We start from the raw sequence: 194,007 nt of genomic DNA, 5'->3' as shown, positions 1-194,007 counted from the left end.
GGCTCAGCGCGGCTGCGGCGGAAAAGAGTGACCCTGGCGGGTCGGGCAGGTCCGGGAGGCTGCGAGCGGTTCGGCACCGCCGGGCAGCACCGACCGGGCTCAGCATCACTGCGGCGAAAAGAGTGACCCTGGCGGGTCGAAGCCAAGCAAAAACGACCCTGCCGGGTCAGGGGGGGTGCGAGCGGTTCGGCACCGCCGGACCGCGCCCTCGGGGCTCAGCGCGGCTGCGGCGGAAAAGAGTGACCCTGGCGGGTCGGGCAGGTCCGGGAGGCTGCGAGCGGTTCGGCACCGCCGGGCAGCACCGACCCGGCTCAGCATCACTGCGGCGGAAAGAGTGACCCTGGCGGGTCGAAGCCAAGCAAAAACGACCCTGCCGGGTCGGGGGGTGCGAGCGGTTCGGCACCGCCGGACTGCGCCACCGGGGCTGAGCACCGCTGCGGCGGAAAGGAATGACCGGCGGGACGAAGTCGAGCAGAAACGACCCCGCCCGGTCGGGGGGTACGAGAGATTCGGCACCGCCGGCCGCGCCGCCGGGGCGCAGCACCGCTGCGGCGGAAAGGAATGACCCCGGCGAAGCCAAGCAGGAGCGAGCCGGGCGGGCGGGTCCTGGAGGGGGCCGCCATCCACCCGCGCGCCCCTCCCCCCCCCTCCCCCCCTAAACCCCCGGAGCGACCTGGTGGCCCGTGTCGTTCCAGGTTTCTATTGCTGGGGCGCCGTATGCCCAGCCCAGTATCGACAGGGACGTCGGGTTGAGGCGGATTCTGGCTGCGAAGGTCAGGGGCAGGTCTAGCCAGCGGGCGCCTATCGAGCGGAGCATGTGGCCGTGGGCGAAGATCAGGACGTCTCGGTCGGCCGAGCGTGCCCAGGCGACGACCTCGTCCGCGCGCGTGGTCATCTGTTCCAGGGTCTCGCCGTCGGGCACCCCGTCCCGCCAGATCAGCCAGCCGGGGCGGACGGCCTGGATCTCGTCGGGTGTCATGCCCTCGTACGCGCCGTAGTCCCACTCCATGAGCGTGTCCCAGGGGGTGGCGCGGTCGCCGAAGCCGGCCAGTTCGCAGGTCTCCCGCGCGCGGGAGAGCGGGCTGGTGCGGACCTCGACGCCGGGCAGGCCGTCGTAGGGCGGCCGGTGCAGGCGTTCGCCGAGGAGCTTGGCGCCCTGCCTGCCCTCCTCCAGGAGCGGCACATCGGTCCTGCCCGTGTGCTTGCCGGACAGCGACCACTGCGTCTGTCCGTGCCGGGCCAACAGGATGCGCGGTGCCATGGAGCGCCTTTCCGGGGAGGGGGTGCGAGCCGTCTGTTCCGGAATGAAACCGCCCGCTTCCTCCATCATCGCGCACCCCTCGCACACGCAACCCACCGGGCGATCTCTGCGTCTTCGAACACCGGGGGCGCCCCCTTACGGCGTTCACATACGCCGTAAAGTGGGCGATCGGCCTTGGGCCGACGTGCGGGGGAAGGAGATCATCGGATGCCGCAGAACGACGCGCCGGACACCGGCGCGGCGCGGAGGCACCGGCTCCGCTGGTGGACCGAGCTGCCTCTGATCCTGCTGGTGTACGGGGCCTACTCGGCGGGCCGTCTCCTCGCGCGCGGGGACGTGTCCACGGCCGTCGACCACGGTCTGGCGATCCTGCGCGTGGAGAAGTGGCTGTACCTCAACGCGGAACACCCGCTGAACCGTCTCTTCACGGCCCACGCCTGGCTCGGCGTCCCCGCCGACTTCTGGTACGCCTCACTGCACTACCTCGTCACCCCCGCCCTCCTGATCTGGCTGTTCCGCTCCCGCGCCGTGCACTACCGGGCGGCCAGGACCTGGCTCCTGGTGTCGACGTTCATCGGTCTGATCGGCTTCACGCTGCTTCCGACCTGCCCGCCTCGGCTGCTCGAACCCGGGCACGGTTTCGTCGACACGATGGCCCAGTACAGCGCGTACGGCTGGTGGGGCGGCGACGCGAGCGCGCCGCGGGGGCTGGGCGGCATGACCAACCAGTACGCGGCGATGCCGAGCCTGCACGTCGGGTGGGCGCTGTGGTGCGGGGTGATGCTGTGGCGGCACGGCCGCACCCGTACCGCGAAGGCCGCCGCCGTCGCGTACCCGCTGCTCACCACGGTCGTCGTGATGGGTACCGCGAACCACTACTTCCTCGACGCGGTCGCCGGGGCGGTCGTCATGGGCGCCGGTTTCCTGCTGGTCCGTCCGGTGCTGCGGGTCGCGGACGCGGTCGGCGCGTGGGTGCGGGAGCGGGCGTTCGGGCGTGACCGGTTCGCGCCGGTGGCGGGGCGGGCGGAAGAGGCTCCGGTGGCCGGGGCGGGCAGGAGTTCCCCGATTGTCGGTGCCGGGTGCCAGACTTCGACGGGTGAGCGAATCCCCCGACAGCGCAAGCAGCATGACGAGCCGAGTACCACCCCGGCCGACGCCGACGACGGCGCTCCGGCACCGGCTCGCTGAGCTGCGCGGACCCTCCGTACCGCCGCAGGCTCTCGACGCCCGGTCGCTGGCCGCGCTGGCCGCGAACCCGGGGTGCAGCCGGCGCGCGCTCCTCGACGGCGCGGGCGTGAACAAGGCGGTGCTCGCGGACGCGCTCGGTGTGCCGTCCGGTTTCGGTCAGTCGCAGTTCGCGTTCGTGCGGGGCAACGCGTTCGAGGCGCGGGTCAAGAGCGACGGCGGCGCGGAGCTGCTGCGCCTCGCGCACGAGCGGCTCGACCGGGGCGCGTCGGCGCCCGTGGCGGGTGAGGCCCGCGTTCCGGATCTCACCGCCGCCGGTCCCGAGGGCCGCGCGGCGCGTACGGCGCTGGCGCTGCGGGAGGCGTCGGAAGCGGCGGGCGACGGGGTGTGGACGCTGCTCGACCATCCGATGCTGGCGCTGGACGTGGCGGGCACGCCCGCGTTCCTGGAGCCGGACGCGGTGATCGTGCACCCCGACGGGCGGTGGACGGTCGTGGAGATCAAGTCGTTCCCGATGATCGACGGCTCCGCCGAGCCCGCGAAGGTGGGCGCGGCGGCCCGGCAGGCGGCGGTGTACGTGCTGGCGCTGGAGGAGGTCGCCGCGCGGATGGAACCCTCGGCCGGGGTCGGGCAGGCCCGGGTCGGCCACACCAGGGTCGGGCACCGGGCGCTGCTGGTCTGCCCGAAGGACTTCTCGAACCTGCCGACGGGCGCCGCCGTGGACATCCGCAAGCAACTGTCCGTGACCCGCCGCCAGTTGACCCGGCTGACCCGGATCGAGGACATCGCGGACGCGCTGCCGGAAGGGACGACGTTCGCCGTCGAGCAGCCTCGGGACGAGCTGCGCACGGCGGTCGAGTCGGTCCCGGCGACGTATGCCCCGGAGTGTCTGTCCGCCTGTGAGCTGGCCTTCCACTGCCGCTCCCGCGCGCGTGACGCCGGTGCGGTGACCGCGCTGGGCCGTGCGGTCCGGGGCGAGCTGGGCGGTCTCACCACGGTCGACGCGGTCCTGTCGGCGGCCCACGGCGAGACGGGCGACCCCGACGACCCGACGGTGGTGGCGCTGCGGCGGGCCGCGAGCCTGCGCGCCGAGGCCCTCGGATCAGTGGGGACGGCTGCCCTGTGTCACTGATCCAGCATCTCGCGCGCCTGGAGGCCGTGCAGTCGGGGCGGGCGCAGCGGACGGCCACCGTCCGCCACCGGCACCTCTCCGAGCGCCCGCTCGTCCTGGTACCGCTCACCACCGCGGGCGAGGCGGGCGCCCCGCTCGGCGCCCTGGTCGGGACGGAGCGGACCGCGCCGCGCGTCCTGTTCGTCCCCCAGCCCCGCGACCGCGACCTACGCTTCGCGTTCCTCGCGGACCTCGCGGGCTCGGTCCTCCCGTACATCGAGGCGTACGCCGACTCCGTGGAGGCCGCCGAGCGGACCGAGGCCGACCCGGAGACCGGCAAGCGCGTCAAGGTCGAGGTCGAACTGTGCGCGGACGCGCCCCAGTTGATCGTGCCGAGCCGTGCGGGCGTCGACTTCGTCCGGCTCCTGGGCCGCTCGATGCGTTTCCGCCGCACCGCCGAGCAGGACCCGGAGACGCCGTATCCCGCGCCCCCGCGCGTGCCGCTGCTCGGCCGCTGGCTGACGCACTTCGGGGAGCGCTCCCGGGTGCCGGGCTCCTCGCTGCTGCTCGCGATGACCGAGCTGCTGTCCCGGCACTGGGCGACCGGCCAGTCCGGTCTGGAGGACCAGCATCTGGGCGCGCTGCTCGCCTGGCTGGAGGCGCCCGAGGGCACTTCGGGCGCGGAGGCGGCGCTGCGGGCGGAGCTGGCGCGGGACAAGGACGGGCAGTTGCTCTGTCCGCCGGCCGGACCGGCGACGGACCCGGCGTTCGACAACCGGCTGCTCGCCCCGGCCATCGAGCGGTACGACCGGGCGCGGATCGCGTTCGCGGCGGCCGAGGACGGCATCGAGGCGGACGACAGGATCGGCGAGGTCACCGAGGCCGAGCACGCGATCCGCGCGCTGATCGAGAGCCGCACCCGGCCCACCTGGGACGCGGTGTGGCGCGGCCTCGACCTGCTGTTCACGCTGCCGGAGGGCGCGCACGTGGCGGACCGGTGGACGCGGGACCGCTGGTCCTTCACGGGTCACCGCGACCGGGTCCTCGCGGGTGAGCCGCCGCAGCCGCGCCGCGACGACGCGGTGACCGCGGCGAACAAACTGTCCGCGCGCGAGCGGGAACAGGCCCGTCTCGACGCCCAGGAGTCCCTGGACGACCCGCTGGTGATGGCGGGACGGCGGCTGGCCGGGGAGGCGTTCGCGGGCGAGGTCGTCGAGTCGGTGATGGCGTACAGCGAGGGCAAACGGCCGAGCCCGCGCCCCCTGGTCACGGTCCGCACGGACGACCGGCCGCACCTCGGCGCCCGCACGAAGGTGTACCGCACGCTGGGCGGGAAGCCGCAGGCGGCGGAGTTCGTGGCGTACGGCGAATCGTCCGGCGAGGGCGGCGGCGGCGGTGGCGGTGGCGAGGTCGTCCTGCGGATTCTGGACAAGATGGGCCGGGGCAAGGAGCCCGAGGCGGGTTCCGTGCCGGAGAAGGGCGACCGGGTGTGCTGGACGCTGTTCGAGCACGACCAGCGCGGGGGCCCCAAGCTGCCGGAGCCCGAGGAGACACCGTGGACCCATGGGGGTCCCCCGGGTGAGCGGGCCGAGGCGCCCGACCCGGTGACCGGAGAGGACGTCCTGTGACACCGACGGACGTGTCGCCCGAGCCGGGCGGGTCCCACCCGGACCACGACCCGGGCACGGCCGCGACCCGCGCCACCGACGCGATCCTGCACGACACGCTGCACGGCGGGGCCCGGGGCGTCGTGGTGGACTCGCCGCCCGGCGCCGGGAAGTCGACCCTGGTGGTGCGGGCCGCGCTCGAACTGGCGGCGGCGGGACGCCCGTTGATGGTGGTCGCGCAGACCAACGCGCAGGTGGACGACCTGGTCCTGCGGCTCGCCGAGAAGGCGCCCGACCTGCCGGTGGGCCGGCTGCACAGCAGCGACCCGGACGCGTACGACAAGGCGCTCGACGGACTTCCGCAGGTACGGAAATCCACGAAGGCCGGGGATCTGGCGGGCCTGGACGTCGTCATCTCCACGTCCGCGAAGTGGGCGCATGTGAAGGACGTCGAGCCGTGGCTCCACGCGATCGTGGACGAGGCGTACCAGATGCGCTCGGACGGGCTCCTCGCCGTGGCGGGGCTGTTCGAGCGGGCGCTGTTCGTGGGCGACCCGGGGCAGTTGGACCCGTTCGCGATCGTCGGTGCGGACCAGTGGGCGGGGCTGTCGTACGACCCGTCGGCGAGCGCCGTGTCCACGCTGCTCGCGCACAACCCCGAACTGCCGCAGCACCGGCTGCCGGTGTCCTGGCGGCTGCCCGCGTCGGCCGCGCCCCTCGTCTCGGACGCCTTCTACCCGTACACGCCGTTCCGCAGCGGTACGGGGCACGGGGACCGGACGCTGACCTTCGGGGTCGCGTCGGACGGTTCGGGGCCCGACCGGGTCATCGACGAGGCGGCGGCTTCGGGCTGGGGCCTGCTCGAACTGCCCGCCCGGCACACTCCGCGCACGGACCCCGAGGCGGTACGGGCGGTGGCCCGGGTGGTCCGCAGACTGCTCGACCGGGGCGGGGTCACCGTCTCGGAGCGCGGCCCCGATCCGGCGCCGCTCACGGCGGACCGGATCGCGGTCGGCACGGCCCACCGCGACCAAGCGGCTGCGGTACGGGCCGCGCTCGCCGAGCTGGGCGTCACGGATGTCACGGTCGACACGGCGAACCGGCTCCAGGGCAGGGAGTACGACGTGACGGTGGTCCTGCACCCCCTGTCCGGCCGCCCGGACGCCACGGCCTTCCATCTGGAGACCGGCCGCCTCTGCGTCCTGGCCTCGCGCCACCGGCACGCCTGCGTGGTGGTGAGCCGCGCCGGCATCCCGGACCTCCTGGACGACCACCCGTCCACGGACCCGGTCCAACTCGGTGTCACCCTGAAATTCCCGGACGGCTGGGAGGCGAATCACGCGGTGCTGTCGCATCTGTCGGAACACCGGGTGGGGTGGAGGCCGTGACGTGGGGGGCGGTGGGCGGCGCGATGCCGGGATTCCGGTCCGCCGGGGAATAAAACGGAGCCCACCTCCTGTTACGTAGGGCTGGAGTACCGTACCCCCGATCAGGAGGCCCCCGTGGCGACGAACCCCCCGCCGGAAGACGACATCCGAGGCACCCCGAAGGGCACCGCCCCGGTCCCCCTCTCGGTCCTGGACCTCGCGACGGTGGGCGCCGGGACGACCGCCACGGAAGCCCTCCGCACCAGCGTCAGGATCGCCACCGACGCCGAGAAGCGTGGCTACCACCGCTACTGGGTGGCGGAGCACCACTCCATGCCGGGCGTCGCCTCGACCTCACCGGCGGTCATCCTCGCCCGTCTGACGGCCCACACGACCACCATCCGGCTGGGCTCGGGCGGAGTCATGCTCCCCAACCACGCCCCGCTGGTGATCGCGGAGCAGTTCGGCACGCTGGAGGCGCTGGCCCCGGGCCGTATCGACCTCGGCCTGGGCCGCGCCCCCGGCACCGACGGGGCGACCGCGGCGGCCCTGCGCCGCACCGAACGCCTGAACGAGGGCGCGGACGATTTCCCCCAGCAGTTGGCCGAGCTGACCCGTTTCCTGGACGACGACTTCCCGGACGGCCACCCGTACGCCCGTATCCACGCCGTCCCCGGCCCGGTCCAGGCCACGTCACCCGGCGGGACGCAGTCGCCGCACCGGCCGCCGATCTGGCTGCTCGGCTCGTCCGGCTTCAGCGCCCGGCTCGCCGGCATGCTCGGTCTGCCGTTCGCCTTCGCGCACCACTTCTCGGCGCAGAACACGATCCCGGCGCTCGACCTGTACCGCGAGACGTTCCGCCCGTCCGCGGTCCTGGACGCCCCGTACGCCCTGATCGGCGTCTCGGCCCTGGCGACCGACGACGAGCGCGAGGCCCGGCGCCAGGTGCTGGCAGCGGCCCTGAACATGGTCCGCCTGCGGACCGGCCGCCCCGGCCTGGTGCCGACCCCGGAGGAGGCGGAGGCGTACGAGTTCAGCCCGATGGAGCGGGACTTCATCGACTCCTGGAACGCAAACGTCATCCACGGCACCCCCGACCAGGTCCGCGCCGGCCTGGACGACCTCCAGAAGCGCACGGGCGCCGACGAACTGATGCTCACGGCCAACGCCCACACGGGCGAGATCCGCCACCGCTCGTACGAACTCATCGCGGACGCTTACGATTTGCCGCGCCTCTGAGGGGGGCGAGGGAGCACCGGACCGGAATCAGGGACGCACGCCCTCCGGGCGGCATCCAGGTGGGAACCCCTGACCGTGCACGCGTACGCCTCTACGGACTGGCCGTTGCGTGCCGCCCTTGGCCTCACACCTGCGGGCACACCCGTGACGTCAGCAGGGACGTGATGCGTTCCGGAGGGACGGGGCGGGAGTAGAGCCAGCCCTGGCCCGTGTCGCAGCCGATGCGGCGGAGGCGGGACGCCTGGCCGGCCGTTTCCACGCATTCGGCGGTGACCGTGAGGCCCAGGCGGTGGGCGAGCTGGACCAAGGCCTCGACGATGACCTCGTCGGCGGGGTTGGGGTGCGCGCCGTCGTCGTAGCGGAACCCCCGGACGAAGGAGCCGTCCAGCTTCAGGACGGAGACCGGGAGGCGGCTGAGGTAGGCGAGGTTGGAGTAGCCGGTGCCGAAGTCGTCGATGGCGATCCGGACGCCCATGTCGCTGAGCGCCTGGAGGGCCTGGAGGGGGCGGCCCGCCGAGCCCATCACCGCCGACTCGGTCAGCTCCAGTTGCAGCAGCCGTGGCGGAAGCCCGGTCTCCGCCAGGATCGCCGCGACATCCGCGACCAGATCCGAGTCCCACACCTGACGCACCGCCACATTGACGCTCACGTACACCGGTTCGGCGTCCGGGTGGTCGAGCTGCCACCGCCGGGCCTGGCGGCACGCGGTCCGCAGCACCCACCGGCCCAGCTGCACGATCGATCCGTCCTCCTCGGCGAGTCCGATGAACCGATTCGGCGTCAGCGTGCCGAACTGCGGATGCCGCCACCGCACCAGCGCCTCGACCCCGTGCACACCGCCGTCGTCCAGGCCCACGAGCGGCTGGTATTCGAGGACGAACTCGCCGCGCTCCACGGCGGGGCGCAGGGACGAGGAGAGCGCCTGGCGGGTCATCCGGTGGGCGTTGCGCTCGGGGTCGAACAGCGTCCAGCGCGCCTTGCCGTCGGCCTTCGCCCAGTACAGCGTCGTGTCGGCGGCCTGCATCAGCCCGGTCGCCGTGGTGCCGGCCGCGCGCCGCTCGACGACCCCGATCGACGCGGACAGCGAGAGCCGCTGCCCGGACAGGTCGAACGGCTCCTGAAGGGTCCGCAGCACCGTTTCCGCGAGGTCCGCCAGTTGCTCCGTACCCGTCGAGTCCTCGACCAGGAGTGCGAACTCGTCGCCGCCGAGCCGCGCCACCAGCGGGCTCGAAGCCCGCGCGAAACCGGCCTCCTCCGCGCAGTGCGTCAGCCGGTCCGCGACCGCCGCGAGCAGCCGGTCGCCGACGCGGTGCCCGAGCGTGTCGTTGACCGCCTTGAACCCGTCCAGGTCCAGATAGCACAGGCCGATCCGCCCGGTCCCGGCGTCCTCGTACGAACTTGCCTCCAGCGCGGCCGTCAGCCGTTCGAAGAACAGGGTCCGGTTCGGCAGCCGGGTCACCGGGTCGTGCATCTGGAGATGCCGCAGCCGCGCCTGGAGTTCACGGCGGGCGCTGATGTCGGACACCGAGAGCAGCGCCGCGCCCCGCCCGTCGCCGGCGTGCAGCGGCGACACGGTGATCTGCGCCCACATCGAGTGCCCCTGGGGGTGCTTGAGCCGCCGGGTGCAGCGCAGCCGCGCCTGGCGCCCGCGCAGCACTTCCCGGTACGCGTGCCAGGTGCGGCCGTCGGACGCCAGGTCCACGAGGTCGGCGGCGACCCGGCCCACCGGAGCGGCGCCGTCGCCCTCGTGCGGGGCCGCCCCGCCGAACAGCGTCACGAACGCGTCGTTCGCCGCGAGGACCGTGCCGTCGTGGCCGACGGCGGCGAGCGCGAGGGGCGCGGCGGCGAACGCGGCGCGGTAGAGGGGGGATCCGGCGTCCGGGCCCGCGTGGCGGGGGCGGGCACGGGCGTCGAGGTCGTGCAGATGCGGTTCCGCGCCGAGGTCGTGGGCGCGGGCCTCCCCGCCGGTCTTCCGTGGACGACTCTCCGTGACGGGTAGGTGGACGAGGTGTGCCGCGGGGGCCGGTCCTTCGGACGTTCCGCTCACCGCTCGCTCCCGCAGTGCAGTCGTGCTCGTAAAGGTCTCGGTCGGGTGGCGGGCCGGGCGGTAGAACGAGCCGCTCCGGCCGGATTCGCGCAGGAAAGTCTGCCGATCATAGAGGCAGCGCTCCCGGGCTATCCAGCCACATTCCGGTGATACCCCGTTGCGGGCGACTTTGACAGATCGTTTCTGCTCGGGTCTGGACGGGATTCCTCCGCCGACGACCGTTGGTGACGGTCCGTGAGCACCCGGAGTGTCGAACCCTCACCCGGGCGGGTCAGTCAAACAGGGCGAAGTGGGACAAGTAAGAACAGTCTGGGTGCGGTGTCCCGTCATCCGCACCCGGAGGTCGCCGTGCCGCGTCAGCATTCACCCACGGCGGCAACTCTTGGAGGTCCCGAAAGACCCGAAGGCCCCGGCGGTTCCGGCGGCCGGGTACGCGACCGGTCCCGGCTGCGCAGCACGGCAGCGGCCTTCACCTCGCTGACCGCGCTCGCCGCGACCTCTCTGGTCGCGGGCCCGGCGGTCGCCCAGCCCTTCGCGGGGCCCTGCGCGCTGGAACGTTCCGCCGCCCATCACTCGGAGGGCCTCGACACCTGGAACGCCGCCTATCCGCGCCCGGCCCGCACCCTGAACGCGGTGATGGTCTTCCTGTCCTTCCCGGACGCCCGCCCGCTGACCACGCCCGCCGAGCTGACGGCCGACTACTTCCCGGCGACCAGCCGCTTCTACGAACAGGCGTCCTACGGCAAGTTCACGCTCCAGCCGCATCCGCAGCGGGAGTGGATCCGGATGCCGAAACCTTCCACCGCCTACGCCATACGGCGCGACTGGGACCCCGCGCACCGCTCCGCGTATCTGCGGGACGCGGTCGCGGCGGCCGATCCTGAGGTGGACTTCCGCAAGTTCGACGTCGTGTACTTCGTCGCCGACCCGGACGCGCCGGGCGTCGACTCGGACGCCACGAAGGTCGTCAACTTCGACCGGCCGATGGAGGCGGACGGCACGAGCATCCGCCGTATCGTCACGGTCTTCGAGCGGCACCCACCGGACCGCAACGTCCTCGCGCACGAGACAGGGCACGTCTTCGACCTGCCGGACCTCTACCACCGGCCCACCGACGGCAAGGGCGACTGGGACACGTACGTCGGCGACTGGGACGTCATGGGCAGCCAGTTCGGCCTGGCGCCCGACTTCTTCGCCTGGCACAAGTGGAAGCTGGGCTGGCTGGAGCCGCGCCAGGTGGTGTGCGTCCAGGGCCGTGGCAGTACGCGGCTGACGATGGAGCCGCTGTCGGCGGGGCCGGGTGGTACGGCGACGGGGGTGGCGCCGGGTCCGGGCGGGACGGGTGCGGAGCAGAGGGGGCCGGAGGGCCGGGCCGCCGTGGACGGCAAGGCCGCCGACCCGGTGGTCGGCGGGGCGGCCGGCGGGGTCGGCGCGACGGGACGGTTCGGTGCGGGGAGCGGCACCAAGCTAGCCGTGGTCCGCACGGGCCGCACCAGCGCCATCGCCATCGAGGCCCGCGGCGCGGTCGGCAACGACGCGGCGACCTGCACGGAGGGGCTGCTGATCTACCGGGTGCGCAGCGAGACCGCGTCGGGCGCGGGCCCGGTGGAGGTGATCGACGCGCATCCGGGCTCCGAGGCGTGCTGGGGCCAGTCGGTCTACCCGGCGCTCGCGGACGCCCCGGTGCGCGCGGGCGAGAGCTTCACGGTGCCGGACGAGAAGGTACGGATCGTGGTCGACGCGCAGGACCGGACGGAGAACGGGGACTGGTCGGTGAAGATCACGACGGGCTGAGGAGAGCGGGACGGGCCGCACCGTTCACTCCCGCCGACTCCCGCCGGCCACCGTCGCCCCGGACATGCGAGAAGCCCCTCGCTCTCGCGAAGGGCTTCTCGTTTGTCTGTGCGCCGCCAGGGACTCGAACCCCGGACCCGCTGATTAAGAGTCAGCTGCTCTAACCAACTGAGCTAGCGGCGCCTGCTGACGTCGTAGACCTTAGCATCCTGATCCGGGCCAGGAAAAATCGATATACGGACCGCCGATCCGGCCGCCGCGCGGGCCGTCCGGACGCAGGCCCAGAGCAGGATCTCGGGCCCCGGGAGCCAGGGTCTGCGGGTGTCGGGGGCGACCAGCCAGCGGGAGTCCGGGCGCCCTCGGGTGCCGTCCTGCGCGGTGGTGTCGGGGTGCGTCGACGGGGTCAGCGGCGGCACGGTGACGGCGTCGCCGGTGCCGTGGCAGAGGAGTGGCGGGATGGTGGTCCGGCGCCCGGACTCCGGCGTTCCGGTGCCCCACTCCTCCCAGCTCAGGAGCGACGGGAGCCGCTGGGCGGTGCCGGGGGCGCAGAACAGCAGCATGCGGCCCCGGTGCGCCGCGACGGGCCCGGAGCCGGGCCCCTCGTTCCACAGCCGGTCGATCATGCGGCGCCCGAAGACCGCCGGGGCGCTCACCACGTCGAAGGTGGTGCCGCAGGGCAGCACGACGGGGGCGGCCGGGCGGTCGTTCCAGAGAGCGAGCGTGCTGCGCGGATACGTTCCTGCGGAGGCGAGCCAGGCGGCACCCTCGCGGGTGACACCGGCGACGTCGTGGCGGTCGCCCAGGTCGAGACGTACGGAGTCGCTGCTCATGGCAACCAGATCTACCGGGAGTAGGCGATTCGTTTCTGTTAGTTGACAGAAATCGGGACAGGAGGGGGTGGGAGGGAGTATCTTGCCCGCCTGGCATATGCCAAGAGATCTTTTTGTGGGCGTGTGGGCCGACGAGGGTCGCGGGCCGGTGGAGGGGCGCGGGCCGCGCGGCTCAGGGCCCCGCGTCCGGCGTACGGGTCGCGGCGCTTCCCTTCGGGCACACCTTCACGGCCGCCTCGTGGATGACCCGCGCACCCGCCCGGTCCTCCTCGTCGCCCGTCGTCCAGGTGATCCGGTCGGCGCACGACAGCAGCCCGGTGCCGGTGCCCTCCCAGGTCACGACGCGGCCCTTGCCGCTCGCGCAGGGGTGGGTGAAGTCCGCGGACACCAGGGAGACGGAGGACCAGGAGTAGTAGGCCCCGCGCGGGTGTCCGCCCGAGGAGTGGAACTCGGTCATGGTGTCCGGGTTCGCCACGTCACCGGGCGCGGCGAGCGGTTCGTCGGTCTTGAGGTGGGCACCGAGCGCCTTGATCACCTGGGCGGCGCTCAGCCGGGCGGACGTACCGCTGACGTTGGGGGTGTAATGCCTCTCCCCGCCCCGGACGTCGGCGGTCATCTCGCCCTTGCCGGAGTACTGGATCAGGTCGCTGACGCCGGTCAGCTCGACCTCGCGCTTCGGCTCCCCCCAGGTGAACCCGGAGGCGTCGCACCGGATGGCCTCGCGGGACGGGTCCCCGCTCCCCGCCACGGCGTCCTCGCCGCCGATGGTGCACCCCGTGGCCCCTGCCCAGACGGCGACGGCCCCCATGGCCAGGCCGATGCGATACGCGTTCACTGCGTCCCCCGTTTGGTCATGCGCACCTCACTGGAGAGGCGCCACCGGAGGAGACGACGGACAGGGACGGCGGGTTCCGCCTTGATCGCGGTCCGATCAGGCGTCCTCCCCGGTCCCCCGGATCAGATCCCGGCCGAACTCGACCATCTTCTTCGCGTAGTCCTCCGTCCAGTCCGCCTGTTCCGCGATGGCGGCGGGCGTCAGGCGGTCGAAGCGGCGGGGGTCGGCGAGTTGGGCGGCGGCGATGGCCTGGAACTCCATCGAGCGGTCCGTCGCCGCGCGGAACGCGTGCGTCAGCTCCGTCGCCCGCGCCAGCAACCGGCGCGGGTCCTCGATCGACTCCAGGTCGAAGAAGTGCTCCGGGTCCGCGGCGGCCTCGGCCGGCTCGAAGAGCAGCGGCGCGGGACGCGGTCGCCGCTCGGTACGGGGCCGCTCGGGCTCCGTCATGGTGAGTCCTCCTCGTACGCCTGCCGGTGGGCCGTCTCCCATTGTCCCTCGCCCCGCAAGACCGACCACGGGACGGCGGCCACCGGGTGGTCCACGGCGGAGAAGGGCACGTCCCGTCCGGCGTCCCGTCCGGCGTCCCGTTCAGCACCGTGGCGCCCCGCCCACCGGGGGAAACTACCCCCGTGCGACCTGGATCACCGGTTCCTTGGTGAACAGGGTGCCCAGGGCAGGGGCGTTCACCCTGCGGGCCGTCAGGCGCAGGGCCTCCCAGACCGTCACCTGGTTGGCCGTGAGGACCGGTTTGCCGACGGTGGATTCCAGGTCGCGGAGGTGGGCCGCCGTGTGCAGGGCCGTGTCGGGGAGGAGGACCGCCTCCGCGTCGGGGTGGTCCGCCGCCTCCGCGAGGGCCACCACCTCGGCCCGGCCCCACGTACCGACCTCCGCCGCCGTGATGATCCCGCTCCCCCGCACCCCGACGACCTCCGCGCCCGCCGCCTTCAGGAAGGATGCGAAGAGGGCCGCCACGTCGTCGGGGTAGGTCGCCCCGATCGCGACCCTGCGCACCCCCAGCTCCCGGATCGCGTGCGCGAAGGCGAAGGACGTACTGGACGCCGGAAGCCCCGCCGTACGGGCGAGGGTGCGGACCTGTTCGTGCGCGCCCTCCCAGCCGTAGACGAAACTCCCGCTGGTGCACGCCCACACCAGGGCCTCGGCGCCGGAGCGCCGGATCTCCTCGACCCCGGCGGCGAGCCGGTCCGGCGAGCCCATCTCCAGGAGCGCGTCGACCCGGTGCGCGTCCTCGCCGATGTCCGTGTGGACCACGGCCAGCCGGATGTCGCTGCCCAGCAGTTGCTCGATCCTCGGATAGTCGTCCTCCGCCGAGTGCCCCGGGTACAGGAATCCCAGTGCGGTCACGTCCAGCCTCCTTCGCGTGGGTGCCCCGGCCGCACCCTTCTCAGGGCAGCGGCGGAGGACCGTCGGGCAGGGTCGGCGTCCCCCCGCCCGGTGCGGGAGGCGTGTCGAGCTGCACCGCGCCCGGACGCGCGCCGGGATCGAGCAGCGCCTGATACGGCCCCACCGCACGCGTACCCAGTCGGCGCAGGGCTGCCCACATCGTCACCTGGTTCGCCGAGAGCACCGGCATCCGCAGCTCGGCCTCCAACTGGGGGATCACGTCGTACGTCGGCAGGTTCGTACAACTGATGAACAGCGCGTCCGCGGGCGCGCCCCGGGCCTCACCTACAGCATGCCTCGCCATGGTCACGACGTCTCGGTAGGGCACCTTCCAGATGTGCCGGGTGAGACCGAGGCTCGCGCGGCCCGTGACGGTGACGCCCGCTTCGGCGAGGTAGTCCTCCAGGACCCGGGTCACGGACGTCGTGTACGGGGTGACCAGGGCGATCCGGTGGGCCGACAGTTCGGCGAGCGCGGCCAGGAGGGCGCCGGACGTGGTGAGCGAGGGCAGGGCGCCCGCGCGGGTCATGGCCTCACACATGGCGCGCTCACCGGCGATACCGCCGACGAAGCTGCCGGAGGTGCAGGCGTAGGCGATGACCTCGGGTTCGGCGGCGCCCAGCGCGCGGACCGCCTCGCCGAGGGTCTCGTGCTCGCTGACCAGCCGCGCGAGATGGAGGCTGACCTCGACGGGCACGTACGGCGTGCGGGTGAGGAACAGCGAGATGTCGTCGGGCACCCAGCGCCACAGTTCGCGGTCGAGGGCGAAGTCGAAGGGGGCGACCACACCGATACCGCGTTGCGGGTGAGGTCCACCTCCACCGAGGTAGGAGACGTCCATAGCAGGCCCCAGGGTGGGTAAGAGCGTGCGTGCGTGGCCAGGGCGGTGCCGGAGGGTACGGGCGCCGGTGGCCGGGGACAGAGAGCCGGCACAGGCCGGGACGTCGGGACGGGGCGGTGCGGGTCGGGAGAGAGGCCCGTGTTGACGACGGTAGGTTCGGGTGCCAGCGTGGTCAATCCGCGCTCTCGGCCAACCAGGACGGCACCGCTCGTACGGCTGATCGGACGGCTGATCGGACGACTACCAGAGAAGCGGATCCGCATTGCGAAACGGTTTCCCGACCATGTCCGAACCGGCTCCCCGGCCCCCGGACCGCCCGCTCCCGACCCTCCTCGTCCTCGACGCGGACCCGGCCGATCCGCCGCCCCGGCTCGGGCGGCTGACCGGGCGGGCCCGGATCGTGCACACCGGCGAGGCGGGCCTCGCGGACCGACTCCCGCAGGCCGATGCGCTGTTGGTGTGGGACTTCCGTTCGGAGGCGGTACGGCTGGCCTGGCCGGGTGACGGGCCGCGCCCCGGCTGGGTGCACACGGCGAGCGCGGGCGTCGACCATCTGCTCGGCCCGGAACTGGCCGCGTCGGACACGGTCGTCACCAATGCGCGCGGCATCTTCGACCGGCCCATCGCCGAGTACGTCGGCGGGCTCGTCCTCGCCATGGCCAAGGATCTGCCGCGCACCCTCGCCCTCCAGGAGCGGCGCGAATGGCGGCACCGCGAGACGCAGAAGGTGTCCGGCAGCCGGGCCTGCGTGGTCGGCTCGGGCCCGATCGGGCAGGCGATCGCCGGGACGCTGAAGGCGCTCGGGGTGCTGACGGCCGTCGTGGGCCGCGCCGCGCGCCCCGGTGTGCACGGGCCCGCCGAGCTGGACCGGCTGACGGCCCGCGCGGACTGGGTGGTGTGCGCGGCGCCGCTGACCGACGACACCCGGGGCATGTTCGACGCGCGGCGCTTCGGGATGATGCAGCCGTCGGCGCGGTTCATCAACGTGGGGCGCGGCCCGCTCGTCGTCGAACCCGACCTGGTGGCCGCGCTGGAGCGCCGGTGGATCGCGGGCGCCGCCCTGGACGTCTTCACACACGAGCCGCTGCCGCAGGGCAGCCCGCTGTGGAGCACCCCGGGCCTGATCGTCTCGCCGCACATGAGCGGCGACACGGTCGGCTGGCGGGACGAGCTGGGCGCCCAGTTCGTGGAGCAGTACGAGCGGTGGGTGGCCGGAAAACCGCTGTTGAACGTGGTCGACAAGAAACGTGGGTATGTCCCCGGTCAGTGAACCGGTCGCGATATCCGGTCCCGGAACCCGGTCACGGAACGGCAAGCTCTGGAGGGTGCATGACGCGGCTCACGGATCTGACGGCGACCCAGCTCGTGGAGGGCTACCGCAAGGGCGAGTTCAGCCCGGTCGACGCGGTCGATGCGGTGCTCCGCCGGATCGAGGAGACGCAGCCCGCCGTCAACGCGTTCGTGCGCGTGGACGGCGAGGAAGCTCTGGCGGCGGCGGGCGCCTCCGCCGACCGGTGGCGGCGCGGTGAGCCGCAGGGGCTGCTCGACGGCGTCCCGGTCACCGTCAAGGACCTGCTCCTGACCCGGGGTCACCCGACGCTGCGCGGCTCCCTGACGGTCGACGCGGCCGGGCCGTGGGACGAGGACGCGCCGTCGGTGGCGCGGCTGCGGGAGCACGGCGCGGTGTTCGTGGCGAAGACGACGACGCCCGAGTTCGGCTGGAAGGGCGTCACGGACTCTCGGCGCCATGGCGTGACCCGCAACCCGTACGACACCGCGCGGACCTCGGGCGGCTCCAGCGGCGGCAGCGCGGTCGCGGTGGCGGTGGGCGCGGGGCCGCTGTCGCTGGGGACGGACGGCGGCGGCAGTGTCCGTATCCCCGCGTCGTTCTGCGGGATCTTCGGGCTGAAGCCGACGTACGGGCGGGTGCCGCTCTACCCGGCGACCCCCTTCGGGTCGCTCTCGCACGTCGGGCCGATGGCGCGGGACGCGGCGGACGCGGCGCTGATGATGGACGTGATCAGCGCGCCCGACGCCCGGGACTGGTCGCAGCTCGGCCCGGTCCCCGGGAGCTTCCTCGACGGCATCGACGCGGGCGTGCGCGGCCTGCGGGTCGCGTTCTCGCCGACGCTCGGCGGGCAGGTCGCGGTGCGCCCCGGGGTCGCGGCGGCCGTACGGCGGGCGGTGGAGGGGCTTGCCGGGCTCGGCGCGTACGTCGAGGAGACCGACCCCGATCTGACGGATCCCGTGGACGCCTTCCACACCCTGTGGTTCAGCGGCGCGGCCGGAGTGGCACGGTCGCTCGGCCCCGACCGGCGCGAGCTGCTCGACCCGGGGCTGCGCGAGATCGTCGCGGCCGGCGCCCGCTTCAGCGCCCTGGACACCATCGGCGCCACGGACACCCGCGCGGAGCTGGGGCGGCGGATGGGCCGGTTCCATGAGACGTACGACGTGCTGGTCACGCCGACGATGCCGCTGACCGCGTTCGAGGCGGGGGCCGAGGTGCCCGCGCGGAGCGGGGCGCGCCGGTGGACCGGGTGGACGCCGTTCACGTATCCGTTCAACATGACGCAGCAGCCCGCCGCGACCGTGCCCTGCGGTCTCGACGCGGACGGGCTGCCGGTCGGACTCCAGATCGTGGCGGCCCGGCACGCGGACGCGACGGTGCTGCGCACGGCCCACGCGCTGTACGAGGCCGGGATCGCGGGGATTCCGGCGCCGTCGCTGCCGTAGAAGCGGGGGTCAGGCCCGCCGGAAGGTGAGCGTCTCGCCCAGGGCGCCCGCCCGCCACAGGTCGTTCGCGGCATCGGCCATCGCGTCGAGCCCGTCGACCACCTGGCCCCAGACGATCCCCGGGACCCAGCCCACGTCACCGTTGAGCAGCAGGTTGTTGCGCTCGTAGAACAGGGCCAGGTCGACCGTGGTGGCGCCGGCCGCGACCCCGGCGCCCGAGCCGTAGCCGTACGCCTGGCTGCCCAGTTGGGTGCCGTTGAACGTGAAGTAGCAGAGGTCCCCGGGGATCGGGGTCACCGTCGGGTTCTCCAGCGGGGGTTCCTCGGCGGCGAACGGCGGGAACAGGGCGTAGATCTCGTTCCGGGCGTATTTGGCGTGATACACGTCACCGCCCAGCGGCAGCGCGTCCCAGACGGCGGCGCAGGTCAGCGGGGCCCGGTCGGTGAGGAGTTTCGCGGTGCAGTGGACGCCGCGCCGGGTCAGGGCGATGTCGAGATAGCGATCGGTCATGCACCAAGGGTTCCCGGGGGTCACCGGCGCATACCGGGGTCACAGAAGCATCAGGGGCTCGAAATGATCCGCATACCTCGCGTGAGCCCGGGTAGCCGCGCGGCCATGGCTCCACCTTTCGGAAACGACACAGAGACCATGGGCCCGCGCGCGTCCGGGCCGCCCCGAATCGGCAGACGCGCGGTGCTCGCGGGCGCGGCGGCGGCCGGTGCCGTGGGCGCGCTCGGCGCGGCGGGATGCAGCCGGGTGCCGAGCGGCGACACCCTCGCCCGGCTGAAGTCCCAGGGCACCGTCCGCCTCGGCATCGCCGGTGAGGTGCCGTACGGCTACATCGACGACGACGGCGAGTTCACCGGCGAGGCCGTCGAGCTGGCGAAGGTGATCTTCAAGCGGCTGGGTGTGGACCGGGTGCAGCCCGTGGCGACGGACTTCAGCTCCCTCATCCCCGGGCTCAAGACCCAGCAGTTCGATGTCGTCTCCGCCGGCATGTACATCAACAAGGAACGCTGCCAGCAGGTCATCTTCTCCGACCCCGAGTACCAGATGCTCGACTCGTTCATCGTCCGCAAGGGCAACCCGAAGAACCTGCGCTCGTACGAGGACGTCGTACGGACGAAGGCGAAGTTCGGTACGGGGACGGGGTACGCGGAGATCCAGTACGCCGTCGACTCGGGCTACCCCGAGAAGGACATCGTCATCCTCCAGGACCAGGTCGCCGGGCTGAACGCGGTGGAGGCCGGGCGGATCGACGTCTTCGCCGGGACCGCGCTCACCACGCGTGAGGTGACGAGGAAGAGCGCGAAGGCGGAGGCGACCGAGCCGTTCGCGCCGGTCATCAAAGGCGAGAAGCGGATCGACGGCGGCGGGTTCACGTTCCGCCCGAACGACACCAAGCTGCGGGACGCCTTCAATGTGGAGATCCACAAGATGAAGGACAGCGGCGAACTCTTCCGCATCCTGCGTCCGTTCGGCTTCACCGAGGCCGAGATGACGACGCTGACGGCAGAGGAGCTGTGCCAATGACCGTGGGACTCTGGCAGAACTGGGTGCTCCCCGGGATCTGGGTCACCCTCCAACTCACCGTCTACAGCGCCGCCCTCGCCACGGCCGTCGCCTTCGGCGTCGGCATCCTCCGCACCCACCGGCTGCGTTTCCTACGCTTCCTCGCCGGGCTCTACACCGAGATATTCCGCGGTACCTCGGCGCTGGTCCTGATGTTCTGGATCTTCTTCGTGCTGCCGCAGCTCGCGGGCTGGTCGCTGGTCCCGATGTGGGCCGCCGTCCTCGCGCTCGGCCTGTCCTACGGGGCGTACGGCGCCGAGGTGGTGCGGGGCGCGCTGAACGCGGTGGCGCCCGCGCAGCGTGAAGCGGGCGTGGCGCTCAGCTTCACGCCCTGGCAGCGGGTCCGGCTGATCCTGCTGCCGCAGGCGGTGCCGGAGATGATCCCGCCGTTCTCCAATCTGCTGATCGAACTGCTCAAGGGGACCGCCCTGGTCTCGCTGCTCGGCATCGGCGACGTGTCCTTCGCCGCCTACCTGGTGCGGCTCGCCACCCAGGAGAGCGCGCAGATCTACGGGATCACGCTGGTCGTCTACTTCGTGATCGCGTTCGTCCTGACGCGCGGGATGCGCGCCCTGGAACGGAAGACCAAGGCCGGGATCGGCCGGCGCCCGCAGCCCGCCGGCACGGGAGGGGGCGTCGCGTGAACACCACGTACACCGTGAGCAGCACGTACATATCAGGCACCGGGACGGACGGCGGGACCACGACCCTGGCGGCCGACGCCTGGGACTGGTCCGCCGTCGGGGACTTCATGCCGCACTTCTGGGACGGGGTCGTCACCACCCTCCAGATCCTGGCGCTCGGTTCGCTGATCTCCTTCTCGGTCGGCCTGGTGTGGGCGCTCGCGCTGCGCGCCCCGAGCCGTTTCGTGCGGTGGCCGGTCGGTGTCCTCACCGAGTTCGTCCGCAACACCCCGCTGCTGGTGCAGCTGTTCTTCCTGTACTTCGTGCTGCCGGAGTGGGGCATCCAGTTCTCCGCGCTGACCACCGGCATCGTGGCGATCGGGCTGCACTACTCGACGTACACGGCGCAGGTCTACCGCGCGGGCATCGACGCCGTACCGGCCGGGCAGTGGGAGGCGGCCAAGGCGCTGAGCCTGCCCTACGGCCGCACCTGGACGGCGGTGATCCTGCCGCAGGCCGTCCGCCGGGTGGTCCCGGCGCTCGGCAACTACGCCATCGCGATGCTCAAGGACACCCCGCTGCTCGCCGGGATCGGCGTGCTCGAACTGTTGCAGCGCTCGCGTCTGGAGGCCGCGCAGACCTTCCAGTACACCGAGGCGCTGACCGTCGTCGGGGTCGCCTTCATCCTCATCGCCTATCCGTCCTCCCTGCTCATCCGAACCCTGGAGCGCCGCCTTGTCCGCTGACACCCACCGCCCCAATCCGACGGTCGACGGCAGTGAGCTGATCCGCTTCGACCACGTCACCAAGCGGTTCGGCGACACCACCGTCCTCGACCAACTGGACTTCTCGGTCGCCTCCGGCAAGCACGTCACGCTGATCGGTCCTTCCGGCTCCGGCAAGACGACGATCCTGCGGCTGCTGATGACGCTGCTGCGGCCCTGCGAGGGCACGATCAGGGTCGGCGGCGAATGCCTCACGCATGAGCGGAAGAACGGCAAGCTGGTGCCGGCCGGCGAGAAGCACGTCCGGGAGGTGCGCAAGAACATCGGGATGGTGTTCCAGCAGTTCAACCTCTTCCCGAACATGAAGGTGCTGCGGAACATCACCGAGGCGCCCGTGACCGTGCTCGGCCTGTCCAGGGACGAGGCGGAGGAGCGGGCGAAGGAACTCCTCGACATGGTCGGGCTCGGTGACCGCTGCGACGCCTATCCGTCGCAACTGTCCGGCGGGCAGCAGCAGCGGGTCGCCATCGCGCGGGCGCTCGCGATGCGCCCGCAGGTGCTGCTTCTGGACGAGGTGACGTCCGCGCTCGACCCGGAACTCGTCGCGGGCGTCCTGGACGTCCTGAGGGACATCGCCCGCACCACGGACATCACGATGCTCTGCGTGACCCACGAGATGAACTTCGCCCGGGACATCTCCGACCAGGTGCTGATGTTCGACGCGGGCCGGGTCATCGAGTCCGGTCCGCCGGAGAAGATGTTCAGCGACCCGGAGCAGGAGCGGACCCGTGAGTTTCTGAGCGCGGTGCTGTGAGCACGGACGGTAACCAAGCTGGTCCGGGCCCTGTGGTGTGACTGTGGCATATGACAGAGGTGTCGCGCCGCTGATGAAAGGGGTCGGCGGGGGCGGACAATCTTCGTCAACAGGCACGCCCCGGGGCCCGGTTGACGGCTATCGTGGACACAGCCCAGCTGTCCGGAAGAGGCCCATCCAGGGAGATGCCGTGGCGCTGAAGCACGAGTCGACCGCGCCGTACCAGTCGGTGCAGCACGCTCTGCGGGTGCTCGACCTCGTCTCCCGGCGCGGTACCGGGGTGACGGAGGCGGAGCTGTCCCGCGAGACCGGGCTGCCCGGCGCCCGGCTGGCACCCCTGCTGCGGATGCTGCGCCGCGAGGGGTACGTGGCCCAGCTCACCGACGCCGCCTATGTCACCGGCGACTCACTGAACCGGCTCGCCGCCGCGCACGGCCGCGACCAGGCCCTGCGCGACACCCTCCAGCAGACCCTGGACCGGCTGCGCGACCAGCTCGGCGCCGCGATCTACGTCAGCCGGTACATCGACGGCGAGGTCCGGGTCACCCAGTGCGCCGACGGGCCGCTGACGCCCGCCGTGCACGAGTGGGTGGACTTCCGGAAGTCGGCGCACGCCAGCGCCATCGGCAAGAGCCTCCTCGGCCAGCTCGACCTCAACGGCCGCCGCGACCACCTCGACCGGCACCCGGCCGCCCGGCTCACCTCGCGGACCATCACCAACGAACTGGTCCTGCTGAACCGGCTCGACGCCCAGCCCGCGACCGTACCGGTGCTCGACCTCCAGGAGTACGCGGTGGGGACGGTCTGCGCGGCCGTCCCGCTCACCGCGGGCTCCTCGGCCGGCGCGCTCGGCCTGTCCCTCCCGGTCGAGCACGCACACCGGTTACGGGAGGCGGCGGAGACCCTGAACCGCGAGGCGGCACCGGTGCTGCTGTCCCTGACGCTCTAGGGACGCCGGTGCTCCAGCGGTGATCCAGTGGGCCGGAGCACCCTTCGGGACCAGGTACTATTTTCTGCGTCAGCGGGCGCCGCTAGCTCAGTTGGTTAGAGCAGCTGACTCTTAATCAGCGGGTCCGGGGTTCGAGTCCCTGGCGGCGCACAGACGTGGTACGGCATGGGGCTCCTCGGTTTCCGAGGGGCCCCGGTCGCGTTCCGGTAAGGAAGTCCCGAGGAATCCGCAGAAGGGCACGGACATGACCGGCACAGGCACAGGTTCCGGGACCTCTCCCCTGTTCCCGGCCTCCGTGATCCATGTCGAGATGTTCCACGATCCGCCGGACGCGGTGCTGTTCCCCGAGGAGGAGGCGCTGATCGCGCGGGCCGTGCCGAAGCGGCGGTACGAGTTCACCACCGCCCGCCTCTGCGCCCGCGAGGCGCTGGCCCGGCTCGGCCACCCGGCGGCGCCGATCCTGCGCGACCCGCGAGGCGCGCCCCTCTGGCCCGAGGGGGTCGTGGGCAGCCTCACGCACTGTGCCGGGTACCGGGCCGCGGCCGTGGCGCACCGCGACGATCTCGCCGCGCTCGGCCTGGACGCCGAGCCGAACGCGCCGCTTCCCGACCCCGACACGCTCGCCCTCGTCTCCCTCGCCGGGGAGCGCGAGCGCCTCGCCGGACTCGCGGCGGCCCACGCCGGTCTCGGGGTCCACTGGGACCGGCTCCTCTTCAGCGCCAAGGAGAGCGTCTACAAGTCGTGGTATCCGCTGACGGGCCGCTGGCTGGGCTTCGAGGAGGCCGACATCACCATCTCGGCGCGGGACCACACGTTCCGGGCGGAACTCCTGGTCCCGGGCCCCACGGTGAACGGAACCACCCTCACCCACCTCAACGGCCACTGGCAGCTCAGGGGCAACCTGATCCTGACCTCGACCGACGTACCGGCCTGAGTGCCGGCTTGCGTACCGGTTTGAGGACCGGCGCCGGACGGTGACGGCGGTCAGGGGGTGAGCAGGTCATCCCGGCCCTGCCGTGCGAACTCCGCGCGCAGGGCGGTCAGATCGGCCGCCGTCAGCGGGCGGTAGCCCGCGTCTCCCGGCGGGCGCCACCACACAGGACCCTCGCAGCCGAACCCCTCCCGCCGCAGCCCCACCCGGTGCACCTTGTTCGTCGCCGTCACGGGCATCCGCTCGACCACCCGGACGAAACGCGGCGCCATCTTCGTACCCAGATCGGGCTGGGCGAGCAGGAATGCGGCGAAGGCGAGCGGGTCGAAGGGGGCGCCTTCGCGCAGGGCGAGGGCCGCCATGACCTGGTCGCCGGCCACGGGGTCCGGTACCGCGTACACGGCGACGGCGGCGGCGTCCCCGTAGCGCGCGAGGATGTTCTCGATCATCGCGGCGGCCAGGTTCTCGCTGTCGACGCGGAGCCGGTCGTCGGTGCGGCCCGCGAAGTAGAGGAAGCCGTCGGTGTCGCGGTAGAAGAGGTCGCCCGTCCAGTACCAGCCGCCGCGACGGCGGGCGGCGTCGGCCTCCGGGTTGCGCCAGTAGCCCTCGAAGGGGTTGGGGCCGCGGTTGACCAACTCCCCTATGGACGCCTCGCCGTTGAGCAGCCGTCCCGCCGCGTCGAAGAGTGCCGGAGGGCACTCGGTACGGGTCCCGGGGTCGACCACCGCGAGGTCGTCGCCCGGCGCGGCGCGGCCCACGGCGCCCACCGGTGTGCCGGGGGTGCGCTGGATGGCGGCGCCGCCCTCGGACGACCCGTACCCCTCGACAAGCCGTACCCCGAACCGCTCCTCGAAGCGGGCCGCGTCCACCGCGCCCGCCTCGGTGCCGAAGCCGACGCGCAGCGCGTGGTCGCGGTCGTCGGGGCGCGGCGGGGTCGCGAGGAGGTACTGCACGGCCCGGCCTACGTAGGTGAAGTACGTGGCCCGGTACGCGCGTACGTCGTCCAGGAAGCGGGACGCTGAGAAGCGGCGCCGCAATGCGATGCCCGCTCCGGCGGCGAGGGCGGGTGCCCAGTCGGCGATGACGGCGTTGCCGTGGAAGAGGGGCATGCAGATGTAGTGCACGTCGTCGGGGCCGACGTCGAAGTGCCCGGCGAGGGAGCGCCCGGCGGCGGCGAGGCGGCCCTGGGTGCAGATCGCGGCCTTGGGCGCGCCGGTGGAGCCGGAGGTGAAGTAGAGGAGAAGCCGGTCCCCGGGGGCGGCCCGCGTGGCGTCGGGTTCGGCTCCGGCGTAGGGCGCGAGCAGGTCGGCGTAGGCGTCCGTGTCGGTCACCAGGACGCGGACGCCCGGGAGTTCGAGGCCGTCCAGGAGCGGTAGCCTGCTCCGCTCGGTGATCAGGACGCGGCACTCGGTGTGCCGGATGTCGCGGGCGAGTTCGGGGCCGCGCCGGGTCGGGTTGACGCCCGCGACGGCGGCCCCGGCGAGCGCGGCGGCGCTCAGCCACAGCGGGTACTCGGGGGTGTTGTCGAGCAGGACGCCGAGGTGCGGCGGGGCGCCGGGCGGCAGCAGGTCGGCGAGGAGCGCGGCGCGGGCCGCCGCGCCCGCGGCGACCTCGTGATGGCTCAGCGTCCGGTCCTCGCACCACAGCCCGGGGCGGTGGTCGCCCCACCGCTCCCGTACCAGCTCCGCGACGGTCATCGCCTGGGATCCCATGACCGCGCACCATAATTGACGGAGCGTCAGAAGAACATGTGCACGGTCACCATGAACACGGCACAGAAGGCGATGAAGAAGCCGAGGAAGAGCAGTATGGCGACCAGGGTGCAGCCCGCCTTGACGGGGGCGGCCGGGCGGGCGGTGGCCTTCTCGGGCCGGTCGGCGGCGTAGTGCACGACGACGACGTCCCCTTCGATGACCGTGCCGGGCCCGTCGGCCTCCTCGAACCGGACGGACCGGCCGTCGCGGGCCGTGAACTCGTAGACGTGGTGCAGAGTCGTGGACGTGTGTCCCGAGTCGCTGTCGCGGTCGGTCGTCGTGTACGTGCGCAGACAGCGCGCCTCCGCCGTCAGGCCGCTGTTCCAGGCGCGGCGCAGGTCAAGCCAGCGCTGGACCACCTTCACGGCCATGAACAGCGCCAGCGCCGCGATGAGCGACGGCGCCAGGTAGAACAGGAACTCCATGACATACCCCCCGTACCGGCCGGTTCTCGGCCCTGCGCACGCCACGCGTGGAGTGGCGTGCGCAGAACCTACCTGTGGGGGGTTCGGTGGAGCCTCAGGGGATGCTCAGAGTTCGCCCGGTCAGAACGTGACGTCCGAGCAGGCGTAGAACGCGTTCCCGGTGTCGGCGATCGTCCACACCGCGAGGATCACGTGGTGCCCGCTCTTGCCGGACGGGACGGTGCCCGAGTGCGAGAGCGTGGCCGGGGGCTGGCCGCTGTACGGCACCGTCAGGAACGGGGTCGTGTCGAGCGAGGCGCGGGTCAGCGGAGCGTTCTCGTTCCAGCCGTTCTTGGTGATGTAGTACCGGAAGTCGGTCGTGGAGTGCCTTGCCGTGAACTGCCAGCGGAAGGTGTAGCTCTGTCCGCCGTTCAGCTTCGTGGTGGGCCAGGCGCCCCCGCCCGGCGTCTTCGGCGCGTCGAGCTGGCCGAACTGGGTGAGGCCCGCGGAGCAGATCCTGCCGTCGGCAGGCCCGCCGCCCGGGAAGCCCTTCGGGCCCTCGACACTCTGCGGCTCCCACTGGATGGAGCCGCAGTTCGCGACGGATCCACCGGTGGCACAGAGCTTCTGACGACTGACGGGGAGATCGGTGTAGCCGTGGCTGCTCGCGCCACCGGCCGACAGCGCGAACGCGCCGACGGTGGTGAGGCCGAGCATGGCCGCGTAGATCTTTTTTCGCATGCTGCCGCTCCTGGGGAAACGTGGGGGTCTTCCGTGAGGCGTACGCAGAGCTGCGGTCTAGACCAAGTCTCAGATTATTGCCGTTAGTTGAACATGTCCATACCAATGATGAGCCGGTTCCGGTCAGAGCGGATCCGGTCGCAGGGCGGGACGGAACGGCGTGGTGACGGCGCGGGGCGGGGTGACGGCGGGTCAGGACGGCGGTTCCGCTCCCCGGCCCGTGCAGAACGCGACCGTCAGATCCTTCACCAGAGCCTTGCGCTCGTAGTCGTCCAGCTCGACCAGACCCCGCACGGTGAGCCGAGTGACCGTGTCCTCGACCGAGTCGACCACCGAGGTGAGCACGGTGTCGCGGTGCTGCGCGTCCAGGGCGGCGATCCGGCGCCGCTGCATCGCCGCCGCCACCTCGGGCGCGTACTCGATCCGGGTCGGCTGCGCCGAGAACACCTCCAGGCCGACCGGCGCGGTCTCCGCCGCGAGCAGCCGGGTCAGCGCGTCACCGACCGCCTCCGCGTCGCGCAGCGTCGGCGCGTCCGGCCGGAAGGCGTCGGCGGGCAACTGCGAGAGGACCCGCGCGAGCGCCGCCTCCACGCACTCCCGCAGATACTCCTGATGGTCCGCCACGGCAAGCGTCGCCCGCGCGGTGTCCCGGATCCGCCACACCACGAGGACCACGACGCGCAGCGCGACACCGTTGGCGTCGACCGCGGGCATCGGCTCACTGCGCCAGTGCCGCAGCCGTACGTCGGCTCCGCGCCGCAGCAGCAGCGGGTTGACCCACAGCAGACCGGTGCGCCGGACCGTGCCCCGGTACCGGCCGAAAAGCGTCAGCACCCAGGCCCGGCCGACCCGCCCCCGGGCCAGCCCGCCGAAGCCGAACAGGGCGACGGTGCCCGAGGCGGCGAGCGCGCCCCACTGCGCGGGGGTGATGTCGCCGCCGCCGAGCCCGGTACCCGTCAGCCGGGGCGCGCCGAACCCGGCGCCGCCGAGCCCCGCGTTCCCGAGCCCGACCCCCGCGTACCCGCCGCCCGCGTACGCCGGCAGACCGAGCAACTGGACGAGCAGCGGGGGCAGTACGCCCGCCCACCACAGCGTGATCAGACAGCCCGCGACCCCGGCGAGTCCGGCGAGGACGCCGACGGCGCCGGGCAGGGCGCGGCCGAGCCGTTCGGCCGGGGCGGCGGCGCCGACGTCCGGCGCGGACCGGCCGCCGGGCGCGCCGGGCGTGCGGGGCGCGGGGCGGCGCAGCGGGGGGCGCTGGGGCGGCCGGTCGTCGGTGCGCGGCTGTTCGCCGGTCCCGCGGCGGCGTCCCACCACCGCCGGGGACAGGTCGGCCGACGGCGCTTCGGGCTCGTCGCGGAAGAGGAGGTGGACCGGGATCTCGGTGGTGACCTCGTTGTGGATCAGCCGCGGCGGGCGAGCGCCGGGGTCGTCGGGCCGCGGGGACCGCGGGGTCGTCGTGCTCATCCGTGCCTCCGTCATGAGAAGAGCCGCCGCCAGGTCTCGGGGCCGGGGTAACCGTCGGCCGCGGCGCCGCGCCAGCCCTGCGCGCGCTGGAACGCCTCGACGGCGCGCCGGTCGCTCTCGCTCCAGCGCGGGCCGGGACCCTGCGTGTAGTGCCTGCCGAACCCCTTCTTCACGAGCTGCCTGCCGAGCCGCTCGACGTACGCGTTGGACTGTCCCGGGCGGAAGAACTCGATGCCTGGGTAGGCGGGGACACCGGCCGACGGCGCACCGCCGGGCTTCGCCCCACCGGACTCCCCCGTCCCCCCTGTGCCCCCGGTCCCCCCGCTCCCCGTGGCGGGCGCCGGGGCCTCGGCCGCCTTCGGGATGTCCCGCCCCTTCCCCTTCACCAGCAGATTCCAGGTGGCGGGACCCGGGATGCCGTCCGCGTCGGCGCCCTTCCACCCCTGGGCCTGCTGGAACGCCTGGGTCGCCCGCCGGTCCGCCTCGCCCCAGCGCGGCCCGGGGCCGGAGGCGTAGAAGCGCTTGGCGCCCCGGCCGACGAGCATCGTGCCGAGCTGCGTGACGTACTTGTTGTGCGCGCCGGGGCCGAAGGACGACTTGCCCGGGTACGGCGTCGCGGCGCTCGACGCCTGTGCGCCACCCGCCACCGTTCCGCCCTCCTTGACGCCCTTGTAGCGGTACGGGACGTAACGGTCGGCGTAGTTCCAGTACGCGTACGGCGTCGACTGCTTGCGGGCGGTCGGCGGGGTCTGCTCGTACGCGATGTAGTAGTTCCGCGTGTAGTCCGTCCAGCCGCCGAAGATCGTGACGTGCGAGCCCTTCTCCGGATTGGACGGATTGTGGAAGAGGAGCATGTCGCCGGGTTCCAGCTCGTCCTTGGTGATCCGCACCCCGTAGGCCCCGAGGCTCCCGGTCCACTCGTTCTGCGCGAGCCCCCAGGCCATCGACACGAACCCCGAGCAGTCCTGGCGGTACCCGTCCGTCCAGTACTTGGTCATGCTGTACGGCACCTTCGCCTCGATCCACCCCTTGGCCCGGTTGATGATCTCGGTCCGGGTGATCAAGGGCGTCCTGACCGGCGCCGACGACGCGCCCGGGGGTCCGCTCGCCCCGCCGTGCAGCGGTGCCTTGGTGCCCTGGGGGGTGTCCGGCTCGTCGGGGGCGGGGGCGCCGGGACGGCCGGGGGCGGACGGCGTGGCGGGACGAGCCGGGGCGGCCCGCGTGGCGGGACGACCTGAGGCGGTCTGCGTGGCCGGAGGACCCGGGGCGGCCTCCGTGGCCGGACGACCCGGGGCGGCCTCCGTGGCCGTGGCGCCCGGCGCCACCGGCTGTCCCGGTCCCGCCGGGCGGTGGTCCGCGGCGAAGGCCGGCACCCCCTGCGCACCGCCCAGGACGGTCCCCGCCGCCGCCGCGAGGACGAGCGCGCGGCGCGCGCCGTGCGCCGCCGGGCTGCCGCCGAGCCGGACCGGCAGGGCGTGCACCGGGACGCGCCGCCAGTGGACACAGCCGGCACAGTCACAGTCGCTCGCGGGGTCGATCTCCTCGAACACCGGAGCGTCCATGCGATTCCCCTCACACACCGGATTGACATCTCCGCGCATCTGCACGGTCGTCAGTTTCGCAACTGTCCGCACATACCGCATGTTGACGGTCCAAATGATTGACAGTCAGAACATATGCCACATTTCAGGCATGGGATGGTGTACGGGTGGTGCACGGGACGGTGGCCGAGCACCCTTTCCGGTCAGGTAGAGTTCTCCAGGTCAGCGCGCGCCGCTAGCTCAGTTGGTTAGAGCAGCTGACTCTTAATCAGCGGGTCCGGGGTTCGAGTCCCTGGCGGCGCACCGACCGGAAAGGCCCTCGCAGCAGCGAGGGCCTTTTCGCTGCCCCTGGACCCCCGCGGGCCGCGCATCGCGGCCGTTCCTGGACGCCCGCCACCTGGGGGGCGCCGTGCGGATACCGTGGGCGCCATGGCGCGCGACATACAGGAGCGGATCAAGAAGCTCATCATCGACCGGCGGCTGCCCTCCGGGGCGGTCCTGCCGACCGAGCCCGAACTGATGGAGCTGCTCGGCGTGAGCCGGAACTCCGTCCGCGAGGCGCTGAAGGCACTCCAGGCGATGGGCATCGTCGAGATCCGGCACGGCTTCGGCACGTATGTCGGGCCGATGTCGATGGCGCCCATGATCGAGGGCCTTACCTTCCGCACGGTCGCCGGGCACTACCGGGGCGAGGACAGCCTCCGTCAGCTTCTGGAGCTGCGGGCCGCCGTCGAGACCGGGCTGATCTCCCGGCTCGCGGGCCGGCTGCCCGCCGCCGACCTCGCCGAACTGGATGCCCTGGTGGACCGCATGGACACCGCTGCCGCCGCCGGCGACGGGTTGATAGAGAGCGACCGCGCCTTCCACGCCACGCTCTACCGGGGCCTCGGCAACCAACTGCTCAGCGAACTGCTCGAAGCGTTCTGGGACGCCTTCCACCGGGTGCGGACCGACCTCGTGGACCTCCCGCACGACCCCCAGGTCACCTGCCGCCAGCACCGCGAGATCCTGGACGCCGTCCGCTCGGGCGACGCGGTCCGGGCCGAGCGGGCCATACAGGAGCACTTCGGTGACATCCGTACCCGACTGAGCGCCCCCGCACCGGCCCCCGCATCACAGTCGTATACGTCCCCGCCGCCCGGGAGCCCCACGCCCTTGCGATCATGACGAGCGGCATAGAACGCTGGCCCGAGCCCTGGGATCCCATGTGGCGGCGGGGACGGACGAGTTGGTGATCCGGACCGGGCGCGGGGCGGGAGCGGGGGGCGGGGGCCCCGGTTCGTGAACGGATGCCGAGACGGGCATCATGCAACCGGAAGACCGTCGTTCATCATCTCACTGAACGGTGGCCAGCCACTGATGCGCCCGGCAGGATCAGGGGAATCCGTACCGGGCCCACGATCGACGAACACGCGGTCTCCCGCGTGTTGGGGGGTATGACTCATGACGTCGCCGCCTGACGGCGCCCGGCAGAACTTCGACCCGTCCGAGACCACGCAGCTGCGCGTGCCGTCTCACCGGACAGGGGGCTTCCGAAGAATCAAGAAGACGCTGCCGCGCTACGACTACGAGCACTACAGCCGGCTCGCCGGACCCCTCACCCAGCCCGCCCCGGGCAAGCCGTACAAGGTGCAGTACCGCTCGCTGCTCTCGCAGGAGCCGCACCGCGTCCGGGCCGCGCTCATGCTGGGCGCCGCGCCGCTGCTCTCCCTGGTGCTGCTCGCCTGGCTGCTCCAGCCGACGCACTGGACCGAGCGGGACTATCCGAAGTACGACTTCCTGCCCGTCCTCGACATGGTGATGCTCGTCTCCATCGGCCTCATCGAGTTCTTCCGGTGCATGAACGTGCTGTCGAACGCGCACGCCACGCTCGTCGCCCGTGACCCGATCCCGGTCGTCCCCGAGACCGGTACGCGGGTCGCGTTCCTCACCTCCTTCGTGCCCGGCAAGGAACCCCTCGCCATGGTCACGAAGACGCTGGAGGCCGCGGTCAAAATCCGCCACCGGGGGCTGTTGCACATCTGGCTGCTCGACGAGGGCGACGACCCGGAGGTGAAGGAGGTCTGCGCGCGGCTCGGCGTGCACCACTTCTCCCGCAAGGGGGTCCCCCAGTGGAACCAGGCCAAGGGTCCGCACCGGGCGAAGACGAAGCACGGCAACTACAACGCGTGGCTCGACGCGCACGGCGACAACTACGACTACTTCGCCTCCGTCGACACCGACCATGTCCCGCTGCCGAACTATCTGGAGCGGATGCTCGGCTTCTTCCGCGACCCGGACGTCGGTTTCGTCATCGGCCCGCAGGTGTACGGCAATTACGACACCTTCGTCACCAAGGCCGCGGAATCGCAGCAGTTCCTTTTCCACGCCCTGATCCAGCGCGCGGGCAACGCGTACGGGGCGCCGATGTTCGTCGGCACGTCCAACGCCGTACGGATCAGCGCGCTCAAGCAGATCGGCGGTCTGTACGACTCGATCACCGAGGACATGGCGACCGGGTTCGAGATCCACCGGGCGAAGAATCCGGTGACCGGTAAGAAATGGCGCTCGGTCTATACCCCGGACGTACTCGCGGTCGGTGAGGGTCCCAATGCCTGGACGGACTTCTTCACGCAGCAGTTGCGCTGGTCGCGCGGGACCTACGAGACGATCCTCAAGCAGTATTGGAAGGGCTTCTACTCGCTGCCGCCGAGCAAGCTCTTCAACTACACGATGATGATCATCTTCTATCCGATGTCGGCGCTCAACTGGATTCTGGCGGCGCTGAGTTGTGCGCTGTTCCTGGGCATGGGCGCCTCGGGTGTGAACATCGACCCGACGATCTGGCTGATGCTGTACGGCAATGCGTCCGCCCTCCAGATCGGGCTCTACATCTGGAACCGCCGCCACAATGTGTCCCCGCACGAGCCGGAGGGGTCCGGCGGGGTCGCCGGCATGGTGATGTCCGCGCTGTCCGCGCCGATCTACGCGCGGTCGCTGATGGATGCCGTGCTGCGCCGCAAGAGCAAGTTCGTGGTGACGCCGAAGGGGGATTCGGCGAGCCCGGACACGCTGTTCGGTACGTTCCGGATCCATCTCTTCTTCATCGCGGTCTTCGGCGCCTCGATGGGCGCCTCCTTCTACTTCGGGCACTCCCATCCCGCGATGCTGATCTGGGCGTCCTTCGCGCTGCTGATCACGGCCGCGCCGATCTTCGCGTGGCGGTGGACGCTGCGGCAGGCGAAGAAGAAGCCGCCCGTGGCACCGCCGTCCGATCCGTCGGTTCCCCCGCAGGGCGGCGGCTCCCGGGGGCGGCACGCGGCGCCGGGCCCGCACGCCCCCCAGCAGAGACCGGATTGGGCATCGACGCCGAACGACCAGACCGTACAGATCGCCCTTGGGGGACGTAAGAAATGAAAGACGGTTCCAGCCGCCGCCGCTTCCGTCGTATTGCGATAGGCGCGGCGGTAGTTGTTGCGCTGGCCGCGATGAACGGTCCCGCTCTCTACCGCTTCGGGTCCGAGCAATATCACGAGTACAAGATCAACAAGCCGGAGTACAAGGCCGCGAACGGCAAATGGGACATCATTGAATTCCCGGCGGAGTTCAAGCAGAACACGATTCACGCGGCGCTGCTCCACACCGGCAAGATTCTGCTGGTCGCGGGGTCGGGCAACGATCAGCAGAACTTCGACGACAAGAAGTTCGACACCCGGCTGTGGGACCCGGTCAAGAACACGATCAAGAAGATCCCCACGCCGAAGGATCTGTTCTGCACGGGTCACACACAGCTCTCCAACGGCAATCTGCTGATCGCCGGCGGCACCAAGCGGTACGAGAAGCTGAAGGGCGACGTCACCAAGGCCGGCGGTCTGATGGTCGTCCACAACGAGAACCCGGACAAGCCGATCACGCTCCCCGCGGGCACCAAGTTCACCGGGAAGACGAACGGGAACACCTTCACGTCGAAGGATCCCGTCGTGGTCGAGCGGGCGGAGAAGGTCTTCGACCCGGACACCGGTGAGTTCCTGCGCAACGACCCCGGGCTCGGCCGGATCTATGTCGAGGCGCAGAAGAGCGGCGCGCAGTACGAGACGGGCACCCAGGACAACTACCGGGTGCAGGGACTTTCCGGCGCGGACGCCCGTAACACCTACGGTATGGCGGAGAAACTCGCCCTGGACAAGAAGGACTTCCAGGGAATCCGGGACGCCTTCGAATTCGATCCGGTGGCCGAGAAGTACATCCAGGTCGACCCGATGAAGGAGGCCCGCTGGTATCCGACGCTGACGACGCTCAGCGACGGCAAGGTGCTCAGCCTTTCGGGCCTGGACGAGATCGGGCAGTTGGTGCCCGGCAAGAACGAGGTGTTCGACCCCGAGACGCGGACCTGGGAGTACACCGAGGGCATCCGGCAGTTCCCGACGTATCCGGCGATCTCGCTGATGCAGAACGGGAAGCTGTTCTACTCCGGTTCCAACGCCGGGTACGGCCCGGACGACGTGGGGCGCGACCCCGGAATCTGGGACCTGGAGACCAACAAGTTCCGCAAGCTGCCCGGGATGAGCGACCCGAAGCTCCTGGAGACGTCCGGGACCGTGCTGTTGCCGCCGGCGCAGGACGAGAAGTACATGGTGATCGGCGGCGGCGGGGTCGGCGAGTCGCAGGAGTCCAGCAAGAAGACCCGCATCGTGGACCTCCAGGCGGACGACCCGAAGTTCGTGGACGGTCCCGAGTTGGAGAAGGGGACCCGCTATCCGCAGTCCTCGATCCTGCCGGACGACACGGTGCTCGTGTCGGGCGGCTCGGAGGACTACCGGGGCCGCGGTGGTTCCAACATCCACCAGGCACGGCTCTACGACCCGAAGGCCAACTCCTTCCGGAAGGTGGCCGATCCGCTGGTCGGCCGGAACTACCACTCGGGTTCGCTGCTGCTGCCGGACGGGCGTGTGATGTTCTTCGGCTCGGACTCGCTCTACGCGGACAAGGCCAACACCAAGCCGGGCGTCTTCGAGCAGCGCATCGAGATGTACACACCGCCGTACCTCTACCGCGACTCGCGCCCTTCCCTCTCGGGCGGCCCGAAGACGGTCGAGCGCGGCGCCTCGGCGAAGTTCACCTCCCAGCAGGCGTCGACCCTCAAAACGGCCCGCCTGATCCGCCCGAGCGCGTCCACACACGTCACGGACGTCGACCAGCGCTCGATCGCCCTGGACATGAAGAAGTCGAAGGACAGCATCACTGTCACCGTCCCGGAAAGCCGGAACCTGGTGGAATCGGGCTGGTACATGCTCTTCGTCACAGACGCGGACGGAACTCCGTCGAAGGCGCAGTGGGTGAAGGTGCCGTAGACAAAGGTGCCGTAGACAAAGATCGCCGCCGGGTCCGATCCCGGCGGCGACCTGCTTCGGCGTGATGGATCGTCAGCCGACCCGACCGAGGTGGATGACCACGATTGTCACGGTGCCGTCCTCAATCTCGTACAACACCCGATAGCGGCCCACATGCATGCGGCGCAGGTCGGCGGAGCCGTACTCGGCGGTGCCCTCCGGGCGTGGCTGATCGGCAAGCAGGTCGACCGCGTCCATGACCTGGCGCAGTCCGTCGGGGTCGTCCTTGAGGAAGCGGGCCGCGGCGTCGATGGCTGCCTCGTCCCACGTGATCGCATACGTCAAGAAGCCTGCTCCAGCCCGAGTCGCGCCCGCACGTCCGCGTGCGGCACTGTCGCCACCTTGCCGGCCGCCTGTCGCTCCCGGTATTGAGCCAGCGCGAGCGCGTCCTCAAGGTCGGCCAGCTCTTGCGGGTTGATCAGCACCGCGGCGGGCTGCCCGTGGTCCGTGATCGTGATGCGCTCACGCGCGTGCGAAGCCCTGCGGACCAGGGACCCGAACCGGGCGCGCGCCTCAGTGATGGGGAGGATGTCACTCATGGACAGAACTGTACACTTTCCGCGCCTTCCTGGGTCACTTCGTCGCCCTCGCCAGTTCCAACGCGTACTCCGGCCACCACTCCCCCGCCTTTGGGCCGCCCTTGCAGGTGCCGTCTGATTCTCCGGGGCGTTTGATCCAGAGGAAGGCGTGGACCTTGGGGTCGCCGGTCTTTGTCGTGGGGGTTTCGCCCAGTGCTCGGCCCGGGGGGTTGCACCAGCGTTCGTTCGGGTCGCCGTCCGTGTAGGGGCCGTTGCCGTTGCGGCTGGTGTCGATCACGAACGGTTTGTTGCCGACCTTCGCCGACAGCTCCTTGCCGTACGCCGTGCTGTCCGCCGTCGTGTAGAAGTTGGACACGTTCACCGAGAAGCCGTCCGCCTGCGCGACGCCCGCCCAGGTCAGCGGTTCGAAGATCTGGTCGGGCTTGCCCCAGCCGGTGTTGCCCGCGTCGAGGTAGACCTTGGTGTTCTTCAGCGCCTTGAGGGTGCCGATGGCGCCCTTCAGGAGGTCGTACCGCTCCTCGTGGAACTCGTCGGGCGTGCAGCCGTCGACCAGGTGCAGGACCGCGTCGGGTTCCAGGACGACCGTCGCGGGGCGGTCGCCGATGCCCTTGGCGACCCCGTCGATCCAGGCGCGGTAGGCGTTGCCGTCGGCCGCGCCGCCCGCCGAGAAGTTGCCGCAGTCGCGGTGCGGGATGTTGTAGAGGACGAGGACCGCGTCCCGGTCCGCCTTCGCCGCGGCCTCCGTGAAGCCGCGCGCCTCCTGCTCCGGGTTCTCCGCGCCGATCCACTCCGCCGTCGGCTGCTCCGCGATCTTCCGGATCTGCCCGGCGTCGTCCTTCTTGCCGTCCTTCTCGTACGCCCGGACTTGGGCACCCGCGTTCCCGTCCGGATTGACCCAGTACGGGTCCGAACCCTTCGGCTGCTGCCGGATCGGCTCCGCCGTGTCCTTCGCGGAGTCGTCACCGGAGGAAGAACATCCCGTCAGCAGCAGCGCCGCCCCCGCCACGGCCGCCGACCATTTCACCCTGCCGTACATCCACTCCCCCTCGGGTGCGCCTTCCGAGGTCCAATCCTCACATAGGCGACCTCGCGGCAACGAGGTCCGCAGGGCTTCGTCGAACAGCTGTTACCGCGCCCCGACTTGGGTGGACGCGGTCCGGGCGGGCTGCTCTAGAGTGATGTCGGCCTTTGTACCTCCCGCTGACGCCGGGCCACTCCCGCGGTCCGCGCGCGCGGTCGAGGACCGGCCCGGTCGGCGGCTCCAGGGGGAGCAGGTCGCCGACCGGGCAAGGTCGTCGCACCACAGGGTCGTCGCACCACAGGGGAGTTCAGGACGCCGTCTCACTCGCCCCGGCCGTTGTGCGGGCGCCGTCTGCGGACGCCCCGGAAGACGACGGCGCACGCCGCCGCACCCGCGAGGACCAGACCGATCACGGCGTGCCGGGTGCCGGGGCCCTTGGCCTCCTCGGCGGCGGTCAGCCGCGAGGTGGAGCCGCCACCCGCTTGAACCCGGTGCCCGGCGCCGTGCGCGACGACGTGCACGGCGTCCTCGACCTTGGCCTCCCTGCCGTCGCAGGTGACCGTGACCGGGTAGTCGCGGGGCTCCGCCGACGGCTTGATCCGGGCCTGCGCGAACAGGGTCGGTCCGGTGGCGGACGGCGTGAGATCGGCGGGGGCGACGAACGCGTCCGACGCGGCGCTGCCCGATGTGCCCTCGCAGCCGGTGACCCGCAGCTCGACGTCGGAGCCCGGTGGCGCGTCGGACGGATTCACGACGACGGATCCCCCGGTGCCCGCGTGCGCGGTCGCCACGGGCGGGGCCGCCAGGACGGCGGCGACCCCCACGGCACGGAGAGCGATCAGTCCAGTACGCATCGTGAACCTCCTGGTACTCGCAGGTTCACGCGCCGACGCCCGTACCGCATCCCGGCGGGGGGTCGGCGCTGGTCCGTACGGGCGACGTCCCCAGGACAGACCAGCGCGACGGCCCCCGTCAGATCCTGTCGACCAGATCGGCGATCGAGTCGACCACCCTGGACGGCCGGAACGGGTACTTCTCGATGTCCTCAGGCGTCGTCACCCCGGTCAGCACGAGGTACGTCTCCATCCCCGCCTCCAGACCCGCGAGGACGTCCGTGTCCATCCGGTCACCGATCATCGCGCTGGTCTCGGAGTGCGCGCCGATCGCGTTCAGCCCGGTCCGCATCATCAGCGGATTGGGCTTGCCCGCGAAGTACGGCTCCTTGCCGGTCGCCTTGGTGATGAGCGCGGCGACCGAACCGGCGGCGGGCAGCGCGCCCTCGGTGGACGGCCCTGTCTCGTCCGGGTTGGTGCAGATGAAACGGGCGCCGTCGTTGATCAGCCGGACGGCCTTCGTCATCGCCTCGAACGAGTAGGTGCGGGTCTCGCCGAGCACCACGTAGTCCGGGTCGTGGTCGGTGAGGACGTACCCGATGTCGTGCAGCGCCGTCGTCAGCCCGGCCTCGCCGATGACGTACGCCGTGCCGCCGGGGCGCTGGTCCTCCAGGAAGCGGGCGGTGGCCAGGGCGGAGGTCCAGATGTTCGCGACGGGCACGTCCAGGCCCATGCGGGCGAGCCGGGCGTGCAGGTCGCGGGCGGTGTAGATGGAGTTGTTGGTCAGCACCAGGAAGGGGCGGCCGGAGTCCCGCAGCTTCTTGATGAACGCCTCGGCGCCGGGGATCGGTACGCCCTCGTGGATGAGCACACCGTCCATGTCGGTGAGCCAGGACTCGATGGGCTTGCGGTCTGCCATGGGCGCGATCTCCTGGCGTACGGGCGGTAAGGGACGGGACGGGATTGGGGGCGCCGGAACCACGGCGTGCCGACGCCCCCACCCTAAGCTCTCCCGTTCGAATCAGGACTGTACGAGCCGCACCCCGTCGATCACCCAGTACCAGTTGTTCCCGCCCGTGTAGCGGAAGCGGACCCTGGCGGTGGTCGCGCCCGCCGGGACCTGGAGGGTGAGCGTCTCGGTGCGGGACGGCACGTCGGCCGTGTACGTCTTCACGGAGACCGGGGCCGCGCCGTCGTAGGAGACCAGGACCTCGCCCTTCTGCGGGGCCTCCTGGCGGTAGTAGGTGGTGTAGGTGAGCGTGGCGGTCCGGCCGCCGGTGACCGCGTACGCCGGGGTGATCAGGGTGGAGTCGAAGGTGCCGGAGAACGTCTTGTCGCTCCACTCGTCGCCGTCGGCCACCGCGAAGACGTTCCGGGCGCGGACGTTCGACTCGCGCTGCTGGTCGCGCTGGGCGGCCGTCCAGAACTCGTCGGTCGTGAAGGACCAGCCGCGCCACTCGGTGACACCGCCGGTGCCCATCGCCGAGTTGTCGACCGACCAGCCGCTCGGCGGGGTGTGCGTGAAGCCGAGCACGGCCGCGCCGATACCGGTCTCGTCCACGCGGGTCCCCAGCTTGGTACGCAGCGTGTCGAAGTCGTCCGGTGCGGGCTGCTGGACGGGCCGGCCGTCGAGCCCCCAGGCCGGGTCGATCGCGATGCCCAGGTGGGCCAGGGCGGATGCGGCGACGTCGGGCATCTTGACGTCGTAGCGGGTCGAACCGGCCGCCAGGGTCGGGCCGGTGGCGATGAGGAAGGTCTGCCGCTCGGGCGCGCTGGACCCGCCGTGGCCCCCGGCGTCGGTGTGCCCGTGGTCGGCGGTGATCATGATCAGCCAGTCCTCGTCGCCGTAGGTGGCACGGGACTTGACGGCGGCGACCATCTGGCCGACCTGGGCGTCGGCGGTGTGGACGGCGTCCAGGTACTGCTGGGACGCGGCGCCGTAACTGTGGCCCGCGTGGTCGATGTTGTCGAGGTGGACGAAGACCGCGTCCGGGTTGCCGGTCCGCAGCGTGGCGACGGCGCGCGAGGTGGTGCCGGTGTCGTACTCGGCGCCCGGTGTGGAGATCCGGGTGTCGACCTTGGACGAGAGAATGGTGTCGGTGATCGGCGCCCAGGACGAGACGGCGTAGGTGCTGAGCGACGGCTTCGCGGTCTCGATCCGGGTGAGGAAGTCCGGGTACTGCGCGAACTTGTGGCCGCCGATGGTGTTGTCCTTGACGTTGTGCTTGTCGGGCCAGACACCGGTGATGATCGTCGACCAGCCGGGCCCGGAGAGGGTCGGCGCGAACGGGTTGGCGTAGATGCTGCTGGGCGCGGTGAGGCCGGCGGCCATCAGGGCGTCCAGATGGGGGGCTTCGGCGTCCTTGATGCGCTGGAGCAGGGCGCCGTCGAGCCCGATGACCAGGACCTTCGGGGTACGGGCCGCGGCCCGCGCGAGGGCGGTGAGCGGCCCCGCCGACACGGCTATGGCGACGGCGGAGCCGAGCAGGGTACGACGGGAGAGACGGGACGACACGGGAACCTCCGGATACGGATGGGCTGGGACGTGCCTTGAGACGTGCCTTGAGACGTGCCTTGCGTACGGAACCGGGGGCGGATCAGCTGCCGGTGGCGGACTTCCAGGCATCGACGTACGCGGTCAGGTTCTTGTCGATGTCCGCCCAGTCGGGCTGGAAGACCTCGACGCCCTCCATGAGCTTGGCCAGTTCGATGGCGTTCGCGTCGGTCGCCTTGACGTCGCCGCGGACGGTGAAGCCGCCGCCGACCTCGCTGACCTGCTGCTGCGCCTTCTGCCCGAGCATGTAGTCGAGCAGCTTCCTGCCGTTGTCGCTGTGCGGTGCCTTGGTGACGAGACCGGCCGCGTAGGGCAGCGCGAAGGTGGTGGCCTTGCCGCCCTCCTTCGCCGGGAACCAGATGCCGAGGTTCGGCATGGAGCGGGACTGGGCGTAGTTCATCTGCACATCGCCGTTGGCGACGAGGAGTTCACCCTTGTCGACCTTCGGGGCGAGCTTGCCGGTCGACGCGGACGGGCCGACGTTGTTGGACTGGAGCTTCTTCAGATACGCCATCGCCGGCTCCTGGCCGCCGAAGTCGTGCATCGCCTTGATGAGGACGGCGGTCCCGTCCCCGGCGACTCCGGGCGTGGAGTACTGGAGCTTGTTCTTGTACGCGCCGCCGGTCAGCTCCTCCCACGTGGTGGGCGCCTTCGGCAGCTCCTTCTTGTTGTAGATGAACCCGAAGTAGTTATTGACGACCGACGTCCAAGTGCCGTCGGCGCCCTTGTCGCCGCCGTCGACCTGGCCCGCGTCCTTCGGGCTGTACTTGTCGAGCAGACCCTTGCCGTCGGCCTGCTGGATGAACGGCGGCAGGGTGACCAGCACGTCGGCCTGCGGGTTGGACTTCTCGCGGACGGCGCGCTGCACCACCTCGCCGGAGCCCCCCTCGACGTACTTGACCTTGATACCGGTCTCCTTCTCGAAGTCCTTGAAGATCCGGTCGTACCAGCCGTCGCCGTTCTCGCCCTTCAGGCCGTCGGCGCTGTAGACGGTGACGACCTTCTCGTCGGACGCGGCGGAACCGCCTCCGCAGGCGGTGAGGGAGAGGGCGAGGGCGAGGCTGCCGGTGACGGCGGCGATCGGCTTGATCGAATTGCGCATGGCGAGACGAACTCCTGACGAGGTAAGGGGTAAGGGGTGGTTGAGACGGAACGGACACGCGCGAGGGGGGTGGCGGTCGGTCAGCGGTAGGAGGCGCGGGAGCGGATACGGGAGACCAGGAGCAGGACGAGCAGGGTCGTGCCCATCAGGACCACCGCGAGCGCGGAGCCGGTGAACAGCGAACCGCGGTCGGTGGCGGCGAAGATCCGTACGGGCAGGGGTGTCCAGTCCGGCGGGTAGAGCATCATCGTGGCGCTCAACTCCCCCATGGACAGGGCGAAGCAGAGCCCGGCGGCGGCGTTGAGGGAGGGCAGAAGGAGCGGCAGGCGGACCCGCCACAGGACGTAGGAGGGGCGGGCGCCGAGTGAGGCGGCGGCCTGTTCGTAGGCGGGGTCGAGCCGGACGACGGCGGCCGATACGGACTGGTACGCGAAGGCCGTGACGAGGACGGTGTGCGCGGCGATCACGATCCACCGGGTGCCGTTGAGCAGGACCGGCGGCTGCGAGTAGGCGACGAGGATCGCGAGCCCGACGACGACCGACGGCACGGCGACAGGCAGCACGAACAGGGCGTCCATGACCCGGCGTCCCCGCTTGCCGAGCGCGGCGGCGGAGAGCGCGGCCCAGGTGCCGACGGTCAGCGCGAGGACGCTCGCCGTGAGGGCCGTGACCAGGCTGGTGGTGAGGGCCTGCAACGACTCGCCGCGGGTCGCGGCGCCGTAGTGCTCCGTCGTGAACCCGGACGGCAGGACGCCCGACCAGTGGGTGGCGAAGGACGCGGCGACGATGACCAGGAGCGGCATCGCGAACAGCGGGACGAACAGCACGAGGAACACGGCCCAGGCGGCCCACTTCCCCTTCCGGCTATGCACCAGCACGGCGGCTCACCACCCGGTAGAGGCCGTAGAGGCCCACGGAGATCAGGACGTTGACGACGGCGACGACGCAGGCGCCCGCGTAGTCGGACTCCAGGATCGCCTTGCTGTACACGAGCATCGGCAGCGTCGTGACGCCCTTGGCTCCGGTGAACAGGACGATGCCGAACTCGTTGAGGCAGAGCACCAGGACGAGGCTGCCGCCGGCCGCGAGCGCGGGCAGCGCCTCGGGCAGGATCACCCGCCGCACGATCCGCGCGGGCCGCGCACCCAGCGAACTCGCCACCTCCAGTTGGGCGGTGTCGAGCTGCGAGAACGCGGCGAGCAGGGGCCGCATCACGAACGGCGTGAAGTACGTGATCTCGGCGAGCAGCACCCCCCACGGTGTGGTGAGGAACTGGAACGGCCCCTCGGCCGCGCCCGTGACCCCGGTCCACGCCCCGTTGGCCACGCCGACCGTCCCGTACAGGAAGAGCAGCGCGAGGGTGATGAGGAAGGACGGGAAGGACAGGAAGACGTCGATGAACTTGGCGACGCCCTTCGCCCCGGGGAACGGCACGAAGGCGATGACGAGGGCGAGCAGGAACCCGAGGACCAGACACCCGGCGGTCGCCCCGACCGCGAGCCACACGGTGGTCCACAGCGCGTCCCGGAAGACGCCGGAGGCGAAGACCTGGCCGAAGGCGTCGAACGAGGTCTGCCGGACGACGAGGTAGAGGGGGTAGAGGAACAGCGCGCCGAGGACGAGGACCGGCGGCAGCGTCCACACCACCCGCGCCCTACCCATGCCCCACCCCCTGCGGTATCAGCGAGGCGTCGGCGGGCAGGAAGTGCACGGTGACCCGGTCACCGAGTACGGGAGGCGACGGCAGCTCGGGTACGTCCGCGATGACCTGGTGCCCTTCGACAGCGAGGTGGACCCGGTGCGCGGCCCCCCGCCACTGCACCTCGGTCACCACCCCGGCCAGCGCGTTGACCCCGGCCCCGACATCGACCGCGCCCCCGCCTCCGTATCCGTCCCCGTCCTCGTCTCCCTCTCCGAGCCGCACAAGATGGGGCCGCACACAGAGCGTCGCACTCACCCCGGACGCCAAGTCCCTTGTATCCACGGCGAGTTCAATGGCATCCCCGAAAGACACGACCCCCTTCTTCGCCACGGTCACCGGCAGCAGATTGGCGTTGCCCACGAACGACGCCGTGAAGGCGGTACGCGGCGTCCGGTACAGCTCCTGCGGGGTCCCGCAGTCCTGGAGCCGGGCCCGGTCCATCACGGCGATCCGGTCGGCCAGGGTCAGCGCCTCGACCTGGTCATGGGTGACGTACAGCATCGACACCTCGGGCAACTCGCGGTGCAGCCGGGCGAGTTCGGCGAGCATGCCGGAGCGCAGGCGGGCGTCGAGCGCGGACAGCGGCTCGTCGAGGAGCAGCACCCCGGGGCGTACGGCGAGCGCCCGCGCGATGGCGACGCGCTGCTGCTGCCCGCCGGACAGCTCCCGGGGGTACCGGCGGGCGTAGGCCGTCATCCCGGTCATCTCCAGGGCCTCGCCGACCCGCCCGGGAATCTCGCCCTTGGGGACCTTGCGGGCCCGCATGCCGAAGGCGACGTTGTCGGCGACCCGCATGTGCGGGAAGAGCGCGTACTGCTGGACGACCATGCCGATGCCGCGCCGGTGGGGCGGCAGGTCCGTGATGTCACGGCCGCCGATGAACACCCGCCCGGAATCGGGCCGGACGAATCCGGCGACGGCCCGCAGCGCGGTGGTCTTCCCGGACCCGGACGGGCCGAGCAGCGCCACGACCTCGCCGGGCTCGACGGTCAGATCGAACCCGTCGAGGACGGTCGTGCCGTCGTACGCGACGGAGACCCGGTCGAAGCGGATACCGCTGCTCATCGCCGGTCCCCGGCGGCCAGAAGTGCGGGCAGCTCCACGACCGAGCCGAGCACATCGGTCGCCCCGGCCGCCCGCAGCTCCGCGTCCCCGTGCGCCCCGGTCAGCACCCCCGCCACGACCCCGGCCCCGGCCCGCACCCCGCTGAGCATGTCGTAGGAGGTGTCCCCCGCGACCGCGACCTGACGCAGCGCGTCGGCGGCGCCGGCCCGCAGGAACGCTTCGAGTACGAGGTCGGGGTACGGGCGGCCCCGGCCCCCGGCGTCCGCCGGGCACAGGGTGAGCAGCCCCAGGTCGCGCCAGCCGAGCGCGTCGAGCAGGGCGTCCTGCGTGGTGCGGGCGAATCCGGTGGTGAGGACGACCGTACGGCCGGATTCACGGAGGGCTTCGATGGTGGCGCGGGCGCCCGGAATCTCGGCGATGAGACCGCCGTCGACCAACTCCCCGTACGCCTCCTCGAAGGCGGTGTTGGCGCGCTGGGCAAGGTCCTCGTCGCCGAACAGGTGCCGGAAGACGGAGATCTTGGACTCGCCCATGGTGGCGCGTACGTAGGCGAGTTTGCGGGCGTGGTCGTCAGTGCCGGGCTCGACGCCGAGGCGTTCGGCGGCGGTGGAGAAGGCGCGTTCCACGAGGCCGCCGTCGGCGACGGTGGTGCCGGCCATGTCGAGGACGACGAGGCGGATGCCGTGGTCGTCGTGGGTGGCCATGGCGCTGCTGTCGTTCATGAAGGTGCTCATGGGGGTGTTCATGGGGGTGTTCATGGGGGTATTCACCAGCCCAACTCGTCGGCGGTCCGTTCGGCGATGGCGGGGGCGCAGGTCATGCCGCGCCCGCCGGGCCCGGTCACCAGCCACACGCCGTCGCGCACCCGCTGGCGGTGCACCACGCGGGAGGTGTCGGTGCACTGCGCGTACACCCCGGCCCAGCGGCGCCGGATCTTCGGCAGCGGCCGGCCGAGGAAGCTCTCGACGACGCCGGTCAGATGCTCGTAGGGGTCTTCGAGGGTGTCGAACGCGAAGGGGTGCTCGTACTCGTGGGTGTCGCCGATGGTCAGGCCGCCGTCGCGGCGCTGCACCATCAGCAGTTGCATCCGGTGCGCGGCGGCGGTCGGGTCCTGCGGCTGCTCGGCGTCGAGCAGATCGAGGGCCGCGCTGCGATACGCCGGGTAGTAGCGGAAGCTGTCGGCGTCGGCGATCGAGGTGGTGAGGGGTTCGCCGAGCGGGTCGGTCTGCATCATCTGGAGGCGTACGCGGCGTACGGGCAGGTCGGGTCCGGCGAGTTCGCGGACGAGTCCGCCGAGCCAGGCGCCGGTGCACAGGACGACGGCGTCGGACGCGTGGACGTCGCCGTGGTCGTCGCGGACGGCGTTCTCGCCGATCACCTCGCGGACCTCGCGGCCCGGCAGGAAGGTGTAGCGGGGCGACTTCAACAGCTCGGCGCGCAGGGCGAGTTGGGCGGTGCGGGGTTCGACGGCCGCGTCGCGTTCGCAGTACAGGGCGGCGTCGAAGGCGCCGCGCAGGGCCGGGTTGAGGGCGCGGGCCTCGTCGGCGGTGAGCAGCGCGTAACCGCGCGCCCCCGCGTCGACTCTGGCGAGGGCGGCCTCGGCGACCTTCCGCTCATGGGCTGTGCGCAGCGGGGTGAGCGAGCCGTTGGCCCGGAACCCGAGGTCCGGGACGCGGGCGCCGATGGCCTCCCACAACTCCCGGGCGCGCAGGGCGGTGTCGAGTTCCGCGCCGCCCGCGCGCCCGCTGACCCAGATCTGCCCGAAGTTGCGCAGGGACGCGCCGCGTGCCTCCGTTTCGCGCTCGATCTGGACGACCTCATGGCCGCGTTCCACCGCTTGCCAGGCGTGCATGGTGCCCACCACGCCGGCTCCTACGACTGTCACTCTCACGCCGACCAAGCTGATGGCGCCGGGTGACCCGGGGCGGTCGGAACGGGAACGGGATGGTGAACGGCCTCTCAAGTTTGGCCTAGACCCGTTATCTTCTCGTGACATCGGGAGCCTGGCGACGGGCCGATTCCGCACTCGCCAAAATGGGGCGAGTTACCTCATTGCTTCGGCTGGCGGGTGCCGTCGAGATGAGTGCTGAAGGAGAACCGGTCGCCCCGGTAGAGGCTGCGGACGCGTTCGAGTGGCTGCCCCTCGGTGTCCCGTGAGACTCGGTGGATGAGCAGCATCGGCAGGGCGGGCGGGGTGCCGATGAGCAGGGCCTCGCGCGGCGTGGCGAGGACGGTCTCGATGCGTTCGTCGGCGTCGCCGAAGCCGATGCCCATCCGGTCGCCGAGGTAGGCGTAGAAGGAGGAGTCGGGCTCGAAGTCGGTGTCCAGGTGGGGGACGCGGGACACGGCGACGTACGTGCTCTCCAGGCCGACGCGTTCGTCGTCGGCGAGCAGGACGCGCTCCAGGTGCCAGACGGGTTCGCCGCGCTCCAGGCCGGTCTCGGCGGCGAGCGTCTCCGGGCAGGGGAACCGGTCGAGCCCGATGAGATGACGCCCCGGGGTACGCCCCTGCCTGCGGACGCCCTCGGTGTAGCTGGCGAGGGAGAGGGGCTGTTCGAGCTTGGGCCCGGCGACGACGGTGCCGCGCCCCTGCCGCCGCAGCCTGCCCTCAAGGAGCAGCTCGCGCAGCGCCTGACGCACGGTCTCCCGCGAGACCTCGTACCGCAGCGCCAGATCCCGTTCCGTGGGCAGCGTGTCGCCCTCGGCCAACTCGCCGACCAGCACGGCGATACGGGCCTTCACGGCGTAGTACTTGGGGATACGGCCGTGCTCGGGGATACCGGAACGGATGGGTGCGCCAGGTGCCTGGTCGTTGGGGTAGTCCACGGAAGGGATGGTCGCAGAGGGACGCGCCGCAGGTGGGGCGGGGGGTCAGGCGGGGCGGGGGTCAGTGGCTGTGCGGGGGTCAGTGGCGGTGCGGGCCGGGGGTCCGGAAGCGGCGGGCGACCGTGAAGAGGGCGGTGCCGGTGAGGAACAGGGCGACGGCGGCTGCGGCGAGGCCCTTGCGGGACGGGGCGCCGGTGGTGGCGAGCTGGTAGGGCGCGGAGGGACGGGCGCCGGGCGAGGGCGCGGCGGGGACGGCCGGCCTCGCCCGGCCGTCGAGCACCGCCTTCGAGGCCGCGTCCACGCGGAACCGGTACGGCTCCGACTCCCCCACCCACGCACCGTCGTCGCTGCGGCGCTGGACGACGGCGGCCTGGGCGACGACCTCGTTCGGGGTGGCGTCGGCGGCGAAGGCGAGCCGGACGTCGACGTTCACGCTGCCGTGCGCGGGTACGGCGAATCCGGCGAACCCGTCGTCGAACACGGCGATCGTCTCGTCCCGGTCGGTCCGCTCGATCGCGGCGGGCCGCCACCGCGTACCGTCCCGGAACTCCATCCGCACCTGAGGCCCCCGCAGCGCCCGGGTGGTGTCCACCAACACGACGACGGGGTGCACGCCCGCGCACTCGGCCCCGGTCGCGTTGGCCAGCTCGATCCGCCAGCGGAGCGGCCCGTCACCGGCCCGGTACCGGTCGGGCCCGTCGTGGATCAGGGTGTCGAGGGGGAACGCGTCGTCGGGGGCGGCGGGGCAGGAAGGCGGCGGCAGGGCCAGGGCGCCGGCGCCGGGCGCCCGGGGGACGGCGGGCGGGGTCGCGGTCTCCGCCGGGGCGACGGTGACCGAGCTGAGGGCGGGGGCGCGGGTGAGGGTGCCGGGGGCGGGCGCGGGGGGCGAGGTGCTGGCAGGGGTGACCGTGAGGGCCGCTGCCGCCGGTGCCGTCGTGAGGGTCAGCGTGGCGGCCGTCAGGGCGGTGGCGGCGATGACATGGCGGGCGAGGGGGGTGCTCTGTCGCATGACGGGCCTTTGGTCGTGGGCTCGCGACCCTGCCAGCGGGGTGCGCGGGCGCCGGACCGCCACGCACGGCGTCCGCCCGATCGGCGGCCGAAATCCGTTCGAACAGCGGACCCGCGACAGGCGCACGCAGCGGACGGACCCGCGTCAGACCACGCGGGAGATCCCGGCGCCGCCCGCACGCTCCATCGGCTCCCGGCCGAACACCGGGGCCAGGACCAGTTGGGCCGCCCCCTCGGCGGTGGCGCGGGGCCCGCCCGGGGCGAGGTGGACCGGGATCGCGGGGGCGGGCAGGACCGAGGCGGGGGCGGGCAGGACCGAGGTGACGCCCCGTACGAAGATGTCCTCGTACGCCGTCACCGTCCGGCCGCCGAGCAGGACGAGGTCGATGTCGAGCAGCCCCACGAGGTTGGCGGCGGCCGTACCGAGGACCCGCGCCGCCTCCTCCGGGTCGCCCCGCCGCACCGCCGCGAGACACAGCGCCTCGACGCACCCGCGCCTGCCGCACCCGCACACCACCCCGTCCAGGTCGATCACCTGGTGCCCGAACTCCCCCGCCCCGGTCCGCGCCCCCCGGTACAGGGCCCCGCCCAGCACGAGCCCCGCGCCGAGTCCGGTACCGAGATGCAGATACGCGAACGACCCGTACGCAGGAACCGCCGGGACCGCCGTGCCGCCCAGGCCGAGGGCGAGTCCGAGTGCCGCCGCGTTGGTGTCCTTGTCGACGGCGACCGGCAGCCCGAGGCGCCGCTCCAGGACGTCCCGTAGCGCGAAACCCTCCCACTCGGGGAAGCCCGTGATCCGGCCGAGTACGCCCCGCCGGTGGTCGAGCGGGCCGGGCAGTGCGACGCCGACGCCGAGGGGTGCGGGGCCCGTGCCCTCCGCCGAGAGTTCCGCCACGGCACCGGCCACCGCGTCGATGACCGGCTCCGCGCCCGCGCCCAGGTCGAACGGTGCGTGCCGCTCCGCGACGACCGTGCCCCGCAGATCGACCAGGACGGCCGTGATCTCGTCGCGGTCCAGATGCACTCCGATGGCGTGCCCCGCCTCCGGTACGAGCCGCAGCAGGGTCGACGGCTTGCCGCCCGTCGACGCCCGGCGCCCCGCGTCCGCGAGCAGCCCCTCGCCGCGCAGCCGTGCGGTGATCTTGCTGACGGCCTGCGGGGTGAGTCCGGTGCGGGCGGCGAGTTCGAGCCGGCTGACGCCTGCGGTGCCGGATCGGCGCAGCAGGTCGAGGACGAGGGCGGTGTTGTGCCCGCGCAGCGCGGGGAGGTTGACGCCGTGGGGCCCGGGGTCGCGGGGGTCACCGGGGCCGCCGCTGTCGATCTCACTGCCGATGTCACTGCCGATGTCACTGCCGATGTCACTGCCGATGTCACTGCCGATGTCGCTGCCGATGTTGCTGTCCACACCCCCCATTGTCGGGCCCGCTTGCACTTTGGCAACAGCGTTGCTTAAGTGGGCGTATGACTGGATCGGTCTCACCCCTGCGCGTCGGCCTCGTCGGATACGGGCTGGCGGGCTCCGTGTTCCACGCCCCGCTGATCGCCGCCACCGAGGGTCTCGTCCTCGACACGATCGTCACTTCGTCGCCGGAGCGCCGGGAGCAGGCGCGGGCGGAGTTCCCGGACGTCCGCTTCGCGGACACGGCGGAAGACCTCTGGACGCGGTCCGCCTCATCCGCACTGGACCTGGTGGTCGTGGCGTCCCCGAACAAGACGCACGTACCGCTGGCCACGGCCGCGCTCAGGGCGGGTCTGCCGGTGGTCGTGGACAAGCCGATCGCGGGGACGGCGGCGGAGGCCCACGAGCTGGCCGACCTCGCCGACGAACGCGGCCTGCTCCTGTCGGTCTTCCAGAACCGCCGCTGGGACAACGACTTCCTGACCCTCCGCAAGCTGATCGACGACGGCGAGCTGGGCGACATCTGGCGCTTCGAATCCCGTTTCGAACGGTGGCGCCCCCAGCTCAAGGGCGGCTGGCGCGAGTCGGGCGACCCGAACGAGTTCGGCGGCCTGCTGTACGACCTGGGCAGCCATGTCGTGGACCAGGCGCTGTTCCTGTTCGGCCGGGTGGTGTCGGTGTACGCGGAGTCGGACGTACGGCGGCCTGGCGCGGCGACCGACGACGACACGTTCCTGGCGCTGACGCACGCGAACGGCGTCCGCTCCCACCTGTACGTCTCCGCGACGACGGCCCAACTGGGCCCGCGTTTCCGGGTGTTGGGCTCATCGGCGGGATACGTGAAGTACGGCCTGGACCCCCAGGAGGCCTCCCTCCGCGACGGCGAACGCCCGACTCCACTGGAGCCGTGGGGCATCGAGCCCGAACACCTCTGGGGCACGGTCGGCTCCGGCGAATCCCCTCTGACCGGCGGCGGACGCCCGGAGCCGACGCTTCCCGGCGCGTACCCGGCGTACTACGCGGCCATCGCCGCCGCCCTCCACGACGGCGCCCCGAACCCGGTGACGGCGCGGGAGGCCGCCGCGACCCTGGACGTCCTGGAAGCGGCCCGCCGCTCGGCCCAAGAAGGGGTGACGGTGACGCTGTGACGATCGAGGAGCTGACAGAGGAACTGGAGTCCCAGGAACGCCGTTTGGTGTGGGAGAGCTTCACGCACGAGGACGCGTGGACCCTGGGTTCCCTGCTGGTGACCATGTCTCGCGACCGGAACGCCCCGGTGGCGATCGACATCCACCGCACCGGCCAACAACTCTTCCACGCGGCACTCCCCGGCTCGACCTCGGACAACGACGCGTGGATCACCCGCAAACGCCGAGTGGTGGAGCGCTACGGCTCGTCGTCGTACCTGGTAGGAACGCGCTTCCGGGCCAAGGGCACAAGTTTCGAGGAGTCGTCCCGCCTGAACCCGGACGAGTACGCGGCGCACGGCGGCGCGTTTCCCCTCACGGTGAGGGGGGCGGGGGTGGTGGGCACGGTCACGGTGTCGGGCCTTCCGCAGGCGGAGGACCACGCGATGGTGGTGGAGGCGCTGGAACAGCTCGTGCGCTAGATACATACGTACGCGCCGGCAGATACATACGTACGAGCCAGCCCTGCAGCCGCTCTGACGGCGGGAATCCCTGATCACCGCCAGGCAGTGATCACGTCTTCCGGTCCCCAGTGCGCTGCCAGGCCGTCTGCCGCTTCGGCGGTCGGCGGCCGTCGGCTCACCGCGACCAGCGGCGCCTCCTCCGCACCGGGAACCAGCCGGGCCGAGGCTGCCAGTTCGGCCAGATCCCGGGCGCCGAACCGGGCCTCGTCCCGCCACTTCACCGAGCCGACGAAGAAGACCCGCCGGGCGATCGGCAGGTCGTCCGCGCCGACGAGGTCGACCTCGGGGTTGTTCTGCCGATTCCACCAGCCTCCGACCTCGGCCGCCTCGGGGAACGCGTCCATGGCCAGACGGCGTGCCAGCGCCTCACGGATGACCGGTTCCACGGCGCGTCCACGCCAGGACGGCCATGACCGCTGGATGCGCGCGACGGACACTTCCCCTCGGCCGCGCTCCGCCTGGGCCACGGCGTTCTCCAGGTGCGCCAGCCAGAACCGGAGGTAGGTGTCGGCGATCCGATAGCGCTTGAGTTTGGGGGCGGGCTGGACGGACAGCGGCAGATCCGCGGCCACGATCCGCTTCACCTCGGTGAGTTCGGTCAGGATCGGAGCGAGGGTGCCATGGGCCAGCGGGCGTCCGTCGGTGCCTCCCGTACTGGCCGCGATACCGGAGAAGGTGCGCTCCCCGGAACCGATCGCCCGCAGCACCCGCCCGGCCTGGAGCCTGGCGGGGAACTCCGCGGCCAGCGAGCGCTCACCCGTGGTCAGCAGAACGGACGAGGGATTCTCCACCTGGCGGGCCAGGTACGCGCTCACCGATTCGCCGGTCCGCCAGTCGGTGACCACCTCGGGGAACCCTCCGGTGACCAGGTAGGCGTCCAGCGCCTCCGCGGCGTCGAGGCCGGTGGATTCCTGCACGTCGGCCGGGTTGAGCGGTCCCACGGTGTACTCGCCGGCCCGCCCGTAGAAGGGGTGGTCGTACGACGTCAGCCGGTCCATCATCGACAGGTCCGAGCCCAGCAGCAGGAGCAGTACGGGCTTGGCCGACAGGTGCAGGTCCCAGGCCGTCTTCAGCGCGGCGTCGAATCCCGGGTCGGACTCGGCGAGCCACGGCACCTCGTCGAGGACGAGGATCACCGGCCGGTCGGCGGGCAGCGCGGCGGCCACGGCGGCCAGCGTCCGCACCCAGTCATCCGGCGGTGGTACGTGGGCCAGTGCGGCACCGTATTCCTTCATCCCCACCCCTCCCGAGACCGCGTCGAACAGCGCCCGCCGGGCGAGCGGTGCGGGCTGACTGCGGGTCGCCTGGAAGAAGGTGTACGGAAGCCTGGAGCGTCCACAGAACTCCTGCACCAGCCGGGTCTTCCCGATCCGGCGCCGCCCCTTCAACACCAGCGCCTGCCCCCTGCTGCCCCCCGACCCGGACGAGACCTTGTCCAGCCAGGACTCCAGGATCCGCAACTCACGCCCCCGCCCGGTGAACGCCAAGACAGCCTCCTGAAGTCGGATGCACACAAAGTATGAACGGATCCGACTTTACTCGCCCGAAAACACCCTGTCGCGCCTACTCCGGGGCAGAGGGCCGGGTGGAGCGGAGCATCGCCGCCAGTACCGGAGACTGCGGGGACGACTCGTAGAGGCACTGCACCTTCCCGTCGCCGCCGGCCGGGTTCACCATCAGCGACACGTAAGGCTGGTGCCCGTGCTCGGCGAGGAGCGCGTCGTGGATACGGAGGGGTGATGCGCCCCCACCAGCGGTCGCCGGAGTCGATGACATTGCTGTACGCGTAGCCAACCGCCTCGCCGTCCACCGTGTAGGCGAGCACGGCCGGGCTCACCGGCATGCCGTTCCAGGCGTTCCGTGAAGGTGGCGACGACGGCGATCAGATCGTCCCGGACGGGGGAAAGCCCGGTGACGTAACGCAGGTCGACAACTGTCCTCACGTGGCAGCCCTCCAGGTGATTCGGGCGTAGTCGGCGGAGGCGGTACCCGGGGCGATCTCGGTGAGCCGGGTGCCGAAGGGCGACGCGAGAGTGGTGGCGCTGGAACAGTTGGTGCCGTAGATCAGCGGGAAGAGCTACGTCTCGCTCGTCCGGATCAGCGCCCCGTGCTCGTTCCGCCCGTACGTACGGCGCCTGTTCTTCTCGATCTTGCGGGCGACTTCGGAGTCCAGGTCCACGCCGTTCATCTCCGCGAGGGCCGTCAGATAGAGGAAGACGTCGGCCAGTTCCTCGCCGAGGTCGGGCAGCCCCTTGCGCCAGGCGGTGAAGGCTTCGCCGACCTCGGCGGTGAGAAGGCCGAACTCCAGGGCAACGTCGCTGGTGTTGAACCCCTTGTGGGTCTTGTTCTCCCAGGCGAGCTTCTGGGCGTCCCCGATCTCCAAGACTCCTCCAGCGACGGTACGGCAGGTGACTTCGGAACGTAGCGGAAGCAGTGTGCACACCCTGCGTTCCGCTCAGCACCTCCACCCACCCCGAACCCGCTGTGGGCAGGCGTTCCGCACGGCGGAACGGGTGGGCACAGCCCCAGGCGCCCGGTGCCCCCGAATGCACCGCAGCAGAAATGCAACCCGTCCCCGCAACCCAGCGGAGCGCCTACGCCGCCTTCAGTTCCGCGATTTCCCTCGCCCGACTGGACAGTTCCCGTACCGGACGGGCGGTCGCGTGCCGTCGGAGTTCCCTGCGCATCGTCGTGAAGTGGTCGTCACCGCGTGCGGTGCTCACATGCGCGTACTCGTCGAGGAAGCGGCCCCAGCTCACGCAGGCCGCGTCGAGATGCCCGTACGCGAGTTGCCGTCCGGCCAGGACCGCGTACGCGTGGACCCTGCCCTGCCGTTCCTGCGCGGGCTGGACCTTGATCGACTGTTGCAGGGCCTTGATGCTGCCCGGCAGGTCACGCTCTTCGTTGAGCACGTGGGAGACATGGAAGAGCCAGGCCGTACGGTCGTAGCCGCCGATGGCGTCCCGTCGGCTGTCCGCCTTCGCCAAGGCGTCCTCGGCCTCCCTCAACCGGGCGTGTGCCAGGTGGCGGTCGCCCACCATGGCGGCGGCATGGGCCTGTTGGCCACGCAGGAACGCCCGCAGGCGCGGCCCGGCCGAGGGCGCCGCCTGCGCCGCCGAGTCGGCGAGTTCCAACGCCTTGCGTCCGTGACCGAGGTTCGACGCCTGGAGGGACATACCGCGCAGAGTGCGGCAGTACGTCAGAGGGTCGTCGGCGTCCCGGGCGAGGGCGAGCGCCTTGACGTAGTAGCTCTGCCCCAGGCCGTGGGCCTTCTCGTACATGGCCATCCACCCGGTCAGGTACGTCAGATCGGAGGCCGCCGCGAGCATGTCCTTGCGGACCCGCTCCGTCGACCGGGCCTTCAGCCAGGGGCCGACCGTGTTGACGAGGAAGGCCGAGGCCATGGGCATGGCATGGCCGGCGCCGAGTTCGTCCAGGATGTCCGCGATCCGGTCCGTCATGGTGCGGACCGACTCGACCTGGGAGGCCCCGACCCGGATCGTCCTCCTGGCGGGGGTCGCCCCGCCGGTGGCGGCGTGGGCCTGCGGCGCGAAGGCGGGGACGGCGAGAGCGGCGGAGAACACGGTCGCGGCGACAACGCCACGGCGGGACGGGTCCATGGTTGCCCTTCCTAGGTCCATCAACTCCTCGACAGTGTCGGCCCCTCCGGAGGCGATGACGGACGCGGCGGGCGTCAGACCCGCCTCTGCGTGCGTGACCGGACGCCCGAGCCGCGCCGACAACGCCTCCACGATCAGGGCTCTGACCTGAGGTTTCGGCTCCGTTCCCGCGATCCAGTGGGCGACGGCCGTGCGGTCATACGTCAGATCGAGTCCGGCCTGTGGACCGAGCCGGTTGACCTGCTGCGCCAACTGTGTCCGCGTCCATCCCGCCTGGTCCAGCAACCCGGCGAGGGCAGGGTTGGGTGTGCGCTTCTTCGTGGCCATGACCTCAACTCCCGACAAAGAGCAGGGCGTTCACGGTGTTCACGGTCCCACCTGTCTCCCACGGTACCCGCGGAGAGTGACCGAGCGGTTACCTCTTCCGTGGACAGCGAACGATCTCGGCCTCTGGGAGACGGAGTGACCAGCACCATGAGAGCGCGGCGCGACAACGACCGTTCGACGGGCGGCGATACGGCCGATCCCGGCTGCACGGTGAGCTTCCCCCGCGCGGGGTTGCCGGGGCAGGACAGGCTCCGGCCGGGCCAGGCTCGCCGCGTGGTACGTGCCCGGCTTCGCCACTGGGGACTCGACGGCCTGGTCGAGACGGCCCAGCTGGTCACGAGCGAGCTGGTCACCAACGCCGTCGAACACGGCCACGGGACCGTGACCCTGCGGATGCGGCACACCGGCGGCGAACTCCACATCGAGGTCACGGACGAGAATCCGGCGCCGGCCCAGCTTCAGCACGCCGACGACGGTGACCTGTGCGGCAGAGGGCTGTTCCTGGTCGCCGCACTGGCCGACGCGTGGGGCGTCAGTGACGACGGCCACACCACCTGGGCCGCCTTCACGTTGGCCGGTGGCGCGTGATGACCGCCGGAACACGGCTCCGTACGACTCCCGGCGCCGGGAGCGACCGCAGCCGCACACCGAACAATCGCACCAACCGAGAAAGCCGACTGACGATGTCTCACCTCTGGACCGCCCACCGCATCCGCACCACCCGCCACCCCCGCCGCAAGAACCACACCCCGCACACCCTCATCGACATCCTCCTGAACGGCGACCCACACCCCGACGACAGGACCGACCCCGCCCCGCCCACGACCACCCCGCGCCCGAATCACCCCGTACTCATCCACGTACTCGGCACCTGCCTCGCCACCACTTCCTAACTCGCCGCCGTCATCGCGGCCCACACCGCCCAGGGCCGGTGACGGAACGGATGGAGATCGATACGGACGTGATCCGCCGCGCGCTCAAGGACCCGGCCTACATGACGGCCCTGGCCACACGCCTGATCAAGACGGGGCAGATGGCCGCGCCCTGCGCGCGGGAGGACTACCACCTCACCGCCCCGCAGAGGACGGCAGTGCTCGCCATCGGCGGCGGACCGGGCGCGGATGACCACATCCTCCAGTGGTCCACGTGTCCGCTACCTCCGCGCCACTCCGGCCCCCACTACGCCATCCTCCGCTACCTCGGCGACGACAGAGCGGTGTGGATCAGGTGGCTCGGCCCGCTGAGCGAGCTGGTCACCCTCGCCGAGTGCAAGCTCTCCACGGCTGACGACCATGCCTGCCCGCTGTTCGCCGGACACGACGGAACCTGCCCAGCCCTATGAACCGGTTGACCGGCATTGTGCCGCGCCAATAAACCGGATCAGCATCCCGCCCGTCGGCGGTGAACGGCTTCCAACGGCTACTACGGCGCATCTATCTGCGCGGGACTCACCTCCGTACCCGAAGGGCGGGACGCATGACCGACGAACGCCCCATCACCTCCCAGGCGCGACGCCTGCGCCCGCTGCGCGAACGGTTCGGGACATCCACGAGCGACCTGACCCGCGTCGCGCTGCACTACTGTCTCCAGCACGCGGACAACGCCGCCGTCCTCGTCGGCTTCACCACCCCCGAGCAGGTCGCCCAGAACCTCAAGACCATCGGTGAACCCCTCAGCCCCGAGGACATCGACTTCGTCCGCGAGACCGCCGGACGTCTCCAACAGCAACTCGACGCCGCCGGAGAAGTATTCGTGGACGAGAAGGACGCACCCCCGTGACCGACGACGCCACCCAGCTCTCCCTTCTCACCCCGGCAGAGCCGGAGCACACCGCGTCGACCACGCACGCCCGAGTCCTCGTCTTCAACACCCAGCACGCCTCACCCGCACGCGCGTACCGACAGGTCGAGTGGATCAGTCGGCAGAAGACCGCGGACCTGGTCGTGCTCACCGAGGTCGGCGCAGGGCCCGGCGGCACGGCACTCGTCGAGGCACTGCATCACTTCGGCTACGCGCATGTCATCGCCCCGGACAGGCACCATGGCGACTTCGGCACCGTGCTGGCCTCCCGTACTGCTCAACTGGAGCCCGTCGAGGCCGGGATCAGCTTCCTGCCGCACCGCGCGCCGGCCGCCGTCGTCACGATCGGCGACCGCGAGTTGGGCGTCATGGGCCTGTACGTGCCCTCACGTGGACCGAAGGAGCGCCGGAACGAGGACAAGCGGGCCTTCCAGGATGCCGTCGCGACGGCACTGCCCGGCCTGAGCAAGGTCTTCCCGGACATGCCCGTCGTCGTAGCCGGGGACCTCAACGTCATCGAGCCCGGCCATCAGCCACCACACAAGGTCTTCGGACAGTGGGAGTACGCCTTCTACGACTCCTTCGCCAAGGCCGGATTCACCGACGCCTTCCGCCATCTCCACCCGACGGCCGCCGAGTACTCATGGTTCGGCCGAAGCGGGCAGGGCTTCCGCTTCGACCACGTCTTCACCACAACCACCCACACGAACCTGATCCAGACGTGCGCGTACGACCAGACCCCGAGGACCGCATCGCTGTCCGACCACGCAGCCGTGACACTCACGTCGTCCCTGAACGGGAAGGATGAGGTGCGGCGTGGGTGAGGCGTGCCGGGTGCCTCGGAGTCAACCCGAAAAATGCAACCCGGCACCGGTCAAGCCGCCCGCCAGGGCTACGCCGGCTTCAATTCCTGCCGCTGGCGCCCCAGCCCCTCGATCTCCAGCTCCACCACATCCCCCGCCCTCAGATACGGCTTCGGCTCCGGCTGGCCCAAGGCGACTCCCGCCGGTGTGCCCGTGTTGATGATGTCGCCGGGGTACAAGGTCATGAACTGGCTTACGTAGCGGACGACTTCGGCGACCGGGAAGATCTGGTCGGCCGTGCTGCCGTTCTGCTTCTGCTCGCCGTTGACCCAGAGCTTCAGGGAGAGCGCCTGTGGGTCGGGGACCTCGTCCGCCGTCACCAGCCACGGGCCCAGCGGGTTGAACGTCTCGCAGTTCTTGCCCTTGTCCCACGTGCCGCCGCGCTCGATCTGGAACTCCCGCTCCGACACGTCGTGCGCCACCGCGTACCCCGCGACATGCGCCAACGCCTCCTCGTGCGAGGCGAGGTAGCGGGCCGTCCGGCCGATCACGACCGCCAGTTCGACCTCCCAGTCCGTCTTCACCGAACCGCGCGGCACCAGCACCGTGTCGTGCGGACCGACCACCGTGTCCGCCGCCTTGAAGAAGATGACCGGCTCGGACGGCGGCTCGGCGCCCGTCTCGGACGCGTGGTCGTGGTAGTTCAGCCCGATGCACACGACCTTGCCGATCCGTGCCACCGGCGGCCCGACGCGCAGCCCGTCGGCGTCCAGGGCCGGCAGCTCACCGGCCGCCGCCGCGGCCCGGATCCGGCCGAGCGCGGCATCGTCCGCGAGCAGGTCGCCGTCGATGTCCGTGACGTGTCCGGACAGGTCCCGCAAGGTCCCGTCGGCGTCGAGGAGCGCCGGTCGCTCCGCCCCCGCCGTACCGACACGCAGCAGCTTCATGGTCAATCTCCCTGGATCCTAGGTCGCGCGGGCGCCGGGCCGATGCGTTGCGGACATCGGACGACTGGTCGATCCTCCGACGCCCTGATCCACTCCGCAAGACCCCGTTCACGGACTGGACCAGCCACCAACCACCAGTCAGCGGACAGCAGACGCCCGGCGCCCTACGACCCCGCCCACCCCTCCGAAACCGCCAACCGCTCCAACCTCCCCACATCCGCCAAAATATCCAGCTCCACGATCCGCCCGTCCACGACCGTGAAGCCCATGACCCCCGTGACCCGGCCCCCGGGCGCCGTCACCAACCCCAGCACCCCGTTCACCAGCGCCGGACGCGAGAACTCCGCGAGACTCCGGTACAGCAGCGCCCGCCCCGCCACGTCCCGGGCACCCCGTACCACGTGCCCCAAACCATCCGCCGCCCCCTGATCGGCGCGGAGCACCACGTCCGGGTCGAGGAGCGCCAGCAGCGCGTCGAAGTCACCGGCGCGCGAGGCCGCGAGGAACGCCTCCACGACCTCCCGCTGCCGCCCCGGATCGGTCTCGGGCTCCGGCGTACCGCTCCCGTCGCCCCGCAGCCGCCGCCGGGCCCGGCTCGCGAGCTGCCGGGTCGCGGCCGGCGAACGCCCCACGATCGACGCGATCTCGTCGAACGGCACCGCGAACATGTCGTGCAGCACGAACGCCAGCCGCTCCGCCGGATCCAGCGTCTCCAGGACGACGAGCAGCGCGAGCCCGACCGAGTCCGCGAGCAGCGCCTGCTGTTCGGGGTCGGCGGCCACACCGTCCCGGCCGACGACCGGGTCGGGTACGCGGACGTCGAGCGGGTCCTCACGGCGGGACGCACGGGAGCGCAGCATGTCGAGCGAGACCCGGCCGACGACCGTCGTCAGCCAGCCGCCGAGGTTGTCGATGGTGTCCGCGTCGGAACGGCTGAGCCTGAGCCAGGCCTCCTGAACCGCGTCGTCCGCCTCGCTCAGCGAGCCGAGCATCCGGTAGGCGACGGCCCTCAGCCGAGGCCGGTTCTCCTCGAACCGCCACGCCAGCGCGTCCCGCCGCTCGTCCAGCCCGTCCCGCTCGTCGGTCATTCCGTACGCCTCCTCGCCAGGCCCTTCACACCATTCCACCTGACTGACGTACGGGACGCCTGTGATGTGACCACGCCGCCGTCGGCGTCCCGGTACACGTCCCGGTACAGCGCGTACCGCTCCACCGCACTCCACGCCGTACTGGTCACCACGTACAGCGCGGCGGCGAGCGGCACCACGGCGACCGTGAACAGGGTCATGAACGACATCAGCGGCATGAAACGGGTCATCGCGGCCATGCCCGGCACCTGCTGCCCGTCCCCGGCGACCGCGACCGGCTGCGGCGCCGCCGCCATCTGCCGCTTGGTGAACCGGTAGCTGAAGGTGGCGACGGCCGTGACCAGCGCGAACAGCGCGAGGTAGACGAGGCCGGCCGGGCCGAAGATCCCGCCGTCGGACAGCGCGCCGCTCCAGCGGGCGCCGAGCGCGGCGGAGCCGAGCGTGTGCCCGAGGAGTTCATTGGGCTCGCCGTCGATCCGGGAGGTCGAGAACACGTGGTAGAGCAGGAAGAACGCGGGCAACTGGAACAGGCTCGGCAGACAGCCCGACAGCGGCGACACCTTCTCCTCGCGGTGCAGCTCCATCACCGCCTTCTGGAACTTCTCGGGGTTCTTGCCGTGCTTCTTGCGCAGCTCGGCGATCCGCGGCGCCAGCTTGGTCCGCGCCTTCTGCCCGCGCGCCGACGCCCGCGACAGGGGGTGCACGAGGAGGCGTACGAACGCGGTGAACAGGACGATCGCGGCTGCGGCGGCCGAGGCGTGGAATACGGGTTCCAGGAGGTCGGCCAGGTTGCCGACCAGGCTGGAAAAGGCAGCGAAAATGGGCGAAAGGGACATGGGTGAGGTGAGCCCTCCGGGGGTCTCGTCGTACCGGGTCCCGGGGTACCGGGAAGGGGATCGGTAGGACGAGCCGCGCGGGCGGCGGGAGTAATACCGGTCGAACCGGTCGAGCGCCTACGCGGCCGTCGCAAGGAGACGGCCGGGCGCCCGGGGCCTCGGGCGCCCCGAGGCGTCGGGATCGCGCTGCGGCAGGAAGGCGGTGCGGTGCTCGCGGTCGCGGATGGCCGTACGGACCCGGGTACGCGGCACGGCGGGCGCGCAGCGCGAGGTCAGCAGGGCGCAGACGGCGAGCGCGGAGCCCGCCGCCGCGGTGGCCGCGAACGCGACGACGGCGGAGAGGCTGCCGGTCTCCGCGAGGAGGACGTCGGCGAGGACGACCTCGGTGAGGAGGAAGAGCAGGAGGAGAGCGGGGCGGAGCGGGGACGAGGGCCGGGAGGTCGCCGTACGTCGCATGGTCGCCTTCCCCTCTCTCTCGTACGCCCGGTCCGAATCGGCGTGCGCCGACTCTCCCCCCGTTTATACAGGAGCCGCGCCCCGGGCAGGAGCCCCGTCCTGTTCGGCGGAGGCTCCCTCCCGCTGCCGGGGCAGCCCGCTGTCCGTGCGGGCCAGGACCTCGCCGTCCGGCCGCTCGTCCCGGTCGCCGGGCCCCGCGTACGCGACGGTGAGCGCGACCGCGAGATTGGCGACGAGGGCGACGAGGCCCGCGTTGATCCCGAACACCGGATCGTTGCCGGTGAAGACGAGGCAGCAGACGAGGACGGCTCCGACGGCGAGCCCGCTGACGGCGGCCACCCAGGTCAGCCGCCGCCACACCAGGCCGAGCAGCAGCATCGGGACGAGCTGCGCCAGACCCTCGTACGAGATGAGGGAGAGCCGTACGAGGGTGTTGGGCGCCCCGTACGTCAGGCCGAGGGCGATCAGGCCCGCGGCGACCACGACCGTCTGCGCGGCGGCCTTCTCGCGGCGCGGGGCCCGCAGCCGTGGCACGAGCGACAGCACGCTGCGCCCCCACATCGTGCCGATGACCAGCATGAACACGGCCATCGGCACGATCGAGGAGAGCGCCGCCGCGACCCCGATGACGCCCACGGCCCATGCGGGCAGCGAGTCGACCACCAGCCGGAACAGGGCGAGGTTCGAACCGGCGCCGGTCAGCCCCGGTACGACGAAGAGGGCGGCGAGGCCGAGGATCATCGGGACGAAGAGGAGGACGTTGTACGCGGGCAGCCAGACGGCGTTGCGGCGCAGGACGTCGGCGTCGCGGGCGCCGAGGTAGCCGGCGACGGTGGTCGGGAAGATGACGACGGTGAGGGCGTTGAGGAGAGACGTACTGAGATACCAGGTCTGCCCAAGCCCGCTGCCACCGCCACCGCCGCTCCCGCCATGTCCTGGCAGCGTCAGCCACTCCCCCTTCTCCGCGACGAGCCGGTCGAGGAAGGGGCCGTAGCCGCCGAAGTAGTGGAGCGGTACGTAGACGGCGAGGAAGACGAGCGTCCCGATCACGAGGACGTCCTTCAGGACCGACACCCACGCGCTGCCGCGCAACCCGCTGACCACGACGAACCCGGTCGTGACGGCGAAGGCGGCGAAGTACGCCCAGTCGAGGCTGATCGCGCCGTAGGAGATGGTGGTGACCACGACGCCCATGCCGGTGATCTGGAGCTGGATGTACGGCAGCAGGCAGGCCGTCACCAGCACGGCGACCACCGCGCCGAGCCAGGGGCTGCGGTAGCGGTGCGCGATCATGTCGCTGATCCCGACCAGGCCGTGCCGGCGCGCGTACGACCACAGCATCGGCCCGACCAGATACCCGACGGCGTAACCGCACGACATGTACGCGACGACGTACAGGACCGGGGCGCCGTAGTTGTAGCCCCAGCCCGCGGCGCCGAGATAGCTGAAACTCGTATAACTCTCGCCCGCCATCAGCACCCAGATGAACACGGCGCCGAGGCTGCGCCCGCCCACCGACCACTCGGCGAGCCCGCCCTGCCCGCCGCCGCGGCCCCGGACGGCGAGGAGGCCGAGGACGACGGTGAGGACCATGAAGGCGGCGAAGACGGAGGTGGCGACGGCGGCGTTCACGACTCGCCCCCATGATCGCCGCGCCAGGCCAGCCAGACGGCGAACGGCGTCACGACCGTGGCCAGAAGCAGCCAGAAGAAGAGGAACGGGAGCCCGAGGACGGTCGGCTCGACGCGGTTGACGAAGGGGAGGGCGACGAGGAAGAGGAGGAAGGGGACGAGGAGGTACAGAAGGTGGGGGCGTGTCACGGCAGGCGAGCCTATCGATCAACGGAGCTGAGCTTTCCCCAGACGATCAGCCGGTACCGCGATGTGTACTCGGGGGTGCAGGTGGTGAGCGTGAGGTAGTACCCGGGCTCGCTGTACCCGTATCCGGTACGGACCTGGCTGCGCGGCACCGGCCGGATGACGCCACCGTCCCCGGCGGAGGTCTCGGGCAGCGTCTTGTCGACGACGTAGGTGTACGTGGCGGTCTTCGTCCGTACGCCGATCTCGTCGCCCTTGCTGAGCCGGTCGATGTAACGGAACGGCTCCCCATGGGTGTTGCGGTGCCCGGCCAGCGCGAAGTTCCCGGCCTGGCCCGGCTGTGCGGTGCCCGGGTAGTGCCCGACGTACCCCTTGTTGAGCACACCGGCTTTGCCGACACCTTGGGCGACGGGGACGCGGAGGCCGAGGCGGGGGATGGTGAGGACGGCGTAGGCGTGGTCCCAGGTGGGTGGGGGTGTTGGGGTGCGGGAGTCGGGCGGGGGGTCGTCGGTACGGGTGTCGGGGGAGCCGGGGCTGACGGCGGGGGTGTCCGGCGGGTGGGGTGCAGCCGACCCGGCCGGCGCGTCGGGGTCACCCCACTCGCGCTCCAAGGCGCGGACGGTGCGCTGGGCGTCGGCGCGGGCCTGGCGGTTGGTCCACCAGAGCTGGTGGGCGACGAGGAGGAGCAGGACGACACCGAGCGTGACGGCGAGTTCGGCGCCGCTCCACAGGGCGCGACGGGCGACGGCACGGCGACGGCGTTGCCGGTGCCCGACGACGGAGGAACGCACGCGCCACACGGAGGGTTCCCTTCGCCGGGGATGTCCGGCGGAACGATAGAGGGTGGGCGCGCAACCCACCAGGCACGAGCCGGTACGGCCCCACCCCGCGCACACGTACGGCAGTACGGTGTCACCCATGCGCCGCGACACGCCTGCCGAGAACGCCGAGAACGCCGACCCCGTCGACCACATCGCCGAAGCCGAGCGCCTGGAGCGCACGGCCGGGCGGTACCCCGAAGACGCCGAACAACTGCTGGTGCAAGCCGCCGCACATCTCGAACTGGCAGGCGCCCGCACCCGCGCCACCGCCCTCTACGACCTCCTGCTCGCCCCGTCCCCGCCGGCCCCCCTGGAGAACCCGGCGCTGGTACGGGCGCTGAAGGCGGCGAACCTGTGGGAGTACGGGCACGAGGCCGAGGCCAGGGCGATCATCGACGGCGTGCGGGCTGCCGCGCCGAAGGATCCGGCGCCCTGGGTGATCGTGGCGGAGGCGCTGGAGGCGCACGACGAACTGGAGGCGGCGCACGAGACGTTCACGCGCGCCGCGACGCTGCTGCTGACGGCGGAGGAGGCCCCGCCGTACGCGACGCACCCGGTCCTCTTCGGCCGCCATCGCGTACGCCGCATGCTGGGCGAGGCCCACGACACATGGGACGCCCTGGCGGACGACCTCCACACCGGCCCGGTCCCCCTGGACGAACTGCACGACCCGAAACGGGTGTGGTCACTCGGCTCGGACAACCCGGCGGAACTCCAGGCGGAGATCTCGCGGCTGCGGGCGGAACTGGGCGCGTACCGGGAGGCGTTGTCGCGCCCGTACCCGGTGGCGGTCCTGCACTGGCCGGCCGCGGAACTGGCGGAGCTGGTGGACGCGTATCCGCCGCTGGCCCAGGAATACCCCTCCCACGAGGAGCACTTGGCGACGATAGAGGCGTCGCTGCGGGAGCTGGCGGCGTCGGGCACGGCGAATCTGGGCATCGTCACGGGCACGGTCCCGTCATACGAGGCCTTCGCGGCGTCGGAGTCGACGCCCCCTTCAGACCCGTCCCTCCTCCCCCAGTACGCCACCACCCTGGCAGCCCGGGGCCGAGCCGTCCCGTGGCCGCCGGGGCGGGGGGAGGTTTGCTGGTGCGGGTCTGGGCGGGGGTATGGGGGGTGTCACGGGGGTCCGCTCGGTCGGGAGTGATCCGCCCGCGTCAGTCCCGCGCGGCGCGCACGACCTCGGCGACCCGGGCGGCGACCGTCTCCGGAGTCTCGTGCTCCCAGAAGCGAAGGACCGTCCACCCCCGAGCTTCCAGATGGGCCGTCGTCTCGGCGTCCCTGGCGATGTTCTTGTCGAGTTTGGTCCGCCACCAGTCCGCGTTGGCCTTGGGGCTGGTGGCGTGGCGGGGACAGCCGTGCCAGAAGCAGCCGTCGATGAAGACGGCGACACGGGGGCCCGGGAACGCGATGTCGATGGTGCGCCGCGGCATGCCCACCACCTTGCGCTCCACCCGGTAGCGCAGGCCACCGGCGTACAGCAGCCGCCGTACGGCCAGCTCGGGCTTCGTGTCCCGCCGCACCTGGCGGCTCATGCGGCCGGAAACATCCGGAGACGACGGGACGACGGGCGGACGTGTCATGGACCAAGCATGGTCCACGACCGCTCAGGAGAAGAAACCGGGAGTCCTTCCGTCCGGTGTGCCGATCAGCATCGCCCGGTCCAGGAACGTGTTGTTCATCTCACAGCTGGTCTCCGGAAGCAGGACACAGGCGTGGCAGGCGGCCAGGTTGAGGCTGTTGACACCGCTGGCGTCGGCCTCCATGCACAGCGGGTCCGCGGAACACCACGAGACCCTTTTGAGCGCCGAACCCAGTGACGCGGCCAGGCGCTCGGGCTCACCCTGGGCGATGATGCCTCCCAGACTCCCGGCCGAGTCGCTGGTGGCCGTGTACAGCAGAACGCCCGCCATGTCGTCGTTCACGTAGAGGCGCTCGCGGATCGCCGAAGCCGGGTACCCGCAGTCCAGACTCCACTCGTTGATCAAGGCGTGGGCCAGCGTGTGCAGCAGGACGAAGCGAGTGGTGACCGGTGAGCGCACGTCTTCCCGTGGATCGCGCGTCCGGGTGCGCAGCTGACGCTCGTCGTTGCGTCTGATCCGCTCCGTACGCTCGGCCGGTGACCCGTGTCCCGCCGACGACTCCCAGTCGGCCAGCTTTTCGCGGTCCAGGGTGAGGAAGACGCCTTCTCCGATGACCTCGATCGCCGGCAGCCAGTCGATCTCGTCGCTCAGCGCGAGGCCGACCTCCCGGCCTCGGTCCGCCTCGGTCCGCATCAGCGGTTCGATACGGGTGAAGCTCCGGAGGGCCCGTACCTCACGCAGCCGTTTGACGAGCATCGTCCTGTCGATCCCCGGGACGACCACCTTCCCGCCGGTCCCGGCGGGGGGGACGCACACGAAGTGCCGGTTCTCGGGCAGTTCCTTCGTCTCGGCGCACAGTTGGTGGTACTCCTCCTGCCTGATCCTGTTGCCCGCCTCCAGCTCGGTGATCTCGTCGGTCTCCTCCCCCGCGGACTCCGTCGTCGCGTCCTCCAAGGTCCGGACGGCCTTGACCACGTCGTCGACGGTGTACCTGCCCGAGTCGAGCCAGCCCTGCTTGCCGGCGACCCAACCGATCAATGCCGGGTCCACCCCCAGCAGAAGCTTCCGATGTCCCATGACGAGCTGCATCAACTCGTCGTGCCACGGCGGAATGGACAGCGCGGACCGCACCTCGGGGAACCACGCGGCGGACGAACCACGCTGGAGGACGCGCAGCGGACTGTCGCAGTCGGCCTCGCGTGCGTCCGCGCCGTGCCAGGGACGCCCGCCTCGGCAACCGATGGCCAGCGCCGCCATGGCGTCCCGACCGAACGCGCCCTCCAGCGAGCCTTGTTCGCCGCAGTCGCACTTGATCACGATGCCCCGAAGCGTGGCGGTACGACCCTCGCTCTTGAGTTTCAGCTCGGCCTTCCTCGGGTCGCAGACCCGGTGCACCCGGCTCTCCCCACTCCGGCGCGCGTGCAACCAACGCCAGTAGGGGAATTCGTCGAGGTGTCCGTCGGCACACGCGACGACGAAACGGGACGGCGTCAGCGGGGCCCCGCATTCGCCGCAGACGTTCTCGTTCCGTCGCGTTCCGAAGTCCCTGAAGGGCCTCAGGTCCGTGCACCTGGGGCACGAGTACGTCTGAGGGAAGCGACGTACCTTGACGCCGTTCCCGGTGGGCGCCGGAGCGGCGGGCGGCAGCCGGAACCCGGCGACGCCCAGCCGCTGTTCGAGGCGGGGCTCCCGCAGATCGGGTTCTCCGTACACCCCCCAGGTGTCCAGGCCGCTGACGATGTACGACTGGTCGCCGATGGCGATCATGGACCCGACGCCGTACGTGGTGATCTGTTGGGCCCGGCGTACCGCGCCCAACGGCTTGCGTCTGGTCTCGCGCCCCGACACGTTGCCGTTGCTCTTCGCCGATGATCGACGCGCCATGTCAGTACTCCAGATACAGGTCGGACTCGACGTCGACGTCGCGGAGGCTCCACAGCGTGGCCTCGGCCTCTTCGAGGTCCTGGTCGGCGTGGGTGCGGAGCAGCGCCGTGTCGGCGTGCCGGTCGGGACTCGGGCTGAAGGAGAACTTCGCCTCGTACAGCAGCCGTTCGTTGCTCGCGGCGAGGTTCGACCACTTCCGTACGAATGCACGGAGTTGGGTGTCGGTGACCTGGGCCTCGTCAGGGGAGATCCTGCCGACCCTGGCGACCAGTTCGGCGCGGATTTCGTGCAGTTGCTCCTCGAAGGCGGCCACATGGGCCGCGGCTCCGTTGCTCCGCGCGACCGGCAGCGTCAACCGGGCGAGACCGACGAAGACGGCGTGCAGGGCCCGGTCCCGTGCACGGGCGGACCAAGGCGTCACGCTGGTGGACTCCACCTGCTTGTACAACGCCGAGTGGTACGCGACGAAGTCCTCGTAGTGCGAAAGGTCCCTGGACCTCGCGGCGTTGAAGAGCGTGACCACGAGACCTGGGTGCTGTCGACCGACACGGCTGGTGGCCTGGATGTACTCGGCCGTGGTCTGCGGCTGCCCCATGACGGCCATGAGCCCGAGCCGGTTCACGTCGACGCCGACGGAGATCATGTTGGTGGCGAGGACCACGTCCTGCGCGGTACCGGACCCGTAGGTTCTCGCGAGCGCGTCGAGGCGCGGTCGGATCTCGCTCGACGGGACACGGCTGGTGAGTTCTCCAGGGACCACCTGGCGTGCCTCGCACCCGTCCCGCTCGGCGTGCGTCCTGAGACGTTCGTTGACGTCGGCGTGCACCTGGAGTTCGGCAGCGGCGAGAAGCCGGAGGCTGTTGAAGTAGCCGATCAGCGTCCAATAGGCGTCCCGCGCGGAGTCGTCGTCGATCTGCCGGGCATGGTGCAGCAGCGAGGCGTAGGCCCGGATCAGCAGGGTGGCCTGCGAGATGCCCGGGGCGAGCAGACCGACGTACCGCCGTGACGCCTGCCGCTCGGCCGGGGCCTGGACGGCGAACCAGGAGTCACGGGCGTCCAGCCCCGCCGGTGGGAACTGGGCGACCTCGCGGTCGAAGAGCGCCTTCCCCTGTCGATGCGCCCTTCGGATCGTGGCGGTCGACGCGATGATCTTCGGCCGGTCGCAGGCCACGTCGACTGCCGCCTCGTACAACCCGGCGAGGGTTCCCAACGGGCCTGAGATGAGATGCAGTTCGTCCTGGACGATCAGCTCGGGCGGCGGCGTGCCGACGCTGCCGGTGTCCCTGTTGAACAGCGCCGCGACGTCCTCGCGCCAGGCGACGCGCGCGAACTTGTCGGCGGTGGCCACCACGAGGGTGGGGCGGACCCGGTACAGCTCGGAGTCCACGACGTGCACGGGGAGCCCGTGCCGATAGGCGCAGTCGTCGGTCGGGCAGGTGATCGTCATGACCCCTGCGTCAGGGTCGGCCCTGTAGTTGCCCACGCCCAGGGGCGCGCCGCACCAAGGGCAGGCGCTGAGTTGTACGGGGTTCTCCTCCTGAAGGGTCTCTCCGGCCGCCAGCCTGAGCAGCGCGGTCCGAGCCTGCTCCAGTGTGTTGGGCGTGGCCGCCTTGCCGACCCACATCCCGATGGAGACGGGTTCCGTGCCGAATCGTTCGGGTTCCAGGGCCCGGAGACGATCCATGGCACATATCAACAGGGCGGCCCGCTCGAACTGTTGCAGGGTGAGCAACCGGAGGGTGTACCGCATCAACACGGTGACCCCACCCCCCGCCGTACCGCTGCGGAGGCGTCGATGGAAGACGGTGAAGGCGATCAGTCCGAGGTACGCCTCGGTCTTGCCGCCACCCGTGGGAAACCAGAGCAGGTCGACGACGCCACGGTCCGCATGGTCAGGGTCCACCACGCCGTTCAGGCACAGCAGCAGGAAACCGATCTGGAAGGGTCGCCACGTGCCCTGGGGCTCCGGGGACGCCGCCGCTCCGCGGATCCAGAGCCCACGGCCGCGTTGCAGGGCCATCGCCTCGTTGGCCTTCCGGAAGGCATCCATGGCCCGCCGGTCGGTGCCCAGGAGCCGTACACCGGCCGCCATGCGACGCTGCGCCGTCCGGCACAGTTCCAGCTGTTCCACGGCGAGTCGAAGGTATTCCGTGTCACCGTACGGGCCGCCGCGCAGCGCCTCGGCGTCGACCTGTCGCGCGTCGATCCACCGGCCGTACGCCTCGACGAGGGCCCCGAGGGAAGCTGTCACCTCCTGCGGCGTCGCCGTGGCGAGTGTCTGCATCCCGAGGCGTTCGTCGTCGATGTCCGGGTTGGAGTCGGTGAGCAGGACCTCGTAGGTCGGCACGGACTCCGTCCACACGGAAGCCACGCCGGCCGGACGGTTGTCGAGATCCCGGACGCCCGGAGCGGGCGGCGTCCAGTCCCAGTCGGCCGCGCAGCCGTGGCCCGTGGCGAAGGCCGGGACGTGCCGATGCAGCAGGCGATTGAGCCGTGTCTCGTCGTCGATGCCACCTTCGGCGGGCCGCTCCACCAGGGCCGGCACGGCATCGGGTACGTCGATGCGCAGGGCGGTCTGGAAGAAGCAGTGGGTGTCCTTGATGTCGCTCTGCCCGACCACATGGGTGTTCACGAGGGTCGCGGTGACCGCGACGATCCCCCGCGGGCCGCTCGGCGGGCGTACCCGGAGGCGCAGTTCGAGCCCGGCCGCCAGCTTCACCGGTTCGTGGTCGAGCCGGGAGACGTCGACCGGGGTGACGGGCAGGTCGAGGGGGCGACGGCGCCACTCCAGGTCCTGACCGCCGGTGGCCCGCCGTTCCAGTCGCTTGGGCACCGTCGGCGCCCCCTGCCCGTCGACCGGGTCGTACACGGCGGCGGTCGCGGCTATCCGAACGGTGCCGCTCAGTGCCGGGTCGACGGCGAAGGTGATCCCCGTCGCCGACGGTTTCCGGACGTGGGCCAGGGTGACCCCGGTGTCAGGGACCTCGTCGACGCCGAACGTGGAGTCCGCGTCGTCGTGGTCCTTCTCCGCGGCTTCCTCACCGGCCAGGTCCTCGCCCTCGGAACGGGGGAAGAGCACCCCGGTGGCGTAGGTCGTGACGGGCCAGTCGTGGAGCGTCTCGACGGAGTCGGCGCGGGCACCGGTGGGGCCCAGCAGATCCGCCTTGAGGCGGTCCACCAGCTCGCCGCGGAAACGGTAGTGCTCCTTGTGGTCGGCCATCGTCATTCCTTGTCCGAGCTGTCGTAGTGGAACCGTCCGAGGCCGGTCGGCCGTGGCGCGAGCCAGACCCCCAGGTCGCCGAGACCGGCGCGGACACCGGCGGCGGGATCACCGGCGACGGTCTCGACCGTGTCGAGGCGCAGGCCGGTGATCCGGCGGGGCCAGTTCTCCGGCGTGTACCGCTGGGACTGCTGCATGTGGCGGTACAGGTCCCTGCGGAACGTGTCCGAGGCGACGCCGATCGTGCGGTCACCGTGGTCGAGTACGTAGCCGGGGCCGATCCGCTCCTCGTGCTGTTCACGGACGTCGTCGTTCCGCATGAATTCGAGTGCGGCGCCCGCCGGGATGCCGGTGCGGAGGTACGCCTGCGCCTTCACGGCGTCGCCCGTACGTTGGCAGGTGCCCGCGGGATGGTGCGGGTGGATGTCGCCGGCCGTGACCTCCAGCCCCTTGCGTTCCCAGTACTTGTAGCCGAAGCGTGCCCAGCGACCGGACCGCTTGTCCCTCCGGACCCACCGGAAGCCGTTGCGCGCCGTGGCGCGTGCCTCGTCGGGCAGGTCCAAGCGGTACAACTCGTCGCGAGGTCGGGTCATGGCGACGTACAGAGCGCGGGCCCGGTCCGCCGCGTCGGGGCCGAGCGAGCCCTCCTCGACCTCCAGGTGACCGGGGTCCACCACCAACAGGCGGTCGAACTCAAGGCCCTTGGCCCGGTGGAACGTGGAGACGACCAACGGGTGCGCGGGCTGTGCCGTCAGCGCGTCCGGCAGACGCCCCGCCGCGACCGCCCGCCGGAGCCGGGAGAGGTCGACGGACCGACCGCCACCGTCTCCGGCGCACAGGCGAAGCTGTCGCCACGTGCGCTCGCCGTCCTCGACGGCCAAGGACCCCAGGGGCAGCAGGCCGATGAACCGTTCCTCGGTGAGCGTCAGGGCTCCCTCGTCCCCGTTCATCAGGTCGACGAGCCAGGCGGGGGCGACCCGGTCCTGTGCCGCGCGGCGGACCTGGTGACCGATGGCGGTCCGGTGCAGCCACTCCGAGATGAGCAGTGCCTCGCCGTTCGTGCGGCACAGCACGGCCGTCGTGATGTCGGTGTCGCGCAGGGACTCCTGGATGTACTGGACGTCGAGATCGCCGAAGTCCATCAGCCCCGCGAGTTCGATCCGCAGTTCCTCATGGAGTCGTTCGGCCTCGGCCACCGTGGCGCACCGCCGAACCGCGTCCCCGAACCGCAACGCGGTGCGCGCCTCGTCGGAGCGGGCGCGGAAGTTGCGGGTGAGTGACAGCTCGGTCAGCTCGTCGCCGAAGTAGCCGCGCAGCCAGTCGAAGAACCTGTTCGTCTCGATGGCGCGCTGCTCGTCGTCCGTGACCTGGAAGCCGTAGATCGCCTGGGCCGGGTCACCGACGACGGTGAACCCGATGTCGTACGCCTCCAACAGGACCTCCAGCAGCTCCCGCCGGTCGCCCACGAGGTCCTGGACCTCGTCGATCACGAGATGCCTCAGCTCTTCGAGCCAACCCGGCGCGGTGGCCTCGTCCTCGACACACTTCGTGGCCTCCCTGATCCGCTCGTCGAAGGAACGCGACCGCCAGTCGACATCGGCCGCGACCTCGCTCAGGATCTCCAGGGCCCAGGAGTCGAAGGTCGTCACACGCACGTGTCGGGACCGCCCCTCGTACGTCGACAGGCGCTCCCGCAGTTCCCGTACCGCCGCGTTGGAGAAGGTGAGGACCAGGATGTCCCCGGCCGCCAGTCCCTCGTCGGTGATCAACGCCTCGACGCGACGCACGAGTGTGTGGGTCTTACCCGCACCCGCGCCGGCCGTGACCAGCAGTTTGGCGTCCTCGGGCAGGTCGACGACCGCCTGTTGCTCGGTGGTGAGCGACGGGCTGCCCTCGTACGGGCCGCGGCTCATGCGTTGCCCCCCTCCCAGAGGTACTCGAGTTCCGTGTAGGCGGGCTCACGGCCGAAGTGCTCGATGTTGTCGGCGACGTTGAGGATCAGACAGCTGTCCTTGCCGCCGTTGAGCGGCCCCCGCAGCCCGCGACCGATCATCTGGATGTACGTGTTCGGGCTGTAGGTCGGCCGGGCGACGACAACCGCGCGCACAGCGGGGGCGTCGAAACCTTGGGTGAGGACGTTGTAGTTGGTGAGGACCTGGGTCCTGCCCTTGCGGAAGGCTTCGATCCGTCGGTTGCGCACTCCGGTCGGCGTCGTGGCGTCCACCGATGCGGCGGCGATCCCGCTTTCGTTGAGCAACGCCGAGAGCACCTGCGCATGTTCGACCGAGGTGGCGAAGACCAGTACGGGCCAGGTCTGCGGAAGCCGCTCGATCTCCTCGATGATGCGCTTGGTCCGGTTCACGTCCCGTGCGAGCCGGGCGATCACGGCGGCGGGCAGGGTCATGCTGTTGCTGCTGGTGACCTGCTCGATCTGCTCGGGGGTGAGGGTGTACTTGCCGCCGGGCAGCTCACGGTGCTCGACCTTGGAGAGCACGCCGAGTTCCTGAAGATGCGCATAGGGGGTCTCGCCCTCGAACACACCGCGGTCCAGGCGCTTGTGCCCGAACCGGGATGCGAGTCGGCGGGTCTCCTCGGTGCTGCCGCCTCGGAAAGCGGTGGCGGTGAGACCCACCAGGTGACGTGCGGTCCGGTGCTGGTCGATGCCGAGGTGGTCGAGGATCCTGGTGTACGTCTTGGGGACCGCGAAGTGGGCCTCGTCGACGACGACCGCGTACGCCTCCCGCAGCCAGGCGTACTGATCCGTTCCGAGGTGGCGCGCCAGGGTGTCGTCGATCGCGACGACGACCTGTGGCCCGCCGGGACCCGGCTCGGCGGCCATGCCGGCCCACATACGGCTGATGCGCAGGCTCTTCTCCGGGCCCACTGTGGACCAGACGAACTTCCAGGTCTCGATGGCCTGTTCGCACAGTTCCGAACTCTGCGCCACCCACAGCACCGGGCCGGTGACAACACCGTCCGCGATGGCCTGCACCAGCGCCTCGACCGCGATTCGGGTCTTGCCCGCTCCCGTCGGGATCTGGAGCATCGCCCGCTTCTCCTCGCCCTGCACGAGGTGCTGGTACATGTTGGCGACCAGACGCATCTGGTAGGGGTGGAGAGGAAGTGGCTTCCGCGGACCGGACACGGTCTCGAAAGGAGGAGGCGCCTGCCCGGCCTCCTGGTCCCCCGCCCAGGCGACCGGGAATCCGTAGTTCTTCACGAAAGCACGCGCGGTGTGCGTGCCGTTCCACACCCTCGGGGCGTCGAACCCGGCCTTGACCAGCACGGGGGCAAGTTCCCTCAGCACCTCCTCGCCGTGGGTGGCGATGACGAGTTGCGCGATCCGCAGCTCACTCGCCGCCTCACCGTTCAACTCCTCGTCCGCCAGCAGAAGTCCGGGGGGCAACTCCTCCCGGAGCCGGTCCACGCCCAGCGCGAGAAGAAGCTTCCGCGCATGGTCGGGCTCCCTGCGCACCTTCAGGAAGCGCTCGTCCTCGCGATCCTTCTTCTGCTGTTCGAGCAGGTCACGGCAGCCCGTCCCGCCGAGCCGCAGCCCGAGGACACGGTCGATCGCGCACAGGACGTCCAGTTCGTCGTCCGGGCCGCACAGCAGCACCGTGTCGCCCTCCCGGGCCTCGACGAGGGGTTCCTCCCTCTTCCCCTCGGGGGTACGGATCACCGTGGCGAGGTGGGAACAGTGCGTCAGCTGCCAGTCCGTCCCCCTGGGCAGGACCAGCCGCAGCCGGGGGTAGACGTCCGTGAGGCGTACCGGGGTTCCGAGGGTGACGACCTCCAGCTCCTCCTGGAGAAGCTCCGAGGGGGCGCGCAGCTCACTCTCCTCGATCATCCGGGCCGCGTCCTCCGCGTCGAGGACCAGCAGCGCCGGTACGTTCTCACGCCGAAGGATGCGGTACTGCTCCCGGTCGGCCGTGACCGCGATCTCGTCGTCGGGGCGACAGGTCCACTCGTCTCCCACCTCGCAGCGGGTGAGCGGGTGGCGCCCCCAGAACTCCTCGTCGAGTGGGGCCCGCGTCAGCAGGGCATAGGCCCGGCCGACGAAGTCGGCGTCCTCGCTGTCGAGGGCACGGACGACGAGGCTCTCCCACAGTGCCTCCGGCACCGACTCGATGGCGTCACGGAGCCGCAGCAGGCGGGCGGTCTCCGTGCTCACCTCCGCCACGGGCAACAGGCTGCCGTCGACCTCCATGGTCGGGCTCACACAGTCGGCCGGCCTACGGACACCGAGTGACGTGGGCACGGCGCCGTCGCGCTGCAGCATCCACGCGATGGGCGAGCGGACCTGCTTCTCCGTGCCACGGCTCCCGCCGCCCTGCAGCGTCCAGTTCAGCACGAGGCTGTGACGGGGCAGATGGTGGACGAAGGCCGCGCGCCCCTCCTCGGACAGCCGGGGCAGCAGGTGCAGCGGCCCGGCCGGGTCCGCGCCGAGCCACCGTACGCTCTGGGCGGTGGGCGGCCGGCGCCCCTCCTTGACCAGCACCTGGGCGTACGCCTTGTAGCTCTGTTCGGCGTACGTGGTGAACCACGGATCGTTGCGCGGGTCCCAGTCGGGGGTCGGCCGGTCCACCGCTCCGAGATCCCGCAGCACCGCGACATCGGCGGCGTGGAACCGGGGATCGATCAGGACCTCGCGGTCACGTCGCCTGTCCGCCGGGGCCGCGGGCCCTGCGACGTCGGCGGGGACCACGGGTCCGGCGAGGAAGGCGTCCCGGAGCGGCCGGAACACGCCGTCCGCCGTCTTGATCTTGAGCGTGTGACGGGGGTCGTCGATCTTCGCACCGATGACGACCGCGGCCCGGCCCCCACCGGCCTGGCGCGTCAGCTCCCAGAAGTCCTCCCAGTCGGCGTTGCCGTAGCGCCCGAAGCCGACGTCGAGCACGGCCTTGAGGCGTCCCTCGGCATCCGCCTCGGGAACTCCGAGGACCTCAAGAGCCCGTCGGGCCTCGTGGTCGGCGGCGATGTCGGGGTGCACATAGGTCAGATCGTCCTGAAGTCCGTGCGCGGCGAGAGGGCTCCGCCGGTAGACCTTGCCGCGTACCGGTGGAACCAGGTCATCGCGTTCCGTGAGGAGGATGCGGGCCCTGGCCGCCTCGGCCGCCTGCCCGGTGGCACCGACCTCCTCCATGTCGGCGGCGATCCGCAGAGCCAGCGCGGACGCCTCGGCGGAGCGGTCGGCGACCAGCGCCTCCAGCCAGGCGGTGACGTCCGTGGTCGCATCCTCCGCGCCCGCGCGGAGCATGATGTCGCGGACCCGCGAGCGGCGCTCCCGTCCCTCCACGGAGTGGTGGCACCAGTCGACGGGCCGACCGGGGTGCGACGCCCACAGGTCCAGCCACTTCTCGCGGAGGTCCTCCGGGTGCAGACGGAGGTCCTTGGGCCTGCGCAACGCTCCGCGCTGATCGGGCAACGACGGCCGGCCGGCGGCGACTTCGAGCACCTCCCTGCTGAGCAGTTCGTCGCCCCACTGGGACGCTTCGCGGCCACGCGCGGTGAGCAGGTTGAGATACGAACCCGGGTCGTCGGCCTCGGCCAGCTGCGGCAGGGAGCCGACGATCAACTCCGCTGCGGCCCTGACGAGTTCCGCGTTGAAGTCACTCTTCGTGAGGTTCTGCCGGTCCTCGGGCGTTTTCCAGGGCGCGTTGAGGATGCCGGTCAGCGTGGTGTCGTAGTGGGTGGGGAAGTACGCCCAGAAATTGCCCCGCTTCTTGCGGGCCTCCACCTTCTTGCCGGGCACCGCCCAGGACAGCCTGATGAGGGGGCGCTCGTGCAGTTCGCCCGCCGTCTTCCGCGCCTCCACGGTGGGTTCGTGGTCGACGTGGAAGACGTCCCACCGTTCGTTGCGGACCTCCTTGCCGTTGTTCTCCTCCAGGACCCGGTGCTCGACGCCCCGCGTCACCTGTCGCAGTACGCGCCGGAGCCGGATTCCCTCCCGACGGTCCTCCAGGGCGACCATGGCGACGTGCGAGGAGAACAGCATGAAGTGTGCCGGGAAGTTACGCAGGTCCTGTCCGAGTCGGCGCCCGGCCCCGGGCTGGAGCGGCAGCACGACGGTCGTGCTCGCCCAGGACATCAACTCGTCCAGCACCGCGTCGTGCTGCCGGTCGACGGCCAGGTCGAGTGGTTGGGCCATGCGCAGCACGGGGGTCTCGTCCTGTGCGGTCAGATCGGGCAGCACCTCACGGATGCGCCCGGCGGACCACGCCTTGTCGAACCCGAAGCTGCCCGAAGTGCTGTAGAAGCGGGGCGTGTCCGAGACACTCAGCACCGATTTCACGCCGACGCCGAAACGGCCGATCTGGCCCCCGCGCTTCCGCGACACGGCCATTCTCAGGATGGTGTCGGCGCCGTCCGGCGTCACCGGATCCCCGGTGTTGGCGCAGTAGAGCCTCTTGTCCGTCAACAGGACGTGGATGCGCCCCCCACCGGGGTACTCCTGGTTCTCGTCGGCGCCGTTCTGCACCAACTCGTATATCTGCCGCTCCCCGTAGCCACCCTGGGTGATGCGGCGTTCGTTGTTCGCGTGTTCCTGCACGTGGCCCGGGTCGGCCCGATAGACCTCCAGGATGCGCCGGGACTGTGCGACCACTGTGCGGACGACGTCCGTGGCGTCGGGTAGGGCGCTGTTCATGAGGTGAGCGACTCCCAGGTCTCGGATGAACGCGGGGCGGAACGGACAGAGGTTGTCCGGGGGAAGGCAGGTTACGGGGCGGCACCGACAACCGGAGGCGAAACGCCCATCATCGACAGCCCGGCACAGAACACACTCACGGAACGGCTCCGGACTCGTCCGGCCGGGCTTCACCCGCGCGGAGCTCCCGCAACTCGAAGTGCGCCTCGCTCAGCGCCGCCTTCAACCTCGCGTTCTCGGCATGGGCGTTGAGGATGTCGCGCGCCAACTCGTCACGGAACTCGTCCGCCCATCGTCGGACCGAAGTATCCAGGATGTCCTGCCAGAACGCGGCGCCCTTGACCGACACACCGGCGTGCACGACAAGCGTGGCGGACAACTCCGCCGCTATCGGCGGGTGTTGCGGGGTTCGACCCATGAGCGGTCACCTTCACCGTGAGTAAGGAGGTACGGGCGTCATGCCGTCCGACGGACGGTCGACACGGGAAACGGCGGACGCGTCCGGATCGCGGTCGTCGGCGAAGCGAACTCGGATGTGGTTGCCCGCCGGGATGGTTGCGGACACACTTCACCCCTTTACCGACAGTCATCAGATACGAGCTGGCGGTCGTGGCCCCCGGACGCTAGCGGGCCGTCGCAGCTTCACGCAAGCCCGTTCACCGTCGTGGACACGCTCCCCATAGAAGCAACCCGAGGGCCGCATGTACAACGAAATTATCGCGATGGCGTCATGTCAAATCCACGGTACGATGGCGGGGTTCGCGAAGGGGGGTCGGATGGAGACCGACAACGAGCACGGTGAAGGCTTCGGCGTGTGGCTGGCGCGTCAACTGCGGCGACAGGGCATGACCCAGGCCGAACTCGCCGACGCCCTCAATATCACCAGGGCCGGGGTCTCCGCCTGGATCACCGGGCGGGCCGAACCACGCGAGGACAAGAAACGGGCGATCGCCGGGATCCTCGGCATCGATGAAGCAACAGTGCATCTGCGAACATCTGATGCCCCGGCCTCCCGTCCGGTGTCCTGGTACCACCGAAAGGCACACGTCGACGGTGGCCGTGAATTCGGCAATGCCGCAGCGTTCGCCTTCGACGCGGACCTGTCGGTACTGGCTCGTGAGGCCACTCAGAACAGCCTCGACGAGCGCCTCGACGAGAATCGCCCTGTTCGCGTTCGCTATGTGCTCCACGAGCTCAGCGGAGAGCACCTGCACGACTTCCTCCAGGCCCTGCGCTGGGACGAACTGCTTCCCCACTACGAGGTGGCCGCCGCCCAGCAGCAGAAGGTCGGCCGGGTCGTCGCCGAAGGTCTGCGCGACATGCGCGAGACCGACACCCTGCTCCTGCTCCGCGTCGACGACTACAACGCGTCCGGTCTCACGGGACCCGACTACGGTGACGGTCGGTTCGCCGCCGTGGTGCGTCGGCAGTTGGACAGCCACAAGGCGAGCGGCCATGCGGGTGGCTCGTACGGCCTGGGCAAGGCCACGCTCTGGGCCACGAGCAGGCTGGGCATCGTCCTCGTCAACAGCACCCTCTCGACACCGCACGAGGGGCGCACCGAACGACGGCTCGTCGGACGTCTCGACCTGCCATGGCGAGAGGTCGAGGGGCGTGCGTACGCGGGACCTGCCTGGCTGGGCGAGGAGGACACGGAACCCGAGTACAAGGGAGTCTCCCGCTCCTGGTGGGCGGACGAGAAGACGACGGACCGGCTCCATCTCGGCCGGGCCACCCCCGATCCCGGTACGTCGTTCCTGGTCGTGGGTGCCCACGACGCGGCGGGGGACGCCGAGACCGTGCAGGAGATGCACGAGAAGCTCGTCCGTTCGCTGGCGGAGAACTTCTGGGCCGCGATGACCCATGGGGCGGCCACGCCCCCGCTGATGGACGCCTCGGTCACGACGCTGCGCAACGGCCAGGTGGTGATCAAGGAGGAGCGCGTGGATCCCCATGTCCACGAGCCGGCCCGTTCCCGCGCCCTGAGGGCCTACCTGGACGGCACGACCGTCGAACGTCTGTCGGACGTCGACCAGGTAGCGCTGGCCCATGTGCCGCTCACCGTTCCACCGTTGCGGGGCGAGAAGGGGCAGGGCGTGGAGCACCGGGCCGTCCTGCTGGTGACGCCGGCGGACGAAACGGACAACCGACCGAACCAACTCGTGTGCATGCGAGGCAACCGCATGACCGTCAGTGTCCGTCGGGTACCGGACCTGCCGATGGGGACGAACCACTTCCAGGCCGTTCTCCTGGCGGGTCGGGCGACGGGCGTCACCACCGACGAAGGCGCCGACGCCGCCGAGGCGTTCCTCCGTGCGTCCGAACCACCGGAGCACGACGACTGGAATCGGACGGACGATCTGGCCGCCCGCTATGCGCGTGGCGCCCTCACACGCATCAGGGAGTTCCGGAGCGACATGAACGTCGTGGTCCGCCGACTCGTCGCCCGCCACGAGGAAAGGGCCCAGGGTGGTCCGACCGTCCTGCGTGAGCTTCTCCGCATCGACGGCGGTGGCGCCCCGACCGGTCGCCGGGTCGACGGCCACCCGACCGTGCGTCACGTCGACGGTGAACTCGATCCGTCGGGCGCCTGGCGGGTTCGCGTCGAGGTGAAGTTGCCGCCCCGTGAGGATCCGTGGTCGATGACGCCGGTGGCGAAGTTCGACGTCCGTTCCGGCGGTAGGCCGACGGTCCGCTGGGCGGAACTCCTGCCGGGCGACAACTGTCAGGTGGACAACGGCCGTCTCCGCTTCGCGCCCGGCGCGCGCAACGCGTCGTTCAGCGGCGTCACGGATGTCGCGAGCCACCCGGTGGCCGCCGCCATGGCCCGACTCGTCATCGATCTGCAGAAGCCGCGAGGCAGCACCGCATGAAGACCTTGATGCCGTACGCCACCCTGGCGGGCGAGGTGACCTTCAAGGTCACCTCTGCGAAGTTGGACGGTCGGGACCTGCCGTTGGCCATGATCTCCCAACAGGACCGCGTCGTCGCCGTGCACCAGGTGGAACGCCAGGAGTGGGCGGAGACCCGCCTGGAGGTCCGGGCGCGCATCCCGGAGGGCGAACTGTCCTCCGGGCACTGGGCCGAGGTGGTCTGTGTGGCCGTACTCGCCGACGGTGGCACCAACTTCCGCACCGTGACACGTCTTCTCGTGTCGCCCGACGGTTCCCGGACGGGCACACTCGTGCTGCCCCGCGGTGCCTGTCGTACCCGGGCCGAGCTGTCCGTGAGCGTCGTCGCGACGGTCGACGGCGTGGCCGGTCGCGTCATCGGCGCTTCCGAGGACGACTGGATCGTCGACCTGAAGGCCAAGGAGCCCGTGCGTCAACGGGAACTCCACATCGAGGAGGTCGACTTCCGTGAGGGCCCGCACGAGTGGCTGCGTCCGTTCAAGGACGCGCCTTGGTTGGTGGAGACCTCCGGCGACATGCCCACCGTCCATCTGAACACGGGATTCGAGGGGGTCACCGACCTCCTGGCCGCGGGCGGCAGCCCCCTGGAGAGAGCGGTACGCGGCATGCTCGCCGCACAGATCGCGAGTGACGCCTGGGTCGCGATGTTCCACTCGGCCGTGAGCGATGTCGAGATCGAGGAGAGCGGCACCCCGAGCTGGCCCAGTGGGTGGCGGGACTGGGTACTGCGCAGCATGCTTCCCGACATCCTTCCCGATCTCTCCCCCGCGGACGCGCTGGTGGAGATCCACTCCCGCCGAACGGAACGCTCCGGTTGGAACGAACTTCAACCGCGCATCCAGTACGCCGCTTCCCGTCGGGCCCGCGTTGCCAGGAACCTCGGAACCGCGATCCGCGTACTCGACCGCTCCGACGAAGGGGACCGATGATGGGCCGCGATGTCGACGACCTGCCTCCGCGTCTCGGTCTGTTGCGGGACGCCACGGCGGCGAAGAACCTCACACGCGGCGTCCTCACGGGACAGGAGGAACCGCCCCTGGTGTCCCTCGTCCGCGGGGCGGAGCCCGTGGACGCGGTCGGTTCCCGGTGGGACGTGCTGCCGCTGCGTGAGCTGATCGACGACTCCCGGCGTCTGCACGAGGAGACGGGTCGCACGGCCGCCGACGCGTGGCTGGCGCCCCGGCTGCACGCGACACTGCGGCTGACCCGGGCGGAGGCCGCTGACCCGGCCCTGTGGAACTTCATCGCCCTCGTCGTGGCTCCCGACTACGTGATCTGGCGGCACCTGCCGCGGAAGGGCGTTTCCGGCCGACAACCCGCCGCCACCGCTGACCGGTTCTGCGGCCTCCACTACAAGCAGGCGTTCGCCCGTCTGTGGTGGGCCGCCGAACTGTTCCGCGACGGTGAGGACTATCGCCCGGCCGTCACGGCCTGCGGCAACCAGGACGTCCTCAACACCGTGCTCCGCCTCGACGTCATCGACCACCGTCCGACCGCCCGTGCCGTGACCCGACTCCTGGAAGAGGGCACCGTGCGGACCGGTCGCGACGTCAACGCCTTGGCCACAGCGGTCAACTCGGCGGGCAGCACCCTGATGTACGAGGTCCTCGCACCGGACGACGGTCCGGACTCGGATGCCGTCCGCCATTGGATCGACGATGGGGACATGGCCCCACCGACTCCACGGGGGTCACTCCCTGACGGCCCGCCCGACGGCGGGATCCCCCACTCGGCCGTGGACACTCTGGTCGACCGCTTCGGCAGACTGTTCGCGGAGGCTCCCGTCCGAGGGAAGGACCGTCCGGCCGAATCGGAGGAGCCGGACGACGACTGAGCCTCCGCCCGACCACCCGGCAGGGGCCCGGCGCAGGTCAGAGCCGGGCCGCTTCCCGCACATCGGAGATCCGCCCACGTTCCAGGGCGAGTTGCAGGGGCGCCCTTCTGCCCGGGACCGCGGCGACGCCGTTCCTGGTCCGGGCTCCGGGGCCCATGAGCGAGGCGATCGCCCGAGCCACCACGTCGTCACCGAGGTCGAGCGCGGTGGCGAGGACGTGAACGGCGAGCAGCGGCGGAACGGCATTGCCGATCTGTTGCGGGACGGCGCGCCCCGACCACGGGTAGTCGGCGGGGAACGTCTGCAGGCGTCCCGCCTCGGCAAAGGTGAACCTGTCCTCCTGGCCGAGGGGCATCAGCACACGGTTACGGGAGATCTTCCCGGTGACGGTGGCGGCGGGCTCGGTCGATCGGCGCCGGCCACGGTCCTTGGGGTCGCCGCCGGTGCCGTAGTTGGAGATCACGTCGTAGGGCGTGGGCCGGTCGAGCACCTCCCCCATCGACACCCAGGGCTCCAGCGCCTTGTCCCCCTGGTCCTGGGACACACCCTTTCGGTAATGGCGATGGATGGGTCGAGGGAGTTCCACCTCCCGATTCCGGCGCGCGATCAGGATGGCCCGTCGGCGGGTCTGTGGAACCCCGAACTGCTCCGTCCGCAGCACCCCGTGGTCCACCTCGTAGTCCAGCCCTCGCAGGAGCCGGCCCACCGCTTTCCAGACGGGCAGCACGGCCGGTACCTGTTCCAGCACGATCGCGTCGTACGGCTGTCCCGCGTCATGGGCGGCGAGTGCCCATCGCAACGGTTCCAGCACCAGGCCGGTGCGGACGTCGTCCAGCGCTGCCAACTGTTCCGTGACGTCCTCACCATCGGCCATACGCTCGGCGAAGCGGAGTACGTCGTTCAAGGCCCGTCGTCCTTCCCCGCCCCCGGCGACCGTGTACGTCTGACACGGTGGCCCTCCCGCGAGGACGGTGGCTTCCGGGAAGTCCTTCGGCCCGTACTCCCGTACGTCACCCTCGATCGTGCGCAGCTCGGCCGCGCCCTTCGGCGAGAGGCGCTCGGCCTCGCGACGCGTGTGGCAGGCGTCCGGGTCCCACTCGATGCCGGTCACGGGGATGCCGAGCTTCTGCGCCGCCACGTCCAGCCCGCCGGGTCCGGCGAACAGGTCGATGATCTTCGCGGCGCGCACGTGGTCTCCCGGCTGTCGGATGGAGAGATGATCAAGCGGGGAAGCCCTGCGGCAGTGTATCGACGTCGGCGCCGTCCTTTGACGCCTTCCCCATGGGCGGACCGTCATGATCGGATCGGTCCTCGTTCACGCTGGCCCCGTCCCTCCGGGCGCCAGAGCCTCTGCGAGCCGAACCCCCAGGGCGTGCGCGACCGGTGGTGGTGATGCGTGTCCCAGCTGCCGGTAGCGCGCCGTCTTGCCTCCCATCAGTCGCCACTGGGAAGGAAATCCTTGCAGGATTGCGACCTGTTCGACGGTGAGTTTCGGCATCCGCCGCACTTCGCCATGGGGATCCCATCGATAGTCCGCGTCGGGCACCTGATCGCCGATACCGCCTCCGTTGATCCCCAGACGTGCCCAAGCCCTCTTGGTGCCCGTCGGCCCCAGATCGCCACCCCCGCGGTTCTCGGAGCCCCCGACGATCGCCGGAGCGGGCCGGTCGGCCTGTGCGGCCCAGGTCGCCGCGTCCCGCCAGCCCCGTGCGGCCATGGACTTCCACAGTGCGGCACCCACGGTCGGCACCGGTGTCCCGAGCGGCTCCGGCCAGCGGAACCTCGCCGCCTCATCGGCCCTGAGCCCGACCATCACCCCGACTTTCCGCTCCTGCGCCAGTCCGAAGTCCCGTGCGTTGAGGACGTGCCACTTCAGGACGTAGCCCAGGTGTTCCAGCTCGATCCGGATCGCTTCACGTACGTCCACGAACGCGGAGTGGTCCACCAGGGCCGGTACGTTCTCGATCAGGATCGCCCGCGGGCGGACCTCGGCCGCGAGCCATACCGTCGCCTCCAGGAGTTCGCGTTCGTAACGGTCCTCGGCCCGCTTGACCGCCGCGGACGACTTGACCCGCGGCAGGCCGCCGGCGATGAGGTCCACGTCGTACGCGTAGGTGTGTTCCCGCGCCACGAAGTCTCTGAGATCCATCTCCAGAACGTTCCACCCGAGCCTGTTGACGCGCAGGGTTTCGCAGGCGTGGGCGTTGCGCTCGATGAGCGCGACCGGCTCGAATCCGGCCTTCTCCAGTCCCTGGGCCAGACCACCTGCTCCCGCGCACAGTTCCAACGAGCGGTAGCGGCGGGCGGGGGTGGTCAACGTGATTCCTTCGGCTCGGCACGAATCGACGGTCGGCGGTGGGACGGTTCCCGGCACCCCCTCCTCCGGCGTCCCTTCGCCGGCGTTAGCCTTCCGGCACAGTACGAAGTGTGCAAGGAGGAACCCATGGCACAGGTACCCGGAGCCGTAGTAGCTGTTGGGGGGCTTGTTGGGGGGTTTGGGGTGGCTCGGTGGAGTGGGCGGCGGGAAATTGGGGGGCTCGTGTTGGGTTTGGCGGGGGTCGGGGCCGTCCGGCAGTGGCGGCGGGACGCCGGCGGTGGGGTCGCGGGTGCGTTGAGCGTCGCTTATCTCGCCGGCTTCGCCGGGTCCCATCCCCTCGCGAAGAAGATCGGCGCCTGGCCGGCGGTGTTCACCGTGGCCGGTGGGGTGGCCGCCGCCTCCTGGGCGCTCGCCGACCGGCACCGCTGAGGTCAGTCCGGTGAACCCTGCTGGTGGCTCACCACATTGATGATCTTGCCGTTCGGGTCGCGGACGAAGAAGCGGCGGACTCCCCAGGGTTCGTCACGGAGGTCGCGGACGATTTCGGCGCCGGATGCCCGTACCGCCGCGTGGACCGCGTCCACGTCCTCCACCTCGACGCTGATGTCCGGGACGACCGGGGCGGTCTGTTCCTCGGTGATCAGGGTGATCTGGGCCGTGGGGTTCGAGGGGGACGCCATCGTGGTGACCCAGCCCAGGTTCATGACCTCCTCGAAGCCGAGGAGGGTGTAGAAGGCGCTGCTCTCCGTCGGCGACTTCGTGTGGATGTCCGGTACCGCTCGGCGGATTGTCATGCGCCCCTACTACTTTCTGTCGTGCGGAATGTCGTGCGGTAGGTCGCCGGGGGGACTCCCAGTACCTCCTGGAAGTGCAGGCGCAGTGACGCGCCCGTGCCCAGGCCCGCCTCCGACGCCACCCGGTCGACCGTGTGGTCCGTCTCCTCCAGGAGGACGCGGGCCTCGTTCACGCGGCTGCGGATCAGCCACTGGCCCGGGGTCAGACCCGTCTCGTCGCGGAAACGGCGACTGAACGTCCGTACGCTCATCGCGGCCCGCGCGGCCATGTCGGCGAGGGTGATCGGCTCGGCGATGTGCTCCAGCGCCCAGGCCCGCGCGGGCGCGGTCGAACGGTTGTCCATGGCGGTCACCGGGCCGCGGATGTACGGGGCCTGGCCGCCCTCGCGGTGCGGCGGTACGACCGTGCGGCGCGCGATGTCGGCCGCGACCGCGGCGCCGTGGTCCGCGCGGATCATGTGCAGGCAGAGGTCGATGCCGGCGGCCTCGCCCGCCGAGGTCAGGACGCGGCCCTCGTCGACGTAGAGGACATCGGGGTCGACCGTCACGGACGGGAACGTACGCGCGAACCGGGCCGTCGACAGCCAGTGCGTCGTCGCCCGCTTCCCGTCGAGCAGGCCCGCCGCCGCGAGGACGAACGCGCCGGTACAGATCGAGGCGATACGGGTGTCGGGGCGGGCGAGGGCCAGTGCGTCGGCGAGGGATCGGGGGAGGGCGAGAGGGGACAGGAATTCGTCGTGCTCGTGCGCGGCCGGCACGATCACGGTGTCGGCCGTCGCGATCACCTCCGGGCCGTGCGGCGCGTGGATGGGGAAGTCCGCGTCGGTACGGACCGGGCCGGGGGTCACCGCGCAGGTCATGACCGTGTACGGCGGGGGCTCGTACGAGTACGCCGAGCGGGTCGCGTGCCCGAACAACTGGTGGGCCAGGCCGAGTTCGAAGGGGCGGACACCGTCCCGTACCAGGACGGCCACACGGTGCGTCGACATGGCGCGATCCTTGCACACCGTGGCGATCTGGCCACTTTCAGAAACAGACCCTCCCCGGCGGGGGCGTACGCACAGCACGCCTACGCGCCCAGGGCCCTGGACACCGTGAAGATGACCAGGCCCGCGAGGGAGCCCACCACCGTGCCGTTGATCCGGATGAACTGGAGGTCCCGGCCGATGTGCGCCTCGATCTTCTTCGAGGTGTGGTCGGCGTCCCAGCTCGCGACGGTGTCCGTGATGAGCGAGGTGATCTCGTCGCGGTAGGTGGTGACCACGTACACCGCCGCGCCCTCGACCCAGCCGTCGACCTTGGCCTGGAGGCGGGGGTCCGTGGACATCCGGGAGCCGAGCGACAGCAGCGAGGCCCGCACCCGCAGCCGCAGTTCACTGCGCTCGTCCTCGGCCGCCGCGACGATCATCGAGCGGACCGCCGACCATGTCGACGCGATGAGGTCCTGGACCTCGCCCCGGGCCAGCACCTCGCCCTTGAGGCGTTCGACACGGGCCCGGGTGTCCGTGTCGGACTGCAGGTCGGACGCGAAGTCGGCGAGGAACCTGTCGACGGCGCCGCGCGCGGGGTGCTCGGGCATGTCCCGCATCTCGGTGACGAAGCGCAGCAGCTCGCGGTAGACCCGGTCGCCGACCTTCCGGTCCACGAAACGCGGCGTCCAGCCGGGGGCGCCACCCTGCACGGCGTCCATCACGGAGTCACCGTGCTCCACGAGCCAGTCGTGGGCACGCACGCACAGCAGGTCCACGACCCGCTTGTGGCCGCCGTCCGCGACGACCTTCTCCAGCATCTTCCCTATGCCGGGCGCGATCTCCTGGGCGTCGGCGCGGCGCGTGACGGCCTCGCCGACGACGGCCTGGACGTCGGAGTCGCGCAGCACGGTGAGGGCGCCGCGCAGCGCGGTGGCCAGTTCGGCGGTGACCCGGTCGGCGTGTTCGGGCTCGGCGAGCCAGGCGCCGAGCCGGCTGCCGATGCCGACGGCGCGCAACCGGGTCCGTACGACGTCCTCCGACAGGAAGTTCTCGCCGACGAAATCGCCGAGCGACGCGCCGAGCTGGTCCTTCTTGTTCGGGATGATCGCGGTGTGCGGGATCGGCAGCCCCAGCGGGTGCCGGAACAGCGCGGTCACCGCGAACCAGTCGGCCAGCGCACCGACCATGCCGGCCTCGGCCGCGGCGGCGACATAGCCGGTCCAGGCACCGGCGCCGGAGTTCCCCGCCCACTTCGCGAGGACGTACACGACGGCGACGAGGAGCAGCAGCCCGGTCGCGGTCGTCTTCATCCGGCGTACACCGCGGCGCCGCTCCTCGTCGGCAGGTGTGAAGGCACCGATGACCCGGGCAGACTGCCCCGTGCCCGTCTCGTCCCGTTCCATCCGTTGCATCCGTTCTGTTCACTCCGACCGACGCACTCCGACTGACGCACTCCGACCGGCACGCCGTACCGCGAGTCCCGGGTCCCCTTCGTATTGTCCCTTCCTGACCTACTCCTGGAACGGATCATTCGTTCCCGGCGTCTGTCCGGGCGGAGGGTCCGGGTGGGGAATCCGGGCGGGGGTCCGGAGTCCTGCGGAGGGTCCTGTCTGTTTCCTCCCGCCCCGTGTCGCATCATGGGGTGATCATCACGGAGCCCCGGGCTCCCGGCCCGAGGAGAAACGCACCGCATGACCGAGCGTCACGACGGGGGCCCCGGGGTGTCCCGGGGCAGGCCTGGCGCCCTGCTCGCCGCGATCATCGCCGTGATCCTGACCATGTCCGCCGGAATCTACTTCGGCGTGTCCCGTACGGAGAACCGCGCCGGATCCGGCGCCTCGGACCAACTCCCCCGGGACAACTCCGCCGCCCCCGCCTCGGCCGGCCGCTGGGTCGCCTCCTGGGCCACCGCGCCCGCCGGCGGCGAGCCGGGCACCGAGACCAACGGGTTCGCGCAGCAGTCGGTCCGCAATGTCGTGCACACCAGCGTCGGCGGCACCGGCGGCCGGGTCACCTTCTCCAACCTGTACGGGCAGCAGCCGCTGCGGATCACGCACGCGTCGATCGCCGTGGCCGACGCCCCGAACGACCCCGGCGCCCGCCGCGGCACCCTGCGCCGCCTCTCCTTCGGCGGCAACGCCGGGGTGCTGATCCGGCCGGGCGAGCAGGTGATGTCCGACGCGGTCGGGCTGCCGGTACCGGCAGGCGCGGACATGCTGATCACCACGTACACACCGCTCCCGTCCGGACCGGTCACGTACCACCCGCACGCGCGGCAGATCTCCTACGTCGCCCAGGGTGACCGGACCCTGGACCCGAGCGGCGAGCCGTTCTCCCAGCAGAGCCCGTACTGGCGCTACGTGACCGCGCTGGACGTGCTGACCACCGAGGCGCAGGGGACCGTCGCGGTGATCGGGGACTCGCTCACCGACGGCAGCACCTCCACCATGGGCGCGAACCACCGCTGGCCGGACGTCCTGGCGGGCCGGCTGCGCGACGAGGACGGCGCCCCGCACTACGGCGTCGTGAACCTCGGCATCAGCGGCAACCGCGTCCTGTCCGACGGCACCGGGCGGCCCCCCGCCAACCCGAGCGGCCTGAACCGGTTCCGCCGGGACGTCCTGGACCGGACCGGCGTCAAGGTCGTCGTCGTCGCGCTAGGCATCAACGACATCCTCCGCACCCCGCACCAGACGGACGCCGACACGATCACGGAGGGTCTGCGCGAGCTGACCCGGCAGGCGCACGCCCGCGGTCTGAAGGTGGTCGGCGCGACGCTCATGCCGTTCGGCAGGTTCCGGGGCGACAAACCGGAGCTGGAGGCCGCCCGGCAGCGCGTCAACGCCCAGATCCGCTCCGGCCACGTGTTCGACGAGATCGTCGACTTCGACAAGGCGCTCCAGGACCCGTACGCCCCCAGCCGGCTTCGCGGCATCTACGACTCGGGCGACCATCTGCACCCCAGCGACCTCGGCTACCGCCGGATGGCCGAAGCACTGGACCTCGACCATCTGAAGGGCCGCGCCCCCGCAACCCTGTGAACCGAGGGACGCGCGCCCCTCACCGGTCCCGGCGGTCCTCCCGCCGGGACTCCAGCTCCGCCCGCCGGGCCTCCCGCCGCTCCAGCTTCTCGCGCCGCCGGTCCTCCCTGGCCTCCAGCCGCTGCGCCCGGGTCATCTTCCGCTCCACCCCGACACCGCCCCAGAAGGCGAAACCGGTGACGATGACCCGAGGGGCACCGGGCTCCCCCGGCACCCCCTCCTCCCGGTGGTCGAAACCGCCCATGATGCCGATCCCGCGCACCACGACCTCGACCCCCGGCGGCACGACGACGTTCATCCCGCCCATGATCGCCACACAGTTGATCACGACCTCACGCTCCGCGAACCGGGCCTCCCGCAGATCGATCTCGCCGCCGCCCCAGAACGCGAACGAGTTGAACCGCCTCGGCACCGTCCAATGCCCCTTGCGCTGGAACCCGGCCATGATCGCGACACCCCACTGCGAGGACGCCTCACCGCCGATCCGCGCCGGCCAGTCGTCCCCCGCGCCGTCACGGGCCACCCCGCCGGGCGCCGGCGCCTTCACCATCGACACGGACGGGGCCGCGCCCACGGGCAGATCACGCAGGATCGGATCCAGCTCGCCATAGGTACGGGCCGCGTACGTCGCTTCCAGCCGCTCCTCGAATTCCGTCATGTCGAGACGGCCCTCCGCGAGGGCGTCCCGGAGATGTTCGGCGACCCGTTCACGGTCGGCGTCGGCTGCCCGCAATTCGGGGTTCGGGGAGCCGGGGTTCGTCCCCCGGGAAGGCTCTTCCGTCATACGACCAGCCTACGAGACGGCCTGCCCCGCGTACATCTTCGCGATCACCGCCTCGATGTCCGGCTCCCGTACCGACAGGTCCACCAGCGGGTACGCGGCGGCGATCCGCGCGACGAGCGGCGCCGCGGACTCCGAGGCCGGGAACGCCAGCCACTGCCGGGGCCCTTCGACCTTGACCACCCGGGCCGCGCTCCCGGGATCGACCGGCGGAAGCTCCCGCTCCAAGTCCACGACCAGGGTGCGTTCGCTCGCACCGACCTCGTGCAGGCCGGTGAGCGGCCCGTCGTACATCAACCGGCCGTGGTCGATGACCATCACGCGGCGGCACAACTGCTCGATGTCGGTGAGGTCGTGCGTGGTGAGCAGGACCGTCGTACCGGCCGTCTCGTTCAAGTCCCGCAGAAATCCCCGGACCTTGGCCTTCGACACGACATCCAGACCGATGGTCGGCTCATCGAGGTAGAGCACCTCCGGGTCGTGGAGCAGGGCCGCCGCGATGTCGCCGCGCATCCGCTGCCCGAGCGACAACTGACGGACCGGCACGTCCAACAGGGCGCCCAGTTCGAGGAGTTCGACACACCGGTCGAGATTCTCGCGGTACCGGGCGTCGGGGATGCGGTACATGCGGTGCATCAGCCGGTACGAGTCGATCAGCGGGAGGTCCCACCAGAGGGTGGTGCGCTGCCCGAACACGACGCCGATCCGGCGGGCGAGACGGGTCCGCTCGCGGGACGGGTCGATACCGGCGACCCGGACCCGCCCGGCGCTGGGCGTGAGGATGCCGGTGAGCATCTTGATGGTGGTGGACTTGCCGGCGCCGTTGGGCCCGATGTAGCCGACCATCTCACCGCGCGACACCGTGAAGGACAGCGAGTCCACCGCCCGCACCGCACGCTTCTCACGCCGCAGGAACCCGGTTCTGCGCCGCACGTCGAAGACCTTCTCGACACCGTCCAACTCGATGAAACCCTCGGCGGCCATGCCTCCGGCCGCATCGCCTGACACTTCCGATACTTCCGACACTTCGCGCACCCCTTGACTCCCCGTACTGCTCAATTCCCCGTACTCCGGTACGACCGCAGTCCGGCCCGCCACGCGAGCCCGGCCAGCGCGCAGCACGCCACGGCGACCAGCGGAGGCGTGAACGCCAGCCAGTGCGGCAGGCCCAGCGGATACGGCCGCCCGAGCACGTACAGCGCGGGCAGCCAGTTGACGAAGGCGAGCGGCACGACGAACGTCACCCCGCGCACCAGATCCTTCGCGAAGACGGTCGGCGGGTACTGGAGCAGCGTGTTCCCGCCGTACGTGACGGAGTTCTGCACCTCGGCGGCGTCCTGCGCGACGAACTGGAAGGCGCCGCCCGCGATGAACACGGCCCCGAAGATCCCGGCGCCGCTGAGCAGCATCAGCGGAATCATCAGGACCTTCAGCGCGGTCCAGTCGATGTCGAGGGCGAGCAGCGCGTACCCGAGGACCAGCAGGCCCTGGGTGATCCGGCCCAGGCGGCGCAGCGCGAAGCGGTCGGCGGCGATCTGCGCGAGGACCGGAGCGGGCCGTACGAGGAGGGTGTCGAGCGTGCCGTCCCGCACCCGCCGCCCCAGCCGGTCCATCGTGCCGAGCGCGAGATCGGCGAGCCCGAAGGCGGCGCCCGACGCCCCGTAGAGGAAGGCGACTTCGGGCAGCGCGTACCCGCCGAGCACGTCGACCTGCGAGAACATCAGCAGGATCGCCACGAAGTCGAGCCCGGTCGCGGCGAAGTTGGCGAGCGCGGTCATCGCGAAGGACGCCCGGTAGGCCATCGTGGAGCGGATCCACATCGCGGCGATCATCCGGTAGGCGCGCAGCCCGTCCGCGAAACGCGCGACGCCGCCCGCGAGTCCCGCCCGTCCCGCCAGGCCCGTATCAGCCACCCTGCACCACCACCCGCCGGGTCGCGAAGGACTGCACAAGCCGTCCCGCGGCGAGCAGCCCGGCGGCCCACGCGGCCTGGAACCCGTACGCCGCCCACAGATCGGCTCCCGTGTGCTTGCCGAGGAACACATCGGCGGGCACCTGGAGCGTCGCCGACCACGGCAGGGCGCGGGCGACCTCGCCGAGGGTCCCGGGGAACACGGTGAGCGGCAGCAGCATCCCGGAGAAGAACATCCCGGCGAGCCACGCGATCTGCGCGACACCCGCGCCGTCCATCAGCCAGAACGCGGACAGCGCGACGAGGTAGCGGATCGCGAAACTGACGAGGATGCCGAGCGCCATGGCGACGAGGAACGCCAGCCAGGTCAGCGGGTCCGCCGGGATCGCCAGGGTGAACAGCAGCGCGCCGCACACCATCGGTACGACGCCCCGGCCCAGCAGATGGAAAGCGGCCCGCCCGGCGTCCCCGGCGAGCCACCAGCACTGGAGATCGGCGGGCCGGTACAGATCGATGGCGATGTCCCCGTTGCGGATGCGTTCGATCAGCTCGTCCTCGAAGCCGCCGCCCATCGCGGCGACCGCCATGAGCAGGGCCTGCCCGAGCCACACATAGGTCACGGCCTCGGCCTGGTCGTACCCGCCGAGTCCGGGCCGCTGGTCCCACAGGGCGAGGTAGGTGTACGCGAGGATCACGCCGAAGACGGTGTTGGTGAAGACGCCCGCGGCCGTCGCGACGCGATAGGTGGCGTACCGCCGGAACCCTCCCGCGGCAACGGCCAGGTACAACCGGCCGGCGCTCACGTGCAACCCCTTCCCCTCCAGAACGGTCTCCGTTGACGAAAGGCGACGGACGACACCGCATCGGGCCAAAGCGCAAGAGCGTAACCACCCGCGGGTTCCGGGACCACGCATTTTCCGGGCAGCGCGGGTAGCACGCGTGCCACGCCAAGGGCAACCTCGGGCGGGGTGCGACAGTTGAGAAAGTTCCGACGTACCACCCGAATCGGGAGTTCCGCGAACATGAGCGACGAGCCGCAGCAGCACGACGAGGGTGTCCCGGACGGCCCCGGCGCCCCCGACAGCGGCACGAGCCCCTCGGAATCCCAGCCTCCGAAGAAGCCCAAGCGCCCCAAACGCAAGGGCTGGCGCCGCGCCTTCCCCACCTGGCGCATGTCCCTCGCCACCGTCACCGGCCTGCTGCTCCTGCTCATCGCGGGCTTCGTCACCGGCTATCTGCTCGTCGACATCCCGCCCGCGAACGCCGCCGCGACCGCCCAGAGCAACGTCTATCTGTACGCCGACGGCTCCCAGCTCGCCCGCGACGGCGACATCAACCGCGAGAACGTCGACCTGGCGCAGATCCCCAAGACCGTCCAGCGCACGGTGCTCGCCGCCGAGGATCGCGACTTCTACTCCGAGTCCGCGGTCGACCCGCAGGCGATGATCCGCGCCGGCTGGAACACGGTCACCGGCAAGGGCAAGCAGTCGGGTTCGACGATCACGCAGCAGTACGTCAAGAACTACTACCTCGGCCAGGAGCAGACGGTCACCCGGAAGGTGAAGGAGTTCTTCATCGCGATCAAGCTGGACCGCGAGGAGACCAAGGACGGCATCCTGGAGGGCTACCTCAACACCAGCTACTTCGGCCGCAACGCGTACGGCATCCAGGCCGCCGCGCAGGCGTACTACGGCATCGACGTCCAGGACCTGAACACCGCGCAGGGCGCCTATCTCGCCGCGCTCCTCAACGCGCCCAGCGCGTACGACGTGGTCGCCCACCCCGAGAACAAGGTCGCGGCACAGGCCCGCTGGAACTACGTCCTGGACGGCATGGTCAAGGAGAAGTGGCTCACCCCCGCCGACCGCGCCCGCATGACCTTCCCGACCCCGCGCGAGGACCGCGGCTCGACGGGCCTGTCCGGGCAGCGCGGCTATCTCGTCCAGGCCGTCAAGGACTATCTGACCGAACACGAGATCATCGACGAGGACGCGCTCAACTCGGGCGGCGGCTACCGCATCACGACGACCCTGCAGAAGGACAAGCAGGACGCGTTCGTGAAGGCCGTCGACGACCAGCTCATGTCCGACATCGACAAGGAGGCCCGCAAGGCGGACCGCAACGTCCGCGCGGGCGGCGTCTCCATCGACCCGGCGACCGGCAAGGTCCTCGCGATGTACGGCGGCATCGACTACACCAAGCAGTACGTCAACAACGCGACGCGCCGTGACTACCAGGTGGGTTCGACGTTCAAACCGTTCGTCTTCACCTCCGCCGTGCAGAACGGCTCGGTCACCCAGGACGGCCGCCCGATCACCCCGAACACGATGTACGACGGGACGGACCGGCGCCCGGTACAGGGCTGGAGCGGCCCCCGGTACGCGCCCGAGAACGAGGACAACGTCACCTACGGCCCCATCACCGTCCGCACCGCCACCGACAAGTCCGTCAACGCGGTGTACGCGCAGATGGCCGTCGACGTCGGCCCGGCGAAAGTCAAATCGACCGCGGTGGACCTCGGACTCCCGAAGTCGACGCCCGACCTCCAGCCGTACCCGTCGATCGCCCTGGGCACCGCGACGGCGAGCGTCCTCGACATGGCCGAGGCGTACGCGACGCTCGCCAACCACGGCAAGCACGGCACGTACACGCTGGTCGCGGACGTCACCAAGGACGGCAAGGAGGTCGAGCTGCCGAAGCAGGCGATGAAACGGGTCGTCAGCCGGGAAGCCGCCGACACCACGACGTCGATACTGCAGAGCGTCGTGGACGGCGGCACCGGCACGGCGGCACAGGCCGCGAACCGTCCGGCGGCCGGCAAGACCGGCACCGCCGAGGAGGACAAGGCGGCCTGGTTCGCGGGCTACACCCCCGATCTGGCGACGGTCGTCGCCGTCATGGGCCAGGACCCGGTCACCGGCGTGCAGACCCCGCTGTACGAGGCGCTGGGGCAGCCCCGGATCAACGGCGGCGGATATCCCGCGCAGATCTGGGCCCAGTTCACCCGCACCGCCCTGAAGGGCAGCGACCCGAAGGACTTCGATCTCCGGCTCCAGGACGGCGCCGACGAACAGGACATCCCTACGGGCGACGGCTCGGAATCCCCGAGTACGCAGGAGCCGGGCAACGGCGACACGACCGGCGGCACCCCGAGCCAGGGCGCGCCGCAGGGCCAGACCCAGGGCCAGACCGGAGGCACCGGCACCCCGACCACGGGCGGCACCGAGTCCCCCGGGCCCGGAGGCACCGGCGGCGACGGCGGCACCGGGGACACCGGCGGGACCGGAGGGGACGGCGGTACGGGAGGTACCGGCGGGGCGGCCGACGGAGGAACCGCGGACGGCGGGACGACGGGCGGCACCCCCGGCGGCACCACAGGGGGCACGACCGGGGGCGACGCGACGGGCGGCGGCGCGGACGGGGGCACCACGGCGGGACCGGGCCGCACCACGAACAACGTGCTCCGCCGCGGCCCCGGGGGTCAGTGACCCGAGGTCGCCTTCAGACCGACGACGGCGACCAGCAGCAGACAGACGAAGAAGATCCGCGCGGCGGTCGCCGGTTCACCGAGGGCGACCATGCCGACAACGGCGGCACCGGCCGCGCCGATCCCGACCCACACGCCGTACGCCGTACCGATCGGCAGGGTCTTCGCGGCCTGCGACAGCAGCACCATGCTGACGACGATTCCGGCACCGGTGAACACGCTCGGCCACAGCCGCGTGAACCCCTCGGTGTACTTCATACCGATCGACCAGCCGACTTCGAGCAGACCGGCGATGATCAGCAGAACCCAGGCCATGACGGCACCTCCGTGGTTTCCATGACGGAATGAACAGGGGGTGCGTCGTCTTTGCAGGTCCCGGTACGGCGCGTCTCGTCGGGTGCTGTCCACGGTAGCAAAGGCACGGCGAAGCGGCTGGTGAGATGGGTCACCAGCCGCTGAGGGAAGCCTTGGGGAGCCGTGGGGGGGCTCTGCGGAAACGGTTCTACAGATACAGGCCGGTCGAGTCCTCGGAGCCCTCGAAGCGGTCGGCGGCGACGGCGTGCAGATCGCGCTCCCGCATCAGGACGTACGCGGTGCCGCGCACCTCGACCTCGGCGCGGTCCTCCGGGTCGTACAGGACCCGGTCGCCCGGCTCGACGGTACGGACGTTCTGCCCGACCGCGACCACCTCGGCCCAGGCCAGGCGGCGGCCGACCGCCGCGGTCGCCGGGATCAGGATGCCGCCGCCGGACCGCCGCTCGCCCTCGGCGGTGTCCTGGCGCACGAGGACCCGGTCGTGCAGCATCCGGATCGGCAGCTTGTCGTGCGGGGTGTGGGGGGTGTTCACATCATGTTTGGCGCTCACGCCCCCGAACCTACCTGCCCGCGCGGCCCACGGGTACGCCGGTGCGCCCGGCCCTTGGGACCGGGGCCCACGACCGGGGCTCAGCCCTTGCGGCGGCGGGAGCTGACGGCGAGCAGGCCCACCAGGCCGACGACGACGAGCGCGACCGGCACGATCCGCTCCAGACGCGGGGCGCCGTCGTCGGAGACGAGCCTGCCCCTGACTCCGGACACGACACGGTTGGCGCCGACGTACGCCCGGCCCAGCGAGTTGTCGACGCCCGCGACGAACTTGGCCTTGGCGTCCCCCACGATCGTCTTGGGGTGCACGCGCACACCGATCTCGTCGAGCGTCTCCGCGAGCCGCTCGCGGCGGTGCTTGATGTCCGCCTCGATCTGCGCAGGGGTCCTGGCATCCGACACCGCGCTGCCTCCGTGGTCGTGTCCGGCGTTCTCCTGGTCGACAGTCTGTCAGCTTCCCCGCCGCCGCACCCCACGGCACCCCTATGGGGCTCGGGATTAGGCTCGGGTCCGTGAGCCCGCCGGGGCGGCCCGATCCCGGCGGGACCGTGATCGCGTACCCGCACAGGAGACCTGAGATGAGCGACCGACTCCAGCCCGGCGACACCGCCCCGGCCTTCACCCTGTCCGACGCCGACGGGAACGAGGTGTCGCTCGCGGACCACAAGGGGCGCAAGGTCATCGTCTACTTCTACCCGGCCGCGCTGACCCCCGGCTGCACCAAGCAGGCGTGCGACTTCACGGACAACCTCGACGTCCTCGCGGGCGCCGGCTACGACGTCATCGGCATCTCCCCCGACAAGCCGGAGAAGCTCGCGAAGTTCCGCGAGAAGGAGCACCTGAAGGTCACCCTGCTGGCCGACCCCGACCGCACGGTCCTCACGGAGTACGGAGCCTTCGGCGAAAAGAAGCTGTACGGCAAAACGGTCACGGGAGTAATCCGCTCCACGTTCGTCGTGGACGAGGACGGCAAGGTCGAACGCGCCCTGTACAACGTCAAGGCAACAGGCCACGTAGCCAAAATCCTCAAGGACCTGTCCATCTCCATCTGACCCCCGCCGGCCCAGTAGGGGGAAGCGGGCGCTCCGCATTCCGTACGTGACCATCCGATAAACGGTTCGTTACTCCGTACGAGACCACGAACGTGTGGTCGGGACGGAGGGGAACGATGGGGGTCAGCGCGTACAGCAGGGAGCGGCTGCAAGAGGCGGCCGGTTCGTCGCGGACGTTGTCGGAGGCGTTGACGCGCCTGGGGGTGGATCCACGGAGTTCAACGCGGAACTACCTCCGGGAGCGGATGAAGAAGCTCGGAGTGGACACCTCACACTTCGAACGGGAAGGCCGACGGTGGACCAGAGAGATTCTGGAGTCCGCCGTCGCCGCCTCGCACAGCGTTTCAGAGGTGGTGCGGCGCCTCGGACTCGACAATGTGGGCGGCCATCAGACCCATATAGGTCGGCGCATCAAGTCATACGGCATCGACACCTCCCACTTCGACGCAGGGATCAGCACAGGGCGGAGGAGAGGCGGGCCGCACCGCCGGTCCTCGGCGGAGATCCTGGTGGCGGACTCGTCAGCACACGCGAAGCGCAAGCCCAGCAGCCGCCTCAAGGAAGCCATGCACGAACTCGGCATCGCCGAGCAGTGCGCCCTGTGCGGCATCGAAGCCGTGTGGCAAGGCGAGCCCCTGCCTCTTGAGGTCGACCACATCGACGGCGACTGGCGCAACAACCGCGTCGAAAACCTCAGGCTCCTCTGCCCCAACTGCCACTCCACGACAGACACTTACCGAGGCCGGGGCAAGCGACGCACCCGCGGTGTCACTTCATGAACGACGGCACCCGCTACACGCGCGAACTGCTGGCCCGAGCCGCCGAAGCGTGCTCAGACATCGACGAGGTCATCGCTTTCTTGGGCATTCGGCCGTACCGAAACCTCAGAGGGCGTCTGTACGGGCGCTTCGAGCAGTTCGGTATCGACGTCTCCCATTTCCCGCGCAAGGGCCGACACGGACCGAAGGGCCTGCCCAGTGAGCAGGAGTTGCGGGACGCCGTCGCACAGTCCACCTCGGTCGCCGGAGCGCTGCGGCTGTTGGGGCGTCCTGGCAGCAGTCGCCTGCGCGCACTGTTCCCCCGCCTGACCGCCGAGTACGGGATCGACACCTCGCACTTCCTGGGCCAGGGACACCGGCGGGGCAAGCCGGGGCCTACGCCGCTCAGGCGGCCCGAGGACCTGCTCGTCAAGCGTGACGGCAGACGCCGCACGAAGACGGTGCTCCTGCGCCGGGCACTTCGCGAGATCGGCGTACCCGAGCAATGCGCCGGATGCGGCACCGGGCCGGAATGGCGTGGCAGACCGATGACGCTGGAGATCGATCACATCAATGGCGACTGGAGTGACGACCGGGAGGAAAACCTCAGGTTGCTCTGTCCCAACTGTCACGCGATCACCAGCACCTGGTGCCGAGGCGGCAGACGGCGCGCCTTTTGATCGAGACCCGCCCCACCGCGATTCGGCGTCGCCCGGTAAAGTGGGGCGCGGTACACGCGCCTGTGCTCCAACTTGGCAGAGAGACTGGTCCTAGGAACCAGGGGTTGTCGGTTCGAATCCGACCAGGCGCACCAAGCCCAGGCCCGGCTCGCGCACCCGCGACCGGGCCTTCGCCTTTGGCATCCCTAGCCCAGCAATTCCTGGATCACCGGCACCAGTGCCCTGAACGCCTTACCCCTGTGACTGATCGCGTTCTTTTCGTCCGGGGTCAGTTCCGCGCAGGTTCGGGTCATGTCCTGCGGCTGGAGGATGGGGTCGTAGCCGAAGCCGTTCGTGCCTGTGGGGGTGTGGCGGAGGGTGCCGGTCAGGTGGCCTTCCACTACGCGTTCCGTGCCGTCGGGGAGGGCGAGGGCCGCCGCGCAGGCGAAGTGGGCGCCCCGGTGGGGGGCGCCGATGTCGGAGAGCTGGGCGAGGAGCAGGTCGAGGTTGGCCTGGTCGTCGCCGTGCCGGCCGGCCCAGCGGGCGGAGAAGATGCCGGGTGCGCCGTTCAGGACGTCGACGCAGAGGCCGGAGTCGTCGGCGACGGCGGGCAGTCCGGTGGCTTCGGCGAGGGCGTGGGCCTTGAGGAGGGCGTTCTCGGCGAAGGTGACGCCGGTCTCCTTGACGTCGGGGATGTGCGGATAGGCGTCCGCGCCGACGAGTTCATGGCTGAGCCCTGCGTCGGCGAGGATCGCCCTCAGCTCGGTGAGCTTTCCTGCATTGCGGGTGGCGAGGATCAGGCGGGTCATGGGGTGATTATCCGGGGTCGGACCGTCGCCCCGTCGACCCGCCCCTCACCCCGCTGACCCGCCGTCCCCCTCGCCTTGACGCTACGGCGTGCAGACCTTGGTGAGTTCGCCCGCCGCGTCCGTCACCGGGCTGATGTCCGGGGTCTTGTCGCCGTCGTTGATGGCCTGGCGGACGTTGTCCACGGCCGTGCCGAGGTCGTCCACGGCCTTGTTGACGTCGGTGTTGTCGGTCTTGTCGCCTATCTTGTCCAGGTTTTTCTCTATGGAGCGCAGCGATTCGTCGGCCTGCCCGGGGTCGTTCGCCGCGTTCTCCACGGCCTGCTGGAGGTCGGTGACGCTGTCGGCGATGGTGTCGGCGGTCTGGACACAGTCCAACGCCTTGTTCACGGCGTCACAGCCGATGGCGAACGGCGCGATGAGCGCCACGCTCGCCATGGCGAGAACGGTAGTGGTACGGCGGCGGCGCGAGGCCATGTCGGCGGTCCCTCCCGAGAGTTGCGGACGGGCGCACGGTGTGTCCCGTACGCCCGTATGTATGAGAACGCTGTGCGGGTCTTCTTGGTTGCCTCTTTACCAAGTCGACGGGGTCACAGTCGGCGGGATCACGGGTGCGTCATCGCTGGGCCGCGAGGACCTCGCGCTGGATGGCCGCGAGGTCGGTGCAGCCGGCGACGGCGAGGTCGAGGAGCGAGTTGAGTTCGTCGCGCGCGAAGGGCTCGGCCTCGGCGGTGCCCTGGACCTCGACGAAGCGGCCGTCGCCGGTGCAGACGACGTTCATGTCGGTGTCGGCGCGCACGTCCTCCTCGTAGCAGAGGTCGAGCAGCGGGATGCCGCCGACGATGCCTACGGAGACGGCGGCGACGGTGCCGGTGAGGGGCTGGCGTCCGGCCTTGATCAGCTTGTGCTCGCGGGCCCAGGTGACGGCGTCGGCGAGGGCGACGTACGCGCCGGTGACGGCGGCGGTGCGGGTGCCGCCGTCGGCCTGGAGGACGTCGCAGTCGAGGACGATGGTGTTCTCGCCGAGCGCCTTGTAGTCGACGACCGCGCGCAGGGAGCGGCCGATGAGGCGGGAGATCTCGTGGGTACGGCCGCCGATCTTGCCGCGGACGGATTCGCGGTCGCCCCGGGTGTTGGTGGCGCGGGGCAGCATCGCGTATTCGGCGGTGACCCAGCCTTCGCCGGTGCCCTTGCGCCAGCGGGGGACGCCCTCCGTGAGGGAGGCCGTGCACATGACTTTGGTGTCGCCGAAGGAGACGAGGACGGAGCCTTCTGCGTGCTTGCTCCAGCCGCGTTCGATGGTGACCGGGCGGAGTTGTTCGGGGGTACGGCCGTCGATGCGAGACATGGCGACGACCTTATCGGTCGGGTTCTTCGCCGCTGCGGGGTACTTCCGCGTGGGCCGGAACCGGGGTGCTGTGCCCGGTGGGGCACAGCGGCGCGCCGGGCGGGGTGCTACATCATGTCTTCGATCTCTGAGGCGATCGGGTCCGCGTCCGTGCCGATGACGACCTGGATCGCCGTACCCATCTTGACGACGCCGTGGGCGCCGGCGGCCTTGAGGGCCGGCTCGTCGACCAGGGACGGGTCGGACACCTCGGTGCGCAGGCGGGTGATGCAGCCTTCGACCTCTTCGATGTTGTCGATACCGCCGAGCCCGGCAACGATCTTCTCCGCCTTGCTGGCCATTTCTTTCTCCCTGCTGTCAAAGGACGAGGCCGCGGCCCACGTGGTCCGCTTCGTCAAGGTAACGCACGGTTGGCCCATCTTCGCGAGCGATGACCCGACTCGTACCCAATGATGACGTTCAGCGTGCGCCGCCGGCCGAGTACCGGCCGACTGGTCTACACCAGTTTACGGCGGGCGCCGGACCTGGCCGGTACGGGGAGGACGAGGATGAGCGCGCACAGCGCGGCAGTACCCACCCGCTCGTGGTGGAACGGTTTCTTCCAGGGGCTCCAGAAGATGGGGCGGAGTCTTCAGCTCCCGATCGCCGTACTGCCCGCCGCGGGCATCCTCAACCGGCTCGGGCAGCCGGACGTCTTCGGCTCCGAGGGCCTGAACTGGACGAATGTCGCGACGGTGTTCGTCGCGGCGGGCGGCGCGCTGCTGGACTCCTCGCTCGGTCTGCCGCTGCTGTTCTGCATCGGTGTCGCGATCGGTATGGCGAAGAAGTCGGACGGGTCGACGGCGCTGGCGGCGGTGGCGGGGTTCCTGGTCTATTACGCGGTGCTGCGGGCGTTCCCCGGGAGCTGTCCGCCGGGGCAGACGTTCGCGGGGGCGGGGATCTGGAGCGGGTTGTGCGTCGCCGAGGACGGGACGTCGGCGCAGGCGTCGTACCAGAATCCGGGGGTGTTCGGCGGGATCGTGCTGGGCCTTGTCACCGCGTATGTGTGGCGGCGGTTCCACCGGACGAAGCTGGTGGACTGGCTGGGGTTCTTCAACGGGCGCCGGCTGGTGCCGATCATCATGGCGTTCATCGGGCTGCTGTTCGCGGGGCTGTGCATCTGGATCTGGCCGCCCATCGGGGACGGGCTGACCAGTTTCTCGAAGTGGCTGTCGGATCTGGGGGCGTGGGGTTCGGGCATCTTCGGTGTCGCGAACCGGGCGCTGCTCACGGTGGGGCTGCACCAGTTCCTGAACACGTTCGTCTGGTTCCAGTTCGGCGACTACACCAAGCCGGACGGGACGGTCGTGCACGGTGACATCAACCGGTTCCTCGCGGGTGACCCGACGGCGGGCCAGTTCACCACGGGGTTCTTCCCGATCATGATGTTCGCGCTGCCGGCCGCCGCGCTCGCGATCACGCACTGCGCCCGTCCGGAGCGCCGGAAGATCGTCGGCGGGATGATGCTGTCGGTCGGCCTGACGTCGTTCGTCACGGGGATCACCGAGCCGATCGAGTACTCGTTCCTGTTCATCGCGCCGCTCCTGTACGCGATCCACGCGCTGCTGACCGGTGTGTCGATGGCGCTGACGTGGGCGCTGGGGGTCAAGGACGGGTTCAGCTTCTCGGCCGGCCTGATCGACTACGTCATCAACTGGAACCTCGCGACGAAACCCTGGCTGATCATCCCGATCGGTCTCGGGTTCGCGGTGGTCTACTACGTGATCTTCCGGTTCGCGATCACCGTGTTCAACCTTCAAACGCCGGGCCGCGAGTCCGTGGAGGAGGCGGCCGAGGAGGACCGCGAGAACGTGAAGTAGCCCCCTTCGCGGTATGGCTCAAATAACAGGAATCGCGGGTTCCTTATCTCGCCTTCACCGTGCTAGAACAGGTCTACACCACTCAGTGGTGTAGACCATTTGTTCTGCATGGAGGCATCTGATGTCCACGGCGAGCGCCGCACCCGCGGCCGACAAGAAGAAGGGCGCCGGCGCGATGGCTGTCATGCAGCGCATCGGCCGCAGCCTGATGCTGCCGGTCGCCGTGCTGCCCGCGGCGGCCCTGCTGGTCCGGTTCGGCAACGACGACATGCTGGGCCGGGCGTCGTTCCCGGACTTCGTCACCAAGCTCGCCGGGTACATGTCCGCGGGCGGTGGCGCGCTGCTCGACAACATGCCGCTGCTGTTCTGCGTGGGCATCGCGATCGGCTTCGCGAAGAAGTCGGACGGTTCGACCGCGCTGGCCGCCGTCGTCGGCTACCTGGTCTTCCAGAAGGTCCTCGGCACCTTCACGGACGGCAATCTGCCCAAGGTCGCCTCGGTGGTCGAGGGCAAGATCGTGATGAACGAGGCGCCGGTCAACGCCGGGGTGCTCGGCGGTGTCGTGATGGGCGTCGTGGTGGCGCTGCTGTACCAGAAGTTCTACCGGACCAAGCTGCCCGACTGGGCGGGCTTCTTCGGCGGGCGCCGGCTCGTCCCGATCCTGTCGGCCTTCGCGGGCCTGGTCATCGGTATCGTCTTCGGCCTCATATGGCCGGTGCTCGGCGCCGGTCTGCACCACTTCGGTGAGTGGCTGGTCAACTCGGGCGCGGTCGGCGCGGGCATCTTCGGTGTCGCGAACCGCGCGCTGATCCCGATCGGCATGCACCACCTGCTGAACTCGTTCCCGTGGTTCCAGGCGGGTTCGTACGAGGGCAAGAGCGGCGACATCGCGCGCTTCCTGGCCGGTGACCCGAGCGCCGGGCAGTTCATGACCGGCTTCTTCCCGATCATGATGTTCGCGCTGCCCGCCGCGTGTCTCGCGATCACCCACGCGGCCCGGCCGGAGCGGCGCAAGGTCGTCGGCGGCATGATGTTCTCGCTGGCGCTGACGTCCTTCGTGACGGGTGTGACCGAGCCGATCGAGTTCACGTTCATGTTCATCGCGCCGGTCCTGTACGCGATCCACGCGGTGCTCACCGGTGTGTCGATGGCGCTGACCTGGGCGCTCGGCATGAAGGACGGCTTCGGCTTCTCGGCGGGCGCGGTCGACTTCTTCCTGAACCTCGGGATCGCGTCCAACCCGTGGGGCCTGGCGCTTGTCGGCCTCTGTTTCGCGGCCCTGTACTACGTGATCTTCCGGTTCGCGATCGTCAAGTTCAATCTGCCGACGCCGGGGCGCGAGTCCGACGAGGAGCTGGCGGAGTTGCAGAAGGCCGAGAGCAAGTAGCGGCTCACCGGGCTGTGTTACGGGGAAGTCCCCGCCGTTGTGGTCCAACGGCGGGGACTTCCCCGTACGGGCGTCTCTGCGGGGGGGTCAGATCTCGTACGTGGCGCCGGGCGCCGCGAGTTCTGACGGGCCGTCGAACACGGCTCGGGCGTCGGCCAGGTTGACCTGGGGGTCCGTCCACGGCGGGATATGGGTGAGGACCAGGCGTCCGACATCCGCGCGGCGCGCGCTCTCGCCGGCCTCGCGGCCGTTCAGATGGAGGTCGGGGATGTTCTCCTTGCCGGCCGTGAACGCCGCCTCGCACAGGAACAGGTCGGTGCCGGAGGCGAGTTGGTCGAGCGCGTCGCAGACGCCGGTGTCCCCGGAGTACGTCAGCGAACGGCCCTGGTGTTCCACCCGGATGCCGTACGCCTCGACGGGGTGGCGGACCCGTTCGGTGCGGATGGCGAAGGGGCCGATGTCGAAGCCGCCGGGTTTGACGGTGTGGAAGTCGAAGACCTCGCTCATCGAGGACGCCGACGGGGTGTCGGCGTACGCCGTGGTGAGGCGCTGTTCGGTGCCCTCGGGGCCGTAGACCGGGAGGGGGGCGGGTCGGCCGCCGTCGTGGCGGTAGTAGCGCGCCACGAAATAGGCGCACATGTCGATGCAGTGGTCGGCGTGCAGATGGCTGAGGAAGATCGCGTCGAGGTCGTAGAGACCGATGTGGCGCTGCAGCTCGCCCAGGGCGCCATTGCCCATGTCGAGGAGCAGCCGGAAGCCGTCGGCCTCGATGAGGTAGCTCGAACAGGCCGATTCCGCGGACGGAAACGACCCCGAGCAGCCGACGACGGTGAGCTTCATAGGAGCTGGAACCTCCGCGCTGGCAGGAAAGTGACCGGATTTCCGGTCCGGAGAACGGGGGTCGTGCGGTCCGTCGAGCGTAAGACGCAAAAGGCCGGGTCGCCCCTCGGTCACGGTCCGTTGTGGGCGAACTCACCCACCCGTCCCCCTCACGGGGGCCCTCCTCCGACCGGGACACATCGGCCGGGGGTCTCCCCCCACACCCCCGGCAGAATCCCCTAGCCCCCCTCCGCGAGGCCGGCCCGAGCCCCGACCGGAAAGACCCAACGCGTAACCCCGCCGGGTTCCCCTCCCACCACCACGCCGATCAGCCCACCACCGGGAGGGTCCGGCGGAATCCCATACCGCCGAACCCACACCACCGTGGCGGAGCACCACTGCGGCGGAAAGAATTACCGGACCTCGCAGGTCCGCCCCCAGCCCGCAAGCCGGCACCCCCAGACCCGCCCAGTCCCAGCCACCTCGAACCCTGCCAGGTCCGGCCCTGGCCCCGGGCGGGCAGCACCCGCCGGGTTTCCCTCTCGCCGCCACGGCGATCAGCCCACCGCCAGGAGGGTCCGGCGGAATCCCATGCCGCCGGACCCACACCACCGTGGCGAAGCACCGCTGCGGCGGAAAGAAAAACCGGACCCCACAGATCCGACCCCCCAGCTCCCGGCCCTCCGGCCGCCACCCCAAATCCGCCCCAGCCTCAGCCACCCCGGGCAGCGACCCCAACCCCACCCGGTCCCAGCCCCCCCTCCCCCGCGAGGGGGGTAAACCCGCCGCTACCCCAAAAGAAAGGGGCCGAGTGCTCTGGCAGGTTCAGCGTCCTGCCATAGCCCACGGCCCCCAGACCCACCCGGTCTCAGCCAACCCCCGCGAGGGGGGTGAACCCGTTAAGCCCACAATTGGCCCTGCAAGGTTTCGATGGCCTCTTCTGTTGTCGCTGCTGTGTAGACGCCCGTCGAGAGGTATTTCCAGCCGCCGTCGGCCACGACGAACACGATGTCCGCCGGGTCGCCGGAGGCCACCGCCTTGCGGCCCACGCCGATCGCCGCGTGGAGGGCCGCGCCGGTGGAGACTCCGGCGAAGATGCCCTCCTGCTGGAGGAGTTCCCGGGTGCGGGTCACCGCGTCGGCCGAGCCGACCGAGAAGCGGGTCGTCAGGACGGAGGCGTCGTACAGCTCGGGTACGAAACCCTCGTCGAGGTTGCGCAGGCCGTAGACCAGGTCGTCGTAGCGCGGCTCGGCCGCGACGATCTTGATGTCCGGTTTCTGCTCCCGCAGGAAGCGGCCCACCCCCATCAGCGTCCCGGTGGTGCCGAGCCCGGCGACGAAGTGCGTGATGGAGGGCAGGTCGGCGAGGATCTCGGGGCCGGTGGTCGCGTAGTGGGCGCCCGCGTTGTCCGGGTTGCCGTACTGGTAGAGCATCACCCAGTCCGGGTGCTGCCCGGCCAGCTCCTTCGCGACCCGTACGGCCGTGTTGGAGCCGCCCGCCGCAGGCGAGGAGATGATCTCCGCGCCCCACATGGCGAGCAGATCACGCCGCTCCCGCGAGGTGTTCTCGGGCATCACGCACACGATCCGGTACCCCTTGAGCCGCGCCGCCATGGCGAGCGAGATACCGGTGTTGCCGGAGGTCGGCTCCAGGATGGTGCAGCCGGGTGTGAGCCGGCCGTCCTTCTCGGCCTGCTCGATCATGTGGAGCGCGGGGCGGTCCTTGATCGAGCCGGTCGGATTCCGGTCCTCCAGCTTCGCCCAGATCCGCACGTCCGCGGAGGGCGAAAGCCGCGGCAGCCGGACGAGCGGCGTGTTGCCGACCGCCGCGAGCGGGGAGTCGTACCGCATCGCCGATCAGGCCATACCGCCGGCGACGGCCGGCAGGATCGTGACGCTGTCGCCGTCGGAGAGCTTCGTGCCGATGCCGTCGAGGAACCGTACGTCCTCGTCGTTGAGGTAGACGTTGACGAAGCGGCGCAGCTTGTCGCCGTCCACGATGCGGGCCTGGATTCCGGCGTGCCGGGTCTCCAGGTCGGCGAGGAGCGCGGCGAGGGTGTCACCGCTGCCCTGGACGGCCTTCTCACCGTCGGTGTACGTGCGGAGGATGGTCGGGATGCGGACCTCGATGGCCATAGCTGTGGGCTCCTGTCGGGAGGATGTCGGGTCGGTGGGCGCGCGGCGGCCCGGCAGTGCGGGGTGCGTACGTACGTGGGGCGAGGCGCCGCGGCTCACGGGCGCCCGGTGGCAGGGGTCAGCTGGGACAGATGGCGCTGGACAGCCTGCACAGGTCGACGTGCAGCCGCGCCACGAGCAGCATGCCCGGCGTCTTCTCGCTCACGTCGTGGGAAACCATGCGGTCATCGTATCGATTCCCGGTCACCCTCCCCGAGTGTGATCTCAAATACTGGAAGAATTCCGCCCGCTCCGCGAGATCAGTACGGGTCTCCGTACGTCTCTCAGTACGTCTCCACGACGCTGACCTCTTCTTCCGTCACCTTTCCTTCCACGATCCGGTAGGACCGGAACTGGAAGGGGCCGGTGCCGTCGGCGTCGGCGGTGGACACGAGGACGTAGTGCGCGCCGGGTTCGTTGGCGTAGGCGAGGTCGGTGCGTGAGGGGTACGCCTCGGTGGCGGTGTGCGAGTGGTAGATGATGACGGGCTCCTCGTCGCGGTCGTCCATCTCGCGGTAGAGCTTGAGGAGATCGCCCGAGTCGAACTCGTAGAACGTGGGCGAGCGGGCGGCGTTGAGCATGGGGATGAACCGCTCGGGGCGGCCGGTCCCGGCGGGTCCGGCGACGACACCGCACGCCTCGTCGGGGTGGTCCTCGCGCGCGTGGGCGACGATCCGGTCGTACAGGGCCTGGGTCAGGGTCAGCATGCCGGCAAGGATAAGCAAAAGGGCCCGTACGGACCGGAGTACGGTACGGACGGGCCCACATGCTGGACGAACCGGCGGATCGCGCTACTTCGCCTCGGGGGTGCGGCGCTTGGCGAAGGCCGCTGCCTCCGGGTTGCGGCTGCGCAGCACGAGGTACGAGACGCCCAGGATCAGCGCCCACAGCGGTGCGCAGTACAGCGAGATACGGGCGTCCTTGTCGATGCCCATCATCACGATGACCATGCCGATGAAGGAGAGCGAGAACCAGCTCGCGACCGGCGCGAACGGCGCGCGGAACGGTGACGCGGGCAGCTCGCCCCGGTCGGCCTTGGCGCGGTAGCGGATCTGGCAGACCAGGATCATGATCCAGGCCCACATGCCGGAGATGGTGGCGAAGGAGACGACGTAGGTGAAGGCGTCGCCGGGCCACTGGTAGTTGATCCAGACGCCGACGAGCATCAGGGCTGCCGAGAACGTCGTACCGATGAGCGGGGTTCCGCTGCGGGTCAGCCGGGTGAAGGCGGCGGGGCCCTGCCGGTTGAGGGCGAGGTCGCGGAGCATCCGGCCGGTGGAGTACATCCCGGAGTTGCAGGACGACAGGGCCGCGGTGAGGACGACGAAGTTGACGATGGCGGCGCCCGCGGCGAGGCCCATCTTCTCGAAGGCGGCGACGAAGGGGCTGACGCCGGGCTGGAACTCGGTCCACGGCACGACCGAGAGGATCATGATCAGCGCGCCGACGTAGAAGACGGCGATGCGCCACGGCACGGTGTTGATGGCCTTGGGGAGCGTCTTCTCGGGGTCCTTGGACTCCCCGGCGGTGACGCCGACGAGTTCGACGGCGAGGAAGGCGAACATGACGATCTGGAGGGTCATCAGGGTGCCGGTGATGCCCTCGGGGAAGAAGCCGCCGTCGGCCCACAGATGGCTGACGGACGCGGTGTCACCGGCGTCCGAGAAGCCGAGGGTGAGGACGCCGGCGCAGATCAGGATCATGCCGATGATCGCGGTGACCTTGACCATCGAGAACCAGAACTCCAGCTCCCCGAAGAGCTTCACGGAGATCAGGTTGGCGCCGTAGAGGATGACCGTGAAGACCAGTGCGGACAGCCATTGGGGGATGTCCCACCAGTACGTCATGTAGGTGGCGGCGGCGGTGACCTCGGTGATGCCGGTGACGACCCAGAAGAGCCAGTACGTCCAGCCGGTGACGAAGCCCGCGAAGGGGCCGACGAACTCGCGCGCGTACTCGGAGAAGGAGCCCGAGACCGGGCGGTACATGAGGAGTTCGCCGAGGGCCCGCATGATGAAGAAGATCACGATGCCCGCGATGGCGTAGGCGAGGATCAGGCTGGGGCCCGCCTTGGAGATGGCCTTGCCCGCGCCGAGGAAGAGGCCGGTGCCGATGGCGCCGCCGATCGCGATCATCTGGATCTGGCGGGCGCCGAGTCCGCGCTGGTAGCCCTCACCGTGGCCGGACGGGTCCGTGTGCGCGGAGGCGGAGGGTCCGGGGCCGTCGTGGGGCTGGTCGAGCCGCACTTGGGTCATGGTGGTGCGCCTTTCGCCGGGAACAGGGGTGGGGCCCTGTCGGGTCCGGCAGATCTATCACGCGGACGCCGCCGATCGATTCAGGCGCATGTGACGCGGTCCACGGGAAGAAGCGGACAAAATTCTTCCGGCGCGGCAAAGGTCATCGGGGCGGTGACGGGATCGTTATCCCGATTTGAGCGTCCGCTGAGCACCTCTGGACCTCACGACATCAGCGTGCTGACCAGCGTCTCCTGGAGTCCGCCGAGCCACAGATACGCCATGACCATCGGCTTGCGCGGGTCCGAGTCGGGGAGCCGGTAGAGCAGGTCGGCGTCGTCCTCGTCGCTGACGTCGAGCCGGGCGCCGATCGCGAGCCGCAGGTCGTTGAGTGCGCCGAGCCACTGCCGTGACTGCTCGGGCGCGAGCTTGAGGACGGCGCCGCCGTCCCCGGCCGCGCCGAGCGCGTCGAGCGTGTGGACCACGGCGAGGGCGTCCTCGCGCTTGCGGGCCCGCAGGTCGTTCTCGGTGAAGCGGCGGAACTCGGCGGAGTACGCCATGAGTTCGTCGGCCTCGTCGCCGGTCGCGTCCTCGGTGCCGGGGCCGCCGTAGGCGTCCGGGAAGAGCCGGAAGAGGACGGGGTCGGAGGGCGGTTCGCTGGGGCCGTCGGTGAAGATCTCCGCGAGCGGGTCGTCGGGGGCGTCTTCGGCGGGTCCCGGTCCGATCAGCTCCAGGAGCTGGACGGCGAGCGAGCGGATGATGGAGATCTCGACCTCGTCGAGCGCGACGGCCGCGCCGCCCCCGGGGGTCGGTTCGAAGTGTCCTGGCATGAAGTGAGTCGCTACTTCCGGTCCTGCTGGAGGGTGGCCCACAGACCGTATCCGTGCATCGCCTGCACATCCCGCTCCATCTCTTCGCGGGTTCCGCTGGAGACGACGGCACGGCCCTTGTGGTGGACGTCGAGCATCAGTTTCGTGGCCTTGTCCTTCGAGTACCCGAAATACGCCTGGAAGACATAGGTCACATAGCTCATCAGATTGACCGGGTCGTTGTGGACGAGCGTGATCCAGGGGACGTCCGGCTCGGGCACGGCGAAGACCTCCTCCGCCGACTCGGTCTTTTCGATCTCTAGGGGTGCGGGAGCCGTCACAGGCCCCATGCTGCCACCTGGCGGGGGCCCTCGCACAAACGGCTCCCGAAATCGTCAGAGTGACGAGATAGGGGTAGCATCCTCGTCATGAACACTGCGGACCCAGGGCCTGTCCCAGGGCTGCCGGTCGACGTTCCCTCGACCGCGCTCTTCACGGACCACTACGAGCTGACGATGCTCCAGGCCGCGCTGCACGCCGGCACCGCCGACCGCCGTTCGGTCTTCGAGGTCTTCACCCGGCGGCTGCCGGACGGCCGCAGGTACGGGGTCGTGGCGGGCACCGGACGCGTCCTGGACGCCGTCGAGAACTTCCGCTTCGACGCACCGGTGCTCGACTTCCTGCGCGAGCGCCGCATCGTCGACGAACCGACCCTCGCCTGGCTCGCCGACTACCGCTTCACCGGCGACATCTGGGGCTATCCGGAGGGCGAGGTCTACTTCCCGGGCTCACCGCTGCTGCGGGTCGAGGGCAGCTTCGCGGAGTGCGTGCTCCTGGAGACGGTGATCCTGTCGATCCTCAACCACGACTCGGCGATCGCGGCGGCGGCGTCCCGGATGGCGTCGGCGGCCGGGGACCGCCCGCTGATCGAGATGGGCGCGCGCCGCACCCATGAGCTGGCGGCGGTGGCGGCGTCCCGGGCGGCGTACGTGGGCGGGTTCGCGACCACCTCCGATCTCGCGGCGGGCTTCCGGTACGGCATTCCGACCGTCGGCACCTCCGCACACGCCTTCACCCTGCTGCACGACAGCGAGCGGGACGCCTTCCGCGCCCAGGTCGACTCGCTGGGCGCCGGGACGACCCTGCTGGTCGACACCTACGACGTGGCCGAAGCGGTACGGGCCGCCGTCGACATCGCGGGGCCCGAGCTGGGCGCCGTCCGGATCGACTCCGGGGATCTGCTCCTGGTCGCCCACCGGGTCCGCGACCAGCTCGACACCCTGGGCGCCACCGGCACCCGGATCGTGGTCACGTCCGACCTGGACGAGTACGCCATCGCGTCGCTCGCGGCGGCGCCCGTGGACGCGTACGGGGTCGGCACCCAGCTCGTCACCGGGTCCGGGCACCCGACCTGCTCGATGGTGTACAAGCTCGTCGCGCGCGCCGGCTCGGCCGACCCGAAGGCACCGCTCGTGCCGGTCGCGAAGAAGGCGCTGGGCGGCAAGACGTCGATCGGCGGACGCAAATGGGCGGCGCGCCGTCTGGACGCGTACGGGGTCGCCGAGGCCGAGGTGATCGGTACGGGCCCCGTCCCGGCGGAGCTGGTGGACCAGCAGCTCCTGGTGGAGCTGGTCAAGGGCGGCACCGTGGTGGCCCGGGAGACGCTGGACGTGGTGCGGGACCGGCACGCGAGCGTCCGCGCGGGGCTTCCGCTGTCCGCCACCCAGCTCTCGCGCGGGGAGCCGGTCATTCCCACGGAGTACGTCTAGGGAGTCCGGTGGGGTGGTGTGCGCGGTCGCCGGACGCCCCCTCCCGCTGCGCGCCGGAAGTCTCTACCCTCGACAAAACCGGCCGCACCGCACCCCGCCCCACCGAACCCGCCGTACCGAACCCGAGGACACCCGACATGCGCCGCGCCTTGATCGTCGTAGATGTGCAGAACGACTTCTGTGAGGGTGGCAGCCTCGCCGTCGCCGGTGGGGCCGATGTGGCCGCCGCGATCACGGAACTCATCGGGCAGGCGCCCGCCGGGTACCGCCATGCCGTGGCGACCCGCGACCACCACATCGCACCCGGTGACCACTTCTCGGACCACCCCGACTTCCGCCGCTCCTGGCCCGCGCACTGCGTCGCGGGCACCGAGGGCGTCGGCTTCCACCCGAACTTCGCCCCCGCCGTCGCCTCCGGCGCGGTGGACGCGGTGTTCGACAAGGGGGCGTACTCGGCCGCGTACAGCGGTTTCGAGGGGGCCGACGAGAACGGGACGGCGCTCGCCGACTGGCTGCGGGAGCGGGGGATCACCGAGGTGGACGTGGTGGGGATCGCGACGGATCACTGTGTGCGTGCCACGGCCCTGGATGCCGTCCGTTCCGGCTTCGGGACCACGGTGCTGCTCGACCTCACGGCCGGGGTCGCCGGGGAGACCACGGAACAGGCGCTGGCCGAGCTGCACGCGGCCGGGGTGGAGCTGACCGGCAAGCCGGTGGTCTCTTCCACGGGCTGAGCCCGTCCGACGGGTCTCAGGGGGACAGGAGGGCTCGGATCGGGTGCCAGAGTTCCGCCCGGTTGTCCGGGGCCGTGCGCCAGAGGAGGCCGTCGGGGTGGTGCAGGACGGCGGTGATCTCGTCGGGGGTCGGTGGCTCCGCGTTACCGCGCAGGTACACCGAGCGGAGGCCGAGGTTCCGTAGCCGGGTCAGGGCGCGGGCCCTGTTCGCGGCGTGCACGAGGACCCGCACGCGCCCGGCGCAGGGCAGGCCGGGGTACGGCAGGGGGGCCGCGTTCGCCGGTCCGCCCGTCGGACCCGGCACCGTCACCGATACCGCTCCCGGGATCGGGCTCGGCAGGTTCAGCGCGACCACCACACTCCCGTTCGGCAACTTGCAGAAGCCTCCTGCGGCCATTCCGGTCACACCCCCGTGAGACGTAGCGTCAATAAGGAACTCACAGGACGCACCTAAACACGACCGGCCGTCGCCCCGCTAGAGGGCAACGGCCGATCATGCTCTGACCTGCTAAAACGTCTTCTACTTCACCGAGCGACCCACCTGGACGGTGATCGTCGAGCCGTCCTTGGGCTGCTTGACGATCTTGATCTGGGTGTTGGTGTCAGCGGTCTGGACGCTTCCGGTGGGGTTCGTCGCGTACCAGTACGTGCCCTTGTGGTCGTCGAAGACCGGGACACCGCGCTGCGACGGGATCTTCAGCGCGACGTCCGCGCTGTGCAGCGTGAAACCGTCGGTGCGGTACGTGCTGAACGGCGCGTCGAACGGCTGGATCTTGTTCCGCAGCAGGGTGCCGTCGGTCCACTTCAGCGGCGCGGCGTGCGCGTCGATCGGCAGGATCAGACCCTTGCCCGGGTGCTGGCTGACGTTGTTGTCCTTCTGCGAGGTGTCCCACTGCCAGATCAGCAGACCGGTCTGGTACGGGTAGTGCTCCACCCAGTCCGGACGGGACTTCGAGAAGCCGAAGTTGTACGGGCCGACCTTGAGGGTCTTGTCGTACGACACGTACTGCCGGTTCTCGGCGATGTAGTACTGCGCGTACTCGTTGGTGAAGGACTCGCCGATCCGCGAGAAGCCCTTCGCGGTCCAGCCGGCCGCGTCCGTCTCGGCGTTGTCGCTGAAGAGGGTGGTGCCGTCGGCGGTCACCGCGATGGTGTCGGCGGCGAAGCCCATCAGGGCGAGACCGCCGTCCGTGGCGTAGCGGAAGCGGACGTCGATCTTCTGGCCCGCGTAGGCGTCCAGCGGGTACACGAGGTTCTTGTACGCGCCCGAGGGGCCGGTCAGCGCGGGGCGGTCGCCGCCGTCACGGGTGATCTGCTTGCCGTCCGCCGTGCCGTCCACGGGCGTCCAGTTGGCGCCGCCGTCCGTGGAGACCTCCGTGTACAGGTAGTCGTAGTCGGCCTCGATGTCCCACCAGCCCTGGAGGGTGAGTGCGGCCTTGGCCTTGCCCGTGAGGTCGACCGAGCGGGTGAGGGTGTTCTGGAGGTCGTCGCCGCTGCCGCTCCACCACTGCTTGGCGCCTTCGGCGGGCTTCACGACGGTCGTGGTGACAGCCTTCTTCGGCAGCTCTACGACCAGCGCCTGCGGGTTCTTCGTGTTGTACGCGGAGACCCCGAGCTTGTGCGTCGACTTGGTCGCGGCCTTGGCCTGGTCGTAGTCGAGCCAGCCGAGTTGCAGCTTGTCCCAGGCGGTCATGTCACCGGGCAGGTCGCCGATCGCGTCCTTGCCGGTGCCCAGCCAGGAGCCGGCCGACATAAGCGACCAGAAGCCGACCGAGTTCTCGGCGCCGCCGGAGGTGTCGTAGAGGTCCGGCAGGCCCAGGTCGTGGCCGTACTCGTGGGCGAAGACGCCGAGGCCGCCGTTCTCCGGCTGCATCGTGTAGTCGCCGACCCAGATGCCGGTGTCACCTATCTGGGTGCCGCCGGCCTTGTTGCCGGCCGGCCCTGTGCGTCCGGCGTCGCTCCCGTACGCGTACCAGCGGTGCGCCCACAGGGCGTTGGTGCCCTCGGCGCCGCCGCCCGCGGACTCGTCCTCGCCGGCGTGCACGATCTGGAAGTGGTCGATGTAGCCGTCGGGCTCGTTGAAGTTGCCGTCGTTGTCGTAGTCGTAGCGGTCCCACTGGTCGTACTCGGCCAGGGTCGCCTTGATCTCGGCGTCCGTGCGGCCCTGGGCCTTCTGGTCGGCGGTCCACGCGGTGACGCCGTCACGGACCGCGTCCCAGACGTTGGCGCAGTTGCTGGAGCCGCAGTAGTTCGAGCCGTAACGGGCCTCGTTGTAGTCGACCTTGACCCAGTCCGAGACCACGCCGTCGACCGAGTAGCGGCCCGAAGACGTCTTCTCGTAGTACGTCTTCAGGGAGTCCTTCGGCTTGCCCTTGGCGTCCTTGCCGGAGCCGAAGTACAGGTCCTGGAAGTGCGCCTGGTTGTAATCGGCCTGCCAGGCGGTCGAGTTGTCCTTCGTACGGTCCGGCTTGGCGATCGTGTTGTGCGCCGGGCCCGGCGTGCCGCCGTACTTGACGACGGGCGGCTTGGGGCCGTCGGGGCCGTCCGGGTCGTACATGGTCGTGTTGTCGACCTTGTCGCCGAACTCCACCAGGATCGTGAAGATCTTGTCCGTCTTCTCGCGGCCCAGCTCGACGTACTTCTTGTCGTCGAGCTTCACCACCTTCGAACCGCCGCGCTCCTGGACCTTCTTGTCGCCCTTGAGCACCTGCTCCAGGGCCGACTTGCGCTGCTGCGCCTGCGCCTCGCTGAACGGTCCGTCGAGGTCGTGGTCGACGTGGCCCTTGCCGGGTGCCGGGTCCTGGCGGTCGATGCCGGGCGTGTTGGCGCTGGCGGTGGTGCCGGCGTCGGCTCCGGCGCCCGTGGCCTGGGCGGGGCCCACATACGCGACGGTGGCCGCGGCGAATGCCGCGACCACCGCGATCGCCCTCGACGTGCGCTGTCTTCTGTCCACTTGAAGCAGTCCTCCCCCGCGCCCGCGAGCAGCGGCCCGTGTGGGGGTGTCCCGCAGTGAAGGAGGGCCGCGCGCGGCATGCGCGTCACAAGTGGAGACATTCGATCGAAGTTGCGAGAGAAAAGACAGATCTTGACTTGAACAGGCCAAGTGCACTATGCAGGGCGGCGGCTCCGGTATGCGGACATCCGGTGTGGCTTACGGGACATGACAGATGCCCGGCTCCGGGGTCCAACCGGCGCGCCGAACCGTCCACTTGCTGGACTCGGTGACTCCGTGCGCCCCCCATGCTCCGGCGACCTCGGTTAGGTCACGCTTACCGTTCGATTCCCCGGGCATGCAGGCGAGGGGAGTCATCTACCCGACTCCACACCTCGCACCCCCCGCTTGCTTGCCCTTGTCCGCAACTGCTGTCCCGAGGACGGATTACGCCATGCCTCGTCCGACTGCCGCACAGCTCACCTATGGAACCGCCACCGTCGTCTGCTGCACGCTCGCCATGCTTCTGCTCTCGCAGACGAGTTCCGGCATCGGTGTCGCGGTCATCGCACTCGCCGCGCTCGGCCTCGGCCTGCTGGTCGCCGTGACGGTGCCGCTCCCGAAATCATCACGACGGGTGACCTCTGCCGCTCCGTCCGCCACCCGGGTACCGGACCCGACTCCGGCACCCCGCCACCGCCAGACCGCGACGGCGGGCCTGAGCAGGGCATCGAACCCCCACGTCTGACGCCGGCTCTCGCCGACGCGCTATCGACCACCGAGCCCGGCTGTGGCGGGGCTCGGGGGTCGGGGGTTGGGGGTCGGGGGCAGGGGCCTCCGGCGGTCGACCGGGCGGGGGCGGTCCCTGCGGGGCTCTGACCCGGGCGGGGAGCGGGGCACGACGGCTCCGGGACTGCGGAACGTGTCACCGCCGAGAGGAAACCCGCCTCCGGCGGGGCAGAAGGCTGCTCCCGGTGAAGGAAGTAGTTACCCGCGCGGGGGGAACTGTCAGGGCCGGGAGGGCAGTTACTCCCGGCAGAGGGCTTGACGGCCGGATGCGGCGAGAGGCTTGCCGAATGGGCTCGGTCGGGCGGCCATCCCCCTGTGGGGCGGAGGACCGCCTCCGGCGAGAAGCCTGTCGGCGGGGCTCGGGGCGGGGAGGGAAGCGTCACCGGCGCGGGGCGGAATGCCGGCTCCGGTCGCAAGGGGCCACTGCCCCGGTCCGACCCGACCACGGCTCCCATTCCCCGCCGCCACGACGGCCAACCACCACCCTGAGAGTCCGACGGCAATCGCGACCACCCCACCCCCACAGCTCACTCGACACCGCCGACCACCACCCACGTGGCTGAGCACCACTGCGGCGGAGAGAAAAGCGCCTCCCGCGAGGAGCATGAGCACTTTCGGCGGTGGCCCTGATCGGGGAGGGAACCGTCACCGGCGCCGGGAGAAATGTCGGCCCGGCCGCAATGGGCCACGGCCCCCATTCCCCGCCGCCACGACGGCCAACCACCACCCTGAGAGTCCGGCGGCAATCGCGACCACCCCACCCCCACAGCTCACTCCGCACCGCCGACCACCGCCTGCGGCGGAGACAGGCCCGCCTTCGGCTGGTGCCGTCTCCGGGCGCGGCGGGGCGCTTTCCCCTGCAGAGGGTGCCTCGTCAGGCAGGGCCGACTCGGACCCAACCCCCGGTACGGGACGTCCCGGCGCGCCCGGTTTCCCGGTCAACCGCCGGAGGCTATGCCACCGTTACCTCCACCGTTTTCGCCGCCTTGTCGTGCAGGCCCTGTTTGTACGGCTTGTCGAAGAAGCTCCAGCCTCCGCAGATCGCTGTCCAGATGCAGGCGCAGCAGAAGGCGAAGGGGAGCCAGAGCACCGCGGCTCGGATGAGGGACGTCTGGACGGACGGTGTCGCGCCGTCGCTCAGGTTGGCCACCCGCATCTTCAGGAGCCGCTTGCCGAGGGTCTGACCGGTGCGCGCGATCAACACCGTGTCGTACGCGATGTAGAGGATCGCCGCGATCAAGGACTGGCCCCAGGACTTGCCGGTCTGCACCTTGTCGACGTCGACCGAGCTGGTGCCGAACCCCCACGACAGCAGCGCCACCACGATCCCCACCAGGATCATGTCGATGATGCGCGCCAGCACCCGCTTGCCGCTGTCCGCCAGCGGCGGCATCCCCGCGAGAGGATCCTCGCCGCCGTACGGACCGCCCCCACCGCTGCCGTACGGGTCGTTGCTCGGCGGCGGAGGGGGCGGCGGAGGCGGCGGCGCACCCCAGGACGGGCCCCCGCCGCCACCCGACGGCGGTGGAGCCCCGTACGGCGAGCCGGAGCCCGGCGGAGGCGTCGGCGGCTGCTTCTTGAACGGGTCGTCGTCAGGCGGCTGACCGGATCCCGGCGGCGGTTCGGTGCTCATGGCCCGAGTCGACCCCGAACCCACCGCCTCCGCATCCGGCGAGCGGCCGTCCGAGGGACCGCCGCACCACCGACACTCCGTCAGCCCGAGACGAACGTGTGCGCGGCCTTGTCGTGCCAGCACTGGCGCCACGGCCGGTCGAACGCCCCCCACACCACCCCGACCACACCCACCACGAGCACCCCGGGAACGCTGTAGACCAGCCACCGCCGCAGCGCCGCCCCGAACTCCGGCGGCTCGTGCGCCTCGATGTCCCACACCGTCACACCGCACAGCCTCTTGCCGAGGGTGCGCCCCCACTTGGCGGTCGGCAGCACCTCGTAGACGACACCGAACAGCAGCAGGACGGCGAGGATCGCACCGAGGTAGCCCGCCGTCGTCCCGTCCAACAGCCATACGGTGACGGTCCGGCCGGAGAGTTTCGCGGCATCGATCTTCGCGTTCACGTGGTCGGCGGCCCGGGTCCCGAGCGGTACGGCCGCCGCCCCGGTCACGGCCCCGAGGACGACCGAGTCGATCAGCCGCGCCACGAACCGCTTGCCGAGCCCCGCGGGGCGCGCCGCGGCCTGGGCCTGCGCGGCGGCCAGGAACGGGTCGTTGACGGGCGGCTTCCACGGCACGACGGGCTGCGCGCTCTCGTCGGCGTGGTCGGCGCCCCCGAGCCGGTGCGCCTGCTGCGCCCAGGACGGCTGCCCCCCGCCGGGCCCGGACGTCAGCGGCGACGGAGCCGCGGGCCCCGCCTGCTGCGGTACCGAAGGTGCGGAGGGAGTGGAGGGTACGGAGGGTGCCGTGGGGGGTGCCTGAGGCGACGGCTGTCGCGGTGCTGTCGTACCACCGGCCGCAGCCGCCCTCGGCGGAACCGCCCTGATCGCCATCGTGCCGTCCCGCGGCTCCGGCCGCGCCTCGGCCGCCGGCCGTACGGGACCCGTCGGGCGCCGGAAGGTGACCGTGCCCTCGCCCTGCCCGGGTGCGCCGGCCCCGGAGAAGGTCGGCCCGGAGGGACCGGCGGCCGGGGCGTCCTCCGGCGCCGCGACGCGGGGATCGCGCGGATCGCGGGGATCACGCGGATCGCGCGGGTCTGCGCCGGGCGGCGCGCCCCACGACACCCGGCGGTCCTGGTCGCCGCCGAACCCGGACTGGTGCGCGGCGTCGGCGCCCCAGGCGGCGGCCGGTTCGGGGCGGCTCCCGTGCGGGGAGTTCTGCGCCGGGACCTCGGGTCGGTCACCCGGCCGGTCACCGCCCCGCGCCGCCGCCGGCTCCTCGTCGAAGAAGACCGGACCGGTCTCCTCGACGGCGGGCGGCGCAGGGGCGGGTGCGGGTGCGGGGGCCGGTGCCGGTGTCTCGGGTGCCGCGTCACGCGGGCTCCGCAGCGGCTCGCCGTCCGAGGGCGCAGGACGGCTCGTACCGGGAACCCACGCCGCGCCGTTCCAGTACCGGACATATCCAGGAATGGACGGGTCCGGGTAATAGCCCTCGCGGGGCCTGTCGTCGCCGGGTGCCGGGGTTGGGGCGCTCATGTCCGTCGTCCCGTATCTGCTCGGGGGTCTTGGTGGGCCTCCACATTTATCAGACCCTCGCCCCGACCTGGGCCGGTCCTGCCGTTCACACCTCTTTCCGGGCAACACCTGTGTCCCTCCGGGCAACACCTGTGTCCTTCAGGGCAACACCTGTGTCGTTCCGGGCAACACCTGTGCCGCTTCCGGGAAGTCGGTGAAAAAACTTTCCCGAACCCGCGTAATGGCCGCGTACCACCGCGCTCTCTCCTCCCGTGGGCCCGTACCGGGGCCCGTCAGAGCAGGAAGAAGAAGCAGGAGAGGACGCCCTAGATGCACACCGTGGTGGAGCGCGAGTTGGAACTCAAACTGGTCCTGTCGCCGGAGCGCAGCATCCCCGTACCGGCCCGGCTGATCTACCGCACGGACGATCCGTACGCCGTCCACATCACCTTCCACATCGGCACCGACCACCCCGTGAACTGGACCTTCGCCCGTGAACTGCTCGTCGAGGGCGTGTTCCGGCCGTGCGGGCACGGGGACGTACGGGTGTGGCCGACGAAGGTCGACGGGCGCAGCGTCGTCCTGGTGGCGCTCAGCTCACCGGACGGCGACGCGCTCCTTGAGGCGCCCGCCGCCCCGGTGTCCGCGTGGCTGGAACGCACCCTCCGGGTGGTTCCTCCGGGCTCTGAGGCCGAGCAGCTCCGCATCGACGACGGCCTCGCCGAGCTGCTCGCACCGACACTCGGCCGCTTCCAGGACGACCTGTGGCTGCGCGACCCGTGGCCGTCGGACGAGTCCCAGGACGGGGAGTGAGCCGAGCCGCAAACGGCCACGAGAACACGTACACGAGGAGGTGTCAGAAGAGTTTGCCCGGGTTGAGGAGGCCCAGCGGGTCGAAGGTGTGTTTCACGGCGCGCTGCATCTCCACGCCCACCGGGCCGATCTCGCGCGCCAGCCACTCCTTCTTCAGGACGCCCACGCCGTGCTCGCCGGTGATGGTGCCGCCCAGCTCCAGGCCGAGCGCCATGATCTCGTCGAAGGACTCGCGGGCGCGCCGTGACTCGTCCGGGTCGGCGGCGTCGAAGCAGACCGTCGGATGCGTGTTGCCGTCGCCCGCATGGGCGCAGACCCCGATGGTCAGGTCGTACTTGGCGCCGATCCGCTCGACGCCTTCGAGCATCGCGCCGAGCCGTGAGCGCGGTACGCACACGTCGTCGATCATCGTGGTGCCCTTGACCGCTTCGAGCGCGGTGAGCGACAGACGGCGCGCCTTGAGCAGCAGTTCGGACTCGGCGTGGTCGTCGGCGGGGACGACCTCGGTGGCGCCCGCGGCCTCGCACAGCGCGCCGACGGCGGCCAGGTCGGCGGCGGGATCGGCGGTGTCGAAGGCGGCGAGGAGTAGCGCCTCGGTGGTCTCCGGGAGACCCATGTTCGCCATGGCGTTGACCGCGCGGACCGTCGTACGGTCCATCAGTTCGAGCAGGGACGGCACATGACCGCCCGCCATGATCCGGCAGACGGCGTCGCACGCGGCGGACGCCGACGCGAACTCGGCGGCGAGGACGAGTTGCGCGGGCGGCTGCGGCTTGAGCGCGAGGACCGCGCGGACGACGATGCCGAGGCTGCCTTCGGAGCCGACGAACAGCCGGGTGAGGTCGTATCCGGCGACGCCTTTGGCGGTGCGGCGCCCGGTGGACATGAGGCGGCCGTCGGCGAGGACGACGTCGAGGCCGAGTACGTACTCGGCGGTGACCCCGTACTTCACGCAGCACAGGCCGCCGGACGCGGTGCCGATGTTGCCGCCGATGGTGCAGGTCTCCCAACTGGAGGGGTCCGGCGGGTAGCAGAGGCCGTGCTCGTTGACCGCGCGGGAGAGGGTGGCGTTGACGACGCCGGGTTCCACGACGGCGATGCGGTCGACGGGGCTGATCTCCAGGATGCGGTCCATCTTGACCAGGGACAGCACGATGCAGCCGTCGGTGGCGTTGGCGGCGCCGGACAGGCCGGTACGGGCGCCCTGCGGGACGACCGGGACGCGCAGCGCGGTGGCGGTGCGCATCACGTGCTGGACCTGTTCGACGGTGCGGGGCAGGACGACGGCGGCCGGGGCTCCGGCGGCGCAGAAGCTCGCCATGTCATGGGCGTAGGAGGCGGTGATGTCGGGGTCGGTGAGGACCGCTTCGGCCGGCAGACCGTCGAGGAGGTGTTCGATGAGTGTGCGGCTCATGATCACAGCCTGGCATCCGGGGCCATCGGTGTGAACCCGTGGGCGACCCTCTTCGGGTGCCCGGGTGTGTTCGTCGTACTGGCGCACAGTGAGCGGCATGGACAGCGTCAAGGAGAGTGGACCGTCCCCTGCCGTGCGACGCCCCGCCCCGCGCCTCGGGCGCGTGGTGCTCGCCTCCCTCGCCGGGAGCGTCGTCCTGGGCGGGTTCGCCGTGCTGCTGCCCAGCTATGTGCCGCGCGACACGCCGCCGCCCGCGCCGGGGCCCGTGGCGCGGGCGATGACGGCGGCGGGCGCCGGGGTTCCGGCGCTGCTGCCCGATCTGGTGGCGCTGATCGGTGACCGTGAAACGTATCTGCGGGACCATCCCCGCTCCCCCGAGGCGGCGCAGACGTGGGCGGCGCTCGGGGCCGCGTATGTGGAGCGGGGGCAGCGGACCGCGGATTCGGCGTTCTTTCCAGTGGCCGACCAGGCGCTGCGGTCCTCGCTGAAGGCCCGCCCGCAGGGCAACGCCGACGCGTTGAACGGGCTCGCCGCGCTGGCCGCCGCCCGGCACGATTTCGCGGCGGCGAAGAAGTGGGGCGAGGAGGCGGTACGGCTCGCGCCGAAGCGGTGGACGAGCTATCCGGCGCTGATCGACGCGTACACAGGGCTCGGCGATGTGAAGGCGGCGGGCCGGTCCCTGGAGGCGCTGCTCACGCTGCGGACCGGGACGGTCGCGCTGATCCGGGCGGGCCAGGTGTACCGGGAGCGCGGCTGGCGGGAGGACGCGGCGACGACGCTGTCGGACGCGGCGGCGCTCGCGCGCACGCCCGCCGAGGAGGCCCTGTGTCAGCAGCGCGCCGGTGAGCTGGCCTGGGAGCGGGGCGATCCGGCCGCCGCGCTGCGGTTCTACGACACGGCGCTGCGGGCCGACCCCGACCGGCCCGAGGCGCACGCCGGACGCGGGCGCGCGCTCGCGGCGCTCGGCCGCCCGCAGGACGCGGTACGCGCCTATCAAGCCGCCCAGGCCAAGCGGCCCGCGCCCGAATACGCGCTGGAGCTGGGCGAGTTGTACGAGTCCCTGCGGATGAGCGCCCAGGCGCGCGCCGAGTACGAAAAGGTCCGGGCGCGGGTACGGGAGCGGGCGGCCGACGGGGTCGACGACGGGCTCGTGCTGGGTCTTTTCGAGGCGGACCACGGGGATCCCGAGGTGGCCGTGGAAGGGCTGCGGGAGGTGTGGAAGCGGGCCGGGAGCGCGCGGGCCGCGGACGCGCTGGCGTGGGCGCTGCACCGGGCGGGCAACGACAAGGAGGCCCTGGAGTTCGCCCGCAAGGCCGCCGAGAAGGGGCCGCGTACGGCGCTCGCCTCGTTCCATCGCGCCGAGATCGACGGGGCGCTCGGTGACGACGGCGGGGCGCGCCGGCATCTGGAGGAGGCGCTGCGGACGAACGCGTACTTCTCGCCGCTGTTCGCGCCCCGGGTCCGCGAGGCGCAGGAGGCGCTGGGCGAGCCGGCCCCGGGCGGCCCGGAGGAGGTGGACGCGCCGCCGGGCGCCCCGGTGGAGCTGCCGCCGCCCGCACCCCGCCGCCCCAAGCCCCCCGCGAAACGGTGACGCGGGGGGCAGGGCGTTCGGTCTCGGGCCGGCTTCGGACTCAGGCCGGCGGTCGGGTCATGACCCCGTATAGCCGATCTCGCCGAGTCGCTTGCGCATCACGTCCGCGTAGCCCGTGGTGCCCGCGCTCTTCGGGTGGAAGGACTCGCGGCTGAGGCAGGTCTCGGAGGTGAGGCAGGCCGGGGCGGCCGGGTCGCCCTTGTGGAAGTCGCCGTCGCCGTTGGGGCCGATGACGATCTTGTTGATCCACTCGGGGTCGTCGCAGCCGCCGTGTCCGACGAACGCGTCGACCGGGTCGGCGTACTCCACCTTCAGCTTGCCCGCCCCGGCCTTCAGCCGGTCCACGAGCTTCTTCTGTTCTCCGTTCGCGTAGTTGACGAGGTCGGCGAGCGCCTTGACCTCGCCCATGTCGTAGTACCAGGAGCCCGCGCACTTGACGGTGCGGCTCAGCAGCTCCGGGTAGCCCATGAGGACGACCTTGGCGTTGGGCGCGCGGGAGGCGACGGTGGTCAGGACGGCCTCCAGGTCCGGGATCATCCGGTCCACGACCGCCTTGTACTTGGGTAGGAAGTTGGAGTCGTTGCTGCAGTCCGTGATGTTTCCGCACTCCGTCATCGCGGAGGCGAATCCGGTCTCGTCGTTGCCGCCCGCCGTGAGCATCACCAGCGTCGTGTCGGGGCTGAGGACGCCGGAGTCGACCTGGAGGACTTCCTTGAACTGGCCCTCGCGGTGCGGTTGTTGGGCGTTGCCCGACGGTACGTAGGCGATGTTCTTGGTCATCGCGCCGGAGCAGGCGACGAAGCCGAGTTCGGCGTCGTATCCGTAGCCGTCCTGGCTCTGGCCGACCGTCTGTGTCATGCCGGGCAGGGTGATCTTGCGGGCCCAGGCGTTGTTGCTGCGGCGGCAGGCGTTCCACGCGCTGGTGCCGTGGTCCTTGTCGGTCTCCGGCGCGTACGCTCCCGCGCCCTCGCCGGAGGTGTAGGAGTCACCGAGGACCGCGACCATGTGCTTCGGCTTGGCGCCGAGCGGCTGGAAGGCCATGGCGTCCCAGGCGACGTCCTCGGAGCCGGTGCCGTCGGCGGTCTGGGTGGCGAGCCTGACCTTCGGCTTGCCGGTGACCTTGTACGCGCCGAGCGAGACCCACGTGTTCTTGCCGCGCTCCTGGCTGATGTAGCGGGTGCGCTCGAAGACGCCGTCGCCGTCGGCGTCGATCTCGTACTTCGCCTGCTGGGTGTGGGCGCCGTGGTCGGGCAGGTGGGCCATGATGCGGACCCACTCGTTCATGCTGTAGTTCAGCGACCAGGTGCCGGTCGTCTTCAGCCGGTCGCCGTCGCCGCCTGGCGTACGGGTGTGCGAGAACCAGAAGTGGTTGTCGTCGCCCGCGCCGATCTGGTGCAGGTCGATCCGGCCCGGTTTGGTGCCGTTCCAGTCGGCGAAGTCGAAGGTGAACGTGCCCGCCGACGAGATGTTGCCGCAGGTTCTCAGCGCCGATCCGGCGGGCCGGACACCGTCGGGAAGGTCGTCCACGATGTACGTGCCGGAGGGGATGGCCGCGTCGCAGCGCGGCGGATAGGCGTTGCCGTCGGGCTGTTCCGGATAGGTGTCGTTGAAGCGGTGCACCGGGTAGCCGCACTGGGCGCCCGCCGCACAGTCCTTCCACTTGACCGACTTGTTCCACCAGCAGTGCAGCCACACCGGCGAGTTGGGGTCGTCCAGCGTGCAGGCGCCCTTGCCCGGGTCGTTGGAGTCGTTCTCGCCGATCTTGCCGGGGACGCAGTTGTTCGCGGCGGTGCAGAACAGGTCGTTGGCCGGCTTGGCGCCGGTACGCAGGCTGTTGCTGTTCCACCACGCGGCGCGGTAGCCGGCCTGCATGTCGCCGGGCGCGAACATCGCGGAGATGGGCCGCGCGGCCCAGCCGATCACCTTCTCCTGGTACGGCCAGTGCTGCGGGGTCGCGGCGTGCGAGTAGTCGTCCTTGCCCTCGGAGTTCTCCAGGAACGGGGTCCGGTTCGACTTCCACAGCGGGTTGGCCGGGTTGTTGGTCCAGCCGACGCCCCAGTAGCCGCCGTTCTTGGCCTTGTCGGCCTCCAGGTAGAAGCCGGAGTTGTACGCCCACAGGGCGAAGGTCCAGTTCTCGATGTACTGCGGCTTGCCGTCGTTGATCACCATCCCGGCGTTCTTGGTCTGGTTCCACTTCTCGACCAGGATGTTGACGCCTGCGGCGATGTTGGCGGTGTAGTCGAGGGCGACGGCCTCCTGCTGCGCGGTGCTGAGCGCGGTCTCGCCGGGCTTCTCCTTCCCCTTCATCCGCATGCCGTCGGTGACCTGCGTGATGCCGTAACCGCAGTCCGCGTCGGCCCAGTCGATCTTCCACGGGTCGTTCTGCGAGCCGTTGGGGTCGTAGCTGATGCCGTAGTAGTTGCCGATGAGGGAGTTCGCGGTCACGCCGGGCACGGCGAACCGGGTCGCCTGCCACATGTTGGACTCCTGCGCGGTGATACCGAGCATCACCTGCGCGGGTATGTGGTAGTCCGGGTCGTTGCCCGGGTCACCGGCCATCGAGCGCAGCGGGAACAGGGTCTGCGGCTGGTAGGCCGCCATGCCCATGTCCTTCCAGTCCGCCGGGCGCGAGATGTGCTTGTTCAGCTTGCCGACGACGGCCTGGTCCACGGCCCACTCGACCTGCCGGGGCGTGGGCTGGAACGCCTGCTTCTTGGGGTCGTTGCGGGGGACGGAGCAGTAGCGGTCGGCGTCGACGGGGGTGTCGGCGGCGATCGCCTTGGTCCCTGTTGCGGAACTCGCGGCTCCGGTGGCTCCGGTCGCGCCGGTGAGGGCCGGGGAGATCGCGGTGCCCTGGGCCACGGCCTTCCGCTCGCCGAGCGCCAACCCGGGCGCCGCGTCGAGCGTGACCTTCCGGCCCGTCGTCAGGGCGTGCAGTTCGGTACGGGCGGTCCGCGCGGTGAGGGCTTCCTCCGGGCGGATACGGGAGTCCTTGCCGTCCGCCCAGCGGGTCGAGACGGCGGTCAGTCCACGGGTGGAGACGGTGACGTCCTTGGCGAGACCCGCGGGCTGCTCCACGACGGCCGGAGCGCTGTCGGCGAGCGTGGCCTCTCCGGTGACGTAGACGGTGCCGGACGCGGAGCGCGCCAGGTCGAGCCCGGTCAGGCGGCCCGACCCGATGGCCTTCGGTACGGAACGGCCGGGCGCCGAGGACTTCGCCTTCGCGAGCTGACTGCCCGTCACCCTCCGTATCTCGGCGCGCGTCGCGCTCTGCTTGCCGGCGGCGTGGTCCAGGAACACCACACCCCCGTCGGCGTCCGGCATCAACTGGAACGGCACCGCGTTCGTGTAGGCGGCGGTACGGACCGTCGTACCGTCGACCGTGACGATTCCGGCGCCCCTGGCCGCGACGACACGGTTCCCGACCGGTACCGCCGAGGTGATCTGCCCCGGCAGCTTCACCGGCTTCGACGCCTTGCCCCGGGCCGCGTCGACCGTGATGAGACGGGTCGCGTTCTCCTTGAGTCCGTCATCCGTGAACTGCGAGAAGACGGCCTTGTCGGAGGTGCCGCAGCCCGGCGAGAAGTAGCCGAGGGTCGCCTGGAACGGCAGCTTGGTGACCTCGCCGGTGGTGAGGTCGACCACGGCGGTGAAGGCGCCACGGGTCATCAGCTCGGGCTTGTTGGTGAAGGTGCGGGGCGCGTACGCGACGGCCGCGTGCTTGCCCGACGCGGTCACACAGGCGTTGCCGATCCAGGCGTCGGTGTCGAATCCGGGCTCGGACAGGGTCGCCGCGCTCTTCCACGCGTACCCGTCGGCGGCGTCCGCGACCAGCACATGGAACCCGGTGCCGTCACCGGACGTGGTCCACGCGAGGTCGCCGGACTTCTTGTAGTCGTCGCCAAGCAGCGCCTTGCGCTGGGCCGGGGGTACGGCGGCGGGCTTGGCGGCCTCCCCGGTGGTGTCGGACCAGCCTTTCGCGGCGTCCGGCGGCGGGGTTTCGGCGGCGTAGGCGGAGGGCTGCAGGAAACTGGCGAGTACGGTGCAGGCGGCCAGTGCGGCGCCGCCCACATATCGTCTTCTGCGTCTCAAGACACGTCCCTTCAGGGGTGGTTCAGCGGTTTCCGGGCAGGCGGAAGCGCACGGCGTCGTCGCCGTGACAGGAGAGGGCTCGGTACGGGTACGGGTACGGGGCTCTGGGCTCTGGTGCTGGCACGGATCCTGGGCGGAAGGGGGATGCCCGGCATGCGCGCGGCGCGTACCGACGCCGCGTCAGTCACCCCCCGTGACTACGTCGCCGACGATCCGCCGCGCCCCCACGTGATCGTTCGACACCCTGACGCTAAATGCCGGTGCCCTCCGGGGGATACGGGGCAACCGGAGGTTGTCTCGATGGCCGCTCTTTGGCCAGTTCATGCCACCGCCATCTGGGGGGTCCCGACGGCGCGAAAAGAAGAAGACCCCGCCTCAGCGGGGTCTTCTCATGGGGTCCTGTCGTGGGAGGCGGGGGGAGCTACAGGTTCCCGCGCCTCTCCTGCTCCCGCTCGATCGCCTCGAAGAGGGCCTTGAAGTTGCCCTTGCCGAAGCCCATCGAGCCGTGGCGTTCGATGATCTCGAAGAAGACCGTCGGGCGGTCCTGGACCGGCTTGGTGAAGATCTGGAGCAGGTAGCCGTCCTCGTCGCGGTCCGCGAGGATCTTCAGCTCCCGCAGCGTGTCCACCGGGACCCGGGTGTCCCCGACCCACTCCCCCAGCGTGTCGTAGTACGAGTCCGGCGTGTCCAGGAACGCGACCCCGGCGGCCCGCATCGTCCGTACCGTCCGCACGATGTCGTTCGTGGCGAGCGCGATGTGCTGGACGCCCGCACCGCCGTAGAACTCCAGGTACTCGTCGATCTGCGACTTCTTCTTCGCGACGGCCGGTTCGTTGATCGGGAACTTGACCTTGAGGGTGCCGTCCGCGACCACCTTCGACATCAGCGCCGAGTACTCGGTAGCGATGTCGTCGCCCACGAACTCCTTCATGTTCGTGAAGCCCATGACCTTGTTGTAGAAGCCGACCCACTCGTTCATCCGGCCCAGTTCCACATTGCCCACGCAGTGGTCGACGGCCTGGAAGGTGCGCTTCTCCGGCTGCTCGACCAGTGGCGCGGCGGCGACGTACCCGGGCAGGTACGGGCCGTCGTACCCGGTGCGCTCGACCAAGGTGTGCCGCGTGTCGCCGTAGGTGGCGATGGCCGCGAGCACCACCGTGCCGTGCTCGTCCTTCACCTCGTGCGGCTCGACGATCCCCCGGGCGCCGTGCTCGGTGGCGTACGCGTAGGCGGCCCGCGCGTCCGGCACCTCGATGGCGAGGTCGATCACGCCGTCGCCGTGCGCGGCGACATGGCCGGCGAGGAAGTGGCCCCAGTCGGTCGTCGGATGGATGACGGAGGTGAGGACGAAGCGGGCGGAGCCGTTCTCCAGGACGTAGCTCGCGGTCTCGCGGCTGCCGTGCTCCGGCCCGGTGTACGCCACGAGACGCATGCCGAACGCGGTCGAGTAGTAGTGCGCGGCCTGCTTGGCGTTGCCGACGGCGAAGACGACCGCGTCCATGCCCTTCACCGGGAAGGGGTCGGCCTCACGCGCGGTGGACGGGGTCACGGGCTGGGTGTGCGCAGAAGTAGCTGCCATGTCCGCAGGCTCCCCCCGTTCCGCAAGGTGCGCAATAGTTTGCGTTTTGGGTGGGCAAAGTGACTAGTGACTGACCAATATGGTCGGGCGATCTGTACATCATGACCATCTCGGGAGGCAGCTATGGCGATCGATCAGTTGGACGGCAGGCTCATCGTGCTGCTCGCCCGTGAGCCCCGGATCGGCGTCCTGGAGGCGTCCCGCAGGCTCGGCGTGGCGCGCGGCACCGTGCAGGCTCGCCTGGACCGGCTTCAGTCGAACGGAGTCATCCGGGGCTTCGGCCCCCAGGTCGACCCGGCGGCCCTCGGCTACCCGGTCACGGCCTTCGCGACCCTCCAGATCCGGCAGGGCCAAGGGCCGGACGTACGGGCGCATTTGGACACCGTGCCCGAGGTCCTGGAGCTGCACACGACGACCGGTACCGGGGACATGCTGTGCCGTCTGGTGGCCCGGTCCAACGCCGATCTCCAGCGGGTGATCGACCGGGTCGTGGGTTTTGATGGCATCGTCCGGGCCTCCACGGCGATCGTCATGGAGAACCCCGTACCGCTGCGGTTCATCCCGCTGGTGGAACAGGCGTCCGAGGACACCTGACCGGGGCACGGATGCACGGATGTACGGATGTCGGGCACGGGTGTCAGGGACTGGTGTCAGGGACGGGTGACGACGGGGACGCGGGTGACACGGTGAACTTCTGGAGCTACCTGAGCAGCCGTCACGAGCAGTTGCTCACGGACGCGGGCCAGCACGCGTCGGCGGTCTTCCAGTGCATGGTCGTGGCGACCCTCATCGGCGTCTTCATCGGCGTCGTCACCTACCGCAGCCAGTGGGCGGGGAATCTGGCCACGACGACCACGTCCACGCTGCTGACCATTCCGTCGCTCGCCATGATCGGACTGCTGATCCCGATCGTCGGGCTCGGCGTCGCGCCGACGGTGATCGCGCTGACCCTGTACGGGCTGCTGCCGATCGTGCGGAACGCGATCGTGGGCCTGCGGGGCGTGGACGCGACCCTCGTGGACGCGGCGAAGGGCATCGGGATGTCCCGCGCCGCCCGGCTCCTTCGGGTGGAGCTGCCGCTGGCCTGGCCGCCGATCCTCACCGGTATCCGGGTGGCGACGCAGATGCTGATGGGCATCGCCGCCATCGCCGCGTACGCCTCGGGGCCCGGCCTCGGCAACGAGATCTTCCGCGGTATCTCCTCGCTCGGCAGCAAGAACGCGCTCAATCAGGTGCTCGCCGGCACGCTCGGGATCATCGTCCTCGCGCTGCTGTTCGACGCCGCGTACGTGCTCATCGGGCGGCTGACCATTCCGAGGGGGATCCGTGTCTGACGAGGGATCCGTGTCCGAAGGGGGCCGGGTGTCCGAAGGCGGTTCCGTGTCCGAAGGGGGCCGGGTGTCCGAAGGCGGTTCCGTGTCCGGGGCGACCGTGACCGCCGTGGACTCCGGCGACGACGGGCGCGCGAGCGGCGCCAACGCCACCACCGGCGCGACCATCGAGCTGGAGAACCTGACGAAGCGCTTTCCCGGTAGCTCCTACCCGGCCGTCGACAACGTCTCCATGGAGATCAAGGCGGGCGAGACAGTCATCTTCGTCGGCCCCTCGGGCGGCGGCAAGACGACCCTGCTGAAGATGATCAACCGGCTGATCGAGCCGACCAGCGGCCGGATCCGGATCGCGGGCGAGGACGTCACGGACATCGACCCGGTGAAGCTGCGCCGCAAGGTCGGGTACGCGATCCAGTCGTCCGGCCTGTTCCCGCACATGACGGTCGCGCAGAACATCGGACTCGTACCGAAGATGGTCGGCTGGTCGAAGGCGCGGGTCGCCTCGCGGGTCGAGGAGATGCTCGACCTGGTGGGCCTGGACCCCGGCGAGTTCCAGGGCCGCTACCCCCGGCAGCTCTCGGGCGGGCAGCAGCAGCGCGTCGGGGTCGCCCGCGCGCTGGCCGCCGATCCGCCGGTGCTGCTGATGGACGAGCCGTTCGGCGCGGTCGACCCGATCACCCGCGACCATCTCCAGGACGAACTGATCAGGCTCCAGCACGAGTTGCACAAGACGATCGTCTTCGTCACCCACGACTTCGACGAGGCCATCAAGCTGGGCGACCGGATCGTGGTGCTGCGCGAGCGGTCCCGGATCGCCCAGTTCGACACCCCGGAGGCGATCCTCACCAACCCGGCGGACGACTTCGTCTCGGGCTTCGTCGGCGCGGGCGCGGCGCTCAAACGGCTCAACCTGACGCGCGTACGGGACGTGGAGATCACGGACTATCCGACGGTGACCGTGGACGATCCGCTGCAGAGCATCTTCAACCTGCTCCGGTCCAGCGGCACCAACGAGATCCTGCTCCTCGACAAGCGGCGCCGCCCGTACAAGTGGCTGCGCCGGGGCGACCTGATGCGCGCCAAGGGGTCCCTCGCCCGCGCGGGCACGCTGGTGCACGACACGGTGACCCGGGACGCGACGCTGCGGGACGCCCTGGAGGCGGTCCTCACGGACAACGCGGGCCGGGTCGCGGTCACCGGGCGCCGGGGCGAGTACACGGGCGTCGTGGACATGGAGACGCTGATGAACTCCGTCCAGGAACTCCTCGAAGCGGACCGCCTGGAGGCGCGGGAGCACCAGCACGAACTGGAGGAGATGCGCGCCCACCAGACCCAGCTGGAGCAGGAGGGCGGCGGCGCGGCGGGGGCGGAGGGGTGAGCGGGGGCGGCGGTGACGGTGGCCGTGGCGGCGGTCTCGGTGGCGGGGGCGACCCGGGTGGTGCGCCGGGGCCCGGCGGATCGGGCTCGGGCGGGCGGCGCGGCGCCGCGGTGCGCGGGGACCGGGCCGACGACGGGCGGCCCGCGGGCTCCCACGAGGTCAAGGGCCTGTCGTTCCGGGACGCGGGCGAGGCCGAACAGGAGCCGCCGCCCGCCGCCGTACGGGACAGCGAGCCGGCCCTGATCACCTGGCGGAAGCTGACCTTCCTGCCCGCGGTCCTGGCCCTCGTCCTGCTGGCCACCTGGCTGTGGTTCCAGAACGCCACCCTGGACTCGATCAGCAAGAACGCCCTGGCCGGCGGCATCGTGTGGCTGCGTCTGTGGGAGCACGTCCAGCTCACCGCGATCTCCACCTTCTTCGTACTGATCATCGCGATCCCGCTGGGCATCCTGCTGACCCGCCCCCGGATGCGCCCGGCCGCGCCGTTCGCGATGACGATCGCCAACGTCGGCCAGGCCACCCCCGCGATCGGCCTGCTCGCGCTCCTGGTCATCTGGATCGGCATCGGCGAGAAGGCCGCACTGATCGGCATCATCATCTACGCGCTGCTGCCGGTCCTCTCCAACACGATCGCGGGCCTGAGGGCCAACGACCCGACCCTCCTGGAGGCGGCGCGCGGCATCGGCATGTCCTCGCTCGGCGCGCTGCGCAAGGTCGAACTCCCGCTGGCCGTCCCGCTGATCCTCGCGGGCGTCCGCACGGCGCTCGTCCTCAACGTCGGTACGGCGACCCTCGCCACCTTCGGCGGAGGCGGCGGCCTCGGCGACCTGATCACCACCGGCATCACCAACCAGCGGATGCCGGTCCTGCTGCTCGGCTCGATCCTGACGGTGGCGCTCGCCCTGTTCGTGGACTGGCTCGCTTCCCTGGCCGAACTGCTGCTCACACCACGGGGGTTGGAGGTGGGGACGTGAGGCGTACGGGGACGGGGGTACGGGTTCCGGTGCGGGTGCGCGTCCTCGCTGCCGGTGCGCTGGCCGGTTCGCTGCTCGCCGGGTGCGGGCTGACCAGCGGCTCCCCCATGGTCGACGACGTGAAACCGGGGTCGATCGGGCAGGGCCTGCCGCTCAAGGGCGCACAGCTCACCGTCACCTCCAAGGAGTTCACGGAACAGCTGATCCTCGGCGCCGTCATGGGCATCGCCTGGGAGGCGGCGGGCGCCGAAGTCCTCGACCGTACGGGCATCCAGGGCTCGATCGGCGCCCGCGAGGCCGTCAAGTCCGGTACGGCGGACGGCATGTACGAGTACACGGGCACCGCCTGGATCACGTACCAGGGCAACTCGAAGCCCATCACCGACCCGCAGAAGCAGTGGGAGGCGGTACGGGACGCCGACCTCGCCAACGGCATCACCTGGCTGCCGCCCGCCGCGCTCAACAACACCTACGCACTGGCGATGAACCGGGCCAACGCCGAGAAGTACGGGACCAAGACGCTGTCGGACGTCGCCGCGCTCTCCGTATCGGACCCGAACGCGGTCACGCTCTGCGTGGAGAGCGAGTTCGCGTCGCGCGACGACGGGCTGATCGGGATGCAGAAGGCGTACGGGATGAAGATCCCGAACTCCCACATCACCAAGATGGACACCGGGATCATCTACACCCAGGCCGCCAAGGGCACCTGCACCTACGGCGAGGTCTTCACCACCGACGGCCGGATCAAGGCGATGGATCTGACGGTGATGGAGGACGACAAGCACTTCTTCCCCAACTACAACGTCGCCCCGGAGATCAACACCAAGGCGCTGGAGAATCACCCGGCCATCCGCGAGGTCCTGGACCCGATCACCAGGAAGCTCGACAACACGGTGGCGCAGACCCTCAACGCCAAGGTGGACGTGGAGGGGCAGGACGCGCATGAGGTGGCGTTGGACTGGTTGGTCCAGGAGGGGTTCATCAAGAAGGGATAGACGCTCCGCTGGGAGCGCGGTTCGTCGGCTGCCGGTCGCTCGTGGCTGGTCGCGCAGTTCCCCGCGCCCCTATGGGCAAGCCTCTCTCGCAAAGAAACCTTTGCATCAATCTCTTTGCAAGGGTACCTTTGGACCCATGCCGGAGCCAGAAGACGCCGTACCCGTACCCGACTCGGTCCGCGCCCTCGACGCGCGCTCCCTGCGCGGGCTCGCGCACCCCCTCCGTATGGCGATGCTCAGCAAGTTGCGCCACGACGGACCGGCGACCGCGTCCCAACTCGCCGCCCGCCTGGGCGAGTCGAGCGGCGCGACCAGCTACCACCTGCGGCAGCTCGCGGCGCACGGCTTCGTCGAGGACGACCCCGGGCACGGCAAGGGACGCGAGCGCTGGTGGCGCGCGACCCACACCGGGACGACCTTCAGCGACGGCCTGTTGCGCCACGACGATCCCCAGGTGCGGGGCGCCGCCCACCTGTATCTGTACGAGGTGGCCAACGCGCACGCCCAGGAGACGGCGAACTGGCTCGGCACCCGAGCCGGCCACTCGGAGCAGTGGCAGCGCGCGTCCGACCTCAGCGACTTCACGCTGCGACTGACCCCGGACCGCGCCCGGGAACTCCTCGAACGGGTCCATGAACTCGTCGACAGCTACCGGGAGTTCGCCGAGGAGTCCGGCACCGGTGGCGATGAGGCCGCGCAGACGCGTATCCACCTGCACGCCTTCCCGCGCCCCCTCGACTGACCGTACGACCATCCGACCATCCGCAGGACCCCCGAGAGGACCGATCCGCCATGCACTCCGACATCCATCTGTCTCTGCACGAACTGCGCGCCGAAGAGCTGGCGGCCGAGGCCGCCGCGTATCCCTTGCGGGCACACCACTCGTCCCCGCTGCGTACGCGCCTCGGGTGGACCCTGGTCGAGGTGGGCCTGCGCCTGGCCACCACGCCCCGCGCGGCCCGGGGAGGGCTGAGTCCCGGTATATGAGACGTGCGCGGTGCGCGGGTCAGCAGCTCGGGACCGAGCCGCCCTTCTCCAGGGCGCGCAGCGAGTTCACCGCGCCCTTGAGGTCCGTGACCGGGATGAGCCGCAGCCCCTTCGGGAGGTCGGCCTTCGCGTCCGAGCACTCCGCCTTCGGCACCAGGAACACGGTCGCGCCGTCCCGGTGCGCGGCCTGCGTCTTCAGGGCGACTCCGCCGACCGGGCCGACGTTCCCGCCGGAGTCGATCGTGCCGGTGCCCGCGATCGTACGGCCGCCGGTCAGATCGCCGCCGCTGCCGTCGCCGTCGAGCTTGTCGACGATGCCGAGGGAGAAGAGGAGTCCGGCGCTGGGCCCGCCGACCTGGGCGAGTTCCAGGGTGACCTTGACCTTCGACGGGTCGTCGCCGAGGAAGGACAGGGCCGCGGTGGTCGCGGTGTCCTGGGACTTCTTCATCTCCTGCGTGTTGTGCTGCTCGATCTCCTTGGTGGTGTCGCCCGCCGGGTAGACGGCGTCGCGGGGCATCACCGCGCGGTCCGTACGGAACCAGTCGTCCACGATCTGGCCGAGGCGGACCGTCGTGTCGGGCGCCGTCGCCTCGATCGTCGTCATCCGCAGCTCGCCCCGGGTGTCGCGCAGCGGGGCGCCCTGGATGGTGATGACCGGGGTGCCCTTGTTGTCGCCGAGCACGTTCGCCGTCATCCCGGGCTGCGCCACGGAGAAGGGGAGCGGGGCCGCCGCCGCGGTGGCGAGCAGGGCGGCGACGGGCAGGGCGCAGAGGGCGACGGTCTGGGAGCGAGTGAGGCGAGGCACGCTCCCTAACATACGGGGTGTGTCCTGCGGGGCGCTCGGGACAGGGGGTGCCGGGGGCACGGGTGCCCGGGGCATGGGTCGACCGGGGTGCTAGCGCAGGGCGTCCGCCACCTCGCGGGCGGCGTCCACGACCCGCGGCCCCACCCGCTCCGGTACGGAGTCCGAGAGCATCACCACTCCGACGCTGCCCTCGACCCCGGTGACGCCGAGCAGGGCCGCCGCCGCACCGCTCGCGCCCGCCTCCAGCTCGCCGTGGGTGAGGATGTACGCGGGGTCGCCGGCACCCGTGGTGCCCCCCTTGCCGACCCCCTTGGCCGCGCCCTTCGCGGCCCCCTTCGCGGCGCTGCTCTGGCGGGCCGCGAGGATCGCCCGGCCCGCGGCTCCCCGGTCCAGCGGGTGCCGGAAGCCGGTCCGGTACGCGACGTGGTAGTCCGTCCAGGTCGGCTCGACGACGGCGACGGCCAGCGCCTCCGTACCGTCGACCAGGGTCAGATGCGCGGTGGCGCCGATGTCCTCGGCGAGGGAGCGCAGCGCGGGCAGCGCGGCCTCCCGTACCAGCGGATGCACCTGGCGGCCCAGGCGCAGCACACCGAGTCCGACGCGGGCCCGGCCGCCGAGGTCGCGGCGGACGAGGGCGTGCTGTTCCAGGGTGGCGAGGAGCCGGTAGACGACGGTGCGGTTCACACCGAGCTTGGTGGACAGTTCGGTGACGGTCAGGCCGTGGTCGGTGTCGGCGAGCAACTTGAGGACCCGCAGTCCTCGGTCGAGCGTCTGAGAAGTCTCCGCGGTCACGACGCCCACTCCTTCGTGGATGAGGGTCGACGGCCGTTCTGGAGGTTCGCGTCACCGTCCCGCCGGCGACGCGCGTCAGAGGCCGCCGGCAGGGAAACGACCTGGGGCGCTGGCGCTGTGCCCCCGGGCACCGGCTGCACTGCGCGGCGGCGCTGCCACGGTGCGTGTGCGTTCACGGGAATGTAGCGACTCAGGTTCGCTCAGCGGAAGACTCCGTCCAGAATCCGGGCAGACACTCACAGAGAGCGCCCACCTTGCCCCGAAAAACGCCGCGCCCGCGCACCGAACGGGCACAAGTGATCACGAGGTCCCCACAGTGAGGGTGGACCGGGACGGTCGTCCCCTGCATCCGGGTCGGGGGTCACCGCATCCGGGTGGCCCACTCCCTCACCTTGTCGATGCGCTGGCGGAGCTGCCCGGCGGTGGCCTCCGCGCTCGGCGGTCCCCCGCACACCCGGCGCAGCTCGGTGTGGATCACTCCGTGCGGCTTGCCGCTCTGATGGACGTAGGCGCCGACGAGGGTGTTGAGCTGCTTGCGCAGGTCGAGCATCTCCTTGTGGCTGACCACCGGCCGCCGCTCGGCGGGCAGTTCGAGGAGGTCGGCCTCCTCGTCCGGCTTCTTGCGGCTGTGCGCGATCTGCCGGGCCTGCCGCTTCTGGAGGAGAAGCTGCACCTGGTCGGGTTCGAGGAGCCCGGGGATCCCGAGGTAGTCCTGCTCCTCCTCGCTGCCGGGGTGCGCCTGCATGCCGAACTCGGCGCCGTCGTAGAGGACCCGGTCGAAGACGGCGTCGGACTCCAGCGCCTCGAAGGGCAGCATGTCCTGCTCGCCGGTGTCCTCGTCCTCCTCCCGGTTGGCCTCCTCCATCTCCTTCTCGGACTCGGCGTACGGGTCTTCCTCTTCGCCGTCCTTCTTCGGCTTGTCGAGCACGTGGTCGCGCTCGACCTCCATCTCGTTGGCGAAGGTGAGGAGGTCCGGGATGGTCGGCAGGAACACGGACGCGGTCTCGCCGCGCCGCCGTGACCGTACGAAACGGCCGACGGCCTGGGCGAAGAAGAGAGGCGTGGAAATGGTCGTCGCGTACACGCCGACGGAGAGCCGGGGCACGTCCACGCCTTCGGAGACCATGCGGACGGCGACCATCCAGCGGTCGTCGCCCGCGCTGAACTCGTCGATACGGTTCGACGCGCCGGAGTCGTCCGACAGCACGACGGTCGCCTTGGTGCCGGTGATCTCGCGGAGGAGTTTGGCGTAGGAGCGGGCCGAGTCCTGGTCCGACGCGATGACGAGTCCGCCGGCGTCGGGGATGCTCTTGCGTACCTCGCCGAGGCGCCGGTCGGCGGCGCGCAGCACGTTGGGCATCCAGTCGCCGCGCGGGTCGAGGGCGGTGCGCCACGCCTGCGAGATCGCGTCCTTGGTCATCGGCTCGCCGAGGCGCGCGGCGATCTCGTCGCCCGCCTTGGTGCGCCAGCGCATGTTGCCGCTGTAGGAGAGGAAGATGACGGGCCGCACGACGCCGTCGCCGAGGGCGCTGCCGTAGCCGTAGGTGTAGTCGGCGGACGACCGCCGGATGCCGTCGTTGCCCTCCTCGTACGCGACGAAGGGGATCGGGTTGGTGTCGGACCGGAAGGGCGTACCGGTGAGCGCGAGCCGCCGGGTCGCCGGTTCGAACGCCTCCATGCACGCCTCGCCCCACGACTTGGAGTCACCGGCGTGGTGGATCTCGTCGAGGATGACCAGGGTCTTGCGCTGCTCGACGCGGTTGCGGTGCAGCATCGGGCGGACGCCGACACCGGCGTACGTGAGGGCGATGCCGTCGTACTCGCGGCTGAGCGGGCCCGCGCTGTACTCCGGGTCCAGCTTGATCCCTATCCGGGCCGCCGCCTCGGACCACTGCTTCTTCAGATGCTCGGTCGGCGCGACCACCGTGACCTGCTGCACGACATGGTGGTGCAGCAGCCAGGACGCGAGGGTCAGCGCGAACGTGGTCTTTCCGGCGCCCGGGGTCGCCACGGCGAGGAAGTCGCGCGGCTGCTCCCGGAGGTACGTCTCCATCGCCCCCTGCTGCCAGGCACGCAGCTTGTTGGCGGTGCCCCAGGGGGCACGGCCGGGGAAGGCGGGTGAGAGATGGTGCGAGGAGGTGGTGGTAGTCACGGTCTCCGGTCTTGATCGGCCTCGGCTACGTATGACAACCGGGCCACCCTACCGGTGCGACGGAAACACCCACGCGCCAACACCGGGCCCCTGAGCCGGGTGCGACACACCTCACACGACGGCGTCGTGGCCTTCGGGCCGTGCCGACGGATGGTCGGTCCCCGTACCCCCGCTCACTGCCTCTCGCGCAGCCGTCCCGCCACCCACGCCCCGATCAGCGCCACCGCCGCCATCGGCAGGAACACCGAGGCGAAGGCGGCGGGGTGGGAGCTGTCGCCGGTCAGTGCACCGTGGGCGCCGGCCGCCCCGACGGCTCCCCCGCCGAGCGCCGCGAAGGCCGCGCCGCCCGCGGCGAGCAGCAGGACGTTCGACAGGCCGTCCGAGATCTGGAGCGCCGCCGAGTTGGTGCCCGCCTCGGCCGGCGGGGAGAGCTGGAGCAGCAGCACGCTGGTCGACGAGATCACCAGGCCCATGCCGAAGCAGCCGTAGCCCCAGGCGACGGCGACGATCCACACCGGTACCGCGTCCACGAGCACCGTCGGCGCCGTCGCGATGGCCGCCGCGACCAGCACCATCCCGAAGACCATCCACCGCTGCCGCCGCGCCTCGTCCCGTACCCGCGACTGCATGAAGCTGCCCAGGGCCCACGTCACGCCGCCCGCCGCGAGCGACAGCCCGGCCAGCGTCGGCGACAGCCCCCGCTGGGTGACCAGCATCAGCGGTACGAAGGATTCCGCCGCGATGAACGAGCCCGCCGCGATCCCGCGCAGCAGCACCACGCTGGGCAGCCCGCGCACCGCCCGGTACGTACCGCGCGGCAACAGCCCCAGCACGGCCGGTACGAGCAGTGCGGCGCCCGCGATGCCGGGGATCAGGGACAGCCAGCGGAGGTCCTGGGCGGCGTACTGGAGGAGGCCGGCGCCGAGGGAGATGCCGAGCGCGAGGCGGAGGCGGCGGCCGGGCGGGTCGGCGGCCTTGCTGGTGCCGTCGGCCGGGTCGGTCCGGGGGGCCGGGCCCGATGCCCGGCGGCGTATCTGCGGGAGCGCGAGGGCCAGCGGCAGGACGACCAGGACCGGGATACCGGTGAACACCCAGCGCCAGCCGAGATGTTCGGTGACCGCGCCGGACGCGAGCGGCCCCACGACCGAGGGGATCACCCAGCTCGCCGCGAACGCCGCCATGATCGCCGGACGCAACCGCTCCGGATACGCCCGGCCGACGATCACGTACAGCGCCACGATCACCAGGCCGCCGCCGAGACCCTGGACCGCGCGGCCGAGGATGAACAGCCACATCGCGCCGGCCGTCCCCGACAGCAGCAGCCCGAGCGCGAAGGCCGTGATGCCGGCGGCCAGCGGCCCGAGCGGCCCCTTCCGGTCGGCCCACTGCCCGGACAGGACCATGCCGAACAGGCTCGTGGTGAAGTACCCGGAGAACGCGAACGCGTAGAGCGAGACCCCGTCCAGCTCCCGCGCCGCCACCGGCATCGCCGTCCCGACCGCCGTCGCCTCGAAGGCGATGAGCAGGACGACGGAGACGATGCCGATGCTGAGCGCGCGGTAGGTCCGGCCGAGGACGCCGGTCTCCATGGGTACGGGGCCGGGTGTGGCCGGTTCGGCGTGAGGGACGGCGGCGACGTCGGTGTCGCGCGGTTCGGGGGCGGTCATGCAGGCCAGCGTAAGGGGCGAACGGGAGCTTGGCCCCTGTCGGGAGACGGGGACCACCTGGTCCGCAGGTCGTACGACCCCTACACCTTGCCGAGGGCGTCGAGGCGGGCCATCTCCTCGGATGTGAGGCGCAGGCCGGCGGCGGCGACGTTCTCGGCGAGGTGGTCCGGGTTCCCGGTGCCGGGGATGGCCAGGACGTGGGGTCCCTGCTGGAGCGTCCACGCGATACGGACCTGGGTGACCGAGGCGCCGTGCGCGCGGGCGATGTCCTCCACGGTGCCGACCTCGTCACCCTGGCGGCCGATGTCGCGCCCTTCACCGGCGAGGGCGTAGAACGGCACGAAGGCGATGCCCTGCTCACCGCAGAACCTCAGCAGGTCGTCGCCCGCTGCGCGGCCCGCGTCGACGCTGTACGGATTCTGTACGCAGACGACCGGCGCGATGGCCCGTGCGGCGGCCAGTTGCTCCTGGTCGACGTTGGAGACGCCGAGGTGCCGGACGAGACCGGCGTCACGCAGCTCGGCGAGCGCGCCGAACAGCTCCGCGATCGGGGTGCCGGGGCGCTTGGCGCGCAGATTCACCACGTCGAGGTGGTCGCGGCCGAGCTGCCGCAGATTCTCCTCGACCTGCCCGCGCAACTGATCGGGCGTGGCCCAGTACCACGTCCCGGACGGGTCCCGGCCCGGACCGACCTTGCTGACGATGACCAGGTCGTCGGGGTACGGGTCGAGCGCCCGGTTGATCAGCTCATTGGCCGACCGCAGCGAGGAGAAGTAGAACGACGCCGTGTCGATGTGATTGACCCCGAGTTCGACGGCCCGCCGCACCACGGCAATCGAAGGCTCCCGCTCCCGGGGCACCCCCAGATCAAAGGCAGCACTCCCGGTAAGCCGCATGGCCCCGAGCCCCAGCCGATTGACGGAGAGTTCGCCGAACTTCCAGGTACCGGCGTCCGCGGCGGTGATCGTCTCAGAACCCATACCGGGGAGTCTCGCACGCCCCGTTTCATGAACGCGGTGTGGCAGTCGCGTTGCAGCGGGGGCGGGGGGCTTGAGGGGTCGGGGGCGGGGACTTACGGTCGAGACCAAGAAGTTCAGAACAGTGAACCCAGAACAGTGAACATGGCCGTGTGCCCGAGTGGATTAGGGGCTCGCCTGCAAAGCGAGTTACACGAGTTCGATTCTCGTCACGGCCTCCAAACCAGCCCCTTGGGGGGCGGTGCGCCCGAGTGGTCCAGGGGCTCGCCTGCACTGCATCCATCAGCGGGCTCCGCCCGCGGGGAGTTACGTGGGTTCGATTCCCGCCACGGCCTCCATCTGATCATGGGCGGTTTGGGCGCTGTCCGCGGTGCCGCCCATAGGGCCGCAGGTGGTGCTACCCGCTGCCCAGAGCCGCACGGTCGCCACATGGCTACCCTGGAACCATGACGACACGGGAAGAGCTGCATGCGCTCATCGACCGCGTGCCGGACGATGACATCGACGCCGTGGTGCAAAGCCTGCGACCGTTCATAGAGCGCACCTCCCGCCCGGCGCGCCCCGCGTTCATCGGCATGGGCCACTCCGGGCACTCCGACACCTCCGCGCGCGCGGACGAGATTCTGCGGGAGACAGGGTTCGGCGAGTGATCGTGGTCGACACGGGGCCGCTCGTGGCCCTGGCCGATGCTGACCACCACCGATAAACCTGCCGGGCATCCATCAGCGGGCTCCGCCCGCGGGGAGTTGCGTGCCGCCACGGCCTTCTCCTCAGCCCCCTGGGGGCTACAGCACGCCTCCCGCCTCGTCCTGGAAGACCTCCGGCCAGTAGCGCCAGTCCGCGGCCGAGGGGAGTTCCGAGGGGGCTGGGGCCGCCTTTGGGTCGACCGTCCGTAGGACCTCCGTCATCGTGGCTGCCAGATGCTCATACGCCTCCGTCGTCATTTCGTTGTGCTGGTCGTCGTCCAGTTCGCGTTCTCGGTGGAGGAGCCAGAGGGTGAAGGCCAGGGTGGAGACGTCCGTGTTGAGGGGGCTCAGGGACGCCTCCGGGATCGACCAGGCTTGTACCTCGCCCGTCGTGCCGTCGATCACGAGGTCCGTGTCCTCGATGAGGTAGCCGAGGCGTATGAGGTGGTCCGCGTGGGGAGGGAGCGGGCCGGCCGGGTCCTCCTCCTCGTGGTGTTCCGTGAGCGTCGGCAGCGGTATGTCCGTGTCGAGCTGGAACATGCCGCCGTCCTCGGGCAGCCCCACGTCCCGCAGAAAACGGCGCGTCGGCTCGTGCGTGAGGGTGGCCGGGAAGTCCACGTCCTCGAACCGCATCACCCCGCCGGGCCCGAACTCCTCGTCGAGGAGCCGCACCGGGAAGTCCAGCGCCAGGTCCGTCCCGGGCCCCGCGATCCGGGCGAGCGGGCGGATCAGGGCCGTGATCCGCCAGTACAAAGGCACTTCGGCCGCGCCCTCCATCGCGTGCTGGAAGACCGACTGCAACTGCTGCACCGCCTCGGCCACCGCCTCCGCGCCGTACCGCCCTTCGTGCGCCGCGAACTGGCCCCGGGTGTCGAGGAGTTGACCCGTCGCCTCAGCGCACTCCACCAGCGCCTTCAGGGACGGTGCGAGCGGGGTGCGCTCCATCAGGTCGGGGCGGTCGTGCAGCACCGGAACCGAGGAGACCTCGCCCGTGGCGCCGTCGAGCAGGACCCACTCCCCCAGGTCCTCGCCCCCGCCCCCGCCCCCGCCCCCGGCATGGACCTCACCTATCACCAGCAGGTCCCGTACGTCGGAGGGGAGTCGGGCGGGATCCCCCACATGGTCCGCCGTGCGCCTCGGCCCGCCCCCGCCCCTCCGCAGCGCCTCGAAGCCGAACAGCGCGCCGTCCGACGGCAGTCCGGGCCCGGCGAGCCAGCGCCGCGTGCCGCCGTGCGGGACGTGCGCCCCCAGTTCGTCCCCGCTCAACGTGATCGTCTTCGTCGTACTCATGTTTCCCCCGCACCCGCGAATCCCCGGCTTCCCCACCTGCCCAGAACCCTACGGGCCACCACTGACAATCACCCGTCAGGCGACCCGCGCCTCCGCCCACCGCGCCAGCACCGCGTCGACCGTCCCGGCCACGTCGAGCCCCGAACTGTCCAGCCACAGCCCGATCCGCGGGGTCTCATCGCGGAGTGCGCGGTCCAGCTCGGCCACCGTCCAGGCGCCGTAGCCCGTCTTGGCCCGGCCGGACTCCCGGGCCGCGACCGTCTCGGCGTCCGGCGCCAGGACGACCACGTGGAACGGGCGCGTCCGCACCAGCCCCGGATAGGCCCCCAGGCCCGCGCCCAGCACCACGTCCTGGACGATCGCCGTGAACCCCGCGCGCGCGTACGCGTCCGCCGTCGTCGCCGACAGGCGGTGGCGGAGCGCCAGTTGGGCCACCGCCTCCGGGTCCTCGGTTCCGGGCGTGTACTCATGGCGCCCGGACACGATCATCCGGCGGAAGACATCGCCCCGGACGTGCACCGCGCGCGGGAGGCGTTCCGCGAGGGACTGGGCCACCGTCGACTTGCCGGAGGCCATGATGCCCGTGATGAGCACCACCCCGGGGCCCGGTGCCTGCCGCGTCACGACACCGGTGTCGTGACCACCGCCGCCTGCGGGCGGATCGGCAGGCGGGTCACCGGGCGGCCCGTCGCCGCCCGTACCGCCGACGCGATGGCCGCCGGAGACGTCACGACCGGCACCGCGCTGGCCGCCTTGGCGCCGAACGGCGCGACCACGTCCCGCTCCTCGACCAGCTTCACGATGCGGATGTCGGGGGTGTCCAGGGCGGTCGGCAGCGCGTACCCGGTGAGGTCGGGGTGGCGGACCAGGCCGCGCGGGGTGCGCAGGTTCTCCGTCAGCGCGGCGCCGACGCCCTGGGTGACGCCGGCCTCGATCCGGGCGGCGAGCTGCGCGGGGTTGAGGACCCGGCCCACGTCCTGCGCGACGGCGAGTTCCACGACCCGTACCGAGCCGAGTTCGATGTCGACGTCGACCACCGCGCGGATCGCGCAGAAGGCGAGGCCCACAAAGGCGTCACCCTGGCCCGCCTCGTCCAGCGGCTCCGTCGGGTGCGGGCGGCACTGCGCGGTGGCCCACAGCTCCTTGCCGTCCATGGCCTCGGACACGGTCGTCGACAGCACACCGTCGTATGAGGTGATCTTGCCGTCGGCGATCTGGAGCAGCTCCGTCGACATGCCGAACTTGTGCGCGAGCGGCTGGAGAAGCTGCGTACGGACCATCTTCGCGGCGCGTTCGACGGCGCCGCCGGACACCCAGGTGTGCCGTCCCCGGCAGCCGGGCCCGGCGGGCGGCTGGTCGGTGTCGACGGACGCGACGTGCACCTCGTCCAGGCCGAGCGTCTCCTGCACGATCTGGCGCGCGAGGGTGGTGAACCCCTGCCCGGTCTCGACGGCCGCGCAGATGACCGTCGCGACCCCGTCATGGACCTTCACGGTGGCCGTGGCGACCTCGTCGGTGCCCTCGGCGCCGAGCATGTGCACCATGCCGAGGCCGTAGCCCACGCCACGGCGTACGGCACCGGGCTCACCCGCGCCCTCGGGGCCGCCGGGCAGCAGCCATTCGTCCTCGGGGGTGTCCTTGGGCAGCGCGGGCAGCGGGAAGTCCCTTACGGCGGTGAGGAGTTCGGCGACGGGCGCGGGGCAGGTGACGGTCTGCCCGGTGGGCAGGATGTCGCCGGTCGCGAGCGCGTTGCGCAGCCGTACGTCGGCCGGGTCGACGCCGAGTTTCTTGGCGAGCTTGTCCATCTGCGCCTCGTAGGCGGCGCACACCTGGAGGGCGCCCTCGCCGCGTACGTGCCCCGACGGCGGGTTGTTCGTACGGACCGCCCAGCCCTCGATGAAGGCGTTCGGGACGACGTACGGGCCGCACGCGAAGGACACCGCGGCGGCGAGCGCGTCGGACGACGTGTCCGCGTACGCGCCCGCGTCGAGCAGGACCTGCGCCTCGACCTTCACCAGACGTCCGTCGGCGTCCGCGTGGTGGCGGTAGCGCAGCAGGGTCGGGTGCCGGTGCGCGTGGCCGAGGAAGGACTCCTCGCGCGTGGCGGTCAGTTTCACCGGGCAGCCGGTGCGCAGGGCGAGCAGACCGAGGGGCAGTTGGAAACCCGGGTCCTCCCGGTCGGCGGTCGCGCCCGGCACGCCGGTGACGACGACCTTGACGCGGTCGGTGTCGAGGCCGTAGCAGGCGGCGGCCATGTCCCGGTCGGTGTGCGGGTCGGTGGACGCGACGTACAGCTCGACGCCGCCGTCCGGGCGCGGCACGGCGAGTCCGGCCTCCGCGCCGATGGGCGCCGGGTCCTGACGGCCGATGCGGTACAGGCCCTCGACGACGATCTCGCCGACCGCCTCCGGGTCGCCGTGGCGCAGCGGGATGTGCCGGATCAAGTTGCCGTCGGGGTGCAGGGGTTCGGCCTCGAACGCCTTCTCCGGGTCGATGACCGGGTCGAGGACCTCGTACTCGACGATGATCGCGGCGGCGGCCATCCGCGCGGTGTCGGGGTGGTCGGCGGCGACGGCGGCGATCGGCTCGCCGTGGTGGCGCACGACCTCGGACGCGAAGACGGGCCGGTCCGTGGTGCCGCGCCCGTGCTCGGTGGCGCCGGGCACGTCCTCCTGGGTGACGACGGCCCGTACGCCGGGCATCCCGCGCGCGTGGGTGGTGTCGACGGACACGATGCGCGCGTGCGGGTGCGGGGAGCGCAGGATGGCGGCCCAGAGCAGGCCCTCGGCCCACAGGTCCGACGCGTACGGGAAGGTGCCCTCCGTCTTCGCCTGGGCGTGCGCCGACGGGAGCGACGAACCCAGGCCGTGCGGAAGGGGATCGGGGGCGGGCGCGGGCCTGGCGGAGGTCACCGTGGACGCTGTCGACGCTGTGGCTTCCTTGCTCACGCCGGGGCTCCGTCCTGGCCGTCCCGGCCGTACGCGCGGTACGTGTCGTGTGCGGTGGGGTTGACGCCGCCGGCGCCGGGGCCCGCCTGGTGCGGGATACGGAACTCGCCGGTGCGGTCGCCGTTGTCGCCTTTGTCGCCGTTGGCGCTGTCGTCGTCCTGTTCGGCGTCCGCCGCGGACGACGCGCGCTCGGCGACGACCTCGCGTACGGCGTCCAGGACGCCCCGGTAGCCGGAGCAGCGGCAGAGGTTGCCGCAGAGCGCCTGGCGGGCCTCCAGGTCGGAGGGTGCCGGGTTGCCCTCCAGGAGGTCGTGCACGGTCATCGCCATGCCGGGGACGCAGAACCCGCACTGGACGGCGCCGCACTTGGCGAGCGCCCGCTGCACGTCGGACGGCTGTCCGTCGGCCGCGAGCCCTTCGACGGTACGGACCTCGCTGCCCGCCGTGGTGGCCGACGGCACCAGGCAGGAGGCGACGAGGCGGCCGTCGACCTGGACGTTGCAGGCGCCGCACTCGCCCTGTGAGCAGCCGTCCTTGGCGCCCGCGAGCCCGAGGCGCTCCCGCAGCACGTAGAGCAGTGACTCGCCGATCCAGGCGTCGGTGACGGGGCGGTCGGTGCCGTTGACCCTCAGGACGTAGGAGACGAGGGGGTGTTCGTCGTGGTGGACGAGGGGCGCCACGTCCTCGCCCTGGTCCTCGTCCGGCTCCGGTGCCGGAGTCGACTCCGGTGCCGGCTCCGGGTCCTGTGCCTGGTCCTGGTGGTCCCGGTCCGGTGCGGATTCCGGCGCGGGGGCGGCGGCGCTCTCGCCTTCCGGGTGGTCGGCGGCGGGCTCGTCCTGCGGTCCGGCCTCGGTGGGCTCGGCGGTGGGGGCGTGGTCGGCCGGGGCCGCGTGATCGGCCCGGTCGCCGTGGACCGCGTACTCCTCGCGCGCCGGGTGGTCCTCCTGGACGGCGTGGTCCTCGCGCGCGGTGTGGTCCTCGCGGACCGCGTGCGGGTCGTGGCCGCCGTGCCGCTGGTGCTCCCGCGCGGCGGCCCGGTCCGCCGGGACGGCGCGCTCCTCGAAGTACGGGTACGGATCGGGCGACGGGGGCTCCTGCGCGCGCGGGGGCGCGGTCCGCGGGTCGGCGGCCTGCCCGCCCTGGGCCAGGGGCTCCGTGCCGTGCGTCCCCGGCGCCTCCCGGGTGCCCGGCGTCTCCGGCGCCCAGGGACCGCCCGCCCCGGTGTCCGTCGCCCAGGGTGCCGCCGCTCCGCCCGGCAGGGTCGCCGGCGGGGTGCCGCCCCAGCGCGCGGTCAGGGACGACGTCGTGAACTCGCCCGATTCATCCGGAAGATCACCCTCTGCCACGGGGATCGACCACTGCCCGGTCACATCGGCGGCGGGCCGCTGCGCCTCGGCGGCGTCCGGGAAGGACCACTGCCCGGTCGCCCTCGGGTCGTACGCACCGGGGTCGTACCCCGCCTGCGCGGCACCCGGCACCGCCGTCCCGTCCTGCGGCGCCTCGGGCAGCACCTCGGGATCCGGCCACGTAGGCGTCCGTACGGCACCTGTCACCGCACCCGGCACCGCACCTGTCACCGCACCCGGCAGCACCCAGGTCCCGGTGGCCGCCGGGTCGGTGGCCTCGGCCGCGGCCGGGGCGACCGTTATCTGCGGGGGGACGTACCCGTGACCGGGGGCGGCCAGGGGGCTGTCCGCGAGGGCGTCGATGCCGCCTTCGGGGAGCTTCACGAAGGCGGTGGCGTCGGAGTCGTACTCGCCCTGCGGCAGCGGCTGCCAACCGCCCGTGTAGTGCTGCTCGTCGGTCATGACAGCGCCCTCCCCAGTGCTCGTCGGGCCAGCACGGCGACGGTGCGCCGCAGATGCAGGACGGCGGGCGGCAGCGGCTGCGGCGAGCCGTCCTCGGCGGGCGGGGCGTCGGGGATGCAGGCCGCGGCGACGTACTCGCCGAAGGCTTCCAGGGCCTCGGGAACCACCGTACGGCTCCCGTCCCAGTCGATGAGCGAGGCGATCCACTGCTCGGCGTCCAGCGGGCGCAGCGGCATCGGCGCGACCGCGCCCACCGCGCACCGGATGCCGCGCCGCGCGGGGTCCAGGACGAGCGCGACCGATGCGGTGGCGCGTCCGGGTCCGGTGCGTCCGGTCGCCTTGAGGAAGACCTGCGGGGCGTGCAGCAGCGGAACCCGCACGTACCCGATGAGTTCGCCGCCGCGCAGCAGTTCCATGCCGGCGAGGAGGTGCGAGACGGGGATCTCGCGGCGGGCGCCGCCCGCGCCCGCGACGATGACGGTGGCTTCGAGCGCGGCCAGGACGGGCAGCGCGTCGCCGGTCGGCGCGGCCGTGGCGATGTTCCCGCCGAGGGTGCCCGCGTTACGGATCTGGGGCGGGCCCGCGGCGCGTGCGGCGGCGGCGAGCGCGGGGATGAGCGCCGCGAAGTCGGGGCGTCCCATGCGCGCGTGGGTGAGGCCCGCGCCGAGCAGGGCGTGCCCGTCCTGGTACTGCCAGCCGCGGATCTCGCTGATGCGGCCGAGGCCGACGAGCGCGGCGGGCCGCAGCTGGCCGGAGTTGACCGAGGTCATGAGGTCGGTGCCGCCCGCGACGGGCACGGCGGCGGGCGTCGCGGCGAGCGCCGCGACTGCCTCGTCCAGCGTGGCAGGCAGCTTCACCGACGGTGCCGTCTGCGCCGCCTGCGGTGCGTGCGTGGTCAAACCGGCTGCCCCTTCCCGCGGTCCCACCTGGTCGGCCTGTGTTGCCGTACGGTACGTGCTCACAGGCCGGACGTGGCAACTCTGGCACATCTTCCCCAGGCGCCGACGCAGGGGTCCGCTAGGAGGCATTCCTCCCCCGACCAGGGAGATGGTCCGATATGGACCGACCTCCCCGGTGCGGGCGCATTGCCACTCTTTCGATGACCCTTGTGCGACATTTCCGTAGAGTTCCCGCCACCCCTTTTCGGGCGGTCGCGGATGGTTCTCAGACGACGGGCGGGGGGCCGTCCTTGGGGCGGCCGAGGACTCCGGGGCGCTGCTGCCAGGGCAGCGGGCCGGTGGGCGGCCGGTAGCCGACACCGAGGGCGTCAAGTCGCCGGTAGTGCACGGCCATCCGGCGCTCGAAGTCCGCGAAGTCGCGGTCGGCGGGGGCGGGCAGCGCGCTCCAGGCGACCTCGGCGAAGGCCACGAGGCGCGGGTACGCCTGGTAGTCCACGCGCGCGGGGGTCTCCATCACCTCGGTCCACACATTGGCCTGGGTGCCCAGGACATGGCGGGCTTCATCGGAGGTGAGCTGCGGGGGAACGGGTTCGAAACGGTAGACGTCCTCCAGGGTGCGGACCCAGCCGATGGGCACCGGCTCGTCCGCGCCGCCGTCCTGACGGTGGTCCAGGTAGACCTGCTGCTCGGGGCACATGACGACGTCGTGGCCCGCGCGGGCCGCCGTGATGCCGCCCTGGTAGCCGCGCCAGGAGGAGACGGCGGCGCCGGGCGCGAGGCCGCCCTCCAGGATCTCGTCCCAGCCGATGAGGCGGCGCCCGCGCGCGGTGAGCCAGTGGTCGAAGTGCCGGATGAACCAGGACTGCAACTCGTCCTCGTCGCGCAGACCGAGTTCCTTGATACGGGCCTGCGCCGCGGGCGACTGCTTCCACTGGTCCTTGGGGCACTCGTCGCCGCCGATGTGCACGAACTCCGAGAAGCGGCCCGCGCCGGCCGGGAACAGATCGAGGACTTCTTCGAGTACGCCCTCGTAGAACCGCAGGGTGTTGTCAGTGGGGGCGAGTACGTTCGGATTGACGCCCCAGGTGTCCCAGACGGAGAGGGAGGTCGTGTCGATGACGTCGGTGTTGCCGAGTTCCGGGTATGCGGTGATGGCGGCCTGCGAGTGGCCGGGGATGTCGATTTCGGGGATGACGCTGATATGCCGCGCGGTGGCGTAGGCGACGATCTCGCGGATGTCGTCCTGGGTGTAGAAGCCACCGTGCGGCTTGTCCTCCCACAGGGGTGAGGCGCGGTGGCCGTATTTCGTGCGGGACCGCCAGGAGCCCGACTCGGTCAGCTTGGGATAGCGCTTGATCTCGATGCGCCAGCCCTGGTCGTCGGTGAGGTGGAAATGGAAGACGTTCAGTTTGTGCGCGGCGAGCAGGTCGAGATGGCGCAGGACGCCGTCCTTGGGCGTGAAGTGCCGTGAGACGTCGAGCATGAGGCCGCGCCAGGCGAAGCGGGGCGTGTCCTCGGCGCTGATCGGCGGAAGGGGCCAGGTGCGGCCGGGGAGCGGGGCGCACCGGTAGGCGTCCGGGCCGAGGAGCTGACGGAGGGTCTGGGCGGCCCAGAACAGACCGGCGGGACCGCCGCCGGTCAGCCGTGCGGTGTCGGGGGTCACCTCGATCCGGTAGCCCTCGTCGCCGAGTTCGGCCGCGAGAGCCGGGTCCACGGAGAGCGTGATGGTGTTCGCCCCCTCGGCGCCGTAGGGCGAGAGGGGAAGCCCGGTGGCGGCGCCGAGCGCGCCGCGCAGCCATCGCGCCACGCCCTGCGCGGCCTCGTCGGCGGCCACGAGCCGTGTCTCCGCGTCCAGTTCGAAGGACCCGCCGTCAGGGCCGGAGACCTGTCGGGGAGCGGGAATCAGAGAGTGAGTGGGATGCAGATCGGTCACGTCAGTCCTTCACCGCGCCGCCGAGTCCGGACACCAGGCGTCGCTGTACGAGTACGAAGAAGACCAGTACCGGAATGGTCATCACCGTGGATGCCGCCATGATCCCGCCCCAGTCGTTCTCATCGGGCTTGAAGAACACGAGCAGCGCCATCGGAAGGGTCGATTGGGAGGTGTCGCTGATGATGAAGGACTTGGCGAAGAGGAAGTCGTTCCAGGCGGAGATGAAGGAGAAGACGCTCGTCGCCACGAGCCCGGGGAAGACCAGCGGAAAGAGGATCTGCCAGAGGAATCGGCTGCGGCTCGCGCCGTCCAGCGCCGCGGCCTCCTCCAGCGCTTCGGGGACGGCCTTCACGAATCCCCGCAGCATCCAGATCGCGAAGGGCAGCGAGAAGGCGATGTGCGGCAGGATCAGGGCGCCCAGCGTGTTGAGCTGACCGAGGTCGCGCATCAGGAAGAACAGCGGGATGGCGAGCCCTTCCACGGGCACCATCTGTGCGATCAGGAACATGATCAGCAGGGTCGTACGGAATCGGAACCGGAAGCGGGTCACCGCGGTCGCCGCGAGGAATGCGATGAGCGCCGACACGAGCACCACGGAGACCGCGACGGTCAGGCTGTTGAGGAAGTAGCGGCCGAATTCCTGCTGTTGGAAGACGCGCCGGAAAGAATCGAGCGACGGGTCGAGCGTCCACGGCCGGGGCCGGGTCGACTCGATCTCACCCGCGGGTTTGAACGCCGACAGCACCATCCAATAAAGGGGGAATGCAACGACCACCGCGATGAGCAGGGCGGACGCCTCGGCGGCCAGCCGCCAGGGACGGCGGATCCGAAGCCGGCCCCGGGGACCAGCCGGACCGGACCCCTGACCGGGCCTCTGACCAGGCATCCGACCGCCCGGAACCCCCACTTTCCGCCCCGCCTTCCGACCCGCCTTCCGACCCGAATCCCGACTCGGCTCCTGACCGGATGTGACCGGCGCGACCGCGCTCACAGTTCCTCCCCCTGCCGCCGCAGCAGCCGCAAATACACGAGCGTGACCGCCAGCAGAATCAGCAGCATCACGACACCGATCGCGGAACCGAGGCTGTACTGCGAGGACGCGAACGCCTTTTGATACGCGTACACATTGAGCACCAGGTTCTGTCCGGCGATTCCGCCGCCGTTGGTCATCACATAGATCTGCGTGAAGACCTTGAAGTCCCAGATGACGGACTGGATGGTGACGACGACCAGGATCGGCCGGAGCATCGGCGCGAGGACCGACCGCCAGATCCGCCACTGCGACGCGCCGTCGAGCGACGCGGCCTCCAGGACCTCGGCGGGCACGGCGCGGATCCCGGCGTACACGGTGACCATCACGAACGGGAAGGAGCACCACACCACTTCGAGCATGACCAGCGCGAAGGCGCTGAGGCGTCCGTACGTCCAGGAGAAGTCACCGAGTCCGAGGACCTTGTTGACCGGGCCGAAGTCGGGGTCGAAGAGGAACACCCACACCGTGGAACCGGTGATCGCGGGCGTCGCCCACGCGCCGAGCGCCGCCAGCATCAGCGCGAGCCGGGGCACGGCCCGTACCCGGGTGAGCAGCACGGCGAGCGCGCAGCCGACGGCGAGGGTGGTGACGACACAGGCGCCGGCGAACAGCACGGTGGCGAGGAGCACCTGCCAGAACTGCTCGTCGCGGAAGAGGGTCGCGTAGTTGCCGAAGCCCTGGAAAGTGGTCGGCTCGCCGCCGCTGACCTGGGCCTGGGTGTACTCCAGGAAGGAGATCAGGCCGAGTTGGTAGATCGGGTAGACGAGCAGCCCGGCGAGGACGACCAGGGCGGGGGCGAGGTAGAGCCACGGGGTCCAGGCCGGGTGCCGCCGCGCCGCGCGTGCGGGCGGCGGGCCCTTGCGTACGGGCGGCTCGGCGAGGGAGATGTCGTGCGTCATGGGAGCCGGTGTCTCAGCCGGTGGCGCCGAACGCGGCGTCCATCTTCTTCGCCGCGTCGGCGGATGCCGCCGCCACGTCCTTACGGCCGCTGACGATCTCCTGGAACATCGTCGGCAGGACCTGCGAGGCGTCGATCTGGCCCCAGGCGGGCGAGGCGGGCACGAACTTGGCGCCGGCGCCGAGGGTCTTGATGAACGGCTCGACGTACGGCTGCTTGCGCGCGGCCTCCTCGCGGACGTCCGTGTAGGTCGGCAGGAAGCCCATCGCGTCGAAGAGTTCACCCTGCGTCTTCTTGCCGGCGAGCTCCTTGACCAGGTCGACGGCGAGAGTGCGGTGGGACGTGCTCTTCAGGACGCCGATGTTGTTGCCGCCGGCGAAGGCGGGGGCGATGTCGCCCTCCTTGACGCCCGGCAGTGGTACGACGGCGTACTTGCCCTTGACCGCGCCGTCCTCCATCGCCTGGTGGCTGAAGTCGCCGCCGATGGCCATGCCCGCCTTGCCCGAGGCGAAGGCGGTGACGGTGTCGTTGCCGCCCATGCCCGCGCACTTGGCGGCGGGACAGTTGTCGGCGCCGAAGAGCGAGGTGTAGCTCTTGATGCCCTTCTGGGCGGCGGCGCTGTCGATGGCGGAGGTGTACGAGTCGCCGTTCTTGTCGGCGAGTTCACCGCCGTTGGCCCAGATGAACGGCATCGCGCCATAGGTGTAGGCGCCGCCGACGGCGAGGCCGTACAGCTCCGGCTCGGCCTTGCGGATCTTCTTCGCGGCGGCGACGAGCTGGTCCTGGGTCTTCGGTACGTCGATCTTCAGCTGCTTGAAAAGGTCGGTGCGGTAGTAGAGGGCGCGTACGCCGACGAAGTAGGGGGCGCCGTAGATCTTGCCGTCGACGGTGACGGACTCCTTGGCCGTGGGGTCGGTGTCCTTGGCCTCGTCCCAGGCGCCGAACTCCTTGCTGATGTCGGCGAGTCCACCGTCCTTGACGTATCCGGCGGTGTCGGTGTTGCCGTACTCGATGACGTCCGGGGCGCTCTCGGGGTCGTTGAACGCGGCCTTGATCTTCTCGGCGCGGGTCTCGACCGGGATGTACTCGACCTTGACGTCGGCACCGTCGTGCGCCTTCTCGAAAGCGGCGACGGCGCTCTTGACGACGTCTTCCTTGGGCTTGTTGTTGACCTCCTGGAAGAGCCAGACGCGCAGGGTGCCGCTCTTCTCGTCCTTGTCCGAGCTGGTGTCGGAGCTCTGCGGGGCGCAGGCAGTCGCGGTGAGACCGGCGACGACAAGTGCCGCTATCGGGGCGGCCATTCGGGTCGAGAGCTGCTTCGGGAGCTTCATCGAGCGGTCCTCCGGGTTTCGCGTTGCAGCATACGCAACGGCTGTTTCGTGCTGCACAACACGACGGAGGCTAGAAGTAGACCAACACCCCAGACAAGAGGTCTCGACCACTCTGTGACCCAGGAGCCGAAATCGGTCACCCGTCCCCGTCCCCGCGACCGCCCTTCCCGGGCGCTTCCGGGCATGACAAAACCGCGGCACCCGTACGGGGGGTACCGCGGCTCTGTGTCGTACGAAATCACCGCGCGGGGCAGGACCCTGGCGGCGCGCTGTGGAGGCCGGGATCAGCCCCCTGGAAGGGGCGCGGGGAACTGCGCAAACAACCACCCACGACCCGCACACGGAAACCGACGCTCAGACCCCGCTCCGGTCCGGCCGTGCCGCGCCCCGCCGACCAGGCGGCACGCGGCACGCGAAAACCCGGTCACGTGTCACGCCGACCTACTTGTCCTTGCCGCCGCCCTTGCCGCCCTTGTCCTTGTCGCCGCCCGCTCCCATGGACTCGTAGATCTCCTTGCACATGGGGCACACGGGATACTTCTTCGGGTCGCGGCCGGGCACCCAGACCTTGCCGCAGAGCGCGACGACGGGCGTGCCGTCCAGCGCGCTCGCCATGATCTTGTCCTTCTGGACGTAGTGGGCGTAGCGCTCGTGATCACCGTCACCGTGCGACGTCTGCGGCGTCGGCTCTACGAGGGTCCCCGTACCTGTCCCGCGCTCGGGCTCAAGAGTGCTCATGCGATCCAGGGTACCCAGGGCCCCGCCCTAACGGCCGGGACGCCCGGCGAACGCCCCCCGAACCACCTTCGGCCCACATCAGGCCCACATCAGACCCACATCAGGCCCGCCTCCGAACGCCTTCCGGACGCCCTTCCCGCAGCGCGGAACTCCGTAGTAACTTCGCGAGCGCGTTCGGCGACGACCGTTCACGACAGCGAACCGGGGGGTTTCGGATGGCGGGGAATCGGCCAACGGATTGGCATGTCCTGGACCTGGAGAAGGATCCGACGCCGGGTGATCCGGACCGGGTGCGGACGCTGGCGAAGAGTCTGCACGATTTCGCGGACGACGTCGCCGAGGCGTTGCGGCTGGTCAAGGGGATGGCGGAGGAGGACGCGGTCCTGACGTGGGCGGGCAAGTCCGCCAAAGCCTTCCAGGACGAGTTCTCGGGCGTCCCGAAGAATCTGCGGAAGCTGAAGAAGTCGTACGAGATGGCGGGCGACGCGCTCGCCGCGTACTGGCCGAAACTGGAACGCGCCCAGGCGCTGGCGGACAAGGCCCTGGTGAAGGGCCGCGAGGCGCAGGCGGACCTCTCCTCCGCCCAGTCCCGTCTCACCTCCGCCGAATCCTGGGTGGACCGGGCGGGCAAGGAGGCGGACAAGTACAAGGACGACCCGACCGGCGGCAAGGACGTGCCGAAGCCGGATCCGGACAAGGTGAAGGCGGCGACCCGGGACGCGCAGAGCGCGAAGGACGCGCGTACGAGCGCCCAGTCGGATGTGTCGTCGGCGTCGAACGCGTTGGACGCGGCGAAGAAGATGGCCGCGGACGCCCGGAAGATGCGGGAGGACGCGGCGCGCGAGGCGAAGGACAAGATCGGCGACGCGTCGGACGCGGGGATCCAGAACCGGAAGTGGTGGGAGGAGGTCGGCGACTGGTTCACCGACAACTGGGACACCATTGTCGCGGTCTGCAAGGTAGTCGTGGCGGTGGTGGGCATCGTCGCCCTGATCATCGGCGGGCCGATCCTGGGAGCGATCGTCCTGATCGCGGCTCTCGTCGTCCTGGCGGACACGTTGAGCAAATACGCGAAGGGACAAGCCAGTCTCTGGGATGTGGGCTTCGCGGCCCTCGACTGCATCCCCGGTATGAAGGCCCTCACCAGCCTCCGAGGCATCGCCAAGGGCCTGAAGGGGCTCAAGGCCGGCATGAAGGGCATGAGCGCGGGGCTCAAGGGCCTCGGCAAGACGGGCCGGAACATGCTCGGTCGCGGCAAGGACGCCTTCGGCAGGAACGCCAAGGCGATCTGGAACAAGATGACCGACCCGATCGACCTGGCCACCGGCAAGATGTACCTGCCGCAGACCGACATCGAACTGCCCGGCCTGCTGCCCCTGGTGCTCTCCCGCCGGGTCGAGTCCGGTTACGGCGCGGGCTGGTGGTTCGGGCCCTGCTGGGCGTCGAGTCTGGACGAGCACCTGGAGGTCGACGCCCAGGGCGTCATCTACGTCTCGGAGGGCGGGCAGCTCCTGCCGTACCCGCACCCCGAGGGCCCCGATCTCCCCGTACTCCCGGAGACGGGCCAGCGGTGGCCGCTGCGCCGGCTGGACGACGGCGGTTACGCGGTCACCCTGACCGACACGGGCGAGACCCGGCGGTTCGCCGCGCCGGGCGGCGGGGTCGCCCGGCTGCGGCAGATCACCGACCGCAACGGGAACCACATCACCTTCGACCACGACGCGGACGGCGCCCCCACCGACGTACGGCACTCCGGCGGGTACCACCTCAAGGTCGAGACGGACGACGGCCGGGTCGTCGCGCTCCGTCTGGTGGGCGCGGGCGACGACGGGAGCGACGTCACCGTCAAGCGCTTCGGCTATACGGACGGCCTGCTCACGGAAGACATCAACTCCTCGGGTCTGCCGCTGCGATACGCGTACGACGAGCGCGGCCGGATCATCTCCTGGACCGACCGGAACGGGCGCGGCTACTCGTACACGTACGACGCTCTCGACCGCTGTGTCGCGGAGGCGGGTGAGGCCGGGCATCTCGCGGTCTCGCTGGACTACGACCAGACCCTGCCCAACCATCCCGGGCACCGGGTCACCACCCTCACGACGTCCGACGGCGCCGTCACCCGGTTCGTCATCAACGACGCCTGCCAGGTCGTCGCCGAGATCGACCCCCTCGGCCACACCTCCCGCACGACGTACGACCGGTACCACCACGTCACGTCGTTCACGGACGAGCTGGGCCGGGTCACCTCGTACGTGAACGACGAGGCGGGGCGGCCTGTCCTGATCCGCGCCCCCGACGGAGGCGAGACCACGGTCGCGTACCACCCGCTCGGCCCGGTCACGGACATGGTGCTGCCGGGGGGCCGCCGCTGGACCCGCACCTACGACGCGCGCGGCAACGGCCTGACCCTCACCGAACCCACCGGCGCCACCAGCCACTTCACGTACGACGAGGCGGGCCGGCTCACCTCGGTCACCGACCCGCTGGGCCGCACCACACGGCTCCTGTGCGACGAGGCGGGGCTCACCGTGCAGTCGGTCGACGCGAACGGCGGCCGGGTCCGGGTCGAGCGCGACACCTTCGGGCGCCCCCTTGCCGAGACCGGTCCGCTGGGCGCCACCATCCGCTGGGACTGGAGCACCGAGGGCAATCTGCTGAGCCTCACCGACCCGGACGGCGCCACCGAGCGCTGGGACTACGACGCCGAGGGCAACTGCGTCACGCACACCGACGCGGCGGACGCGGTGACGCGCTACGAGTACACGCACTTCGACCAGCTCAGCGCCCGGATCGAACCGGACGGCGCCCGCTACCGGTTCGACCACGACCCGGCGCTGCGGCTGACCCGGGTGACGGATGCGGCAGGGCGGACCTGGGACTACGGCTACGACGCGGCCGGGCGGCTGATCGCCGAATCGGACTTCGACGGCCGGGCGCGCCGCTACGAGCGGGACGCGGCGGGACAGCTCACGTCCCGGACGACCGCGTCCGGGCAGGTCGTCCGCCACCGGCACGACGCGCTGGGCCATGTCGTCCGGACGGAGGCCGAGGGGCGGGCGACCGACCTCACCTATGACGCGGCCGGTCTGCTGGTTCGCGCGGTCTGGCCGGACGGGGAGCTGACCCGTACATACGACCTGTGCGGCCAGTTGACGTCCGAGACGGTCAACGGGCGGACCGTGCGCCTCGCGTACGACGCAGCGGGACAGCTCGTCGAGCGGCGGACACCCGCCGGGATCCGCACGGAGTACACCTTCGACGCCGTGGGCAGGCGGACCGCGCTCACCGCCGGGGCGCACCGGATCGCCTTCGGCCACGACGCCGCGGGGCGCGAGACGAGCCGCGCGTGGGGCTCCGCGCTGCGGCTGTCCCAGGCGTGGGGTGCGGCCGATCGGCCGCTGGACCGGCAGGTGACCGGGGCGCACGGCGCGGCGCTGCCCCGCCACGCGTACACCTGGCGGCCGGACGGCGCGCTGACCGGGGCGGGCGACCGGCGCTACGACCTGGATCCCGCCGGACGCGTCACGCGCGTGGAGGCGGCGGGCTGGACGGAGACCTACGCCTACGACACGTCGGGCAACCAGACCGAAGCGCACTGGCCCGCCACGCACCCCGGCGCCGACGCCACCGGCACCCGCGCCTACGAAGGCAGCCGGCTGACAGCCGCCGGAAGCGTGCGGTACGCCCATGACGGTGCGGGGCGCCTGGTCACCCGCAGCCGCACCCGGCTGTCCCGTAAGCCCGATGTGTGGCGGTACGCCTGGGACGCGGAGGACCGGCTGACGCGGGTGACGGTGCCCGACGGCACGGTATGGCGCTATCAGTACGACCCGCTGGGGCGTCGTATCGCCAAACAGCGGATGGGGGCGGACGGGCACACCGTGCTGGAGGAGACCGTGTTCACCTGGCACGAGGGGACGCTGGTCGAGCAGTCGGCGACCTCGGCGCAGTGGCCGGGGCAGCAGACGATGACCTGGGAGTTCGACGAGGGAGGGCTCGCGCCCGTGTCTCAGACGGACGGATACGCGAGCGCGCGCGACGCGTCGCCGGAGGACATCGACACCCGGTTCTACGCCATCGTCACCGACCTGATCGGCACGCCCACCGACATGCTCGACGAGCAGGGCGCGGTGGTGTGGAGCCGCAGCGCGACGTTGTGGGGCGCGACGACGTGGAACAGCGACGCCACCGCGTACACACCGCTGCGCTTCCCTGGCCAGTACCACGATCTGGAGACCGGCCACCACTACAACGTGCACCGGCACTACGACCCCGAGGCGGGCCGTTACCTCAGTCAGGACCCGCTCGGTCTGCTGCCGGCGCCGAACCCCGTCACGTACATCCCCAACCCGCTGACCTGGGCGGACCCGTACGGTCTCTCGCCGTACGACCCGATCCGCATCAAGGCGGGACAGCAGTTGCCGGGCGCGTACAAGCTGAGCCCGCCGGAGATGGACTTCGTGCGTCAGCTGATGGCGAAGAAGCCGAACCTCCAGATCTTCCGGACCCATGGGGAGAAGTTCCAGGGGGACTTCATGGCGGTCGACATGTCCGATCCCAAGGATCTGGTGGCTTTCGTCGTCGACCATAAGATGGGTGGCGGCAACGCGGGACAGCAGCTCAAGAACGCCATGGACGCGGCGCGGCACGTGGGCATCAGGGACCCGTCGAAGGTGATCACCGGTTCGGGCGACACCCCGAAGCTGCTGGAGCTGATGGGCCGTGGTCGAGGAGCGTGGAACAACTAGTGATCATTCTTCCGGTCAGGGTCGGGGAACTCCTCGGCGACGTGGACGACACCAGGGCGGCGCTCCTGGCCCTCGATTTCGCGGAGTACGCGCTCGACGTACAGGCCGATGCCCTGGATCCGCGCCTGTACGCGGTCTGCCGCGCTTACACATCGGCGGCGCGTGAGGCCGTCGGGCCGGGGCGGGCGCCCGAGCGGCTGGTCCGGGCGAGCGACGAGTTCTTCACTGTCGGCACGGAGTTCCCCGGCCACTCGGCGGTGACCGGGGTCGCGGAGTGGGCCGTCAGGATCGGCTGCCAGGAGATGCTGGAGGCGGCCGGGGCACTCAGCCCGGCAAGCCGCATCAAGGTGACGGTCCGGGACGTGGCGACCCGCGTCCAGTCCGACCTCGGCCGCTGGTACGCCCAACAGACACCCGACGACCCGAACCGGGCGAAGGCGGACCGAGCGGCCCGCTGGGAAGAAGCCCGCCGCCAACTGCTCCACATCATCACCACAGAACCGAACCCGCACACCTCATGAACTCCGGGCGGGAGTCCGCAGTGCGGGAGTTCGCCGTCCACCCCCCTACTCCTCGAACCAAACCACCACCCGCACCCCCTCCCCCCCATGCACCCCCGCCAACGCCCCCATCACCGCCCACACCACCCCCCACGAACCGTCCTCCGGCACCGCATCCCTCCTCCGGGCCCGTTCCGCGCGGTACACCGTGCGGCCTGTGTCCCATTCCGTGCCCTCTTCCCAGAGGTCGGGGATGCGGTCGGGGGAGATCGTGAGGGTGTCCGTGCCGCTGGCGTGGGCGAAGCCTCGGGACCAGACGGAGCGGTGGACGAGTTCCAGGGTGCCGTCGGGGAGCCGGCGGTAGCGGGCGATGTCCGTGGCGCGGGGCAGGGCCGGCTCGTCCCAGTCGACGGCCGTGATCTCCTGCCAGGTCAGCCATGTCGCGCCGAAGGCCCCGGCGCCCCAGTCCGCCATCTCCGCGCCGGCCGTCTCCGACACATCGGGCGGCAGTCCGCGTCCCGCCGCGATCGGACGCCACACCCCGCTCCCCCGCACCCCGAACAGGCAGTCGTACGCCGGGTAGTCGCGGGCCACGCCCAGCAGGGGCAGAGGGATGGCCGGGTACCAGGCGGTCTCCGTCGGAGCCAGCCCGGGGCCCCACGTGCGGCACTCCACGTAGCCGTGGATGTCGGTTCCCATGAATCGATTCTGCCCGGCCAGAGAGGTCAGAGAGGTCAGTTCAGCGACGGGTCGTCGGGGTACGTGGCGACCATCGCCAGCTCGTTGCGCTGGCGCCGCAGCACCTCGCGCCACAGCCGCTCCGGCGCCGGCGACGACACATCACCCGGTTCCGACTCGACCACGTACCACGCGCCGTCGACCAGTTCGTTCTCCAGCTGTCCCGGCCCCCAGCCCGCGTAACCGGCGAAGATGCGCAGCGATCCGAGCGCCGACGCGAGGAGTTCCGGCGGGGCCTCCAGATCGACCAGGCCGATCGCCCCGTGCACCCGGCGCCAGCCGAGCGGCGCCCGTTCGCCCGAGACGGCGCCGCCCGGGATCACCGCGACGCCGAGCGCCGAGTCCAGCGAGACCGGGCCGCCCTGGAAGACGACCCCGGGGTCACCGGTGAGTTCGGCCCAGCCTTCGAGGATGTCGCCGACGTCCACCGGCGTGGGACGGTTGAGCACCACGCCGAGCGAGCCCTCCTCGTCGTGGTCGAGGAGCAGCACCACCGCGCGGTCGAAGTTCGGGTCCGCCAGGGCGGGGGTCGCCACGAGCAGCCGCCCTGTGAGCGAGGACACCTCGGTCATGGCAGACATGATCCCGCATCTTCCCCGCGTACGGGGACCCCACGTCCGTACCTGTCCGAAGGCAGCAGATGGGCGCACGGAAGCGGCCGGAGCGCACACCCCGGACGGACCCACCGCTACCCCCCGAACGGAGTCACCGCGCGTGCCCGTACGGCCACCTGCCGTGTTGTGGCGAATCCATGACGACGTGGCAACCGCACGTGCATACGGAACCGGTGCCCGTGGCCATTACGCTTGCTGCTCGGCCCCTTGCCCCTCCCAACTCGGAACGCGGAGATTCATGACCGTCACCGACGATGTACTGCTTGTCCACGGCGGAACCCCGCTGGAGGGAGAGATCCGTGTCCGCGGCGCGAAGAACCTCGTGCCCAAGGCCATGGTCGCCGCACTCCTCGGCAGCGGCCCGAGCCGGCTGCGCAATGTCCCGGACATCCGTGATGTCCGAGTAGTCCGGGGTTTGCTGCAACTGCACGGCGTGACCGTCCGACCCGGTGAGGAGCCGGGCGAACTGGTCCTCGACCCGACGCACGTCGAGAGCGCGAACGTCGCCGACATCGACGCGCACGCGGGCTCGTCGCGCATCCCGATCCTCTTCTGCGGCCCGCTCCTGCACCGCCTGGGCCACGCGTTCATCCCGGGCCTCGGCGGCTGCGACATCGGCGGCCGGCCGATCGACTTCCACTTCGACGTGCTGCGGCAGTTCGGCGCGCGGATCGAGAAGCGCGCGGACGGCCAGTACCTGGAGGCCCCGCAGCGGCTGCGCGGTACGAAGATCCGGCTGCCCTACCCGTCGGTCGGCACGACCGAGCAGGTGCTGCTCACGGCGGTCCTCGCGGAGGGCGTGACGGAGCTGTCCAACGCCGCCGTGGAGCCGGAGATCGAAGATCTCATCTGTGTGCTCCAGAAAATGGGCGCCATCATCGCGATGGACACGGACCGCACGATCCGTATCACCGGCGTCGACCGGCTCGGCGGCTACACGCACGCGGCCGTCCCGGACCGTCTGGAGGCCGCGTCGTGGGCGTCGGCGGCGCTGGCGACCGAGGGCAACATCTATGTGCGCGGCGCCCAGCAGCGCACGATGATGACGTTCCTGAACACGTATCGGAAGGTGGGCGGCGCCTTCGAGATCGATGACGAGGGCATCCGCTTCTGGCACCCGGGCGGCCAGCTCAAGTCGATCGCCCTGGAGACCGACGTACACCCCGGTTTCCAGACGGACTGGCAGCAGCCGCTGGTCGTCGCGCTGACGCAGGCCACGGGCCTGTCCATCGTCCACGAGACGGTGTACGAGTCCCGGCTCGGCTTCACCTCGGCGCTGAACCAGATGGGCGCGCACATCCAGCTCTACCGCGAGTGCCTGGGCGGCTCCGTCTGCCGGTTCGGGCAACGCAACTTCCTGCACTCGGCCGTCGTTTCGGGCCCCACCAAGCTCCAGGGCTCCGACCTGGTCATCCCCGACCTGCGCGGCGGCTTCTCGTATCTGATCGCCGCCCTCGCGGCCCAGGGCACGTCCCGGGTGCACGGCATCGAGCTGATCAACCGTGGCTACGAGAACTTCATGGACAAGCTCCAGGAGCTGGGCGCGAAGGTCGAACTGCCGGGCAAGACACCGCTGGGCTGAGGGCTGGGCTGAGGCGGCACCCGCACGTCCGCGGCCTCCGGAACAGAAAACTGGGGCGGCACCCGAACCATCGGGTGCCGCCCCAGCGCCGTCAAAGGGACTACTTCCCCTTCGCCGCTTCCTTGAGCTTCGAGCCCGCGGACACCTTCACGCTGTAGCCGGCCGGGATGTCGATCGGCTCGCCGGTCTGCGGGTTGCGGGCGGTGCGAGCGGCACGGTGGGTGCGCTCGAAGGTGAGGAAGCCGGGGATGGTGACCTTCTCGTCGCCCTTGGCGACGATCTCGCCGACGGTCTCGGCGAACGCGGCCAGCACGGCGTCGGCGTCCTTGCGGGTCACCTCGGCGCGGTCGGCCAGCGCGGCCACCAGCTCACTGCGGTTCATGTTTGTACTCCCGTGTTCATCTTGCCGTTGAGGCGTGCCACGCGGCAGAGCCGCATATCCGATGCGGCGAAGCCGATGTTGCCAGGGCCCTCGTTGGCCCCCTGACCCGGGTCCGTAGCCAGACCCTCGCGCCCAGAGATGCATCCTGCCCCCACCTGCGGCGGGAACGCCAATCCGGCACTCGTGGGAGTCACACGAAAAGCGCCACTGCCTCGACGTGGTGACGCTCCGTCCGCTCCCGGCAGCGGACCGCAGGGCCTGCGGGCAAAGGACACCCGCAGGACACCCCCTGGCTGCCCGCCACCCTAAATGCGGGCTCGGGCCGTGCCTTCCGCGACGCGCCGCAGCCGTCAGGCCGTGGTGGCCGTCACAGTGGCGCCCGCCGCCCTGGCCGCCTCCCGGACGGCCCCCGCGACGGCGCCCGCGACCTTGTCGTTGAAGACGCTCGGAATGATGTAGTTCGGGTTGAGTTCGTCCTCGGTGACGACATCGGCGAGCGCGGTGGCCGCCGCGAGCATCATGCCGGTGTCGACCGTGCGGGACTGGGCGTCGAGCAGGCCGCGGAAGACGCCCGGGAAGACCAGCACGTTGTTGATCTGGTTCGGGAAGTCCGAGCGGCCCGTGGCGACGACGGCGGCGGTCTGCCGGGCGAGACCCGGGTCGACCTCCGGGTCGGGATTCGCGAGCGCGAACACAATGGCGTCGTCGGCCATCGCGGCGACGTCCTCGGCGCCCAGGACGTTCGGCGCGGAGACCCCGATGAAGACGTCCGCGCCGCGCACGGCCTCCTTCAGGGTGCCGGTGACGCCCTCGGGGTTGGTGTTGTCGGCGATCCAGCGCAGCGGCGAGTCGGCGGCGGCGTCGACCAGGTCGGCGCGGCCCGCGTTCACCACGCCGTGGATGTCGGCGACGACGGCGTGCTTGACGCCCGCCGCGATCAGCAGCTTCAGGATGGCCGTACCGGCCGCGCCGGCGCCGGACATGACGACCCGTACGTCCTCGATGGCCTTGCCGACCACGCGCAGCGCGTTGGTGAGCGCGGCGAGGACGACGATGGCGGTGCCGTGCTGGTCGTCGTGGAAGACGGGGATGTCGAGCGCCTCGCGCAGGCGGGCCTCGATCTCGAAGCAGCGGGGCGCCGAGATGTCCTCCAGGTTGATGCCCGCGAAGCCCGGCGCGATGGCCTTGACGATCTCCACGATGGCGTCGGTGTCCTGGGTGTCCAGGCAGAGCGGCCAGGCGTCGATGCCGGCGAACCGCTTGAACAGGGCCGCCTTGCCCTCCATCACGGGCAGCGCGGCCATCGGGCCGATGTTGCCGAGGCCGAGCACGGCGGAGCCGTCGGTGACGACCGCGACGGAGTTGCGCTTGATGGTGAGGCGGCGGGCGTCCTCGGGGTTCTCGGCGATGGCCATGCAGACCCGCGCCACACCCGGCGTGTAGATCATCGAGAGATCGTCACGGTTGCGGATGGGGTGCTTGGACTGCATCTCGATCTTGCCGCCGAGGTGCATCAGGAACGTACGGTCCGAGACCTTGCCGAGGACGACGCCCTCGATGGTGCGGAGCTTGCCGACGATCTCGTCGGCGTGCGAGGTCGAGGTCGCCGCGATGGTGACGTCGATACGGAGCTTCTCGTGGCCGGACGCGGTGACGTCCAGGCCGGTCACCGAGCCTCCGGACGATTCGACCGCCGTGGTGAGCTGAGATACCGCTGTTCCGCTGGCGGGCACCTCAAGGCGGACCGTCATCGAGTAGGAGACGCTGGGCGCCGTTGCCATGGCCGACTTCCTCTGCTTTCCCTCTGTGTCGCTTGCGCACGATTGCGGCGTGCGCACGGCCCGTGAGGCCACGGGCGGCGTCATCCGATGGTCGCACCTACCGTCGGGTACGTGGTAGCCGCCCTGGGATTGCGAACCTTTTGTTCGCTCGGTCTTCAACCGGAAAAAGGCCCGTACCACCAGGTGGCACGGGCCTTTCCTCCGTTCAGTGACACCGACCCGCCATGCTCGCCTCGCGGCAAGTGGTCGCTCGTAGCGACGAAGGTTGGGCCCGGGGGCTTGGATCGGGCCGGTGTCGCATCCACGGTAACAAACGATCCCCGCAAGGCAATTCCCGTCACAGAAAGTCGCCCTCCGACGGGGGTGTCCCTCACTCCCTCAGCAGGTCGGGTACGCCGTCCGTGTCCGGGTCGTCGCGGCGGCCCGAGACGACCGTGAGGCGTTGGGTCGCTCGGGTGAGGGCCACGTACAGGACCCTTAGTCCGGCGGGTGACTCGTCGGCGATCTCGGCGGGTGAGACCACGACCGTCGCGTCGTACTCCAGGCCCTTCGCCTCCAGGCTGCCGAGTGCCACCACCCGGTCGCCGAGCCCGGCGAGCCAGCGGGCGGCCTCCTCGCGCCGGTTCATGGCGACGACGACACCGACGGTGCCGTCGACCTCGTCGAGGAGCCGTGCGGCCTCCTCGCGCACCGTGCGGCCCTGGCCGCCGTCGCCGACGGTCGCGAACCGGGGCCGTACGCCGGTGGAGCGCACCGCCGTCGGTGAGGGCGCGCCGGGCATCGCCAGGGCGAGGACGCGGGACGCAAGATCGGCGATCTCGGCGGGGTTGCGGTAGTTCACGGTGAGCGCGAAGCGGCGGCGCGGGCGGCTGCCGAGCGCTTCGTCGCGGGCCTCGGCGGCCTCCTTGGGGTCGGACCAGGAGGACTGCGCCGGGTCGCCCACGACGGTCCAGGTGGCGTGCCGGCCGCGCCGCCCGACCATGCGCCACTGCATCGGCGTGAGGTCCTGCGCCTCGTCGACGATGACGTGCGCGTACTCGGTACGTTCCTGGGCGAGCCGTTCGGCCCGCTCGCGGCGGCTCTCCTCACGGACCGGCATCAGCTCCTCCAGCCCTGTGAGGTGGTCCAGCGGGTCGGCGTCGGCGGGGCGTTTCCTGGGCCGGGCGGGGGTGCCGAGGATCGACTGGAGTTCGTCCAGGAGCGCCACGTCGTGCACGGAGAGCGCGTCGCGCTGGAGGGAGCGGGCGGTGCGCCGCACCTCGCCCTGGTTCAGCTCCCGGCGCGCCCAGCGGCCGAGCCGCCGCTCGTCGCCCATCGACGCGAGCACCCCGCGCGGGGTCAGCTCGGGCCACCAGGCGTCCAGGAACTCCTGGAAGGCGTCCTCGGAGCTGATGTCCTCGTCGAAGGAGGACCGCAGCTCGGCCGCGAGTTCCGGATCGGTGTGGCGGGAGCCGGCGCCCGAGCGGTGCCAGAGGGCGTCCAGGAGGAGTCTGCGGGCGCGGGGGCGCAGCAGGTTGACGGGCGCGGTGCCGCTGAGCGCGGTGCGGCGGATGTCGTCCAGCTCGGCGGCCTCCAGCTCCAGCCGCCGGTTGAACGCGACGACCCGCAGCCGGACCGGTGTGCCCGGCAGCTCCAGGGCGCCCCGCGCGGCCTTCCGCAGCACCCGGAGCATCCGCGACGAGCCCTTCACGCGGGCGGTCGCCGGGGTGTCGTAGACCGTGGCGTCGGCGCCGTCGACCAGGGAGCCGACCGCGCGGATCGCGACCTGGCCCTCCTCGCCGAGCGACGGCAGGACGCCCTCGGTGTAGGCGACGAGCAGCGGGGTCGGCGAGACGATGAGGATGCCGCCCGCGTACCGCCGCCGGTCCTGGTAGAGCAGGTACGCGGCCCGGTGCAGCGCCACCGCCGTCTTGCCGGTGCCGGGGCCGCCCTCGACCTGCGTGACGGACGCGGCGGGCGCCCTGATCACCAGGTCCTGTTCGGCCTGGATGGAGGAGACGATGTCCCGCATGGTGTGGCCCCGGGCCTGGCCGAGCGCCGCCATCAGGGCGCCGTCGCCGATCACCGCGAGGTCGTCGCCGTCGAGCCGGGCGGTCAGCTCCGGGCGCATCAGGTCGTCCTCGACACCGAGGACGCGGCGGCCCTTGGAGCGGATGACCCGGCGGCGGACCACGCGGCCCGGGTCGACCGGGGTCGAGCGGTAGAAGGGCGCGGCGGCCGGGGCGCGCCAGTCGATGACGAGCGGTGTGTAGTCGGCGTCCAGGACACCGATCCGGCCGATGTGCAGGGTCTCGGCGATGTCCGCGACCTGGTCGGCGCCCTCGGTGCGTACGGCGCCGTCGGCGGGCTCGACGGCCGTGTACGCGCCGTCCGGGCCCTTCTTGCCGTCCTTGCCCGGCAGGAGGTCGATCCGGCCGAAGAGGAAGTCCTCGAACTCGTTGTTGAGCCGGTTGAGGTGGATTCCGGCCCGGAATACCTGGGCGTCGCGCTCGGCGAGCGCGCCCGGGGTGCCGACCTGGCCGCGCTGGGCCGCGTCGTGCATCAGGAACTCCGCCTCGTGGATCTTCTCCTCAAGGCGTCGGTACACCTGGTCCAGATGCTCCTGTTCGACTGCGATCTCCCGATCGCGGAGGGAATCAGGAGCGGCGTGAGCGGCGTGAGCGGCGTGCTGAGCGGCCACCGGGCCCCCTTCTGACGTGCATGGCAGCCGTCTACCGTACGCGAAGGGGACCCTCTGGTGCCACGTGTCGGCACCGGTGGCGGAAGCAGATGATCCGGATCGGTATCCGTCTGGACCTGTCCCGTGACCTGCACGCCGACGACGCCTTGCCCCGCACCCTGACCACGCCTTGCTCCACGCCCTGCCCTCGCCCTGCCCTACGCCTTGACCTCCACGAGTTTCTTGCCGTCGAGGGTGCGGACCTCGAAGTGGTCGATGTCCTTGTCGGCGAAGGCGGCGCCGCCGTGCACGTACAGCGGTTTCTTCGCGTTCTCGTTGGTGCTGTTCTCGATGCCGTAGCCCCAGGCGGGGACGGACCAGGTGGTGACCGTCTCGCGCTCGCCGTTCTTGCCGACGGCGATCAGGGAGCACTTCAGCGGGCCCTTGACGTTCTTCAGCTCCAGGACGGTGTGGGTGCCCCACGCCTTGTTCTCCATGCCGACGGTCGCCGTCACCTTGCTGGCCGCGTCCGTCGCCGTGACCTTCTGGTCCATGTGGTGGAAGAAGGCGTCCTCGGCGGGGCTCGTCGGATGGGCCTCGACGCCGGTCGTACCGCCCTTGCCGCCGTCGTCGCCGCCCACGGCGATGACGGTCAGCGGGCCGCCGATGATCAGGGCAGCGGCGGCGGCCACCAGATACAGTCCGCGCCGGCGCTTCTTCGCGCGCCGGACGGCGACCTCGTCGACGAGCCGGTCCGCGAGTTGCCTGCTGGGTTTGGCGGCGAGCTGTTCGCCGATGGCGGGCGTCCCCATCTGCATGCCGGGGCCGCCGGGCAGATCGGCGAGGGCGGCCAGCATGGGTTCCATGCCGGCAAGTTCCTCCAACTGCTGCGCGCACCAGTCGCAGCCCGCGAGGTGCGCCTCGAAGGCGGTCGCCTCGTAGTCGTCGAGGATGCCCAGGGCGTAGGCACCGACCGTCTCGTGGACGTCGTGGGCCTCGTTCGGAGTCATGTCATGCGACGTCATGCCGTCACCCCCCGCTCCTCCAGCGCCAGCTTCATCGAGCGCAGGGCATAGAACACCCGTGAGCGCACGGTGCCGCTGGGTATGCCGAGCGTTTCGGCCGCCTCATTGACCGTACGTCCTTTGAAGTACGTCTCGACCAGAACCTCCCGATGGGCAGGGGTCAGGTCGTCGAGTGCGTCTGAGAGTGTCATCAGCCACAACGCCTTGTCGATCTCGTCCTCCGCGGGGATGACCTCCAGAGGTGACGGGTCGACCTCCTGCGGCCGGGCCTGTCGACTGCGGTGGCCGTCGATCACGATACGACGGGCGACCGTCACCAGCCAGGGGCGTACGGAACCCGTGGCCCGATTGAGCTGACCGGCGTTCTTCCAGGCACGGATGAGCGTCTCCTGGACGACGTCCTCGGCGCGCTGCCGGTCTCCCGCGACGAGGCGGAGCACGTACGCGAGCAAGGGACCGGCGTGTTCGCGGTAGAGCGCGCGCATCAGTTCCTCGTCCGGGCTGCTGGGCGCGGACGGAGACTGGGTCATGCGATGTCGGGCCCTTGGCGGGCGTTCATCGGCCACGGCGGAATCCTTGCGCACGCCTACCTCCGGTGTCCCCGATTCGACTGGGTCAGCCCTGGGGACCTGCCCCAGCCGGGATCGCTCAGCACGGGGTACGTACGCGGGCCGGGAGTTGTTCAACGGGCGCGCGAAACGGGGTGTGCCCCTGAAGGGATGTGCCCCTGAAGGGTTACGTGGGTTCAGGCGCGGGCGAGGGCGGCGCGGCGGCGGTGCCGGGCGACGCGTTCCCGGTTGCCGCACACCTCGCTGGAGCACCAGCGGCGGCGGCCTCCGCGCGAGGTGTCGAGGTAGATGAGGGGGCAGTTGTCGCCCTCGCACTGGCGGAGCCGGGCGCGGGCCACGGGGTCGGTGAGCAGGTCGACGGTGTCCCGGGCGACGGCCGCGATCAGGGCGGCGCAGCCGGGGTCGGTGTGCAGGGCGCGCGCGAGGGTGCCGTCGGGGGCGCGGACCGCGCGGGGGGCCGGCGGCGCCTCGCGGGCCAGCGAGTTGACCCGGTCCAGGGCCACCGGTACCGGGCGTCCGCCGAGTTCGCCGCGGACCAGCAGCCCTATGTGGGCGCGGAGTTCACGGAAGTCGACGAGCCAGCCGGGGTCGGCGGCGCGCAACGGGGTCGGATCGGGGACGAGTCCGGCGGCGGTGCACCAGGCACGGAGCCGGTCCACCGAGTCGAGCCGGTCGTCGGGGTGCCCGGTCGCGACCAGGTCCAGACAGAGCCGTCCTGGATCGAACCGCGGCTCGGAGGTGGCCGAGGCCGTGCCAAGGGCGCTCGATGCCATGAGCTAGTCACCGCCTTGTGGGTACCGCTGAGTCCTGTCGGGTGCGTTCCGCGGGGTGCCGTCCCTCTACAGTGCCTGCCCGAAGGCGCGCCCGGAACCCCTGCTGCCGGGCAAGGGGGCTTGTCCTCGTGGACGCGCGCGTATGCGGCTGCGCGTCGTGGCCATGTCCCGGTCCCCGGGTGGACGTCTTGACTGGTCGACATGGTGGACATGGCGAACATGACGACGACCGGGACGTACAGGAATGGCCGGGCGGCCGGCGTCGTACTGGGGGCGGCCACGGTCGCCATGGGGCTGATCGCGGGCAGTTTCTACGTGTTCGCCTGCGCGGTGATGCCGGCGCTGGCCCGCAGCGGTGACCGTACGTATGTCGAGGTGATGCGGAACACCAACGAGGTGATCCAGAACCCGGTGTTCTTCCTGAGCTTCCTGGGGGCGCTCGTCCTGACGGGCATCGCGGCATGGCAGCTCCGCACCCGCTGGGTGTACGCGGCGCTCCTCGCCTACGCGGCGGCCTTCCTGATCACCGTGGCGGTGAACGTCCCCCTCAACGACGCCCTGGCCCGCCCCGGCGATCCGACGGTCCTGCGCGAGAACTTCGAGGCCCCGTGGGTGGCCTGGAACATCACGAGAGCGCTGCTGTGCACGGCGGCTACGGGCTTTCTGGCGCGGGCGCTGGTGGTGTGGGGGCGGGCGCGGCCCCAGGGGTGAGGGCGGGGTCGGATCTCAGGACGCGCGGTCTCCGCTGTCCCCGCTGTCCCCGCTGTCCCCGCTGTCTCCATTGTCCCCGCTGTCTCAGTTCGCGTACTTGGCGTCCGTCGCCGGGTCCAGGGCCAGCCGGTAACCCCGTTTGACCACGGTCTGGATCAGCTTCGGCGCCCCCAGGGCCGTGCGGAGGCGGGCCATCGCGGTCTCCACGGCGTGTTCGTCGCGGCCCGCGCCGGGCAGCGCGCGCAGCAGGTCGGCGCGGGCCACCACCCAGCCGGGGCGCCGGGAGAGGGCGCGCAGCAGCGCCATCCCGGCGGGCGGTACGGGACGCAGCGCCTCGTCGACGAGGACCGCGTGGCCGCGGATCTCCACCCGGTGCCCCGCGATGGGCAACGTACGGGCACGGCCCGGGAGTTCCTGGCACAGGAGCTGGACGAGCGGTCCGAGCCGGAAGCGTTCGGGCTGGACGGTGTCGAGGCCGTACGCCTGCAACGGCAGCGCGGTGACCGGTCCGACGCAGGCGGACAGTACGTCGTGGCGCAGCGCGGCGAGGAGGTCGCCGAGCTGTCCGCGTACCTCGGCGCGCCGCAGGAGTGAGGCGGCGGCGGGCGCGCTGGTGAAGGTGAGCGCGTCGAGGCCGCGCGCGAGGGTGGTGTCGAGGAGCCGGTCGACGGGGCCGATCTCCTCGGGCGGCATCCACCGGTAGACGGGGACGCCCACGACCTCCGCGCCCGCGGCCCGCAGCGCCTCCACGAACCCGGGCAGCGGCTCCCCGTGCAACTGGACGGCGATACGGCGCCCTTCGACCCCCTCGTCCAGCAGCCGGTCCAGGACCTCGGCCATCGACTCGGACGAGGGCGACCACTCCTCGGTGAGCCCGGCGGCGCGCACCGCGCCCTTGACCTTGGGTCCCCTGGCGAGGAGTTCGACGCCGCGCAGCCGGTCGAGCAGGGCCTCACCGACGCCCCACCCGTCGGCGGCCTCGACCCACCCGCGGAACCCGATGGCGGTGGTCGCGACCACGACGTCAGGGCCGTGGTCGATCACCTCCTTGGTGGCGGCGAGGAGTTCGCTGTCGTCGGCGAGGGGCACGATGCGCAGCGCGGGCGCGTGCTGCACGGTGGCACCGCGCCGCTGGAGCAGCGCGCCGAGTTCGTCGGCGCGGCGCGCGGCGGTCACACCGACGGTGAACCCGGCGAGGGGCCCGTACGGACCCTTCTGTGGCCGGCCCTGCCGGGGGTGGCCCTGCTGGTGTCGGCCCTGCTGTGGAACGTCCATGAGCCCTCGTCGTCGCCGGGGGTGGACGACCGAGCCTGCCAACGGACGGTGACAGGCCCGGTACCTCGTGATGTCCGTGGTGTTACGTCGGGGGCGGGCGGTCACACTTCGGCGTATCCGAGCCGGGTCGGGGCCTCGGTGGCGGTCGGGTGCGGGACGGCGACGGCGGGGCGGCGAAGGTATACGGCCCAGGTCACGCCGAGGCACAGGGCGTAGAAGGCGAGGAAGGCGACGAACGCGCCGGTGCCGGACCCGGTGGTCTGGAAGGACTGCCGGAAGGCGAGGTTGATCCCGAGCCCGCCGAGCGCGCCGACGGCGCCGATGAGCCCCATCGAGGCGCCGGAGAGGCGCCGCCCGTACGCGGCGGCGGCCTCCCCGCCGAGCCCGCGCGCGAGCGCCTTGGTGTGGAAGATCCCGGGGATCATCTTGTACGTGGAGCCGTTGCCGAGCCCGGTGAGGACGAACAGGGCGATGAAGGCGGAGGTGAACAGCGGCAGCGAGGCCCGCACCGACGCCAGCACGACGACGGCGGTGGCCAGGCCCATGCCGACGAAGTTCCAGAGGGTGATCCGGGCACCGCCGTACCGGTCCGCGAGCACCCCGCCGACGGGCCGGATCAGCGAGCCGAGCAGCGGCCCGACGAAGGTGATCGACGCGGCCTGCAAGGGCGTCCGCCCGAACTGCGTCTGGAGTACGAGCCCGAAGGCGAAGCTGTACCCGATGAACGACCCGAAGGTCCCCACGTACAGCAGCGACATGATCCAGGTGTGCGGGTCGCGTACGGCTTCCCTCGCGGCGCCGGTGTCATTGCGTACGGACGCGAGGTTGTCCATGAAGAGGGCGGAGCACACGGCCGCCGCGACGATGAGCGGGACATAGATCCCGAGCAGGACGCGGGGTCCCCAGGAGGCGCCGATGGTGCCGAGTCCGATGAGCTGGACGACGGGGACGCCGATGTTCCCGCCGCCGGCGTTGAGCCCGAGCGCCCACCCTTTCTTCCGCAGCGGGAAGAAGGAGTTGATGTTGGTCATGGAGGAGGCGAAGTTCCCGCCGCCGACGCCGGTGAGCACGGCGCACAGCATGAACGTCGTGTACGAGGTCCCCGGCTCCATCACCACGAAGGCGGCCACCGTCGGCAGCAGCAGCATCGACGCCGCCACGACCGTCCAGTTCCGCCCGCCGAACCGCGCGACGGCGAAGGTGTACGGCACCCGTACGACGGCGCCGACGAGCGTGGCCATCGACACCAGGAAGAACTTCCCCGCGGGATCGATCCCGTACTCGGGCCCCATGAACAGCACGAGCACGGACCACAGCGTCCACACGGAGAACCCGATGTGCTCGGACAGCACGGAGAACAGAAGATTCCGCCGGGCGACCCGCTCGCCGCCGCCGTCCCAGAACTCCCGGTCCTCGGGCTCCCACCGCTGAATCCAGCGCCCCCCGCTCCGCACCGAACCACCATTCGCACCCATCAGGGGCCTCCCAACACCTCGGCTGCCCCGACCGTAGAAACCCCGGGTTTCGCCCCCGTGCCCCGGAGTGACCACGGGGGAACGTTGCTCTCACTCGGGGGTGGGGCGGGCGGTGAGGAGGGGGCTCCCAGGAATGCTCGCAGGGATGTCAGGGGGCGACTTGCGGTGTCAGGCGGCGACTCGGCGCCCCCGCTCGCGCGCCCGGCGCTCCACCCCGTTCGGCCACAGGCGCGGGGGTCGTTTGGCCGCCAGGTCCTCCGCCCAGCCGGCCGCCACGATCATCAGGCCGATCAGCGGCCAGACCAGGACGAACGCCCAGACCATGTAGGTGGTGTCCAGGGCCGCCATCATGCGGTCGGTCATGAAGGGGAGGTCGTAGAGGCGGTCCACGAGGGGGAAGGTCGCCATGATCAGGAAGTTGTGCCAGAGGTAGATCGTCACCGCTCTGTTGTTGGAGAGGGTGATGACCTTGTCGAATCGGGCGAGGCGGCCGGGCAGGCGCTGCCAGGACGGCGCGTACACGAGGAGGATCGCGACCGCGCCGAACGACCAGGTCGCCTGGGCCAGCGGGATGTCGTTGAGGTCCCAGCCCTCCGGGCCGAGGTGGCCCGAGGCCCACCACAGGCCGAAGGCCATGACGAGCACGGACAGCGATACGGCGAGATAGCGCGGGATGCGGCGCAGTACGCCTTCCTGGTGGGCGAAGCCGAGGACCCAGCAGCCGCCGAAGACGGCGAAGTCGGTGAGCGCGTTGCCGGTCTCGCCGGGGATCGTGACGACACCGGTGCCGATGACCGCGGTGAGCGCGAGCGGTGCGAGCAGCGTCGCCCACGGCATCCGGCGGAACGCCCACAGCAGCAGCGGCGACGCGAGCACGAACCACAGGTACGCGCGCAGGTACCAGAGCGGGCCGATCGCCTGTTCGGGCCAGGTGGCGTCGAGCAGGCCGCCGTCCGCGCCGATGTGCCACGGATAGGTCGGCTCGCCGATCGGCACGAGGTAGTTGAAGAGGCTGATCCAGCCCCAGGTGCCGCCGTTGTCCGGGTCGTTGCCCGGGTTCCAGCCGGCCGTGAACAGCATGATCAGGGCGAGCGCGCCGAAGAGCCACATCGGTGGCAGCAGCCGCCGGATCCGGCCCCGGATCACGCCGAGCGCGGGCCGGTTCAGCGACCGCGCCATCAGGGAGCCCGCCAGCGCGAACATCACGCCCATGGAGGGGAACAGCACCGTCAGCCAGGCCCAGCCGAAGAGGTGGTAGACGACGACCCGGACCAGGGCGACGGAGCGGAGGAGGTCGAGGTAGCGGTCCCGGCCGGGGGCCTTCGCCGGCGCGGCGCCCTCGCCGGACATGTCGGCGGCCTCCCCAACCCTTTCGTCCCGCTGTGTCGGATACGTCATGCCACCGGCCTCCGGTCGTTCGCGGGCCCCCGCTGCCCCGGCAGTCCGCCGGGCGCCTCCACCACTCCGGTGCGCCGGAGCTTCTGCCAGCGCAGCCGGCCGCCGGTGAGTGCGGTGATCCAGGACTGCAGCAGCACGACGTACATGAGCTGCCGATAAAGGATCTGCTGGAGGGGCAGCGAGATCAGATGGGTCATGCGCTCGCGGTCGAGCCGGAACGCGTAGGCGGCGCAGGCGGCCTGGATCGCGAGGACGCCCAGCCAGGCGCCGACCGTCTTGCCGGTGGGGCCGAACACCAGCCCGTAGAGCAGGAACACGTCGATGAGGGGGGCGAGGAGAGGGGCCAGGACCATGAACAGGGACACCAGGGGCAGACCTACGCGGCCGAAGCGGCCCGACGCGCCCCGCTCGACCACGGCCTTGCGGTGCTTCCAGATGGCCTGCATCGTGCCGTACGACCACCGGTAGCGCTGGGACCAGAGCTGCTGCACGGACTCCGGGGCCTCGGTCCAGGCGCGCGCCTTCTCCGCGTACACCACGCGCCAGCCGTCGCGGTGCAGCGCCATGGTGATGTCGGTGTCCTCGGCGAGTGTGTCGTCGCTCATGCCGCCGACGCGCTCCAGGGCCGAGCGGCGGAAGGCGCCGACGGCTCCGGGGATCGTCGGCATGCAGCGCAGGATGTCGTACATCCGGCGGTCGAGGTTGAAGCCCATCACGTACTCGATGTGCTGCCAGGCGCCGATCAGCGAGTCGCGGTTGCCGACCTTGGCGTTGCCCGCGACGGCGCCCACGCGCGCGTCGCCGAACGGCTGCACCAGCTCGCCCACGGTCGCCCGTTCGAAGACGGTGTCGCCGTCCATCATGACGATGAGGTCGTGACGGGCGTTGGCGATACCGCGGTTGAGCGCTGCGGGCTTGCCCGCGTTGTGCTGGCGCACCACCCGTACGTTCGGCAGCCGCAGGTCCTCGACGATGCGGGCGGTGCCGTCGCTGGAGCCGTCGTCGATGACGATCACCTCGACGGGATGGTCACTGTCCATGAGGGAACGGACGGTGTTCTCGATGCACTTGGCCTCGTTGTACGCGGGTACCAGCACCGACACCGGTTCGGTGACGGGCGCCCCCCAGCGGAAGCCGGGGCGCCGCACCCGCCGCGCGTGCGCGAAGGACAGCACCAGCATCAGGCCGAAGCGGGTGATGACGAGGACCCCGATGACGGCGAGTCCGACACCGAGGACCTGCGTGGTCTTCTCGGCGGCCTGGACGAGGAAGATCCACGCCCGGCCCTTCCACAGCTCGGCGCCGGTGACCGGGGTGTGCGCGCTCGGCGCGTCCAGAGCCTCGGTGAGGTTGGTGAACCGGTAGCCCTCCTCCTGGAGGCCGGGCAGGAACTTGTCGAGCGCGGCGACGGTCTGTGAGCGGTCGCCTCCGGAGTCGTGCATCAGGACGACGGCGCCTTTGCCGCCCTTGGGCGTGGCGCGGCGGATGATCTCCTCGACGCCGGACCGCTTCCAGTCCTCGCTGTCGGTGTTGTTGACGAGCGTGAGGTAGCCCCGCTGTGCGACATACCGGGTGACCGGCCAGGACTTGTTGTCGAAGGCGTCCGGGAACGACGAGTACGGCGGCCGGAACAGCGAGGTGCGGATACCGGCGGCACCGGCGAGCGCGAGCTGGTTCTGCGACAGCTCCCAGTCGATACGGCTCTTGGACTGGTAGGAGAGATCGGGGTGGTTGAAGGTGTGCAGCCCGACCTCGTGGCCCTCGTCCACCATGCGCTGGACCAGCCCCGGGTAGCGGGACGCCATGGTGCCGGTGACGAAGAACACGGCGTGGGCGTGGTGCCGCTTGAGGGTGTCGAGGACCTTCGGCGTCCAGACCGGGTCGGGCCCGTCGTCGAAGGTGAGGACCAGTTTGTGGTGCGGGATGCGCACGGTGTTGATGCGTCCCGCGCGCGCGTCGATGACGGGTCCGCCGCCGAGGACGCGGTGCGGGACCTTGTCGGTCGCGGCGGGCGGTGCGATGCGGTGATCGGCGAGGATCTCGCTGTGCACATAGCCGCGCAGCATGAGCATCGCCATCAGCGCGGCCAGCAGGGTGACCGGCAGCAGATAGCGCAGGGGGAGCCGGCGCCGGCGGGCGGTGCGGTGTCGCCGGGCGCCGGTGGAGCGGGGTGTCATTACTGAGCGCCCTCCGGGGCGATGGGCACCTGGCCGCCGCCGGCCGTGGACGGTGACGGGTCGGCGGTCGAAGGACCGGGGTCCGACGGTTCCGTGCTGGGCTCGCCGGGGCCGGGGTCGGTGCTGGGGTCGCCGCCGGGCGGGGACGCGACGCCGCCGCCGGGCTGATTGGGCCTGGTCCCGCCGCCGTTCCTCGTCGGCTGCACGCCGGGCGACGTACCGGGGTCGGCACCGGGGCTTGCCTGGTCCGACGGGTCGGCGGTGGCGCCGGGCGCGGCGCTGTCGCCGGGGGACGGTGTGGTGCCGTCGCCGGTGGACGGCGTGGCGCCGGGGCTCTCGCCGGGGGAACCGGAGGACGAGCCGGAGACGGCGGGCAGCGGCGGGGTGTCGACCTTGCCGGCGGGCTGCTCGGCGGCGGGGTCCGGTATCGGCAGCCAGGGCGCGCTGGAGTTCCCGGAGACGACGGTGGCCACGATCACCGCCGCGTACACCGCGCAGGCGAGGCCGACGACGACACCGAGCGTGCGATAGCGGCGGCTGCGGCGGCCCGTCTCGTCCACGAACACCGGTCCGTCGGATCCGGCGGCGTCCTGAGCCTTGCCCTGGGCGGTGAGTTCGGCCAGTTGACGGCCTATGCCGTCGATCTGGATCGTGACCTCGTTCGGGTCATGTGTCTGCCCTGGTTGGGCGTCTTCTCGCCAAATTTCCACGCGTACGCACATCCCCCCACGGGATTTCTTCCGGAGTGCGCGCGCGACCTCGGCACGTGTCGTTCGAACCTGGCCCCCACCCGGTCCGAGCGCCCCCTTTTATCACCTTGTGCCAAGACGACGAATGTAGCGCACCGGAGTGACCCGGGTGGTTCGCTGTCAGAACCGGGCCGTCATGACACGTGCATCGATGGCCGGAATCCAACTGTCGGCAGGCCGTTGAAGCCAGCCTTCCGCCTCGGCGAGCGCGGCAGCCGCCTCACGAAGGGCAGTAATCCCGGGATGAACTCGCCCTTTCCGCCACACAAGAGACAGCGGTGACAGTGGCACGGGGTCGACCAGCGGACGCAGCACCGAATCGGGCATGGCCGGAAAACTACCGGCGACGAGAACAGGAGTACGGGTCTTGGCCATGATCCGCCGGAACTCCTCCTCCCCGATGGCGAGCGGCGCGGGAGCCGCGACCTCGATCCCGCGCCCTTCGAAAAGCAGCTCCGCGAGAGCCGTCCACTCACGGGTGCGGGGGTTCCCGGCACCGGCATAGATCCGCTCACCGGCCAGTGTGTCCAGGGGGACTTCGGCCAAATTGGCCAGCCGGTGATCCTCGGGAAGGATCACCGCCATCGGCTCGTACCGCACCGGCTGCTGGTCGAGCCGGGCCCGGACCGCCGGGTCGAGACCCGCGTACCGGCCGAAGGAGGCGTCGAGGCGGCCCGCGAGCAGTTCGGTGGCGGCGCCCGTCAGTCCGCTCTCGAAACGGGCCATCAGCTCGTGGTCCGGGACGCGTTCACGGGCGAGTTCCAGGATGCGTCCGGAGATCAGCCCGGGACTGTTGACGTCCACGAGGACGGGCCGGGACACCTGCCCGCGCGCGAAGGCGGCCGTCAGCTCGTCCTGCGCGTCCAGGACCCGGCGCGCGTACGGGAGCAGCCGCTCGCCGTCGGCGGTCGGGGTGACCTGCCGGGTGGTGCGGACGAACAGCTCGGCGCCCAGGATGCGTTCGAGGCGCCGGATGTCACGGCTGAGGGCCTGCTGGGCGACGTAGAGCCGGGCGGCGGCGCGGGTGAAGTGCAGCTCCTCGGCGACGGCGACGAAGGCGCGCAGGAGCCGGGGGTCGATGCCGGGGCTCACCGGTTCATGGGAATCGCGGGACACTCCGGGAATTTACAACAGGGATGCGTCAATCGGAACCGAACAGGTGTTGGACCCCACGCGGGGCGACGGGCGACGGTTTCCCCATGCCGCAGGACACCGCCGCTCCACGAGCCCGCAACCCGTACCGCCGCCTCTTCGCCGTCCCCGGCGCCCGCGCCTTCACGCTCGGCAATCTCGTCGCCCGGCTGCCGATGGGCATGTTCAGCATCAGCGCGGTGATGATGATCGCGGGCTCCCGGGGCTCGTACGCGCTCGCCGGCGCCGTCACCGCGACGGGCCTCGCCGCGACGGCGGTCGTCGCCCCCTGGACCGCACGGCTCGTCGACCGCTACGGCCAGGCCCGCATCGCCGTGCCCGCCACGCTCATCGCCGCCCTCGGCTCCGTCGCCCTGCTGCTGTGCGTGCGGTACGGGGCACCGGACTGGACCCTGTTCGCGGCCTACGCGGCGACCTCCACGACGCCCAACACGGGCGGCATGTCCCGCGCCCGCTGGGCGTATCTGCTGCGCGACGAACCGGCCGCCGTGCACACCGCCAACTCCTTCGAGCAGGCGGCCGACGAACTCTGCTTCATGCTGGGCCCGGTCCTCGCGGCGTTCCTCTGCGGAACGCTGTTCCCGGAAGCGGGCACGCTCGTCGGTGTGGTGCTCCTGGTGACGGGTGTGCTGCTGTTCGCGGCGCAGCGCTCCACCGAACCGCCCGTCGACCGCCGCCCCCGCGTGAAGTCGCCCCTTCGCGCGCGCGGGATGCCCACGCTGCTGCTCGGATTCGTCGCCACGGGCGCGGTGTTCGGGTCGATGGAGGTGGTGACGGTCGCGTTCGCGGACGCACGCGGGCACCAGGCGGCCGGGGGCGCGGTCCTCGCGCTCCAGGCGGCCGGTTCGGGCGCGGCGGGGCTCCTCTACGGGATGCTCCGGCCCGCGGACCGCGTGGAGCGCCGGTTCCTGCTCTGTGTGGCCGCGATGACGGTCCTGATGGCGCTGCCGCTGGTCGCGGCGGCCGTGTCGGGTTCGCTGGTGGCGCTGGCGGGCGCCCTGCTGTGCGCGGGGATGGCGACCGCGCCGACGATGGTCACCGGCATGACGCTGGTCCAACGGTGGACCCCCGAGGGCCAGTTGAACGAGGGCATGACCCTCGCCGTGACCGGCATCCTCGGGGGCATCGCGTGCGGCGCGGCGGCGGGCGGCCGGCTGGTGGAGCAGGCGGGCCCGACGACGGCGTACGCGGTCCCCGTCGCCGCGGCGGCCTGCGCCCTGCTCCCGGCGCTGTACGGGGCCCTGCGGACGCCGCCGCCCGCCGCTAAGGGGTACGCCTCATAGGGGGGCGTCTCATAGGCGGCGTCTCAGCAGAGGGCGGGCTTGCGCCATGAGCACTCCAGGTCGCCGTCCCGCTCGGCGCCCCGCGCGGCGCCGGGCCGCACCGCCACGGCCCGCTCCGCGTCGGACCGCGCCAGAGTCACCACAAGGGCGTCCTCCAGGCTCTTCACGGACGACGCGAGGTAGTTGTTGAGGACGACGCTGTACACGAGTTCACGGCCGCCCGCGTCGGTCACGTACCCCGACAGCGCGGAGGCGCCGGTCAGCGAACCCGTCTTCCCGCGCGCGTTGAGCGCCGCCGGGGTCCCGCACATCCGTGACCGCAGGGTGCCGCCGACGAACCGGTCCGGATCGCAGGCCACCGGCAGGGACCGGTACCAGTCCGCGTACCAGGGCTCCGAGCGCACCGAGACGAGCAGCCGGGCGAGTTGGTCGGCGGGGAAGTTGTTCATCCGCGAGAGCCCCGAGCCGTCCACCTGCCGCAGCGTGCCCGTGTCGACGCCCGCGCGCTTCAGGTAGCCGCCGACGGCGGCGAGTCCGGCGCTCCAGGTACCGCGCCGGGCCGTCCCGTACCCCATGGCCTTGACGAGGATTTCGGCGTGCATGTTGTTCGACAGCTTCACGAAGGGGATCAGGAGGTCCCTCAGGGGCATCGACTCGTGGGAGGCGATGCCGCGCGCCTCCCCGGGCGTCGCCCGGCCGAGCCGGGTCGGCCCGGCGACCTGGACGCCGTGTGCGGTGAGGGCGTCGCGGAAGACGGCCGCCGCGTATCCGGTGGGCTCCCAGACGCTCACCCACTCCTTGGTGACCGCTCCGCCGACGGGCACGGTGCCGCTGACGGTGACGGTGTTGGTGCCGTGCCGCCGCTCGACGGTGAGGGTGTCGGCGCCCCCCGGCGGGACGGTGGTGGCGGTGACATCGAGGTCGACGTAACCGGTCCTGGGCGTCAGCGTGATCCGGGGCTTGTCCCCGGCGGCGGCACCGGGGGCGGCTTCGACGATCACCGTGCCGGTGTCGTAGTCGGTGTCCGGGGCGACGCTGAGCGCGGATATCTGGGCGGAGTAGTACGCGGACTCGTCGTCGGCGGCCCAGGACCTGCCCAACCGCTCGCTGTCGAACCGGGTGTCGTCGGCGACGAGCCGCCCGGTGACCCGCCGCACACCGGAGGCGGCGACCTGGGCGGCGAGCCGGTCGTAGTCGGCGGCGAGCAGGGTCGGGTCGCCGGTGCCGCGCAGATACAGATCCCCGGCGAGCACCCGGCCGTGCCGCGTACCGGTGGTGAGGACGTCGGTCGTGAAGCGGTGGCCGGGGCCGAGGACGTCGAGCGCCGCGGCCGAGGTGGCGAGCTTGGTGTTGGACGCGGGCATCAGCCGCCCGGTGGGCAGATGCCGGTACAGGATGTCGCCGGACTCCGCGTCGGCGACCACGACGCTCGCGGCGCCCCCTGCCATCAGGGGGTCGCCGAGTACGGTGTCGATGGCCTCGGGCAGTCCGCTCCGGTCGGAGTCGGCACCGGCCGGGGCGCTCCAGGTGAGGGTGGCCGCCGCGACGGCGGCGACGGCGGGCCAGATCCAGTGGCGCAGACGCGGCACACCGCGTCTCACAGGTCTACTCATGCCACCGCAGCATCCCGGACCGTGCCCAAGGACGACAGAGGGCATCGACCGGCCGGCCCGGAACACAAAACGGCGCCCTCCCGAAGGAAGGCGCCGCTCAACAAGGGGTACCGGTCGCGTTCCCTCACGGGGAGGGGCGCGTAAGGGGGTGCGGGTGGCGGAGCCCCCGCTACGCGCGGCGCAGCCGCGCACAAACGACGAAGGCGACGCGGCCCGCGCTGTTCGCGGGCACACGTCGCCTAACGCCTTCGTGGAGATGGCGGGAATCGAACCCGCGTCCAACGGTGCGGAATCAGGGCTTCTCCGTGTGCAGATCGCTGCGATTTTCTCGGCCCCGGCGATCACGCGAACAAGTCGCCGACGGGCCCAGCCACTGTTTGATTTCCTCCCAGACCCCGTGACCGGGCCTGGAAGTTTAGTTCCCTAGCTGATGCCAGGATCCGGGTCGGGAACAGCCCCGGGCTGACACTTCGCAAGTCGCTACTTAGGCAGCGAGGGCGAAGGAATCGCGCTTGGTATTGGCGATTATTTTTTGCGACATATGGTTTACGAGATCATTGCCGCTTCCTCGACACGCTTCCCCTGCTTCGACAGCCGCTGTCGAAACCGATCATCCCCATGTTGTTTTTTCAAGGTGGTACCGCACCCTCTGTGGGGCGCATGGCCATCGTACGTGACTGGCGAGTGACGGGGCCAGTCCATTTGTTACCGGAGGCTGGCCCGCTCCTTCCGCTTCACCGCCGAGATCGCCCGGTCGGCCTCGCGCCGGTCCTGCTTCTCGCGGAGCGTCTGCCGCTTGTCGTACTCCTTCTTGCCCTTCGCCAGCGCGATCTCGACCTTGGCGCGGCCGTCCTTGAAGTACAGGGCGAGCGGCACGATGGTGTGGCCGGTCTCCTGGGACTTCGACACCAGCTTCTCGATCTCGGCGCGGTGCAGCAGCAGCTTCCGCCGGCGCCGCGCGCTGTGGTTGGTCCAGGTGCCCTGGCTGTACTCCGGTACGTGCACGTTGTGCAGCCATGCCTCACCGCCGTCGAGCTGGACGAAACCGTCCACCAGTGAGGCCCGCCCCTGGCGCAGCGACTTCACCTCGGTCCCCGTGAGGACGAGTCCGGCCTCATAGGTGTCGATGATGGTGTAGTCGTGCCGCGCCTTCTTGTTCTGCGCGATCAGCTTGCGCCCTTTTTCCTTAGCCATAGTGCGGCCATTTTCGCACTACGAGGGGGCCGCCAGGCCAGCCGTTTACCGCGCCGGACGCCCGTATCACCGAAGAGTGGGCGTTACGGAGCGTCGCCGAGGCCGCTGAGAACGGTCTCGGCCTGCTTCTCGCTGCCCGATCCGGCCTCCAGGTCGGGTGTGATGCCCTGGCCGTCGACGCTGTGGCCCGAGGGGGTGCGGTAGTGCCCGACGGTCAGCTCGGCGACGGAGCCGCCGGGCAGCCGGCTCGGCATCTGCACCGAGCCCTTGCCGAAGGTGCGGGAGCCCACCACGACCGCACGGCCGCGGTCCTGGAGCGCCCCGGTGAGCAGTTCGGCCGCGCTCATCGTGCCGCCGTCGACGAGCGCGACCACGGGCCGTTCGGTGTCGCCGCCGGGACGGGCGTGCAGGGCGCGCTGCTCACCCCGGACGTCGTACGTGGCGACCAGGCCGCCGTCGAGGAACGCGGAGGCCGCCGTGGTGGCCTCGGTGACCAGGCCGCCGGAGTTGCCGCGCAGGTCGAGCAGGATGCCGGCGCCGGGCGGCGCGGCGCGGACCGCGGACCGCACCCGCTCGCCCGAGCCCTTGGTGAAGGCGGCGACCTTGATCAGGACGGCGCCCGATGTGCCGTCGCCGAGCTGTTCGACGGTGACGGAGTCGGTGGACAGGACGGCGCGGCGCAGGGTCTCGGTCCAGCGGTGGGCGCCGCGTGAGAGACCTAGTTCGACGGGGGTGCCGGTGGCGGAGCCGACCCCTTCACCACGCTCACCGCCATCACCCTCAGTAACGGTCTTGTCGCGGGAGGAGTTCCCGCCGCGCAGGAGGGCGACGACCTCGGTGACGGGCCGGTCCTCGACGCGCTGTCCGTCGATGGTCAGCAGCCGGTCGCCCGCACGGATGCCGGCCCGCTCGGCGGGTCCGCCGCGCTGCACGCGCGCGACCTCGATCCGGCCGTCCTTGGCGCGCCGCGCCCAGAGGCCCACGCCCGTGTACTCGCCGTCGAGTGCCTGCGCGAACTCCGCGTACTCGCCCTCGGAGTAGACGGCGCCCCAGCGGTCGCCGCTGCGGCTGACGGCACGTTCGGCGGCCTCCGTGGGGGACTTTCCCTCGGCCATGGCGTCGGCAGCCGCCTTGGCGACGTCCTGCTCATGGGCGGCGGACACCGTGCCCGCGCGCGCGGGAGGCGCCTCCGGCTTCTCGTCGGCACCGTCGGTCCAGGACCCCGTCGCGGCACCCGTCACGAGAACACTCGTGAACACCAAGGTCAGGGCGGCCCCGCGGCGAATGCGGCGGGGCACGGCGAACAGGTCGGGACCTGACATGCCGGTGAGTCTAGGACAACGCGGAGCGCCGTACGGGCGGTTGCCACGCACGGCGCCCCGGTCATGTGTCACACCTTGAGGTACTTGCGCAGCGCGAAGAAAGCGGCAAGGGAAGGCATCAGCACACTGGTCGCGAGGATCAGCGGCAGCTTGGTCAGGACGGCGTCCCAGCCGATGAAGTTGATCAGGTTCAGCTTCTCGGAGAGCGCCAGGCCGTGGTCGATGAAGAAGTACCGGCCGATCACCAGGAAGGCGCAGGCGACACCGCCGCCGATCAGTCCGGCGACCGCGGCCTCCATGATGAACGGCGCCTGGATGTAGAAGCCGGACGCGCCGACGAGCCGCATGATGCCGGTCTCGCGTCTGCGGCTGAAGGCGGAGACGCGGACGGTGTTGACGATCAGCATCAGCGCCACGACGAGCATCAGGGACATCACCGCGATGGCGGCCCAGTTCATGACGTTGAGGAGCCCGAAGAGGTTCTCCAGGATGCCCTTCTGGTCCTGCACCGACTGGACCCCGTCACGGCCGTCGAAGGCGGTGGCGATGATCTGGTACTTCTCGGGGTCCTTCAGCTTGATGCGGAAGGACTCCTGCATCTGGTCCGGGGTCAGCGAACTGGCCAGGGGCGAGTCGCCGAACTGCTCCTTGTAGTGCTTGTACGCCTCGTCGCTGGTCTCGTACGACACCTTGTCGACGACCGGCATCTTCTTGAGTTCGGTCTCGATCTGGTTCCGCTGCTCGGCCGTGACGGCGCCCTTGGGGCACTTCGGGTCGGACGCGCCGTCGCTCTTGTTGCAGAGGAAGATCGAGACGTTGACCTTGTCGTACCAGTAGCCCTTCATGACGCTCACCTGGTCACGCATGAGCAGGGAGCCGCCGAACAGGGCGAGCGAGAGGGCGACCGAGACGACGACCGCGAAGGTCATCGTCAGATTGCGGCGGAGACCGACGCCGATCTCCGACAGGACGAACTGGGCGCGCATCGCGTGCTTTCTGCCTTTCGGTACGTACGCCGGGTCAGTGCTGGTAGCCGTAGACGCCGCGTGCCTGGTCGCGGACGAGACGGCCCTTCTCCAGCTCGATGACGCGCTTGCGCATCTGGTCCACGATGTTCTGGTCGTGGGTCGCCATCACGACGGTCGTACCCGTCCGGTTGATGCGGTCGAGGAGCTTCATGATGCCGACCGACGTCTGCGGGTCGAGGTTGCCCGTAGGCTCGTCGGCGATCAGCAGCTTGGGCCGGTTCACGAAGGCCCGCGCGATGGCCACGCGCTGCTGCTCACCACCGGACAGCTCACCGGGCATCCGCTCCTCCTTGCCGCCCAGACCGACGAGGTCGAGCACCTGGGGCACGGACTTGCGGATCTCGCCACGGGACTTCCCGATGACCTCCTGCGCGAAGGCGACGTTCTCCGCGACCGTCTTGTTCGGCAGCAGGCGGAAGTCCTGGAAGACGGTTCCCAGCTGGCGGCGCATCTGCGGCACCTTCCAGTTGGACAGCCGCGCGACGTCCTTGCCGAGGATGTGCACCTGACCGTGGCTGGCCCGCTCCTCGCGGAGGATCAGCCGGAGAAAGGTGGACTTCCCGGAGCCGGAGGACCCCACGAGGAACACGAACTCACCGCGCTCGACCTCCAGGGAGACTTCCCTGAGAGCGGGGCGGGTCTGCTTGGGGTAGACCTTGGAGACACTGTCGAATCGGATCACGGATGCACCACGGGTCGCCGGGGGTAGGTGAGCGTGACCATACGCGACCCGGACGGGCGAGCGCAGTCGGCGGCCGGGGTTCCGTACCGGTTGCGCTGTTTGTCACGGAACGGAACGGCTCGAATCCGTCAGGACCGGGCAGGATACGGCGGGCCGCGCCGAAATCCGCGGAAGCTGGCACAGTGGGAGGGGAACGGTTGCGTTTCCCTGAGCGTTGTGCGGAGAGACAGTCGTTGCGGCAGGGCTCCGCCGCGCGGGAGGAGGAGTGCGCATGACCTATGACCGACTGGTGTGCGCGAACTGCGCGTCCCCGGTCAGCGAGGGCCGGTGCCCCGTCTGCCGGGCCAGCCGTCAGCGCCTTGAGCAGGACGACAACAACAACTTCTGGGCGGGTATGAACCCGACGATGCTGATCGCGCTCCTCGCGGTCCTCATCGCGGCAGTGGCCCTCCTGGCCCGCTAGGGGGTTTCGGGCCGTCCGGGTGCGTTGAGGCGTTTCAGGCGCGCAGAGGGGCGTACGGAGGCCGGGAGAGGGCTGTACGGGCCTGGGGACCGGTGGGAGAACGGCCGGAAGGGCCCGGAGCGGGTGCTCCGGGCCCTTCTGTGTGCTCCGGGCGCTCCCAGGTCGTCCCGGGGTCGCCCTGCCGCCTCGGTCAGGCGACGGTGCGGCCACCGCCGACGAAGCGGGGCAGCAGCCGGAAGCCGACGCCACCGGCGATCATCGCGGCGGCCCCGACCAGCAGGAACGTGGTCTGCGCCGCGCCGGTCTCGGCCAGCTCGTCCTGGGCCGCGCCCTGCTCGACGGGCTGCGAGCCGGTGTCGGTCAGGCCGGTCTTGCCCTGGCCCTGCTCGACCGGCTTGGAGCCGCCGTCGGGGTTGGTCCCGCCATTGCCGCCGTTGTTGCCACCGTTGCCGTTGCCGGGCTGGCTCGGCTCACCGGTGGGCTCCGAGGGCTCCTCGGTGGGCTCGGTCGGCTCCTCCGTGGGCTCCGTCGGCTCCTCGGTGGGCTCCGTGGGCGGGTCCGTCGGGTCGGTCGGCGGGTCGGTGGGGTCCGTGGGCGGGTCGGTGGGGATCTCCGTGTTGCCGTCGGTCGGCTCGTCGTTCGGGCCCACGTCGACGCCGATGCCGGTCTCGTCGGCGTGAGCGTTGACACCCACACCGCCGAGGCCGACGTTCACGTCGAGAGCCGAAGCGGCGCCCGCGGCCGTCAGGGACGCGCCGGCGGCGATCAGCGCGCCGGCGGCGATCCGCGCGACGCGGATCCGCGTCTTCTTGGTCATTTGCTGCTACCCCCAGTAGCTGAATCGTGAATGGAGCAGCGCTCGGGGCTTCGTCATCGGAAGTGAATTCTCATCCCCCCGGTCACACGCGCCCCGAAGATACGCATGCCACGCTCAACCCTTCCCAGTTTTCGCAAAGGCGTCAAGGTCGTTGCGTACGCGATGTCTGGAATAAGGGGAGTTGACCGCCATATGTTCTTGTGCCGGTGACGTAAAAGCCCGACACATGCGACAACTGCCGCCCTCGGGACGGCAGTTGCCTTGTCGACAAAGCTGTGACGGGTGAGTTCTGGGGTGGCTTTAGCGATCCTGCTGCTTGCGCCAGCGAATTCCGGCCTCCAGAAAGCCGTCGATCTCACCGTCGAGCACGGACTGCGGATTGCCCACCTCGTACTCCGTACGGAGGTCCTTGACCATCTGGTACGGGTGCAGGACGTACGAACGCATCTGGTTGCCCCAGGAGTTGCCGCCGTCGCCCTTGAGCGCGTTCATCTTCGCCTGCTCCTCCTGGCGGCGGCGTTCGAGCAGCTTCGCCTGGAGGACGTTCATCGCGGTCGCCTTGTTCTGGATCTGCGAGCGCTCGTTCTGGCAGGAGACGACGATGCCGGTCGGGAGGTGGGTCAGCCGGACCGCGGAGTCCGTGGTGTTGACGCCCTGGCCGCCGGGGCCCGACGAGCGGTACACGTCGACGCGCAGCTCGGACTCGTCGATCTCGATGTGGTCGGTCTGCTCGACCACCGGCAGCACCTCGACACCGGCGAACGACGTCTGGCGGCGCCCCTGGTTGTCGAACGGCGAGATCCGGACCAGCCGGTGGGTGCCCTGCTCGACGGAGAGCGTGCCGTAGGCGTACGGGATCTGGACGGCGAAGGTGGTCGACTTGATGCCGGCCTCTTCCGCGTACGACGTCTCGTACACCTCTGTCTTGTAGCCGTGGCGCTCGGCCCAGCGCAGATACATGCGCTGAAGCTGCTCGGCGAAGTCGGCGGCGTCGACCCCGCCGGCCTCGGCGCGGATGTTGACCAGGGCCTCACGGGCGTCGTACTCACCGGAGAGCAGGGTGCGTACTTCCATCTCGTCGAGCGCCTTCTTCACGGCGACGAGTTCGGATTCGGCCTCGGCGAGGGTCTCCGAGTCGTCCTCTGCCTCCGCCAGCTCGAAGAGCACGCTCAGGTCGTCGATGCGGCCCCGCAGTGTCTCCGCCTTGCGTACCTCCGCCTGGAGGTGCGACAGCTTGCTGGTGATCTTCTGCGCCTCGTCCGGGTCGTCCCACAGGGACGGCGCGGCGGCCTGCTCCTCCAGCACGGCGATATCCGCCCTCAGCCTGTCCAGGTCCAGGACGGCCTCGATCGACTCCATGGTCGAGGAGAGGGACTTCAGCTCTTCGGAAACATCGACGACTGCCACGAGTCCAGCCTAACGGTTGACCGGATGATGCCTTACCCGTGTTCCCGCCCGCCCGCCCTCAAGCAACTACCAACCGGCGATCCCACCCACCCACCCAAACAACACCGGCCACCTCCGGCCCCCGTACGCCCCCCGCGACTACCGGCGGCAGCCGGTCGGTGTCGTGCCGAGTGGTCGGGTCAGGGAGCTGCCGGTACCGATTGTCCCGGTCCGCGCGGAGTCGCATCCGCGTCGTTGCCCGAGGTCGCCAGCCATGTGCCCACGCCCGCCGCCGCGAGGACCGCCGCCGCCGCGCCGAGGGCGATCCGGCGGCGGCGGGCCGATGCGGCGCGGTGCCGGGCCGAGCCGGGGCGCGGGGCGCCCGTGGCGCGCGGGACCCGGGCCGTCCCCCGGGCGCCGCCGGCCAGCTCGTCCGCCGCGGGCACCCGCATGCTGGTGTGCGTGTCCCGGTTCGAGTCGGTCGCGTGCCCCGGCACCAGCGGTACGGCCCCGCGCCGGGCGGCCGGCTCCGGAGCGTCGTCGGGCACCGGCTCCTCGTCCGCCGCAGGGCTTCCGTCGCCCGCGCCGGGCTCGTCCACGTCCAGCGGCGGCATCCCGGCGAGCAGCGGCAGCTGCTCCCGCAGCCGGGCGCCCAGCTCGGAGGCGCGCAGCCGGGACGCGGGCGCCTTCGCCAGGCACTGGACGATGAGCTGCCACAGCTCCTCGGGGATGCCGGGCAGCGGTACGACGGTCTCGGTGACATGGCGGCGCAGTACGGCGCCGGGGTGCCCGCCGCCGAAGGGCGTGAACCCGGCGAGAAGCTCGTACAGGACCGTCGCGAGGGCGTAGATGTCGACGGCCGCGCGCGGGGGCAGGCCCTCGACGATCTCGGGCGCGAGGTAGTCCGGGGTGCCGATGATCTTCGTGGCGCGGGTGCGGCGGGGCGAGTCGATGAGTTTCGCCACACCGAAGTCGGTGAGCAGCGCGGGGTGGGCGCCGGCCGGGCCGAGCGGGCCCTGCATGTCGAGCAGGACGTTCTCGGGTTTGACGTCGCGGTGCACGACCCCGGCCGCGTGCGCGGCGGCGAGTCCGTCGGCGACGTCCGCGACGATGGCGACCGCGGCCTCGGGGGCGAGCCTGCGCTCCCGGTCGAGCCGGGTGCGCAGATCGGTGCCGCGGACGAGGTCCATGACGAGGGCGAGGTCGTTGCCGTCGACGACCAGGTCGCGGACGGCGACCACGTGCGGGTGGGCCAGGCCGAGCAGCGCGGTGCGCTCCTGCACGAAGCGGCCGACCAGCTCCTGGTCGGCCGCCAGGTCCTCGCGCAGCAGTTTGATCGCGACGGGCCCCTCGGGTCCCTCGCCGAGCCACACCGTGCCGGCACTGCCGCGGCCCAGGATCTGGTGCGCGGTGTAGCGGCTGCCGATCTTCCGTGCCAAGACTGCTCCTACGGACGCGTGTTGGCGACAAAGCTACGCGTCCGTGGCGGCAACCTTCACATCACCGACGGAAATCACTCGCTGGGTGTCGACAAATCGCCAAGGTCGCGCCCCAGTTGTCCGGTGACCGCTCAGTTACCGCTGCCGGATCCTCCGCCGCTGTTCCCGAGGTCCCCGATCCATCCGGTGACCGTCGTGAACGTGTCGGAGATCTGGGCCCAGTAGCCCTTCGACGTACCGATCCAGTCCTGGAGCGGGCTCAGCTCCCAGATCAGCCAGCCCGCGACGAACAGGATGACGAACGTGAACAGGCAGCCCTTGAGGCAGCCGAGCCCCGGGATCCGCATCGGGTTGGCGCTGCGCTGCCGGGGCTCCCTGGGCGGTCGCGGCGCGGGCTGCTGCGGCGGCGCGTAGTGCTGGGGCTGCCGCTCGGGCACCGGCGCGGGCGCGTACCGCTGCGGCTGCTGCTGATGCTGGGGTGCGTACTGCTGGGGCTGCTGCTGCGGCGGCGGGGCCTGGCGGCGCTGCGGCTCGGGGCGGGCGACCTGCCGCTGGGGGCGGCGGCGGAGCGGGTCCTCGTTCGGGTCGAGGTACTGGACCTGCGTCTGGTCGTTGCGGTCGCGGGCGGCGCGGAGCTGGTTCTGCCAGGGGTGCGGGTCCTCGGGCCCCGCGCCCTGGCCGCCTTCGCCGGGTCCGTACTGCGGTACGGGCGGCAGGACGGCGGTCGGGTCGGGGGCGCCCCGGTGCGGCAGGACGGACGTCGGGTCCGGGCCTGCGCCGCCGCTCGGCAGGAAACTCGTCACGGCATTGGGGTCGTACGAGCCGGCGTTGCCCGGCAGGACCTGGGTCGGGTCGGCGGCGCCCGGGGTGCCGGGGACCTGCGCGGGCGAGGGGTCGGGGGCGAGCAGGGCGCCCACGCCGTCGGCCGCGGCGATCTGCGCGGAGTTCGCGTGCACGCCGATGCCCTCGGCGACCGTGCGCAGCCCGCGCGCGAGGTTCTCGGCGCTGGGGCGGTCGTCCGGGTTCTTGCGCAGGCAGCGCTCGATCACCGTCCACAGCGGGTCGGGCACGGTGGACGGGCGGCGGGGTTCGGCGCTGAGGTGCTGGTGGAGCACTTCGAGCGCGGAGCCGCCGGAGAACGGGGGCCTGCCGGTGACCAGCTCGTACAGCAGGATGCCCGCGCCGTAGATGTCGACGGCGCTGGTCTGCGGGCGGCCCTCGGCGGACTCCGGGGCGACATACGCGGGCGTGCCGACGAACTCGTGGGTGCGGGTGAGGCCCGGGGAGTCCGCGAGGCGTGCGATGCCGAAGTCGGTGAGCATCGGGTGCATCGCGCCGCCGGACTGGTCGAGCAGGACGTTCGCCGGCTTGAGGTCGCGGTGCACGACACCGTCGGCGTGGCTGGCGGCGAGCGCGTCGGCGACCTGCGCGGTGAGCAGCGATGCGGCGACCGGCGAGAACGGGCCGTTGTCGCGCAGATAGCGGTGCAGGTCGGGGCCGTCGATCAGGTCCATGACGAGGGCGAGCAGATCGCCTTCGACGACGAGGTCGCGGACCCGGACGATGTTCGGGTGGGTCAGCCGCAGCAGCACGGACCGCTCGCGCAGGAAGCGCATCACGATGTCCGCGTCGCTCGCCAGCTCCTCCTTGAGGACCTTGATCGCCACGGTCTCGCCGGGCTGGCCCGCTACGGCCGCCTCGGCGCCTGCGGTCTCCCTCTGACGGGCCCGCCACACGGTGCCTGTGGCGCCGCGTCCGAGCGGCTCCTCCAGGAGGTACTTGCTGCCTACCGGCCGCACGTCATGCGCTCCCTGCTGCTCTGGCTACGATCCGGGGGCCCTGGTCGGCGGGCCGGGTACTGCTAGTGGTACGGGTACTGATGTTCCGCCCCACTGTAGTGCCGCCGCACGGGACCCGGTCTGTTGTCGGGCCGCCACCGGGCCCTCTTCGGGGTCCGGCGCCGCTGCGATTTCGTCCCGATTATGTACGGGTTGTACCGGCTGTCCCGTACGAGTCTGCGTCCGGACCGGTGTTCGAGGGGAAGACGCGTGCTCGGGGCGGTTGGTTGCCGGGACCGGTCCCAAGGCGTCCGCGTGGGCACTTTTGCGGGCAGAGCCGACCAATCAAGATCACGAACGGGTGGCCGCCGGGCGTGTTGTCGGTGGCAAGTGCGAGGATGCCTCCCGTACTGGCCGTCGTGCCTGAGTGCGGTGGGGGGAATCACAGCACAGTCCCCGTGCCGGGCACCCGCGCAGAAGGGACCGCTGACGGCGATGCAGATCCGCCTGACCGTCGTCGCCTGGACCGGGGTGCGCCCCGCCGCCCAGGGCCGTACCGCCGCGCGTGAAGCCGTCGCGCGTGACGTGCTGGTCACCGCGCCCGCCGGGACCGCGCTCGCGGCGGTCGCCTCGGGCCTCGCCACGGCTGTGGCGGGCGGTGACGGACCGGTCGTGGTGTACGCGGGGGCGGACCGGCTCGACGCGCAGCGCTGCACCCTCGGCGAGCCGCCGCTGATCGACGGCGCCGTGGTGTCCCTGGGCGCGCCCGCCGACCCCGGACCCGATCCGTCGGGGGGCGCGGCGCAGTTGCAGGTCGTCGCGGGGCCCGACGCGGGCGGGGTGCACCTGCTGCACGGCGGACAGGTCCGCGTCGGGCGGTCGTCGGGGGCGGACGTGCCGCTGGACGACCCGGACGTCTCGCGGCTGCACTGCGCGGTGACGGTGGCCCCGGACGGCGCGGTCACGGTCCAGGACCTGGGCTCGACGAACGGCACGACGCTCGACGGCACCCCCCTCACCGACCACCCGGTCCCGCTGCGCCCCGGCGCCCTGCTGCGCATCGGCGAGTCCACACTCCGCCTCGCCGCTCCCCACGAGACGGCCCGTCCGGTGCCGACGACACCGGACGGCGAGGGACATGTACGGGTGCCTTCGCACGACAGCGGCGCATCGGGCGGGGGGCGTACGGGCGAGGTGGGCGGGGGTCCCGTGGCCGGAACGCATCACGCGTACGGGGCGGCGGGCTGGGGTGCGCCCGGGAGCGGTTCCCGGGACGGCGGGGGGCCCGGCGCGGTGGACGAGGGCTCGGGACGGCTGCCCGACGGCCCGTACCGCGAGGGACCCGGGCACCGGGGCGCACCAGGGCCGCGCGGTGCCGACGGGCCCTCCGCGCGCGGGAGCCATCCCTTGGTGCCCGAACAGGGCGGCGCCCCGCAGGCCGAGCGCACGGCGTCGCAGGGCGACACGGCGCAGCATCCCGTACGGAATGCCGGTGGGGCGCGTAAGCGGGGCGGGTTGTCGGCGTGGGCGCGGCGGTTCGGTGCGGGTGGGCGGGGCGAGGGTGACGGTGGCGGTGAGCGGGACGGCGCGGACCCGCGTGGGCACGCGCGCGAAGCGGCTGCCGGGGGTGCGGGCGCCGCGCCCCCTGCCGATGTCTGGCCGGATCCGGCCGCCCTGCTGCTCACCGCGATCGGCCCGGGGCCCCGGCTGTGGGAGCGCGGCGCCGGGCACCCCGAGGCCCTGACGGTGCGCCTCGGGACCACCGAGCGGCGCGCGCCCGACGGCGCCGGACCGCTGCCCGCCGTGCCCGTGACTGTCGGGCTCCGCGAGGTCGGCGGGCTCGGACTCGCCGGGCCCCGCGCGCGGCTCGCCGGACTGGCCCGTTCCGTCCTCGCCCAACTGACCGCGCTGCACGCGCCGGAGGCCCTGGACCTCGTCCTGATCAGCACGGACCGGTCGCGGACCGCCGAAGCGCGGGCCGCCGAGTGGTCCTGGCTCGGCTGGCTCCCGCATCTGCGGCCGACGCACGGCCAGGACTGCCGGCTGCTTCTCGCGTACGACCGGGAGCAGGCGGCGGCCCGTACGGCGGAGCTGCTGCGGCTCCTCGACGAGCGCTCCGAGACCGCCGCCCCCACCTCGCCCGCCGCCCCCACCTCGTACACCGTGCTCGTCGTGGACGGCGACCCCGGTTCCGCCTCGCTGCGGGAGGCCGTCGGGCGGCTGTGCGCCGAGGGGGGCGCGGTCGGGATCCATGTGGTGTGTCTGGCCGAGACCGACCCGGCGACGGCGACCTCGTCCGTCGAGCAGACGTACGAGACGGCGTGTGCCGTGTCGCCGGTGTTCCGGGACTGCGGGGCCGCCGCGCTGCTCAGCGGGGACGTGGCCACCGCACTGCGGCTGCTGCGCGTCGCGCGCGGGAGGGTCGCCGGGCAGTCCACGCTCGCCTCGGTGGACGCGGTGTCGGCGGCCTGGGCGGAGCGGTTCGCGCGGGCGCTCGCGCCGCTGCGCACCGAGGGCTCCGGCGCCGAGCGCCACCCGCGCGCGTCGACGCCGCTGCCCCAAGTGGCGCGGCTCCTGGACGAGTTGGGGCTCGCGCGGGCCACCCCGGCGTCGCTGATGGCGCGCTGGGCGGCGGCGGCCGACGACACCGAGGCGCTGGGCGGCCGGGCCTGGACGGTCCTGGGCGCCGGACCGCGCGGCCCGGTCTGCGTCGACCTGGC

The 194,007-nt window shown here is 71.0% G+C and carries 170 protein-coding genes, 6 tRNA genes, 1 other RNA gene, 1 pseudogene and 1 riboswitch (1 of these 179 cut by a window edge); of the genes and pseudogenes, 61 read left to right on the top strand and 117 right to left on the bottom strand.

The annotated features are described in order from the left end of the window. Window positions 1-655 precede the first annotated feature (655 nt). Entirely contained in the window at window positions 656-1,261 is a 606-nt protein-coding gene (locus ACIQNU_RS01090; protein ID WP_401359409.1) for a histidine phosphatase family protein, read from the bottom strand. Between the two features lie 207 nt (window positions 1,262-1,468). On the opposite strand from ACIQNU_RS01090, the gene ACIQNU_RS01085 reads away from it, so the two are divergent. The 5 genes from ACIQNU_RS01085 (at window position 1,469) to ACIQNU_RS01065 (ending at window position 7,770) form a co-directional block, all read left to right on the top strand. Then, on the top strand, window positions 1,469-2,449 hold the full coding sequence (locus tag ACIQNU_RS01085; protein ID WP_401359407.1) for a phosphatase PAP2 family protein: 981 nt from the start codon (window positions 1,469-1,471) through the stop codon (window positions 2,447-2,449). Further along, entirely contained in the window at window positions 2,388-3,578 is a 1,191-nt protein-coding gene (locus ACIQNU_RS01080; protein WP_401359405.1) for a hypothetical protein, read from the top strand. Before ACIQNU_RS01085 ends, ACIQNU_RS01080 begins: the two co-directional genes overlap by 62 nt. After that, the gene (locus ACIQNU_RS01075) at window positions 3,569-5,185 is read left to right on the top strand and encodes a hypothetical protein (RefSeq protein WP_401359402.1); all 1,617 of its coding nucleotides are present in this window, start codon (window positions 3,569-3,571) and stop codon (window positions 5,183-5,185) included. The genes ACIQNU_RS01080 and ACIQNU_RS01075 overlap by 10 nt, the downstream gene beginning before the upstream one ends. After that, the gene (locus tag ACIQNU_RS01070; protein WP_401359399.1) at window positions 5,182-6,552 is read left to right on the top strand and encodes an AAA domain-containing protein; all 1,371 of its coding nucleotides are present in this window, start codon (window positions 5,182-5,184) and stop codon (window positions 6,550-6,552) included. Before ACIQNU_RS01075 ends, ACIQNU_RS01070 begins: the two co-directional genes overlap by 4 nt. Window positions 6,553-6,666: 114 nt before the next feature. Further along, window positions 6,667-7,770 (top strand): LLM class flavin-dependent oxidoreductase, encoded by a 1,104-nt coding sequence (locus ACIQNU_RS01065; RefSeq protein WP_401359396.1) that lies wholly within the window; start codon window positions 6,667-6,669, stop codon window positions 7,768-7,770. A 124-nt stretch (window positions 7,771-7,894) separates the two neighbouring features. On the opposite strand, the gene ACIQNU_RS01060 is transcribed toward ACIQNU_RS01065, so the two are convergent. Further along, window positions 7,895-9,817: a putative bifunctional diguanylate cyclase/phosphodiesterase gene (locus tag ACIQNU_RS01060; RefSeq protein WP_401359393.1), complete on the bottom strand. Its 1,923-nt coding sequence runs from the start codon at window positions 9,815-9,817 to the stop codon at window positions 7,895-7,897. Between the two features lie 318 nt (window positions 9,818-10,135). Between ACIQNU_RS01060 and ACIQNU_RS01055 the strand changes: the two genes are divergently transcribed. Beyond that, complete coding sequence (locus ACIQNU_RS01055) at window positions 10,136-11,611, top strand: M6 family metalloprotease domain-containing protein (RefSeq protein WP_401359390.1); 1,476 nt, start codon at window positions 10,136-10,138, stop codon at window positions 11,609-11,611. A 109-nt stretch (window positions 11,612-11,720) separates the two neighbouring features. Here ACIQNU_RS01055 and ACIQNU_RS01050 read toward each other — a convergent pair. From ACIQNU_RS01050 to ACIQNU_RS01025, 6 genes are all read right to left on the bottom strand, one after another. Continuing rightward, a tRNA-Lys gene (locus ACIQNU_RS01050) sits at window positions 11,721-11,794 on the bottom strand. Then, entirely contained in the window at window positions 11,785-12,441 is a 657-nt protein-coding gene (locus tag ACIQNU_RS01045; protein WP_401359388.1) for a bifunctional DNA primase/polymerase, read from the bottom strand. Before ACIQNU_RS01045 ends, ACIQNU_RS01050 begins: the two co-directional genes overlap by 10 nt. Window positions 12,442-12,613: 172 nt before the next feature. Beyond that, window positions 12,614-13,276, bottom strand: a complete 663-nt coding sequence (locus tag ACIQNU_RS01040; RefSeq protein ID WP_401359385.1) for a hypothetical protein — start codon at window positions 13,274-13,276, stop codon at window positions 12,614-12,616. Window positions 13,277-13,372: 96 nt separating this feature from the next. Further along, window positions 13,373-13,723: a hypothetical protein gene (locus ACIQNU_RS01035; protein WP_401359384.1), complete on the bottom strand. Its 351-nt coding sequence runs from the start codon at window positions 13,721-13,723 to the stop codon at window positions 13,373-13,375. A 174-nt stretch (window positions 13,724-13,897) separates the two neighbouring features. Beyond that, on the bottom strand, window positions 13,898-14,638 hold the full coding sequence (locus ACIQNU_RS01030) for a decarboxylase (protein WP_401359382.1): 741 nt from the start codon (window positions 14,636-14,638) through the stop codon (window positions 13,898-13,900). A gap of 40 nt (window positions 14,639-14,678) precedes the next feature. Then, the gene (locus ACIQNU_RS01025) at window positions 14,679-15,518 is read right to left on the bottom strand and encodes an aspartate/glutamate racemase family protein (RefSeq protein WP_401359380.1); all 840 of its coding nucleotides are present in this window, start codon (window positions 15,516-15,518) and stop codon (window positions 14,679-14,681) included. Between the two features lie 283 nt (window positions 15,519-15,801). On the opposite strand from ACIQNU_RS01025, the gene ACIQNU_RS01020 reads away from it, so the two are divergent. After that, window positions 15,802-16,788, top strand: coding sequence for a D-2-hydroxyacid dehydrogenase (locus ACIQNU_RS01020; protein WP_401359377.1), 987 nt, complete (start codon window positions 15,802-15,804; stop codon window positions 16,786-16,788). 59 nt (window positions 16,789-16,847) lie between these two features. Beyond that, window positions 16,848-18,251, top strand: coding sequence for an amidase (locus tag ACIQNU_RS01015; RefSeq protein ID WP_401359375.1), 1,404 nt, complete (start codon window positions 16,848-16,850; stop codon window positions 18,249-18,251). Window positions 18,252-18,260: 9 nt separating this feature from the next. Here the strand turns inward: ACIQNU_RS01015 and ACIQNU_RS01010 are convergent, their stop codons facing one another. Next, window positions 18,261-18,761, bottom strand: a complete 501-nt coding sequence (locus ACIQNU_RS01010) for a DUF3830 family protein (protein WP_401359372.1) — start codon at window positions 18,759-18,761, stop codon at window positions 18,261-18,263. Between the two features lie 105 nt (window positions 18,762-18,866). Between ACIQNU_RS01010 and ehuB the strand changes: the two genes are divergently transcribed. From ehuB to ACIQNU_RS00975, 7 genes are all read left to right on the top strand, one after another. Beyond that, on the top strand, window positions 18,867-19,784 hold the full coding sequence (gene ehuB, locus ACIQNU_RS01005) for an ectoine/hydroxyectoine ABC transporter substrate-binding protein EhuB (protein WP_401359369.1): 918 nt from the start codon (window positions 18,867-18,869) through the stop codon (window positions 19,782-19,784). After that, window positions 19,781-20,467 (top strand): ectoine/hydroxyectoine ABC transporter permease subunit EhuC, encoded by a 687-nt coding sequence (ehuC, locus tag ACIQNU_RS01000; RefSeq protein ID WP_401359368.1) that lies wholly within the window; start codon window positions 19,781-19,783, stop codon window positions 20,465-20,467. The genes ehuB and ehuC overlap by 4 nt, the downstream gene beginning before the upstream one ends. Window positions 20,468-20,574: 107 nt before the next feature. Beyond that, window positions 20,575-21,192, top strand: a complete 618-nt coding sequence (gene ehuD / locus ACIQNU_RS00995) for an ectoine/hydroxyectoine ABC transporter permease subunit EhuD (protein ID WP_401362340.1) — start codon at window positions 20,575-20,577, stop codon at window positions 21,190-21,192. Beyond that, window positions 21,182-21,985: an ectoine/hydroxyectoine ABC transporter ATP-binding protein EhuA gene (ehuA, locus tag ACIQNU_RS00990; RefSeq protein ID WP_401359366.1), complete on the top strand. Its 804-nt coding sequence runs from the start codon at window positions 21,182-21,184 to the stop codon at window positions 21,983-21,985. The genes ehuD and ehuA overlap by 11 nt, the downstream gene beginning before the upstream one ends. A 190-nt stretch (window positions 21,986-22,175) precedes the next feature. After that, complete coding sequence (locus ACIQNU_RS00985; protein ID WP_401359364.1) at window positions 22,176-22,934, top strand: IclR family transcriptional regulator; 759 nt, start codon at window positions 22,176-22,178, stop codon at window positions 22,932-22,934. A gap of 76 nt (window positions 22,935-23,010) precedes the next feature. After that, window positions 23,011-23,084: transfer RNA gene (locus tag ACIQNU_RS00980), tRNA-Lys, on the top strand. 94 nt (window positions 23,085-23,178) lie between these two features. Then, window positions 23,179-23,868 carry a 4'-phosphopantetheinyl transferase gene (locus ACIQNU_RS00975; protein ID WP_401359362.1) on the top strand — a complete coding sequence of 230 codons (690 nt, stop codon included), beginning with the start codon at window positions 23,179-23,181 and terminating at the stop codon, window positions 23,866-23,868. A gap of 50 nt (window positions 23,869-23,918) precedes the next feature. On the opposite strand, the gene ACIQNU_RS00970 is transcribed toward ACIQNU_RS00975, so the two are convergent. From ACIQNU_RS00970 to ACIQNU_RS00950, 5 genes are all read right to left on the bottom strand, one after another. Next, window positions 23,919-25,577 carry an AMP-binding protein gene (locus tag ACIQNU_RS00970; protein WP_401359359.1) on the bottom strand — a complete coding sequence of 553 codons (1,659 nt, stop codon included), beginning with the start codon at window positions 25,575-25,577 and terminating at the stop codon, window positions 23,919-23,921. A 26-nt stretch (window positions 25,578-25,603) separates the two neighbouring features. Then, the gene (locus ACIQNU_RS00965) at window positions 25,604-26,044 is read right to left on the bottom strand and encodes a DUF3592 domain-containing protein (RefSeq protein WP_401359357.1); all 441 of its coding nucleotides are present in this window, start codon (window positions 26,042-26,044) and stop codon (window positions 25,604-25,606) included. A gap of 120 nt (window positions 26,045-26,164) precedes the next feature. Then, window positions 26,165-26,764, bottom strand: coding sequence for a lytic polysaccharide monooxygenase (locus ACIQNU_RS00960; protein WP_401359354.1), 600 nt, complete (start codon window positions 26,762-26,764; stop codon window positions 26,165-26,167). Window positions 26,765-26,956: 192 nt separating this feature from the next. After that, window positions 26,957-28,231, bottom strand: a complete 1,275-nt coding sequence (locus ACIQNU_RS00955; RefSeq protein WP_401359352.1) for an SPFH domain-containing protein — start codon at window positions 28,229-28,231, stop codon at window positions 26,957-26,959. An 11-nt stretch (window positions 28,232-28,242) separates the two neighbouring features. Next, window positions 28,243-29,793: a peptidoglycan-binding protein gene (locus ACIQNU_RS00950; RefSeq protein ID WP_401359350.1), complete on the bottom strand. Its 1,551-nt coding sequence runs from the start codon at window positions 29,791-29,793 to the stop codon at window positions 28,243-28,245. 208 nt (window positions 29,794-30,001) lie between these two features. On the opposite strand from ACIQNU_RS00950, the gene ACIQNU_RS00945 reads away from it, so the two are divergent. The 4 genes from ACIQNU_RS00945 (at window position 30,002) to ACIQNU_RS00930 (ending at window position 35,102) form a co-directional block, all read left to right on the top strand. Beyond that, window positions 30,002-30,075 (top strand) — tRNA-Lys (locus tag ACIQNU_RS00945). 126 nt (window positions 30,076-30,201) lie between these two features. Beyond that, window positions 30,202-30,939 carry a FadR/GntR family transcriptional regulator gene (locus ACIQNU_RS00940; protein WP_401359348.1) on the top strand — a complete coding sequence of 246 codons (738 nt, stop codon included), beginning with the start codon at window positions 30,202-30,204 and terminating at the stop codon, window positions 30,937-30,939. Window positions 30,940-31,215: 276 nt separating this feature from the next. After that, a complete protein-coding gene (locus tag ACIQNU_RS00935; protein WP_401359346.1) occupies window positions 31,216-33,168 on the top strand; it encodes a glycosyltransferase family 2 protein in 1,953 nt (650 codons plus the stop codon). Further along, entirely contained in the window at window positions 33,165-35,102 is a 1,938-nt protein-coding gene (locus tag ACIQNU_RS00930; protein ID WP_401359344.1) for a galactose oxidase-like domain-containing protein, read from the top strand. Before ACIQNU_RS00935 ends, ACIQNU_RS00930 begins: the two co-directional genes overlap by 4 nt. 72 nt (window positions 35,103-35,174) lie before the next feature. On the opposite strand, the gene ACIQNU_RS00925 is transcribed toward ACIQNU_RS00930, so the two are convergent. The 15 genes from ACIQNU_RS00925 to ACIQNU_RS00855 all read right to left on the bottom strand — a co-directional run bounded on the left by ACIQNU_RS00925 (window position 35,175) and on the right by ACIQNU_RS00855 (window position 49,208). Beyond that, window positions 35,175-35,426 carry a type II toxin-antitoxin system RelE/ParE family toxin gene (locus ACIQNU_RS00925; protein WP_401359342.1) on the bottom strand — a complete coding sequence of 84 codons (252 nt, stop codon included), beginning with the start codon at window positions 35,424-35,426 and terminating at the stop codon, window positions 35,175-35,177. After that, window positions 35,423-35,680, bottom strand: coding sequence for a type II toxin-antitoxin system Phd/YefM family antitoxin (locus ACIQNU_RS00920; RefSeq protein ID WP_401359340.1), 258 nt, complete (start codon window positions 35,678-35,680; stop codon window positions 35,423-35,425). The genes ACIQNU_RS00925 and ACIQNU_RS00920 overlap by 4 nt, the downstream gene beginning before the upstream one ends. A 34-nt stretch (window positions 35,681-35,714) precedes the next feature. Continuing rightward, complete coding sequence (locus tag ACIQNU_RS00915; RefSeq protein WP_401359338.1) at window positions 35,715-36,716, bottom strand: glycoside hydrolase family 6 protein; 1,002 nt, start codon at window positions 36,714-36,716, stop codon at window positions 35,715-35,717. 305 nt (window positions 36,717-37,021) lie between these two features. Continuing rightward, window positions 37,022-37,555 carry a hypothetical protein gene (locus ACIQNU_RS00910; RefSeq protein ID WP_401359336.1) on the bottom strand — a complete coding sequence of 178 codons (534 nt, stop codon included), beginning with the start codon at window positions 37,553-37,555 and terminating at the stop codon, window positions 37,022-37,024. A 118-nt stretch (window positions 37,556-37,673) separates the two neighbouring features. Continuing rightward, a complete protein-coding gene (locus ACIQNU_RS00905) occupies window positions 37,674-38,453 on the bottom strand; it encodes an HAD-IIA family hydrolase (RefSeq protein ID WP_401359334.1) in 780 nt (259 codons plus the stop codon). A gap of 102 nt (window positions 38,454-38,555) precedes the next feature. Beyond that, window positions 38,556-40,049 (bottom strand): alkaline phosphatase family protein, encoded by a 1,494-nt coding sequence (locus ACIQNU_RS00900; protein ID WP_401359332.1) that lies wholly within the window; start codon window positions 40,047-40,049, stop codon window positions 38,556-38,558. Window positions 40,050-40,131: 82 nt separating this feature from the next. Next, complete coding sequence (locus ACIQNU_RS00895) at window positions 40,132-41,190, bottom strand: 2-aminoethylphosphonate ABC transporter substrate-binding protein (protein WP_401359330.1); 1,059 nt, start codon at window positions 41,188-41,190, stop codon at window positions 40,132-40,134. Between the two features lie 80 nt (window positions 41,191-41,270). Continuing rightward, window positions 41,271-42,068: an ABC transporter permease gene (locus ACIQNU_RS00890; RefSeq protein WP_401359328.1), complete on the bottom strand. Its 798-nt coding sequence runs from the start codon at window positions 42,066-42,068 to the stop codon at window positions 41,271-41,273. Further along, complete coding sequence (locus tag ACIQNU_RS00885) at window positions 42,055-42,852, bottom strand: 2-aminoethylphosphonate ABC transporter permease subunit (protein ID WP_401359326.1); 798 nt, start codon at window positions 42,850-42,852, stop codon at window positions 42,055-42,057. The genes ACIQNU_RS00890 and ACIQNU_RS00885 overlap by 14 nt, the downstream gene beginning before the upstream one ends. Continuing rightward, window positions 42,845-43,957, bottom strand: a complete 1,113-nt coding sequence (locus ACIQNU_RS00880) for an ABC transporter ATP-binding protein (RefSeq protein WP_401359323.1) — start codon at window positions 43,955-43,957, stop codon at window positions 42,845-42,847. The genes ACIQNU_RS00885 and ACIQNU_RS00880 overlap by 8 nt, the downstream gene beginning before the upstream one ends. Next, window positions 43,954-44,679, bottom strand: a complete 726-nt coding sequence (locus ACIQNU_RS00875) for an HAD family hydrolase (protein WP_401362337.1) — start codon at window positions 44,677-44,679, stop codon at window positions 43,954-43,956. Before ACIQNU_RS00875 ends, ACIQNU_RS00880 begins: the two co-directional genes overlap by 4 nt. 44 nt (window positions 44,680-44,723) lie before the next feature. Next, window positions 44,724-45,848: a TIGR03364 family FAD-dependent oxidoreductase gene (locus ACIQNU_RS00870; protein WP_401359320.1), complete on the bottom strand. Its 1,125-nt coding sequence runs from the start codon at window positions 45,846-45,848 to the stop codon at window positions 44,724-44,726. Window positions 45,849-46,006: 158 nt separating this feature from the next. Further along, on the bottom strand, window positions 46,007-46,783 hold the full coding sequence (locus ACIQNU_RS00865; protein ID WP_401359319.1) for a GntR family transcriptional regulator: 777 nt from the start codon (window positions 46,781-46,783) through the stop codon (window positions 46,007-46,009). Between the two features lie 79 nt (window positions 46,784-46,862). Next, a complete protein-coding gene (locus tag ACIQNU_RS00860; RefSeq protein ID WP_401359317.1) occupies window positions 46,863-47,792 on the bottom strand; it encodes a hypothetical protein in 930 nt (309 codons plus the stop codon). 144 nt (window positions 47,793-47,936) lie between these two features. Then, entirely contained in the window at window positions 47,937-49,208 is a 1,272-nt protein-coding gene (locus ACIQNU_RS00855) for an ROK family protein (RefSeq protein ID WP_401359315.1), read from the bottom strand. Between the two features lie 47 nt (window positions 49,209-49,255). Between ACIQNU_RS00855 and ACIQNU_RS00850 the strand changes: the two genes are divergently transcribed. Together ACIQNU_RS00850 and ACIQNU_RS00845 are read left to right on the top strand one after the other, a co-directional pair. Next, window positions 49,256-50,341, top strand: a complete 1,086-nt coding sequence (locus ACIQNU_RS00850; protein ID WP_401359313.1) for a Gfo/Idh/MocA family oxidoreductase — start codon at window positions 49,256-49,258, stop codon at window positions 50,339-50,341. After that, window positions 50,338-50,802 carry a heme-degrading domain-containing protein gene (locus tag ACIQNU_RS00845; RefSeq protein WP_401359311.1) on the top strand — a complete coding sequence of 155 codons (465 nt, stop codon included), beginning with the start codon at window positions 50,338-50,340 and terminating at the stop codon, window positions 50,800-50,802. The genes ACIQNU_RS00850 and ACIQNU_RS00845 overlap by 4 nt, the downstream gene beginning before the upstream one ends. Before the next feature lie 74 nt (window positions 50,803-50,876). Here ACIQNU_RS00845 and ACIQNU_RS00840 read toward each other — a convergent pair whose 3' ends face one another. The 4 genes and pseudogenes from ACIQNU_RS00840 to ACIQNU_RS00825 all read right to left on the bottom strand — a co-directional run bounded on the left by ACIQNU_RS00840 (window position 50,877) and on the right by ACIQNU_RS00825 (window position 54,791). Next, window positions 50,877-52,331 carry an ATP-binding protein gene (locus tag ACIQNU_RS00840; RefSeq protein ID WP_401359308.1) on the bottom strand — a complete coding sequence of 485 codons (1,455 nt, stop codon included), beginning with the start codon at window positions 52,329-52,331 and terminating at the stop codon, window positions 50,877-50,879. A 76-nt stretch (window positions 52,332-52,407) separates the two neighbouring features. Continuing rightward, window positions 52,408-52,769 (bottom strand): annotated as a pseudogene (locus ACIQNU_RS00835) (hypothetical protein). A 152-nt stretch (window positions 52,770-52,921) separates the two neighbouring features. Next, entirely contained in the window at window positions 52,922-53,227 is a 306-nt protein-coding gene (locus ACIQNU_RS00830; RefSeq protein WP_401359306.1) for a MazG-like family protein, read from the bottom strand. Between the two features lie 211 nt (window positions 53,228-53,438). Continuing rightward, window positions 53,439-54,791: a hypothetical protein gene (locus ACIQNU_RS00825; protein ID WP_401359304.1), complete on the bottom strand. Its 1,353-nt coding sequence runs from the start codon at window positions 54,789-54,791 to the stop codon at window positions 53,439-53,441. 135 nt (window positions 54,792-54,926) lie between these two features. On the opposite strand from ACIQNU_RS00825, the gene ACIQNU_RS00820 reads away from it, so the two are divergent. From ACIQNU_RS00820 to ACIQNU_RS00800, 5 genes are all read left to right on the top strand, one after another. Then, window positions 54,927-55,379: an ATP-binding protein gene (locus ACIQNU_RS00820; protein WP_401359301.1), complete on the top strand. Its 453-nt coding sequence runs from the start codon at window positions 54,927-54,929 to the stop codon at window positions 55,377-55,379. Window positions 55,380-55,474: 95 nt separating this feature from the next. Further along, a complete protein-coding gene (locus tag ACIQNU_RS00815; protein ID WP_401359298.1) occupies window positions 55,475-55,684 on the top strand; it encodes a hypothetical protein in 210 nt (69 codons plus the stop codon). A 50-nt stretch (window positions 55,685-55,734) separates the two neighbouring features. Further along, window positions 55,735-56,133: a hypothetical protein gene (locus tag ACIQNU_RS00810; protein ID WP_401359295.1), complete on the top strand. Its 399-nt coding sequence runs from the start codon at window positions 55,735-55,737 to the stop codon at window positions 56,131-56,133. 134 nt (window positions 56,134-56,267) lie between these two features. Further along, on the top strand, window positions 56,268-56,570 hold the full coding sequence (locus ACIQNU_RS00805; protein WP_401359292.1) for an aldo/keto reductase: 303 nt from the start codon (window positions 56,268-56,270) through the stop codon (window positions 56,568-56,570). Next, window positions 56,567-57,415 carry an endonuclease/exonuclease/phosphatase family protein gene (locus ACIQNU_RS00800; RefSeq protein WP_401359290.1) on the top strand — a complete coding sequence of 283 codons (849 nt, stop codon included), beginning with the start codon at window positions 56,567-56,569 and terminating at the stop codon, window positions 57,413-57,415. Before ACIQNU_RS00805 ends, ACIQNU_RS00800 begins: the two co-directional genes overlap by 4 nt. 68 nt (window positions 57,416-57,483) lie before the next feature. Here the strand turns inward: ACIQNU_RS00800 and ACIQNU_RS00795 are convergent, their stop codons facing one another. The 7 genes from ACIQNU_RS00795 to ACIQNU_RS00765 form a co-directional block, all read right to left on the bottom strand. Continuing rightward, complete coding sequence (locus ACIQNU_RS00795; RefSeq protein WP_401359287.1) at window positions 57,484-58,341, bottom strand: fumarylacetoacetate hydrolase family protein; 858 nt, start codon at window positions 58,339-58,341, stop codon at window positions 57,484-57,486. Between the two features lie 164 nt (window positions 58,342-58,505). Next, on the bottom strand, window positions 58,506-59,429 hold the full coding sequence (locus ACIQNU_RS00790) for a sigma-70 family RNA polymerase sigma factor (RefSeq protein ID WP_401359284.1): 924 nt from the start codon (window positions 59,427-59,429) through the stop codon (window positions 58,506-58,508). Next, window positions 59,426-60,265, bottom strand: a complete 840-nt coding sequence (locus tag ACIQNU_RS00785; RefSeq protein WP_401359281.1) for a YidC/Oxa1 family membrane protein insertase — start codon at window positions 60,263-60,265, stop codon at window positions 59,426-59,428. The genes ACIQNU_RS00790 and ACIQNU_RS00785 overlap by 4 nt, the downstream gene beginning before the upstream one ends. Before the next feature lie 117 nt (window positions 60,266-60,382). Further along, complete coding sequence (locus tag ACIQNU_RS00780; protein WP_401359278.1) at window positions 60,383-60,721, bottom strand: DUF6412 domain-containing protein; 339 nt, start codon at window positions 60,719-60,721, stop codon at window positions 60,383-60,385. 63 nt (window positions 60,722-60,784) lie between these two features. Further along, window positions 60,785-62,353 (bottom strand): sodium:solute symporter, encoded by a 1,569-nt coding sequence (locus ACIQNU_RS00775; protein WP_401359276.1) that lies wholly within the window; start codon window positions 62,351-62,353, stop codon window positions 60,785-60,787. Beyond that, entirely contained in the window at window positions 62,350-62,556 is a 207-nt protein-coding gene (locus ACIQNU_RS00770) for a DUF3311 domain-containing protein (RefSeq protein ID WP_401362335.1), read from the bottom strand. Before ACIQNU_RS00770 ends, ACIQNU_RS00775 begins: the two co-directional genes overlap by 4 nt. Then, window positions 62,553-63,329, bottom strand: a complete 777-nt coding sequence (locus tag ACIQNU_RS00765) for a class E sortase (protein ID WP_401359273.1) — start codon at window positions 63,327-63,329, stop codon at window positions 62,553-62,555. The genes ACIQNU_RS00770 and ACIQNU_RS00765 overlap by 4 nt, the downstream gene beginning before the upstream one ends. Before the next feature lie 127 nt (window positions 63,330-63,456). Between ACIQNU_RS00765 and ACIQNU_RS00760 the strand changes: the two genes are divergently transcribed. Beyond that, window positions 63,457-64,506, top strand: coding sequence for a hypothetical protein (locus ACIQNU_RS00760; protein ID WP_401359270.1), 1,050 nt, complete (start codon window positions 63,457-63,459; stop codon window positions 64,504-64,506). A gap of 10 nt (window positions 64,507-64,516) precedes the next feature. Here the strand turns inward: ACIQNU_RS00760 and ACIQNU_RS00755 are convergent, their stop codons facing one another. The 7 genes from ACIQNU_RS00755 to ACIQNU_RS00725 form a co-directional block, all read right to left on the bottom strand. Continuing rightward, the gene (locus ACIQNU_RS00755) at window positions 64,517-64,942 is read right to left on the bottom strand and encodes a very short patch repair endonuclease (protein WP_401359268.1); all 426 of its coding nucleotides are present in this window, start codon (window positions 64,940-64,942) and stop codon (window positions 64,517-64,519) included. Window positions 64,943-64,966: 24 nt separating this feature from the next. Beyond that, window positions 64,967-66,826 carry a DrmB family protein gene (drmB, locus tag ACIQNU_RS00750; RefSeq protein WP_401359265.1) on the bottom strand — a complete coding sequence of 620 codons (1,860 nt, stop codon included), beginning with the start codon at window positions 66,824-66,826 and terminating at the stop codon, window positions 64,967-64,969. A gap of 1 nt (window position 66,827) precedes the next feature. After that, complete coding sequence (locus ACIQNU_RS00745; protein WP_401359263.1) at window positions 66,828-70,046, bottom strand: helicase-related protein; 3,219 nt, start codon at window positions 70,044-70,046, stop codon at window positions 66,828-66,830. Window positions 70,047-70,048: 2 nt separating this feature from the next. Continuing rightward, on the bottom strand, window positions 70,049-71,959 hold the full coding sequence (locus ACIQNU_RS00740) for a UvrD-helicase domain-containing protein (RefSeq protein WP_401359260.1): 1,911 nt from the start codon (window positions 71,957-71,959) through the stop codon (window positions 70,049-70,051). Then, on the bottom strand, window positions 71,956-76,692 hold the full coding sequence (locus ACIQNU_RS00735; RefSeq protein ID WP_401359257.1) for a DEAD/DEAH box helicase: 4,737 nt from the start codon (window positions 76,690-76,692) through the stop codon (window positions 71,956-71,958). The genes ACIQNU_RS00740 and ACIQNU_RS00735 overlap by 4 nt, the downstream gene beginning before the upstream one ends. Before the next feature lie 136 nt (window positions 76,693-76,828). Continuing rightward, window positions 76,829-77,110, bottom strand: coding sequence for a hypothetical protein (locus ACIQNU_RS00730; RefSeq protein WP_401359254.1), 282 nt, complete (start codon window positions 77,108-77,110; stop codon window positions 76,829-76,831). Between the two features lie 12 nt (window positions 77,111-77,122). Next, window positions 77,123-77,257, bottom strand: a complete 135-nt coding sequence (locus ACIQNU_RS00725; protein ID WP_401359252.1) for a hypothetical protein — start codon at window positions 77,255-77,257, stop codon at window positions 77,123-77,125. A gap of 211 nt (window positions 77,258-77,468) precedes the next feature. Here ACIQNU_RS00725 and ACIQNU_RS00720 point away from each other — a divergent pair, with 211 nt between their 5' ends. The 3 genes from ACIQNU_RS00720 to ACIQNU_RS00710 are packed head-to-tail and all read left to right on the top strand — an operon-like array spanning window position 77,469 to window position 81,438. Further along, on the top strand, window positions 77,469-79,565 hold the full coding sequence (locus tag ACIQNU_RS00720) for a helix-turn-helix domain-containing protein (RefSeq protein ID WP_401359249.1): 2,097 nt from the start codon (window positions 77,469-77,471) through the stop codon (window positions 79,563-79,565). After that, the gene (locus ACIQNU_RS00715; RefSeq protein ID WP_401359247.1) at window positions 79,562-80,533 is read left to right on the top strand and encodes a hypothetical protein; all 972 of its coding nucleotides are present in this window, start codon (window positions 79,562-79,564) and stop codon (window positions 80,531-80,533) included. The genes ACIQNU_RS00720 and ACIQNU_RS00715 overlap by 4 nt, the downstream gene beginning before the upstream one ends. Next, window positions 80,533-81,438: a DUF6339 family protein gene (locus ACIQNU_RS00710; RefSeq protein WP_401362332.1), complete on the top strand. Its 906-nt coding sequence runs from the start codon at window positions 80,533-80,535 to the stop codon at window positions 81,436-81,438. Before ACIQNU_RS00715 ends, ACIQNU_RS00710 begins: the two co-directional genes overlap by 1 nt. A 37-nt stretch (window positions 81,439-81,475) precedes the next feature. Here the strand turns inward: ACIQNU_RS00710 and ACIQNU_RS00705 are convergent, their stop codons facing one another. Then, window positions 81,476-82,627, bottom strand: a complete 1,152-nt coding sequence (locus ACIQNU_RS00705; RefSeq protein ID WP_401359244.1) for a DNA cytosine methyltransferase — start codon at window positions 82,625-82,627, stop codon at window positions 81,476-81,478. A 126-nt stretch (window positions 82,628-82,753) separates the two neighbouring features. After that, entirely contained in the window at window positions 82,754-83,755 is a 1,002-nt protein-coding gene (locus ACIQNU_RS00700; protein ID WP_401359241.1) for a DNA cytosine methyltransferase, read from the bottom strand. A 126-nt stretch (window positions 83,756-83,881) separates the two neighbouring features. On the opposite strand from ACIQNU_RS00700, the gene ACIQNU_RS00695 reads away from it, so the two are divergent. Then, complete coding sequence (locus ACIQNU_RS00695) at window positions 83,882-84,184, top strand: hypothetical protein (RefSeq protein WP_401359239.1); 303 nt, start codon at window positions 83,882-83,884, stop codon at window positions 84,182-84,184. A gap of 2 nt (window positions 84,185-84,186) precedes the next feature. Here the strand turns inward: ACIQNU_RS00695 and ACIQNU_RS00690 are convergent, their stop codons facing one another. The 3 genes from ACIQNU_RS00690 to ACIQNU_RS00680 all read right to left on the bottom strand — a co-directional run bounded on the left by ACIQNU_RS00690 (window position 84,187) and on the right by ACIQNU_RS00680 (window position 86,923). Further along, the gene (locus tag ACIQNU_RS00690; RefSeq protein WP_401359236.1) at window positions 84,187-84,549 is read right to left on the bottom strand and encodes a VOC family protein; all 363 of its coding nucleotides are present in this window, start codon (window positions 84,547-84,549) and stop codon (window positions 84,187-84,189) included. Then, window positions 84,546-85,538 (bottom strand): GlxA family transcriptional regulator, encoded by a 993-nt coding sequence (locus ACIQNU_RS00685; protein WP_401359234.1) that lies wholly within the window; start codon window positions 85,536-85,538, stop codon window positions 84,546-84,548. The genes ACIQNU_RS00690 and ACIQNU_RS00685 overlap by 4 nt, the downstream gene beginning before the upstream one ends. A gap of 80 nt (window positions 85,539-85,618) precedes the next feature. Beyond that, window positions 85,619-86,923, bottom strand: coding sequence for a DUF445 domain-containing protein (locus tag ACIQNU_RS00680; RefSeq protein ID WP_401359232.1), 1,305 nt, complete (start codon window positions 86,921-86,923; stop codon window positions 85,619-85,621). A 288-nt stretch (window positions 86,924-87,211) separates the two neighbouring features. On the opposite strand from ACIQNU_RS00680, the gene ACIQNU_RS00675 reads away from it, so the two are divergent. Continuing rightward, entirely contained in the window at window positions 87,212-88,561 is a 1,350-nt protein-coding gene (locus ACIQNU_RS00675; protein WP_401359230.1) for an SGNH/GDSL hydrolase family protein, read from the top strand. Window positions 88,562-88,580: 19 nt separating this feature from the next. On the opposite strand, the gene ACIQNU_RS00670 is transcribed toward ACIQNU_RS00675, so the two are convergent. From ACIQNU_RS00670 to ACIQNU_RS00655, 4 genes are all read right to left on the bottom strand, one after another. Then, complete coding sequence (locus ACIQNU_RS00670; RefSeq protein WP_401359228.1) at window positions 88,581-89,345, bottom strand: DUF1707 domain-containing protein; 765 nt, start codon at window positions 89,343-89,345, stop codon at window positions 88,581-88,583. 9 nt (window positions 89,346-89,354) lie between these two features. Beyond that, on the bottom strand, window positions 89,355-90,326 hold the full coding sequence (locus ACIQNU_RS00665) for an ATP-binding cassette domain-containing protein (protein ID WP_401359226.1): 972 nt from the start codon (window positions 90,324-90,326) through the stop codon (window positions 89,355-89,357). A 71-nt stretch (window positions 90,327-90,397) separates the two neighbouring features. After that, window positions 90,398-91,255 carry an ABC transporter permease gene (locus tag ACIQNU_RS00660; RefSeq protein WP_401359224.1) on the bottom strand — a complete coding sequence of 286 codons (858 nt, stop codon included), beginning with the start codon at window positions 91,253-91,255 and terminating at the stop codon, window positions 90,398-90,400. Beyond that, window positions 91,248-92,057, bottom strand: coding sequence for an ABC transporter permease (locus ACIQNU_RS00655; protein ID WP_401359221.1), 810 nt, complete (start codon window positions 92,055-92,057; stop codon window positions 91,248-91,250). The genes ACIQNU_RS00660 and ACIQNU_RS00655 overlap by 8 nt, the downstream gene beginning before the upstream one ends. Before the next feature lie 219 nt (window positions 92,058-92,276). Between ACIQNU_RS00655 and ACIQNU_RS00650 the strand changes: the two genes are divergently transcribed. Then, a complete protein-coding gene (locus tag ACIQNU_RS00650) occupies window positions 92,277-94,742 on the top strand; it encodes a transglycosylase domain-containing protein (protein ID WP_401359219.1) in 2,466 nt (821 codons plus the stop codon). Here ACIQNU_RS00650 and ACIQNU_RS00645 read toward each other — a convergent pair. From ACIQNU_RS00645 to ACIQNU_RS00635, 3 genes are all read right to left on the bottom strand, one after another. Further along, window positions 94,736-95,056, bottom strand: a complete 321-nt coding sequence (locus ACIQNU_RS00645) for a DMT family transporter (protein ID WP_401359217.1) — start codon at window positions 95,054-95,056, stop codon at window positions 94,736-94,738. The two genes, ACIQNU_RS00650 and ACIQNU_RS00645, sit on opposite strands and share 7 nt — an antisense overlap. A gap of 39 nt (window positions 95,057-95,095) precedes the next feature. Next, a riboswitch (guanidine-III (ykkC-III) riboswitch) is annotated at window positions 95,096-95,166 on the bottom strand. 77 nt (window positions 95,167-95,243) lie between these two features. Beyond that, complete coding sequence (locus ACIQNU_RS00640) at window positions 95,244-95,546, bottom strand: co-chaperone GroES (protein ID WP_051707732.1); 303 nt, start codon at window positions 95,544-95,546, stop codon at window positions 95,244-95,246. A gap of 140 nt (window positions 95,547-95,686) precedes the next feature. Further along, on the bottom strand, window positions 95,687-96,007 hold the full coding sequence (locus ACIQNU_RS00635; protein ID WP_401359214.1) for a DUF3618 domain-containing protein: 321 nt from the start codon (window positions 96,005-96,007) through the stop codon (window positions 95,687-95,689). Window positions 96,008-96,183: 176 nt separating this feature from the next. Here ACIQNU_RS00635 and bcp point away from each other — a divergent pair, with 176 nt between their 5' ends. The 4 genes from bcp (at window position 96,184) to ACIQNU_RS00615 (ending at window position 98,229) form a co-directional block, all read left to right on the top strand. Further along, complete coding sequence (gene bcp, locus ACIQNU_RS00630; RefSeq protein ID WP_401359211.1) at window positions 96,184-96,657, top strand: thioredoxin-dependent thiol peroxidase; 474 nt, start codon at window positions 96,184-96,186, stop codon at window positions 96,655-96,657. A gap of 116 nt (window positions 96,658-96,773) precedes the next feature. Beyond that, window positions 96,774-97,436, top strand: a complete 663-nt coding sequence (locus ACIQNU_RS00625; RefSeq protein WP_401359209.1) for an HNH endonuclease signature motif containing protein — start codon at window positions 96,774-96,776, stop codon at window positions 97,434-97,436. Then, window positions 97,433-98,095, top strand: coding sequence for an HNH endonuclease signature motif containing protein (locus tag ACIQNU_RS00620; protein ID WP_401359206.1), 663 nt, complete (start codon window positions 97,433-97,435; stop codon window positions 98,093-98,095). Before ACIQNU_RS00625 ends, ACIQNU_RS00620 begins: the two co-directional genes overlap by 4 nt. A 56-nt stretch (window positions 98,096-98,151) precedes the next feature. Beyond that, window positions 98,152-98,229: transfer RNA gene (locus ACIQNU_RS00615), tRNA-Leu, on the top strand. Between the two features lie 51 nt (window positions 98,230-98,280). Here the strand turns inward: ACIQNU_RS00615 and rdgB are convergent. From rdgB to ACIQNU_RS00595, 4 genes are all read right to left on the bottom strand, one after another. Beyond that, complete coding sequence (gene rdgB / locus ACIQNU_RS00610; RefSeq protein ID WP_401359204.1) at window positions 98,281-98,883, bottom strand: RdgB/HAM1 family non-canonical purine NTP pyrophosphatase; 603 nt, start codon at window positions 98,881-98,883, stop codon at window positions 98,281-98,283. A gap of 81 nt (window positions 98,884-98,964) precedes the next feature. After that, window positions 98,965-99,357, bottom strand: coding sequence for a hypothetical protein (locus ACIQNU_RS00605; protein WP_401359201.1), 393 nt, complete (start codon window positions 99,355-99,357; stop codon window positions 98,965-98,967). Between the two features lie 139 nt (window positions 99,358-99,496). Continuing rightward, complete coding sequence (gene rph / locus ACIQNU_RS00600; protein ID WP_401359198.1) at window positions 99,497-100,228, bottom strand: ribonuclease PH; 732 nt, start codon at window positions 100,226-100,228, stop codon at window positions 99,497-99,499. 107 nt (window positions 100,229-100,335) lie between these two features. Continuing rightward, the gene (locus tag ACIQNU_RS00595) at window positions 100,336-100,647 is read right to left on the bottom strand and encodes a glucose PTS transporter subunit EIIB (RefSeq protein WP_401359196.1); all 312 of its coding nucleotides are present in this window, start codon (window positions 100,645-100,647) and stop codon (window positions 100,336-100,338) included. Between the two features lie 129 nt (window positions 100,648-100,776). Here ACIQNU_RS00595 and ACIQNU_RS00590 point away from each other — a divergent pair, with 129 nt between their 5' ends. Both ACIQNU_RS00590 and ACIQNU_RS00585 read left to right on the top strand, forming a co-directional pair. Beyond that, window positions 100,777-102,087 (top strand): PTS transporter subunit EIIC, encoded by a 1,311-nt coding sequence (locus tag ACIQNU_RS00590; protein ID WP_401359194.1) that lies wholly within the window; start codon window positions 100,777-100,779, stop codon window positions 102,085-102,087. A gap of 121 nt (window positions 102,088-102,208) precedes the next feature. Beyond that, a complete protein-coding gene (locus ACIQNU_RS00585) occupies window positions 102,209-103,474 on the top strand; it encodes a PTS transporter subunit EIIC (RefSeq protein WP_401359192.1) in 1,266 nt (421 codons plus the stop codon). 87 nt (window positions 103,475-103,561) lie between these two features. Here ACIQNU_RS00585 and ACIQNU_RS00580 read toward each other — a convergent pair whose 3' ends face one another. From ACIQNU_RS00580 to clpS, 8 genes are all read right to left on the bottom strand, one after another. After that, window positions 103,562-104,314: an MBL fold metallo-hydrolase gene (locus tag ACIQNU_RS00580; protein WP_401359189.1), complete on the bottom strand. Its 753-nt coding sequence runs from the start codon at window positions 104,312-104,314 to the stop codon at window positions 103,562-103,564. An 878-nt stretch (window positions 104,315-105,192) separates the two neighbouring features. Further along, on the bottom strand, window positions 105,193-106,143 hold the full coding sequence (locus ACIQNU_RS00575; RefSeq protein ID WP_401359187.1) for a PLP-dependent cysteine synthase family protein: 951 nt from the start codon (window positions 106,141-106,143) through the stop codon (window positions 105,193-105,195). Between the two features lie 6 nt (window positions 106,144-106,149). Then, on the bottom strand, window positions 106,150-106,428 hold the full coding sequence (locus ACIQNU_RS00570; protein ID WP_401359185.1) for a MoaD/ThiS family protein: 279 nt from the start codon (window positions 106,426-106,428) through the stop codon (window positions 106,150-106,152). A gap of 118 nt (window positions 106,429-106,546) precedes the next feature. Further along, complete coding sequence (locus tag ACIQNU_RS00565) at window positions 106,547-106,648, bottom strand: putative leader peptide (RefSeq protein WP_401359182.1); 102 nt, start codon at window positions 106,646-106,648, stop codon at window positions 106,547-106,549. Between the two features lie 103 nt (window positions 106,649-106,751). Continuing rightward, a complete protein-coding gene (locus tag ACIQNU_RS00560) occupies window positions 106,752-107,174 on the bottom strand; it encodes a Mov34/MPN/PAD-1 family protein (protein ID WP_401359180.1) in 423 nt (140 codons plus the stop codon). An 84-nt stretch (window positions 107,175-107,258) separates the two neighbouring features. Next, entirely contained in the window at window positions 107,259-108,722 is a 1,464-nt protein-coding gene (locus ACIQNU_RS00555) for an amino acid permease (protein ID WP_401359178.1), read from the bottom strand. 203 nt (window positions 108,723-108,925) lie between these two features. Next, window positions 108,926-109,531, bottom strand: a complete 606-nt coding sequence (locus ACIQNU_RS00550) for a DUF2017 domain-containing protein (RefSeq protein WP_401359176.1) — start codon at window positions 109,529-109,531, stop codon at window positions 108,926-108,928. 11 nt (window positions 109,532-109,542) lie between these two features. Next, window positions 109,543-109,860 (bottom strand): ATP-dependent Clp protease adapter ClpS, encoded by a 318-nt coding sequence (gene clpS, locus ACIQNU_RS00545; protein WP_401359173.1) that lies wholly within the window; start codon window positions 109,858-109,860, stop codon window positions 109,543-109,545. 78 nt (window positions 109,861-109,938) lie between these two features. Here clpS and ACIQNU_RS00540 point away from each other — a divergent pair, with 78 nt between their 5' ends. Both ACIQNU_RS00540 and ACIQNU_RS00535 read left to right on the top strand, forming a co-directional pair. After that, on the top strand, window positions 109,939-111,279 hold the full coding sequence (locus tag ACIQNU_RS00540; RefSeq protein ID WP_401359171.1) for a nicotinate phosphoribosyltransferase: 1,341 nt from the start codon (window positions 109,939-109,941) through the stop codon (window positions 111,277-111,279). 137 nt (window positions 111,280-111,416) lie between these two features. Next, window positions 111,417-112,013: an isochorismatase family protein gene (locus tag ACIQNU_RS00535; protein WP_401359169.1), complete on the top strand. Its 597-nt coding sequence runs from the start codon at window positions 111,417-111,419 to the stop codon at window positions 112,011-112,013. 16 nt (window positions 112,014-112,029) lie between these two features. Here ACIQNU_RS00535 and ACIQNU_RS00530 read toward each other — a convergent pair whose 3' ends face one another. Together ACIQNU_RS00530 and ACIQNU_RS00525 are read right to left on the bottom strand one after the other, a co-directional pair. Then, entirely contained in the window at window positions 112,030-112,410 is a 381-nt protein-coding gene (locus ACIQNU_RS00530) for a hypothetical protein (protein ID WP_401359167.1), read from the bottom strand. A 123-nt stretch (window positions 112,411-112,533) separates the two neighbouring features. Then, window positions 112,534-114,966 carry an immune inhibitor A domain-containing protein gene (locus tag ACIQNU_RS00525; RefSeq protein ID WP_401359165.1) on the bottom strand — a complete coding sequence of 811 codons (2,433 nt, stop codon included), beginning with the start codon at window positions 114,964-114,966 and terminating at the stop codon, window positions 112,534-112,536. A 433-nt stretch (window positions 114,967-115,399) separates the two neighbouring features. Between ACIQNU_RS00525 and ACIQNU_RS00520 the strand changes: the two genes are divergently transcribed. After that, window positions 115,400-115,693, top strand: a complete 294-nt coding sequence (locus ACIQNU_RS00520) for a hypothetical protein (RefSeq protein WP_401359162.1) — start codon at window positions 115,400-115,402, stop codon at window positions 115,691-115,693. A gap of 993 nt (window positions 115,694-116,686) precedes the next feature. On the opposite strand, the gene ACIQNU_RS00515 is transcribed toward ACIQNU_RS00520, so the two are convergent. After that, window positions 116,687-117,367, bottom strand: a complete 681-nt coding sequence (locus ACIQNU_RS00515; protein WP_401359159.1) for an RDD family protein — start codon at window positions 117,365-117,367, stop codon at window positions 116,687-116,689. An 80-nt stretch (window positions 117,368-117,447) separates the two neighbouring features. Continuing rightward, window positions 117,448-118,884, bottom strand: coding sequence for an RDD family protein (locus ACIQNU_RS00510; protein WP_401359156.1), 1,437 nt, complete (start codon window positions 118,882-118,884; stop codon window positions 117,448-117,450). A gap of 309 nt (window positions 118,885-119,193) precedes the next feature. Between ACIQNU_RS00510 and ACIQNU_RS00505 the strand changes: the two genes are divergently transcribed. After that, window positions 119,194-119,676 (top strand): SsgA family sporulation/cell division regulator, encoded by a 483-nt coding sequence (locus ACIQNU_RS00505; protein WP_401359154.1) that lies wholly within the window; start codon window positions 119,194-119,196, stop codon window positions 119,674-119,676. A 43-nt stretch (window positions 119,677-119,719) separates the two neighbouring features. Here ACIQNU_RS00505 and ACIQNU_RS00500 read toward each other — a convergent pair whose 3' ends face one another. Next, window positions 119,720-121,090 carry an FAD-binding oxidoreductase gene (locus ACIQNU_RS00500; protein WP_401359152.1) on the bottom strand — a complete coding sequence of 457 codons (1,371 nt, stop codon included), beginning with the start codon at window positions 121,088-121,090 and terminating at the stop codon, window positions 119,720-119,722. Window positions 121,091-121,187: 97 nt separating this feature from the next. On the opposite strand from ACIQNU_RS00500, the gene ACIQNU_RS00495 reads away from it, so the two are divergent. Further along, the gene (locus tag ACIQNU_RS00495) at window positions 121,188-122,681 is read left to right on the top strand and encodes a tetratricopeptide repeat protein (RefSeq protein ID WP_401359149.1); all 1,494 of its coding nucleotides are present in this window, start codon (window positions 121,188-121,190) and stop codon (window positions 122,679-122,681) included. A gap of 57 nt (window positions 122,682-122,738) precedes the next feature. On the opposite strand, the gene ACIQNU_RS00490 is transcribed toward ACIQNU_RS00495, so the two are convergent. Then, complete coding sequence (locus ACIQNU_RS00490; RefSeq protein WP_401359146.1) at window positions 122,739-126,773, bottom strand: SGNH/GDSL hydrolase family protein; 4,035 nt, start codon at window positions 126,771-126,773, stop codon at window positions 122,739-122,741. Window positions 126,774-127,194: 421 nt separating this feature from the next. Continuing rightward, on the bottom strand, window positions 127,195-128,352 hold the full coding sequence (gene hppD, locus ACIQNU_RS00485; RefSeq protein ID WP_401359144.1) for a 4-hydroxyphenylpyruvate dioxygenase: 1,158 nt from the start codon (window positions 128,350-128,352) through the stop codon (window positions 127,195-127,197). A 123-nt stretch (window positions 128,353-128,475) separates the two neighbouring features. Between hppD and ACIQNU_RS00480 the strand changes: the two genes are divergently transcribed. The 7 genes from ACIQNU_RS00480 to ACIQNU_RS00450 all read left to right on the top strand — a co-directional run bounded on the left by ACIQNU_RS00480 (window position 128,476) and on the right by ACIQNU_RS00450 (window position 134,017). Then, on the top strand, window positions 128,476-128,946 hold the full coding sequence (locus tag ACIQNU_RS00480) for an Lrp/AsnC family transcriptional regulator (RefSeq protein WP_401359142.1): 471 nt from the start codon (window positions 128,476-128,478) through the stop codon (window positions 128,944-128,946). A 92-nt stretch (window positions 128,947-129,038) separates the two neighbouring features. After that, on the top strand, window positions 129,039-129,686 hold the full coding sequence (locus ACIQNU_RS00475; protein ID WP_401362328.1) for an ABC transporter permease: 648 nt from the start codon (window positions 129,039-129,041) through the stop codon (window positions 129,684-129,686). 106 nt (window positions 129,687-129,792) lie between these two features. Further along, window positions 129,793-131,061 carry a betaine/proline/choline family ABC transporter ATP-binding protein gene (locus ACIQNU_RS00470; protein WP_401362325.1) on the top strand — a complete coding sequence of 423 codons (1,269 nt, stop codon included), beginning with the start codon at window positions 129,793-129,795 and terminating at the stop codon, window positions 131,059-131,061. A 110-nt stretch (window positions 131,062-131,171) separates the two neighbouring features. Next, window positions 131,172-132,035, top strand: a complete 864-nt coding sequence (locus tag ACIQNU_RS00465) for an ABC transporter permease (RefSeq protein ID WP_401362322.1) — start codon at window positions 131,172-131,174, stop codon at window positions 132,033-132,035. Between the two features lie 29 nt (window positions 132,036-132,064). Continuing rightward, the gene (locus ACIQNU_RS00460) at window positions 132,065-133,030 is read left to right on the top strand and encodes a glycine betaine ABC transporter substrate-binding protein (RefSeq protein WP_401362319.1); all 966 of its coding nucleotides are present in this window, start codon (window positions 132,065-132,067) and stop codon (window positions 133,028-133,030) included. A 136-nt stretch (window positions 133,031-133,166) separates the two neighbouring features. Beyond that, entirely contained in the window at window positions 133,167-133,772 is a 606-nt protein-coding gene (locus tag ACIQNU_RS00455; protein ID WP_401359139.1) for an ArsR/SmtB family transcription factor, read from the top strand. Between the two features lie 50 nt (window positions 133,773-133,822). Further along, window positions 133,823-134,017 carry a hypothetical protein gene (locus tag ACIQNU_RS00450; protein ID WP_401359136.1) on the top strand — a complete coding sequence of 65 codons (195 nt, stop codon included), beginning with the start codon at window positions 133,823-133,825 and terminating at the stop codon, window positions 134,015-134,017. Window positions 134,018-134,036: 19 nt separating this feature from the next. Here the strand turns inward: ACIQNU_RS00450 and ACIQNU_RS00445 are convergent, their stop codons facing one another. From ACIQNU_RS00445 to ACIQNU_RS00425, 5 genes are all read right to left on the bottom strand, one after another. Beyond that, window positions 134,037-134,834 (bottom strand): S16 family serine protease, encoded by a 798-nt coding sequence (locus ACIQNU_RS00445; RefSeq protein ID WP_401359133.1) that lies wholly within the window; start codon window positions 134,832-134,834, stop codon window positions 134,037-134,039. 78 nt (window positions 134,835-134,912) lie between these two features. Beyond that, window positions 134,913-135,614 (bottom strand): IclR family transcriptional regulator, encoded by a 702-nt coding sequence (locus tag ACIQNU_RS00440; RefSeq protein ID WP_401359131.1) that lies wholly within the window; start codon window positions 135,612-135,614, stop codon window positions 134,913-134,915. A 361-nt stretch (window positions 135,615-135,975) separates the two neighbouring features. Continuing rightward, entirely contained in the window at window positions 135,976-137,766 is a 1,791-nt protein-coding gene (locus ACIQNU_RS00435; protein WP_401359128.1) for a DEAD/DEAH box helicase, read from the bottom strand. Window positions 137,767-137,939: 173 nt separating this feature from the next. Beyond that, a complete protein-coding gene (locus ACIQNU_RS00430) occupies window positions 137,940-139,433 on the bottom strand; it encodes an MFS transporter (RefSeq protein WP_401359125.1) in 1,494 nt (497 codons plus the stop codon). A gap of 80 nt (window positions 139,434-139,513) precedes the next feature. After that, window positions 139,514-140,413 (bottom strand): aldo/keto reductase, encoded by a 900-nt coding sequence (locus ACIQNU_RS00425; protein ID WP_401359123.1) that lies wholly within the window; start codon window positions 140,411-140,413, stop codon window positions 139,514-139,516. Window positions 140,414-140,556: 143 nt separating this feature from the next. On the opposite strand from ACIQNU_RS00425, the gene ACIQNU_RS00420 reads away from it, so the two are divergent. The 3 genes from ACIQNU_RS00420 to ACIQNU_RS00410 all read left to right on the top strand — a co-directional run bounded on the left by ACIQNU_RS00420 (window position 140,557) and on the right by ACIQNU_RS00410 (window position 141,060). Further along, window positions 140,557-140,631, top strand: a tRNA-Cys gene (locus ACIQNU_RS00420). Window positions 140,632-140,647: 16 nt separating this feature from the next. Next, a tRNA-OTHER gene (locus ACIQNU_RS00415) sits at window positions 140,648-140,748 on the top strand. Window positions 140,749-140,856: 108 nt separating this feature from the next. Then, entirely contained in the window at window positions 140,857-141,060 is a 204-nt protein-coding gene (locus ACIQNU_RS00410; RefSeq protein WP_401359120.1) for a hypothetical protein, read from the top strand. Between the two features lie 135 nt (window positions 141,061-141,195). On the opposite strand, the gene ACIQNU_RS00405 is transcribed toward ACIQNU_RS00410, so the two are convergent. The 10 genes from ACIQNU_RS00405 to ACIQNU_RS00360 all read right to left on the bottom strand — a co-directional run bounded on the left by ACIQNU_RS00405 (window position 141,196) and on the right by ACIQNU_RS00360 (window position 153,974). After that, complete coding sequence (locus ACIQNU_RS00405) at window positions 141,196-142,386, bottom strand: SUKH-4 family immunity protein (protein WP_401359118.1); 1,191 nt, start codon at window positions 142,384-142,386, stop codon at window positions 141,196-141,198. 75 nt (window positions 142,387-142,461) lie between these two features. Continuing rightward, window positions 142,462-143,010, bottom strand: a complete 549-nt coding sequence (locus tag ACIQNU_RS00400; protein ID WP_401359116.1) for an AAA family ATPase — start codon at window positions 143,008-143,010, stop codon at window positions 142,462-142,464. Beyond that, entirely contained in the window at window positions 143,007-145,334 is a 2,328-nt protein-coding gene (locus ACIQNU_RS00395) for a xanthine dehydrogenase family protein molybdopterin-binding subunit (RefSeq protein WP_401359113.1), read from the bottom strand. Before ACIQNU_RS00395 ends, ACIQNU_RS00400 begins: the two co-directional genes overlap by 4 nt. After that, a complete protein-coding gene (locus ACIQNU_RS00390; RefSeq protein ID WP_401359111.1) occupies window positions 145,331-147,142 on the bottom strand; it encodes a 2Fe-2S iron-sulfur cluster-binding protein in 1,812 nt (603 codons plus the stop codon). The genes ACIQNU_RS00395 and ACIQNU_RS00390 overlap by 4 nt, the downstream gene beginning before the upstream one ends. Then, entirely contained in the window at window positions 147,139-148,041 is a 903-nt protein-coding gene (locus tag ACIQNU_RS00385; protein WP_401359109.1) for an FAD binding domain-containing protein, read from the bottom strand. Before ACIQNU_RS00385 ends, ACIQNU_RS00390 begins: the two co-directional genes overlap by 4 nt. A gap of 265 nt (window positions 148,042-148,306) precedes the next feature. Further along, the gene (locus ACIQNU_RS00380) at window positions 148,307-149,965 is read right to left on the bottom strand and encodes a beta-N-acetylhexosaminidase (protein ID WP_401362316.1); all 1,659 of its coding nucleotides are present in this window, start codon (window positions 149,963-149,965) and stop codon (window positions 148,307-148,309) included. Between the two features lie 10 nt (window positions 149,966-149,975). After that, window positions 149,976-150,860: a carbohydrate ABC transporter permease gene (locus ACIQNU_RS00375; protein ID WP_401359106.1), complete on the bottom strand. Its 885-nt coding sequence runs from the start codon at window positions 150,858-150,860 to the stop codon at window positions 149,976-149,978. Window positions 150,861-150,961: 101 nt separating this feature from the next. Further along, on the bottom strand, window positions 150,962-151,906 hold the full coding sequence (locus tag ACIQNU_RS00370) for a carbohydrate ABC transporter permease (RefSeq protein ID WP_401359103.1): 945 nt from the start codon (window positions 151,904-151,906) through the stop codon (window positions 150,962-150,964). Between the two features lie 13 nt (window positions 151,907-151,919). Beyond that, window positions 151,920-153,236: an extracellular solute-binding protein gene (locus ACIQNU_RS00365; RefSeq protein ID WP_401359100.1), complete on the bottom strand. Its 1,317-nt coding sequence runs from the start codon at window positions 153,234-153,236 to the stop codon at window positions 151,920-151,922. 441 nt (window positions 153,237-153,677) lie between these two features. Continuing rightward, window positions 153,678-153,974 carry a DUF3039 domain-containing protein gene (locus tag ACIQNU_RS00360; protein WP_401359097.1) on the bottom strand — a complete coding sequence of 99 codons (297 nt, stop codon included), beginning with the start codon at window positions 153,972-153,974 and terminating at the stop codon, window positions 153,678-153,680. Between the two features lie 215 nt (window positions 153,975-154,189). On the opposite strand from ACIQNU_RS00360, the gene ACIQNU_RS00355 reads away from it, so the two are divergent. Both ACIQNU_RS00355 and ACIQNU_RS00350 read left to right on the top strand, forming a co-directional pair. Further along, complete coding sequence (locus ACIQNU_RS00355; protein ID WP_401359094.1) at window positions 154,190-158,722, top strand: RHS repeat-associated core domain-containing protein; 4,533 nt, start codon at window positions 154,190-154,192, stop codon at window positions 158,720-158,722. Further along, window positions 158,722-159,243 carry a hypothetical protein gene (locus tag ACIQNU_RS00350; RefSeq protein WP_401359092.1) on the top strand — a complete coding sequence of 174 codons (522 nt, stop codon included), beginning with the start codon at window positions 158,722-158,724 and terminating at the stop codon, window positions 159,241-159,243. Before ACIQNU_RS00355 ends, ACIQNU_RS00350 begins: the two co-directional genes overlap by 1 nt. Before the next feature lie 45 nt (window positions 159,244-159,288). Here ACIQNU_RS00350 and ACIQNU_RS00345 read toward each other — a convergent pair whose 3' ends face one another. Next, entirely contained in the window at window positions 159,289-159,921 is a 633-nt protein-coding gene (locus tag ACIQNU_RS00345) for a hypothetical protein (protein ID WP_401359090.1), read from the bottom strand. A gap of 35 nt (window positions 159,922-159,956) precedes the next feature. Next, window positions 159,957-160,532, bottom strand: a complete 576-nt coding sequence (locus ACIQNU_RS00340; RefSeq protein WP_401362313.1) for a YqgE/AlgH family protein — start codon at window positions 160,530-160,532, stop codon at window positions 159,957-159,959. A 280-nt stretch (window positions 160,533-160,812) separates the two neighbouring features. Here ACIQNU_RS00340 and murA point away from each other — a divergent pair, with 280 nt between their 5' ends. Next, a complete protein-coding gene (murA, locus tag ACIQNU_RS00335) occupies window positions 160,813-162,156 on the top strand; it encodes a UDP-N-acetylglucosamine 1-carboxyvinyltransferase (protein WP_401359087.1) in 1,344 nt (447 codons plus the stop codon). A 100-nt stretch (window positions 162,157-162,256) separates the two neighbouring features. On the opposite strand, the gene ACIQNU_RS00330 is transcribed toward murA, so the two are convergent. The 6 genes from ACIQNU_RS00330 to ACIQNU_RS00305 form a co-directional block, all read right to left on the bottom strand. Then, a complete protein-coding gene (locus ACIQNU_RS00330) occupies window positions 162,257-162,538 on the bottom strand; it encodes an HU family DNA-binding protein (protein ID WP_161701580.1) in 282 nt (93 codons plus the stop codon). Window positions 162,539-162,888: 350 nt separating this feature from the next. Continuing rightward, window positions 162,889-164,319, bottom strand: a complete 1,431-nt coding sequence (locus ACIQNU_RS00325; RefSeq protein ID WP_401359084.1) for an NAD-dependent malic enzyme — start codon at window positions 164,317-164,319, stop codon at window positions 162,889-162,891. Window positions 164,320-164,689: 370 nt separating this feature from the next. Beyond that, window positions 164,690-166,999 carry a HelD family protein gene (locus ACIQNU_RS00320; protein WP_401359082.1) on the bottom strand — a complete coding sequence of 770 codons (2,310 nt, stop codon included), beginning with the start codon at window positions 166,997-166,999 and terminating at the stop codon, window positions 164,690-164,692. Window positions 167,000-167,196: 197 nt separating this feature from the next. Then, a complete protein-coding gene (locus ACIQNU_RS00315) occupies window positions 167,197-168,003 on the bottom strand; it encodes an anti-sigma factor family protein (RefSeq protein ID WP_401359080.1) in 807 nt (268 codons plus the stop codon). Further along, entirely contained in the window at window positions 168,000-168,533 is a 534-nt protein-coding gene (locus ACIQNU_RS00310; RefSeq protein ID WP_401359077.1) for a sigma-70 family RNA polymerase sigma factor, read from the bottom strand. The genes ACIQNU_RS00315 and ACIQNU_RS00310 overlap by 4 nt, the downstream gene beginning before the upstream one ends. Window positions 168,534-168,748: 215 nt before the next feature. Then, complete coding sequence (locus ACIQNU_RS00305) at window positions 168,749-169,345, bottom strand: CGNR zinc finger domain-containing protein (RefSeq protein ID WP_401359075.1); 597 nt, start codon at window positions 169,343-169,345, stop codon at window positions 168,749-168,751. Between the two features lie 201 nt (window positions 169,346-169,546). On the opposite strand from ACIQNU_RS00305, the gene ACIQNU_RS00300 reads away from it, so the two are divergent. Next, window positions 169,547-170,056: a DUF1772 domain-containing protein gene (locus ACIQNU_RS00300; RefSeq protein WP_401359072.1), complete on the top strand. Its 510-nt coding sequence runs from the start codon at window positions 169,547-169,549 to the stop codon at window positions 170,054-170,056. An 84-nt stretch (window positions 170,057-170,140) separates the two neighbouring features. Here the strand turns inward: ACIQNU_RS00300 and ACIQNU_RS00295 are convergent, their stop codons facing one another. The 6 genes from ACIQNU_RS00295 to ACIQNU_RS00270 all read right to left on the bottom strand — a co-directional run bounded on the left by ACIQNU_RS00295 (window position 170,141) and on the right by ACIQNU_RS00270 (window position 178,246). Beyond that, window positions 170,141-171,331: a uroporphyrinogen-III synthase gene (locus ACIQNU_RS00295; protein ID WP_401359069.1), complete on the bottom strand. Its 1,191-nt coding sequence runs from the start codon at window positions 171,329-171,331 to the stop codon at window positions 170,141-170,143. Between the two features lie 101 nt (window positions 171,332-171,432). Then, the gene (locus ACIQNU_RS00290) at window positions 171,433-172,806 is read right to left on the bottom strand and encodes a nitrate/nitrite transporter (protein ID WP_401359067.1); all 1,374 of its coding nucleotides are present in this window, start codon (window positions 172,804-172,806) and stop codon (window positions 171,433-171,435) included. 168 nt (window positions 172,807-172,974) lie between these two features. Continuing rightward, window positions 172,975-174,156: an acyltransferase gene (locus tag ACIQNU_RS00285; protein WP_401362310.1), complete on the bottom strand. Its 1,182-nt coding sequence runs from the start codon at window positions 174,154-174,156 to the stop codon at window positions 172,975-172,977. Window positions 174,157-174,200: 44 nt separating this feature from the next. Further along, window positions 174,201-176,381: a glycosyltransferase gene (locus tag ACIQNU_RS00280; RefSeq protein ID WP_401359064.1), complete on the bottom strand. Its 2,181-nt coding sequence runs from the start codon at window positions 176,379-176,381 to the stop codon at window positions 174,201-174,203. Continuing rightward, window positions 176,381-177,091, bottom strand: coding sequence for a hypothetical protein (locus ACIQNU_RS00275; protein WP_401359061.1), 711 nt, complete (start codon window positions 177,089-177,091; stop codon window positions 176,381-176,383). Before ACIQNU_RS00275 ends, ACIQNU_RS00280 begins: the two co-directional genes overlap by 1 nt. 159 nt (window positions 177,092-177,250) lie before the next feature. Beyond that, window positions 177,251-178,246, bottom strand: a complete 996-nt coding sequence (locus tag ACIQNU_RS00270; protein ID WP_401359059.1) for a LysR family transcriptional regulator — start codon at window positions 178,244-178,246, stop codon at window positions 177,251-177,253. 20 nt (window positions 178,247-178,266) lie between these two features. Here ACIQNU_RS00270 and ACIQNU_RS00265 point away from each other — a divergent pair, with 20 nt between their 5' ends. Next, on the top strand, window positions 178,267-179,565 hold the full coding sequence (locus tag ACIQNU_RS00265) for an MFS transporter (RefSeq protein ID WP_401359056.1): 1,299 nt from the start codon (window positions 178,267-178,269) through the stop codon (window positions 179,563-179,565). A gap of 23 nt (window positions 179,566-179,588) precedes the next feature. Here ACIQNU_RS00265 and dacB read toward each other — a convergent pair whose 3' ends face one another. From dacB to ftsE, 6 genes are all read right to left on the bottom strand, one after another. Next, window positions 179,589-181,178 (bottom strand): D-alanyl-D-alanine carboxypeptidase/D-alanyl-D-alanine-endopeptidase, encoded by a 1,590-nt coding sequence (gene dacB, locus ACIQNU_RS00260; protein ID WP_401359053.1) that lies wholly within the window; start codon window positions 181,176-181,178, stop codon window positions 179,589-179,591. 248 nt (window positions 181,179-181,426) lie between these two features. Continuing rightward, window positions 181,427-181,796, bottom strand: a transfer-messenger RNA (tmRNA) gene (ssrA, locus tag ACIQNU_RS00255). 87 nt (window positions 181,797-181,883) lie between these two features. Then, entirely contained in the window at window positions 181,884-182,372 is a 489-nt protein-coding gene (gene smpB / locus ACIQNU_RS00250; RefSeq protein ID WP_401359051.1) for an SsrA-binding protein SmpB, read from the bottom strand. A gap of 83 nt (window positions 182,373-182,455) precedes the next feature. Beyond that, entirely contained in the window at window positions 182,456-183,694 is a 1,239-nt protein-coding gene (locus ACIQNU_RS00245) for a S41 family peptidase (protein ID WP_401359049.1), read from the bottom strand. A 68-nt stretch (window positions 183,695-183,762) separates the two neighbouring features. Next, a complete protein-coding gene (gene ftsX, locus ACIQNU_RS00240) occupies window positions 183,763-184,680 on the bottom strand; it encodes a permease-like cell division protein FtsX (RefSeq protein ID WP_401359046.1) in 918 nt (305 codons plus the stop codon). A gap of 34 nt (window positions 184,681-184,714) precedes the next feature. After that, window positions 184,715-185,404 (bottom strand): cell division ATP-binding protein FtsE, encoded by a 690-nt coding sequence (gene ftsE, locus ACIQNU_RS00235; protein ID WP_401359043.1) that lies wholly within the window; start codon window positions 185,402-185,404, stop codon window positions 184,715-184,717. Between the two features lie 271 nt (window positions 185,405-185,675). On the opposite strand from ftsE, the gene ACIQNU_RS00230 reads away from it, so the two are divergent. Beyond that, window positions 185,676-185,867 carry a hypothetical protein gene (locus tag ACIQNU_RS00230; protein ID WP_401359042.1) on the top strand — a complete coding sequence of 64 codons (192 nt, stop codon included), beginning with the start codon at window positions 185,676-185,678 and terminating at the stop codon, window positions 185,865-185,867. 190 nt (window positions 185,868-186,057) lie between these two features. On the opposite strand, the gene ACIQNU_RS00225 is transcribed toward ACIQNU_RS00230, so the two are convergent. From ACIQNU_RS00225 to ACIQNU_RS00210, 4 genes are all read right to left on the bottom strand, one after another. Further along, window positions 186,058-186,684 (bottom strand): hypothetical protein, encoded by a 627-nt coding sequence (locus ACIQNU_RS00225; protein ID WP_401359039.1) that lies wholly within the window; start codon window positions 186,682-186,684, stop codon window positions 186,058-186,060. 300 nt (window positions 186,685-186,984) lie between these two features. Beyond that, window positions 186,985-188,091, bottom strand: coding sequence for a peptide chain release factor 2 (gene prfB, locus ACIQNU_RS00220; RefSeq protein ID WP_401359036.1), 1,107 nt, complete (start codon window positions 188,089-188,091; stop codon window positions 186,985-186,987). Window positions 188,092-188,270: 179 nt separating this feature from the next. Continuing rightward, on the bottom strand, window positions 188,271-189,509 hold the full coding sequence (locus ACIQNU_RS00215) for a serine/threonine-protein kinase (RefSeq protein WP_401359033.1): 1,239 nt from the start codon (window positions 189,507-189,509) through the stop codon (window positions 188,271-188,273). Between the two features lie 131 nt (window positions 189,510-189,640). Continuing rightward, window positions 189,641-191,308, bottom strand: coding sequence for a serine/threonine-protein kinase (locus ACIQNU_RS00210; RefSeq protein ID WP_401359030.1), 1,668 nt, complete (start codon window positions 191,306-191,308; stop codon window positions 189,641-189,643). Between the two features lie 474 nt (window positions 191,309-191,782). Here ACIQNU_RS00210 and ACIQNU_RS00205 point away from each other — a divergent pair, with 474 nt between their 5' ends. After that, window positions 191,783-194,007, top strand: the 5' portion of a protein-coding gene (locus ACIQNU_RS00205) for an FHA domain-containing protein (protein ID WP_401359028.1). Its footprint extends 1,012 nt past the window's final position; the window shows 2,225 of its 3,237 coding nt (coding positions 1-2,225); the start codon lies at window positions 191,783-191,785; the stop codon falls past the right edge of the window.

This window comes from Streptomyces sp. NPDC091292 (genome assembly GCF_044757265.1).
Taxonomy (GTDB): Bacteria; Actinomycetota; Actinomycetes; order Streptomycetales; family Streptomycetaceae; genus Streptomyces.
This window is presented reverse-complemented; position numbering and strand designations above follow the sequence as displayed.

Coding starts and splice junctions, on each gene's coding strand:
- clpS (WP_401359173.1), bottom strand. CDS start 109,860: ATGGGGCCTGTGACGGCTCCCGCACCCCTAGAGATCGAAAAGACCGAG.
- ACIQNU_RS00310 (WP_401359077.1), bottom strand. CDS start 168,533: ATGACCCAGTCTCCGTCCGCGCCCAGCAGCCCGGACGAGGAACTGATG.
- ACIQNU_RS00365 (WP_401359100.1), bottom strand. CDS start 153,236: ATGAAGCTCCCGAAGCAGCTCTCGACCCGAATGGCCGCCCCGATAGCG.
- ACIQNU_RS01015 (WP_401359375.1), top strand. CDS start 16,848: ATGACGCGGCTCACGGATCTGACGGCGACCCAGCTCGTGGAGGGCTAC.
- ACIQNU_RS00500 (WP_401359152.1), bottom strand. CDS start 121,090: ATGAGCCGCACACTCATCGAACACCTCCTCGACGGTCTGCCGGCCGAA.
- ACIQNU_RS00280 (WP_401359064.1), bottom strand. CDS start 176,381: ATGACACCCCGCTCCACCGGCGCCCGGCGACACCGCACCGCCCGCCGG.
- ACIQNU_RS00645 (WP_401359217.1), bottom strand. CDS start 95,056: ATGGCCTGGGTTCTGCTGATCATCGCCGGTCTGCTCGAAGTCGGCTGG.
- ACIQNU_RS00495 (WP_401359149.1), top strand. CDS start 121,188: ATGGACAGCGTCAAGGAGAGTGGACCGTCCCCTGCCGTGCGACGCCCC.
- ACIQNU_RS00965 (WP_401359357.1), bottom strand. CDS start 26,044: ATGGAGTTCCTGTTCTACCTGGCGCCGTCGCTCATCGCGGCGCTGGCG.
- ACIQNU_RS00305 (WP_401359075.1), bottom strand. CDS start 169,345: ATGGCATCGAGCGCCCTTGGCACGGCCTCGGCCACCTCCGAGCCGCGG.
- ACIQNU_RS00550 (WP_401359176.1), bottom strand. CDS start 109,531: ATGCCAGGACACTTCGAACCGACCCCCGGGGGCGGCGCGGCCGTCGCG.
- ACIQNU_RS00720 (WP_401359249.1), top strand. CDS start 77,469: ATGGAGACCGACAACGAGCACGGTGAAGGCTTCGGCGTGTGGCTGGCG.
- ACIQNU_RS00455 (WP_401359139.1), top strand. CDS start 133,167: ATGCCGGAGCCAGAAGACGCCGTACCCGTACCCGACTCGGTCCGCGCC.
- murA (WP_401359087.1), top strand. CDS start 160,813: ATGACCGTCACCGACGATGTACTGCTTGTCCACGGCGGAACCCCGCTG.
- ACIQNU_RS00735 (WP_401359257.1), bottom strand. CDS start 76,692: ATGAACAGCGCCCTACCCGACGCCACGGACGTCGTCCGCACAGTGGTC.
- ACIQNU_RS00670 (WP_401359228.1), bottom strand. CDS start 89,345: ATGACGGAAGAGCCTTCCCGGGGGACGAACCCCGGCTCCCCGAACCCC.
- ACIQNU_RS00425 (WP_401359123.1), bottom strand. CDS start 140,413: ATGGGTTCTGAGACGATCACCGCCGCGGACGCCGGTACCTGGAAGTTC.
- ACIQNU_RS00715 (WP_401359247.1), top strand. CDS start 79,562: ATGAAGACCTTGATGCCGTACGCCACCCTGGCGGGCGAGGTGACCTTC.
- ACIQNU_RS00975 (WP_401359362.1), top strand. CDS start 23,179: ATGACCGGCACAGGCACAGGTTCCGGGACCTCTCCCCTGTTCCCGGCC.
- ACIQNU_RS00665 (WP_401359226.1), bottom strand. CDS start 90,326: ATGGCCGCCGAGGGTTTCATCGAGTTGGACGGTGTCGAGAAGGTCTTC.
- ACIQNU_RS00230 (WP_401359042.1), top strand. CDS start 185,676: ATGACCTATGACCGACTGGTGTGCGCGAACTGCGCGTCCCCGGTCAGC.
- ACIQNU_RS00360 (WP_401359097.1), bottom strand. CDS start 153,974: ATGAGCACTCTTGAGCCCGAGCGCGGGACAGGTACGGGGACCCTCGTA.
- ACIQNU_RS00825 (WP_401359304.1), bottom strand. CDS start 54,791: ATGGCCACGAAGAAGCGCACACCCAACCCTGCCCTCGCCGGGTTGCTG.
- ACIQNU_RS00915 (WP_401359338.1), bottom strand. CDS start 36,716: ATGTACGGCAGGGTGAAATGGTCGGCGGCCGTGGCGGGGGCGGCGCTG.
- ACIQNU_RS00560 (WP_401359180.1), bottom strand. CDS start 107,174: ATGCTGACCCTGACCCAGGCCCTGTACGACCGGATCGTCGCCCACGCG.
- ACIQNU_RS00540 (WP_401359171.1), top strand. CDS start 109,939: ATGAACACTGCGGACCCAGGGCCTGTCCCAGGGCTGCCGGTCGACGTT.
- ACIQNU_RS00625 (WP_401359209.1), top strand. CDS start 96,774: ATGGGGGTCAGCGCGTACAGCAGGGAGCGGCTGCAAGAGGCGGCCGGT.
- ACIQNU_RS00580 (WP_401359189.1), bottom strand. CDS start 104,314: ATGAAGCTCACCGTCGTCGGCTGCTCGGGGTCGTTTCCGTCCGCGGAA.
- ACIQNU_RS00880 (WP_401359323.1), bottom strand. CDS start 43,957: ATGAGCAGCGGTATCCGCTTCGACCGGGTCTCCGTCGCGTACGACGGC.
- hppD (WP_401359144.1), bottom strand. CDS start 128,352: ATGGCAGCTACTTCTGCGCACACCCAGCCCGTGACCCCGTCCACCGCG.
- ACIQNU_RS00315 (WP_401359080.1), bottom strand. CDS start 168,003: ATGACGTCGCATGACATGACTCCGAACGAGGCCCACGACGTCCACGAG.
- ACIQNU_RS00695 (WP_401359239.1), top strand. CDS start 83,882: ATGGCACAGGTACCCGGAGCCGTAGTAGCTGTTGGGGGGCTTGTTGGG.
- ACIQNU_RS00300 (WP_401359072.1), top strand. CDS start 169,547: ATGGTGGACATGGCGAACATGACGACGACCGGGACGTACAGGAATGGC.
- ACIQNU_RS00815 (WP_401359298.1), top strand. CDS start 55,475: ATGTCTCACCTCTGGACCGCCCACCGCATCCGCACCACCCGCCACCCC.
- ACIQNU_RS00410 (WP_401359120.1), top strand. CDS start 140,857: ATGACGACACGGGAAGAGCTGCATGCGCTCATCGACCGCGTGCCGGAC.
- ACIQNU_RS00690 (WP_401359236.1), bottom strand. CDS start 84,549: ATGACAATCCGCCGAGCGGTACCGGACATCCACACGAAGTCGCCGACG.
- ACIQNU_RS00790 (WP_401359284.1), bottom strand. CDS start 59,429: ATGACCGACGAGCGGGACGGGCTGGACGAGCGGCGGGACGCGCTGGCG.
- ACIQNU_RS00445 (WP_401359133.1), bottom strand. CDS start 134,834: ATGTTAGGGAGCGTGCCTCGCCTCACTCGCTCCCAGACCGTCGCCCTC.
- ACIQNU_RS00955 (WP_401359352.1), bottom strand. CDS start 28,231: ATGAGCACGACGACCCCGCGGTCCCCGCGGCCCGACGACCCCGGCGCT.
- ACIQNU_RS00520 (WP_401359162.1), top strand. CDS start 115,400: ATGCCTCGTCCGACTGCCGCACAGCTCACCTATGGAACCGCCACCGTC.
- ACIQNU_RS00585 (WP_401359192.1), top strand. CDS start 102,209: ATGTCCACGGCGAGCGCCGCACCCGCGGCCGACAAGAAGAAGGGCGCC.
- ACIQNU_RS01025 (WP_401359380.1), bottom strand. CDS start 15,518: ATGGACGTCTCCTACCTCGGTGGAGGTGGACCTCACCCGCAACGCGGT.
- dacB (WP_401359053.1), bottom strand. CDS start 181,178: ATGAGTAGACCTGTGAGACGCGGTGTGCCGCGTCTGCGCCACTGGATC.
- ACIQNU_RS01045 (WP_401359388.1), bottom strand. CDS start 12,441: ATGAGCAGCGACTCCGTACGTCTCGACCTGGGCGACCGCCACGACGTC.
- ACIQNU_RS00895 (WP_401359330.1), bottom strand. CDS start 41,190: ATGCGCAATTCGATCAAGCCGATCGCCGCCGTCACCGGCAGCCTCGCC.
- ACIQNU_RS01010 (WP_401359372.1), bottom strand. CDS start 18,761: ATGACCGATCGCTATCTCGACATCGCCCTGACCCGGCGCGGCGTCCAC.
- ACIQNU_RS00565 (WP_401359182.1), bottom strand. CDS start 106,648: ATGGTTTCCCACGACGTGAGCGAGAAGACGCCGGGCATGCTGCTCGTG.
- ACIQNU_RS01080 (WP_401359405.1), top strand. CDS start 2,388: ATGACGAGCCGAGTACCACCCCGGCCGACGCCGACGACGGCGCTCCGG.
- ACIQNU_RS00855 (WP_401359315.1), bottom strand. CDS start 49,208: ATGGGGGGTGTGGACAGCAACATCGGCAGCGACATCGGCAGTGACATC.
- ACIQNU_RS00430 (WP_401359125.1), bottom strand. CDS start 139,433: ATGACCGCCCCCGAACCGCGCGACACCGACGTCGCCGCCGTCCCTCAC.
- smpB (WP_401359051.1), bottom strand. CDS start 182,372: ATGGCTAAGGAAAAAGGGCGCAAGCTGATCGCGCAGAACAAGAAGGCG.
- ACIQNU_RS00805 (WP_401359292.1), top strand. CDS start 56,268: ATGACCGACGAACGCCCCATCACCTCCCAGGCGCGACGCCTGCGCCCG.
- ftsX (WP_401359046.1), bottom strand. CDS start 184,680: ATGCGCGCCCAGTTCGTCCTGTCGGAGATCGGCGTCGGTCTCCGCCGC.
- ACIQNU_RS00760 (WP_401359270.1), top strand. CDS start 63,457: ATGCGCCGCGACACGCCTGCCGAGAACGCCGAGAACGCCGACCCCGTC.
- ACIQNU_RS00620 (WP_401359206.1), top strand. CDS start 97,433: ATGAACGACGGCACCCGCTACACGCGCGAACTGCTGGCCCGAGCCGCC.
- ACIQNU_RS00905 (WP_401359334.1), bottom strand. CDS start 38,453: ATGGCAGACCGCAAGCCCATCGAGTCCTGGCTCACCGACATGGACGGT.
- ACIQNU_RS00910 (WP_401359336.1), bottom strand. CDS start 37,555: ATGCGTACTGGACTGATCGCTCTCCGTGCCGTGGGGGTCGCCGCCGTC.
- ACIQNU_RS00515 (WP_401359159.1), bottom strand. CDS start 117,367: ATGAGCACCGAACCGCCGCCGGGATCCGGTCAGCCGCCTGACGACGAC.
- ACIQNU_RS00960 (WP_401359354.1), bottom strand. CDS start 26,764: ATGCGAAAAAAGATCTACGCGGCCATGCTCGGCCTCACCACCGTCGGC.
- ACIQNU_RS00510 (WP_401359156.1), bottom strand. CDS start 118,884: ATGAGCGCCCCAACCCCGGCACCCGGCGACGACAGGCCCCGCGAGGGC.
- ACIQNU_RS00325 (WP_401359084.1), bottom strand. CDS start 164,319: ATGGCAACGGCGCCCAGCGTCTCCTACTCGATGACGGTCCGCCTTGAG.
- ACIQNU_RS00555 (WP_401359178.1), bottom strand. CDS start 108,722: ATGACCCAAGTGCGGCTCGACCAGCCCCACGACGGCCCCGGACCCTCC.
- ACIQNU_RS00295 (WP_401359069.1), bottom strand. CDS start 171,331: ATGGACGTTCCACAGCAGGGCCGACACCAGCAGGGCCACCCCCGGCAG.
- ACIQNU_RS00710 (WP_401362332.1), top strand. CDS start 80,533: ATGGGCCGCGATGTCGACGACCTGCCTCCGCGTCTCGGTCTGTTGCGG.
- ACIQNU_RS00950 (WP_401359350.1), bottom strand. CDS start 29,793: ATGGACGCTCCGGTGTTCGAGGAGATCGACCCCGCGAGCGACTGTGAC.
- ACIQNU_RS00225 (WP_401359039.1), bottom strand. CDS start 186,684: ATGACCAAGAAGACGCGGATCCGCGTCGCGCGGATCGCCGCCGGCGCG.
- ACIQNU_RS00605 (WP_401359201.1), bottom strand. CDS start 99,357: ATGGCCTCGCGCCGCCGCCGTACCACTACCGTTCTCGCCATGGCGAGC.
- ACIQNU_RS00675 (WP_401359230.1), top strand. CDS start 87,212: ATGACCGAGCGTCACGACGGGGGCCCCGGGGTGTCCCGGGGCAGGCCT.
- rdgB (WP_401359204.1), bottom strand. CDS start 98,883: ATGACCCGCCTGATCCTCGCCACCCGCAATGCAGGAAAGCTCACCGAG.
- ehuB (WP_401359369.1), top strand. CDS start 18,867: ATGGCTCCACCTTTCGGAAACGACACAGAGACCATGGGCCCGCGCGCG.
- ACIQNU_RS00345 (WP_401359090.1), bottom strand. CDS start 159,921: ATGGGAACCGACATCCACGGCTACGTGGAGTGCCGCACGTGGGGCCCC.
- ACIQNU_RS00405 (WP_401359118.1), bottom strand. CDS start 142,386: ATGAGTACGACGAAGACGATCACGTTGAGCGGGGACGAACTGGGGGCG.
- ACIQNU_RS00885 (WP_401359326.1), bottom strand. CDS start 42,852: ATGGGTAGGGCGCGGGTGGTGTGGACGCTGCCGCCGGTCCTCGTCCTC.
- ACIQNU_RS00920 (WP_401359340.1), bottom strand. CDS start 35,680: ATGAGTGACATCCTCCCCATCACTGAGGCGCGCGCCCGGTTCGGGTCC.
- ACIQNU_RS00245 (WP_401359049.1), bottom strand. CDS start 183,694: ATGTCAGGTCCCGACCTGTTCGCCGTGCCCCGCCGCATTCGCCGCGGG.
- ACIQNU_RS00590 (WP_401359194.1), top strand. CDS start 100,777: ATGAGCGCGCACAGCGCGGCAGTACCCACCCGCTCGTGGTGGAACGGT.
- rph (WP_401359198.1), bottom strand. CDS start 100,228: ATGTCTCGCATCGACGGCCGTACCCCCGAACAACTCCGCCCGGTCACC.
- ACIQNU_RS00795 (WP_401359287.1), bottom strand. CDS start 58,341: ATGAAGCTGCTGCGTGTCGGTACGGCGGGGGCGGAGCGACCGGCGCTC.
- ehuC (WP_401359368.1), top strand. CDS start 19,781: ATGACCGTGGGACTCTGGCAGAACTGGGTGCTCCCCGGGATCTGGGTC.
- ACIQNU_RS00595 (WP_401359196.1), bottom strand. CDS start 100,647: ATGGGCCAACCGTGCGTTACCTTGACGAAGCGGACCACGTGGGCCGCG.
- ACIQNU_RS00330 (WP_161701580.1), bottom strand. CDS start 162,538: ATGAACCGCAGTGAGCTGGTGGCCGCGCTGGCCGACCGCGCCGAGGTG.
- ACIQNU_RS00680 (WP_401359232.1), bottom strand. CDS start 86,923: ATGGAACGGGACGAGACGGGCACGGGGCAGTCTGCCCGGGTCATCGGT.
- ACIQNU_RS00970 (WP_401359359.1), bottom strand. CDS start 25,577: ATGGGATCCCAGGCGATGACCGTCGCGGAGCTGGTACGGGAGCGGTGG.
- ACIQNU_RS00745 (WP_401359263.1), bottom strand. CDS start 70,046: ATGGCCGACCACAAGGAGCACTACCGTTTCCGCGGCGAGCTGGTGGAC.
- ACIQNU_RS00290 (WP_401359067.1), bottom strand. CDS start 172,806: ATGGGTGCGAATGGTGGTTCGGTGCGGAGCGGGGGGCGCTGGATTCAG.
- ACIQNU_RS00285 (WP_401362310.1), bottom strand. CDS start 174,156: ATGTCCGGCGAGGGCGCCGCGCCGGCGAAGGCCCCCGGCCGGGACCGC.
- ACIQNU_RS00450 (WP_401359136.1), top strand. CDS start 133,823: ATGCACTCCGACATCCATCTGTCTCTGCACGAACTGCGCGCCGAAGAG.
- ACIQNU_RS00505 (WP_401359154.1), top strand. CDS start 119,194: ATGCACACCGTGGTGGAGCGCGAGTTGGAACTCAAACTGGTCCTGTCG.
- ACIQNU_RS01085 (WP_401359407.1), top strand. CDS start 1,469: ATGCCGCAGAACGACGCGCCGGACACCGGCGCGGCGCGGAGGCACCGG.
- ACIQNU_RS00650 (WP_401359219.1), top strand. CDS start 92,277: ATGAGCGACGAGCCGCAGCAGCACGACGAGGGTGTCCCGGACGGCCCC.
- ACIQNU_RS00935 (WP_401359346.1), top strand. CDS start 31,216: ATGACGTCGCCGCCTGACGGCGCCCGGCAGAACTTCGACCCGTCCGAG.
- ACIQNU_RS00740 (WP_401359260.1), bottom strand. CDS start 71,959: ATGAGCCGCGGCCCGTACGAGGGCAGCCCGTCGCTCACCACCGAGCAA.
- ACIQNU_RS00810 (WP_401359295.1), top strand. CDS start 55,735: ATGGAGATCGATACGGACGTGATCCGCCGCGCGCTCAAGGACCCGGCC.
- ACIQNU_RS01090 (WP_401359409.1), bottom strand. CDS start 1,261: ATGGCACCGCGCATCCTGTTGGCCCGGCACGGACAGACGCAGTGGTCG.
- ACIQNU_RS00530 (WP_401359167.1), bottom strand. CDS start 112,410: ATGGCCGCAGGAGGCTTCTGCAAGTTGCCGAACGGGAGTGTGGTGGTC.
- drmB (WP_401359265.1), bottom strand. CDS start 66,826: ATGGCGCGTCGATCATCGGCGAAGAGCAACGGCAACGTGTCGGGGCGC.
- ACIQNU_RS00390 (WP_401359111.1), bottom strand. CDS start 147,142: ATGACCGACGAGCAGCACTACACGGGCGGTTGGCAGCCGCTGCCGCAG.
- ACIQNU_RS00860 (WP_401359317.1), bottom strand. CDS start 47,792: ATGCGACAGAGCACCCCCCTCGCCCGCCATGTCATCGCCGCCACCGCC.
- ACIQNU_RS00575 (WP_401359187.1), bottom strand. CDS start 106,143: ATGCGGTACGACTCCCCGCTCGCGGCGGTCGGCAACACGCCGCTCGTC.
- ACIQNU_RS00340 (WP_401362313.1), bottom strand. CDS start 160,532: ATGACCGAGGTGTCCTCGCTCACAGGGCGGCTGCTCGTGGCGACCCCC.
- ACIQNU_RS00375 (WP_401359106.1), bottom strand. CDS start 150,860: ATGCCTGGTCAGAGGCCCGGTCAGGGGTCCGGTCCGGCTGGTCCCCGG.
- ACIQNU_RS01020 (WP_401359377.1), top strand. CDS start 15,802: ATGTCCGAACCGGCTCCCCGGCCCCCGGACCGCCCGCTCCCGACCCTC.
- ACIQNU_RS01035 (WP_401359384.1), bottom strand. CDS start 13,723: ATGACGGAGCCCGAGCGGCCCCGTACCGAGCGGCGACCGCGTCCCGCG.
- bcp (WP_401359211.1), top strand. CDS start 96,184: ATGAGCGACCGACTCCAGCCCGGCGACACCGCCCCGGCCTTCACCCTG.
- ACIQNU_RS00730 (WP_401359254.1), bottom strand. CDS start 77,110: ATGGGTCGAACCCCGCAACACCCGCCGATAGCGGCGGAGTTGTCCGCC.
- ACIQNU_RS00265 (WP_401359056.1), top strand. CDS start 178,267: ATGCGTCAATCGGAACCGAACAGGTGTTGGACCCCACGCGGGGCGACG.
- ACIQNU_RS00780 (WP_401359278.1), bottom strand. CDS start 60,721: ATGCGACGTACGGCGACCTCCCGGCCCTCGTCCCCGCTCCGCCCCGCT.
- ACIQNU_RS00535 (WP_401359169.1), top strand. CDS start 111,417: ATGCGCCGCGCCTTGATCGTCGTAGATGTGCAGAACGACTTCTGTGAG.
- ACIQNU_RS00850 (WP_401359313.1), top strand. CDS start 49,256: ATGACTGGATCGGTCTCACCCCTGCGCGTCGGCCTCGTCGGATACGGG.
- ACIQNU_RS00480 (WP_401359142.1), top strand. CDS start 128,476: ATGGCGATCGATCAGTTGGACGGCAGGCTCATCGTGCTGCTCGCCCGT.
- ACIQNU_RS00370 (WP_401359103.1), bottom strand. CDS start 151,906: ATGACGCACGACATCTCCCTCGCCGAGCCGCCCGTACGCAAGGGCCCG.
- ACIQNU_RS00940 (WP_401359348.1), top strand. CDS start 30,202: ATGGCGCGCGACATACAGGAGCGGATCAAGAAGCTCATCATCGACCGG.
- ACIQNU_RS00930 (WP_401359344.1), top strand. CDS start 33,165: ATGAAAGACGGTTCCAGCCGCCGCCGCTTCCGTCGTATTGCGATAGGC.
- ehuD (WP_401362340.1), top strand. CDS start 20,575: ATGCCGCACTTCTGGGACGGGGTCGTCACCACCCTCCAGATCCTGGCG.
- ACIQNU_RS00355 (WP_401359094.1), top strand. CDS start 154,190: ATGGCGGGGAATCGGCCAACGGATTGGCATGTCCTGGACCTGGAGAAG.
- ACIQNU_RS00570 (WP_401359185.1), bottom strand. CDS start 106,428: ATGGCCATCGAGGTCCGCATCCCGACCATCCTCCGCACGTACACCGAC.
- ACIQNU_RS00640 (WP_051707732.1), bottom strand. CDS start 95,546: ATGCTGCACGACCGGGTCCTCGTGCGCCAGGACACCGCCGAGGGCGAG.
- ACIQNU_RS00785 (WP_401359281.1), bottom strand. CDS start 60,265: ATGTCCCTTTCGCCCATTTTCGCTGCCTTTTCCAGCCTGGTCGGCAAC.
- ACIQNU_RS00685 (WP_401359234.1), bottom strand. CDS start 85,538: ATGTCGACGCACCGTGTGGCCGTCCTGGTACGGGACGGTGTCCGCCCC.
- ACIQNU_RS00755 (WP_401359268.1), bottom strand. CDS start 64,942: ATGACACGTCCGCCCGTCGTCCCGTCGTCTCCGGATGTTTCCGGCCGC.
- ACIQNU_RS00875 (WP_401362337.1), bottom strand. CDS start 44,679: ATGAACGACAGCAGCGCCATGGCCACCCACGACGACCACGGCATCCGC.